We start from the raw sequence: 229,739 nt of genomic DNA, 5'->3' as shown, positions 1-229,739 counted from the left end.
GGGTGATCCGGCCCCGCACTATCGGCGGGGCCTCGATGTCTGGTGCTCCCCGCTCGCGCGGGGGGTGATCCCTGCACGAGGATCAGGCGTGCGGTCCCCAGTTCGTGCTCCCCGCTCGCGCGGGAGTGATCCCCATTCGGGGAGCCCGAACTTTAAGTTGAAGAAGTGCTCCCTGCTCGCGCGGGGGTGATCCCGGTGCCTTCCAGGTCGCGGCGGCGAAGGCCACGTGCTCCCCGCTCGCCCGGGGGTGATCCCCATCGCCAACGTGCGGGTCATGCAGCGCGCCCGTGTTCCCCGCTCGCGCCGGGGGTGATCCCACGGGGGGAGCGATCGCACGACGAGTACAGCGAGTGCTCCCCGCTCGCGCGGGGTGATCCCAACGAAAGCCCGCTCTGTGACGGCGAGGACGGGTGTCCCGCTCGCGTGGGGGGGGCACGGCCGGACGGAGGCCGGGCCATCGTCCGCGCGAGCGACCGACAGCCGGCCACCCAGTGGCCTTGGTCTGGACCGCCTGTGGCCAGACTGAGAAGTTGACCCCCGAGGTGGCCGGATGTTGGCCACGGGTCGGGGGTGGAGTCGCTGCACTGCGAGTTCTCGGGCGCACCGACGGCCATTCGTGGCCATGCCGTGGCCACGCCGCGGTCATCCTGCGCCAGTCTCCTGGACAGAGACCCCGGAGCTTCGGAGGAGGATACGGACGTGCGCCAATGCTGAGATCCGCGTCACCGCGCGATGTGTGCGTGCGGTTCATAGGCGGCCATTGGGCGGGCACGACCCGCTCCCAATCTCAGAATTGGGGGTAGAATGGGGGGCATGGCGCAGCAGAAGGCGAAGAAGGACGCGGCACGGAAGAATCTGCAGCACGCCACCAGCAAGCCGAGTGATGTGGGGTACGTCACGGTCAACTCGAGGGGGCGGGCGACAGGCCTTCAGCCAGCCGGGCGGGCGGAGATCGCCGAGAGCGTCCTGGGCACGAAGGCACGTCTCGCCGAGGCGCTCGGCGTCTCGGCGTCGCAGCCGACGCGATGGATCTCCGGTGAGGAGCGGCCGAGCGCCGTCAACGAGCGTGCTCTCGTCGACCTCAACTACGTCCTCGAGCGTGCCCAGCTGCTGTGGGGAAGCGAACAGGTCGTACGCGACTGGCTCTACGGGCACAACGGTCACCTGGGCGGGGCGCGGCCGGTCGATGTCATCCGACTCGAGGGGGCGACACCCGTCATCGAAGCACTGGAAGCAGCGTGGGCAGGTGGATACGCCTGATGCAGGCGTATCGGGTGTTCTTCTTCGACCCGCATGCTGGCGAGGGCGATCCGGGACACGCGTCGTATCTGCACCGACCTCAGGGGGCGAGCCGGTGGGACAATCCGGATCTTTACGATGCGTGGTACGTCGCGGCGACGCCCGAAGCGGCTGTCGGCGAGACGTTCGGCATGCTCGAGACCTGGCGCCCAGAGATGTTCTCGACGGACTACCCGAACATGCGGCGCGCCTTGGCGACCTTCGAACTCTCGGACGACGCATCGCTGTTCGACTTCGACAATGCTCAGAATCTCGTCGACATCACCATGCGACCGAGCGATGTCGTCGTCCGCACACGGGCTGCAACGCAGCGACGTGCCGCGAGTCTCTTCGAGGCCCGTCGTGACGACGGCGAACCGCGATGGGACGGCGTCTCCTGGTGGTCGTACTACGACCCTTCTTGGCGCGTGTTCGCACTGTGGGCGACGGCATCCCGTCGGGCCCCGCTGACCCTGGTCGAGGTTGAAGACCTCGACATCGACCAACTCGCGGTCGTTTCGGCGGCCGGGTCGATCCGCCGAGTCCGCAAGCGGTAGAAACAACAACCCCGACCTCCGGAGGGGCGGGGCTGTTGACGTGGGCCGCCGTCGTCTCTCGCTTGGATCGTGGTCACGTCTCCCGTCGTACGTGCGCTGACCCGCGCCACGCGGCCGTTCCCGAGCGCGGACACGCCCTTTCGGCATCGAAGAGGGGCGGGGCCGCACTCGGGAGCGCGCAGTGGCGTGGGAACGACCACGGTGGTGCCAAGATGCTCCCATGAGAACGCTTCGACCGGCCGCTGCGATCGCGGTCGCCCTGTTCGCCGCGACCCTCGCAGCCTGCGACGGGGGATCACCCGAGGGCACTGGGGACGGTGTCACCCCGCCCGTCGAGTCGGCGAGCGCCTCACCGGCGCCAGCGGATTCGCCCGTTCCGGCGGACGCGCCACCGGAGTGCGATGACCTCCTGCTCGCCTCCGACACTCAGGTCTCGGGCCAGCAGCTCGGCGACTGCATGGCGGCGGCGATGCTGGCCGCGGGAAGCGGTGTGCACCGCGTCGACTCCAGCGACGGCACGTCGTCGATCGTCGAGTTCGAGTGGGATCCCGAGTTCGCGATGAGCATCGAAGGGGAGCAGCGTGTGGTCGTACGTGGCGACGACGGGTGGCTCTACGCGCCCGAGACCGGCTGGGTGAAGTCAGATCCGTCCTCCGGGGATCCGCTCGTGCAGCAGGCGACGACGATCGTCGAGCTTGTGCGCGTGGCCGGATCGCCCGAGGTGCTCGCCGGACTCTTCGCCACCGCGCCGACGTGGACCCTCGACGACGATCTTCCCGTGCCCGCCGACGACTCGGTTGCCGAGAGCGCCTGGCGGCTCACCCCCGACGATCCTCTGGATCTCGGGGGCGTTGAGCTGAGCGACGTCGAGCTCTGGCTGACGCCCGACTACCTCGGCGCGTACTTCGTGGGAACGGGCACGTACGGGGGCGTCAGCGTGACCACGAGCAACACCTTCCTCGAGTGGGGCGGCGCGGTCGACATCCCGGATCCAGCTGCCGAGGGATGAGAGATCTGGCGCCTCGGGCCTCGCCCGCGGCTACGGTGACGACCGCCCGGACGTGAGCATCGCGTCCGTCGCTGCCCAGTAGTCGCGGATCGCGGACAGAGCCTCGCTCACGAGGGCGGTGGGTGTGACGCCGCGCGGGAGCGCCGCGACCACCGGGTTGTCGAAGGGGGAGCCGGGCAGGTCGCGGAAGACGAGCGGGTGGCCCTCGGGGCTGCGAGAGGTCGTCTGCATGAGCAGGGAGTAGGCGGATCCGCGGCCGACGACGTTGTGGATTGTCTGCACGCTGGAGCTCCGCCACGGCACCAGCGGCTCGACTCCCTCGGCGGCGAACGCGGCGAGGGTGCGCTGCAGTGCCGGCTCTTCGTCGAGGAAGATGGCGGGGTGGGCGGCGAGGCCTCGGAGGGTCAGGTCGGGTTTGTCTGCAAGCGGGTGTTCGGGGCTCATGACGGCGAGGCGGCGCGCGGATCGAAGCGTCGTCGCGTCGCAGGCCGACCCGAGCTGGGCGCGGTACATGACGCAGACGTGTACGCGGCCCGCGAGCATCTCGTTCTGCACGTGCGATCCCGATCCTTCGACGAAGTCCAGTTCGACTTCGGGATGACGGGTGCCGAACCAGTCGATCAGCGCGGGGATGGTGTGCATCGAGAGCGTGCGGTAGACGCCGATCGACAGGCGCCCGCTCAGGCGTCCGCGTACCTCCGACACGATCGACGAGACCTTGTCGACTTCCTCGAGCACGCTCCTCGCGTGGGCGGCAACCGCGACGCCCTCCGTGGTGAGGGCGATCCCGTGGCCAGGGTGCCGGATGACGAGACGCGTCCCGATGCCTCGCTCGAGCTGTCCGAGCGCGATGCTCACCGCCGCCTGTGTCACCCGGCATCGCTCGGCCGCGGCCGTCAGCGATCCCGAGTCGGCGATCGCCACGAAGTACTCGAGCTGTCGCAGTGTGATCTCGGCCATTAGTCCAGTTAACAGCAGTCCTCAGTTCTTTTAGATGGACAAATGGCGGCGATCCGCGAATCATCGACGGCATGTCAGAAAGCAGCGTCGCCTCATGACCGATTCGCCCATGCGCGTCGTCACGCTCGGAACGGCCGGTGGGCCTCGATGGTGGGCCGACCACCTCGGCGCCCCGAGGTTCGGCATCGCCACGGCGATCGTCGTCGGCGATCGCTGGTACCTCGTCGACTGCGGCGACGGCGCCGGCCATCAGGCCAAGGCAGTGGGCCTCAGCATGGTCGATCTGGGCGGGATCTTCCTGACCCACATGCACTCCGACCACCTCGTCGATCTGCCGAGCCTCGTGCTGTTCGGCGCCTTCGAGCTCAAGAGCAAGGTCGGCGGGCCCATCCCGATCGTCGGCCCGGGCGACCGCGGCCGCCTCACGCCGCTTTCCCCGCGGGCGACGTCCTCGCCCGAGGTCGTTGCGCCGCAGCGCCCGACTCCGGGCGTGGCCGGGCTCATGGACGGTCTCCTCGCCGCGTACGCCACCGACATCAACGATCGGATCTTCGACTCGCTGGCCAAGAGCCCGCGCGACACCTTCGCGGTGCGGGAGATCGCGCTCCCGTCGGATTGCGGGTTCGATCCGGACCACGCCGTCGCGCCCGAGATGGCGCCGATCGAGGTCTTCCGCGACGATCTCGTCACGGTCACGGCGACGCTCGTCTCGCACCACCCGATGGCGCCCGCGTTCGCCTACCGCATCGACAGCGCCCACGGATCCGTGACGATCTCTGGCGACACTGCGCCCTGCGAGAATCTTGTTCGGCTCGCGAGCGGGACCGACCTCCTGCTTCACGAGGCCATCGACCTCGACAACCTCGCCGCGCAGTACTCCGACACCGAGATGCTTCAGGCGACTCTGGACCACCATCGCCGATCGCACACGACGCCCGCAGACGCCGGGAGGATCGCAACCCGGGCGGGTGCAGCGCACCTTGCTCTTCACCACCTCGTGCCGTCGTACGTCCACCCCGAGGTCTGGCACGACGCGAAGACGACCTTCGAGGGTCCGCTGTCGATCCCTCAGGATCTCGAGACGCTCGTCGTCTCCCGAACGGAGGAGCCCGCTCCCCGCGTGCTCGCCTAACCCCACCCGACCGGCGCAGCCGGTCAGCATCCACAGGAGTCAATGATGACGACCGAATCACCCCGGACCCAGGCGGTCGACACCGAGTACGCCGCGTCCGACCGCCAGATGCGGCGGATCCTCATGTCCAGCCTGCTCGGAACCGCCCTCGAGTACTACGACTTCATCCTCTACGCCACGGCAGCCGGGATCGTGTTCAACAGGGTGTTCTTCGCAGGCCTCGATCCCACCACCGCCCTCGTGCTGTCGTTCGGCACCCTTGCCGCCGGGTACGTCGCCCGTCCTCTCGGCGGGATCATCTTCGGGCACCTCGGCGACAAGATCGGTCGCAAGGCCGTGCTCATGTCGACCGTGCTCATCATGGGCATCACGTCCACCCTGATCGGGTTGCTTCCGACGAACGCCCAGATCGGTGTCTGGGCACCGATCCTGCTCGTCACCCTCCGCGTGATCCAGGGCATCGCCGTGGGCGGGGAATGGGGAGGAGCGACACTCGTCGGATTCGAGAACGCGAAGAAGCGATCGCGCGGCTTCGCCGCCGCCTTCTCGTACATGGGCGCGCCGACCGGCACTCTCGTCGGCACGCTGATCCTCGCCGGGATGGCCACGATGCCCGACGAGCAGTTCCTCGCATGGGGTTGGCGCGTCCCGTTCGTGCTGTCGGCCGTGTTCATGCTCATCGTCGTCTTCATCCGGCGACGCGTCAACGAGTCGAAGGTGTTCCAGGAGGCCGCGCGCCAGGCGCCTGCTGCGCATCGGACGCCCCTCATCGAGCTCGTCCGGGACCACTGGCGGCCGCTGCTGCGGGCATTCACCGTCGGGATCTCCGGACAGGCGGCGCAGGGCCTCATGGGCGCGTGGGCCGTCGCCTACGTCGTGCAGCAGGCGTCGCACGCGTCGAGCCTCGTGCTCGTCCTCAAGGCCTGCGCCGCCGTCACGACGATCGTCTTCATCATCATCGCTTCGCGGATGTCCGACCGATACGGCCGGCGGCGGATCCTCATGTTCGGCAACCTGCTCGGGATCACCCTGGCGTTCCCGATCATGATGATGCTGCAGACCGACAGCATCGTTCTGTTCTTCTTCGCGGTCTTCCTCGGACTGTCGGTCGTGCAGGGATTCTCGGCGGGGCCCTACGGCGCATACGCGGGGGAGCAGTTCCCGACTTCGGTACGCAACTCGGGGACATCGGTGGCCTATCAGTTCGCCGCGACCGCGGGTGCGGGCTTCACTCCGATGATCGCGACCTCGCTCGCCGGCATCGGCGGTGGCGAGCTCTGGCTCGTCGCGCTGCTCTGGATCGGCTTCGCCGCGGTCAGCCTGATCGGCCTGGCGACCGGCCGGGATCGCTCCCGGCTCGACCTCCACGAACTCGACGGGCGGAGCTACGAGGCGGCGTCATCGGAGGTCGCTTCCTCGCGCGCCTGACGCACGCTCCAGCTCCCGAGTGCGGACACGCCCTCCGTCTGCGTCAACAGGGCGGGTTCGCACTCGGGAGCGCCCTATCGAAGGTCCTGCGGAACGACGAGCGGCGTCCCCGTCACCGGATCCGGGATGACGACGTTCGGCAGTGAGAACACGTCGTGCACGAGCTCGGACGTGATCGTCTCGGCAGGTGCGCCCTGCGCGACGATCCGCCCGCCCGACATCGCGACGATGTGGCTCGCGTAGCGCGCGGCCTGGTTGAGGTCGTGCAGCACCGCGACGACGGTGCGGCCCGAGACGTTGAGCCGGTGCAGCAGGCCGAGCACCTCCATCTGGTGGGCGACGTCGAGGAACGTCGTGGGCTCGTCGAGCAGCACCATCGGCGTCTCCTGCGCGAGCACCATCGCGATCCACACCCGCTGCCGCTGGCCGCCCGAGAGTTCGTCGACGCGGCGCGCGCTGAGTTCGCGCACGCCCGTCTCGTCGAGGGCCTCCGCGACGGCGATCTCGTCGGCAGGAGACCACTGGCGCAGGAGGCGCTGGTGGGCAAAGCGCCCGCGCGCGACGAGCTCGGCGACCGTGATCCCGTCGGGGGCCGAGGCCGATTGCGGCAGCAGGCCGATGCGGCGCGCGATGTGCTTCGGCGCGAGGCGTGCGATGTCGGATCCATCGAGCACGACCTGCCCCGATGCGGGGCGCAGCAGACCCGCGAGCGCGCGCAGAAGCGTCGACTTGCCGCATGCATTCGGTCCGATGATGACGGTGAACGAGCCCGGCGGCACGTGGAAACCGAGGTTCTCGCTGATGACGCGCTGGTCGTACTGCAGCGTGGCATCCTCGACGGCGAGATCGACGGTGGCGGTGTCGGTCATGCAGTCTTCCTGATCTCGTGGGCGAGCAGCCAGATGAGGTACCCGCCGCCCACGACGACGGTCACGACGCCGACGGGGACGGTGAGGGGGATCACGTGCTGCGCGACGATGTCCGAGGCGATGAGCAGCGCCGCACCGGTCGCGGCGGATGCGCTGAGGGGGATCCCGGCGGTGCCGGTGAGGCGGCGGGCGATCTGCGGGGCGGCGAGGGCGATGAACGAGACGGGGCCGGCGACCGCCGTCGTCACGCTCACGAGCGCGACGGCGAGAGCGACGGCGACCCAGCGGACCCGCGTCGTGTGCGCGCCCGTCGCGCGGGCGGCGTCGTCCCCGAGATCGAGCTGACGCAACCCGCGCGAGACGAAGGGCACCGCCGCCAGTAGGACGAGGAGGACCCAGACCGCGGGCCAGCCGGTGTCCTCCGTGACGTTGTTGAGGCTTCCCGCACCCCACGCCGCGGCGAAGAGTGCGGTCTCGAGCTCTGCGCGCAGCAGCAGCCAGGTGTTGAACGCGGCCAGCATCGCCGAGACGCCGATGCCGACGACGATGAACCGGAACCCCTGCAGGCCGTCGCGCGACGCGAGCAGGAGGATCGCGACGGCCGCGGCGAAGCCCCCGCCGAGGGATCCGAGTGTGAGCATCGCCCAGCCGCCGCCCGCGATGAGGGTGAGGAGCATCCCGGTGTACGCGCCGCTCGCGAGCCCGATCACGTCGGGGCTCGCGAGGGGGTTGCGCGTGAAGGTCTGGAACACGGCGCCCGCGACGCCCAGTGCCGCGCCGAACACGACGGCGCTCGCGGCGCGCGGCAGTCGCCACTCGAGGACGGCTGTCCGGGCCAGTCCCTCGGTCGATCCCGTGAAGGATCCGACGACTTCTGCGGGGGACACGGGGTAGTCGCCGAGCGCGAGAGCTGTGAGGCCGAGAAGCACGGCGACGATGAAGACCGCAGCCGTCACGATCGCCGTGCGTACGGGCACGGCGATTCGTCCGGGCCCCGTGCCGAGCACGATGCGCCGATTCGCGAAAACGACCCCGGTCATAGCGTGCTCGCTCCGCGGCGGCGTACGAGCGCGATGAGAACGGGCGCTCCGACGAACGCCGTCACGATGCCGGCGGGCATCTCACCGGGCGCCGCGACACGGCCCACGATGTCGGCGAGTACGACGAGCGAGGGCCCTGCGAGCATCGAGACGGCAAAGATGCGCCGTTGATCGGTGCCGACGGCCCAGCGCACGACGTGGGGGATCATCAGCCCGACGAATGCGATCGGCCCGGCGATGGCGGTCGCGGCGCCCGCGAGGAGCGTCACGGCGGCGACCGCCGCGATCTGCACCCGCGCCAGGCGCACGCCGTGCGAGCGGGCGACATCGGCGCCGAGGGCGACCGAGTTGAGGGTGGGCGCGACGGCGAGGGCGAGCACGACACCGAACCCCAGAAGCGGCGCGGTCGACGCGAGCACCTCCGGGCCCCGTTCGAGCAGGGAGCCTGCGTTCCAGCCGCGCATCCGATCGAAGGCGTCGGGGTGGGTCAGAGTCAGTCCGGTCGTCAGGCCCGACAGGACCGCCCCCACCGCGACGCCCGCGAGGGTGAGCCGGATCGGATCCACGGGACCGCGGGCGGACGAGCCGAGCGCGTAGACCACCGTCGTCACGACGAGCGCCCCGATGCACGCGAGCCACACGTATCCGCTCGGCTCCGTGATCCCGAAGAACGCGATGCCGAGCGCGACGGCGAAGCCGGCGCCGGCGTTCACACCGAGGATCCCGGGATCGGCGAGCGGGTTGCGTGTGAATGCCTGGATGAGGGCGCCAGAGAGCCCGAGCGCGAGCCCGACGAGGACGCCTGCGGCCAGGCGGGGGACCCGCTGGTCCCAGACCACGAAGCGAGCCTCATCGGATCCGTTGCCCCCGACCGCCGCGAGGATGTCGGCCGGCGCAACGGGATTGGCGCCGATGAACAGCGAGGCCGCGAGGGCGAGGATCAGAGCGAGCGCGAGGGCGGCGGTCCACGCGCGCGAGCGTCGGGCGGCCACACCTGTGACCGCCCGACGCTCGAGGGACCTCGCGCCCGCCATTCGCGGGGTCAGCCCTCCTGAAGGATGCGCTCGAGGTCGTCGAGAACGGTCATCCCGCCGACCGGTCCGACGCCCGTGATCCAGAACGAGAAATCGACGAGGTGCAGGCTGCCGAATGCGTCGGCATTGTCTGAGATCGCGTCGGGCATCGTGCTCGGGTCGTCGGCGTCGACGGTCGTGACCAGCACGAGGTCGGCTTCGGCGTCACGTGCCTCCTCGGGCGAGATGTCGAGCGAGATGTCTTCCCAGTCGTGCTCGGGCGTTGTGAATCCGGCGCACTCGAGAGTGCTTCCGGCGAAGGAGAGGGGGCCGTAGAGCGTGAGGCGGGTGTCGCGGGGGCGCACGAGCTGCGCCGTCTGCCCGGCGGTGTCGTACTCTTCGGCGATCTCGTCGCATCGGGTTTCGTAGTCGGCGAGAAGCTCCTCAGCGCCCGCTTCGTCTCCAAGCGCCTCGGCGACGAGGGCGACGTTGTCCTGCCACGGATCGGCCTGCGTCTCCATGAAAACCGTCGGGGCGACGTCGGAGAGCTGGTCGTAGAGCGCCGAGTGCCGCGACTCCGTGCCGAGGATGAGGTCGGGCTCGAGGGCGGCGATGCGCTCGACGCTCGGCTCGGTGACGGTGCCGACCATCTCGATGTCGGCGGCGGCGTCGCCGAGGTAGGCGGGCACTCCCGTCTCTTCACTGAGCACCGAAGTGCCGACGGGGACGACGCCGAGCGCGACCGATGTGTCGAGCTGAACGGGCTCCAGCGTGACGACGCGCTGCGGATCCTCGGGGACCTCGGTCTCACCGCGGGCGTGGCTGATGGTGTGGGTCGAGCCATCGGCCTCGGACGGCGCCGGATCGTCTGAGGCGTCGGAGGAACATGCGCTGAACAGGAGGGCGCCGGCGGCGAGTGCCGCGAGGACGCCGACAGGGCGCAGGCGTGCGAGGGCCGAATGCGACATGGAGACCTTCTGAGTTGGGGGAGGACGCCCGTCGGGCGATTACTTAGCTGAGCCTAACCTCATGTCGCGTATCGATGCCAGTCGCGGGTGCCGGGTGTCTTCCTGTGTCAGGGGTCGACGGGAGAATTCCGCGCATGATCGCACAGGCCAGACCTCCGGTAATCGCTCTCGTCGCAGTAGAAACAACGACAGCATGACGCGCCCGGACTGGACTCATCGCAGTGAGTACATTCGGATGCGAAGGACGCGGAAGGGCTCCCCGTCCCGGGGATGGCGCCTGCTCGTTGTGCGCCAGCCGTGCAAGGGAGAGATCAACGAGGCGCTTCGCGCCGGGATCAAGTCGGAGTTCCGGCGGGGGAGCTGAGGGGCCGACGCTTCACGCTCTGCGTCAGCCCCTCACGTCGAGTTCAGGCCGGGTTCGCGGCCTTCCACGACTGCAGGAAGCGCAGGAACGCGGTCGCGCCGGGATCCTGCAGGCCGATGCTGCGCTCCTGCAGCCACGAGGCGCGCCCGCGCCTCGACTGGAGTTTCTTCGACGTGACGACGCCCTCCTGGGCAGCCGCGATGGCCGCGTCTAGCCCGCTCTCCGGCACGGCCTCGCGAAGCGCCTCCGCCGCCGGGAACATCGCGTCCAGGATCGTCTTGTCGCCGACCTGGGACTTGCCGCGCGAACTGATCGACTCGGCAGCCGTCATCGCGAAGTCGGCGATGCCCTCCGCGTCGACGTCGTCAACGTCCTTCCATCGCTTCGAGCCGGCCAGGAGCGCACCGGCGACGAGCGCGGCCATCGTCGACGGGTTGGCGTTCGCGAACGCCTTCGCGCAGGCCAACACGACTTCGCTCGGCGTCGCGGTGTCGGGTAGCGCAGTCAGCGCCTCCGACACGGCGGCGGCGCCGGCTGAGACGGTGATCCCGAGGTCTCCGTCGCCCAGTTTCTGGTCGAGATCGCCGAGCTCGTCGGCGTGCTTCGGGAACTCCTCGACGGCGCGGGAGATGGCGAGGCGGAGTTCTGATGAGTTCATCGTTGGTGTGATCCTCTGGTCGGTGTCGTGCGGCTCAGGCCTCGGAGAAGAACGGCGACGCGGCCGGCGCCTCGAGCAGGGCGAGGCGCTCGTCGTTCAGCGCGAGTACGGAGACAGAGGCGCCGGCCATCTCCAGGCTGGTCGCGTATTCGCCGACGTATCGCTTGGCGACGGTGATGCCGCGCTCGGCGAGGATCTGGTGCACGCGCCGGTACAGCACGTACAGTTCCTCGAGCGGCGTCGCGCCGAGACCATTGACGAGCACCGCGACGCGGTCGCCGTCTGCGAGCTCGAGGTCGGCGAGGATCTGCTCGGTCAGGTGCTCGGCGATCTCGTTCGCCGTCTCGAGCGCACCGCGCCGGATGCCGGGCTCGCCGTGGATCCCGATGCCGATCTCCATCTCGCCGTCGTTGAGCTCGAAGCTCGGCTTCCCCGTCGTCGGCAGGATGGTCGGGGCGAGGCCGACGCCCATCGTCGCCGTGTGCTGCCCGATGTCCTCCGCCACCGCGGCGACCGCGGCGAGATTGTCGCCGCGCTCGGCCGCCGCACCGGCGGCCTTGTACGCGAAGAAGATGCCAGCGACGCCGCGCCGCTCCTCTGCGCGCTCGCGGGGCTGGCTCGCCACGTCGTCGTGACCGAGGACGGTCGTCGTCTCGATGCCCTCGATCTCGGCCAGGTCGGCGGCCAGGTCGAAGTTGAACACGTCGCCGCCGTAGTTGCCGTAGAGATAGAGGACGCCGGCGCCGCCGTCCACGGCTTTCGTCGCTTCGAAGATCTGTTCGGAGGACGGCGAGGAGAAGACGTTGCCGATGGCGACGCCCGAGGCGAGGCCGCGCCCGACGTAGCCCTTGAACAACGGCAGGTGCCCCGACCCTCCGCCGGTGACGATGCCGACTCGGCCCGGGCTCGGCGCGTCCGCGCGCACTAGCACCCGCGGGTCGTCGCCGGGCGTCCTCACCTTGTCGGGGTGCGCTAGCAGGATCCCCTCGACAAACTCGTCGACGAACGCATCCGGGTTGTTGATGATCTTCTTCATTGCTGCTCCGTTCTCCCGGGTGTCTCTGTCCGGGGAGCCTGTGTCAGAGGGCGTCGGTTCCGCCCTGGTCTGCGCCATTCGACGGCGTCCAGCACCATCACGCCGATGAGTATGGCGCCCTGTGCGATCGCGTACTCGTAGGACGACAGGCGCAGCGCCGTGAACCCACTCGACACGACCTGCAGCGTCAGCGTCGCGAGGAGCACCCCGGCGACCGACGCGAAGCCGCCCGTATGGCGGGTGCCGCCGAGCACGGCGATGACGATCACGAGGAGCACGTAGGACGCTCCGTAGTCGGCGGAGGCCGTCGGATTGCGCGCGAGGAAGAGGACGCCTGCGAGACCCGCCAGCGAGCCCCCCAGCAGGTAGGTGCTGATAAGGATCCGGCCGCTGCGGAAGCCCGAGTACGTGGCGGCCACAGGGTTGGCTCCGAGGAGCTGGATCCGTCGGCCGAGCGAGGTGCGATTGACGAGCAGTGCGATCACGGCCGCGACGAACAGCAGCGCGACGAACAGCAGCGGGACGGGCCCGATCGCGGTGCGACCGAAGGTCGTGAGGACCGCCGGTGCCCCGTACAGCGTCGTTCCCCCGGTCCACACGATGGCGATGCCGTTGAAGATCTGCATCGTCCCGAGGGTGGCGAGGATGGGCGTGATCCCGACGACGCTGATGAGGATCGCGTTGACGAGGCCACACAGCGCCCCGACCGCGACGCCGAGGAGCGCCAGCGGAATGCCCATCGCCTCAGCGAGCCCGGGGTCCGTCGTGGAGATCGCGGTGAACGCCGTCGAGATGGTGATTGCAGACAGGCTCGCGATCGACACGAGGGAGAGGTCGATTCCGCCCGTCAACATCGCGAGCATGATGGCGATGCTGATGACTCCGATCTCCGGCGAAGCGACCATGAGGTTCTGCAGGTTGATCGGGCTGAGGAACACTCCCGGCTCGGCGATCGCGAAGAACGCGAACGCGACCAGGAGGGCGATCGCCATCCGTCCCGCCCCGCGTCCGCCGCCCGTTCGCTGCAGCGCGCGGCGCACCCAGCCGTCGACCTGGTCGTTCACCTGACGCAGTGCCACGGTTTCGGAGGTATTCGTGCGGTTCATGCGGACGTCTCCTTCACCGAGGGCTCAGGGGTCTCATCGATGGTGTGCACTCGCCGTGCGCGGCGTCGTGCGGCGACGGCCTGGATCCCGACGCCGACCACCAACAGCGCTCCGACGGCGGCGCGGAGCCACGCGCTGGGTACGCCAGCGAGTAGCAGGCTGTTGTTGATCGTCTGCACGAGCAGCACGCCGAGGACGGTGCCGAGCACCGTCCCGCGGCCGCCGAAGATCGACGCGCCGCCGAGGACGACGGCGGCGATGATATCGAGCTCGCCGCCAATCAGGTCCTGAGGGTTTGCGCTGCGGCTCATGATCATATGCACGACGCCGGCGATGGCCGCGAGTGCACCGACGAGCACGTACAGTCCGATCTGCGTCGGGACGACGCGGAATCCCGCACGACGAGCCGCCTCGAAGTCGCCGCCGAGCGCGTAGAGCGAGCGGCCGAACATCGTCCCGCGCAGCATCCACCAGATTGCGATCGTCAGCGCGATGGCGATCAGCACCATGATGTGGAGATACGCGCGCCCCCGACCCGAATCGAAGTCGATCACGTCGACGGTCGAGAGTGCGGCCATCGACGCGGGCAGCTGCGCGTAGTACGTCGAGCCGACAAAGGTGTACATCGCGCCGATGAACAGGCCCTGCGTCCCGAGCGTCACGATGAGAGTGGGCAATCGGAAGCGGGCGATGACGGCGCCGTTGACGGCGCCGAGCACCGCCCCGATCGCGATCGCGACGAGGAAGACGGCCGGAACGCCGGGGTCGAAGCCCATCTTCAGAAACGTGCTCACCGCGGCGTATGCCGAGAAGATCGCGATGGCGGGGAAGGAGACGTCGATGCCGCCTGAGATGATCACGAGGAGCACGGCGAGCGCGAAGATCATCGGGACCGTCGAGCTGCGCAGGATCGAGAACGCGGTGCTCGCGGTGAAGAATGCGGGGCTCGCGATCGACATCGCCACGATGACCGCGAGGAGGACGAGCGCGAGGACGCCCTCGTTGTTGGGGCCGTGCAGCCTCCGAAGGAGATGCGTCATGCGGCCATCCCCTCGCGAAGCGCGGCCGTCGAGATGCCGTCGCCGGTGAGCTCCTGCGAGATCCGTCCGCGTGAGACGACGAGCACGCGGTGGCAACAGGAGACGAGCTCGGGAGCATCGTCGGAGATCACGACGATCGCCATTCCTGCATCCGCCTGCTCCCGCAGCAGGCCGAGCAGTTGAGCCTTTGATCCGACGTCGACGCCCACCGTGGGGCCATTGAGGATGAGCACCTTCGGTTCTGTGGCCAACCATTTGGCGATGACGACGCGCTGCGCGTTTCCGCCCGAGAGCGATCGCACCGGGGCGTCGGCATTCGGCGCCTTGATCTTCAGGGCGTCGAACAGTCGATTCACGGTCTTCGCGATCCGCGCGCCGTCCAGCGTGAGGCGCGGAGAGCGGAAGCGTGCGAACGAGGAGGCGATGATGTTGTCGGAGATCGACTTCTCCAGGAAGAGACCCTGCGTCAGGCGGTCCTCCGGTACGTACGCGAGGCCGGCCGACACCGCGTCGGGAATGCCTGCGATGACGACGCGGGCTCCGTCCACAGCGATCTCCCCGGACTGCGCCGGGTGCACGCCGAAGATCGACTCGGCGATCTCGGTCCGGCCCGAGCCCAGCAGGCCCGTGATCCCGAGGATCTCCCCGGAACGGACGGAGAACGAGACGTCGTGGAAAGCGCCGGGTAGCGTCAGATTATCCACACGCAGGCGCACGGGGCTGTCCTCGGGTACCGCCTGGACGATCCGGGACTCGTCGATCTCCTGACCCGTCATGCTCTCGGCGATCGATGCACGAGTGTAGGTGCTCGTCGGCGCGCTCGCGGTGACCCGGCCGGAGCGCATGATCGTGAGCCGCTGCGAGATTGCGAGTACCTCCTCGAGCTTGTGGGATACGAAGACGAGGGCCACGTCTCGCGCGCGCAGTCGCTCGACGATGGCGAACAGGCGGTCGACCTCGGTGTGCGTGAGCGCGGTCGTCGGCTCGTCCATGATGATGACGCGCGCGTCGTTCACGAGGGCGCGGCAGATCGCCGTCAGCTGGCGGTCGGCGACCGAGAGCCTGCCCAGCTCGGCGTCGAGATCGAGGTCGATGCCGAGGTCATCGACGATGGCGCGGGCTCGCGGGCGGGCGGTGCTTGGCCGGTTGAGTCGGCGACCCGCTGCCACGTGCGACGTGATGACGATGTTCTCCGCCACAGTGAGGTTCGGGAACAGCGAGAAGTCCTGGTAGATCACCTGGATCCCGCTGGTGATGGCGGAGGTTGTGCTCATGCGGGCGTGCGAGACTTCATCGACGGTGATCGTGCCGCTGTCGGCGCGCTCGGCGCCGGAGATCACCTTGATGAGCGTCGACTTCCCGCAGCCGTTCTCGCCCGCGATGCAGTGCACCTCGCCCGGCAGGAAGTCGATGGACACATCATCTAGTGCTTGCACCCCGCCGTAGCGTTTGGAGATGCCCTGGGCCGAGAGTACGGGGGCCACGGTCGTGGAACGTTCGTTCGTCATCGAAAACCTTTCTCCGCGGTCCCCGGCCGCGTCCGCGCGGATCGCGCGACGCGGTCGGGGAGCGGCGACATCCGGCGGATCAGAAGTCGTACTCGGCGGCCGTCTCGGCGTCCGCCGCGACCGACGCGTCCCCCACGAAGACGTTGTCGAAGCCCTCGAGCGGCTGAAGATCCTCATACCCTTCGATTCCGAGGTCGGTTCCCGCCTCGATCGTGCCGCCCTCGGCGAGGATCCTGGCGATCTCCAGTTGGGCCTTGCCCGCCAGCGCCGGATCCCAGAAGAAGATCTTGTCGATCGATCCGCCCTCGAGGTACTGGTTCGCGACGGACGGGATCGACGTGCCCATCACGCAGACATCGTCCTCGAGGCCGGCCTCCTGGACGGCTCGGGCGATGCCGGGGACGTCATTGCCAGCTGAGCCCTGGAAACCCGCGATGTCGGGGTGCTTGGCGAGGATCTCCTTGGCGCGCTCGTACGCGGTCTCCTGGTTATCCGTCGACTCGATGGGCGTCTCGACGCGCTCCATGTCGGGGTAGTCGGACTGCTGCCTGTCGTACGCGGCGCCGACCCATTCCATGTGTGTCTTCGCCGTCAGTCCGCCGACAAACTGCACGTATGTTCCCTCCTCGCCCATGCACGCGGCGAGGTTCTCCATGATCAGCTCGCCATAGGAAGCGTTGTCGAAGGCCTCGATGTCGATGTCGACGTTCTCCATGCCGGTGGCCTCGTGGGCGACGACGATGATCCCCTGATCCTGAGCCTGTCCCAGCACGTTGGCGAGGGCCTCGGGCGAGTTCGGGACGACCGTGATCGCGGTCGGCGACTGGGCGATGAGATCCTGCACGATCTGGACCTGCTTCTCGGGTGTGACGTCGTCCGCACCCTCCTGGCGGGCATCGATCCCGGTGTCCGCGGCCCACTCGTCCACGCCGGTTGCCATGCGCTGGAACCACGGGATCGTCTGCGCCTTGACGACCGTCACCATCGTCATGTCTCCGTCTTCGGTTCCGGAGGAACCGCCACCGTCGGGTGATCCGCCGGTGTCTCCTCCGACGGTGGTGCAGCCGGCGAGAGGGAGGACCACGGCGGCCGTGAGCGCGGCTGCGGTCAGAAAGCGATTGCGAGTCATTCGTTACTCCTTCGTGAACGAAATGTGCGAGGGGCGCGCGGGTTGGTCGAGTGTCAGGGCGCGTTTCCTGTTGGAAGCTAATCGCCCCACTTACCAGTGTCAAGCGTTTTCGCGCAGAAACATGCGCGATTTCGCGCACTATGCGCAATCGGTGCGAAGATCGTGGAATCCGCGCGGGAACGCTGGGCCCCATCGCCACATGTTGGCCGGGCCGCGTTGCGTCGTGCGTGTTTTCGCGCAAGTATGGAGTGCCGCTGGCGCATGGTCGTATCGACGGAGAGGAGGGGGTATGTCTCGTCAGAGTGAGATCGTCGATGCCCTTATGCGTGACGGATTTCAGGGGGTGAACGAACTCGCGGCGCGGTTTGCGGTGACGGCATCGACCATCCGTCGAGATCTCGAGCGGCTGGAGGGTCGGCATCTGCTGCGGCGGACCCACGGGGGTGCCGTCCCGGTAGCGCAGGATGAATCGCGCAGAGGGGTGCAGAAGCCTCTGCACGGCGCGGAGAAATCCGCGATCGGTAAGGCGATGGCCGAGCGCATCCTCGAGGGTCAAACGATCCTCCTCGACGGCGGCACGACGACGCTCGAGGTGGCGCGGCACCTCGAGCATCAGCGCCTCACGGTCGTGACCAACGATCTCCAGGTCGCCGCCGAGGTGGCGACCCGCCCGCCGATCCACCTCGCGTTCCTTGGAGGCGAGCTCCTGCCGAACACCTTCCGCATGTGGGGGCCGACCACGGAGCAGCAGTTGTCGCGCTTTCGCGTCGACGTCGCCATCTTCAGCGCCGACACGGTGGCGAGGGATGGCCTGTACAGCGCTGGGAGTTACGAGATCGAGCAGAAACGGCTGATGCGATCCATCGCCAAGGAGGCGTTCTTCGTCGCCGACAGCTCAAAATTCGGGCGCGAGGCGCTCTTCAAGCTCCTGGACATCGAGGACTTTACGGCGGGGATCACGGACGGGCTGCTCGACCCGCTCCGCGCCTCGGACTTCGCGATCCCGATCATTCAGGCGCCGGGCGATCGCGGCGTCGCCTGACGGGTCGGTTTCGGGCGGCCTGCCCGCGTTTGCCGTGCGCTCGCGTCGACGGTGGCCGGACGAGAGACGATCTCAGCCCGGATACCCCAGCTCGTCGAGCAGTGTCAGCCCTCGTTCGGCCCACGCGATTTCGGTGCGGGCGCGGTCGACGAGGTTCTCGTAGCCGAGGCGCTTGAACGCGACGACGCGGTCGTGGTCCTCGGGCGGAATCGTCGCGAGTCGCTCTTTCAGCATGGGCGTCGCCCGGGCGCTGACACGTTCGAGCTCGGCCTCCCACTGGTCGAGCTCGCCCTGCCAGTGCGCGATATGCCCCCGAAGGAACTCGCGCGCGGCCTTCGGCTCGGCCGCCTCCAGGTACGCCGCCTTGAGGCTCGCGGGCTCCCGCACGCGCGCGTAGGTGAGCGGGGCGTTCATCCACGCGAGGTAGTCCTCGTCGCCGGCCGGAGTGACGTGATAGAGCCGCCGCGTCGCGCGGGTGCCGCGCACCTGCTCCTCGCCCTCGATGAGGCCCGCCGCCTCCATCTTGCGCAACTCGGGGTATATCTGACTGTCCGGCGCGTGCCAGAGGTGGCCGACGGAGGCATCGAACTGCTTCTGCAGCTCGTACCCCGATTTCGGCCCCACCCTCAGCAGGGCGAGCAGAGCGTAGCGCAGACTCATCCGCGATCACCTTTCGTCGGGCGGATATGGCACGAGGGCCCGAGCAGTCGCGCCCGGGCCCTCGCTCATGAGACGACTCAGTTCGAGTATCCCGTGCGCCATCCTCCGTGGTACGTCTCACGCGCGACCGTGGAGTACGGAACGGGGCTGACGACCGCGCGGACCTCGATCTGCTCGTGCGGCTCGACGGAGGCCTTCTTGGTGCCGCCGTTCGGCTCGCCCCAGACCACCTTCACCTCGGCGCCCTCGGGCACATCGGGGTTGACCGTCGCGAGCGACAGGCCGCGCTTCTCGTTCGAGCTGTAGCCCGTGAACATCGAGTGGCCGACCACGTTCCCGTCCGCGTCGACGACGGAGTCGTAGTTCGCGGATCCGTAGTTCGCGAGCGGCAGGTCGAAGAACTTGTAGCTCGGGCCGTCGACGTCGAAGAGCGAACCGAAGATCTTCGTGAGGTCCTCAGCGTTCCAGGCGAGCGTGACCTTGCGGCGCTGCGTGGCGGGGTCGATCTTCTCGAGCGCGTCGCGGCCGATGAAGTCGTGATCGAACTTCACGAACGGGCCGTAGCCGAGCTCCCACGGGGTGAGGTAGTAGTCCTCGATGCTCTTGCCGACGAACGAGCCGGCGAGCGTTCCCGTCGCCTCGTAGCTGTCGGCGCCGAGCCACTCGCGGTACGCGGCCTCCTCGGCGCCCGTGTAGATCGCGGGAAGCGGCGAGGGGATCCAGCCCGACTCGAGGGTGTTCGACGGGTATGCGCGCGACCCGACGGGGACGAGGCCGAACTCGGCGCCCGCCTCGACGATCGTGTCGCGGATCAGGTCGTGGTCTTCGTACGGACCCCAGATCTCGAGGCCCGGAGCGCCCGCCATGCCGTGGCGCAGCGTGCGCACGGTCTTGCCGGCGATCGTCATGGTCGACATGTTGAAGAACTTCAGCTGCTCGAGCGGCCCGCCGTTGACCTTCTCGATGACCTCCCAGGCCTTCGGGCCCTGGATCTGGAAGCGGTAGTACTTGCGCGTGACGGGGTGACCGTAGGGGCGCGACGGGGAGCGGCGGTCGACCTCGATGTCGAGGTTCGAGTATCCGCCCGTCTCACCGTGGAACATGAGCCAGTTCGACGCGGGGGCGCGGCCGACGTAGACGTACTCGTCCTCGGCTTCGCGGAAGAGGATCCCGTCACCGATCACGTGGCCCGACGCGGTCGTCGGCACGTACTGCTTCGCCTTGTTCACGGCGAAGTTCGCGACCGAGTTGATCGCCGTGTCGCTGATCAGCTTGATGGCATCGGATCCCTTGAGGAACACGTTGTCCATGTGGTGCGACTGGTCGTAGAGCACGGCGGTGTCGCGCCAGGCCTTCTGCTCCTTGATCCAGTTCTGGAAGTCGGCCGGCACGACCGGATAGATGTACGAGCCGATCTGGGAGTTGCGGAGGAGGTCGACGGGGTTTCCGGCCTGGTCGATCGCCTGCTGCAGATTCTGTGGTGCCACGATGAACCTTTCTGCTTGTTCGTGTTCGTAAGTGGTCAGGTATTGAAGACGATGGTGTGGTTGCCGTGCCGGATCACGCGGTCCTGGGCGTGCCACAGCACGGCGCGGCTGAGCACGGCGCGCTCGACGTTCGCGCCGCGGCTCTGCAGATCGGCGGCCGAATCGGCGTGGCTGACCCGGACGACGTCCTGCTCGATGATCGGGCCCTCGTCGAGCTCTTCCGTGACGTAGTGCGCGGTCGCGCCGATGAGCTTGACGCCGCGCTCCTTCGCCTTCCGGTACGGCCCGGCGCCGATGAAGGCGGGGAGGAACGAGTGATGGATGTTGATGACCGGAACGCCGAGCTTCTCGAGGAAGTCGCTCGAGATCACCTGCATGTAGCGGGCGAGCACGATGAAGTCGACGTTGCCCTTCAGCAGCTTGAGGATCTCGGCCTCCGACTGCGACTTGTCCGGACCCGGCTGGGAGGGAACGTGGAAGAACGGTACGCCGAAGGTGCGCACATCGTCCGCAACGTCGGTGTGGTTCGAGATCGTCATCGGGATCGTCACGGGCAGTTCGCCACGTCGGTGGCGCCACAGCAGGTCGAGCAGGCAGTGGTCGCTCTTCGAGGCGAGGACCGCCATACGCAGCGGCTCGGACATGTCGCGCAGGCGCCACGAGAGTCCCATCGGCGCGAGCGACTTCTCCAGATCGGCCTCGATCTCGGGCATCGCGGCCACGAGATCCTTCCGGTGCAGCACGATCCGCTGGAAGAAATCGCCGCCGGTCGCGTCGTTCGAGTGCTGATCGAGCGAGATGATGTTGCCGCCGTGGCGGGTCACGAGCGAGGCGACCTCGCTGACGATCCCCGGCTGATCGGGGCCGTGGACGATCAGGCTGGCGTGGTCGACGAGGTGGGGAATCGGGGCGGTCATCAGGCGTCCTCTCTGAACTTCTGAGCCCACTGAGCGGTCGCGAGCAGGCCGCCAAAAGTGTAGAGGTGAATGCCGACATCGCCGGTAGACGAGTCCGCCTCGACGAGTGTGCCCAGGTCGTTCACGAACCTGTCGGGCCCGGCGGTGCCCATGAGGTTCGTCAGTGAGAAGCCGTACTTCTTCACGATCATCGCGTTCGCGCCGATTCCGAAGCGCCGCGCGAATCCGAGAAGGCGCTTGATGCCCGCCGGGCCCGGGGTGCCGACGCGGATCGGCGCGTCGATGCCGCGCGAGCGCACCTCGCGGATCCAGTTCACGACGGGATCCGTGTCGAAGCCGAACTGTGTGAGGATCACGGCCTCCAGCCCCTGCTCCTTGAGAGCCGTCGACTTCGCCTCGAGGTGCTCCCAGAGCACGTCGTCGGCGATATCAGGGTGCCCCTCGGGGTAGCCCGCGATCGAGACTTCCTTGGCGCCGAACTCCGGCAGGCGCCCGGACTGGATCACGTCGAGCGACGATCCGTACGGCCCCATGGGCGTCTCGGGATCCCCGCCGACGCTGAAGACGTGGTCGGTCGCGCCGACCTCGCGCAGCGCGGCGAGGAACTCCTCGAGCATGGCGGGGGAGGCGATGCGGCGGGCCGAGATGTGCGGCACGGGGGTGAATCCCGCGTCCTTCACGGCCTTCGCTGCGGCGACGCGCATCTCGAGATCCTCGTTGCCGAGGAAGGTGACGTTGATGCGCGTCCCCTGGGGGATCAGGTGCTGTGCCTCGAGCAGGCCGGGCACGTCCTTGCCCGTCATCTCGAGGGAGAAGTCGTCGATGAGGTTCTGACCTGCGTTCACGGGAGATCCTTCCGGAGGGGCGCGTCCTTGCGTTGGGGACGACTGTACCTATGTGCATAGGGAATGTCTATAGGGAGTTTCGCGGTTCTCAAGTCCACAAGTCTTCGCCGAGTCCGGTGCGATTCGCAGCGGACTCGGCGAAGACTTGTGGAAATGGGGGTGGCCCCGCCTCAGCCCTTGCGGTTCGGGCCGCCCGAGCTCGGCTTGCAGGCGAAGCTCGACGCCGCCTCGGGGTCACCGCCCATGTAGCGGGCGACCTCGGGGTAGGCGCAGAGGGGGCGCGTGCGGTCCGGGGCCCAGCTGGCCGGGACCTCGGGGTTCACCCCGGCGGGGTTGCCCTCGCCGCGCGCCGAGGCGACGATCCGCTCGGGCGCCTCGCCCTCCTCGACCCAGTGGACGAGCGTGCCGAGGGCATCGAACTGGTCGGTCGCCATGCCGCCCTGCACGTGAGCCATGCCGGGCACCTCGAAGTAGCGTACGAAGTCGTCGGCGTCCTTGTAACGATCCGCGACGTCGTCGTACCAGCGGACGGTGTCGTCGGGGCTGAAGACGCCGTCGGACGCGCCGTGGATGACGAGCATCTTCGCGCCCGTCTCGCGCAGCGTGTCGAGGTCGGTGCCGTCGCCGAGGGGAGTGTGGACCTCCATGGGGCTCATTCCGGTGATGCCAGGCTGCCAGATTCCGGCGGCCTTCTCGTCGATGTCGACGCTCAAGGCGTAGCCGGGAAGGTCGCCGAGGATCGACGGATCTTCCGGCTCGGGCGAGAACACGAAGCCGACCGCCATCGGGTCGAGGAAGACGCTCGCGCCGAGCTTCCAGCCGGCCCATCCGTCGTTCGCGATGCCCGCGTCCCACGGGAACGATGTGTAGATCCGCTCCCCGTCGCTCGTCGTGGCTCCCGCCATCACGCGATCGAGGACCTCCTTCTGTGCGGCGGAGAGGCAGGATCCGTCGCGCTCGCCGTCGCACGCGGGGATGTCGCGCTCGACGTCGAAGAACATCGCGCAGCGCTCGCCGTCCGACACGATGCCGTCGGCGAGGCGGTCGAGGGTGTCGCAGCGGTCGAGGATCGCCTGCGAGACGGCCGCGCGCTCCTCGTCGGTGAACGCCGACCGCAGGTCACCCGGCGTCGTCGCGACCGTGTTCCACTGCTGTGCGCCCCAGATCTGGGCGACCGCTGCCTGTGGCAGATTGAAGCCCGGCGCGACGGGCAGGAATCCGTCGTACTGGTCCGCGTAGCGGGTCGAGGCGACCATCGTGTGGCGCCCACCGTTGGAGCCACCCGCGATATACGACGTGTCGGGACCGCGGCCGTAGGCGCCGGCGATGAGCTCCTTCGCCATCGGGGTGAGGAATCCGACGGCCTGGTGCCCGTAGTCGAGGCGCGCCTGCGGATCGAGGCCGAACAGGGGGTTCTGGCTGCCCGAGTGGCCCGCGTCGGAGCTGATGACGGCGAATCCCTTCTGCAGCCCGTTCTCGAGCTGGCCGCCCATGGGGGCTCCGAGGGCCGTGTTCACGTTCCCGTCCATGCCGCCGTTGGCCTGGTAGAGGAATCGCCCGGACCAGTCGGTCGGCAGGCGCATCTCGAAGCCGATCGCGTAGGTCTGGCCGTCGACCTCGCTGACGCGCTCGTTCATGTGGCCGGTCACGACACAGTGCTCGCCGATCGGGTTGCCGGCGTTCTCGAGTGCGCCCGCGGGGACGAGCTCGGCGGATTCGATGACGGTCCTGTCGTAGGCGAAGTCGGTCAGGGCGGCGCATTCGTCGAGCGCGCCGGGGGTCGCAGACGGAACCTGCGGGAGGTCGGCGGGTGGGGCCGCGGCGGCCGCGGATCCCCCGAGGGCGAGCGCCGCGGCCGCGGCGACGGCCGCGAGCGACTGGGTGAGTTTCTTCATTCTCTTCTCCTCATCGAGTGCGGGCGCCGACCGCGTCGTCGACGTCCAGGTCACACTCTGGTGACTACCGTTGACTTTTTCAATAGTGGGGATGTTTACTGATGGAACCCACGCACCACGTGCCGTTCGCGGCACGACCTCAGTCACAAGGGAGTCGCTGAGCATGATCACTCGTACCCGAATCGCCGCGGTCGGCGCGATTGCCGCCGCAGGTCTCCTCCTCGCCTCTTGCAGCGAGGGATCCCCGAGCGGAGGCGGAACCGACACCGGCGCCCCCTCCGACGACGACGGCGGGCTCACGCCCGTCACGGTCGGTGTCCTCACGATCGCTCCCTCGGCCGCCGTGCAATACGGCATCGAGGAGGGGATCTTCGAGGACCACGGCCTCGACGTCACCACGCAGGAAGCCCAGGGCGGCGCGGCGATGCTGCCCGCCGTCTCGACGGGGCAGATCGACTTCGGTGTCGGCAACCCGCTGTCCTCGCTCGTCGCCTCCGCCCAGGGGGTCGACATGCGCATCGCGAGCGGCTACTCGTTCTCGCTCGAGGAAGGCGACGACATCAACGCCGTCGTCGCGCTCGCCGACTCCGGCATCGAGTCGTGGAGCGACCTCGAGGGTAAGAGCGTCTCGGTCAACGCCGTCAACACGCAGGGCGACCTGACGATCAACGAGGCCATCGAGCAGGACGGAGGCGACCCGAGCTCGGTCGAGTACATCGAGATCGCGTTCCCCGACGCTCTCGCGCAGCTCGACGGCGGCAACGTCGACGCCGTGTGGATCCCGGAGCCGTTCCTCGGAGCGGCGCTCGCCGACTCCGATACCTACTCCGTCGTCGGTTCCCCGAACCAGGCCACGATCCCTGGCCTGCCCACCATGGTGACCTTCACGTCCGGCGCCCTTGCCGACGAGGATCCGGAGCTCGTCGCGCAGTGGCGCGAAGCGATCACGGAGGTGCTCGCGGCGACCGAGGAGGACCCGGAGGGCTTCGCCCAGACGATCGCGAGCTTCACGGGAATGCCCGAGGCCGCCGCCATGGACCTGCGCTTCGAGCGACTGTCGGGCGAGCTCGACCCCCAGCTCATCACCGAGCTCTCCGACCTCGCGCAGAAGTGGGGCTTCGTCGAGAACGAGCCCGACCTCGACACGATCATCCTCGACTGACGGAGAGCCGCGCAGATGACGTCCTCCCCCGAGACGGTCACCCGCGTGGTGGCGGTCGCGCAGCGCCGCAGCAGCAGGAGGCGGTTCCGATCCCGTCGCCTGCTGCTGGGGCTCGCCGGCATCGTCACGTTCCTCGTCGTATGGGAGGTGATCTCCCGGCTCGGGGTCGTGAACCCGCTCTACCTCCCGCCGGCGTCGGAGGTGCTGGTGCAGCTCGGCGTGAACGTCACGCTCACCGGCTTCTGGACTGCGGTGGGGATGACCATCGGCACCTGGGCGCTCGGGATGCTCATCGCATTCGCCCTCTCGGCACCGCTCGGCGTCGTCATCGGACTCTCGCCATTCCTCACACGGCTCACGCGGTCGACGGTCGAGTTCCTCCGGCCGATCCCGTCGGTGGGTCTCATCCCCCTCGCGATCCTGGCGCTGAGCGAGCCACTGCATCAGAGCCTGCTGATCGTCGTCTACGGCGCCTTCTGGCAGATCTTCGTGCAGGTGCTCTACGGCGTCGCCGATGTCGACACGGTCGCCATGGCGACCGCGCGCAGTTACGGGTTCAGCTGGTGGCAGCGTGTGCGTGACGTCGTCTTCCCGACGATGCTCCCGTACCTCGTCACCGGCGTGCGTCTCGCAGCCGCGGTCGCGCTGATCCTCACTGTCACGGCGGAGCTGGTCATCGGCGGAACGATGGCGGGGCTCGGCCGCGAGATCGGCCTCTCCCGCGATGCGGGCCTCTATCCGTCGACGTACGCGCTCGTGCTCGCAACGGGCATGCTCGGCGTCATCATCAATGTCGGGGTGCGGGCCGCGGAGCGTCGCCTGCTCTCGTGGCACCAGTCGGTGAGAGGAGACGTCTGATGCGCAAGGTGCTTGTCTCCCTCGCCTACGCGCTCGGCCTGCCGGTCGCGCTCATCCTGGTGTGGTGGCTCGCCACCGTCGGCTCGACGAACCCGTTCGTGCCGAAGCCGATTCCGCTCGCGACGACGTTCGTCCAGACCTGGTTCGGCGATCGATTCGCGAGCGACATCCTGCCGAGCCTGGCGCGCTTCGCGATCGGCGCCGCCCTCGCGATCGTCCTCGGCGTCGTCGTCGGCCTTCTCGTCGGCCTCAACCGCAATCTCCGCGCGTTCACGGAGCCGATGTTCGAGTTCTTCCGCGCCGTGCCGCCGCCCGTGCTGATCCCGATCCTCGCCCTGCTCATCGGGGTGGGTGACGATATGAAGATCGCCGTCATCGTGATCGGTGCCATCTGGCCGGTTCTTCTCAACACGATCGAGGGAGTGCGTGGCGTCGACGAGGTGCAGACCGAGACGAGCCGCTCCTACGGCATCACGGGCTGGCGGCGTGTGCGCTTCCAGATCCTGCCCGCAGCTTCCCCGCAGATCCTCGCGGGCGTGCGGCAGAGCCTGCCGATCGCGATCATCCTCATGGTGGTCAGCGAGATGTTCTACACCTCGGCCGGTCTCGGCTTCTCGATCATCCAGTTCCAGCGGCAGTTCGCGATCGGCCCCATGTGGTCCGGCATCCTGCTTCTGGGCCTCATCGGATTCGCGGTGTCGATGCTCTTCAAGCTCGTCGAGCATCGCGTGCTGCACTGGTACCACGGACTGAAGGACCTCGAAAATGCCTCATGACGAAACCGGCGCGCCCGCGCCCGGCCGCGGCCGCACCCTCCCGCCCGAGCAGACGCTGCTTTCGGTGCGCGGCCTCCAGAAGATCTACGACACCGACGGCGGCGGCATCGAGGCCGTGCGCGACCTCACCTTCGACCTCGGCAAGAACGAGCTCACCTGCCTCGTCGGGCCGAGCGGATCCGGAAAGACGACGCTCCTGAAGTGCATCGCCGGGCTGCTCGAGCCGACGAGCGGATCCGTCACGCTCGACGGCAAGAAGGTCACGGGGCCGCCGAAGAAGATGGCCGTGGTGTTCCAGGAATACGGTCGATCGCTGTTCCCCTGGCTGCGGGTCGCCGACAACGTCGAACTGCCGCTGCGCAATGCGGGCGTCGCGAAGGCCGAACGCAAGAAGCTCGTGGCCGAGGCGCTCGAGAGCGTCGGCCTCTCCCATGCCGGCCGCCAGTACCCCTGGCAGCTGTCGGGCGGCATGCAGCAGCGCGTCGCGATCGCGCGTGCCATCGCCTATCAGCCCGAGGTGCTCCTCATGGACGAGCCGTTCGCGGCCGTCGATGCGCAGACGCGTGCCGATCTCGAGGACCTCGTCCGCTCGATCCGCGAGCGCCTCGGCGTCACGATCCTCTTCGTCACGCACGACATCGACGAGTCGGTGTATCTCGGATCCCGCGTCGTGATCCTGTCCTCGTCGCCGACCGTGATCCAGGAGGACATCACGATCGATCTCCCGGATCAGCGCGACCAGCTCGAGACGCGCGCCCTGCCGCGCTTCACCGAGCTGCGGCACCACGTGTACGAGCAGATCCAGCTCGCGAAACAGGGCTTCCGGCCCGACGAGGCGCGTGTCGACTGAACCGCGCATCGAGCCCCGGCTGACGCCGGGGCTCCTCGCGGCGCTCGGATTCGTCGCGATGGCGGGATCCCTCGCCACCGATCTCTACCTCCCCGCCTTCCCGAGCCTCCAGCGCGACTTCGAAGTCTCCGCCGCGACCGTCCAGCTCACGCTCACGGCGTTCCTCGTCGGAGCCGCGAGCGGCCAATTCGTCGTCGGGACTGTCTCCGACGCTCTGGGGCGACGCCGCACACTGCTCGTCGCGCTGACCCTCTTCGCCGCCGCGGGCTTCGGGGCCGCTCTCGCGGGTTCGATCGAAGCGGTCATCGCTCTTCGCTTCGCCCAGGGCGTCTTCGGATCCGCCGGGGCCGCCCTGGCGCGCGCCATCGTCGCCGACCTCGCGGAGAGGGAGCACGCGACCCGGGGCATCAGCATCGTGATCGCGATGATGGGCCTCGGGCCCGTCTTCGGCAGCCCGCTCGGCGCCCTGCTTGCGGAATGGGGCGGCTGGCGCCTCGCACTCGCCGGCCTTGCGACGATCGCGACCGCGATGGTCGTCGTCACCGCACTCGCGATCCCCGAGTCGCTCCCACAGGAGCGCCGCCATCCCGCCCGCATCGGGCCGCTCGTCGGCAATCTCGCGCGGCTCGGCCGCGACGGCACGTTCCTCGGCTATGCGCTCTCCTACGCCTTCACGTACGGCGCCATCATCATCTACATCGGCTCGTCGTCGTTCATCGTCCAGAACGCGTTCGGCCACTCCGCCCTCGCCTACTCGGCCGCTTTCTCGGCCGGGTCGCTGTGCTTCGTCGCGGGGGCGATGCTGAACGCTCGCCTTGCCCGCCGTGTCGGCCCCGAAACCGCCCTGCGTGGATCCCATCTGCTCGCGCTCGCCGCGGCCGGAACGCTCCTCGTTCTCGCTCTCACGGAATCCCTCAGCTTCGCGGTATGGGTTCCGCTCACGTGCGTCTTCTCGGCGGGGATCGCCGGCGGCATGTCGAACGCGACCGCCCTCGCCCTCGCTCGCGCTCGATTCGCCGCGGGTGCGGGCTCCGCCGCCCTGGGGGTTCTCCAGTACATCGTCGGCGCGGTCGTCATCCCCCTGCGCGGTCTCTGGGGCGACGAGACGGCGGTGCCCGCAGTCGTCGGGATGGTGGCGGGGATCCTCATCGCGGCGACGGCGGCGACGGCCGCCCGGAGGCGGGATCAGCGCTAGGAAGCCGCCCGTTTCTTCGGCTTCACCCGGTCGACGACGCGGGCCACATCGGAGCTGCGCTTCGCGGTGCGCTCCCACTGCGAAAGCGCGACGGCGAGCAGCAGCGCGAGGCCATAGAAGAGGTCGTTGACCCACGACGGCAGACCCGCAAGCTGCAGACCCTTGATGCCGATCGCGAGCACATACATCGCGACGATCGTGCCCCACACATTGAAGCGGCCGCCCTTGAACTGCGTAGAGCCGAGGAACACCGCGGTGAGGGCCGGCAGGAGGAAGCTCGGGCCGACAGTGGGATCCCCCGCGTTGATGCGGCTCGTGAGGAGCGCGCCGGCGAGAGCGGCGATCGCACCGCCGACGACGAGGCTCCACACCTGCAGTCGCTCGACACGCACGCCCGCGAGCCGCGCCGCCTCGGGATTGAAGCCGGCGGCGTACATGCGGCGGCCGACGGGAGTGCGCTCCAGCACGTACCAGGCGAGGAAGGAGACGACGAGCAGGATGTACACCGGCAGCGTGATGCCGAAGAGCTGCGTCGTCGCGAGCACGCGGTAGTCGGGGCCGATGTCGAGGATCTGCTGGCTGTTCGACACCCACGCCATGCCGGCGAGGAGGATCGAGCTCATGCCGAGCGTCGCGATGATCGGCTCGACCTTCAGCTTCGTGATGACGAGGCCCGTCACGAGGCCGATGAGCGCCCCGACGAGGATCACGAGGGGCAGCTGCACCGCGATCGGCAGCCCGGCCCGCGCCAGCAGCCATGCCGACACGATCGCGGCGAAGCCGACCTGGCCGCCGATCGCGAGGTTGAGCGAGCCGCCGATGAGCGGGATCAGCGCGCCGAGGGCCGCGAGCCCCGTGAGCGCCTCAGCGTCGAGCAGAGAACGCCAGACGCCGATCTGCAGGAAGCGGTCGGGGATCCACAGCGAGAAGACGATCATCATCGCGAGGAGGATCCAGATCGCGCTGACGTTGCGGAAGGAGAGCGCGCGAAGGAGGTCGCGGCGCGAGGTGGGGGAGGTGCTCACAGGAGGGTCCTTGGGTCTGGGGAAGTCGGGTCAGGCGAGGCCGTAGCCTTCGGCGACGAGGCGATGCTCGGTCAGGTCGGCGCCGGACAGTCGCGCCGCATCGGCGCCGTCGCGCATGACGATGACGCGATCGCACAGCCGCAGCAGCTCCTTCGCGTCGGAGCTCGCGACCACGACGGCGGATCCGCGCGCCGCGGCGGCGTCGATCGACGCGTAGATCGCGGCCTTCGCGCCGATATCGACACCCTGCGTGGGCTCATCGAGGAGCAGGACCGCGGGAGCGTCGCGTAGGGCGCGAGCCATGACGATCTTCTGCTGATTGCCGCCGGAGAACGACGACAGGCGCTGCTCCGGCAGCGGTGGGCGCACGTCGAAGGCTTCGAAGTGGGTCTGCACCTCGGTCCGTTCGCGCCGGTCCGAGATCGCCCCGAGCGGCCCCGTCAGCGTACGCATCTGGGGGAGCGTCATGTTCTCGCGTGCGGTGAGGTCGCGGATGGAACCCCAGCGCGCCCGGTCGCTCGGGACGAACGCGATGCCGCGCCGGAGGCTCGCCGCCGGCGACCGACGCTCGTACGCGCGGCCCGCGACGCGCATCATCGCGCACGATCCGCTCGTCGCGCCGAAGAGGAGCGACGGCACGACCTCACGCCCGGATCCGAGCACACCCGCGATCCCGACGACCTCGCCGGGGCGCACATCGAGATCGAGGTGCGCGACGGTGCCACCCGCCAATCCGCGGACTTCGAGCACGGGATCCCCGTCGCTCCGCGTCGCGCTCTCGTGCGCGCCGGCGACCTCGTCGGCCCGCGCGCCGGTGATGAGCTCGACGAGCCGGCCGTGGTCGAGATCGGCGATGGGCTCGTCGGCCACCTTTCGCCCGTCGCGCAGCACCACGGCGCGGTCGGCGAGGGCGAGGACCTCGTCGAGCCGGTGCGAGACGAACAGCACGCCCGCGCCCTCGGACGCAAGCCGCCGCACGGCGTCGAACAACACATCGACCTCTCCGCGGTGCAGCGACTCGGTCGACTCGTCGAGCACGATCACATTGGCTGAGTGAGTCCATCCGTCGAGCGCGCGGCTGATCGCGACGACCGCGCGCTGGGCGTTCGACAGCTCCCGAACGGGCGCATCGACGTCGAAAGACTCGCCGAAACGCCCGATCAGTTCGCGCGCCCGGTCTCGTTCGGCGGTTCTGTCGAACGGCGCCGCGGCGGCCGCGCCCTCGCCTCTCATGAGCGTGAGGTTCTCCACCGTCGACAGCTCGCCCACGAGGGCGAGATCCTGATGGATGATGTGCAGCTCGGTCCCCGGGGCGAGGTCGACGGATCCGCTGTCGCGCGAGTACACGCCCGCCAGCACCTTCACGAGGGTCGACTTCCCGGATCCGTTGTGGCCCAGCACCGCCACGACCTCTCCGGGGTGCACATCGAGGCTCACTTCGTCGAGGGCCACGAGATTCGGGAACGCCTTGACGACGTCCTCCACCCGCAGGAGCGCCGCGGCGTCGTTCGAGCCCGTCATCCGTCGAGCAGCCAGTTCGCGGCGAACCGCTCCTGGTAGTCGTCGATGCCGATGTAGCCGGCGGTGGCGTCGTCGGGCACACTCTCGCCGTCGACGATGCTCGTCATCGTCCAGGCGCGGGTCTCGACATCGGGCCACTCGTAGTCCTGGCCGCCGATCTCGCGCAGCAGCTGGTCGAGCACGGTCCACATCATGAGGTTCAGATCGACGGCGAGGGTGGCGTCCTGCTCACCGTTCGCGATCTGCTCGTAGTTCGGCGGCGCGGGCCACATCGCGACGCCGTCGACGTCGAGGCCGGCGAGGCTGAGCTTCTGAGGGAGGCCGATCTGCACCTCGTCGACCGCAGCCATGAAGTACTCGGTCGCAGGATTCGCCTGCAGATCGCTGACGACGCGATCGGACGCTGTCGACCCGAGCTCGGCGATGGGGATGTCCACCACGCGCAGTGTGCAGCTGGGGCAGAGCTCGTCCATCTTCGCCTGCGCTCCCTCGAGTTCGAGGGCCGAGAAGGGGAACTCGGGCACGTTGTAGAAGACGTACTCCTCGGCACCGCCCGAGCGCACGATCGCGTTGGCCGCGAGGACGCCGCCGTTGATCTTCATCCATTCGGCGCCGTTGAACGCCTCGGGAAGGCCGAACTCGGTCGAGTTCACGATGGATCCGCTCGCGATCGGTGCGCCCAGCTCGTCGAGCTGTTCGATCTGCGATTCGAAGAAGACCGGATCGAGCGTGATGTTGATGACGCCATCGGGCTCCATCTCGACGACCGTGTTCATCGCCGCGTTCACGCTCTGCGCGTCGCGGCCAGTCTCGACGCGACGCAGATCGAGCCCCAGCAGTTCCGCGGGCGCCTGCAGGTTCTCCCACATCACGGCGCTGACCGGGGTGCCCACGTCGAGGTAGACGATCTCGAGACCCTCTTCGACCGAGGCGTCGAGCGGCTCGTCGATGAGCAGCTGCTTATCGGGGTTGTCGAGCCACAGCTCGAGGAAGTCCTCGGCGGCGGCCACATCGGCGACCGACGACTCGGATCCGTCCTGCGGAGCGTCGGCGTCGTCCGGCACCGTGGAGGAGGAGCAGGAGGCGAGCAGGAGCCCGCTCGCCCCGATGAGGCTGATGGCGGCGAGCCGCCCGGTGTGTCGTACGCGCATCGTCGCACGTCCTTTCTCTGGTGCCGCCCGTCGGGTCAGGCGGCGGGTGGGTCGGAGTTCAGAAGGGGTATCGCTGGATGGACGACTGCACGGTCGTCCACTGGGTCTCGGTGAACGCCTCGAGATTGGCCTCGTGCCCGCCGAATCGCGCCCCGGTTCCGGACGCGCGCGTGCCGCCGAAGGGTGCCTGGGCCTCGTCATCGACCGTCTGATCGTTGACGTGCAGGATGCCGCTGTCGAGGCGGTCGCCGAGCTCGAGGGCTCCGAAGGCGTCTCCGGAGAGGATCGCGGTGGCGAGGCCGTACTCGCTCGCGTTGACGAGGTCGATCGCCTCGTCGACGTCCTCGAAGCGGAGGACGGGGGCGACGGGGCCGAAGATCTCCTCGGCGAAGGCCGGATGCTCCGGGCGTACATCGGTGAGCACGGTCGGCTGATAGAAAAGCCCTTCGTGCGTACCGCCTGCCCGCAGGGTCGCGCCGGCCTGGACCGTGCGATCGACCAGGTCGGCGATCTTCTCGAGCTGGCGCTCGTCGATGATCGGCCCGAGCGGGGCGCCGCCCGCGGGATCGGCCGCGCGGAGCGCCGTCGCCTTCTCGGCGAGAAGCGCGACGTACTCGTCGTGGACATCGGCGTGCACGAGGTGCCGCCCCGTCGTCATGCAGATCTGCCCCTGGTGCAGGAAGGATCCCCACGCGCCCGCTGAGGCGGCCGCGTCGATATCGACGTCCGGCATCACGATCATGGCGTTGTTGCCGCCGAGCTCGAGGTGGGCGCGCTTGAGCAGCCGCCCGGCGCGCTCGCCGATCACGCGACCCGCGGCAGTGGATCCCGTGAACGAGATCACCGGCACGTCGGGATGGTCGACGAGCGCGGCGCCGACATCGGCCCCGCCGGGGATCACCGAGAACAGCCCCTCGGGAAGCCCCGCCTCCTCCAGGATCGCGGCGAGGAACAGCCCGCCCGAGATCGATGTGCGGGGATCGGGCTTGAGTACGACCGCGTTTCCGAGCGCGAGGGCCGGGAAGATCGACCGCGAGGAGAGGATCGCGGGGAAGTTGAACGGTGAGATCACGCCGACCACGCCGACGGGCCGCCGGCGCGAGAAGCTGAGGCGCGGGCGCGACGACTGCAGCAGCTGTCCGTAGGGCATGAGCGCCAGGGCCGCGGCAGCGTGCGCCTCGCTCGCGACGAGACCCGCCTCGAAGGCGGCCTTCCCCTGCCCGGATCCGGCCTCGTTCACGAGCCACTCGGCGAGGACATCGGTGTGCGCTTCGAGCGCCCGGCCGGCGCGGCGCATCACGGCGGCCCGGTCCTCGGCGGGGCGCGCGGCCCAGGCGCGCTGTGCGGCGGCTGCGCGGACGACGGCGTCGGCCAGATCCGCCGGATCGCCGAAGCCGACCTCCGCGATCTTCTCACCCGTCGCGGGGTTCGTCACGGTGCTCGTCCCGTTCAACTCGGTCCACCCGCCGAGATATGCGCGCGCGGTCCACTGCTGCTGGTCGAAGAAGGTCATCGTCTCTCCCGTCTCGCTCCGCCTGCCTCGGCGGCTGTTCGACGACGTTAGGGATCCGGCTCGGCGCGCGATCCGACGATTTGTGCACATCGGGCGCCGCAGCACCGAGAATCGGCGTTTCGTGCACGTCGCCGCACCCCGTGTTGCTCGGCATGGGGCGTCGGGATAGCCTCGCGTGACGCCAATGGAGGTGACGCGAAGGTGTTTGTTCTCGAAGCGGAGAGCGCGGACGAATGGGAGTCGGTCGTCTCGGGGTGCTTCGTGCCCCTCCGGTGCGCAGGCTTCGAGCCGCGGTTCACCGGGCGGATGGAGCACGTGCAGCTCGACGAGCGGATCTCGGTGTCTCTCGTGACGACGTGCGGGACGAGCGCCGAGCACGCGGGCCGACTCGCGGCGGAAGCCGGTGACGATGTGCACATCTCGTTGCAGCGTTCGTCGAGCGGGACGGTCGTGGGAAACGGATCCGTCGCCTCCGTGCGCGCCGGCTCCGTGTCGATCTATGCGACCGACAGGCCCTACTACCTCGACTACTCGCCGAGCAGCCAGCAGCAGCTGATCGTCCAGGTCTCCCGCCAGTCACTCGGGCTGCCCGAGCGGATGATGGAAGAGACCATGAGCCGCCTCGCGGTTCCCGGCGGCATGCGCGGACCGGCCGCGCGCGGTCTCTTCTCCTATGTCTCCGATCTGCCCGCCGGCGTCTCGACCGACGAGACGGCCGCGGTCACGCGCGATCTCGCCTCGTCGATGATCCGCTCGTCGTTCCGGAGCGGATCCGTCACACCCCGCACGTCCTCGGGACTGCGGCACATCGCCCAGCAGTTCCTGCGGGAGAACCTTGCGACGCGGGGCCTGAGCATGGACGAGGTCGCCTCGCGGCATTTCGTCTCGCGCAGGCGCCTGTATCAGGCGTTCGAGAGCGTCGGGACGACGCCGGCCGCATACCTGCGTGCGGAACGGCTGCGGTGCGCATCGTCGATGCTCGTCGATCCGGCGCAGCGACGGATGACGATCGAGAACATCGCATACGCCTGCGGTTTCGACGACGCCACCACGTTCACGCGCGCATTCCGCCGCGAGTACGGGCGCACGCCGCGGGAGTGGCGCAGCGACGTCGGCTGAGGATCCTGGCTACTTCGTCTTCTTCGGCGTGCGGATCGTCTCGGTCTTCCAGGGCTCCTTCGTGCCGATCCCGTGGGAGGGGCGGACGGATCCCGTATAGCGCGCGCGGAGGTCGGCCTTGCGGATCTTCCCGGACGCCGTGCGCGGGAACTCCTCGACGACCTGCGTCGTGCGGGGGATCTTGAAGCGGGCGATCTCGCCCGTGAGGTACTCGACGAGCTGCTCGCTCGTCAGGGAGGCGCCCTCGCGGAGGGTGACGACGGCCCACGGCACCTCGCCCCACTTCTCGTCGGGCACCCCGATCACGGCGGCGCCGGTCACGCCGTCGATGTCGTTGATGAGGTTCTCCACCTCGGCCGGATAGATGTTCTCGCCGCCCGAGATGATCATGTCCTTCAGGCGATCGGCGATGAACAGGAAGCCGTCCTCGTCGAGGTAACCCATGTCTCCCGAGCGGAACCAGCCACCGGGGCGGAACGACTCGGCCGTCTTCTCCGGCAGCCCGTGGTAGCCGAGGAAGACGTTGGGGCCCTGGATCTCGATCTCGCCGATCGTGCCGCGCGGCACGATCTCGCCGGCGTCGTTCGTGATCCGGATGTTCGTGAAGAAGTGGGGGAGCCCGACGCTGCCCTGCTTCTCACGAGTCCACTGCGGCGGAAGGTGGGTTGCTCCGGGCGAGGTCTCGGTCATCCCGTAGCCCTGCGAGAACGACATCCCGCGCTCTTCGTAAGCGTTGAGGATCCGCGTCGGCACGGCGGATCCGCCGCACGTGAGCTTGCGGAGCGTCGACAGATCGGTCCCGTCCCAGTCGGGGTGGTCGGCGAGCAGCTGGTAGGTCGTCGGCACTCCGCTGAGCGTGCTGATCCCGTGCTTCTCGATGAGCGCGAGCGCGCGGGCGGCGTCGAATCCCTTCTCGAGCACGATCGTGCCGCCGACCATCACCATGGGCAGCGCGCCCATGCCGAGAGCGGCGACGTGGAAGAGCGGCGAGATGAGCAGGGCCGTGTCGCTCGAGGCGAAGCCATAGTCGACGATCCCGTTGATCGCGACATAGGTGAGGTTCTGGTGGGTGAGGACGGCACCCTTTGGCTTCCCCGTCGTGCCGGAGGTGTAGATGATGGCGGCGGGCTCGCCCAGATCCATCTCCTCGGCGACGCGTCCGCCGCGCGAACGCGTCATGAGCTCGGGCAGCCCCGGTGTGCCGGGCAGACCCTCCTCGGTCGGGATGACGTGCACGATGCCGCCGGCCGCGATGCCGGGGGCGATGCGCTCGGCGAACTCGATGTCATAGACGATCGTGCGGGCGCCGCTGTCGGTGAGCACGTGCGTGATCTCCGGCGGGGCGAGGCGCGTGTTGATCGGCACGAACACGGCGCCGATCTGGGTGCACGCGAACAGCGTGAAGAGGAACTCGGGGCTGTTCTCGCCGATGTAGGCGACGCGGTCGCCGCGCGAGATGTCGCGGACGTGCAGCACCTCGGCGACCTGGTCGACCGCGTCGGCGAACTGACGGTAGGTGAAGACGCGCTCGCCGAAGACGAGAGCGGTCTTGTCGGGATCCTTGAGGCGCCTCTTGGCGGTCCAGGCGCCGATGCCTGCGTTGAACACGTGAACGTCCTTGTCCGTGTCGGGATGGAACAGGGTCGCCAGAATCTGCCAGTCGAAGCGTGCCCGCACTGGCACTTTCTGGCGACCCTCTGGGCGGGTTAGGCGTGGCAGACGGCGAAGCCGGATCTGCCCGTCGGGCACTTTATGTTTGGCGCGCCCTCTGCGCGTCAAACATAAAAGCGGTAGAGGCTCCGCGTGATGACGGCGGGGCGCTCGGATCCCTCGACCTCGAAGGTGTGGTCGACGGCGAGCTGGTAGCCGTTGCCCTTCACCTCGGTCACCTCGGCGACGACAGCGTTCATGCGCACGCGCGCGCCGACGGCGACGGGCGAAACGAACCGCACCTTGTCGAGGCCGTAGTTGACCTTGGTCTTCACGCCCTCGACCTCGCAGAGGTCGCTCCAGAACTTCGTCGCGAGCGAGAGCGACAGGAAGCCGTGGGCGATCGGCCCGCCGAAGGGGCTCTCGGCCTTCGCTCGCTCGGGCTCGACATGGATCCACTGGTGGTCGTCGACGGCGTCGGCGAAGGTGTCCACGCGATCCTGCGTGATCTCGAACCAGTCGGTGAAGCCGAGGTCGCGGCCGGCGAGCGACGTGATCTCGGCGTAGGGGACGACAGTCTGGGTGGTCATGAGGGTCCTTTCGATCGTTCAGAGGAAGGCGGAGGCGCCGGTCAGGGAGCGGCCGACGATGAGGGCGTTGATCTCGTGGGTGCCCTCGTACGAGTAGACCGCCTCGGCATCGGCGAAGAAGCGCGCGGCGTCGTTCTCGAGGAGCAGTCCGTTGCCGCCGAGCATCTCGCGAGCGAGCGCCGCCGTCTCGCGGCCCTTCTCGGCCGTCACCATCTTGGCGAGGGCGGAGTTCTCGTCGCTCCAGGTGCCGGCGTCCTGCGCGGCGGAGAGCGAGGTGGCGAGGGCGAGGGAGGAGGTGGCGTTGCCGAGCATGCGCGCGAGCTTCTCCTGCACGAGCTGGAAACTCCCGATCGGCCTGCCGAACTGCTCGCGCTCGCTCGTGTAGCGCGTGGCCGCCGCGAGGGCGCCGGCCTGCATGCCGGCGGCGAACCACGCGACGTCCGAGCGCATCCGGCGCAGCACCGCGGCGACGTCGCGCCACGAATCGATGCCGTGCAGGCGCCGTTCTTCCTGCACGCGCACGCCCGAGAGGCGGATGTGGAAGTTCTGCATGATCCGCAGCGAGACCTTGCCGGCGATCGGCTCGAGGCTCACGCCCGCGGCCTCGCGGTCGACGAGGAAGGTCTTGACCTGCCCGTCCGCGGTGTCGCGGGCGAAGACGGCGAGCACGTCGGCCTGATCGGCGCCGCCGATCCAGCGCTTCTCGCCGTCGATCGTCCACGTGCCGCCCTCCCGGGTCGCGGTCGTGGCGAGCCCGCCGGCGACGTCGGATCCGTGGTCCGGCTCGGTGAGCGCGAACACGCCGCGCATCTCGAAGCGCCTGATGAGCGGATCCCACGCCGCCGCCTGCTCCGCGGATCCGCCGTGGCGGACGATCGCGCGGAAAAGCCCCGACTGGGCGTTGTACATCGTGGCGACCGACGCATCGCACCGGGCGAGCACGTAGTTGCGGAAGCCCGAGAACATGCTCGAGTCGGCTTCCTCACGCGACGCCCCTGAGGGATCCATGAGCGCGAGCGGCACGAGCGCGTCGAGCACCTCGTCCGGCATGACCGCCCGCTCCCACGCATCCGCGAGGAGGGGGCGGATCCGTTCATCGAGCACGTCCGAAAGCTCGTCGAGCACTGCTCGGGCGGCCGGCGACAGGTACCGCTCGGCGAACCCGAGGCGGTCTGCGACGGGATCGGCGGTCATGACAGCCCGAGCAGCCGCGCGGCGTTGTGCTTCATGATGTTCGGCAGCACTTCGGGCTTGAACGACTCCGTCTTCTCCGCATCGCGGATCCAGCGATCGGGCGTGAGAAGCGGGAAGTCGGATCCGAACAGCACGCGGTCCTTGATGAGCGAGTTGGCGTATCGCACGAGCGAGGGTGGGAAGTACTTCGGGCTCCAGCCCGAGAGATCGATCCAGGTGTTGTGCTTGTGGGTCGCGACCGAGAGCGCCTCATCCTGCCAGGGCACCGACGGGTGCGCCATGATGATCTGCAGATCGCCGAAGTCGGCGGCGACGCCGTCGAGCAGCATCGGGTTCGACAGGGCGAGCCGCAGCCCGCGCCCGCCGCGCATCCCGGCGCCGATACCGGTCTGGCCCGTGTGGAACAGGGCGATGGCCCCGCCATCCTGCAGGGCCGCGTACACCGGGGCGAATCGGTCGTCGCTGGGGTCGAAGCCCTGCACGGTCGGGTGGAACTTGAAGCCCCTCGCGCCGCGCTCGATGAGGCGCCCGATCTCGTCGAGCGCGTCGTCACGGTTCGGATCCACGGAAGCGAACGGGATCAGCGCATCGCTGTGGCGGATCGCGCCGTCGATGATCTCGTCGTTCGAGATCGGTGCCTGGCCGAGGTGGGTGGACGAGTCGACGGTGAAGACGACGGCGGCCATGCGGCGCTCGCGGTAGTACGCCGCGATGCTGTCGAGATCGGGGCGCGGTCCGTCGGTGCGGAAGTACTTGCTCGCCGCCTCCGAGAGGTCGTCCGGGAGGGACGAGTGTCCCTCGGCGTCGATCTCGATGTGGACGTGCGTGTCGATCGCGTCGAGCGAGGCCAGATCGATCGACGTCTCGTAGCGTGCGTCCGTCACTTCTTCGGCTCCGGGGCGAGCTCGTCCGGAAGCTGCGGGAACTTCTCGCCGACCGACTGGAGATCGCCGGCCGCCTCCGCGAAGCCGTCGACGAGGGCGCTGTACGACCAGCCGCCCTCGCGGTAGGAGGTCGTGACGGCCTCGGGGTGCGACCACAGCTGCAGGCGGTCGCCGCCCGCGCCGACGACCTGGCCGGTGATGCCCGTCGCGGCGTCGGAGGCGAGGAAGGCGACGATGCCGGCGACGTCGTCGGCCGTGCCGAAGCCGAGTTCCTTGCGGAAGAAGTCGGGCATCGGTTCGCCGCGCTCGTCGGCCTCGACGGCCTTCTGGAAGAAGGGGACGGTCTTCGTCATGGCCGTGGCGGCGACGGGGATGACGGCGTTAACCGTGATGCCCGCCTTCTTGAGCTCGAGGGCCCATGTGCGCACCATGCCGACGATTCCGGCCTTCGCGGCCGCGTAGTTCGTCTGGCCGAAGTTGCCGCGCTGGCCCGTGGGAGAGCCGATGCACACGATGTGTCCCGCCGTGCCGTCTTCGCGCCAGCGGGTCGCGGCCTCACGCACGCACGTGAACGTGCCGCGCAGGTGCACGCCTATGACCGCGTCGAAGTCGTCGTCGCTCATCTTCCAGAGCGTGCGGTCGCGCAGGATCCCTGCGTTCGTCACGAGTGCGTCGAGGCGGCCGTACGTTTCGTAGGCGTGGTCGACGAGGGCTTTCGCCGTCTCGGTCGGGCCGACCGGGGCGACGACGGCGCTGGCCGTGCCCCCGGCCTCGACGATCGTCGCGACCGCGGCGTCGGCGGCGGCCTGGTCGACGTCGTTGATGACGACGCTCGCGCCCTGCGCGGCGAGTTCCTGGGCGTAGGCGAGCCCGAGGCCCTGCCCCGATCCCGTGACGATGGCGACGGTTCCCTGAAGCGTCATTGCTCTCTCCGATCCGAGGTGATCTGTGCGACTGAGCCCATCACATCGCGAATGCTTGAAAAAGTCAATGGTTGTTGGATCCACGGGTTTGCTAAAGTCGGTTCATGCCAACCGTGCATCCAGAGGCCACCAGAGGGGCCACGCTCGCGCAGAACGTGAGCTTCCTTCTCACCCGTGCGAGCGTCGTGGCCGCCCAGCGCGACAATCGCGCGCTCGCCCCGCTCGGGCTCAAGGTGCGCTCGTACTCCGTCCTGTGCCTGGCGCTCGACGATGAGCCGCCGACGCAGCGCGAGATCGCCGAATTCCTCCGCCTCGACCCGAGTCAAGTCGTCGCCCTCGTCGACGACCTCGAGGATCGTGGCCTCGTCGTCCGCGAGACGGATCCGCGCGACCGCCGCGCGAAGGTCGTCGCCGCGACCGCCGAGGGCCGATCGCTCTGCGCCGAAGCGCGCACGGTCGTCACCGACGTGTCGACGCACGTCGACGCCGACGACGCCGCCGTGCTCCAGCGCGTGCTGGAGCAGCTGGCGTTCGAGGAGTAGGGATCAGAGTGCCGCGATCGTGGCGCGAGCGTCGCTGAGCAGCAGGTAGAGGGTCAGGTCGGCCCCGGGGAAGCGTGTGAACCCAAATCGCTCGTAGAACGGGACGACGTCTTCGGTGAGCGCCTTGATGAGGATCGCGCGCATTCCGATCGTGTCGGCTGCTTCGATCGCCTTGGTGGCGGCGTGCTGCAGGAGGTCGGCGCCGAGGCCGATGCCGTGGAAACGGCGGTCGACTGCGAGGCGCCCGAGCAGCACGACGGGTATCGGGTCGGGCTGTCGCTTCGCGAGTGGCTCCGGGGCGGCATCGCGTACGAGCGCGCTCGCGGACAGGCAGTAGTATCCCGCGACGGTGCCATCGTCAGTCGTGGTGACCATCGTGCGGGACGCGCCACTGCGCTGGTTCGCCTTCGCGTATCCGCGGAGCCACCGGTCGAGCGACTCCTCTCCGGAGGAGAACGTCGACGTCGCGTCGGATGAACGAAGGGGGCGCGGCGTGCGGAACTCAGTCAATGAACCGTGGTTTCCGCGACAGCAGCTCCGTGAGGCCCTCGTTCACGCGCGCGGGGCGATCGAGGATCTCGGTGAAGCGACCGAAAGCCTCGGCGTCCACCCGCACCTGACGTTCACGGAGGATGGCCTCCTGCGCCCTCTCGGTCAGCACCTGCGTCGAAAAATCCGACACGGATCGCCCGGTGATCGCGGCGGCAGTGACGATCGTGTCCTTCTGTTCAGCGGTGAGGCGCAGGTCGAGGCGTTCGGTCTTCGGTGTGGGCATGAGGCAATTGTACGGTGATTCGCCGTACATTGCGGGTGGAATCGGAGTCTTACCCATGAGCATGGGTGCACGGTAGGTCGGACCACTGACACGCGAACTGGTTCTGATCAGCGCTCGACCCCTCCCGCTCACCGTGAGCCTCCCACCCACCGGGAGATAGGCTCGCTCGCATGGATCCGGAGCCCGGCGAGGGGATGCTCGAGCGCGCAATGCGCATCCTCTCGTGCTTCTCCGAGGACGACGCGTCGCTCTCGGCCGCCGAACTCGCCGCGCGGACGGGGCTGTCGTCGTCGACGCTGCACCGGATCCTCTCGCAGATGGTGGAGCTCGGGATGATCGCCCGGGCGCCCGGGCGGCGGTACGTCGTCGGATCGCGGCTGTGGGAGCTCGGCGAGCTGTCGCCCCTCGCGCTCCGCCTGCGCGAGACGGCGCTTCCGCACATGATGCGGCTCTACGAGGCGACGGGCGAGAACGTGCACCTCGCCGTCCTCGATGGGGATGAGCCCGCGCGCGCATCCGCCCTGTACATCGGCAAGGTGACGGGGCACGGATCCATCCCGCTGCTCAGCCGCATGGGTGGGCGCCACCTCCCGCACGCCGTCGGCGTCGGGAAGGCGCTGCTGGCGGCGCAGAGCGACGACTGGATCCGCGCGTACTGCGCCGAGCCTCTCGAGCGCGAGACGGTGCACACGATCACGGATCCCGATGAGCTGGTGGTCGATCTGCAGGCGTCCCGTGCCCGCGGCTATGCCCGGGCCCGGGAGGAGATGACGCTCGGCAATGTGTCGATCGGCGCGGCCCTCGGATCCGTCGCGGGGCTCCCGCTCGCGGCGATCGGCGTCGTCGTGCACATGGAGCGCGCGGACGAGCGGCGCCTCGCGGCTCTCGTGCGGCAGGCGGCGCGCGACCTCACCAAGGATCTGACGGACTCCCACTGAGCGGGATCCCGATCGCGTCGGCAGGCATCGAACCGTCACGCTGGAGACGACACGTCGCTGTCGAAGGAGACGCATATGACCGACACCCCGGGAGCCGCCGCGCCCGAATCCCTGCTCGCCGCGCCTGACCAGATCACGCAGGCCGAGATGACGCAGGAGATCAACGACCTCCACGCGCAGTACGCCGAGCGCGTCGCGAACGGCGAGGATCTGCCGAAGACGATGACGGACTTCCCTCCGTACCGCTCGAGCATCCTGCGCCACCCAACAAAGAACCCCAAGCTCGTCGATCCCGAGACGATCGAGCTGTTCAGCCCCGCGTTCGGACAGCGCGATGTCGCGGCGATCGAGAGCGACCTCACTCTCCAGCACACGGGCGAGCCGCAGGGCGAGCGCATGACCATCGAGGGCTATGTGAAGGACAGCTGGGGGCGCCCGGTCGCCAATCAGCTCGTCGAGCTGTGGCAGGCCAACGCCGCCGGGCGCTACATCCACCAGCGTGACCAGCACCCCGCGCCGCTCGATCCGAACTTCACGGGAGCCGGCCGCGTCATCACCGACGACAACGGCTTCTACAAGTTCACGACGATCAAGCCGGGCGCATACCCGTGGAAGAACCACGTCAACGCGTGGCGCCCCGCGCACATCCACTTCTCGATCTTCGGCTCCGCGTTCACGCAGCGCATCGTCACGCAGACGTACTTCCCCGGGGATCCGCTGTTCCCCCTCGACCCGATCTACAACACGATCCGGGATCAGAAGGACCGCGACCGCCTCATCGCGGCGTACGATCACGACCTGACGGTGCCCGAGTTCTCGATGGGCTACCGCTGGGACATCGTCGTCGACGGCCCCGATGCCACCTGGACCGAGCCCGAGGAGGGGGACCACTGATGGACGAAAAGATCCTGGAGCCCACCGCCGGCCAGACCGTCGGGCCGTTCTTCAAGTTCGGCGTCGAGTTCGACCGCATGAACGAGGTCGCCTTCCCGCACAGCCCCGGCGCGATCGTGCTCGGCGGCCAGGTGCTCGACGGCAACGGCCACCCGATCCCCGATGCGATCATCGAGATCTTCGGCGCCGACAGCGACGGATCCGTTCCCCGCGACCGCGGCACGCTGAAGCGCGACGGGCACTCGTTCACCGGCTTCGGCCGCACGTTCACGAACGACGAGGGTCACTACGAGTTCTGGACCCGCAACCCGGGCGCGACCGAAGACGGCAAGCCCCCGTTCTTCGCCGCCATCGTCTACGCCCGCGGCCTGCCGAACAAGCTGCACACGCGCGTCTATCTGCCGGAGGCGATCGCCGACGGCCAGACCGACTCGCTCCTCGACTCGCTGTCGGGCGACGAGCGCGCGACGCTCGTCGCGACCCGGACGCAGGCGGGATACCTCGAGCACACCTTCCGGCTGCAGGGGGAGAAGGAGACCGTCTTCCTTGCCTACTGACGAGTCGTTCGATCTCGGCCTCATCTCCCCCGTCTCCGTGGGGCGAGATGAGGCCGTGTCGGACGCCGCCATCCTTGCCGCGCTCGTCGCGGCCGAGGCCGGCCTCGTCGACGCGCTCGCGGCCGAGGGGGTCGCGCCCGCGGGAGTCTCGGGATCCCCGCTGCGCGCGATCGATCTCGATGTTCCGGCCCTCGCGCGCGACGCGGTGGCAGGCGGCAACCCGGTGATCCCGCTCGTGGCGCTGCTGCGGGCCGCCGCCCCCGACGAGGTGCGGCCGTGGATCCATCGCGGCGCCACGAGCCAGGACATCCTCGACACGTCGCTCATGATCGTCGCCCGCGAGGCGGTGGGACGGATCCGCGCCGATCTGGCGCGCGTCTCGGCCGCCCTCGGGGCCTTCGCGGCGGAGCATCGCGACCTCGTCGCGGCCGGCCGCACCCTCACGCAGCACGCCGTGCCGACGACGATCGGGCTGCGGGCCGCGAATTGGCGGCGCGCCATCGATCGCGCTCTGGTCCGGATCGACCACCTCGAACTCCCCGCCCAGCTCGGCGGAGCCGCCGGAACCATGGCGGCGCTCGCTGAGACGGTGCGGGCATCCCCCGATGCACAACGACGCCAGAATTCGGTCGAACCGGCCGACACGCCGGGTTCGGGCACCGCAGACGCAAGAATTGGCGTCGTTGTGCAGGGAGTCCGCCGGGCGTATGCCGATGCGGTCGGCCTTCGGCACCTCGAAGCGCCCTGGCACACGCAGCGCTGGCCGGTCACCGAGCTCGGTGATGCCCTCACCCAGGCGACCGACGCACTCGGAAAGCTCGCGGCCGACGTCGCAACCGCCTCCCGTACGGAGATCGGCGAGCTCGCTGAGCCGACCGGCGGTGGATCCAGCGCCATGCCGCAGAAGCAGAACCCCGCGCGCAGCGTGCTCCTGCGCTCGGCGGCCCTGCGCGCGCCGCAGCTCGCCGCGACCCTGCACCTCGCCTCGGCCGCGGCATCCGACGAGCGTCCCGATGGTGCGTGGCACGCCGAATGGTCCACGCTGCGAGAGCTGCTGCGGCTCGCACTCGGCGCGACGGCCCATGCCGCCGACCTCGCTGAGGGCCTCCGCGTGGACCGCGACGCCGTGGCCCGCAACCTCGCCGCGACCGGCGGCCTCATCGTCTCCGAGCGGCTCGGTGTCGCGCTCGGCAAGGATCGTGCCGCCGAGGTCGTCGCCCAGGTCGCTGCGGGAGCGGATATCCGGGATCTCGTGGATCCGGAGCTGCTGGATCCTGCCCAGTACGTCGGTCTGGCCGGACTCTTCACCGACACCGCCTGATCCCCGACACGCACGACTCGAAGGAGCACCGTGACCATCCCCGAACTCTCCGTCACCGAAGCTGTGGGCTCAGACGACGGCCCCGTTCTCCTCCTCGGCCCCTCCCTCGGGACGGCGAGCGCCGTGCTGTGGGAGGACGTCCTCCCGATCCTGGCGCGCACCTTCCGCGTCGCCACGTGGGACCTTCCGGGGCACGGCGCCTCGGCCCCTCCGGAGGCTCCGTTCACGATCGACGATCTCGCCGACGCGCTCGCCGAGGCTGCGCGATCCTTCGGTGAGCCGGTCTTCGCGGCCGGCGTCTCGCTCGGCGGCGCTGTCACGCAGGCTCTCGCGATCCGCCATTCCGATCTGCTCCGCGGCGCGGCGGCCATCTGCACCGCGGCGGCCTTCGCCGACGGGGCGGAGGCCTGGCACGAGCGTGCGGCCCAGGTGCGGGCGCAGGGCACGCCGGTGCTCGTCCGTTCGTCGGCCGAGCGCTGGTTCGCTCCCGGCTCGATCGCCGCGCGCCCCGACATCACCGGGCGCCTGCTGCACACGCTGTCCGACGCAGACGACGAGGGCTACGCCCTGTGCTGTGAGGCGCTCGCCGGATTCGACGTGCGCGAGCAGCTCGGATCCGTGACCCTGCCGTTCCTGGTCATGTACGGGGTCGAGGATCAGGTCACGCCGCGAGCCGCCGCCGAGGAGATTGCAGACGCCGTTCCGGGCGCCTCGCTCGTCGGGATCGACGGGGCCGCGCATCTCGCGCCCGCCGAGAAGCCGACCGAGGTCGCGGCGGAGCTGCAGGCCTTCTTCGAGAGGAGCACGCGATGAGTCGTCCGCGCGGCGAGGGAATCACCGACGGTGAGCGGTACGACAACGGGATGGTCGTGCGCCGCGAGGTGCTGAGCGATGCCCACGTCGACCGGGCGACGGCGAATCAGACCGAGCTGACCGAGGAGTTCCAGGACTTCATCTCGCGCTATGCGTGGGGCGAGATCTGGACGCGCCCCGGCCTCGACCGCCGCGCGCGTTCCGTCGCCGTGATCACGGCGCTCATCGCGCGGGGCCACCACGAGGAGCTCGCGATGCACCTGCGCGCCGCGATCCGCAACGGGCTCACCGTCGAGGAGGTCAAGGAGGTCATCCTCCAGTCGGCGATCTACTGCGGCGTGCCCGACGCGAACACGGCCTTCCGCATCGCCCAGGAGGTCTACGGCGACGAGGAGTGAGCGGTTCGGGCGCGCGAGCGTCGGAGCGTTCGCAGGGGCACCGCGCCGATGTCGGAACGGATACCGCTCGGGCGGACGACACGCCGGTATCCGCGGCCGTCACCCTCCACGGCTCCGACGCCGGCGCGGTGCCCATCGAATCGCTCCGACACCGGCGCGTTCGGGCCGCGCGGGGGCCTACGCTGGTGAGCATGCGTGAGATCCGCGATCTGGACACCGTCGAACTGATTCTCGAGGCACAGGGGGTGCTCGACGCGATCCGCGGGCCCGAGCGCGTCGTCGACGCCGGCACCCTGCGAGCCCTGCAGCAGTCGGGCAACTACGCCGTCGGCTTCTTCGACGGCGGGCGCATGGTCGGCGCCTCCGTGGCGTTCTTCGGCGAGCCGTCGACGCGGTCGATGCACTCGCACATCACGGCCCTGCTCCCGGAGTTCCGCGGGCGGGGCTGGGGGCGTGAGCTCAAGGAGCACCAGCGCCAGTGGGCGCTCTCGCGCGGCGTCGGGAACGTGACGTGGACTTTCGATCCGCTCGTGGCGCGCAACGCGCACTTCTTCCTCACGGTGCTCGGCGCGCGCGTGACGGGCTACGCGGTGAACCAGTACGGGATCTTCGGCGGCGGCGACGCCGGCGACGAGAGCGACCGCCTCGACGTGAAGTGGGCGCTCGCCGACATCGCGAAGACCCTGGCTCCGGAACAGGTCGTCGAGACGCTCGCGATCCCCCGAGACGTCGAGCAGATGCGCGCCGAAGCACCCGACGAGGCCCACGAGTGGCGGATGACGCTGCGCCGCGAGATGGCGGTTCTGACGAACCGCGGGCTCAGCATCGCAGGATTCGACATCGACCGCGGATACCTGTTCGTCGAGACGCAGACCTCCTGACGCGCTCCTCCTGACGCGCCCCTCCTGACGTGTCCCTCCAGGCGAGGGTCGCCAGGAAACGTCAGTGTGGGGACGTTCGCATTGACGATTATTGGCGACCCTCACCAGCGCGCGACCCTCACCGGCGCGCGGCACGAGGTCCGGTGCGAGCGGTGAGACCGAGGGGGTATGCCGGAGAGACCCGGGGATCAGGATCCCGCGGGGAGTGAGGAGCGATCGGCGCCGGGCGTCGAACGGGGGATGAAGAGGGTCAGCGTGGTCGCCACGACGGCCGCCGCGATCGCGATCCAGAAGCAGGTCGCGAAGGCAGCCGATGTCGGCAGGTGGTCCGGACCAGACATCGCGGCGAGGACGCCGCCCATCACGGCCGAGGCGCTCGATGTGCCGACCGAGCGGAAGAGCGCGTTGAGGCCGTTCGAGACACCCGTCTCGTTGTTCGGCACGGAGCGCATGATGATCATCGGCATCGCTGCGAAGGAGAAGGCGATCCCCACGCCGATGAGGCCGTTGGCGACGACGATGTGCCACACCTCGCTCGACCACAGAAGCACGAATGCATAGGCGACGACGATCGATCCGGCCCCGATCGTGAACAGCCGTCGTGGCCCGAAAGTGCGCTCGAGCTGGCCGGACAGCGGGGACAGCACCATCATGATGAGGCCGGCGGGCATGATGCAGAGCGCGGCCTGCATCATCGTGAGCCCGAAGCCGAAGCCCGTCTCGACAGGCAACTCGAGCAGCTGCGGGAACGACACGTTCGAGCCGAAGAGGGCGAACCCCATGCCGATCGCCGCGAGATTGGTCATCAGGACGGCCGGTCGCGCCGCGACCCGCAGGTCGACGAGGGGTTCGCGGACGCGCAACTGGTAGTACCCCCACGTCAACAGGGTGACGACGCCGATCGTGACCGAGCTGATCGACAGGGGGGATCCCCATCCCCAGGCTGCGCCCTGCGAAACGTACAGCAGGAGTCCGGCGAGGCCGATCGCGAGACCGACCGCGCCGAGCAGGTCGAGACGGCCGGGGGACAGGAGGGTGTCCTCCGGCACGATGCGCCAGATCGCCGCGAGACCGATGACGCCGAGGGCGAGTGACATCCAGAACAGAGCGTGCCAGTCGTAGTTCTCGGCGATGAAGGCGGCGACGGGCATGCCGAGGGCACCGCCGACACCCATCGTGGCACTCATGAAGGCGACGGCCGTGCCGAGGCGCGCGGGCGGGAGCACATCGCGCATGACCGCGATTCCCAAGGGGATGACACCCGTCGTGATCCCCTGCAGGCCTCGTCCGATGATGACGCCGACGATCGAATCCGAGACGGCTGCCACGAGGGATCCGATGATCAGCGCACCGAGCAGGAACAGGATCACGCGCCGCTTGCCGTACATATCGCCGAGGCGCCCCGAGATGGGGGTCGCGACGGCGGCCACGAGGAGCGTGATCGTCACGACCCAGCTCGTTTCCTCGCGTGACGCGTCGAGAAGGTGCGGCAGGTCGGCCTGCAGCGGAACGACGAGGGTGAACATGAACGCCGAGCTGAGGCCGGCGAAGGCGAGCGCGGCGACGATCGCCCAACCGGGTGCGCGACGCGTGAGGTTCCTACGGGGATTCTCGTCGTCGTTCACCATCAGAGGCTAGCCAACGAGGGCGACACCCGTCGTATTCCGCCAAGGAGAGATCCGTGCGGCGTGCCCTGGTCGCGTGACGATGATCAGGATCCCCGAGGAGATCGCCGGAGACCGCCGATCCACCTCGCGCCTCGGCCCGCGGACGCCGCGGTGCGGCCGGCTGCGTCATCTCCTCAACGCGGCAGCGCGTCGAGGAGAGCGCGGGGGTCGGGCGCGTCCTTCGGCGCTTGGATCGCGACCGAGTCCGCGCCCGCGTCACGGAGCTCAGCGACGCGATCGGACAGTCGCTCTGCAAGGCCGGATCCGCGCGGATCGATTTCGGTGAACACGCGAACGTGGGGGCGACCGGGGCGGCCTGCCGCCTCGCGTCCCTCGTCGACGATCGCCCGCGCCGCGCGCACCGCCGGTGCGTCGTTGGCGTCGTCGAGGAGGACACTGTCGCCGAGCTCGCCCGCGAGCCGCAGAGTCTTCGGCCGGGTCGCGCCAATCGTGATCTCGGGCACTGTCGCCGGCGGCCAGTCGAGCGCGACGTTCGCGAGCTTCACGTAGCGGCCATCGACGTCGACCGTCTCCCCTGCGAGAAGCGTACGCACCGCCGTGACGTATTCGCGCAGGAGTGTGAGGGGCGAGGCGACGCGCGCGCCCACCTGCCCCATCCAGTCGAGCACGCCGTGCCCGAAGCCAGCGACGAACCGGCCGGGGGCGAGACGATCGATCGTCGCGATCTCCATCGCGGCCAGGGCGGGGTTGCGCAGCGGGACGGGGAGCAGGCCGATGCCGATTCGCAATCGCTCCGACGAGAGCAGCGCCGCGGTGGCGCTCGTCAACCCGCCCTCGAAGAAGCAGTCCTCCCACAGCCACAGTTCGCTGACGCCCGCGACGTCGAGTTCGCGGGCGACCGCGGGGAGATCTTCGGGCGGAGAGTCGGGGCGGAAGACGAGACCGACGGCAGACGCTGGCTGAGGCATGGTCGACATGCTGGCATCGATCTCCGACATCCGACAGGGGCCGTTCGTGTGTCGGACGTCCGTGCCAGGCTCAACTTATGGCGACCGGGCACCCCGGGCGGAAGCAACGACAAGCCCGAGCTCTTCTTCCGAGACGCAGCGGATCTCCGCGCGCGGCTCGAGTGGGCCGCGACCGCTGGCCGGGAGGCCGACCGGGCACCGTGATCGGCGCTCGGAGGCGAGATCGCCCGCCCAGCCGTCACCAGTAGGATTGATGCATCGGCGCAGGCCGCTCTGGCCGCGTGAGAATCCCCGAACGACCATAGGAGCCACCGTGGCCGAACAGTCCCGCCTCGACAAGGTGATCGCCCTCGCCCGCCACCGCGGATTCGTCTTCCAAGCGGGCGAGATCTACGGCGGATCCCGGTCGGCCTGGGATTACGGCCCCCTCGGCACCGAGCTGAAAGAGAACATCCGCCGCCAGTGGTGGCAGACATTCGTGCGCGGCCGCGGCGACATGGTCGGCCTCGACAGCTCGATCATCCTCCCCAGCAAGGTGTGGGAGGCCTCCGGCCACGTCGCGACGTTCCAGGATCCGCTCGTCGAGTGCCTGCAGTGCCACAAGCGCCACCGTGAAGATCACCTGATCGAGGCGTTCCAGGAGAAGAAGGGCCGCGAGCCCGAGAACGGCCTGGATGACATCGCCTGCCCCGACTGCGGCACGCGCGGCAAGTGGACCGAGCCGCGGTCGTTCTCCGGGCTCGTCAAGAGCTACCTCGGCGTCGTCGACGACGAGTCGGGCCTGCACTATCTGCGCCCCGAGACGGCGCAGGGCATCTTCACAAACTTCGCGAACGTCGTCACGGCGGCGCGCAAGAAGCCGCCGTTCGGCATCGGTCAGATCGGCAAGGCGTTCCGCAACGAGATCACGCCCGGCAACTTCATCTTCCGCACGCGCGAGTTCGAGCAGATGGAGATCGAGTTCTTCACGGCCCCCGAAGACGCGCCGAAGTGGTTCGACGACTGGGTCGAGGCGTGCTGGAATTGGTTCGTTGACCTCGGTGTGAACCCCGACAATATGCGGAAGTTCGATGTGCCCGACGGTGAGCGCGCCCACTACTCCGACCGCACGATCGACGTCGAGTACGACTTCGGTTTCCAGGGCAAGGGCTGGGGCGAGCTCATGGGCATCGCCAACCGCACCGACTTCGACCTGAACAACCACATCGAGAAGTCGGGTGCCAATCTGCACTTCTTCGACCAGGCCTCGGGCGAGAAGTATGTGCCGTATGTGATCGAGCCGTCGTTCGGCCTCACCCGCGCCATGATGGCGTTCCTCGTCGACGCGTACACCGAGGAGGAAGTGCCGAACGCGAAGGGCGGCACCGACACCCGCACCGTGCTCAAGCTTGACCCGCGCCTCGCGCCGACGAAGATCGCCGTGCTGCCGCTCAGCCGCAACGAGAAGCTCTCGCCTCTCGCGCGCAAGGTGGCCGACGACCTCCGCGGATCCTGGAACGTCGACTTCGACGACGCCGGCGCAATCGGCCGCCGCTACCGCCGCCAGGACGAGATCGGCACGCCGCTCTGCGTCACGGTCGACTTCGACAGCCTCGACGACCAGGCGGTCACGGTGCGCGACCGCGACACGATGGGCCAGGAGCGCGTCTCGCTCGACAATCTCTACGGCTACCTGGCGGAGCGACTCCGCGGGGCGTAAGCACACGCGAGAGGCGGGCGGATCCACACGGATCCGCCCGCTTCGTCGTCGCTGTGCCCGCGTTCTCGGACGGTCGCCGAGTTCTCCGTTCGGCGGAGACGTCCGGGTCCGAGATTCGCGTGATTCTCCGAGAACTCGGACCGCGTGCCCGTAGCCTCGGCCCCATGCGCCGATTCATCCTCGCCCTCGCGGCCGTCGTCGTCGTCGCGGCAGGGCTGTCGGTGCACGCCTTCGCGCCGGCCGGGTTCGCCGGCGACGCGACGGGCGACGCACTCTATGCCGCGCTGATCTTCCTGCTCGTGGCATTCGTGGTCCCGCGGTGGCCGTCGTGGGCGGCAGGATCCGTTGCGCTCATCTGGTGCGTCGGGGTCGAACTGTTCCAGCTGACGGGCCTGCCCGAGCTGTGGGGTGCCGCTTTCCGCCCGCTCACGCTCGTGTTCGGCACGACGTTCTCAGCGCCCGACCTGGTGTTCTATGCGCTGGGGATCGCGGTCGCGGCGGTTGTCGATGCGATCGTGCGCCGTGTGCGCGGGGCGGCCCCGCCGGCCGCGTCCGAGACGACCGCGCGATGATCCACGACGGCTACCTGGCGGAGTGCCTCCGCAAGGCGTGAGCTCCGCAGCGGTAACCCTCATGCGGAGAGGGGGAGGATCCGCGGATTCTCAGGAGTGAACCGATCCCGCCGCCGCGGATCCTCAGAACAGCGCAGCCGGCTCCGCCGCGCGCTCGTGCGCGAGCAGCCACCGCTTGCGCTCGACGCCTCCGCCGTAGCCGGTCAGGCTGCCGTCGGCGCCGATGACGCGGTGGCACGGCACGACGATCGACACCGGGTTCCGGCCGTTCGCGAGGCCGACGGCGCGGCTCGCGCCGGGGCGTCCCAGGTGCTCGGCGAGGCGCCGGTAGCTCCAGGTCTCTCCGTAGGGGATCTCGCGCAGGGCATCCCAGACCGACTGCTGGAAGGGGGTTCCCGGGGCCGCGATGGCGATGTCGAACGTCGTCCGGTCCCCGTCGAAGTACTCCGCGAGCTGTAAAGCGACGTCGAGGAGGAAGGGGTCGTCGTCAGAAGCCGGCCCGAACGTCGCGACGTCTGGCTGGTGCCGATGATCCGTCATGTAGACGCCTGCCAGCGCGTCGTCGTCCGCGAAGAGCGTCAGCGCACCGACGGGGGTCGGGCCCGTGACCAGGTGTCGTCTCATGCCCCCATTCTCGCTGCCCTGCCGTCGGGAGGAGAGCGGAAATCGGACATCGCGGTGCGACCGTCGACGTGGTCATTCGCTGCTCTCGCGAGCGCGCTGCCCGAACACCCCCGACGTCAGCGTCCGATACGACCGGGCGACGATCCGGCGCAGTGCGTCGAGATCGCACTCGGTGAGGTCTGCGATGTAGAGGCAGCCGACGCCCGTCTTGTGCGGGCCGAGGTGAGCGAGGTCCTCTTCGTGGGCGCCGACACCGTCCATCAGGTAGATCGTCGTTGCGGCCTTCCGCGGGGCGAATCCCGCGGCGGCCGCGTCCCCCTCGCGCCCCGACGCATACCGGTAGTGGTAGCTGCCGAAGCCGATGGTCGTCCCCGTCAGCACCGGATCCTCACCTGTCACCTCCGCCATGAGCGGCAGGAGCGTCTCGGCGTCGCGCCGCCGCTTCGCCGGTGTGACGCGGGCGAGGAAGGAGTCGATCTCGCTCATGGGACGAGTCTGCCTGGTCCCGAGTGGCTTTTCGCCCATCGCGACGCGAAAGAGGGCGTGGAAGCACTCGGGAAGGCCGACGGCATCGGACTCGCCCGCGCGGCCGCGCCCGCGGACGTCCGGTGACGTCCGCGGGCGCGGCCTGCTTCTCTCGGCCGTTTGGTATTACGCCCCCGGCATCAGCACCGCGTCGACGAGGTAGACCGTCGCGTTCGCGGTCTGGACGCCGCCGCAGATCACGTTCGCGTCGTCGACCATGATCGCGTCGCCCGAGCCCGTGACCTCGACGTCAGAGCCCTCGACCGTTGTGTGGGAGCCCGCGATGTCGCTCGGGGCAATCTGCCCCGGGACCACGTGATAAGTCAGGATCGACGTGAGCAGATCCGCATCCGTGCTGAGGGTGTCGATTGTCTCCTGGTCGATCTGCCCGAATGCGTCGTCGACCGGGGCGAACACGGTGAACTCGTCGCCGTTGAGCGTGTCGACGAGATCGACGTCCGGGTTCAGCTCGCCGGAGACCGCGGAGACGAGAGTGGTCAGCAGCGGGTTGTTCGACGCGGCGACCGCGACGGGGTCTGCGGACATACCCTCGATGGAGCCGGCGCCGTCGGGAACAGCGTCGGCGTAGTCGGAGCAGCCCGGGCCGACGAGGTTCGCGGCGGGGTCCGCCATGTCGCTGTCCATGTCATCGTCCTGCGTCTCGGCTGGAGCGCTCTGCTCGGCAGAGGGGGCGGTCGACTCTTCTTCCTCGGGCGCCGCGTCGCTGGTGCAGCCGGTCAGGCCGGCGAGCGCGACGAGCGAGAGAACCGCCATGCCGGTGAGTGTGGACTTCTTCGTGATCATTGCCTTCTCCTCTTGATCTGACGCTTGCCTGCGGCGAAGCATCTGGGTGCTTTCACGAGGTATTCGGAACGGGTGCGGCATCGGATGGGATGTTCTCGAAAAAACTCCGGGACGCGTCATGCGAGAGGTTGAGGCATGCTTGTGGTCATGGTGATCGACGGTCTGGACGTGGACGAGCAACTCGGCGAACGCCCTGACGACATCGACCGGATCCTGCTCCAGATCGCTGACGGCGATCAGAACGCGTTCGGCCGGCTCTACGACCTCCTTTCGCCGCGCATGTTCGGTCTGATCCTGCGCGTGCTCGTAGATCGCGCGCAGAGCGAGGAGGTGCTGCAGGAGGTTTTCCTCGAGATCTGGCAATCCGCTTCGCAGTTCTCTCCGAAGAAAGGGCAGGGAAGGTCTTGGGTTCTGACGATTACCCATCGTCGGGCCGTGGACCGAGTGAGATCCTCGCAGGCAGGGGTGGATCGAGACGTGCGCGCCGGGATCCGCGACATCGGCGTGGCGTTCGACGGAGTCGCTGAGGACGTGGAGCTTCGTCTCGAGGGACGCCGGGTGGTCGAGGCCCTCGGGCAGCTGCCCGAGAACCAGAGGGAGGCGCTGACGCTGTCTTACTACGGCGGTTATTCGCAGCGGGAGATCGCCGCGCTCACAGGAGCGCCCTTGGGCACAGTGAAGACGAGAATGCGCGACGGGTTGTCGCGGCTGAGGACGACGATGGGGGCCATGGCATGAACGAGAGGCGTCTGGACGAGCTGCTCGCCGGCCGTGCGCTCCACGCGCTCAGCCCGGAGGACGAGCAAGCGCTGGAAGCGGAGCTCGTGGCCCATCCCGAGCTGCGCGATCGTGTCTCGCGCGACGAGGAGATTGCCGCCGCTCTCGCGGAGGCGACCCCTGAGGTCGCGCCCCCGCCGGGCATCCGCGACGAGCTTCTCGCGCGAATCGCGCAGCCGACGGCGGCGGACGAGCCCGAGGAGGAACACCCCGCCGCACCTTCCGACGGTCGCAGCGTGAGCAGCATTGCGGGAGCGCCGAGGCGCGGGCGTCTTCGCCGACGCGTCCTCGCGCTCGCCGCATCTGCCGTACTGATCGCCGCCGTCGGCGTCGGGGGAATCGTGGCTCTGCAGATCCTCAACCGTCCCGACGCAGTGGTGGCGCTCGAGCGCATCGAGGTCGCCGACGACACGCGCACGGTGACGGAGGCGCTGGCCGAGGGCGGGATCTTCGAGATTCACTGGTCACATGACGTCCGTGAGGCGGTCGTCATCGCGGACGATGTGCCGCCCCTTGAGGACGGTCGTCAGTACGAACTCTGGTTCGTGCGGGAGGACGCGCCCGTGTCTGCGGGTGTCTTCGATGGCGGTGCCGACGCGCCCGTCCTCCTGGACGGGGCCCTCACGCCGGGCGACGTGGTTGCGGTGACGATCGAGCGGGCCGGCGGATCTCCGACGGGCGCGCCGACGACGGATCCGATCGTCGCGGTGCCGACGGAGTGACCGGACCGCCGGACGTCGGACCCCTGTCATCTCGTCGGACTCGCTAGCGTGGCCGCGTGGGGCACACATACGACACGGGTCGAGTGGTGGCGGCGCGGGCATGGGCGGGGCGGGCAGCCGCGCGCAGTGGGGCCGCCGAGCTGAGCGAGGGGGATATCGAACGGATCCTCCTCGCCGCAGGGCGTGCCTCCGAGTGCATCGCGCGCCCCGCCGGCCCGGTCGCGATGCTCCTGGCGGGGCGTCTGCTGCGTGATGGCGCGGCGGGAGAGCCGGCGGAGGCGGTCGCCCGTGCGCTCCATCTGCTGGGCGTCGAGGCCTGACCGCGAGGTCGGAGGAACGACCCGTGGTGGGGGTGGGGATCCGCACCCGTCGTGCGCGATCATCCGCCGAGGATCGGACCCGGGATCGAACTTACGCGTCCGCGTCGCGCGCGATCGCGACGATCGCGTCGAGCGCCGACCGGGTCGGATCCGGCAGAGTACCCGCGAGGAAAGCGGCGACGACCGGATTGGCGTCGGACCCCGCGTGCTTGACCGCCCGCGCCGCATCGAGCACGGCGACGAGGTCGTCGGCGGTGAGTCGCCCGGTTGCGAGGGCGGCATCGACGAGCGCCGTCGGGATCGCGCGGCCGTCTGAGGTGACGAGGGAGCGCGCGTAGTCGTCCGGAGTGTCGATATCGCGCACTTCGTCGCCGTCTGCGTCGACGATCCTCACGTCGACCCCGTCGTAGAGGGCGCGCAGCGGTCGGTTCTCGACGGGTTCGAGCGCGGAGAGTCGCGCGCGCAGCGCCTCGTCGCGCCACGCCGTGCACAGGTACTGCAGGTGCCCCGTCGCGTCATGGCACCCGGCCGCCTCCGCCCCGCCGAGCACCTCGTCGATCAGCCGCGAGATGAGATCTGGGCTCACGAACGGCATGTCCCCTCCGAGGACGACGACGATGCGGTCCGGATCCGGGGCGGCGGCCCTGACGCCCGCCGCGAGACCTGCGAGCGGGCCGGAGAACGGCGGATCCTCCCGGACGACCTCGACGGCGTGCGTGCCCGTGACGCCCTCCGCCGAGCCGGCGACGACGAGCCGCGCCGCGGGATCCGCGCCCCGGACCGTCCGCGCGACGCGGTCGATCATGCTCTCTGCGCCGATCCGCATCGCGGGCTTGTGTGTGCCGCCCATGCGGCGCGAGCGCCCGCCGGTGAGAAGGATCGCGAGGGTCGCCATGTACGCCAGCGTACGGCCGCGCGGCGCGGTGCGGCGGCCTCGCAGAACCGGCGACACGCGTAGATGAACTTTCCGTGCGAGCCCTGTTGCGCGAAGCGATTCTCTGCCAGAGTGTCGCGGGACGGGCGCCGTCGTGGGGGTGGCGCCGCAAGATCTCTGGAGTCGCCATGAGTTCTCGTGCACCGGACCGCGCTGTCGAACCGACGGGGGGACAGCGCACGCTCGCCCTGGTGATGGCCACGCTCGGCTTCGCCGTGAACTTCTGGGCGTGGTCGCTGCTCAGCCCACTCGGGCCCGTGTTCGTAGAGCAGGGGCTCGCGGAGGACGCGGCGTTTCTCGTCGCGGTGCCGGTGCTCATCGGATCCATCGGGCGAATCCTCGTCGGCGCCCTGACGGATCGCTTCGGTGGACGCCTGATGATGCCGACGATCTCGCTCCTCACGATCGTGCCGTTGCTGTTCATCGGCTTCATCGGCCAGCACAGCTTCGTGACTCTCGTGATCGGCGGCTTCTTCCTGGGCGTCGCCGGCACGAGCTTCGCGGTCGGCGTGCCATACGTGAACTCGTGGTTCCCGCCGAAGTCGCGCGGCACGGCCATCGGCGTCTACGGCGTCGGCATGGGCGGCACGGCGATCGCGGCGTTCACGACGGTTCCGCTGTTCGAGCAGGGCGATCTGCTGCCGTTCGTCATCACGGCCGTCGCCCTCGCCGTCTACGCGATCCTCGCTCTGCTGCTCATGAAGAACGCCCCGGGGTGGGAGCCGCAGAAGAAGGACATCGGCCATCAGCTGCTGCAGACCGCGAGCGTCTCGCTCACGTGGCAGGCCTGCTATCTCTACGCGCTGTCGTTCGGCGGCTATGTCGCGTTCTCGGTCTACATCCCGACCTACCTCGTCAACGCCTACGGGCTCGACGGCGCTGACGCATCGCTGCGCATGGCGGGCTTCGTGATCGCCGCCGTCGTCATGCGCCCGATCGGCGGGTTCCTCTCGGACAAGATGGGGGCCGCCCGTGCGCTCGTCTCGTCGTCGGGCCTCGTGCTCGTGGCCGCGATCGTCCTCGCCTTCGACCCGCCGCTCATGCCCCTCGGGACCGCGTGCTTCCTGCTCATGGCGGTCGGGCTCGGCGCCGGATCCGGGGCGACGTTCGCGCTCATCGCGCAGACGAGCGAGCCCAGCATGGTCGGGTCGATCACGGGCTTCGTCGGAGCCGCCGGCGGTCTCGGCGGCTTCGTGCCGCCGCTGCTCCTCGGCTGGATGTGGACCGAACTCGAGAGCTACACGCTCGGCATCGTCTTCCTCGCCGTCTGCACGGCGATCGCGCTCGTGATCGCCCTGTACGTCGGGAGAGCTCGCGCAACCGCACCGACGAAGGGGGCTTGACGCATGACGTCGATCGACGACCGACCCGCAGCGGCGAAGAAGGGCGGCACCGACAACGCCCTCATGGACGCACTGATCGGCACGCGGCGCATCTTCTCGCGCGCGGCGGATGTGTCGGAGGACAAGCGCGAGATCCACCACAAGGGCGGTCGCCAGGGCGACTCGTTCTATCGCTCGAGGTGGGCGCACGACAAGGTCGTCCGTTCGACCCACGGCGTCAACTGCACGGGATCGTGCTCGTGGCAGGTCTACGTGAAGGACGGCCTGATCACCTGGGAGTCCCAGGCGACGGACTACCCCTCGGCCGGCCCTGATATGCCCGAGTACGAGCCCCGCGGCTGCCCGCGCGGAGCCTCGTTCTCCTGGTACACGTACTCGCCGACGCGCGTGCGCTACCCCTACGTGCGCGGAGCGCTGATCCGCCTGTTCCGGGAGGCGAAGCGGCAGCATGGCGATCCTGTGCTCGCGTGGAAGTCGATCGTCGAGGATCCCGAGCGGGCGGCCGAGTACAAGGCGAAGCGCGGCAAGGGCGGGCTCGTGCGCGCGACGTGGGATGAGGCGGTCGAGATCGTCGCCGCCGCGTACGTCTACACCGTCAAGGAGATCGGTCCGGACCGCGCGACCGGCTTCTCGCCGATCCCGGCCATGAGCCCCGTGTCGTTCTCATCGGGTGCCCGATTCCACCAGCTCATCGGCGGATCCATGCTGTCGTTCTACGACTGGTACGCCGATCTTCCGCCGTCGAGCCCGCAGGTCTTCGGTGACCAGACCGATGTGCCCGAGTCGGGCGACTGGTTCAACTCGTCGTATCTGATGATGTGGGGATCCAACATCCCCCTCACCCGCACGCCCGACGCGCACTGGATGGCCGAGGCGCGATACCGCGGTCAGAAGGTCATCGCGGTCGCCCCCGACTACGCCGAGAACGTCAAGTTCGCGGACGAGTGGCTCGCACCCGCGTCGGGAACCGACGGCGCGCTCGCGATGGCGATGGGGCACACGATCCTCAAGGAGTTCTTCGTCGACTCCACGACCGAGTACTTCGATCGGTACGTGCGCCGGTACACGGATCTGCCGTTCGTGATCCGTCTCGAGGAGCGGGAAGACGGATCCGTCGTCCCCGGCAAGTTCGTCGTCGCGAGCGATCTTCCTGCCGGCGCGAGCGAGGAGAGCGACACGGAGCACGCGCAGTGGAAACCCGTTCTCTGGGACGAGACCACCGACTCCGTCGCCGTGCCGAACGGCACACTCGGTCATCGTTACGCGAAGGACGGCGAGGGGCGCTGGAACCTCGATCTGGGTGACATCGAGCCGCGCCTGTCGCTTCTCGAGGGGGCGGAGGGCGTCGTCGAGATCGAGCTGCCGCGATTCGACACGGCCGCGCAGGGGGAGATCGACACGATCCGCCGCGGGGTGCCGTACCGTACGATCGGCGGCACGCGCGTGACGACAGTGTTCGACCTGCTGCTCGCCGAGTACGGGGTGGGTCGCGCCGGCCTTCCCGGCGAGTGGCCGACGGGGCTCGACGACGCCGAGGTGCCGTGCACACCCGCGTGGCAGGAGCGCATCACGGGCGTTCCCGGCCAGGCCGCGGCGCGCATCGCCCGAGAGTTCGCGGCGAACGCGCGCGACTCGCAGGGGCGCTCGATGATCATCATGGGCGCAGGAACGAATCACTGGTTCCACTCCGATCAGACGTACCGCACGTTCCTCACCCTCACGACGCTGTGTGGGACGCAGGGGGTCAACGGCGGCGGCTGGGCGCACTACGTCGGTCAGGAGAAGATCCGGCCCTTCACCGGATGGCTGCACCTGGCGAACGCGCTCGACTGGTCGCGCCCGCCCCGGCAGCAGACGCAGACGACCTACTGGTACATGCACACCGACCAGTGGCGCTACGACCAGTTCGGTGCCGACACACTCGCCGCCCGCGCCGGGAAGGGGAAGTTCGCGGGGATGGCGACGGCCGACGCCGTCGCACAGGCGACGCGACTCGGCTGGCAGCCGTTCTATCCCTCGTTCGATCGCAATCCGCTCGACATCGTCGACGAGGCGAGAGCTGAGGGGAAGGGCGCGAGCGACTACCTCGTCGAGAAGCTCAAGAGCGAGGAGATCAACTTCGCGGTCGAGGATCCGGATGCCGACGGGAACCATCCGCGGATCTGGGCCATGTGGCGGGCGAACACGCTCGGTTCCAGCGCGAAGGGCGAGCAGTACTTCCTCAAGCACCTTCTCGGGGTCGACAACACGGTGTCGGCCGACGAGACGCCCGAGCACCTCCGCCCGCGCGATGTGCGCTGGCGTGAGAAGGGCAAGACGGGCAAGATCGACCTCCTTCTCACCCTCGACTTCCGCATGACGTCGACGACGCTGCACAGCGACGTCGTGCTGCCCGCCGCCACCTGGTACGAGAAGCACGATCTCTCGACGACCGATATGCACCCGTTCGTCAACACCTTCAATCCGGCGATCTCGACCCCGTGGCAGTCGCGCACCGACTGGGAGACCTGGCGCACGATCGCGGAGCGCTTCTCCGAGCTGGCCGAGACGCATCTCGGAACCCGCACCGACGTCGTCGCCTTCCCGCTTCAGCACGACACGCCTGACGAGGTGAACACCCCGCACGGCCGGGTGCTCGACTGGAAGCTCGGCGAGTGCGAGCCCGTGCCCGGCGTGACGATGCCGAAGCTCGTCGAGGTCGAGCGTGACTATACGAAGATCCACGAGAAGTTCACCTCGATCGGCCCGTTGCTCGAGAAGGCGGGCATGACGACGAGGGGCATCCCCTACGACGTGCATCACCACGTCGAGCGCCTCCGACGGCTCAACGGGGTCGTGCGGACGGGCGTGGGCGCGGGGCAGCCCAAGCTCGAGACCGACCGCCAGGCGGCCGACTACATCCTCGGGCTGTCGGGTACGACGAACGGGATGATGGCGACCGAGGGCTTCCATACTCTCGAGAAGCGTACGGGCGTGAAACTCGCCGATCTCTCGGCCGAGCACGAGGGCAAGCAGGTGTCGTTCGAGGACGCCAAGGCGGCGCCCGTGCCCGTCATCACCTCGCCCGAGTGGAGCGGATCCGAGACGGGCGGCCGCCGCTACTCGCCCTTCACGATCAACGTGGAGCGGCTGAAGCCGTGGCACACGCTGACGGGGCGCTACCACTTCTACGTCGACCACGACTGGTTCCTCGAGATGGGCGACATGCTTCCGGCGTTCCGCCCGCCGCTCGACATGAACGCCCTGTTCGGCGAGCGGAAGGTCGGTGACACCGACGGCACGACGATCTCGGTGCGCTATCTGACGCCGCACAACAAGTGGGCGATCCACTCGATGTATCAGGAGAACTTCTTCATGATGGCGCTCGGCCGCGGTGGCCAGACCATCTGGATGAGCGTCGAAGATGCCGAGGCCGTCGGTATCGCCGACAACGACTGGATCGAGGCCGTCAACCGAAACGGCGTCGTCGCGGCGCGCGCGATCGTGTCGCATCGGATGCCGAAGGGAACGGCATTCATGCACCACGCGCAGGAGCGCACCGCGAACGTGCCGCTGTCTGAGACGAGCGGCAAACGCGGCGGGATCCACAATTCGCTCACGCGCATCATGATCAAGCCCACGCACCTGGTGGGCGGCTACGGCCAGCTCTCGTTCGCGTTCAACTACTACGGACCGACGGGAAACCAGCGTGACGAGGTGACGGTGATCCGCCGTCGCACGAACCAGGACGTCGAGTACTGAGGGGAGTCGAACGATGCGAGTGATGGCGCAGATGTCGATGGTCATGAACCTCGACAAGTGCATCGGATGCCACACATGCTCCGTGACCTGCAAGCAGGCATGGACGAACCGCAAGGGCACCGAATACGTGTGGTTCAACAACGTCGAGACGCGGCCCGGGCAGGGGTATCCGCGGGGGTACGAGGACCAGGACAAGTGGCGCGGTGGGTGGGCGCTCTCGCGATCGGGGCGGCTCAAGCTGCGCGACGGCGGCAAGCTCAAGAAGCTCGCGTCGATCTTCTCGAACCCTAAGCTGCCCGAGATCGAGGACTACTACGAGCCCTGGACGTACGACTACGACAACCTCCTGTCGGCGCCCGAGCAGCAGCACATCCCCACGGCCAAGCCGAAGTCGCTCCTCACGGGCGAGGACATGCAGGTGAAGTGGTCGGGCAATTGGGACGACGACCTCGGCGGCACCTACGCCCACAAAGACAAGGACCCGATGCTGAAGGGCATCGAGGACAAGGTGAAGCTCGAGTTCGAGAGCACCTTCATGTTCTATCTGCCGCGCATCTGCGAGCACTGCCTGAACCCGTCCTGCGCCGCCTCGTGCCCGTCGGGAGCGATCTACAAGCGCGAGGAGGACGGGATCGTCCTCGTCGACCAGGAGCGCTGCCGGGGCTGGCGCATGTGCGTCTCGGGCTGCCCGTACAAGAAGATCTACTTCAATCACAAGACCGGCAAGGCCGAGAAGTGCACGTTCTGCTATCCGCGCATCGAGAACGGGGATCCGACGGTGTGCGCCGAGACGTGCGTCGGCCGCCTGCGTTACATCGGCCTCGTGCTCTACGACGCCGATCGCGTCACCGAGGCGGCGTCCGTGACGGATGAGCATGAGCTCTACGAGGCCCAGAAGAGCGTGATCCTGGATCCTCATGATCCGGAGGTCATGCAGGCTGCGGAGCAGGCGGGCATCTCGCACGACTGGATCATGGCGGCGCAGCGTTCGCCCGTGTACAAGCTCATCAAGGAGTACGAGGTGGCGCTGCCGCTGCACCCCGAGTACCGCACGATGCCGATGGTCTGGTACATCCCGCCGCTGTCGCCCGTCGTCGACGTCGTCAAGGACACGGGCTACGACGCCGAGGACGCCGTGAACCTGTTCGCGGCGATCGACGAGCTTCGGATTCCGCTCGGCTATCTCGCGAATCTCTTCACGGCGGGCGACGTCGACCTCGTCGCCGATGTGCTCAAGAAGATGGCGGGCATGCGCTCGTACATGCGCGACATCAACCTCGGGAAGCCGGGCGACGAGTCGATGCCCCTCTCGGTCGGCATGGAGCCCGAGGAGATGGACGAGATGTACCGCCTGCTCGCGCTCGCGAAGTACGACGACCGGTACGTGATCCCCGCGGGGCACTCCGAGTCGGCGCACGATCTCGAGGCGATCGGCACCGACTGCCCGCTCAACTTCGACGGCGGCCCGGGCATGGAGGACGTTCCCGGCGCACAGTCGAATGGGCAGAAGCTCGCGGACGACGGCCACCTCAAGGGGCGTGTCAATCTGCTGAACTGGAACGGTCGGGATACGCCGAAGGGCATGTTCCCCGAGCCGCGGACGGCGTGACGATGGCGCTGCGCGAGATGATCGGGGGCCTGCTCGGCCGCACCTCCGCCGAACAGGCGGATCCGGTACTCGACGACGAGCAGACGCGCGCCGCCTGGCTCGTCGCCTCGTGGCTGCTACAGTATCCGGACGAGGGGGCGTACGGGGCGCTGCCGTCGCTCGATGCGCTCGCGCGAACCCTGCCCGACCCGGTGCGCGAGGAGCTGCGCGGAGTGATCCGCGCGCTGACCGCGCGGGATCCGTACGAGGTGCGCGCCGAGTACGTCGAGACTTTCGACACGCGCCGTCGTGGCTGCCTGTACCTGACCTACTTCGCCAACGGCGACACGCGCCGCCGCGGCATGGCGCTGCTGGAGGTCAAGCAGCGCTACCGCGACGAGGGCCTCGAGGTCAGCGACGACGAGCTGCCCGATCACCTCGCCTATGTGCTGGAGTTCGGCGCGGCGCATAGCGTCGACGGGGCGCGCGGGATCCTCCTGGCCCACCGCGCGGGCCTCGAACTGCTGCGTCTGCACCTGCAGGAGGCCGAATCGCCCTGGCAGGGCGCCGTCGCGGCGGTGTGCCGCACGCTTCCGCCGCTCGACGGTGACGATCGAGCGGCCATCGCCCGGCTCGCCGCCGAGGGGCCCGCGGAGGAGGAGGTGGGTCTCACCGACGGGGCCGAGGACATGCCGCCGATGGACATGACCCCGTACGCGACCGGATCCGCCCCCGCCGGAACACCCGGCCGCGCCTTCTTCCCGATCGACTCGCTCACGCGCGCTCCGCTGAAAGGACGACCGCAATGAACGGCTCGCCGCTCGACGTGCTGCTGTGGCTCATCATCCCGTATCTCGCGCTCGCCGCGTTCGTGCTCGGCCACATCTGGCGGTATCGATACGACAAGTTCGGATGGACGACGCGGTCGAGCCAGATCTACGAATCGAAGCTGCTGCGGATCGGGTCGCCGCTGTTCCACTACGGCATCGTGTTCGTCTTCGTCGGACACGTCGTGGGACTCGGAATCCCGAAGTCCTGGACCGAGGCGGTCGGGATCACCGACGGCATGTACCACTTCATGGCGATCACGATCGGCACGGGCGCCGCGGCGGCCGTGATCGGCGGGCTCGCGATCCTCATCTTCCGGCGCCGCACGAACGCCCGGGTGTTCGGCGCCACGACGAAGCTCGACAAGCTCATGTACCTGATGCTCGCGGTCGTGATCCTCGCGGGAACGTACTCGACGATCTTCGAGAGCGCGCTCGGCCACTATGACTATCGTGAGGGCATCTCGGTCTGGTTCCGGCAGTTCTGGATGCTCCAGCCAGACATCGCGCTCATGGCGGCGGCCCCGCTGGGGTTCCAGATCCACGTGCTGACGGCGATCCTGCTGTTCGCGATCTGGCCGTTCACGCGCCTCGTGCACGTCTTCACGGTGCCTGTCGGCTATCTGACGCGCCCGTATATCGTGTACCGCTCGAAGGATCCGGTGCGGCAGCCGGTGCGTCGCGGCTGGGAGCCGAACGACTTCTGAGGCTCGTCAGCTCGCCAGGTGCTCGTCGCTCATGGGGCACTCGGCCGGCGGGGCGGCCGAGGAGAACTGCGGGCGGGCGTCGATGCCGAAGAGGGTCTGAATCGCGTCGAACACCTCGTCGGCGCGCCCCTCGACGGCGGCCTCCTGCGCTCGCACCGTCGGGGCGTGCAGCAGCATGCCGGTGAAGTGACGAAGCGCCTGCTCGATCTGCTCGGCGTTCTCGCGGTTCTTGCCGCGGCCGAGTTCGCGCTCGAGCACCTCGAAGACGTGCGTGCGGAGGGCGACGACGGCGGGCTGCGCCGTCTGCTGTCGACCGGCCTGTGCGAACTTCGCGGCGGCGTCGCGCACGATCTCGCGCGCGGCGTCGGATGCCTGCAGCTCCTCGAGCGGGGCGTGGAGGCGGATGGTCTCGAGGTCGAGCAGCGTGATGCCCTCGATGTCACCGACGTCCGGGTCGACGTTGCGGGGGAGACCGAGGTCGACGACGAAGGCCCGGCCGTCGAAGCCGCCGGCGCGGAGGGTGTCGGCACGGAGCACGGGCTCTTCCTGCGAGGTGCAGGTGATGATCATGTCGGCGTTCGCGGCTGCCGCGGCGAAGTCGTCGTGTGAGACCTGCGCGAGACCGTGCTTCGCGGCGAACTGCTGGCGGCCGGACGGCGAGTGAACCGTGACGGAGGCGACGCCGTGGTCGCGGAGTGCGGCGAGGGTCGCGGCGGCGTAAGCGCCCGTGCCGACGAGGAGCACGTCGATGTCGCGCCAGTCGGCGATGCGGCTGTCGGCGAGATCGAGGGCGAGGCGCACGAGGGAGCGCCCGGCGCGGCCGAGCGCCGTCGTGTTCTTGACGCTCTTCTGCGTTTCGGTGGCGCGCTGGAAGAGGCGCTCGAGCTCGCTCGTGGTCGTCCCATGCGCGCGGGCCTCGTCGAGCGCACGCCGCACCTGCCCGCCGATCTCACCCTCGCCGACGACGACCGACTCGAGTCCGGAGGCGACGGAGAAGAGGTGCTCGGCGACACGCATGCCCTTCTTGACCTCGTAGGCGCCGGACAGCTCGCCGCGCTCCACGCTCGTCGCGCGTTCCAGGGCGTCGCGGGTTGCCGCAAGGGCGGCGTCGTGCCCGGTGTCGGCCGGGAGATCGATGTCGAGGTACGCCTCGAAGCGATTGCACGTGGAGAGGACCACGGCGCCCGCGATCTCGGTGCCGACTTCGGAGATGAGGGGGGACAGCGGCTCGGCGTGCATGCTCAGCCGTTCGAGGAGCTCGAACGGCGCCGTCTTATGACTTGCGGACACACACAGCAGCACGATCAAGCATTCTACAGGCCGTCGAAGCTTGTTCTGAATGATTCCAGAGAATGAAGGGCACCCTTACTCATCGGATCCGCCCGGGGCGTCCTCTCGCCGGGCCGGCGTGATCCGGCATAGATTGGCCCGATGAGCTCCGATCGCGCACCCCGCCGATTCGCCGCCGTTCCTCCCGCGATGCGGGTCCTGGTGACCCTCGCCGCAGCCTTCGTCGTGCTGCTCGGGCTGTGGCTCGCCCGCGACATCTTCGGGCCTCTCGCGCTCGCCGCCGTGATCGTCATCATCTGCTATCCGATCGGCCCGGCCATCGTGCGCGCCGGTGCGCCGCGCTGGGTCGGCACGACGGGGGTGGTCCTGCTCGCCTACATCGTCCTCGCCGTGCTCGCCCTGCTGCTCACCTTCGCGATCATGGAGTTCATCCGGCTCGTGTCGGACCTCGTGCCCGATCTCACGCGCATGACGCAGGATGTCTACACCCTGCTCGAAGACCTCGGCGTCAGTGCGGCGTTCAGCGATCAGGTGACGTCGCTCTTCAGCGCGTCGAACCTGATCGGCGCGGTGACGTCGTTCTCGAGCAGCGCGATGGGCGTCGTCATGGCGTTCTTCTTCGTTCTCGCGTACGTCATTTTCATGGGCGTGGACTCGGCGCGGTATGCGCGCGCGGAGCTCGCCTTCGGGGCGCGGATCCGTCCCGTGCTCGACAGTATGCGCGCCTACTGCGCGGGCGTGCGCCGCTACTTCGTCGTCAACGCGTCGTTCGGCCTCATCGTCGCGGTCATCGACGGCATCGCGCTGTACCTGCTCGACGTGCCCGCGCCGATCGTCTGGGCGATTCTGTCCTTCGTCACGAACTTCGTGCCCAATATCGGCTTCGTGCTCGGACTCGTGCCGCCCGCCGTCCTCGCTCTGGTGACGAACGACTGGGTCACGGCCCTCCTCGTCGTCGCGGTGTACATCGTCGCAAACGTCACCCTGCAGGTGCTCATCCAGCCGAAGTTCGTCAGCGACGCCGTCGGCCTCACCCTCACGCTGAGCTTCTTCTCGGTCGTGTTCTGGACGTTCGTGATCGGCCCGCTCGGGGCGATCCTCGCGGTGCCTCTCACCCTGCTCGTGCGGGCGCTCGTTCTCGAGCCGGATCCGTCGGCGCAGTGGCTGCGGTGGCTGTCCGGAGACGACGACGCTCCGGACGAGCCGAACCGCCTTCCGGAGCGGGCCCTCGCCGACGAGCGATAGCGACTCGTTCCCGGACACGGCCCTCTCGGGTCGGGGTGGGATGATGGGCGCATGGCTCTCACCGACGCTCCGCTTGTCTCCGCGCTCCGTGGCGTGCGCCCCGCCACCGCCCCGGTCTGGTTCATGCGACAGGCCGGCCGGTCGCTCCCCGAGTACCGCGAGCTGCGGGTCGGCACGAAGATGCTCGACGCGTGCCTGCAGCCCGAGACGGCGGCGGAGATCACCCTGCAGCCCGTGCGCCGCCACGGCGTCGACGCGGCGGTGTTCTTCAGCGACATCGTCGTGCCGCTGAAGCTGGCGGGCGTCGAGGTCGAGATCGCGCCGGGCCGCGGGCCCGTGTTCGCGGATCCCGTGCGGACGGCCGACGACGTCGCGCGCGTGACGAGCATCCCGGCCTCGGAGATCGCCGAGCGCGCCGAGCCGATCCGCGAGGCCGTGCGGCTGACGACGAACGAGCTGAACCCGCAGGACATCCCGCTCGTCGGCTTCGCGGGGGCGCCGTTCACGCTCGCCGCGTATCTCGTCGAGGGCGGCCCGTCGAAGGAGCACATGCGCGCTCGCGCCATGATGCACGCCGACCCTGATGCCTGGCACCGGCTCGCGGGCTGGCTCGCCGAGATCTCGTCGGCGTTCCTCGGCGTGCAGATCGGCGCCGGGGCGTCGGCCGTGCAGCTTTTCGACTCGTGGGCCGGATCGCTTTCGCCCGCCGACTACCGAGAGTTTGTGGCGCCCCACTCGACGGCCGTGCTCAGCGCCGTGACGGAGGTGCCGCGGATCCACTTCGGAGTCGGAACCGGGCCGTTCCTCGCCGATATGCGCCTCGGCGGCGTGGCGGATGCCGTGGGCGTCGACTGGCGTATGCCGCTCGACGAGGCCGCGTCGATCGTCGGCCCCGACACGACCCTGCAGGGGAACATCGACCCGGCCATGCTGCAGGCGCCGTGGCCCGTGCTCGAGCAGCACGTGCGTGACGTCGTCGAGTCGGGCCGCGCGGCCCGCGCGCACATCGTGAACCTCGGCCACGGCGTGCCCCCGGAGACGGATCCGACCGTCCTCACGCGCATCGTCGAGCTGGTCCACTCGCTGTGAGCGAGTCCGAGTCCGACGACGCCGCCTACGACCTCGCCGAGCTGCACGAGCGGGCGGCCGGCCGCCGCATCGTTGTGGTCGGCGCGGGAATCGGCGGTCTCGTCACCGCTCTCGAGATCGCGAAGCTCGGCATCCAGGTCACGGTCATCGAAGCCGCGGCTCGCGCGGGCGGCGCGATCCGCTCTGCCGAGGTCGCGGGTCTCCCGCTCGATCTCGGCGCCGAGAGCTTCGCGACGCGCGGCGGGCACGTCGCGAAGATCCTCGACGAGCTCGGACTCTCCGGCGACATCGTGGATCCCGGAACGGGTGCGGGCGGCGCGTGGATCGCCGGCATCCCGGGCGTCGGCGCGGCGCCGATCCCGTCTGGCGGCATCCTCGGGATCCCCGCGAATCCGTTCGCGGAGGACGTGCGCCGCATCATCGGCTGGCGTGGCGCGTGGCGGGCGTACCTCGACCGCATCCGCCCCGTCCTGACGATCGGGCACGTGCGATCCCTCGGTGAGCTCGTCTCGTCGCGCGTGGGGCGGCGGGTGCTCGATCGTCTCGTGGCCCCCGTGACGACGGGCGTCTACTCGTCGTCGCCCGATCGCATCGATCCAGACCTCGCGGTGCCCGGGCTCAATCCGGCGATCACGCGCGCGGGCTCGCTCACGGGCGCCGTGCTCGCGCTCTCGCAGGAGCGCAAGACCGCGCCGGGCGGGGCTGTGCGCGGGATCCGCGGCGGCATGGGGCGCCTCGTGGACGCGCTCGTCTCCGCGATCGAGGAATCTGGCGGCGAGGTCCGCACCTCGGCTCCCGTCTCGCGCATCGAGAACCAGGACGACGGATCCTGGCGCGTCGCCCTTCCCGGAGACGAGGCGGAAGAGCTCGTCGAAGCCGACGGCGTCATCCTCGCGACCGAAGAGAGCTCTGCACGCGAACTCCTCGCCCCGCATGTCGCCGAGCTCGACGCGGAAGCGCCGGCCCCCGGCCCGGTCGTGACGGTTGTGACGCTCGTCGTGGAGAGCGCGGCGCTCGACGCGAAGCCGCGCGGAACGGGCGTGCTCACGGTTCCCGGATCGCACCGCGCGAAGGCGCTGACCCACACGACCGCGAAGTGGCAGTGGGTCGCCGAGCAGGCAGAGCCGGGCGTGCACGCCCTGCGCGTGTCCTTCGGGAGCGCCGCGGAGGATCCCGCGACGGACGGACTCGAGGACGAGGAGGCGGCGGTCCTCGCGCTCGAGGAAGCTTCGGCGATGCTCGGCGTCGAGCTGTCGCGCGCTCAGCTTCGCGGACATCGCGTCGAGCGCTTCGCGCAGTCGCAGCCGGCCTCGACGATCGGGCAGGCGGAGACCACGCGGGTCGCCCGAGACGCGATCCGCCGCGCTCCGCGGCTCGGGGCGGTCGGAGCCTGGCTGGCGGGAACGGGGCTCGCGCAGGTCGTTCCCGACGCCGTTGAGGAAGCCGATCGGGTGCGCCGCGCGGTGCTGTTCGCATCCGACGACTGAGCGCACAAGATTCCCGTTTGGGAATGTATCCCCTAACGTAGAACGCGCTGCAGCTCATCGACATCACGGAGGGGTCCCCATGCGAGGAAAGATCGGGCTGATCGTCGGCCTCGGCGTCGGCTACGTGCTCGGCACGCGTGCCGGCCGCGCGCGCTACGAGCAGATCAAGAAGCAGGCCGAGAAGGTCTGGGAGCTCGACCCCGTTCAGGAGCAGGTCGGGAAGGTCAAGGAGTTCGCGCAGACGAGCGCCCTGGCCGTGCCCCGGGTCGCCTGGACCGGCATCGTGAAGATCGTGCACGCCGCGAGCGAGACGAAGGGCACGGCGGGCGAGAAGCTCGACGCCGCGACTCGCGAGGCGGCGGACGCCGCCGAGGACGTCAAGAAGGCCGTCGACTGATGGCCCGCGACAAGACGTCGGCGTCGCCGCTGCGCGACCGCGCCGACGACGGCCTCCTCACCCTGATCGGCGATGTCCCGGATCTCGTCAAGAATCTGATCCGCGCCGAGCTCGAGTCGGTCAAGAAGTACGTCGGGCAGCTCGTCAAGCACGGCGGGTGGACGGCGATCTTCGCGATGGCCGCGCTGTTCTTCCTCTTCTGGACGATCCCTGCGTTCCTCGCATTCTTCGTCATCCTGCTCGATTTGTGGATGCCCCTCTGGGTGTCGGCGCTCATCGTGCTCGGCATCGGCGTCGTGATGATCGCCCTCTGCGGGCTGTGGGCGTACGTCCGGCACGTGCGGGCGATCATGAAGCTCGAGAGCCCGGGAGCCGCAGCCAAGGCCGACGCGGCCATCGTGAAGGAGTTCGCGGATGAGTTCTGAGCCGTCGCCCACGGTGGTGCCGAGCGGCATCGACGATCCGGTCCAGCTCGCCCGCGCCGAGCTGAAGGCGGCCCTCGCCGCGATCGAGATCAAGGCGAACTACCCCAAGCGCATCAGCGAGGCGGTCGATCGCGCCGTCGTCAAGGCGAGGTCGGTCGCGGACGAGAAGCCGGCGGCGGCGCTCACGGGAATCGTCGTCGGCGCCATCGCTGTGGGAACGGCGATCTGGGGCCTCGCGCGCATCATCTCGCGCTAACACGAAGGGGTCGCCAGAAAATGTCAGTGCACGACGCCTCACACTGACGTTTCCTGGCGACCCATCGCTGGCCCGCTGAACAGGTGCCGATTACGCGCTCACAGGTCCCAGGAGCATGATGGGGTCATGTCCGATCTCGAAGCACCCTCCGGCGACGACTTCAGCCTCTGGACCGTCTGGCGCCGCGATCCGCACCGACCCGTCACGACCGACGATGCGGGCGAGCTCTCGCATCTCGTCGAGGAGCTTGCCGCCGACGGCGTGACCGTGCGCGGTTTCTACGACGTCAGCGCGATGCGGGCCGACGCCGATCTGATGATCTGGATCCACGGCTCCGTGCCGGAGGACCTGCAGCGGGCGACGCGACGCCTGCGCCGCACGGCGCTGCTCGCGAACCTGCTGCCGACGTGGAGCGGCATGGCCGTGCACCGCGACGCCGAGTTCAACAAGGCGCACGTGCCCGGCTACCTCCGGGGCGAGCACGCGCGCGGGTGGCTCGTCGTGTACCCGTTCGTGCGCAGCTACGAGTGGTACCTGCTGTCCGACGACGAACGGCGCACGATGCTCGCCGACCACGGGCGCAAGGGTGCCGCGTTCCGGGGCGTCGTGGCGAACACCATGGCCTCCTTCGCCTTGAACGACTACGAGTGGATGCTCCCCATGGAGTCCGATGAGCTCACCGAGCTCGTCGACATGATGCGCGAGCTGCGGTACACCGAGGCACGCCGCCACGTGCGCGAGGAGGTGCCGTTCTTCACCGGACGGAGGATCCCCGTCGAGGAGATCCCCGAGGTCCTCCGGTAGGCCGCCCGATGACCACCCCCACGCCCATTCGGCTCGGCACGCGGCGCAGCCGGCTCGCGATGGCCCAGTCGGGCCTCGTCGCCCGTGCCCTGGAGCGGGCCTCCGGCCGGCCCGTCGAGCTTGTGCAGATCACCTCCGAGGGCGACACGAACCGCGCCTCGCTCGCCTCGCTCGGTGGGGCGGGCGTCTTCGCGACGCGGCTGCGCGAAGCCCTCGCGGCAGGCGAATGCGATCTTCTCGTGCACTCGCTCAAGGACCTTCCGGTCGAGCAGCCCGCCGGGTTCGTCATCGCCGCGATTCCGGAGCGCGCGGATGCGCGCGATGTCGTCATCACCCGCGACGGAGCTTCGCTCGACGATCTGCCGCGCGGATCCGTCGTCGGGACGGGGTCGCCGCGCCGCATCGAGCAGGTGCGCCGGGTAAATCCGAAGGTCGAGACGCGGGATATCCGCGGCAACATCGACTCGCGCATGGGGCGCGTCCGGGATGGCGAGCTCGACGCGGTCGTGCTCGCGGCCGCGGGCCTCGTGCGCGTCGACGCCGACGGCGCGGAGACGACGACGCTCGGCGAGCTGCGCGCGGAGCACCGCGGTCTCGCGCTGTGGCCCACGGCCGCGGGCCAGGCGGCCCTCGCCGTCGAGACGCGTGACGATGCGGATCCTGAACTGCTTTCGTCGATCGCCGCGCTCGATTCCCCCCTCACCCGCTTCACCGTGTCGCTCGAGCGCGCCGCGCTCGGCGGCATCGAGGCGGGCTGTCATGCGCCCGTCGGCGTCCACGCCGATGTCGCGGGCGACAGCGTCCGCGTACGCGCCTCGGTGTACGGCGCGGATGTTCACGATGACGTCACGGTCGATCACAGCGAGCGCATCGGGGGTGTCCAGGACCTGATCGATGGGTATATTCGGGGGCATGGCAGCGGTGCGGCTGCCGACAGCTCGGGCCTCGTGGTCCGTGCCCGTGAGATCGGAAGCGACCTCGCGCGTCGGCTGCTGGAGAACGGGGCAGCCGACATCGTGACGAGAGAGGCATCCCCCACCTCATGACCAACAATGCCAAGATAGCCAAACCCCTGAGCGGCTGGCGCGTGCTCGTGCCGCGCGGTGGGCCCTGGGGCGACGACGTCGCGGCGCGGCTGCGCGCCCAGGGTGCCGTCCCCGTCGTCTCGCCGCTCATCAACTTCGCGCCGACCGAGGACACGGCGGCTCTCGAGAACGCGATCGCCGAGCTGGCCGACGGTGCGTTCTCGTGGCTCACCGTGACGAGCGCAACGACGGTCGACGTGCTGCACGCCTACGGCGCGCGGATCCCGTCGGGCACGAAGATTGCGGCGGTCGGAGAGACGACGGCGGCGGCCCTCAAGGCCGTGGGATACCCGGTGAGCCTTGTTCCCGAGCGCAACAATTCGGCGGCTGGGCTGGCTGATGAGCTGCTGGCGCGCGAGTCGCAGCCGACGCGGATCCTCGCGCTGCGCAGCGAGATCGCCAAGCCCGTGCTCTCCGTGCGGCTGACCGAGGCCGGCCACGACGTGCATGCGGTCGTGGCCTATCGCACCGTGGGCGTCCCCGCGACCGAGCGGGCGGCGCGCGACGTCGTGAACGGACGCATCAACGCGATCCTCGTGACGAGCGGATCCGTCGCCGCGCAGGTGCGCGAGCAGTTCCCCAAGATCCCGGATCAGACCGTCATCGCGGCGATCGGACCGCGCACGGCCCATGACGCGAACGAGGTCGATCTGCCGATTCAGGTGATCGCCCCCGAACGCACGGTCGCCTCGTTGATCGACGCGCTCGCCGGGATCCCGGTGCCGCCGCCGACCCCCGAGGCCCGTGCGATCCCCGAGACGGGCCCCTTCCAGGTCACGTCGACCGAGTCGAAGAACTAGACCGCTCGCGGGCGCGATCCACGCGCGCCCGAGCAAGGATGTGCCCATGAGCTTCCCCGCCCATCGCCCGCGTCGTCTGCGCCAGTCGGCGCCCGTGCGCCGCCTCATGGCCGAGACCCACCTCGTGCCGTCGCAGCTCGTCCTGCCGATGTTCGTACGGGAGGGGATCGACTCTCCGCAGCCGATCACGTCGATGCCCGGGCAGAGCCAGCACACGCTCGACTCGCTGCGTCGTGCCGCCGTCGAGGCGGCTGAGGCGGGCGTCGGCGGCGTCATGCTCTTCGGCGTGCCCGCCGTGCGCGATGCGATCGGATCCGGCGCGGACGACCCCGCGGGGATCCTCAACGTCGCGACGACGGCGGTTCGCGAGGAGGTCGGGGATGCGCTCGTCGTGCAGACCGATCTGTGCCTCGACGAGTTCACGGATCACGGTCATTGCGGGGTGCTGACGCCTGCCGGGGCCGTCGACAACGACCGGACGCTCGAGCGCTACGCCGCGATGGGCGTCGCACAGGCGCGGGCCGGCGCTCAGCTGCTGGGGCTCAGCGGCATGATGGACGGGCAGGTCGCGGCCGTGCGCGATGCGCTCGACGCGGAGGGATTCTCCGACACGATCATTCTCGCCTACTCGGCGAAGTACGCGGGCGCCTTCTACGGACCGTTCCGGGAGGCCGTCGACTCGCAGCTGACGGGCGACCGGCGCACCTACCAGATGGATCCGCCGAACGCGCGCGAGGGAGTGCGCGAGGCGATGCTCGACGTCGACGAGGGTGCCGACATCGTCATGGTCAAGCCCGGCCTGCCCTACCTCGACGTGCTCGCCGACGTGCGCGCCAACGTCGACGTTCCGGTGTGGGCATACCAGGTGTCGGGGGAGTACTCGATGGTCGAGGCCGCGGCCGAGAAGGGATGGCTCGACCGACGCGCGACGATTCTTGACTCGCTCATGGCGTTCCGACGGGCCGGCGCGGACGCGATCCTCAGCTATTGGGCCACCGAGGCCGCCGGGTGGATCCGCGAATCGCTCAGGTGACGGTGATGAGGATCCGCTGCCAGCCGGTCGACCCGTCCGGGTAGATCGGCGCCCGCTCCTCGACCTGCCGGTTGCCGTCGGCATCGACCGCGCGCACCGTGATGTAGTGCGTGCCGGGGGTCGCGTCCCATTCGAGCTTCCACTGCACCCAGGTGTCGTCGCTCAGCGGAGCGGAGAGCGTGGCCTGCTGCCACGCGCCATCGTCGATGCTCACCTCGACCTGGGCGACGCCGACCGTCTGGGCCCATGCCATGCCGGCGATCGCGACGGTGCCGGCCGCGACCGGTGATCCGATCCGCGGGGTGTCGATGCGGGAGGACATCTTGATCGGCGCCTTCGCGCTGTACCCTCGGGGCGTCCAGTACGCCTCGTCGTCGGCGAAGGTCGTCACGGTAAGCCGAGTGAGCCACTTCGTCGCCGAGACATACCCGTAGAGACCGGGAACGACCATGCGCACGGGGAAGCCGTGCTCCGCCGGCAGCGGCTCGCCGTTCATCCCGACGGCGAGGATCGCGTCGAGCCCGTCGTCGGTGAGCGAGGCCAACGGCGTCGAGGCGCTGTATCCGTCGACGCTGCGCGAGAGCACCATGTCGGCTCCCGCCCGGGGACCGGCCTCCGCGAGAAGGTCGCGGACCGGGATCCCGAGCCAGATCGCGTTGCCGACGAGATCGCCGCCGACCTCGTTCGACACGCAGGTGAGGGTGATGGCGTACTCGTCGACGCCCCGCGCCAGGAGGTCGTCGAGGCTGAACTCGACGGGACGATCGACCATTCCGTCGATCACGAGGCGCCAGCTCGCCGGATCGACCGTCGGAACGACGAGCGCGGTGTCGACGCGATAGAAGTCGGCGTTCGGCGTGATCAGCGGCGTGAGGCCGTCGACGTCGAGCTCCGCGCCGTTCGGCACGGAGATGGTAGTGCGCGGGGCGGGCAGCCGCAGCTCCTCGCGGATCGCGGAGACCGAGGAGGTCGCGGCGCCGAGCAGGCGTGCGCCGACGCCGGCGAGCACGGCCGTCGCCCCGACGACGGCAGTCGTGCGGAAGAAGGCTCGTCGTGAGACCTTCGCCGTCTTCGATGCAGCCGGATTCTCGGGGATCCGTGCGACAGGCTGCGCCGCGGCGTCTTTCCAGGAGCGAAGTCGTGCGATGAGCAGCATCAGAACGACGCTTCCGGCAAGAGTGCCGGCGACGGACGGGGCCCAGCTCAGCGCGGAGGCTCCGGCGCGTGTCACGGACGCGAGCAGGGCGAGGGCCCCGGCGAGCGCGAGCAGAGCGACGCCGAAGGGGCGCCGCACGTACTGCAGGATTCCGGAAATCGCCGCGGCGCCGAGCACGGCGATACCCAGACCGATCAGCAGGGCGAGCTTGTCGTATTCGCCGAAGGCCGCGATCGCGAGCTCTTTGAGCGGTCGTGGCACGACATCGATCACGAATCCGCCGACGTCGACGATCGGGCCGCGACCGGGCGTTGTGAAGGGCACGAGCACCTCGGCGACGGCGAGGAACGTCGCAGCCGCGACGACGCCGCTCACGGCGCTCCAGATCCACCTGGTGATTCTCGTCATGTTCGTCTGCCGCCCTCGGTCCTGATCTCTGGTCGGCAGTGCTCGTGCCTGAACCAGTCGGTGTGATCAGTAATTCGCAGCGGGACAGCATGCGGATTGGAATGGCACGGAAACGTGTGGACACGATGACGCAGGCGGGGCGCAGAGGCAGCGTTTCCGCCCGCGAGAGCGGCGTCCGCCCGACTCAGTTCACGGCGTCCCGCGCAGGCGAGCCATCTCCGGGTCGTACAAGGGCTCGGCGACCACGGTCGCGCGGAGGCGCCGCCCGAAGTACTCGATCTCGACGGCGTCGCCGACGCCCACGGTGTTCGGGAGCCAGGCATAGGCGATCGAGCGGCCGATCGTGTATCCGTAGGCGGCGCTCGTGACGTAGCCGGCGGTGGATCCTCCTCCCACCAGGAAGACCGGCTCCTTCCCCAGCACGACGCTCCGCGGGTCATCGAGCGTGAGACAGCGCAACGTCTTCGTCGTGGACGCGGCTCGCGCCGCGAGCGCGTCCTTGCCGCGGAAGTCATCCGTCTTCGAGGCCTTGACCGCGAAACCGACGCCGGCTTGGGTCGGCTCGTGCTCGCTCGTCATGTCGGTTCCGAACGCGCGGAAGCCTTTCTCCAGACGTAGCGAGTTGAACGCCTCGCGTCCCGCGGCGATGATCCCGAACTCCTGCCCGGCCGCGAACAGCGCGTCCCAGAGGCGCTGGCCAAGGTCGGCCGAGGTGTAGAGCTCCCACCCGAATTCGCCGACGTACGAGAGCCGCATCGCGGTCACCGGGACGCCGGCGACGAACACCCTTTTCGTTCGGAAGTAGCCGAGGCCGCCGGGCGCGAGATCGTCGTCGCTGATCTGTGCGATCACGTCGAGTGCGTGCGGCCCCCACAACCCGATGCAGCAGGTGCCGGGGGTGACGTCTCGGACGGTGACCCACTTCGACGGGTCCGCCGAGGTCTGGGCCCGCGCCTCGCGAGAGAGGACGGCGAGGTCGATGTTGCTGTTGGCGCCGATCTGGTAGGTCTCCTCGTCGAGGATCGCGACCGTGATGTCGCTCGTGACGCCGCCCGCGGGGTCGAGCAGCATCGTGTAGCTCACCGCGCCGGGGGCGCGCAGCATCGACGAGGTCGTTAGCCCGTGCAGCAGCTCGCCCGCGCCCGGACCCGTCACCTCGAGGCGCTTGAGGGCGGTCATGTCGTACATCGCGACGGCCGTGCGGGTCTTCCACGCCTCGACCGCGGCGATCGGGGAGTGGAATCGGCTCGCCCACTCGTCGCGGGGCGGGGCCGCCCACTCGGTGGGGAGCTCATCGAGGAGGGCGGCGTTCGCCTCATACCAGTGCGGGCGCTCCCACCCGCCGGCCTCGAGGAAGTACGCTCCGAGCTCGACCTGGCGGGCATGGAACGGGCTCAGCCGCACATCGCGCGGTGAGACCCGCGGTTGCAACGGATGGAGGATGTCGTAGATCTCGACGAAGTTCTGCCGAGAGGTCTCGCTCACGTAGTCGGTCGAGGTCTGCGCGTCCTCGAAGCGGTTGACGTCGCATCCGCTGAGGTCGGTGTCGGCGTACCCGCGCGTCAGGAGCTCGGAGACGGCGCGCGCGATGCCCGCCGCGTGCGTCACCCAGACTGCTTCGGCGACGACGAACCCGTCCACGTCGCGGGCCTCGCCCACGAGGGATCCACCATCGGGAGTGAAGGAGAAGACGCCGTTGAAGCCGCGCTGGATCTCCGTCTGCCGCAGCTCCGGAAGCAGCTGGCGCGTGGCCTCCCACTCGGCGGCGAAGTCCTCGGGCGTGAACGGCAGGCTCGACGGCATGCGCTCGTCGGTGATCTCCTCGGCCGCGTACTGCGGCAGCTCGTCGAGATCGATCGGCATCGGGCGGTGGGCGTACGAGCCAATCCCGATGCGGTCCCCCCATTCCCGGTAGTAGAGGTCGCGGTCCTGGTAGCGCAGGATCGGCGCGGAGGCGCCCTTCGGCAGCTCGTTCTTCCCGGTGAGGCTCGGCACCGTCGACGTCACGGCGAACTGGTGCCCCATCGGCAGCAGCGGCAGCCGGAGGCCGGCCATCTCGGCGATCCTCGTGCCCCAGAAACCGGCGCACGAGACGACGATGTCGGCCGGGATCCGCTCGTCGCCGACGAGGACGGCGCGGACGCACCCGCGCGTGACCTCGATGCCGGTGACCCTCGTGCGGTCGCGGAACTCCACGCCGAGCGCGCGAGCGCGCTCGATCACCAGCTGCGTGCCCTTGGCTGCGAGGGCGAGGCCGTCTCCGGGCGTGAGGAGGCCACCGAGGACCGGTTCTGGGTCGAGCATCGGGAAAAGGCGGACGCATTCGTCGGCGTCGATGACGTGCGCCTCGACGCCCCACGAGCGGTTCCACCCGGCGCGGCGGTGCAGATCTCGCAGGCGCTCCGGCGTCGTCGCCAGCTCGAGCCCGCCGACGGGGAGGAACGAGCCGACCCCGTCGGCGTCCGTGAGGCCCGTGTACTTCTCGATCGTGTACTGGGCGAACTCGGTCATCGCCTTCGAGGGGTTCGAGGAGAAGACGAGGCCGGGCGCATGGGACGTCGAGCCGCCGGGCACGCCGAGCGGACCCTGCTCGAGGACCAGGGTGTTCGCGTACCCGCGCTGCGCGAGCTCGTCGGCAAGATTCGCTCCGACGATGCCCGCTCCGATGATGACGATCCGAGGTGAGGACGTAGACATGGGGTCCCTTGCGTGTGGTGGTTGTCAGCGATGCGTCAGGCGTCGACGACGAGGTCGGTGAGCGCCGTCGAACAACAGGGCAGGAACTTCCCCGCGTCGATCTCGCGGGCGCGGATCCCTCCTTGGTGATTCATCTCGACCTCTCCGTCGAGCTTCACGACCTTGCACGAGCCGCACATCCCCACCTGGCAGTTCGCGCCGATGCGGACGCCGGCCTGGCGCGCCGCCTCGAGGATGTTCTCCCCGGGGTCGAGCCGGACGTTGATGCCGGTTCGCACGAACGACATGGTGAACGCGCCGTCTCCGACAGTCTCGTACGGCGCGTCGTCATCTGTCGAGGTCAGCTCGTCGAAGTCGAGCTCGGTGACGTCGATCTCCGGCGGCGGCAGGACCTCCGCCTCAGCGTCGACGGCGACCGTCGGCACGGCATCGGCCTGCTCGGCGCGCGCGCGTTCGACCTCGTAGAGATCGAGCGCCGCGGTCTGCGGCTCGACGATCTCCTCGGCGGAGGCGGCGAACTCCTCCGCGATCTCCTCGGCGGCCGCAATCTCCTCGGCGTACTCCCGCAGCGTCACGCTGTTGCCGGTGAAGAACTCGATGTAGAGCGAGGTGTCGTCGACGCCGACGCGCGGCAGGCACGCGGTGACCGCGTCGAGGTAACCCTGGGGGCCGCAGGCGTACACCTGGCGTCCGTTCGCATCCGGGGCGACGGCGTCGATGAGCTCCGACGAGATCCGTCCCGTTCGACCGTCCCAGTCCTTCGGCGCGGCCCGGTCTCCGAGCGCGTAGACCACACGGATCCGGAAATCGGCCTTGCCGAGGAAATCGAGCTCGTCGGCGAACGCGAATCTGTCCGGCGCGGCGCCGTGGTACAGCAGGATGACGTCCGCCTGGCCGGGCAGCGAGTGGATGGTGCGGATCATCGACATCAGCGGCGTGATCCCGGAACCCGCGGCGAGGAGGAGGAACCGCGCCCGCCGATCGTAGTCGGGGAGATGGAAGGCGCCCACGGGGCCCAGCATGTCGAGGACGTCGCCGGGGCGGATGTTCTCGTGCATCCACGGGGACACGGCTCCCGTGTCGTCACGCTTGACGGTGATCGCGAACGTCCACGGCACCGTCGGCGCACTGGAGAGCGAGTAGCTGCGACTGAGGGGCTCGGCGTCTGAGCCGTTCACCGGGACGTCGACGTTGATGTACTGCCCGGCCCGAAACGCCAGCGGCGCCCCGTCCGTCCGTCGGAAGACGAAGGTCATCATGTCGTCGGTCTCGGGGATGGTCTCGACGCACTCCGCCTGGAACTCCTGCGGAAACCACGGACCGAGCGCCGTCGCGGCGCCGGCAGGGCCGGCCGACGCACGGAGGACCCTGTTCCACGGCATCTCGAGCCCGCGGATCCGCTGGGCCAGGCCCGTGGACGTGTCCTCTGCGATCACGCCACGTGCTCCCGCAGGCGTTGGATGTACCAGGTGATGAAGGCCTCGACCTGGTATTCGCTCTTCATGTACGGACCCTGCTCGTAGAACGGGCTGGTGGCGCCCTGTTGGCAGAGCTCGACGAAGGCCTTGTCCTGCAGATTCGTCTGCTTCCACGTGTGCGTGAGCGTCTCCAGGTCGTAGTCGACGCCCTCCTTCGCGTCGTCGGCGACGAGCCAGGTCGTGCGCACGAGCGTCTGGTGGGAGCTGATTGGGAACGCCGCGAAGGTGATGACGTGGTCGCTCTGGAAATGGAACCAACTGTTCGGCTGCAGGTGCATCGAGCAGCGCCCGAGGCGGAAGTCCGGCAGATCGCCGAGGAGTTTCTTCGACAGACGGTGGCCGTCGGCCGAGAACGACTCGCCGTCGCCGTCGAGCGCCTCGCGTGAGATCCGGATCCCGGCGACACGCGTGTCGAGCTCTTCCACGACCTCGTATGGCAGGCCGTAGCGCCGGCATCGCTCCTCGAGGGCCGCCTGCGCGGTCTGATTCCGCGCCCACACCTCCTCGAGGTGCGCCGGGATGAGGCCGTCGGTCAGGCCCCAGGTCGGGAACAGGGAGCAGGCCAGCTCGGGGTGGCCGTCGCAGTGATAGCACTCGCGATTGTTCTCCATCACGAGCTTCCAGTTGCCCTCCTCGACGATGTTCTGCTGGAAGGCGACCTTGGTCTTCGCCAGCTCGTGCGGAGCGATGTACGGACGGAAGATCTCCGCGGTGTCGTCGAAGTCTCTCGGCGGCTCGTCGGCGAGGCACACGAAGATCAGGCCCGCCTCGATGCGCCCGTGCGCGGTCTTGAGCGAGTAGCAGTTCTTGTCGAAGTCGACCTCGCCGGGGGCGGATGCGTGCAGCAGCTCCCCCGTCGGGGCGTACGTCCACGAGTGGTATCCGCACACCAGGTTGCCGGTGCTGCCGGACTCCTCGGTGAGCACGCGCGCGCCGCGGTGCCGGCAGACGTTGTGCAGGACCGTGACGCCGTCGTCATCGTCGTGGAGAACGATGAGCGAGAAGGGGCCGAGGTCGATCGTGATGTAGTCGCCGGGCTCCGGAAGCTCCGCGATGCTTCCGGCGAAGATCCAGTGCTGCCCGAAGATCGCCCGCATGTCGAGGCCGAAGAGATCGACGTCGGTGTAGAAGGAAGCTTCCAACGAGAATCCGGCGCGGCGATCGTTCAGGAGAGTCTGGATCTCGGCGAGCTTCTCGACCGCGAGACCGGCGTGTCCGCTCGTCGAGGGGGCCACGTTCATCGCACTCAATTCGCACTCCGTTCGATGTGGCGCTGCGTCCTGCGGGAAGCGTAACGAGGACACACGATGCAGGAAAAGCGTGAGTTTTCGTGCGTCATCGTGCAGGATCATTGCATGATCGATGCGCGCCTCCTCACCCTCCGGACGTTCGCGCAGTGTGGCACGATCGCCGCCACCGCGCGGCTCATGGGGTACTCGGCATCAGCGGTGTCCGCGCAGCTGCGCGAGCTCCAGCGGGCGCTCGGGATGACGCTCCTCGCGAAGGACGGGCGGGGCCTCCGGCTGACCGCGACCGGGAGGGATCTCGTCCGCCGCTCGGACGTGCTCATCACGACATGGGAGGAGGTGAAGTCGGCGGCGCTGGCGGCGGGTGGCCACGTGCCGACGCACTTCGGGATCGGAGGATTCTCGACGGCCGCGTCCCAGCTGCTGGCGCCGTTGGCGAGCCGGCTGCACCGAACGCGGCCTGAGCTGGAGGTGCGCGTATGGGAGGCGAGCCCCGCGCGGTGCTTCGACCTCCTCGTCGCCGAGCACATCGATGTCGCCGTCGTCGTCTCGATGCAGGGTCAGGTGCATCTCGAAGAGGATCCGCGATTCGAGAAGATGACGCTGCTCGACGATCCCCTCGATGTCATGGTCCCCTCGGACCACCCGGTGGCCGGAAGCGACTCGGTCGAGCTCGCGGAGCTGGTGGGCGAGCGCTGGATCACGGATCAGCCCGGATCGCCGTACCACGCGCTGTTCACGGCGGCCTTCACGACCGCGGGCCTCTCTCCGCGGATCTCGCACGAGGCGATCGAGTGGGAGACGGCGATCTCGCTTGTGGGGGCGGGGGTCGGCGTCGGCCTGCTTCCGCGCCTGGCCAGTCTCGAGGGCGTCGCGAATGTGAGCCGCGTGCGGTTGACCGGTGCGGAGCGGCTGAGCAGGAAGGTCATTGCCGCGGTCAGGACAGGGAGTCTCTCCTCGCCGCTCCAGGACGAATCGATCCGGATCCTGCGCGAGATCTCGCAGGGCATCCTCGCGACGCGGCTCGACGACGAGGCCCGCGCGGAGGCGCGCTGACCGGCGGGACGGGACCGGCAGCCGCCGTCAGAGCTCGGCGGCCCGGAGGAGCGCCGCCTGCACCTGCGCGTGGAACTCCGCGACGTGCGCCTGGGCGAGATCCGCCGCCGTGCCCGGATCTCCGTCCGCCACAGCCGTGAGGAGGGCGTGGTGCCCCGCGATGTGGTTTGCGACGGAGGGGACCTCCTCGATCACCGACCACCAGAGCCTCGTCGCCTGGTTGTCCAGTCGGAACAGGACCTCGCGCATGTACGCGTTCTCGACCAGCCGATAGATGGCCCGATGGGTCGCCAGGTCGAACTCGAGCAGAGTCCGCAGGGAGGGCTCGGAGGTCCGCAGGGCGGCGATGTCCGACGCCAGGGCGCGCAGCTGCTCGCGCTGTGCGTCGCGGGCGTCCTCCGCCGCCTTCCGAGTGCCCACAGGTTCGAGGATCAGGCGCATCTCCGTGATGCTGCGCAGGTCGCTGATCTCAGCCCGCGCGGCGAACGTGCCGCGCCGCGGGAATGACTGGACGAGGTGCTCGGCTTCGAGGCGTTTCAGGGCCTCGCGGACGGGCGTGCGTCCCACGCCCAGCTCGGCCGTGAGAGACGTCTCGTTGATCGGATCGCCCGGTGCGATGTCCAGCATCACGAGGCGGTCGAGCAGGATGCCGTAGGCCTGATCCGCGAGGCTCGGGCGCGGTGTCGACGAGGGTGGCATGTCCGGTCAGTCTAGTCGGGTGCCCGTGCGCTACCGGAGCACCACAGTCTTGCTGCCGTGGAGAAACACTCGGCATTCCGCGTGCCAGCGGACCGCCTCCGAGAGGGCCCTGCACTCGTTGTCGCGCCCGGCCGCGACGAGGTCGTCCGGTCCATAGGTGTGGTCGACCTCGACCACACGTTGGGCGATGATCGGGCCCTCGTCGAGCTCGCTGTCGACGTAGTGGGCAGTCGCCCCGACGGTCTTGACGCCGCGGGCGTGCGCCTGGTGATACGGCTTCGCGCCCTTGAAGCTCGGGAGGAACGAGTGATGGATGTTGATCACGCGCCCCGTCATCCGCGAGGCGAGCGCGTCGCTGAGCACCTGCATATAGCGCGCGAGCACGACGAGATCGACGGACAGGCGGTCGATCAGGTCCTGCAGTTCGGCCTCGGCCTGCTCCTTCGTCGCCTCGGTGACGGGGATGTGGAAGAACGGGATGCCGTGCCACTCGGCCAGTCGCTGATGATCGAGGTGGTTGGAGACGATCGCGACGATGTCGATCGGCAGATCGCCGGACTTCGTGCGGAACAGCAGGTCGTTCAGGCAGTGCTCGAACTTCGACACCATGACGAGCACGCGCGGGCGCACGTCGCGCGCCTCGATCCGCCACCGCATCCCGAAACGCTCCGCGACTCCGCCGAACTGCTCGCGCAGCGCTTCCAGGTCGGGAGTGCTGCCCCGGGCCGGGGCGGCCTGAATGCGCAAGAAGAATCGTTCGGCGACACGGTCGTCGTACTGGGATTGCTCGATGATGTTGTACTCGTGATCGAGCAGCGTGCCGCTGACAGCGTGCACGATCCCGAGATCCTCGGGGCAGTCGAGCGTGAGGATGATCTCTCCGGAACCCGTCGTCATGATGCCGCCTCCTGCGCGTGGTACTCGCGTGCCGCGTCCATCAGCCACGCCGCGACATATTCGGCGAAGGATGCGCGCGGCAGCACCCGGTAGGTGTCGTCCGCTGTGCGCCACGCCAGCACCGGAACAGTGCTGAGCGTCGTCGTGATTGCCGTGTTCACGGCGAACGCGCGGGGGTGCAGGTCGGCGGGGACGCCCTTGTCGAGGGCGTCGCGTGCGCAGGGGCCGGCGACCTCGAGGATCGTGCGATTGGCCGAGAGGTCGACCACCTGCCCCGGCGCATCGTCGAGCGCGTCCCGTAGGCCCACGAGCAGGTCGTGACGGTCGGGATCAGTGATGACGAGGAACTCGTCGGGCGCGAGCCAGAGCACGGCCGTGCGGCTCGCGTCGCCGGCGACGTCGCCGGCGCCGACGGGCAGGTCGACGCCCGTCGCCTCCGCGATCGCGCGATGCGCGGCCGATCCCGGCTCCGCCCTGACGCCGATCTGCGTGGTGAACGCCACCTCTCGCAGGCGGATCCCGGGCGCGGAGGCCGCCTCCATCTCGGCGGAGAGGTGACCAAGGGGGGAGCGGCGCAGCTCGCGCGGCCCCGCCGTGAGTGCATCAGCCATCTCGGCGGCTTCCTTCCGGGTCGAACAGCACGGTGGGGGAGACGAGGACATCGACGAGCCTGCCGTCGACGAGGGCGCGGAGCGTCTCGCCGATCCGATCCCGTCCGTCTTTGATCAAGGCCAGGCCGAAGGTGCGCCCGAGCGCGGCCGAGCGGTACGACGACGTCACCCATCCCTCCATCGGCACCGGAACCGATGAGGTGTCGGTGCCGGTCGCGATCAGCTGCGTGCCCTCCGGAAGGCGCAGCGAGGTGTCGACGGGGAGCACGGACACCAGGTGCTTGCGACCGCCTCGCACGTTGTCCGCGCGGGAGAAGGAGCGCTTGCCGATGAAGTCCTTCGCCGTCGAGACGACCCAGTCCATCCCGGCGTCCTGCGGGGTCACCGTGCCGTCGGTGTCCTGACCGACGATGATGAACCCCTTCTCCGCGCGCAGGACGTGCATGGTCTCTGTGCCGTATGGCGTGATGCCGAACTCCTCGCCGGCCGCCGCGACGTCCTCCCAGGCGCGCATGCCGTACCAGGTGGCGACGTTGATCTCGAACGCCAGCTCGCCGGAGAACGAGATCCGGCAGACCCGTGCCGGGATCCCTGATGCCAGCACGGTCTCGCGGAACGACATGAACTCGAAGGCGTCGTTCGACACGTCGAGGTGGGGGGCGATGCGCGCGAGGACTTCGCGCGAGCGCGGCCCGACCACGGCGATCGTGGCGTACTGCTCGGTGACGGAGGTGCAGGTCGCGTCGAGCTCCGGCCACTCCGTCTGCAGCCACTCCTCGAGCCAGTCGAGCACCTTCGCGGCACCGCCCGTCGTGGTGGTCATCAGGTAGCGGTACTCGTCGAGACGCAGCGTGACGCCGTCGTCGAAGATCATCCCGTCGGCGCCGCACATCACGCCGTAGCGCGCCCTGCCCGGGGCGAGCTTCTTGAAGGCGTTCGTGTAGATGCGGTTCAGGAACTCGCCGGCATCCGCCCCGCGGATCTCGATCTTCCCGAGCGTCGTCGCGTCCATGAACCCGACGGATCCGCGCACCGCCGCGCATTCGCGCAGCACCGCCTGATCCATGTCCTCGCCCGCCTGCGGGTAGTACCACGGGCGCTTCCACTGGCCGACGTCCTCGAACTCCGCGCCGTGGCGCACGTGCCAGGGATGGATCGACGTCACGCGCGCCGGATCGAAGAGCTGGCCACGGCGGCGGCCCGCGAGCGCGGCGAACGACATGGGGGTGTACGGCGCGCGATACGCCGTGGTCCCGATCCCCTGCGGGTTCTTCTCGCCGAGCGCGTGCGCCATGACGCCGATCAGCGGGAGGCTGCTGGTCTTGCCCTGATCGTTCGCCGTCGAGATCGAGGTGTAGCGCTTGACGTGCTCCACCGATCGCATGCCGGCTCCTATCGACCGCAGCACGTCCGCAACCGTCTGGTCGCGCTGCAGGTCGACGAAGTGCCGCCGGTAGGCCTCGGCCTCGTCGCCGTGGAGAGACGGCACGAGCCACACCGTGCGCGGGGGCCGGATGGTCACCTCCTCCGCGGTGGGGATCTCCGCGCTCCGCGGGAAGCCCGTGGATCCTGCGGCCTCGGCGCCGGCCGTCGCCCCCTCGGCGAGAGCCGTGCGCAGGTCGAGGCGTCCGTTCAGAGCGCCGGCGGTCTGCTGGCCCTGCACGGGGCGCGCCGGGACGAAGCCCGAGAGTTCGTCGTCCCACCCCAGCTGGCGCTGGCGCTGCGAGTGCAGGTGGATGACCGGCGTCCATCCGCCGGAGACCGCGAGGAGGTCTGCCGCGAGGGTCCTCGCCTCGCCGACGAGCGAGCCGTCCTCGCCCAGCCCCGAGACGGTCACGGCGCTCAGTGCGCCGTCGTCGCCCGCTTCCGTGTCAGCGACGACGGATCCGCGGAGGACCTCGACACCGCGCGACTCGACGACGACGGCGCGCGGTCCCGGATCCGGTCGCGCATCCACGACCGCCGCGACCTCCGCGCCGATGTCGAGGAGGTCTTCGACGAGGTCGTACGCCGAGTCGCCGGTCGTGGTGACAACGGCGCGATCGCCGATGCGCACACCGTACTGGTTCAGGTAGGTGCGCACCGCGCCCGCGAGCATGATGCCTGGGCGGTCGTTGTTCTCGAAGACGATCTGCCGCTCATGGGCGCCGGTCGCCAGCACGACGCGCGACGCCCGGATGTGCCAGACCCGCTCGCGGGAGAGGCCTTCACTGACCTCGCGCAGGTGGTCGGTCCTGCGCTCGACCGCGACGAGGTAGTTCGCGTCGTAGCTGCCGATTGCTGTGGTGCGCGGGAGGTAGGCGGTCTCCTCGGCCCGGTCCAGCTCGTTCACGACCTGATCGACCCACTCGTGTGCCGGCAGGCCGTCGATCGCGGCCCGGGTCTCGGACAGCAGTGTGCCGCCGGCCACGGGCCGCTCGTCGACGAGCATCACTCGCGCTCCCGAGCGGGAGGCCTCTCGGGCCGCGGCCAGGCCCGCCGGTCCCGCACCGACGACGAGCACGTCGGTGTGCACGTGCTTGTGGTCGTAGGAGGCGCCGTCGGCCTGATCATCGAGCTGGCCGAGGCCCGACAGCAGGCGCAAGTCCAGGCCCTCGACGAGCTCGACGGTCGTCGCCGGCAGCATCGACTCCGCCGCCTCGCCGGAGCGACGCCTCCCGACGGACAGGAGCGCGTTCGGCTCCTCGACGCCGGCGGCGAAGATCCCGCGCGGGCGACCCAGGTAGAGCGAGTCTCCGACGCGCGTGCGCCCGTTCGCGAGCATCGCGCTCGCGACGGTGTCGCCGGCGACGCCGGTGAGGGTGGCGCCGTCGAGGGTGAAGGGCCGCGTCTGGGTGAAGTCGAGACGCGCGCGAGGCGGCTCCGTGAGGCGCCGGAGCTGCGGGGCGGTCATCGGGTGCCTCCCGGGGTGCGGGCGATCTCGGGCGGTGCCTGGCCGATTCCGTACACGGCGCGGAACTCGTAGTCCACCGTGTCGCGGATGGCGTTGAACCACTTACGGCAGCCCGCGAAATGGACCCAGCGCTCGGCGAAGAGCCCCTTCGGGTTCTCGCGATAGAACAGATATCGGGCCCATTCGGCGTCGCTCAGGGAGGAGGGGTCGTCCGGGTAGGAGACGTGGGCCTGCCCGCCGTAGGCGAACTCGGTCTCGTCGCGGGGCCCGCAGTTCGGGCAGTCGATGAGCATCATGTGCGCGTTCCTCGTCGTGATGTCAATGAGCGACGGCCGCCGCGCCGTGCTCGTCGATGAGATGCCCGGTCTCGAAGCGCTCGAGCGCGAACGGGCGGGCCAAGGGGTGGGGATCGTCGTGCGCGATCGTATGGGCGAAGCTCAGACCGGCGGCCGGCGTGCCCTTGAAGCCGCCGGTGCCCCAGCCGCAGTTGACGTAGAGCTGATCGAGCGGCGTCTTGGAGACGATCGGCGAGGCGTCGAATGTCGTGTCGACGATGCCCGCCCACGTGCGCAGCACGTGTGCTCGGGCGAAGATCGGGAACAGTTCGACGGCCGCAGACATCTGCTCTTCGATCACGTGCAGTGCCCCGCGTTGGCCGTAGCCGTTGTACTGGTCGATGCCCGCGCCCATCACGAGCTCGCCCTTGTGTGCCTGTGAGACGTAGACGTGCACGTGGTTCGACATCACGACGGTCGGATGCACCGGTTCGAACAGCTCGGAGACGAGGGCCTGCAATGGGTGCGACTGGATGGGCAGGTCGAAGCCGGCGAGCTTCGCGAGCTGCGACGAGTGGCCCGCCACGGCGAGCGCGACCTTCCCGGCGCCGATGCTGCCGCGGATGGTCTCCACGCCGACGATGCGGTTCCCGACCTTGCGGAAGCCCGTCACCTCGCAATTCTGGATGATGTCGACGCCGAGCGCGTCGGCCTTCCGCGCCAGCGCCCACGCGACGTGATCGTGCTTGGCGATCCCCGCGCGCGGCTGGAACGTCGCCCCCATGACGGGGTAGCGGACGTCGTCGCCGATGTTCACGATCGGGCAGACCTCTTTCACCTGCTCCGGGGTCAGCCACTCGGCGTCGACACCGTTCAGCTTGTTCGCCTCGACGCGCCGCACGGACTCCCGCACATCGCCGAGCGTATGGGCGAGGTTCAGCACGCCGCGCTGCGAGAACAGGAAGTCGTACTCCAGCTCGTCGGGGAGCTGCTCCCAGAGCTTCAGCGACGTCTCGTACATCGCGGCGCTCTCGTCCCACAGGTAGTTCGAGCGGATGATCGTCGTGTTTCGGGCCATGTTGCCGCCCGCGAGCCAGGAGCGTTCGAGCACGGCGACGTTCGTGATGCCGTACTCGCTCGCGAGATAGTACGCGGTGGCGAGCCCGTGACCGCCGCCGCCGACGATCACGACGTCGTACGACGGCTTCGGGTCGGGGTCGCGCCAGAGGAAGTCCGGGTGTTCGGGGAGCGCGTCGGCGACCATCAGAGCCCGATCCTCTCGGTGAGCTGCGGGTAGAGGGGATGCGCCGACGCGACCGCGCCGACGCGACCGCGCAGGTGCTCGATCGCGTCGGCGTCTGCACCGTCGGCGCCGACGATGAGCGCCTCCGCGACGATGTCCGCGACCTCCTCGAAGCTCTCCTCGTCGAAGCCGCGCGTCGCGAGCGCGGGAGTCCCGATGCGCAGCCCGGAGCTGACCATCGGCGGCCGTGGATCGAACGGGACCGCGTTGCGGTTGACCGTGATGTCGATCCTCGCAAGGAGGTCCTCGCCCGTCCTTCCGTCGAGGGCCGAGTCGCGGAGGTCGACGAGGACGAGGTGGACGTCGGTGCCGTCCGTGACGAGGCTGATGCCGCGCGAGGCGACGTCGGGGCGCGAGAGGCGGTCGGCGAGGATCCGCGCTCCGGCGAGCGTGCGCCGCTGCCGGTCGGCGAATCCCGGCGAAGCGGCGGCCCGGAACGCGACGGCCTTCGCGGCGATGACGTGCTCGAGCGGGCCGCCCTGCTGCCCGGGGAAGACAGCCGAGTTGAGACGCTTCGCGATGTCGGCGTCGTTCGTGAGGATGATGCCGCCGCGCGGGCCGCCGAGCGTCTTGTGCGTCGTCGAGGTGGTCACGTGCGCGTGCGGGACGGGGGAGGGGTGCAGATCCGCGGCGACGAGACCGGCGAAGTGCGCCATGTCGACCATCAGGGAGGCGCCGACCGAGTCGGCGATCCGGCGGAAGCGAGCGAAGTCGAGATGGCGCGGGTAGGCAGACCAGCCCGCGATGATGAGCTGGGGGCGGCGCTCCCGCGCGAGCCGCTCGACCGCGTCCATGTCGATGCAGTGGGTGTGCTCGTCGACCCCGTAGGCGGCGACGTCGTAGAGCTTCCCCGAGAAGTTGAGGCGCATCCCGTGTGTGAGATGGCCACCGTGGGCCAGATCCAGGCCGAGGATGGTGTCGCCCGGGGAGAGGAGCGCATGCATGACGGCGGCGTTGGCCTGCGCACCTGAATGCGGCTGCACGTTCGCGAACTGCGCGTCGAACAGGCTCTTCAGTCGATCGATCGCGAGCTGCTCGACGGCGTCGACGTGCTCGCAGCCGCCGTAGTAGCGTCGCCCGGGGTAGCCCTCGGCGTACTTGTTGGTCAACACGGATCCCTGCGCCTGCATGACCGCCGAGGAGGTGTGGTTCTCCGAGGCGATCATCTCGAGGCCGTACCGCTGTCGGTGCAGCTCGGCGTCGATGTTCCGGGCGACTTCTGGGTCGACCTCGGCGAGAGAGGCCGTGAGGTCGTCGGGTGCGGCCGTGGAGGGCGTTGAGGTGAGTGGCATGGGTGCTCCCCGATGTGGATCGATGGCGAGTGTGTCTGGTGGATCGGAAGGTGCGGAACGCGCGGCAATCAGCACTCCACCGCGTTGACGGCCAGGCCACCGCGCGAAGTCTCCTTGTACTTGGTCTTCATCGCGGCTCCGACCTCGCGCATCGTCGCGATCGCCTGGTCGAGGCTCACGCGGTGCGCGCCGTCGCCGGCGAGGGCGAGCCGCGCGGCGTTGATCGCCTTCACGGAGGCGACGGCGTTGCGCTCGATGCAGGGCACCTGGACGAGCCCGCCGATCGGGTCGCAGGTCAGCCCCAGGTTGTGCTCGAGCCCGATCTCGGCGGCGTTCTCGACCTGCTCGGGCGTGCCGCCGAGTGCGGCGCAGAGGCCTGCGGCGGCCATGGCGCAGGCTGAGCCGACCTCGCCCTGGCAGCCCACCTCGGCTCCCGAGATCGAGGCGTTGCGCTTGAGCAGAGTCCCGATCGCTCCCGCCGTCAGCAGGAAGTCGATGATCCCGTCCTCGTCCGCGCCCGGGACGAATCGCGCGAAGTAGTGCAGGACCGCGGGGATGATGCCCGCCGCTCCATTCGTCGGCGCCGTCACGACGCGGCCTCCCGAGGCGTTCTCCTCGTTCACGGCGAGCGCGTAGAGGCTGACCCACTCCATTGCGGCCATGGGGTCGTTCGTCTCGGTCTCGTCTCGCTCCAGCAGGTGGGCGTGCAGCCGGGGGGCCCGCCGGCGGACCTTCAGCCCGCCGGGAAGCAGCGTCTCGGTTCTCCGGCAGCCGTTGTCGACGCATTCCTGCATCACCGACCAGATCTCGAGCAGTTGCGCGCGGAACGCGTCGCCGTCGTGTTGGGTCATCTCGTTCGCGTGCATGACCTCGGCGATCGACAGCCCGGAGTCGCGGCACCGGTCGAGCAGCTCCCGAGTGTCCGCGAAGGGGTGCGGTTCGGGGATGGTGGGGGCGGCCAGCGGTGCATCGAGCTGGTCCGGCGCGACGACGAAGCCGCCGCCGACGGAGTAGTACTCGCGCTCGACGAGGCGGTCGCCGCCGGCGTCGAACGCGGTCAGGCGCATGCCGTTGGGGTGGCCGGGGAGAGACCGGCGGCGGTGGAACACCACGTCGCGCGCGCGGTCGAAGGCGATCTCGTGTGTCCCGGCCAGCGGGAGGCGATGCGATTCGACGGCGTCGCCGGCCGTGTGTGCCACGGACTCCGGGTGGACGGACTCGGGGTCGAACCCCGCGAGCCCGATGATGACGGCGGTGTCCGATCCGTGCCCGATCCCGGTGGCCCCCAGCGAGCCGAACAGCTCGGCCTTGACGCGCGCGATGCGCGAGAGCGTGCCGGACGCCTCGAGCTCGGCGGTGAAGCGTCGTGCCGCGCGCATCGGTCCCACAGTGTGGGACGACGAGGGGCCTACGCCGATCGAGAACAGGTCGAGCACGCTCACGGCCATGCCGACGCTCCTTCCACTAGATCGACAACTGATACATCACGGCGAGCGTAGGAGGTCGATCGCGGCGATGTCAAGAGATCGCTCCAGCCATCGGGACCCTCCGAGGGTGACCTCTTCCGTTCGACGCTGTCGCAGGAGTACAGTCGCCCGCATCGAAGCACGTCGGCCGCCGTCAGAGCAGACGGTGGCGATGGGCGAAAGCCCGGATCGGGCGCCGCACGAAGAGATGAAGCGTACCTCTTGCGTGCAAAAATCCCCGGTGATACACCGGAATGAGTGGATGTGTCGGACAACGGAGGTCCTCATGTCTGTGAACCCGGATCCTCGGATCCTCCTCTACCCGCGACTTCGGAAGTCGCCCTTCTTCCATGCCTCCAGGCAGCACGGCGTGGCGATGTACAGCGTCTACAACCACACGTACCACCCCCGTCACTACGGCGATCCCGTGGCCGAGTACTGGGCGCTCCTGAACGGCGTCACTCTCTGGGACGTCGGCGTCGAGCGACAGATCGAGATCACGGGCCCCGACGCGTTCACCTTCACGAACATGCTCGTGCCGCGCGATCTGTCGAAGTGCGCGGTCGGCCAGTGCAAGTACGTCTTCCTCACGGCCGAGGACGGCGGGATCATCAACGACCCCGTGCTGCTGCGGCTGGGCGAGAACCACTTCTGGTTGTCGCTCGCCGACAGCGACGTGCTGCTGTGGGCGAAGGGCGTCGCCCGGAACTCGGGCCTCGACGTCACGATCCGCGAGGCCGATGTGGGGCCCGTGCAGGTGCAGGGGCCGCTCGCCGGCGCCCTGATGAGCGAGCTCTTCGGCGCAGATGTGCTCGACGTGGGCTACTACTGGCTGCGCGAGTACGAGATCGACGACATGCGCGTCGTCGTCTCGCGAACGGGATACACGGCCGAACTCGGATTCGAGATCTACGTCCACGACGCCAGCCGAGACGCGGTGCGCCTGTGGAACAAGATCTGGGAGGCGGGGCGTCCCTTCGGTCTGAAGGTCATCGGGCCGTGCCACATGCGCCGAATCGAAGCGGGGATCCTCTCGTACGGCTGCGACATCACCCTCGACACGAATCCGTTCGAGGTCGGCATGGGGTACGACTGGATGGTCGACGTCGACCAGGAGTCCGACTTCATCGGCAAGGACGCGCTGCGGCGCATCAAGCAGGAGGGCGTCAGCCGGCGCATGGTCGGCCTCGAGATCGGCGGGGAGCCGCTCGGCACGTTCAACGACGGATCCATGATTGAGGAGTTCACGGTGCTCGACGGCGAGATGCCCGTCGGAGCGGTGACATCGGCCTGCTTCTCGCCTCGGCTCGAGCGCAATATCGGGCTCGCGATGATGCCGGTCGCGCTCGGCGAGGTCGGCACCGCCGTGCAGGTCGCGACACCGAGCGGGATCGTCCCGGCGCGGGTCGTGCCGAAGCCCTTCATCGATCCGACGAAGGAACGCCCGAAGCAGTCGCTGCGCCCGAAGGTGAACGGCGACGACGCGTCCGACGTGCGGGCGGGCATCTGATGCCTCCGGCGGCGGGGCGCGGGTTCGTGACCGCAGGGCTCGACGCGCGCCCGAAGGAGGAGCACACGTGAGTGACGACCATCGCCCCCGTCGCCGGCTGGACAGCCTGGGGATCGCGGCGCGCGCCGAGCTGCGCCCGATCGGAGAGATCGCGGAGGCGATGGGCCTCCCGGAGGAGTTCGTTGAACCATACGGCGACGGCGTTGCGAAGCTCGACCTCGCCGCCATCGACGCGCTCGCAGACCGGCCGCGCGCCAAGTACGTCCTCGTGACGGCCGTCACTCCGACCCCGCTCGGGGAGGGGAAGACCACGACGACGGTCGGTCTCGGCCAGGGGTTGCAGCACATCGGCCGCCGCGCTGTCATCGCGGTGCGGCAGCCTTCGCTCGGCCCGACCCTCGGGATCAAGGGCGGCGGCGCCGGGGCGGGACAGAGCCAGGTGGTGCCGATGGAGCGCCTCAATCTGCACCTCACGGGCGACATCCACGCGGTGAGCGCGGCGCACAACCAGCTCGCGGCGCAGGTCGACAATCACCTGCTGCGCGGGGCGCCGTCGGGCCTCGACCCCGCGCGCACGACGTGGCGGCGCGTCGTCGACATCGACGATCGCTCGCTGCGCTCGGTCGTGACGGGGCTCGGCGGATCCGCGAACGGACCCGTGCGCGAGACCGGCTTCGACATCACGGCGGCATCGGAGGTGATGGCGGCGCTGTCGCTGTCGACGTCGCTGAAGGATCTGCGCGAGCGGATGGGGCGGATCGTCGTCGGCTGGACCGGCGACGGGGATCCCGTCACGGCCGAGGACGTGCGCGGAGCGGGAGCCATGACGGTGCTGTTGAAGCAGGCGCTGCGCCCCAACCTCCTGCAGACGATCGAGCACACGCCCGCCCTCGTGCACTGCGGCCCGTTCGGCAACATCGCGACGGGAAACTCGTCGGTCGTCGCCGATCTCATCGGCAGCCGCTGCGGCGAGTTCCTCGTGACGGAGGCAGGCTTCGCGTCGGACATGGGTGCCGAGCGATTCTTCAACATCAAGTGTCGGGTATCGGGGATGACGCCCGATGCTGCCGTCATCGTCACGACGGTGCGCGCGCTCAAGGCGCACTCAGGACGGCACCGCGTCGTCGCCGGGCGCCCGCTGCCCGACGAGATGCTCGCCGAGAGCCCCGACGACGTCCTCGCGGGCGCGGACAATCTGCGGCGTCACATCGGCATCGTGAGGCGCCACGGCGTCCCGGTCGTCGTGGCGATCAACGCCTTCGACACCGACTTCTCGAGCGAGCACGACGCGATCCTGCGCGTCGCCCGCGAAGAGGGCGCGAAGGCGGCCGTCTCGACGCACGTCGCCGACGGCGGATCCGGGGCGGCTGATCTCGCGCGTCTCGTCGAGGAGGCGACGGACGAGCCGAACGCGTTCGGCTTCCTGTATCCCGAGAACATCTCGCTCACCGCGAAGGTCGAGGCGATCGCGACCGAGGTGTACGGAGCCGACGGCGTCGACATCAGTCCGCAGGCGGCGAAGGACCTCGCCGCGTTCGAAGAGCAGGGCTACGGGCGCCTGCCGGTCTGCATCGCGAAGACCCATCTCTCGCTGTCGGCGGATCCCACTCTCCGCGGCGCGCCGACCGGATGGCGCCTCCCCGTCCGGGAGGTGCGCCTGTCGGCGGGCGCCGGCTTCGTCTACCTGATCTGCGGCACCATGCAGACGATGCCGGGCCTCGGCTCGACCCCCGCCGCCGAGCAGATCGACATCGACGAAGACGGGAACACGGTCGGGCTGTATTGAGGGCGGTCGCGCGTTCGTGGGCGCGTGTGCGCGCGACTGGCGTAGGGATCCGTGCACTCCTGAGGAGATACGCGGCGATGAGGACGGATCCAGGGCGCAGGATCCTCAGGAGCGCACATCTCCTCAGAAGCGCACGCCGACGCGCGTCCCAGCCATCCCGCGAGACAATGGACGCATGACCGATCGCAACGACGTGCTGTTCGCCCATGCCCGCGACGTGATCCCCGGCGGGGTGAACTCGCCCGTCCGCGCATACGGGTCCGTCGGTGGGACGCCGCGCTTCCTCGAGAGCTCGCGCGGTGCGTACGTCACCGACGCGAACGGCCGCGAGTACGTCGATCTCGTCGCTACGTGGGGCCCCGCGTTGCTCGGTCACGCGCATCCCGAGGTCGTCCAGGCCGTGCAGGAGGCGGCGGCGAAGGGCCTCTCGTTCGGCGCGCCGACCGAGGCGGAGGTACGTCTCGCCGACCTCATCACGGAGCGCGTGCAGGCGGGCGGGCTGAAGCCCGTCGACGAGGTGCGCCTCGTCTCGACCGGCACCGAGGCGACGATGACCGCGATCCGTCTCGCCCGCGGCGTCACGGGCCGCGACCTGCTCGTGAAGTTCGACGGCAACTACCACGGTCACTCCGACGGGCTGCTCGCGGCGGCCGGATCCGGCGTCGCGACGCTCGCCCTGCCCGGCACGGCGGGCGTCCCCGCGGGGGTCGCCGCCGAGACCCTGGTTGTGCCCTACGGCGACCTCGACGCCGTGCGCGAGGTCTTCGCCGCCCACGGCGACCGCATCGCCGCCATCATCGTCGAGGCCGCGCCGGCCAATATGGGCGTCGTCGAGCCGCCGGAGGGCTTCAACGCGGCGCTCGCCGACATCGCCCACGGCGCCGGATCCCTGCTGATCGTCGACGAGGTCCTCACCGGCTTCCGTGTGCACCCCGCGGGCGAGTGGGGCCGCCAGGTCGAGGCGGGGCACGCATACGAGCCCGACATCTTCACCTTCGGCAAGGTCGTCGGTGGGGGCATGCCGCTCGCGGCGCTCGGCGGGAAGAAAGCCGTCATGGAGCACCTGGCGCCGACCGGCCCCGTCTACCAGGCTGGCACCCTCTCGGGGAACCCGCTCTCAGTCGCCGCCGGCATCGCGACCCTGGAGCGCGCGACGCCCGAGGTCTACGCGCGGCTGAATGCGTCGGCCGACCGGATCACGTCCGCCCTGGGCGAGGCGCTCGCCGCGGAGGGCGTCGCGCACGCGATCTCGCGCGTCGGCACGCTCTTCGGCTTCGCGTTCCTCGGTGACAAGCCCCGCGACTACGCGACCGCGAAGACGCAGGAGGCGTTCCGTTTCGGTCCCTTCTTCCACGCGATGCTCGACGGCGGCGTGCACCTGCCGCCGAGCGTGTTCGAGGCGTGGTTCGTCATGGCCGCGCACGATGACGCGGCGCTCTCCGCGATCGAAGAGGCGCTTCCCGCAGCGGCGCGCGCCGCGGCCGCCGCGACGGCGTAGCGGCGCACGACTCGACTCCACCGCATGCCGTCCTCGGCGTGCGTCTCGCGCGCTTCGTGCCCGACAGTACGGGCATCCCGGCGGAGACGTTCGGCGGGCGTGCCCCCCGCCGTCCTGACGCTGCTGTCAGTGGCGATCGAGGCGTGTCGCCGAAACGGCAAGTACGTTGGCATCAGCGGCCGGGAACCATCCGACCACTCGGATCTCGCCTCGGTGTGAAGGAACCAGGCCTGAACCCGTGCGGTTCACTCGGTTGCCGCCGCACCCTTGTCGAGCCAGCGGATCGGACCGGTGCCCTTGCTCCCCAGCGTGTCCGCGGGGTTCTGGAGTGTGCAGGAGCTCAAGCTCAGACACCCGCATCCGATGCAGCCGTCGAGGTCCCCGCGAAGATGCTCGAGCTGCCGGATGCGCGCGTCGAGATCATCCCGCCAGCGCTGCGAGAGGCGCGCCCAGTCCTGCTTGGTCGGTGTGCGTCCCTTCGGTAATGATTCGAGCGCGGCTCGGATGTCCTTCAAGGGGATGCCGACTCGTTGCGACACGCGGATAAAGGCGACGCGGCGCAGCGTGTCTCGGCCGTATCGCCGCTGATTCCCGTGGGTGCGGTCCGCACGAATCAGACCGTTGCGCTCATAGAAGTGCAGCGCCGATGACGCGACGCCGCTCCGGCGGGAGAGCTCTCCGATCGTGAGCTGTCGGTGCTTGTCTCCACCCAACTGCGGCATGGTCTGCTCCTCGGTGCATCGTCGGCTTGACCTCAACAATAGTTGAGGTTCTAGCGTGATCCGTATGACAACGGAAACAGGAGAGGTACGGACACCCGAGCCCGACGCACCGGGAATCATGAGCGGCATGTACCTCTGGGTCACGATCGGCGCGTGCGCTCTCGTGTTCCTCGGAGCCTTCGAATCGCTGGCGGTGACGACGGTGATGCCGGTGGTGAGCGCCGATCTCGGCGGCCAACGCCTCTATGCCCTCGCATTCGCAGGGCCCCTGGCCACCGGAGTCATCGGAATGGTCGCCGCGGGGAACTGGGCGGATCGCCGCGGACCCACGGCGCCGCTGCACACGGCAGTCGCCGCGTTCGTGGCCGGCCTGCTCATCGCCGGGCTCGCGCCGAGCATGGAGGCGTTCGTCGCGGGGCGCTTCGTGCAGGGGCTGGGTAGTGGAGGGATGATCGTCGCACTCTACGTCGTCGTCGCTCGCGTATATCCACAGAAAAGGCATCCGGCGATCTTCGCCGGGTTCGCCGCGGCGTGGGTCGTGCCGTCTCTGATCGGACCGACCGTCGCCGCGGTCGTCACCGACGTGTGGAGCTGGCACTGGGTGTTCCTCGGCGTCGTCGTGCTCTCTCTCGCCGCGCTTCTCATGGTGGTGCCGGCGCTTCGCGGCCTGTCCGGTGGAGACGTCTCAGCTCCGTGGGCATTCGGACGGCTGGGGTGGGCCGTGCTCGCTGCGCTCGCCGTGCTCGCTCTGAACCTGGTCGGCGACGTTCCGGGGACCGGACCGGTGCTCGCCGTCGCGGCCGTGGTCGTCGCATTGATCGCGGTGCGACCGCTGGCGCCGAGGGGTGTGCTGCGCGCGCGAAGGGGCCTGCCAACGGTCATCCTCGTGCGCGGACTCGCGGCCGGCGCCTTCATCGGCACGCAGGTGTACCTGCCCTACCTGCTCACCGACCGGTACGCGCTGACGCCGACCGTCGCGGGTCTGGCTCTGACGGGCGGCGCTCTCGCATGGTCGATCGCGTCGACCGTACAGGGATGGCTGGGTGCTCGACTGCCGAACATGACCGCCTTGCGGATCGGAACGGCGTTCGTCCTGGTCGGCATCGCGGCGGTGCTGGCGACGACCGTTCTCCAGTCGGGTGCGCTGGTCATCGCCGTGACATGGATCATCGCCGGTGCGGGCATGGGACTCATGATCCCCAGAATCAGCGCGCTGACGCTGGCGCTGTCGACACCCGAGGAGCACGGGTTCAACAGTTCTGCACTGACGGTCGCCGACTCATTCGGCAGTGCGATGGTGTTGGCCGTCGCCGGGACACTGTTCGCCGCTCTGGCGACGACCACGGATCCTTTCACCGCCGTGTTCTCCCTGTCCGCCGTGATCGCCGTAGCGGCGGTCATCCTGGTGCCACGGGTCTCCCATCCCAGCGCCCGTGCGGAGGTGGCGGCATGAGGGCGGTCATCCAGCGCGAGTTCGGCGGGCCGCAGGTGCTCGTCGTCGAGGAGGTGGATCTTCCCGCACCTGCCGACGGGCAGGTGCGCGTGCGGGTCGAGGCCGCTGGCGTCCACGCGGTCGACGTGAACATCCGCGCAGGGGATGTCCCGCCGTCGATGCCGCGACCGCCGCTTCCCATGACACCCGGTCGTGAGGTGGCAGGAAGGGTGGATGCGGTCGGCCCTGGCGTCGACAAGACTCTCATCGGTGTACGAGTGGTGGCCCACGTCGGTTTCCTGAACGGCGGCTACGCTGAGTACGCGCTGGTACCGGTCGCCGCGCTGCACATCGTGCCCGACGACGTGACATTCCCCCACGCCGTTGCGTCGATCGGCACGGGTCGCACCGCGCAGTACGTGCTGGACGAGGCGCGCTTGCAGGCAACAGACGTCGTCATCGTCCCGGGGGCCTCGGGGGGCCTCGGAAGTCACCTCGTGCACCTCGTTCTTTCGAGCGGAGCCACGGTCGTCGCCCTCTACGGCGGCGTGCGGAAGCGCGCGATTGTGGAAGGGCTGGCATCGGATCGCGAGAGATTCTTTGCGCTGGATGCCATGGATGACTCCTGGCCATCGCAGATGGACGGACTGCTCGGAGAGCGCGAACCATCGCTGCTGATCGACGGCGTCGGCGGCACGACGGCCCGCGCGGCACTCGAGACGCTGGGTCGCGGCGGCCGGGTCGTGATCATCGGGTGGTCGAGCGGCGACGCCCTCCAGCTCGACACCGACGACATCGTCGGTCGATCGCTGACGGTGGGCGTTCCCCTCGGCAGGCCGTTGCCGCAGCTGCGGGAGCTCGAGGCCCGCGCGCTCGCAGCCGTAGCTGAGCGACGAGTCGAACCGGTCGTCGACGAGTATCCGCTCGAGCGCGCCTCCGAGGCTCACGTGAGGCTCGAGCGGCGACGACAGCGGGGGAAGATTGTGCTGGTTCCGTGACCGGTGCGAGTTCCCGCCCGGTCTCCGCATGTGCAGGAGGGCGTGGCCTGGGAAGTTCCTCCGGTCGTCACGCGGCGTCGCCGCTCCGAATGTCGGAGGTCGCGCGTAGCGTCGGCCGTATGAGATACGGATTCATCGGAAGCTACGGCAGTCCCACGCAGCAGCTTCGGCTCGCTCGTGCGTGCGAAGAGCACGGGTGGGACGGCTTCTTCACGTGGGATGGGGTGAGCCTCGACGCGGGGGAGTTCGACGCCGGACCCACATGGGATCCATTCGCCTTGCTCGGTGCGATCGCGGCCGTCACCGAGCGCATCACGCTGGGAGCGATGGTGTTCGCCGCGCCGCGAAGGCGGCCATGGGAACTCGCGCAGCAGGTGCTCACGGTCGACCATCTCTCGGGCGGTCGGCTTGTCTTGCCTGTAGGGATGGGAGTACCGATCGATCGCGCTTTCACCTCGGTTCCCGAACAGCCCGAAGAGCTTCGCGACCGCGCGCGGCTTCTCGACGATGTGCTTGCGTGGATCGAACGATCGTGGTCGACGGAGACCTTCGCGTTCGAGGGTGCGCGCATCGCGACCGGCGATTTTCAGTTCCCGCAGGCGCCCGTGAATGGGCGGATCCCCGTGTGGCCTGTCGGGGTGTGGGATGCTGAGCGCCCGCCGCGGCGCAGCCTCGACCGCGCGCTGCGGTGGGACGGAATCGTGCCGCAGGTGCGCGGTGACTCGCCGGAGGGCGCCGAGCCGGGCCCAGACGACATCGCGGCGCTGAGCCGTTGGATCGCCGAGCACCGCGATGACGCGGCGGGGCCGTTCGACATCGTCCTGCAGGGGCGTCTCGATACCGACCCCGACGTTGCGGCCGAGCAGGTCCGCGCCGCCGAGGCCGCGGGCGTGACGTGGTGGATGGAGTCGTGGTGGGACCCGGCGACGGTGACGCACGAGTGGCTGATCGAGCGCGCCTGTCAGGGGCCGCCGTCGGTGTGACGGGGTCGCCGTTCGGAATCGCGCCGATCTGTATGCATTGGAATGAATCCACAGGGTGAGAGGTTGAGCATGACATGACGACACTCGAACTCGGACTCGACACCTTCGGCGGCGTGACGCTCGGCGCCGACGGCTCACCGCTCGCGCATCCGCAGGTGATCCGCGATCTCGTGGATGACGCGATCCTCGCCGATGAGACCGGGATCGACTTCTTCGGGATCGGCGAGCATCACCGCCCCGACTTCGCCGTCTCCAGCCCCGAGATGGTGCTCGCCGCGATCGCATCGCGGACCGAGCGGATCCGACTCGGATCGGCCGTCACGGTCCTGAGCTCCGACGACCCCGTGCGCGTGTTCCAGCGATTCGCGACCCTCGACGCCGTCTCTCGCGGGCGGGCGGAGATCGTCGCCGGCCGGGGCTCGTTCACCGAGTCGTTCCCGCTGTTCGGCTATGACCTCTCCCAGTACGAGGTGCTGTTCGAAGAGAAGCTGGAGCTTCTCTCTCGCCTGCTGACGGAGGAGCCCGTGACGTGGAGCGGCAGTACCCGCGCCGCTCTCACAGAACAGCGCGTCTTCCCCACCACAGCCGACGGCCTGCGTGCGTGGGTGGGCGTCGGTGGCAGCCCGGAATCCGTCGTCCGCACCGCACGGCACGGCTTCGGCCTGTTCCTCGCGATCATCGGAGGCCCCGCGGCGCGCTTCGCGCCGTACGTCGATCTCTTTCATCGCGCGCAGGACGAGTTCGGTGTCGCGCATCAGCCGATCGCCGTGCACTCGCCCGGCCTGGTCGCCGAAACCGACGAACGCGCCCGCGAGATCGCGCGGAGCGGATGGATCGCGATGCGCACACGGATGGGCCGCGAACGGGGCTGGGCGCCCCCGCAGGTGGGCGACTTCGAACGGGAGATCGACGGCGGTGCGCTCTACATCGGCGGTCCCGAGACGGTTGCACGCAAGATCGCAGCGACCGTCCGCACGCTCGGCGTCGACCGCTTCGACCTCAAGTACGACCAGTCGCAGGTGAGCCACGGCGAACTGACCCGCTCGATCGAGCTCTACGGTACGAAGGTCGTCCCGATGGTCCGGGATCTGCTGAGCTGAGGGCGCAGGGGTCCCGTCAGCGCACCGATCCGCCTTCGAGTTCGATGAGCTGGCGTTTGACGTCCTCGCGGCCGCCGAACTCGCCGAGACTTCCGTCGGAGCGGATCACGCGGTGCACCGGCACGACGAGGGTGAGCGGCGTGAAGCGGCAGGCCGTGCCGACCGCCCGGGCGGCCCGCGGGCGTCCGGCACGGTCGGCGATCTCGCCGTAGCTCGCCGTCTCGCCATACGAGATGTCACGCACAGCGCGCAGGGCGTCGCCCGCGAATCCGGGGGAGAGGCGCCAATCGATCTCGACGTCGAAGCGCTGTAGGCGTCCGCCGAAGTACTCGGTCAGCTGCGCGCCGAGCCCCGCGATGTCGTCGTGCGACGCCGCGAGCTCGCGCCGCAGCTCGCGAGCGACGCCCTCGACGACCCACAGCGGGTCCTCCGCGGTGCCGAGGGCGAGGATCCGATCGTCCTCGCCGAACACCGCGACGGCGGCGCCGATCGGCGTGGCCGTCACGGTGTACCGGTACGTCACGCGAAGCCCCGGGAGGGCCGTCGCTCAGCCATCATCGTCGCGCCTGCCGGACGACTGCGGTCAGGCCGCGCCGAGCGCGGCCTCGAGGAGGGTGCTCGTGCGAGGACCGAGCCCGAGATGCGAGGCATCGCGCAGCTGCTCGGCCGTGTCGACATCGCGGCGCAGCGTCGACGTCGCGGGCACGTCCAGCAGAACGTGGCCCGCCTCGACGTGCTGCTGCGCCGATCCGGAGCCGAATCGCGGATCGAAGACGGAGGGCTCGCGCCAGGTGAGGAGGACGGATCCGATCCCCTCTGTGTCGGCGACGACGCCGCGTTCCTCCGCCGTCGCCCGGAGCAGGGCGCGGTCGAGGTCGATGCTCTTCAACGCGGGCAGATCACCGAGCATCGCGGCGCGGGCGTCATGCTCCGCGCGCTCGAGGCCGGCGCGTGCGGCACCGTTGAGGCCCATTCCGGGATCGGAGATCCACCGGGCGCCGTCGATCTGCTCGACGCCAGCCTGCACATCCGCGTCTCCCGTCACGACGATGACCTCACCGACGGCGTCGGCGCATGCCGCTGCATCGATCGTGTCGAGGGCGATCGCCAGCGCAAGCTGCGGGCGATCCGCGTCGGGCAGCTCGAGCCGGGACTTCCCGGACGCGGTTGTCTTGACGGGGACGACGACGGACCACTTCACGAGGCCACCTTAGCGCGCAGTTTCGAGAGGACTTCGCGACCGTAGAGCTCGAGGAACTCTGCCTGGTCGTGCCCCGGGTCGTGGAAGACGAGGTGCGTGAAGCCGAGATCGAGGTACTTCTGGATCTCGGCGACGTGCTCGTCCGGATCGTCCGACACGATGAAGCGGCTCGCGGCGCGCTCGGTCGGCAGCTGCTCGGCGAGGCGCTGCATCTCGATCGGGTCGGAGGTGCCCATCTTCTCCTCGGGCGTCAGCGCGAGGGGCGCCCAGAATCGCGTGTTCTCGAGCGCCTTCTGACGGTCGGGGCGGAACGACACCTTCACCTCGAGCATGCGGTCGACGTCGCCCTTGTCGCGGCCTGCCTTCGCGATCCCCTCGTCGAAGGCGGGGATGAGCTTGTCGGTGTACAGCTCGCTAGCCTTGCCGCTCGTCGTGATCCAGCCATCCGCCATGCGACCCGCCAGACGCGTCGCCGCAGGGCCGGACGCGCCGATGTAGATCGGCACCTCCTGTTCGGGGCGGTCGTAGATCGTCGCGTTGTTCACGGAGTAGTACGTGCCGTCGTAGGTCACGCGCTCGCTGCGCCACAGCTCACGGATCATGAGGATCGCCTCCTTCATGCGCTGGAAGCGCTCGGGGGGATCCGGCCAGGTCTGACCGAGAGTGACCTCGTTGAGCGCCTCGCCCGTTCCGACGCCGAGAATCATCCGTCCCGGGTAGAGGGAACCGAGAGTGCCGAATGCCTGCGCGATGACGCCCGGGTGGTAGCGGAACGTGGGCGTCAGGACCGACGTGCCGAGCAGCACGCGCTTCGTCGCCTCGCCGACGGATCCCAGCCACGGCAGCGCCGCCGGCGCGTGCCCGCCCTCATGCATCCACGGCTGCAGGTGGTCGCTGAGGAAGACCGAGTCGAAACCGTTCTCCTCGGCTCCGACCGCGTAGTCGAGCAGCTCGCGTGGGGCGAACTGCTCGGCGGAGGCCTTGTATCCGAAGCGGAAGGGGACGGTCATGTGGTGACTCCTTCGTTCTGGAGGGCAGGCGCCCCGGCGGGGCGTGCGTGCGCGAGACGCGCGCGGAAGTCGGCGACGGTACCGGGCCAGAGCAGAGTGAGCCTGCCGCTGCGCTCGTCAACGTACCAGTTGCCGCAGCCGCCCGTCAGCCACGGTGTCGACGCCGCGCGCTCGGCGATCTCCCGCGTCGACGCTCGTTCGGCCTCGTCCGTGACGCGAACGGGGCCGGGAAAGGCGAAAGGGGCTGCCGCCCTCTCGGCGATGAGCGCGGCTGCGAACTCGGCCTGTGCCTCGGACAGCAGGACCGACGAGTTGTGCCCCAGCGAGGCGTTCGGCCCGTTGAGCACGAACAGGTTCGGGAACCCCGCGACGAGGGTCGAGGCGACCGCCGTCATCCCCTGCGACCAGTGCGCGTCGAGCGTGCCGCCCCGCTCGCCCGTGACGAGGTGAGCGTACGGCTGGCGGGTTGCCTCGAACCCCGTGGCGAGCACGATCATGTCGGCCGAGTACTGCGCGCCCGAGTCGGCGACGAGCACGGATCCGCGCACCTCCGCGAGCGCCGACGGCTCGAACGAGACCGCTCCGCTCGCGATCGCCGGGTAGAAGTCGTCGCTCAGCAGCACGCGTTTGCATCCGAACGCGTAGCCGGGCGTGAGTGTGCGGCGCAGTTCGGGATCCGGCACCTGGCGGGCGAGGTGATCGAGTGCGACCCGGCGCATCTCAGCGGCCGCCACCTCGTCGCCGGAGCGCGACGCGAATCGCGCCTCGCCCTCGTCATAGAGGCGCGCGCGGTGGGCTGCGAGGGCCGAAGGGTCCTCCTGGAAACGGTGCCGGTCGGCGGCGTCGACGGGGTGATCGCCGCGCGGCACGATCCACGCGGGCGTGCGCTGGAAGAGGGTGACCTGCGCTCCGCGGCGGGCGAGCTCGGGGACAAGCTGGATCGCCGTGGCGCCGGTGCCGACGACTGCGATGCGCCGGCCCGCGAGGTCGTGGTGGGGAGCTGCGGCGTGGTCCCAGCGCGACGAGTGGAACAGGGGGCCGCTGAACGTGCCGAGGCCGGGGACATCGGGGATCCGGGGCTCCGTGAGGCGCCCCGCGGCGAGGACCAGGTGCTCGGCGACGATCTCCCCGCTGCACGACGACGCCAATTCTTCGCCGGCGGTTCCCGACACGCCGGGTTGGGGGCGTTCCTGCACAGAATTGGCGTCGTTGTGCAGGGGGGTGCTGGGGCCGCGCGGGGCCGCACTGGTGGCGATGCGCCAGGCGGAGCCGTCCCAGTGGGCATCGGCGAGGGCGGTGCCGAGCAGGAGGTGCGGTTCGAGCCCCTCTTCCGCGACGATGCGCTCGAGATAGGCCTGGATCTCGCCGCCGGGCGCGAACACGCGCGACCAGTGTGGCCACGGGTGGCTTTCGAGACCGTAGAGGTGCGACGGCACATCGCACGCGATCCCGGGGTAGGTGTTGTCGCGCCAGGTTCCGCCCACGCGAGCGGCGCGCTCGAGGATCACGAACGACTCGACGCCCGCCTCACGCAGAGCGAGGGCCTGCGCGATGCCGGCGAATCCGGCGCCGACGATGACGGCGTCCACGCGGAGGGTCATGCGCCAGACACCTCGCCGTACGTCGTGGTGCGCTGTCGGAGGGGGCGGAACAGCGGCTTCACGAGGGCGCGTGCATCGTCGAGCGGCAGCTCCTGACCGGCCTCGACGCCGCTCAACGGCCCGACCCGACCGTCGCGCAGCGTGCCGCCGAGGTCGTCGCCGCCCGCGCGCAGAAGCTGGGCGGTCGTCGCGCGGCCGTGGCGTGTCCACGGCAGTTGGATGTGGGGGATGATGCCGGTCAGGAGGAGGCGCGAGACGGCGACCATCGCGCGATGCTCGTCGAGCTCGCTGCGCCCGTCGACGAGCGGGCGACCCCAGCCGGGCATCGGGATGGGCACGAACTCGGAGAATCCGCCCGTCGCCCTCTGGATGCGGATCAGCTCGCGCAGGTGGGCGATGCGCTCGGATGCCGTCTCGACGTGCCCGTAGAACAGCACGGACGTCGACGAGAAACCCGCACGATGCGCGGCCGTGATCGTCGAGGTCCAGCGGTCGATCTCGAGATCGGAGGGGGCGACTTCCCGGCGCACCCGCTCGCTGAGGATCTTCACGCCCGTGCCGGGAATGGTGTCGACGCCGGCCTCGCGGAGGGCATCGAGCGCGCCATCGAGGCCGAGGCCCGCGCGGTCGGCGAGGTCGACGACGTCCTGCGGACGGAAGGCGTGCAGGTGGATCCCGGGAGCCGCGCCGCGGATCGTGCGCGCGATGTCGAGGTAGCCCTCCGGGGACGTGGGGACGAGGCCCTGCACGCAGATCTCGGTGAGGCCGAGATCGGCGGCGTCGCGTGCCATGTCCGCGAGCTGCGCGAGGTCGAAGCCGCCGGGATTCGCCGAGCCGAAAAGAGTCGAAGCGATGTTGCGGTTGTCGACAATGCTCACCGCCTCGCCGATCGTGTAGCGGCGCACGTCGTCGGCCGTCTGCACGACAGCTTCGAGCTCGTCGCCCGTCGCCGTGAGCAGGCGGATCCATTCGTCGTCCTCGAGGGAGCCCGGATCCTGCGCCGCCCGCTCGATCACGGCCGCGATGAGGCCGCCCGGAGCGCTGAGCGTGGGCGTGTGGTCGCCGAGCTCCTCGTCGGCGACGTCGTGCTGCGCGGTGCCCTCGGGGATCGCGTTCTCGCGGGCGAGGCCCGAATCCGGCTCGCGGAGTGCGTCGACGGCGCTGCGCAGGACCGGGTCGATCCAGTCATCGCCGAGGAACTCGGGGTGCGCCGTCAGGCGCTCGCGCAGTTCGAAGCCGAGCTCGGAGGTGCGCGCCGCGAGATCGTCGAGGTGCGGCCACGGGCGCTCGGGATTCACATGGTCGGCCGTGAGCGGCGACACCCCGCCCCAATCGTCGGCGCCCGCGCGCGCGAGGAGCTCGAGCTCGACGACGTCCTGCAGATTCGGCGGAACCTGCACCCGCATATCGGGCCCGAAGACGAGACGCGTCACGGCGACGGCCGCGACGTACTCGAGCAGCTGCGCATCCGGCGCGTTCTGCATCGCCGTGCGCGGCTTCGCCCGGAAGTTCTGGACGATGATCTCCTGCAGGTGCCCGTGCCGCTCGTGCACGTCGCGGAGGGCGATCATCGATTCGGCGCGGTCGCGCGGCGTCTCTCCGATGCCGATGAGGATCCCCGTCGTGAAGGGGATCCGCGCCCGGCCCGCGTCGTCGAGGAGCTTCAGCCGCACATCCGGATCCTTGTCGGGGGATCCGTAGTGCACCTCGCCGCGGTTCTCGTACAGCGCGCGCGACGTCGTCTCGAGCATGACGCCCATCGACGGGGCGACCTCGCGCAGCCGCGCGAGCTCGTCGGGACGCATCACGCCGGGATTGAGATGGGGGAGCAGGCCCGTCTCCTCGCGGATGAGGCGTGCCATGGCACCGACGTAGTCGAGCGTGGAGGCGTATCCGTTCTCGTCGAGCCAGGCGCGTGCCTCGGGCCAGCGATCCTCCGGGCGATCGCCGAGAGTGAGGAGCGCCTCCTTGCAGCCCATCGCCTGCCCCTGCCGGGCGACGGCGAGGACCTGCGCGGCACTCATGTACGCGGGCTTGCGCTTCGCGAGCAGCTGTCCGGGGGTGTCGACGAACACGCAGTAGTGACAGCGGTCGCGGCACAGCGTCGTCAGGGGGACGAACACCTTGCGTGAGTAGGTGATGACGCCGTCCCGGCCCGCCCGGACGAGCCCGTCGTCGCGCGTGCGCGCGGCGAGTTCGAGTACGCGGTCGAGGTCGTCGCCCGTCGCGTGCAGGAGCAACTCGGCGTCGTCGACATCGAGGCGCTCGCCGTGCGCGGCGCGTGCGAGTGCGTCTGTGAGAGGAGACGGATCCACCAGGGTCATCGCGTCAAGTCTTCCACTGAAATGCCACGGGTGGACCGACCAGGGCACAGCCCGGCGGAAGAGGAGGGAGAAGTGACGGCCACAGTCGTCATCGCGGGACTCAGCTCGACGGAGATCCAGACACCGATCGGTGAGTGCGTGCCCGCCGGGGGCCTGATCGCATCGACGGAGTGACAGGATGGTGTCCATGGTCAGGCTGCTCGTGGACTCCGACACGCTCGAGGTACAGCTCGCACCCCTCGAGCGTGCGCTCGCCCGCCGCGCAGAGAGCGTGCGCGTCGACCGATCTCTCATCGCGAAGGTGCAGCTGACGGAAGAACCCTTCACCTGGCTGCGCGGCGTGCGCGCGCCGGGCACGCACGTGCCGGGGCGCGTCGCCTACGGCACGTGGCGTTCGGTCTTCGGCGATGACTTCGCCGCCGTGCGGGAGGGGCGTCCGGGCGTCGTCATCGACCTCGAGGGCGACGGCGAGTTCGAGCGGATCGTGCTCACGACGCGACACGGAGTGGGCCTCGTGAAGGCGCTGCAGCGTGAGGGCCGCGACACCGGCGATGTCGCGCAGCTCGACTGACGGCAGCGTCGTCACGGCCTAGTCATGAGCGCAGGGCTGATGTCTGCGATATCAGGGGCCTGTGGAGAACGTGCTCGTCGGGGCTGTGGAAAACTCAGCCGCCTCAGGCCGCGTCGCCCTCCGCGTCGCCTTCCGGGATCTCGAAGCTCGCGGCGGGGAATGCCGCCATCGTCGTACTCGCCGCGGCGGGAGGCGCTGCCGCCTCGTCGTCGAACATCGCGCGCAGCTGGGCTTCCCAGTCGTCGTCGGCGACCCGCGCCTCGTCGGCGACGATCCCCGCCTCGATGTCGGATGCATCGCGTTCGAGTTCGTCTGCGCGGGCGAACGCAGCCACCACCCCGGGAGAGAGCGTGGCCGCCGGGAAACTCGAGGAGGAACCGTCCGCTTCGTCGTCTGCGCTCTCCGCGGGCACCGTGGCGGTGTCGCCGTCCTCGTCCGCTTCGTCCTCCGAAGGATCGTCGTCGTCTGAGCGGAGCCCGTGAGCAAGGTTCGCGAGACCGGCCGCCCCCGGAAGGGCCGCGGCGCCGGCGATCGCGCCCGCTGCATGACCGTTCGCGGCGTCCTCATTGCCGTCAGCGGCGTCGTCCGCCTGAGAGGTGTCGTCCCCCTCGGTACCGCCGTCGTCGTCGAAGAGCTCCGCGATCGCGTCGGTTTCGTCCGACGGCTCGGAGGTCTCTGCGATCGCGTCGGTCTCGTCCGACGGCTCGGAGGTCGCCGCGTCGCCGAGAACGTCCCCATCCGTGGCGCCCGTGGCGTCTCCGGCGGCGAAGTGCGCCCCGGGCTCGAGGGCGGCGGTGCGGGCGGGCGCGGTCCAGGTGCCGTCGATGATCTGCAGGTAGATATCTTCGAGCGTCGGCCCGCGGTGCGTGAGCGTCGTCAGTGCGATGCCGGCGCGAGCCGCGAGCGAACCGATCTCGGCCGTCGTCGTGTCGTCGATCGCGATACCCGACCGCAGGACACGGTGGTCGAGATCCGCCTCGTCGAGCGCGGCGATGAGCGCCGCGCGGTCGTCGGCGTCGACGGTCACGAGCCCGCCCTCGGTCTCGCTCAGCAGTTCGATGGGACCTTCGAACAGCAGGCGCCCCTCGCTGAGCACGATCAGCGAGTCGGCGACCTGCTGGACCTCACTGAGCAGATGCGACGACATGAGCACCGTGCGGCCTTCGTCCGCGAAGCGCCGCATGAGCAGGCGGATCCAGCGGATCCCCTCCGGGTCGAGGCCGTTCGCAGGTTCGTCGAACACGAGCACGCTCGGGTCGCCGAGGAGGGCTTCCGCCACCGCGAGTCGATGCTTCATCCCGAGCGAGAGGCTGCCGATGCGCATATCGCCCATCTCGCCGAGACCCACGATCGTCAACACCTCGCGCACGCGCCCGGAGCCGACGCCGACACGCCGGGCGGACTTCGCCAGATGCCGTACGACGGTCTTTCGGCGCGCTTTCTCGAGAGGCGCGATCGACATGACGGCGCCGATCGACGCGGCCGGGCGCACGATGCGCTGATACTCGGTCCCGCCGATCGTCGCGCGCCCGCGCGTCGAGCGCAGCTCGCCGAGAAGGATCCGCAGTGTCGTGGTCTTTCCGGCGCCGTTCGGCCCAAGGAAGGCCGTGACACGACCCGGGTCGACGCGGGCCGTCAGCCCGTCGACAGCCGGAGCGTCGCCGAACACCATCGTCACATCGGCGAACTCGATCACCTTGCCGTCGCTCACGCGCACCTCCTTCAGAAACATGCGTTCCTCTACATCCTTGCCGATACCGCCTGATGGATGTGGGAACCGCGCCCGGTAACGTGGCCGCGTGACCCCGAATGACGTCGACGAGCGCATCCTCATCCGCACGCACAGCGCGCTCGGACACATCACGATCGATCGGCCGCGGTCGCTCGGCGCGGTCGACACCTCGATGCTGCGCGCGATCGGCTCCGCGCTTGAACGGTGGCGGAACGACGCCGACATCGACACCGTGCTGATCGACGCGACGAGCGAGCGCGGCTTCTGCGCCGGCGGCGACGTTCGCCGCCTTCACGGCGCGATCACGGCAGGTGACATCAACCTCGCCGAGGAGTTCTTCCGCACGGAGTATCGGCTGAATGCCACGATCGCGGAGTATCCGAAGCCGATCGTGACGATCGCCGACGGCGTGACGATGGGCGGCGGGATCGGCCTGACCGGACATGCCGCCGTGCGCCTCGTCACCGAGACGTCCGTGCTCGCGATGCCCGAGACGCGCATCGGATTCACGCCGGACGCAGGCGGTTCCTGGCTGCTCGCGCACGCCCCGGGCCGGATCGGCGAATACCTTGCCCTCACGAGCGACACGATGGACGCCGCCGACGCCATCTATGCGGGCTTCGCCGATCAACTCGTTCGGCGCGACGACGTCGAAGCCGTGCGCGACGCGCTCGAGACCCGCGCAGACCCCTCCACGCCGACCGAGCTCGTCATGCTCTTCGACGAGACCCCGGACGAGAGTTCCCTCCTCGACGCCCGCGCGTGGATCGACGACGCCTTCGCCCGCGACACCGTCGCGGAGGTGCGCGACCGGCTGCGCGAGCTATCGACGGATCCCCGGTGGCTCGACGAGAAGCGATCCCCCGCCACGGCGCTCGCGGCCCTCGAAGAACGCCCGCCGACGGCGCTCGCGGTCACGCTCGCCGCGATCCGCTCGTCTCGCGCTCTGCCGCACCTGCGCGGTGCGCTCGAGCAGGAGTTCCGACTCGTCAACTGGTTCGTCCGCACGCAACCCGACATGACCGAGGGGATCCGCGCTCAGATGATCGACCGCGGTGCGTCGCCGCGCTGGACACCGCCGACGCTCGAGGACCTCCCGGACGACGTCGTCGGCCGCGCGTTCATGCACGAACCACCCGGGTTGCTCTTCGGCTGAATCGAGCCGCCAGAGGGGCGACTCGATTCAGCGGGCCTGTCCGGCGGATCCGGCTTCGCCGTCCGCCTGTATCGAGCGGCGAGAGGGGCGGCTTGATTCAGCGGGCCTGTCTGGCGGATCCGGCTTCGCCGTCCGCCTGTATCGAGCGGCGAGAGGGGCGGCTTGATTCAGCGGGCCTGTCTGGCGGATCCGGCTTCGCCGTCCGCCTGCTCCCGTCGTTCTTCGTCCCACGCCACCCGCCCGACACGTTCTGTGCGTAGGGTGGTGCGCCAAGGACGACCGCTTTTGGCCGGGAAGGCGCTTCAATGGTCAGCAGGCAGCAGTTCGGAACCTACGGTGTGTGGCTTCCGGAGGGGCGGTGGACACCCGGAACCGCGGCGGTCGCCGAACGACTCGGCTATCAGACGCTCTGGATCGGCGGGTCGCCCGCCGCCGAGCTCGAGGGCGTCGAGGCCGTGCTCAACGAAACCGAGCACGTGATGGTCGCGACGGGGATCGTCAATATCTGGCAGGCGGATCCCGTGGAGGTCGCCGCGTCGTATCTGCGGATCTCCGACGACCACCCGGGACGGTTCGTCGTCGGCATCGGCTCGGGGCATCGTGAGGCGACGCCCCACCGGGTGGGTCCGCTGTCGGCGCTGCGGGACTACCTTGACGTGTTCGATGCGGAGGGTGTCCCGGCCGACGCGCGTCTGCTCGCGGCGCTGGGCGACAAGACCCTCGCTCTGGCCGCCGATCGATCGATCGGTGCGCACCCGTATCTGACGACGCCCGCGCACACGGCCCACGCGCGGGGGATCGTCGGCGACGCCCTGCTCGCCCCCGAACTGAAGGTGTCGCTCGGCCGGGACGCCGCATCGGCCCGCGCGGTCGCGCGGGACTACCTCGCGCGGTACTTCCGCCTCGAGAACTACGTGAACGCGCTGAAGCGCTTCGGAACCGACGAGGCGGCGTTCGACGACGGCGGTTCCGACGCGCTCGTCGATCTCGTCGCGGCGAACCCCGATGCCGCTGCGGCCGTCGCGGGCATCGAGTCGCACCTTGCGGCGGGCGCGGATCACGTGAGCGTGCAGCCGATCGGCGAGGACGCCCTCGGCGACCTCGAGCGCGTCGCCGACACCCTCGGCCTCACCCAGGAGTGACGCTCAGGCGCCGGACGGATCAGCCGCCCGGCGCCCGGGACATCAGGACTCGGCGGTGGGCTCGGGCGGACCACCCACGACGGGCAGCTCGGATGTGCCGAGCGACTCTTCGATCGCCTCGACCTCATCGACGTCGACGACGGCGTGCTCGAACTGGCTCTGGTAGAGCCGCCAGTACGCGCCGCGCCGGGCGATGAGCTGCTCGTGGTCGCCCTGCTCGACGATCGAGCCGTGTTCCATCACGAGGATGAGGTCGGCGTCGCGGATCGTCGACAGACGGTGCGCGATGACGAACGAGGTGCGCCCCTCTCGAAGGGCCGCCATGGCGTGCTGCAGCAGCAGCTCGGTGCGCGTGTCGACGGAGCTTGTCGCCTCGTCGAGGATGAGCACCTGCGGGCGCCGCACGAACGCCCGTGCGATCGTGATGAGCTGGCGTTCGCCGGCCGATACGTTCGCCGCATCTTCTTCGAGCACCGTGTCGTATCCGTCGGGCAGCGAGTGGACGAACCGGTCGACGTACGTCGCTTCGGCGGCCGCCTGCACCTCCTCGTCGCTCGCGCTCTCGTCGCCGTATCGGATGTTGTCGCGGATGGAACCCGCGAACAGCCAGGGATCCTGCAGCACCATGCCTGTGCGCGAGCGCAAATCGGCGCGCGTCATCTCGCCGACGTCCTGTCCATCGAGGCGGATCGCGCCGCCGTCGAGTTCGTAGAACCGCATGAGGAGGTTCACGAGCGTCGTCTTCCCGGCTCCGGTCGGGCCGACGATCGCCACGGTGTGGCCCGGTTCGACACGGAACGAGAGATCGTCGATGAGCGGCTGATCCTCGGTGTAGGAGAACTGCACGTTCTCGAACTCGATGACCCCCGCCCCGCCCTCGGGCGCCGTGGGCGCGTCGGCGTCGTCGGGATCCTGTTCGTCCTCGTCGAGCAGGGCGAACACACGCTCGGCCGACGCGGTGCCGGACTGCACGACGGGCAGCATGCCGCCGAGCTCGGTGAGCGGCTGCGTGAACTGCTGCGAGTACTGCACGAAGGCCTGCACGTCGCCGATGCGGATCTGACCGCCCGCCACCATGATGCCGCCGAGCACAGCGATGCCGGCATAGGTGAGGTAGCCCACGAACTGCATCGCCGGCATCATCACGCCCGACAGGAACTGCGCCAAGAACGACGCTCGGTAGAGCTCTTCGTTCTCGTCGCGGAAGGCATCGCCCACAGACTTCTCGCGGCCGTAGACCTTGACGAGCGCGTGTCCGGAGAACGACTCCTCCACGCGCGAGTTGAGGCGACCGACCTTCTTCCACTGCGTCTGGAAGGCCTTCTGTGACTTGGGGCCGATGATGCCCATGATGACGCCGATGAGAGGCAGCGCGACGAGCGCCACGAGGGCGAGCTGCCACGAGATCGAGAACATCATGCCGATGACGCCGACGACCATGAGGAGCGACGTGAGCGCGCCCGAGAGCGACTGCTGCAGCGTCTGCGTCATGTTGTCGACGTCGTTCGTGACGCGGCTGATGAGCTCGCCGCGCTGGACCTTGTCGAAGTAGCGCAGCGGCAGGCGGTTGATCTTCGCCTCGATCTGCTCGCGCACGCGCCACATCGTGCGCACCATGATGACGTTGATGATGTAGCCCTGCAGCCACTGCAGGACGGCGGAGAGCACGTAGATCGACATCGCCCATACGACGACGACGCGCAGCCGGTCGAAATCGACGCCCTCGCCGGGGGCGAAGTGATTCATGGCCGCGACCATGTTGGCGAACTCCTGCTGTCCCGTCGCCTCGAGCGCCGCGACGACCTCGTCCTGGCTCATCCCCGCGAAGTTCGCACCCATGGCGGTGGACATGACGCCCTCGAAGACGACGTTCGTCGCTTCTCCGAGCACCTTGGGGCCGGCGACGGCGAGCACGACGCCGATCGCGCCGAGCACGGAGGCGAGGATGAACGCCCACTTGTACGGCGCGAGGAGGCGCAGGAACCGTAGGAAGCTCGGCCAGAAGTTCTCTGGCTTTCCGCCCGCCGGGCCATCCCATCCGCCGCCCGACTGTCGTGCCTGTTCGGCGAGCTCGGCCTCGATGCGCTCCTGTTCTGTGAGGCCTTCGTCCTGTGTCGTGGCGCTCATGCTCCGACCTCGCTCTCGTCAACGCTCATCTGCGATTCGACGATCTCCCGATAGGTGGTGCTCGTCTCGAGCAGCTGCTCGTGGGTGCCGACGCCCGCCATCTTTCCGTCGTCGATGACGACGATGCGGTCGGCCTCCGTGATCGTCGAGACGCGTTGCGCGACGACGATCTTCGTGACCTCGGGCAGCTCCCGCCAGAGGGCCTGGCGCAATCGCGCGTCGGTCGTGAGATCGAGCGCCGAGAACGAGTCGTCGAAGACGAGGACGTCGGGCTGGTGCACGATGGCGCGGGCGATCGCGAGGCGCTGCCGCTGCCCTCCGGAGACGTTGGTGCCGCCCTGGGCGATGGGGGTGTCGAGACCCTGCGGCTTCTCGCGCACGAAATCGGCGGCCTGCGCGATCTCGAGCGCGTGCCAGAGCTCGTCGTCGGTCGCCTGCTCGCGCCCGAAGCGCAGATTGCTCGCGATCGTGCCGCTGAAGAGGAAGGGGCGCTGAGGCACGAGGCCGATGCCCTTCCACAGCACGTCGAGGTCGGCCTGCGTGACATCGACGCCCTGCACGCGCACGGTTCCGCTCGTGGCATCGAAGAGCCGCGGGATGAGAGAGATGAGGGTCGTCTTCCCGGCGCCGGTCGACCCGATGACCGCCACCGTCTCGCCGGGAGCGGCGTGGAACGAGATAGCGGAGAGAACGGGCTGTTCGGCACCGGGGTAGGTGAAGGAGACGTCGTCGAACTCGACGTGGCCGGGCGTCGGCATCTCGCTGATCGGGTGCTCAGGTCGCACGAGGGTAGTCTCGCTCGCGAGCACCTCGCCGATGCGGTCGGCAGACACGGCCGCGCGCGGGATCATGATCGCCATGAAGCTCGCCATCATGACGCCGCCGAGGATCTGTCCGACGTACTGCATGAACGCGAACAGCGTGCCGATCTGCGTGTTGCCGGCGTCGACCTCGATGCCGCCGAACCAGACGACGCCGACGATGGTGACGTTGAGCACGAGCATCACGAGGGGGAACATGAGCACGAAGAGCGAGCCGACCTTGCGCCCGACGACCATGATGTCGGTGTTGGCGAGGCGGAAGCGTTCTTCTTCGATGGCCTCGCGCACGAAAGCGCGGACGACGCGCACGCCTGTGAGCTGTTCTCGCATCACGCGGTTCACGGCGTCGAGCTTCGCCTGATAGCTGCGGAACAAAGGCACCATGCGGCTGATGATCGCCGCGGCGACGAGGAGGAGAGCGGGGATCGACACGGCGAGGATCCAACTGAGCCCGACGTCCTGGCGGATCGCCATGACGATGCCGCCGATCGCCATCATGGGCGCCATGACGAGCATCGTCGCGCTCATCATTGCGAGCATCTGCACCTGCTGCACGTCGTTCGTGTTTCGAGTGATGAGGGATCCGGCGCCGAAGGTCGACACCTCGCGTTCACTGAACCCGGAGACGCGCGCGAAGACATCGTCGCGGATATCGCGGCCGAGGCTCATGGCCGCGCGCGCTGCGCAGAACGTCGCGACGATCGCGGCGAGGATCTGACCGAGGGCGACGAGCAGCATCCACAGCCCGGTGCGGACGATGTACGGTACGTCGCCGACGGCGACGCCTTGGTCAATGATGTCGGCGTTGAGGGTCGGGAGCGATAGGGCGGCGAAGGCGGAGGCCAGCTGGAAGACCAGCACCCCCGCGAGCAGCCATTTGTATCGCCCGAGATAGCGGACGAGAAGTTTCCAGAGCACGGATGAAGCCAACCACGCACCACCGACATTCGAAAGGACTGCCGCGTTCGTGGGGGCCGTCCGCTACACGATCGCCGAGTGACCGGGAAGCGGATCGGCGTCGGCGCGCAGGAGATCGGCGATGAGCAGGGTGCCGTCGAGCGGAGTTCCCTGCGCCGTCTCGACCTCGACCCCCGGTCGCGCTACGCGGACGCGCTCGAGCAGCGGACCGACGAGGCGCGGCACCGACGCCAGCCCGCCGACGACCGCGACGCGCTCGGCGATCCCCGGAGTGAGGGCCGCGACGAGCGTGCGCGACAGGTGGGACGCGGCGTCGTCGAGGATCCGGGCGGCGCTGGTGTCGTGAGTAGCGGCCGTGGCGACGTCCGGGACGAGGCTCGCGAGGATCCGCGCGCGGTCGACGACGGGGTAGATCGCTCCGGGCCAGCGGAGGATCGGGCCGAAGCGGGCGGATGCGATCTCGGCCAGCGACTCGCCGTCCTCGCGGCGCCCATCGAGGTGGGCCGCCGCGACGCGCAACGCCTCCATCCCGATCCACGCCCCCGATCCGAGATCGCCCAGCAGGTGACCCCAGCCGTCGACGCGCCGCCAGGCGCCGGCAAGGTCGGCTCCAAGCGCGATCGCCCCTGTGCCGGCCGCGAGCACGGCCCCGGGACGGCCGCCGAGAGCACCGACATGCGCTGCCACGATGTCCGAGGTGACGATCGCGCGATCCGCCCCGATATCGTGCGCGGCGCGGGCCTCGAGCTCACGCAGATCGCCGGCATGCGTGGTCAGTCCCGCGGCACCGATCGCAACCGCGCGGATCCGCGCCGCGCCGGCAGACGCGCGCACTTCGCGCGCGAGCCGTTCGAGCGCGGCGGCGGGGTCGTGCGCCACGAGGGCGGCCGTCAGGTCACCGAGATCGGCGCGGGTGACCGCCTCGCCCTGGCGGACGGCGAGGCGTGTACCCGAGCCCCCGATGTCGATCCCGACTGTGATCTCCTCCGGACTCACGGGGAGACGGCCTCCCGCACAGAGCCGTCGCTCGCGACGAGTCGAGCTCGCGCTTCGTCGGCCGACACGGCTGCGAAGGACATGACGATGGCGGTCTTGACCTCGCCATCGGCCTCTCGGAGAACCCGCTCCGCCTCCGCCTCGGTCATGTCGGTCGCCTCGCAGAGGATCCGCACCGATCGTCCGCGGAGCTTCCGGTTCGTGGCGACGACCGAGACCATGAGATTCGACCAGGTGCGGCCCACGGCGACCATGAGGGCGGTCGAGAAGCCGTTGAGCACGAGCTTCTCGGCCGTGCCCGCCTTGAGGCGTGTCGATCCCATGATCACCTCGGCGCCCGTGTCGGTGACGATCTCGATATCGGCGAGCGAGGCGAGGGTGCTCGCCGGATTGCTGGTGATGAGGGCGGTGAGCGCTCCTTGCGTGCGTGCGGTGTCGAGGGCGGCGCGCACGTACGGCGTCGTACCGCTCGCGGTGAGCCCGATCGCGACGTCGCTCGCGCCGAGCCCGGCCGCGGCGCGCGCACCCTCGGCCTGCGAGTCCTCGGCGTCTTCGATCGCGCGGACGAGCCCGGCCTCGCCACCGGCGATGTGGGCGACGACGCGTCCGGGTTCGAGGTCGAAGGTCGGCAGCAGCTCAGCCGCATCGAGGACGCCGAGTCGTCCGCTCGTGCCGGCGCCGAAGTAGTGGATCGTTCCTCCACGCCGGAAGCGCTCCGCGGCGGCGTCGACGAGATCCGCGACGGCGTCGAGTGCGGGTTCGACGGCGGCGACGGCCGCGGCATCCTGCTCGTGGAGGGCCTGCAGAACGCCGCGGGTCGAGCGTTCGTCGAGGTCGCGGGAGGCGTCGAGGCGCCCCTCGGTCGGGGGAAGCGTGGTCGTCATCGATTCACCTTCGTGGTCTGGCTCGACGGTGACCCGCCGGCGGAAAATAAACTACCCCACTCGGATACACTGCGACAATAATTTCCAAAAGGCTCGATGAGGAGACGAGGTGCAGGACATCTTCGTGCGCATGAGGCGGCAGCTGAGCTCTCTGAGCAAGGCGGAGCGCCGCGTCGCTGAGGCGGTGCTCGACGACCCCGCGCTCGCGACCCGGTCCACGATCACGCGGCTGGCCGCGGCCTGCGGAACCTCGGGAGCCACTGTGGCGCGGCTCTGTCGCTCGATGGGGTTCCGCGGGTACCCCGAGTTTCGACTGGCCATCGCCTCGGCAGTGAGCCGGGACGAGGCCTCGCGAGAGCACTTCCGCATCGACGACGCCGACATCGGATCCGACGACTCCGCGCGCGAGGTCGTCACGAAGGTCGCGTATCGCGGCGCGAAGTCCGTCGAGGACACGGCCCGTCACCTCGACGTGGCGGCGCTCGACGCCGCGGCCCGCGCGCTCGGCGATGCGCGTCGGATCGAGATCTACGGCGTCGGGCAGAGCGGCGTCGCGGCGCTCGACCTCGAGCAGAAGCTGCAGCGCATCGGGTGCCCTGCGTGGTCCACCGCAGACCCGCATCGCGCGCTCACCCGTGTCGCGCAGGCCGGCGCGGGTGACGTCTTCGTCGGCATCTCTCACTCGGGGGAGACGCCCGAGACCCGCGAAGTGATCGCGCTCGCTCGCGAGCACGGCGCGACCACGCTCGCGATCACCAACGTGCCGCGGTCGCCCGTCGGACGGGCGGCGGAGCTCGTGCTCGCGACGAGCGCGAGCGAATCGGTGTACCGCATGATGTCGAGTGGAATCGCGCAGCTCGCCGTCGTGGACTTCCTCATGGCACGGCTGCTGCAGCGCGCGTACCCCGACGCGAGCGAGAGCCTCGAGGGCGCGTACCGGGCGCTGCGTCGACACAATGCGCGCGAGGCGACAGGAGCAGATGATGACTGACGACACGGAGCTGATCGCGCTCGCGAACGGCGTGCTGTGGCCGGGATACCTCGGCCGGTCGATGCCCGACTGGGTGCGGCGCGAACGGGACGCGGGGCTCGCCGGGGTCGTCCTGTTCACGCAGAACCTCGGTGCGGATCCCGTGGATCCGTCGGACGGATTCCTCGTCGGCACCGATGAGGAGGGCGGAACCGTCACGCGCATCGACGCGGCGCGCGGATCCGAGGAACTCGGAGCGCATCAGCTCGGCGCCCTCGACGACGTCGCGGTCACCCGCGCAGTCGGCGAACGGCTCGCCCGCCGCTCGGGCGCGACCGGCGCGAACGTCGTCATCGCCCCCGTCGCGGACGTCAACGCGGATCCGCGGAACCCCGTCATCGGCACGCGGGCATTCGGTGCGGACCCGGCGCTCGTCTCGCGGCATGTCCGCGCCGCGATCGAGGGGATTCACTCGGGCGGGGCGATCGCCGTGCCCAAGCACTTCCCCGGCCACGGCGACACCGCGATCGACTCGCATCACGGCCTGCCCGTCACAGGCGCATCCGAGCGTGATCAGCGGGACGTGCACCTCCCACCCTTCGCCGCCGCGGTGGCGGCGGGGGCGCGGATGATCATGACGGCACACCTCGTCGTCCCGGCGTGGGGAGAGGATCCCGCGACCGCGAACCCGACGGCGCTGGCGGAGATGCGGGCGCTCGGCTTCGAGGGCGTCATCGCAAGCGACGCGCTCGACATGGCGGCCGTAAAGGACCGGTTCGGACCTGATGCGCCCGTGCGTGCGCTCGCCGCGGGGTGCGATCTGCTCTGCATCTCGAATCCCGCGAACCCCGGCAGCTCGGGCGACGACGAGGCCGACTTCCTCGCCGTGCGCGCGCGCATCGTCGACGCCGTCCGCTCGGGCGAGCTGCCGCTCGCGCGCCTCGAGGACGCGGCGGCACGCGTCGCGGATCTCCGGGCGCACGCACGGCGCCTCTCCTCGGCCGGCGAGGCGCCGACGCTCGACGTGGACAGCCTGGCCCGGCGCGCAGCGCGGATCGAGGGAACGTTCGTGCCGCAGCCCGGCCCGCGCGAGGTCGTCGACGCTCGGGCGGCCGCGACGTGGGCCGTCAGCACTACGGGATCCCGGTTCGCCGACGAGCTCGCGCGCGGCGGATCCGTCGTCGCGCCGGGCGCGGATCCGCGGGGCTCGGATCCCGTCGTCCTCGTCGACCGCCCCGCCGATCCGGCGCAGCGCGATGCGATCGCGCGCATCGCGGCGCGCCGCCCGGGAGCCGTCGTTGTGAACCTCGGCGTCGAACCGCCCGAGGCACTGCCGCTCCCCGCGCTCCACGTGCGTGCCGCGAGCCGTCTCGCCGTGCGCACCGCCGACGCGCTTCTGGAAGAGGGATCGGACGCGAGAATGGAGGCATGACCGTTCCGTTCCGCGCCGCGCACGATCAGATCCCCGTCTTCCGCCGGACACCGCTGCCCGCCGGCGCCGCGCGCGCCTGCTTCAACGAACCGCACGTGCCGCCGCTCGATGGCCTCGCCGAGGCGGTCGCCGCCGAGATTCCGCACCTGAATGAGTACGGCTCACGGGTCGACGAGGCGCGCGCGAACATCGCCCGCGCGCACGGACGGCAGGCCGACGACGTGCTGCTCGGCTCGGGCAGCATGGACCTCATCCGCGCGCTCATCGGATCCGTGTGTGAACCGGGAGACGAGGTGGTCACGAGCTGGCGCACGTTCGAGGGATATCTCCCCGCCTGTCACGCACATGGAGCGACGCCGGTGCGCGTGCCGACGACGGCTGAGGGCGCGCATGACGTCGACTCCCTGCTCGCGGCGATCACCGAGCGCACGCGGATCCTGCTGATCGCGAGCCCGAACAATCCTTCTGGGCGGGCGCTCACGCGTGAGCAGCTCGACCGGCTCCTCGCCGAGGTCCCGAGCCGCGTCGTGCTCGCGCTCGACGAGGCGTACAGCGAGTTCGCGACGAGCCCGCGCGCCGCGTTCGGGGCGCCCCTGTTCGCACCGGCGCCGGCGCTCCCCGAGAACGTCGTGGTCCTGCGTACTCTGTCGAAGAGCGCGGCCCTCGCGAGTCTGCGCGTCGGGTACGCGCTCGCGGCGCCGGGGGTCATCGAGGGGCTGTCGAAGATGCGCACGCAGAACGGCGTCGACCGACTCGCGGTCGCGGCTGCCGAGTTCTGCTTCACCGATCATGCCCTCGAACAGATCGAGGACCGGGTCACCTGGATCGCCGCCGAGCGGCAGCGCATCGAGCGCACCCTGCGCGACCGCATGGAGCGCGCCGAGATCGAGGGGAAGCCGCGTATCGAGATCGTCCACTCCGACGGCAACTTCGTCTGGCTCCCGGTCGGGTCGCGCGCCGAAGAGCTCCGCGACCATCTCGTCGACGAGGCCCGGGTCGTCCCTCGCGCCTACGCCGGCGAGGGTGTGCGGTACACGGTCATCGAGGCCGAGCACAACGATCGCTTCGTCGACGCGGTGTCGGAGTGGGCGACGCGGGGCTGAGGCCGAACGTCGTGTGTCAGCCGGGCAGATGAACCGCCGAGCCGCTGATGCGCACGCCGGCGTTCCCGGAAGCGTCGGTCTCGATGTGGCAGGGCTGGCCCATGTCCTCGCCCTGCAGCACCGTGAATGCTCCGTTCAGCGGGAGCAGACCGTGGTCGCGGAGGAAGCCACCGAGCGCACCCGCGGCGGCACCGGTCGCCGGGTCTTCGACGACGCCTCCGATCGCGAACGCATTGCGTGAGTGGATGAGGTCGGGCCGCTCGCGGTGGAGGAGACTGACTGTCCCCCACTCGCGCGACGTCATGAGATTCCGCATGCGCGCGAAGTCGTAGTCGAGATCCGCGAGCCGTTCGCGCGTACCTGCCCAGACGATTGGGTGCCACAGGCCGGCGAAAGCCACGCCGAGCGGGAGATCCGGGGAGAGATCCGCCGCATCCCACCCCAGCACGTCGAGAAGCTCGGCAGGATCGTCCAGAGCGGACGACTGAGTCGGCACGGTCGTCAGCGTGGCGACGAGGCCGGCGTCCCGCTGCTCGACCGTGACGGGGATCTTCCCCGCAGGCGAGTGCAGGACGAGGTCCCCGGGGCCGTCCTGCTCGCCCAGCGCAATCGCCGCCGCGATCGTCGCATGACCGCAGAAGGCCACTTCGGCAGACGGGGCGAAATAGCGGATGTCGTGCTCGCGCTCGCCGCGCCGCAGAAGAAACGCCGTCTCCGAGTACCCGACGTCGGCCGCCAGCCCGAGCATGTCGTCGTCGCTCATCCCCGTCGCGTCGAGAACGACGCCCGCAGGGTTCCCTCCGCCCTGAGCAGTGGGGAACGCGGAGAGTCGAAGGAGGTCCATCGCCCCAATCTAGTGTTCCGAGCATGCGCGCCCGCCGCGCCGAGGCGCCGCGACGGGCAGGATGGACTCATGAAGTACTGGATCGGGGCGCGTGGCGCCGACATGGGGGCGGGTGCGACGGGGATCGGCGTGATCGCCACGGACGACGACGGTGCGCTCGTGGGCGGCGACGTCGCGGTCGAGGCGCCGTCGCCGACCTGGCTCGCGCCGCACCCACGCCTCGATGTCGTGTACGCGGCGCTCGAGAAGGCCGGCCAGGTCGCCGCCTTCTCGCGCGTGGGCGAGACATCCCTCGCGCCGCTCGGCACCACGGTCGTCGTCGGCGAGGCGACGTGCCATGTCGCGGTCGCGCCCGATGGATCCGGCCTCGTGGCCAGCTGCTGGGGCGATGGCCGCGTTGCCTACGTGCCCCTCGGCGCCGACGGTGCGCTCGGGCTTCCGAGCCTCGCGCCGGCCGCCGCAGATCCCTACGACGTCGACGGTCGCCCGACCCGCGCCCACGCCGCCGCCTTCCTCCCCGACGGTCGCGTCGCCACGACCGATCTCGGCTTCGACCTCGTACGCATCTGGCGGATCGGATCCGGGCGCCTGCTGCCCGATCACGAGGTGGTGCTGCCATACGGATCCGGCCCGCGCCACATGGTCGTGCACGAGAGCGGCCGCCTGTTCGTCGTGACCGAGTTCTCCTGCGAAGTGTTCGCGCTCGCCGAGGGAGCGGACGGCAGGTGGGCGGTCGTGACCTCGACTCCGACGGGCGCCGCCGAGGGCGATACGGGGGCGGAGCTCGCCGCGTCTCCGGACGGCCGGATCCTTTATGCCGGGCTGCGCGGATCCGACCGCATCGCGGTCCTGAGCGTCGGGGCGGAAGCGCTCGAACCGCTCGCGGTCGTCGACGCGGGCGTCGCGGTTCCGCGCCACCACGTCGTTGCAGACGGCCGCCTGCTCGTCGCCGGCCAGGCCTCGGATGAGGTGGTCGCGCTCGCCCTCGACGAAGCGACGGGGATCCCGGGAGACGTCGTCGCGCACGTCGCGTCGCCGACGCCGCAGCACATCCGCCCGATCGGCCCTTCAGTGACTGCGTGAGCTCCCCAGCTCCCGCCTATTCCGTGAAGCCGAGCAGCTCGAGCGGGTGCGTGAGGCGCCACTCGAGGCTGGGACGAGGAAGATCGCCCGTCGTGACGAGTGCGACCTCGTCGCTGCCGAGTGCTCCCGTGATCGTCGCGGTGCCGACCTCGTCGCCCTCCGAGTCGCCCACCTCGACGGCGTACGAGGCACCGAGCTCCGGAACCTCGCCGTTCCAGAGCGTCAGCGATGCGGTGGCGTCGGTGACGATGTCTGCACGGGCGCCCCACGGTGTCGTCACGGTCGCGACGACCGTGCCTTCGGTCACCGAGTCGACCGGCTGCAACGAGAGTGCCGCCGTGTCGAGCAGATCGCGACTCACGCTCTCCTGCGCCTCGAAATCGAGCTGCCCCATCACGGCCGCGTAGACCTGGATCGGCTCTTCGCCCCCCAGGTCGACGTTCTTCGCGGTCGTGAGGTTGTAGCTCTTGACGTTCCACTCGTCGAGATGCCCCGTCTTGATGCCGACGATCCCGTCCTCGCCCATGAGCGGGTTCGAGTTCTCGACAAGACCGGCGCCCGGCAGCTCGACGCTGTCCTGCGCGACGATCTGCGCGACGACCGGGTGCTGTAGCGCGATCTGCGAGACCTTCACCATGGACGTCGGCGTCGACCGGTTGTCGGGGCTGATGCCCGTCGCGTCGACGACCATCGTGTCCTGGATGCCGTTGCTCTGCAGCCAGGACAGGGCGTCGGTCAGGTACGCGTCGCGATCGCCCTCCCACAGGGCGTCGACGAGCTTGTTCGCGTAGTTGCCCGCGGATCCCATGAGGATCCCCTCAAGCAGCTGATAGTAGGTGAGGGTCTCGCCGATCGGGACATCGAGCGCCGACTCGTTCGACCACCGCAGCGCGTTGGCCTCCTGCTGGTCGAGGTAGCCGAACTCGTACGCGGGGCCGTCCTCGCCGAGCGCGAGCGGCTGGCGTTCGAGCAGGGTCATGACCGTGATGACCTTCGTCAGGCTGGCCATGGGGCCGGCCGTCTCGGGGTTCTCGTCGGTCGCCGAGGTGAGGATCTGATCCGTGCCCTCGACGAGCACGGCCGCCTGCCCGTCGGACGGCCACGGCATTGCAGCAGTCGGTCCTGCGTGCGGATCGACCTCGGCCGCGGCGACTGTCGGGGGGACGTTGTCGAGCGGCCACACAGCGAAGGCCACGACGTACGCGACGGCGAGCACGATCGCGGTGATGATGGGAGCGAAGATGGCAGTGAGCCAACGCCGCCGTCGCGGCACGAGCTCGGCGGCGCCGCTGACGATCGGAGTCTGACCGGTCGCGACGCTCTCAGCGGTGAGCCACGCGAGCGCCTGTTCGGTGCGATTTCCGTCGTCTCGCGGCACGTAGGACGTCGTGACGGGTCGCTGCTCGTCGGGCGGGGTCACGGCGGTCTCCTCGGGCGTCGCGGCGGGGCTCTCAGCCTCGTCGTCGGCAGGTACGCGGGTCAGTTCGTCGGGGGCGTCGGCGTGCGCGACGGGGGCGATCGCGGTGGCTGCCGCGCCGCCCGCGGAGTCTGACTCCTCGGACGCAGCGGCGCCCGTCTCTTCGTGGGGAACAGCCTCGTCGCTCACCGCGTCGTCGGTCTCCTCCGCGTCGGCGTCGGCGTCGGTGCCGTCGTCGACAGCGTCGGTCGTTTCCGGCGCGTGGACGATCGGAATCGCGCCCGCGGTCGCGGGAGGCTCGGTGGGCGTCACCTTCCCGCCCGAGACGACGGGAAGCGTCTGCGTCGCCGTTCCGAGGATCTGCTGCAGATCCTGCTCGGGCGTCGCGCTGCGGCGCCGGAATCCTCGGAACATCTCGGCGATGATGCGCACCGAATCGGTCTGCGGCTGGGACGAGTTGGAGAACGGCACGGAGGATCCAGCGCTCGCGGGAGCGTCGTCGGCGGATCCGTCGTCGACGTGGGGCATGTCGAAGAGCCCCGTGATGGTCGGCACCGGCTCCGTTGGGGGGCTGTCGTTCGCGACAGTCTCCGCCAGATCGGCTCGCTCTTCTGCGTCGGACGCCTCGACGCGGTCGTCGACGGGACGCTCGTCGTCGCGCCCTCCGTTGCCCTCGTCTCTCCCCACGCGGTCAATTTACTCGATGCCGTCGGGCGTTCCCCGCAGATCGGCGCCCGAGCACCTCACGATCCGATGACGGTCTGATACCCGGCGGCTGGCGCCCGGCACCGTGCGGTGCCTATACTCCAGGCGCCGAGGTCATCACCTCGCCTGCCGCATCACCCGATACGGCAACACCACGGGAGTCCGACACGCCGGGCTGAGAGGGCGCACGCCGCGCCGACCGTCGAACCTGATCCGGATCATGCCGGCGCAGGAAGGGAGATCGCACATGTCTGCATCCGTACCCGGAACGACCAACGCGGGGGGCCGCCGCATGCAGTGGCGCGTCGTCGACATCGTCGTGGCGAGCGTCGTCGCCGTCGCGTGCTCGGTCATCTTCATCGTCTGGAACGTCGGCTACGAGGTGCCGGGCAGCCTGCTCACCGCCGTCACGCCGGGTCTTGGCGGCCTCATGATCGGCCCGTGGCTCATCGCGGGGGTGCTCGGCGGTCTCATCGTGCGCAAGCCGGGCGCCGCGCTCTACACCGAGGTCGTCGCCGCGATCATCTCCGCGTTGATCGGCAACGCATGGGGGCCGCTCACGATCGTGTCGGGTCTCGCCCAGGGCATCGGCGCGGAGATCGTCCTCGCGATCTTCCTCTACAAGCGGTTCGGCCCGGCGGCGGCCGCGCTCGCGGGCGCGGCAGCGGGTCTCGGTGGCGGCATCAATGACCGCATCGTCTGGTACCAGGGCGCCGATTCGGCGTTCACGGTCATCTACATCGCGTCGACGACCGTGTCGGGTGCGATCGTCGCGGGCCTCGGCGGGGGGCTCATCGTGCGCGGGCTCGCGGCCACCGGCGCGCTGAACAGGTTCGCCGCGGGGCGCACCGGCGCGAAGCGCGTGTGACGGGCGCCCACGTCTCCGCCCGCGGGTGGGGGTGGCGCTACGCGACGCGCCACGCCTGGGCCGCGCGTGGGCTCGACCTCGACGTCGCGCCGGGTGAGCGGATGCTCCTGACGGGGCTGTCGGGATCCGGAAAGTCGACGCTCCTGCACGCGCTTGCGGGCGTGCTCGGCGGTGACGACGAGGGCGAGTCCGAGGGCGTGCTGACGATCGACGGTCACGAGCCCCACGCCGCTCGCGGCCGCTCGGGGCTCGTTCTGCAGGATCCCGACACTCAGGCCGTCATGCATCGTGTCGGTGACGATGTCGCCTTCGGATGCGAGAACCTCGGCCTCCCGCGCGACGAGATCTGGGACCGCGTGCGCGAGGCCCTCGAGCTCGTCGGTCTCGACGTGCCCCTCGACCACTCGACGAGCGCGCTGTCGGGAGGCCAGAAGCAGCGGCTCGCGTTGGCCGGCGCCCTGGCGATGCGGCCGGGCGTCCTCCTGCTCGACGAGCCGACAGCGAACCTGGACCCCGCCGGCGTCGAGGAGGTCGTCGCCGCTGTCGCGCGGGTGGTCGAGGCAACAGGAGCGACCCTCCTCGTCGTCGAGCACCGCGTCGAGGCCTGGCGGGGCGTCATCGACCGAGAGGTGAGGCTCGGCCCCATCACAACGCAGTCGATTCCGCCCGGCCCAGCCGGGAGGGGCGGTGCGTCGGGGGTGTTGTCCGCCGAATCGACTGCGTTGTGTTCTGGGGAGCCGCTGCTCGAGGCGCGCGACCTCCACGTGGGACGGATGGCGGGGCAGAGCGTCGCCGGCCCGATCGATCTCGACGTGCGGCCCGGGGAGGTGCTCGGGATCACCGGGCCGAACGGCGCCGGGAAATCGACGCTCGGCCGCACCCTCGCCGGGCTGTTGCCCCCCGTATCGGGGCGCGTCGAGGCGGCGAACGCTCTCCGCGACGGCGCGAAGCCGCACCCGATCCGCTGGCAGTCGCGTCAGCTGCTCACCCGCATCGGGACGGTTCTTCAATCGCCCGACCATCAGCTTCTCGCGTCGACGGTGCGCGCGGAGCTCGAGGTCGGACCCCGCGCGCTCGGCCTGCCCGACGACAAGATTGCGCGCCGCTCGGACGAGCTTCTGGAGCGCCTGCGCCTCGACCACCTCGGCGCCGCGAACCCGCACACGCTGTCGGGCGGAGAAAAGCGGCGGCTCACGGTCGCGGCGATGCTCGCGACGCGTCCGCGCATCTGCGTGCTCGACGAGCCGACGTTCGGCCAGGATCCGCAGACGTGGCGCGAGATGGTCGGCATCATCGACGGCCTCCGGCGCGAGGGCATCGCAGTTGTCGCCATCACGCACGACCTCGATCTGCTCGAGACCCTCGGCGCCCGCGAGCTCGCCCTGGCGGGTCGCGCATGATCCCGTCGACAACAGCGCCCCGCGGGCCGCTTGCGCGCATCAACCCGGTCGCGAAGCTGGCGGCCGCGCTGCTCATCGCGCTGCCGCTCGTGGTGACGGTCGACTGGGTCTCGGCCGTGACGGCGCTCGTCCTCGAAGTGCCGATCTTCCTCGCGAGTGGCCTGCGGGCGCGCGCATTCTGGACACGCACGCTTCCCGTCTGGGTCGCGGCGCCCCTCACCGCGGTCACGATCGCCCTATACGGCGCGCCGAGCGGCGACACGCACGTCGAGTGGATGCTCATCCACGTGACCGACGGATCGCTGCAGCTCGCGGCCGCGACGTTCTTCCGGATCCTCGCCATCGCCCTGCCCGGCGTTGTGCTGTTCGCAGACGTCGATCCGACGGACCTCGCCGACGGGCTCGCGCAGCGCGCGAAGCTGCCCGCGCGGTTCGTGCTGGGCGCGCTCGGCGGGATGCGGCTCATCGGTCTGCTCGTGAGCGACTGGCGTGAGCTCGAGGCGGCCCGCCGCGCGCGCGGCGTGGCGGACAGCGGGCGGATCCGACGCGTGCTCGGCATGGCCTTCGCTCTCGTGGTCCTCGCGATCCGTCGTGGATCCCACCTCGCGACCGCGATGGAGGCGCGCGCTTTCGGATCCGACGAGCCGCGCACCTGGGCGCGCGAAAGTCCGTGGGGTGCGCGCGAATGGGCCCTGACTGGGGCGGGGCTCGCGATCAGCGCGACGGCCCTCGCCGTGACGACCGCGACGGGTCACCTCAACGTGATCCTCGGCGGCTGATGCCCCTTACTCCAGCGACACCGCTGCGCGCGTGCCGATCGCGCCGAACCGTTCCTCGAGCGCCGCGCGCAGCGCGCTCGGCTCGCAGAAGGTCGCGAATGCGTTCATCATGTCGTCGGTGATGAGGGATCCCATCGTGTCCCACTCCCCGCGCCGGCTCGCCGCGTGCAGCGAGTCGGCGGCGTCCTCCCAGCCGTGGAGCTCGAGGACCGCGCGGTACGAGGGTGTGGATCCGTAGAACGCGATCTGCGAGCGCACCGCCTTCTCCGTCTTCGCGCGCTCGGCCTCGTCGACGCCCGTCACGACGAACGGCGTGAGGATCACGTCGGTCGCCGTGCGATCCGATCGCGCGCGCCCCTCCGCGAGCGCCGGCAGGCTCACCTCGGCGAGATATTCGGGGGTCGTGAAGGCGTGTGCGATGAACCCCTCGGCGGCCTCGCCCGCGAGCTTCGTCATGGCGGGGCCGACCGCGGCGAGCCAGATGTCGGGAGTGTCGAACGGGTTCGGCCCCGGCGAGAACATCGGGGTCATGAGCGTGTGGGTGTAGTGCTCGCCGCGCACGTTCAGGCGCTCACCCGTCTCCCATGAGTGCCAGATCGCGCGAACAGCGCCGATGAACTCTCGCATGCGGGGTGCGGGGGCCGACCACGGCATCGAGAAGCGCTTCTCGATGTGCGGCTTCACCTGGGATCCGAGCCCGAGCGAGAACCGGCCACGGTTCGCGAGCTGCGCGTCGTTCGCGGCCTGAGCAACCGTCATCGGCGTGCGCGCGAACGCGACCGTGATCGATGTCGCCGCGTGGATCCGCGTCGTCGCGTAGCCGGCGAGTGCGCACGCGATCAGCGGATCGTGGGCCAGCTCGGGAACCTGGATGCCGTCGAACCCTTCGCGCTCGGCGCGGGCGGCGGTATCGAGGACGGCGGCGGGGGAGGCGTCGCGGAGACCGAGATCGAGGAGCATGATCTTCAGCGTGCCGGAGGCATCGAAGAGACGGGGATGAGTTGTCTCGGCCCCACAATGTCGCGGGCCTGCGCTGGCCGCGATTTCGTGGAAGAGGGCGGGCTCCCCACACAGACGAGGTCCGGCCGGGCTCCCCCAAGTACCGGCCGGACGCTTCCACGCTAGGCCGTGGGATCCGTCTGCACCACGAAAGAGGGGCCTTTGTCCCCCAAAGAGGGGACAAGAATGCGTCCCGGCCGTTCCCCAGCGCGGCGCGGTGCGCCTCCCGTACGGTGGACACCATGACGAGTTCGGGGATCCGCCAGGTCAAGCCCAAGGCCGAGGGCTGGGAGCAGCGCAAGGACGCTGAGGGGCGTCCGCTGCTGCAGTTCGCGAGCCCCAAGCGAGGCAAGCCGCCCGTGCACCTCGCCGACCTCACGCCCGAGGAGCGCGTCGCGAAGGCGAAGGAGCTCGGTCTTCCCGGATTCCGCGCGAAGCAGCTCGCGAAGCACTACTTCGACCACTTCACCCGCGATCCCGAGAAGATGACGGATCTGCCGAAGGAGGGGCGGGAGGAGCTCGTCGCCGGCATGCTGCCGAACCTCCTCACGGAGGTGCGCCGTCTGCAGACCGACGGCGGCGACACGATCAAGTTCCTCTGGAAGCTGCACGACGGCGCCCTCGTCGAATCGGTGCTGATGCGCTACCCGGGCCGCATCACCCTCTGCGTGAGCTCGCAGGCGGGTTGCGGGATGAACTGCCCCTTCTGCGCGACGGGCCAGAACGGCCTCACTCGAAACATGTCGGCGGCCGAGATCGTCGACCAGATCGTACGCGCCAACGAGGTCATCGCGAACGGCGAGCTCGGTGGCAAGAAGAGCGACGACAACAGCGCCGAGCGCGTCAGCAACATCGTGTTCATGGGGATGGGCGAGCCGCTCGCGAACTACAAGCGCGTCATGCAGGCTGTGCGCACGATGGTCGACAAGAAGCAGGGCCTCGGTATGAGCGCCCGCGGCATCACGATCTCGACGGTCGGGCTCGCGCCCGCGATCCGCAAGCTCACCGACGAGGACATCCCCGTCACGTTCGCGCTGTCGCTGCACGCACCCGACGACGAGCTGCGCGACGAGATGATCCCCGTCAACTCGCGCTGGAAGGTCGAGGAGGTGCTCGACGCCGCGCGGGCCTACTTCGACCGGACGAAGCGCCGCGTATCGATCGAGTACGCCCTCATCCGGGACATGAACGATCACCCGTGGCGCGCCGAGCTCCTCGCGGAGAAGCTCAATGCGCGCGGCCGCGGGTGGGTGCACGTCAACCCGATCCCGCTCAACCCGACGCCGGGATCGGTGTGGGACGCGTCGACGAAGGCCGCGCAGAACGAGTTCGTGCGGATCCTCAACGACGCGGGCATCCCCACGACGATCCGAGACACCCGCGGCAAGGAGATCGACGGCGCCTGTGGGCAGCTCGTCGTGACGGAGGAGGACGAGCGCGCCGCAGCGGGTTGAACCCGCCGTGGGGGTGCTTTCCGGAGTGCGGTGGCGCCTTTGTGGGGGCGTTGTGGGGCGGTTCCGCACTCGGGAACGCGTTCGCGGGTGGGGGATCGACGGCGTCTGTGGGTGGGTCGTCGTGGCGGAGGTGGGCGAGCCGCGGCAGTGTGCTGACCCGCCGTTGGGGTGCTTTCCGGAGTGCGGTGGCGCCCTTGTGGGGGCGTTGTGGGGCGGTTCCGCACTCGGGAACGCGTGCGCGGGTGGGGAACGACGGCGTCTGTGGGTGGGGCGTCGTGGCGGAGGAAGGCGAGCGCGCCGCCGCGGGCGCGGATCCCGTTGGGATGTTCCGGAGTGCCGTGGCGCCTTTGTGGGGGCGTTGTGGGGCGGTTCCGCACTCCGGAACCGTGATGGCGCCTGCGGGGGCGTCGTGGCGGAGGTGGGCGAGCCGCGGCAGTGGGCGGATCCGCCGTCGGGGCGTTCCTGGGTGCCGCGGCGCCCTTGTGGGGGCGCTGTGGGGCGGTTCCGCACTCGGGAACGGCGTGGGGGAGTGATGGCGCCTGCGGGGGTCGTCGTGGCGGAGGTGGGCGAACCGCGGCAGTGGGCGGTTCCGCCGTTGGGGCGTTCCTGAGTGCCGCGGCGCCCTTGTGGGGGCGTTGCGGGGCGGTCCCGCACTCGGGAGGTGTCGTCGCGCGACGCGTTAGCGTGGGATCCGTGATCCGCGCCGCTTTTCCCGCCCTGTTCGAGTACACCTCCCCGGTCTGGGCGGCGCCGATGGCCGGTGGTCCCACGACGCCCGCGCTCGTCGTCGCGGCAGCGCGGGCGGGGCACATGGCGCAGCTCGCCGCGGGGTACAAGACGTCCCAGGCGATGAACGATGAGATTGCCGCGGTGCGCGCCGCGGGCGTCGACCTGTTCGGCGTGAACCTGTTCGTGCCGAACACTCACGTGATCTCTCCCGGCGCGCACGCGGACTACGCCCGCGCGCTCGGCATCGACGATGCAGGGGATCCACGTGAAGATGATGATGCCTGGAACGAGAAGATCGCGGCGCTCGTCGCGGATCCTGTTCCTCTCGTCAGCTTCACGTTCGGGCTTCCCCGTGGGGAGGACATCGCGGCGCTGCGCGATGCGGGCTCGCTCACGGCGCAGACAGTGACAAGCCTCGACGAGGAACGCGCGGCGGTGGATGCCGGGGTGGACATCCTCGTCGTCCAGGGCGCCGCGGCGGGCGGACACTCCGGCGTCTGGACGGCCGGTGCGTTGCCCGCCGAGCGCCCGCTTGCCGGTCTCGTCGCGGAGATCGCGGCCGAAACAGGCGTGCCGATCGTTGCCGCGGGTGGGATCTCCTCCTCGGCCGAGGTCGCTGAGCTCCTCGGCTCGGGCACTGACGCCGTCGCCGTCGGCACGGCGCTCCTTCGCGCGGCCGAGAGCGGGACGTCGTCGACGCACCGCGCCGCCCTCGAGGATCCGCGGTTCGACGAGACGGTCCTCACCCGCGCGTTCACGGGGCGGTACGCGCGGGCTCTCCGCAATGCTTTCGTCGACGCGCACGACGCCGATGCGCCGAGCGGATACCCCGCGATCCACCACCTCACGAGGCCGCTTCGCGCCGCCGCCGCTGCCGAAGGCGATGCCGAGCACCTCCATCTGTGGGCGGGCCGCGGGTGGCGCGCGTCTCGCGAAGCACCCGTCGCGGAGATCCTCGCAGCCCTCGTTCCGTGAGGTGAGCCGGCGCCGGGACGCGCACGTTGCGGTGCGCAGCGGAGGATGGCGCACGGCACTCGGGAGAATCTGTGCCTGGGGGCGGATCCGCGTCATGGGTCTGTGCTGGGTGGGGATCCGCTGCGGGAGGGAGGAGATTCGCTCGCACCCGGGAGGAGATGTGCGTTCGGGAGGGGGAGGTCCACCTGTGGGTCCTCCGGGGTGTGATTCTCCTCCCGAGTGTGAGGGGTGTTCGCCGTGTGGTGGTGCAGCGGAGGTATCGCGGTGGAGGCTGTGCCCGGGAGGCTCTGTGGCGGGGCCGGCAGTTGGGAGGGGAGCCGCACCTGGGAGGGGCCGTGCCCGGGCGGGGAGTCGCACATAGGGGAGGAGATCCCCTCATGCCCGGGAGGGGATGTGCGGTCGGGAGGGGGAGGTCCACCTGTGGGTCCTCCAGGGTGTGATTCTCCTCCCGGGTGCGAGGGGTGTTCGCCGTCCGGTGGCTCAGCGGAGGTATCGCCGTGGAGGCTGTGCCCGGGAGGCTCTGTGGCGGGGCCAGCACCTGGGAGGAGCCGTGCCCGGGCCGGGAGCCGCACATACGGGAGGAGATTCGCTCACGCCTGGGAGGGGATGTGCGTTCGGGAGGTGCGAGATCCGCCGGTGGCTCCTCCGGGGTGTGATTCTCCTCCCGAGTGTGAGGGCTGCCCACCCGTGCGGTCGCACACGGAGATGTTTCCGAGGAGCCGTGCCCGGGCGGGGAGTCGTACATAGGGGAGGGGATTCCCTCACGCATGGGAGGGGATGTGCGCTCGGGAGGTGCGAGGTCCACCTGTGGGTCCTCCAGGGTGTAGTTCTCCTCCCGGGTGCGAGGGGTGTTCGCCATGCGGTGGCTTAGCGGAGGTATCGCCGTGGAGGCTGTGCCCGGGACGTTCTCTGGCGTGGCGGGGCCCCAGCACCTGGGCGGGGGATCCGCACCGGGGAGCGGCCGTGTCCGGGGGATGAGCTGCACCCGGGAAGGGAGCTGCACCCGGGAAGGGAGCTGCACCCGGGCGGGGAGTCGCACACGGGAGGGGAGTCGTGCCCGGGCGGGGAGTCGCACACAGGGGAGGGGACTCCCGCACATACGGGAGGGTAAGTGCGTTCGGGAGGGGGGAAGCCCACCTGTGGGCCCTCCGGGGTGTGGTTCTCCTCCCGAGTGTGAGGGCTGCCCACCCCGTGCGGCCGCCCAGCGGAGGGATCTTCGCGGGTGCTGTCACACTCAGCGGGCGAGCGGTGTCGTATGGGCAGGAGGGGCCGACCGGGCCCCGGATCGCGAAGGAGAACCCCATGCCCAGCCGATTCCGCATCCCGAAGGCCCGCATCACGGGGCTCTACGGTGCCGTCCTGACGTTCGCCGTGAAGCGGATGTGGGGGAAGATCCCCGACAACGCCTATGTGCTCTGGCACAACCGGCGCGTGATGAACGGCGCGCTCGGCATCGAGCGCAACGCCGCGAAGTGGAACCAGCTTGATCCGCAGCTCGGGTCGTACGCCGAGATGGCGTCGGCCGGATCCATCGGATGCAGCTGGTGTCTCGACTTCGGCTACTTCCTGGCACACAACGAGGGGCTTGACCTGACGAAGGTGCGCGAGGTGCCGCGGTGGCGCGAAAGTGACGTGTTCACGCCGCTCGAGCGCGACGTGCTGGAGTACGCCGAGGCGATGACGGCTACGCCGCCCACGGTGACCGACGAACTGTCCGCGCGTCTGCTCGACGCTCTCGGCGCTCCCGCCATGGTCGAGCTGACCCAGCTCGTCGCGCTCGAGAACATGCGCTCGCGCTTCAACGCCGCGGCAGGACTCGAGAGCCAGGGCTACTCGGACGTGTGCGAGCTTCCTCTCGCCGCGCCCGCCACCGCCGCGTAGCGTCGAACGCATGAGCGGAGACGCATTCACCGATCATCGCCGGCTGCTGTTCACGATCGCGTACGAGATCCTCGGATCCGTCAGCGACGCGGAGGACGTCGTCCAGGAATCGTGGATCCGCTGGAACGACGCGGACCGCGGATCCGTGCGTGACGCGCGCGCCTATCTTGCGCGGATCGCGACGCGCCAGGCCCTCAACCGCGTGCGCGCCGTGAGCCGGCGCCGCGAGGAGTATGTCGGGCCGTGGCTGCCGGAGCCCCTGCTCACCACAGGCGATGTCGCCGAGGACGCCGTGCTGTCCGAGAGCGTCTCGACGGCCATGATGCTCGTGCTGGAGACGCTCGGCCCTGTCGAGCGCGCCGTGTTCGTGTTGCGTGAGGTGTTCGACTTCGGCTACGACGAGATCGCCGAGGCGGTCGATCGCGCGCCGGCGACCGTTCGGCAGATCGCGCACCGCGCGCGCGAGCACGTACGCGCCCGACGACCGCGCGTCGAGGTCGGATCCAGCGAGGCGGCGGCCGTCCTCGAACTGTTCCGTCGCGCCTCGACGACGGGCGATGTCGGATCTCTCATGGAGGTCCTGGCGCCCGGGGTCGTCCTGATCGCGGACGGTGGCGGCCGGGTCACGGCGTCGCGGCGCCCCATCCACGGCGCGGAGAAGGTGTTGCGTTTCATCGTCGGGCTCATCGAGAAGAATCCCGGGACGACGCTCGTCGTCGACGAGATCAACGGTCGCGCGGGAATCCGCGTGCTGCTCGACGGCGAACCCGACGGCGCCGTGACCGTCGACGTCGCGGGCGGCCGCATCACCGCGATCTACTACGTGCGCAACCCCGACAAGCTCGCCCGCCTCGGGGGTCCCGTGCGGCTCGAGCGATGATCCAACCCGCGAACGCACACGTTCTGCGCGAGCGCGCATGTCATGTCATGTGCTCTGGCGTAGTCCATGCTTGGGGCGGGACAGGATGGAGTGGCGCCTTCCGGTGCGCTGTCCGGCGCGGGTCCCGCCGTCGACCAGGATGTCCGTGCCGGTGAGGTAGCCGGGCGCCCGCCCCGCGCAGAATGCCAGGACGGCGGCGATCTCGTCCGCAGACCCGAAGCGATCGAGGGCAGCGACCTTGAGGAGGTCGGCGGCGCCATGGTCCGCTTCGAGTCGGCCCATGGCTGTGTCGAAGCTCCCGGGCGACACCGACACCACCCGTGCCCCGCGCGCACCGAAGGGGGCGGCCAGCCGCGCGCTGTACCAGATGACGAACGCCTTGCTGATCGCATAAGCGAAGCCGGAATGCCGGCGGCGCCCGACGATGCCAGCCCGGCGTACGATCGCCTTCACGAACCGGGCCGGGTCCGTCTCGGCCCACGGAAAGCTGCGAGACGGGACGAGAATGGCGGGCAGCGCGTGCCCTGCGAAAGACGCGACGTTGACCAGCGCGTCGCCGTCCTGGGCGAGCGGGTGGAAACACCGCGCGACGTTCACCGTGCCGATGGAGTTGATCTCGACGATCTTTGCGGGCTGGCCCATCTGCGGGCTCACTCCGGCAGTGTGGACGACGGCGCGCACGCGATGCCCGTCGGGAGCGGCGTTGCGCAGGAGATCGAGGACCGACTGTTCATCGGTGACGTCGCACTCGATCCCTGATGCTGTGATCCCGAGGGCGGTCAGCTGGTCGACAGCGGCATCGATCCGATCCTGACCGAGATCGGCGATCACGATCCGATGGTCGCGGCCGAGTAACCTGGCGGTCGCGAGGCCCATTCCGCCGGCGCCACCGGTGATGACTGCTGTGTTCACGCGCGGCTCCTTGCGTTCGTCCTGATGCTCGGCGCTCGTGCAGGCGCAGGTGCGTCACGCGTTGCCGGAATCGACGTCGGGTCAGATGCGATCGAGCACACGCGGCGCTTCAGCGCTTCATGAGGCGCACGTCGCCGAACCACTTCGCGGGGCGCGCGATCCAGTCGTCGCGGACGGCGGCGCGCCAGCCCGCGACCATGATCACGACGGTGGCGGCGAAGATCCAGAATCCGGTCCAGCTCACCTGATCCGTGCCCGCGTACATGTGGCCGAGATTGCGCAGGGCGCCCGTCGCGAGGACGAGGCCCACGTGCACGATGACGAACGCGACGAAGAACAGCATCGTCGGATAGTGCAGTGCCTTCGCGACCGTGTCGGGGAGGGCGCGCTGCCACGCCTCGCCCTTCGGGTAGAAGGTGCTGAGCCGGAAGCCCGTGACGGCCGCGACGGGCGACGCGACGAAGACGATCGCGACGTAGCTCAGCTGCTGCAGGGCGTTGTAGCTCACCCAGCTGTTCTCGGTCGGCCAGTCGAGCGAGATGTACTGGAGCAGCACCGAGACGGCGTTCGGGATGACCTCCCAGCTCGTCGGCACGATGCGCGCCCAGTGTCCGCTGGCGATGAGCAGGACGACATAGACGATGCCGTTGACGAGCCACAGCACGTCGACGGCGATGTGGCCCCAGAGGGCGAGCGACATGCGCCGCTTCTTCACGCGCCGCGACGACCACAGGCCGCCCGCCCGCTTCTCCGTGCGCGTGCGAATGCCCGTGCGGATGATGAGCACGAGGAAGAACGCATTGAGGAAGTGGGTCCACGAGACGAACGCCGGGATCCCCTCGGGGGTGGAGTCGAGGATCGGCGCGCCGCCCGGGAATCGTTCGACGAACGCCACGAGCGGATCCGTCGCGAGCAGCGCGCGCGTGGCGAACACGAGGCACCAGGCGACGAGGACGAGCGCCGCGACTCCGAAGAGTCCGACGACGCCAGAGATCCAGGTCGGACGGACTCGCGTTTCACTCACCCGCACATTCTTACCGAATCGACCGAACACACGCCGAAGTCTGTGACCGGTTGTGACGGGGATTCCGCGTGCCACCGACGTCGACCCACCTCATTCGAGGAGCTCACATCCCGTTCCCGAGCGAGGATCCGGACGCCGCTGACCTCGTCGAGCAGGGCAAGGATCCTTTCGTGCTTCTCTGAAGACGACACGGTGGCCGCAACCCCCTGAATGGCAGGGGGGTGCGGCCACCGGCGGCAGAGCCCTACGCGCGGCGGGAGCGGGCGAGGAGGCCCGCGGCGATCAGCGCGGCGCCGAAGAGTGCGATGCCCCAGGTGACCTCGCCGCCGGTTGCGGCGAGCTCGTCGTCACCCGCATCGTCGGGAGCCGGCGCGGGCTCGGGCGACGCCGAGGGGGCCTCGCTCGGGCGCTCCGTCGGAGTCTCGGTGGGATCGGTGGTCGGATCGGTCGTCGGCTCCGTCGTCGGCTCGGGCGTCGCGGTGGGCGTCGGCGTGGGCGTCGGCTGCGGCGCGGCGACAGGCGCGCCGTCCAGCGCGTAGAGCGTGGTGCTTCCCGTGACCTCGTTGCCGACGACGACCATCGGGACGCCCGTGGGCGACGCGTCGGCGGCGATGAAGTCGAGGCCCTCGGGGCCGAGATCGCCGACCGAGTTCACCAGCGCCGCGAGCTCCTCGGCGCTCGCCCCGGCCTCCTCGAGCTCCTCGTACTCGTCGCCGAGGTTCGTCTCGAACTCACGATTGTTGATGTATTCGACGTACGCGGGCGCGGCCGGTTCTGTGATGTCGTACACGACGACGCCCGACAGGCGCTCGAAGCCGATGAACGCATAGGCACGGCCGTCGACCTCGCCGATCGTGAGGTTCTCCGGCTCAACGCCCTTGGCGTCGCTGCGGTTCTCGGCCTCATTGTTGTCGTGGCCCGAGTTGAAGACGAGATCTGTCGTCTCGCTGAGGCGGGCGGTCAGATCCTCGAACTCCGATCCCGAGTCGAAGACGAGCTCGCCGCTCGTCGTGTAGATCGAGAACGACCGGGCGCCGTAGGCGTAGAGCTCGCTGTAGCAGCCGCGCTCGTCGTCGAAGCCCATCTCGGTCGACACCTCGAGGCGGCCGAGGGCGGCGTCGTCGTCGTATCCGGCGAACTCGTCGCAGAGCGGGCCCGCGCCGTCCTCCGACAGGCTCTTCACGCGCGCCGGCTCCACGTAGTCGCCGAACTCGCGGGCGTCGCCCTCGTTGGCCGTGACGAGGTAGGTCTCGCCGCCGACCTCGTACGACGAGATCCCGTCCGGCATCGGCATGCCGTACAGGCCCTCGTAGGTGTCGATGTTGATCGTGGGCGCGTCCTCGGGGTCGCGGTCGGAGGGATCCAGCGGCACCTCGCCCCGGTCGACGAATCCAAGCCCCCACACGTCGGTGACGGTGGCCGACGCGAGGTCGATCACGGCCATCGCGTTCGCCTCCTGCAGCGCCGCGTAGGCGGTCCCACCCGAGACCGTGACGTACTCGGGCTCCCAGTTCGTCGAGCGCGGCAGCTCGTCGTTGAGGATCGGACCGAAGGCGTCGCGGACGCTGTCGTCGAGCTCGACGCCCTCGAACGCGTGGAAGTCCGCGATCCGCACATCGTCCTGCGTCGGGGCCGCGAGGGATTCCGGCAGGGAGACGACGCCGATGGATCCCTCGGGGTCGCTCGAGAAGTCGTCGGCTGGCTCGCCCTCGTTCGCGACGACCGCGTACGCGCCGTCGGGCGACACGGTCACCATGTCGGGCAGGGACCCCACCTTGACCTCGCCGAGCAGCACCGGCTCGTCGGCGTCGGCGTCGAAGAACAGCAGGGATCCCGGGGCCGTCTTGTCTTCGGCGTTCTCGAGCGCGACGACGCCGAGACCGTCGTCGCGGATCGCGACGGAGTTCGCGACGCCGTCGCCTGCGATCCGGAACAGCTCCGTCATCGCAGCGGGATCCGACATGTCGATGACCGACACAGATCCGGCGGCCGCGTTGACCGAGAAGAGGCGGTCGCCGTGCGCCTGCACGATCTCGCTCGCCCCCTCGTCGTAGACGCCAGTCTCGAACGTTCCGGCGACGGTGAGGTCGAATGGCGCGTCGTCTGTGGCGTCGTAGATCGGAGTGATGTCGCCGGGCTGAGCGGCGAGCGCGGCGGCGGGAGACAGCGTTAGGGCGCACGCGGCGCCCGCGGCGAGCAGGAGTCGAGGGAGTCTGGACATGCCCTCCGGTCTAGCGGGCACGGGTAGTCGCGCCGTGAACGCGACGTGAACGCGCGGGGATGGCGCGTTCAGCGGCTGTCGCGCCCGGAGCGCGTCGTGAGGGGCGCGCCCTGCTCAGCCGAGTGCGTGCGCAGGGCCGAGAGGACGGCGCTGCGGATCACGCCCCACAGAATGTAGAAGAACACGGCTGCGATCGTGACGTAGAGCGCGAGGGCGAGGAGTGTGCTCATGGGGGCGACACTATCGTCCGCTCGGCTCGACGTGCGGATCTGCGGTGGGCTCCGGGTGTCAGGGCTCGATCACGACCTTGCCGAGGGTGGTGCCCGCCGCGAGGCGAGCGAGCATCTCGGGTGCCGCTTCGAGAGGGCGGATGCTGTCGAGGACGGGGCGTATGGTGCCGGACGCGAGAAGCTCGCCGAGCTCGTCGAGCTGGTCGCGGTGATTGGATTGCCAGGCGAACGTCCCCATTCGGGTGCCGGTTGCTGCCCCGACGAGCGGGCCGATCAGCGTCTTCTCTGCGAAGGAGCTGAGGCGGCGTGCGAGCAGGGAGTAGCGGCCCCGCGGCGCGAGGAGTCGCCGGAGTGAGATCAGGCTGCGCGTATCCGCGATGTCGAGAACGACGTCGAATCGGCGACCGCTCCGGGTCACGTCGGAGGACGCGAAGTCGACCGCGTCATCTGCCCCGACCTCGAGCATCAGCTCCGTGCGAGGACCCGTGTCGACGCCGGTCACGTGGGCGCCCGCGGCTTTGGCCAGCTGGATGACGAACGGACCCACGCCGCCGCCTCCACCGTTGACGAGGACCCGTTCGCCCGACTGGGTCGGTCCTGTCGAACGGAGAAGCTGGAGCGCCATCAGCCCGCAGTGCGGGGCGGTCGCGGCGTCGGTGAACGAGACGCCATCGGGGAGCCGGCGCAGCGCTTCCGCGGGCACGGCGACTCGCTCGGCGAGAGCTGCGTGGCCGTGGCTGAAGACGTCGGCCCAGACGCGATCGTGCGCTGCAAACTCCGTGACGCCGGAGCCGACCGATTCCACCTCGCCTGCGAGGTCGATGCCGACTCCTGCCGATCTCGGGCGGGTGAGGCCGTAGTACGAGCGCGCGGCCCAGGGGCGGCCGAAGAGGATGTCGAGGTCGGCCATGTTGAGGGAGGTGGCGCGCACCCGCACGACGACCTCGTTCGCCTTCGGCGAGGGATCAGGAGCTTCGTCGATCCGCAACAGTTCGGGACCGCCGTACGCGTCCCGCGTGGCTGCCCTCACGTGTCTGCCTGGCCGGCGTCATCGAGGAGGAGGAACTCGTCTGCGCCGAAGACGCGTGCGACCATGCGGTCTCCGCTGGTGAGCAGGTGCGCGACCTCGGCGCGGGAGACGACACGCGGAGCCGTCACCGTGCGGATCTCCCCCTCGACTTCGATCTCGGCCGACCCCGCGGCGAGGAGATTCTTCAACCAGTCGGGCGACGTGCCGTACGGCAGCGTCACGAGCCACCCCGTCGGCGTTCTCCGTAGCCCGATCGGCGTGCGGTACTCGCGGCCGCTCCGTCGCCCGATCGTGCGGATCACTTGAGCCGAGGCGCCGGGTGTCCCGGCCGTGCGCATCGCCACGACGTTGAAACGGTCGCGACCGAGGTGCCGAACGAACGTCACGCCGGGCCTCCATTTCGTGCGGAGCGAGATGACGAGCGCGATGAGCGGAATCGCGAGGATGGCGATGACGATGCCCGCTCCGGTGAGGATTCCCTGACGCATGGCACTTCCTTACGTTGTAAGTCTTACGGCGTAAGGTAACATCGCGCCACGTCCCCGTCAACGGATGATTCGGAGCTCAGCGAGAAGATGCCCTCTCCCGACGAAGCCGCGCCGCGTGTGCGCGGAGCCCTCTCCCGAGAGAAGGTGCTTGCAGCAGCCGTCTCCCTCGCCGACCGTGGCGGGATCCAAGCTCTGACGATGCGTGCGCTCGCCGCCGAACTCGGCGTCGAGGCGATGTCGCTGTATCACCATGTGGCGAACAAGGAGGACCTCCTCGACGGGGTGGTCGATGCGGTCGTGACGGAGATCGGTGCGTCCGTCGCCGAGCGAGCCCCGGGCCACGCGGAGAGTTGGAAGAGCGCGTTGCGGCGACGGATCCTCACCGCGCGCGACGTGATGCTGCGCCATCCGTGGGCGCCGGGCGTGATCGAGGGGCGAACGATCATCAGTCCCGCCGTCGTCCGCTACTACGACGCGTCCGTCGGTCTGATGCTCGCGGGCGGACTCTCGCATGACCTCGTGCACCACGCCATGCACGCGCTGGGCAGTCGCATGCTCGGGTTCTCGCAGGAGCTGTTCGATCCCACCGGGTCCGCCGATGAGGACGCATCGGAGGAGATGCTCGAACAGATGGCTGAGCAGGCGCCTCATATCGTCGAGATGGTTGCGAACGTGGCCCACGATGATCACGAAGAGTCGAAGCTCGGCTGGTGCGATGACCAGTCCGAGTTCGAGTTCGGCCTCGACCTCATGCTCGACGGGCTGGAGCGTCTCGCTGCGTGATCACGTCGGCGTTTCCGTCCAGCGTGACGGGACGAAAAAGTGGCCCTGCCCTCCCGAGAGGAGAGCAGGGCCACTTTCCGTCGTGCTCTACGCCTTCTGGAAGCGCGAGCGCAGCACGATGCCCATGGCGATCAGGAGTGCCCCGGCGAGCGCGAGGCCCCAGGTCAGCTCGCCGCCCGTGGCGGCGAGCTCTTCATCCTCGGACGGTGCCGGCGCGACCGTCGGGTCGGTCGTCGGCTCCGGAGCAGGCTCCTCGGTCGGTTCGGCGGTGGGCTCCTCCGTGGGCTCCGGGGTCGGCTCCTCGTAGACGGCAGCGCGGCCGAGCGGGGCCGGATCCACGATTCCCTGCGTCGCGAAGAAGTCGACGGTCGCCTCGAGGTCGATGAGGCCCGTGTCGCGGTACGGCGCGTTGTTGAACGCCGTGAAGCCGTCGCCACCAGCCGCGACGAACGAGTTCGTCGTGACGGTGTAGGTCTGGTCGAGCGCGAGAGCCTCGCCGTTCAGCGTCATCGACATGACGTGCTCGCCCTCGGGTGCGTCGTCAACGTACTCGTACGCGAAGCCCTCGGAGATGCCGAGGTGCAGCTTCGGGCGGTCGTTGCCGGGCTGCCACTGCTCTTCGAGCATCTGCTTGATGTCGGCGCCCGTCAGCTCGCTCGTCGTGAGCGTGTTGGCGAACGGCTGCACGGCCGCGGCCTCGGCGTAAGTCACGACGCCGTCGCCCTCATTGACGTCGCTCGACGCGAAGAGCAGGTCGTCGCGCAGGCCACCGGGGTTCATGACCGCGATGTCGGCGGGCTCGCCGCCGTAGTTCGCGTACTCGGTCGTTGACCACAGGTAGATGTCGGCGACGAGATTGCCCATCGTCGACTCGACGCCGCGGTCGTCGCCCGGCGTCTCTCCGCCGCGCAGGATGTCGGCGCTGATCTCGCCGACGGGCTCGTTGCCCTCCGTCGCGGCGAAGTCAACGGCGTCATCGACGATCTGCTGGATGTCGTCGGCGATCGGGTAGGCGGGCGCCCCCTCCTCGTCGGCGAGCGGGACGAGGGATCCGGAGGTCGAGATCAGCTCGTTCGTCGCGGTGTCGACCTGGATGTCGAGCTTCGCGAGCGTGGATCCGTAGTCGTTGCCCTGCAGGACGGTGCGGCCGTTGATCTGGCACGGGTAGCCCTGGTGGGTGTGGCCGGAGAAGATGGCGTCGACGGCCGGGTCGGCGTCGCGGACGAGCGCCCCGAAGTCGGTCTGCTCGTTCGCGATCTGGTCGCACGTCGCCTGGTCGTCGCCGCTCATCTCGGCGCCCGAGTGCGAGAGCAGGATGGTGACGTCGACCTGGTCGTCGATCTCCGCGGCGACGCGGTTGACGGCCTCGACCTGGTCGCCGAAGTCGAGCATCTCGATGCCGGCCGGCGAGACGAGAGTCTCGGTGTCGGCCGTGATCGTGCCGATGAAGCCGATCGTCACGCCGTCGACCTCGCGGATCGCGTACTCCTGGAGTGCCGGATCGGTCGTACCCGCGTGGTAGACGTTCGCGCCGAGCGCGAGGTCGGCGCCGTAGCCCGCCTCCGCGCCGAACTGCTCGTAGAAGGGGATCACCCGATCGGTGAGGTCAGAGAAGCCCTTGTCGAACTCGTGGTTTCCGACGGCGCTGACGTCGAGGCCGCCGAGCGCGAGGGCCTCCATCGTCGGCTCGTCCTGCTGGATGAACGACGTGAACGTCGAGGCGCCGATGTTGTCGCCCGCCGAGACGAACAGCGTGTTCGGGTTCTCGGCCTCGAACTGACGCACGGCGCCGACGAGACCGGCCGCGCCCGCGAGGCCGCCGTAGGAGTCCGCCTCGAGGCGGCCGTGGAAGTCATTGATGCCGAGGATCTGGATATCGGTCGTCTCGTCGGCCGCGGCGGCGGTCGCCGCCTGCGGGACGAGCAGCAGCGAGCCGATCGCGGCGAGAGCCGTGCCGGCGCCGATGCCGCGCTTCAAAGTGGAACGCACAGAGATTGTCCTTCGCTGTCGAGCAGAACACCGCGCCAGGGATGGGCACGGCACGAGCACATGTCTATCGGATCTCGACGCGGCGCGCGAGACACCCACGTGAACGGCGCGTGAACGCTCAGACGTCTGCGCGACCGGCGGCGTAGCCGTCGGCGAATGCCTCGTCGTAGCCCTTGCGGAACATGTCGCTCGGACCCGTGCGGGGGATCGTGCGCGCGCCTGGCAGGTCGAGATCGCCCACGAGGTCGGCGCGTCCGCGCACGATCGCGACGGGGCGACCCGTCGCCTTGCCCTTCACGAGCTCGGCCGCGGAGCACAGCTCGTCGGCGACGCACGGCTGCGTCACGGCGAGCGGACGTCCCTGCGTGTCGGTGGATCCACGGAGATCCTCGAAGACCTGCACGCCGCCCGCGCCGATCGCCTGGTCGATCTGGCCCGCCCGCCAGGCGCGGCCGAGTGTGTCGCTCACGAGAACGCCGATCTCGATGCCGAATCGCTCGCGCAGTGCGGCCGCGAGAGCGCGCGCCGACCCATCCGGATCCTCGGGGAGAAGCAGAACGGTGCCCTCGGGAGTGTTCGAGGCGTCAACGCCCGCGGCGGCCGAAACGATGCCGAGTCGATTCTCGACGATGCGCGTCGTGCCCCCGGTCTCGGGGTTCATGCGGCTCGCGACGACGCGCACCGTCTCGGCGGTGATCGCGTCTTCCCGGTCGTCGGCGACGACGAAGCGACCCTCAGCTTTCGAGAGGATCTTGCTCGTGACGACGACGATGTCGCCCTTCTGGATCCCCTCGGAAGAGTCCGCGATCGCGTCGCCGATCACGGCGGAGAGATCGGCGCCCGACGTGATCTCGCCGATCCCGCCGAGCGCCCAGCTCTGCAGCATGGCCGGTCGCTGGCTCAGCGCGAGAAGCGGACTTCGGTGAGCGTTTCGCCGAGGAAGGGCTCGGTGCGTGACTCACCGTCGAACGTGAATCCGCGCTTCGTGTAGAACTGCTCCCCGCCCGGGTAGTTCTCGGCGATCCATCCGTAGAGGGGCTCGCCTTCGTCGACGACCGCGTCGAACAGCTTCCGGCCAATGCCCTTGCGGTGCCAGGTGTCGAGGAGGAAGACGAAATAGAGCTCGCGCGGGGCCGGGGCCTCGTCGTCGCGGGCGGGGCCGGAGGCCGCGAAGCCCACGATCTCGCCGTCGACGAGTGCGGCGGCGTGGCGATGCTCCTCACCGCGGCCCGCGTAGTTGCTCCACAGATCGGCCAGACGCTTGGGCGAGACCGCCTCGAGAGCGGCCTTGGAGAGCATGCCGTCGTAGGTCTCGTGCCAGACCTTCGCGTGCACGCGCCCCATAGCCTCGGCGTCGGCGTCGCGGATGGGGCGGATCAGAACCTCGAGCTGCGTTTCGGTGCTCATGGCGCGAGCATAGGCCGCGCCCGGCGAAGACGCGAAATCGAGAAAGTCATCGGAGCGCGGCCCGGATCCAGGGCGGCGCCGGATCCGCGTGGCAGAATTGCCTCGGCGTGCCCGTGCGTAGGCGTTCAGTTGCTCCGGCGGGCCACGAGGACGGCGTCCGCCACCCGTTTCACGACGAGGAGCGTCACATGTCCCAGACCGCACCGGCCCCCGCCGAGATTCCCGAGCGCACGCAGCAGCTGCGCCGCTACCTCATGTGCCGGCCCGAGCACTTCACCGTGTCGTATTCGATCAACCCGTGGATGGAACCGGCCACTCCCACAGACACGTCGCTCGCGGTGCGTCAGTGGCAGACGCTGTACGACACGTACATCTCGCTCGGCCACGAGATCGAGCTGATCGATCCGCAACCCGGACTGCCCGATATGGTCTACACCGCCAACGGCGGATTCGTGATCGACGGCGTCGCCTATCCGCCGAAGTTCCGCTACTCCGAGCGCCAGGGCGAGGAGAGGTGGTTCACGCAGTGGTTCCGCGACAACGGCTTCGAGGTCGTCGAGCCCGAATCGATGAACGAGGGTGAGGGCGACTTCCTCCTCGCGGGCGATGTGATCCTCGCGGGGCGCGGGTTCCGTTCGTCCGACGACAGCCACCGCGAGCTCGCTGCGATCTTCGACCGCGAGGTCGTCTCGCTGACCCTCGTGGATCCGCGCTTCTACCACCTCGACACCGCGCTCAGCGTGCTGGATCCCGTCGTCGCACCCGGTGCGACGCCGACGATCGCCTATCTGCCCGGCGCGTTCGACGACGAGAGCAGGCGGATCCTCGAGGAGCGCTTCCCGGACGCGATCCGCGTCTCGGACTCCGACGGCGCCGTGTTCGGCCTCAACTCGGCGAGCGACGGAAGGAATGTCTTCATCTCGCCGCGTGCGAAGGGCTTCGAGAAGCAGCTCGCAGAGCGCGGCTACACGCCCGTCACGGTCGACCTTTCCGAACTGCTGCTCGGCGGCGGCGGCATCAAATGCTGCACGCTCGAGCTGCGGGGAGGCGCGCGATGAACGAGCCGCACGTCGCACGCAACTACGCCCCGCTCGAAGTGACGATCGCCGAGGCCACGGGCGCCTGGGCGACCGATGTCGACGGGCGCCGCTATCTCGACATGCTCGCCGGCTACTCGGCGCTCAACTTCGGGCACCGCAATCCGAAGCTCGTGAAGGCTGCGACGGATCAGCTGCAGCGCGCGACGCTCACGAGCCGCGCTTTCCGCAGCGATCAGCTCGAGCCGTTCGCCGCCGCGCTGGCGGAGCTGTGCGGCAAGGACCTCGTGCTGCCGATGAACACGGGGGCCGAGGCTGTCGAGACCGGTATCAAGGTCGCTCGCGCGTGGGGGTACCGCGTCAAGGGGATCCCCGCGGATCGCGCGAAGATCGTCGTCGCCGAGGGCAACTTCCACGGGCGCACGACGACGATCGTGGGCTTCAGCGACGATGAGGACGCGCGCGCCGACTTCGGCCCGTTCGCGCCGGGCTTCGTATCGGTTCCCTTTGGCGACGCTGACGCGCTCGCCTCGGCGATCGACGAGGACACAGCGGCTGTCCTGATCGAGCCGATCCAGGGCGAGGCGGGCGTCGTGATCCCGCCCGAGGGGTATCTGCGCCGCGTGCGCGAGCTCACTCGCGAGCGGAACGTGCTGTTCATCGCCGACGAGATCCAGTCGGGCCTCGGACGCACGGGAACGACCTTCGCGTGTGACATCGAGGGCGTCGAGCCCGACATGTTCCTGCTCGGCAAGGCGCTCGGCGGCGGCATCGTGCCGGTTTCGGCCGTCGTCGCGAACGAGGACGTCCTCGGCGTCATTGAGCCGGGGCAGCACGGATCCACCTTCGGGGGCAATCCGCTCGCCGCCGCGGTCGGACATGCCGTCGTCGACATGCTGCAGACGGGCGAATGGCAGGAGCGCGCGCGACAGCTGGGTGAGAACCTGTCCGCGCGGCTGGATGCGCTCGTCGGTCGCGGAGTGACCGCGGTGCGCACCGTCGGCCTCTGGGCGGGAGTCGACATCGACCCCGCGCTCGGGACGGGCCGCGACATCACCGAGCGCCTTCGTGCGCGCGGTGTGCTCGTCAAGGACACCCACGGGCAGACGATTCGCCTCGCTCCGCCCCTGACGATCCGCGCCACGGAGATCGACTGGGCCATCGAGCAGCTCGAGGTCGTGCTGGGGAAGTAGCGGGCTCCACCCCCGGGCCCGCGAGAGGGCATCGATTCCGCGAGAGAGCATGTGAACGGTGCTCTCTCGCGGGCTCTTTAGCCTCCGGAGCTCGCGCGTACGACGAGCGACGGCTGCATGGTGACGGTGCGGTGGGTGTGCTCGTCGGGGGTGAGGATCTCCTCGAGCAGCAGCGCGGCCGCCGTGAGGCCCATGTCGTGACCCGGCTGCGCGACCGACGTGATGGGCACCGCCGTGTCATGTGCGAAGTGGTTGTTGTCGTGGCCGATGACCGCGATGTCTCCCGGAACGTCGATCCCGGCGAGCTGCAGCGAATGAATCGCTCCGGCGGCGAGCGCGTCGGCCGCTGCGACGAGTCCGTCGGGACGCTCGCGCGGGCTCCGCGCCGCGAGCTCGTCGCCGAGGGCCGTGCCGCCGCGTACCGTGATCCGCTCTGTTTCGATGATCTCGAGGCCGACTCCGGGTGATTCGGCGACCGCGCGCTGGGTGCCGCGGAGTCGGTCGGTGACGGCCCTCAGCGAGAAGGGGCCGCCGGAGAACAGAAGACGCGTGCGCCCGCGCTCGATGAGGTGGCGCGCTGCGATGTATCCGCCGTGCTCGTCGTCATTGACGACGCCGCACGACGCGTCGTCGCCCGGCCAGTTGACGAGAACGAGCGGCGTTCCACGCGCGCGCACGGCGGCGGCGGCATCGAGCGGGGCGTCGAGGGGGGCGAGGATCATCCCGCTCAGCTGCGACTCCTCGAACAGCGAGAGGTGGGCCGACTGCTTTTCGAAGTCGACGTCGCTGTTGGCGAGCACAAGCCGTCGCGACTGCTCGTCGAGTCCGGCCTCGATCCCGCGGGTGATATCGAGGAAGAAGGAGTTTCCGAGGTCGACGACCACGAAGCCGACCGTATTGGAGTGGCCCGCGGCGAGGCGCCGCGCGGCATCGTTGCGGACGAAGCCGAGCTCGGCGATCGCCTGCTCGACCCGTTCGCGGGTGGCCTCGCTCACGAGCGCCGGGTTGTTGAGCACGTTCGAGACCGTTCCGAGCGAGACGCGAGCTCGCGCGGCGACGTCCTTCATAGCCGGGCGACCTCGTCCGGCGGTGACTGTCGTTGACATGTTCCCCACATTCTGTCCCGAATCCGCACGTGCTTGCATTTGAAGCGCTTCAAGTTTATCGTTTGAAGCGCTTCAAATGGACATGGCCGTCGCTGACGGCGAATCGAGGAGGATTCATGAGGCTCACCCGGAAGACACTGACCCGCGGCGCGACGACTGTCGCCGCGGGCGCGGCCGCTCTGTCGCTTGTCGCCTGCGGCGGCGGCGGATCCTCGAGCGCCGACGCGTTCTCGGTTCTCGTCAACGTCGAGAACACTGAGGTTCCGGCGGTTCTCGACACGCTGTCGAGCGGCGCTTGCCAGTCCGAGGGCGACGCCATGCCCGTCGAGGTCGAGACGACGCCGCAGACGAACCTCGACCAGCAGCTGCAGCTGCTGGCGGGGCAGGATGCTCTTCCCGTCCTGTTCTCGGCGGGCAACGCGCCGTCGCTGACGGCCGAGCTCGCCGACGCGGGCAATGTCGCCGACTTCGAGCAGGTGCTCGGCGACCTCGGCCTCGCCGACCAGATCGAACCGGCCGCTGTCTCGACGATCGAGAACCTCTACGGCGGCTTCCGCGCGCTGCCGTTCGAGTACAACGTCGAGGGCATCTGGTACAACACGCAGATCTTCGCCGAGAACGGCATCGACGAGCCGCAGACGTTCGACGACCTCGTGGCTGCTGCCGAGACGCTCAGCTCGGCGGGGATCCAGCCGTTCTCCGCCAGCGGCGAGCAGGGATGGCCCATCACACGACTCATCTCGAGCTACATCTTCCGCGACCTCGGGCCCGACGCGATGCAGAAGGTCGCCGACGGCGAGGCGGAGCTCACCGACCCCGAGTACGTCGCGGCCGCTCAGGCGATCGCGGACCTCGGTGCAGAGGGATGGTTCGGCCAGGGTGTCGGCTCGATCGACATGGCCACGAGCGAGAACCAGTTCCTCAACGGATCCGCCGCGATGTTCTACATGGGCAGCTGGTTCCTCAGCGGCCTGAACGACCCCGAGATGAACCAGATCGGCTCCGAGAACGTCGCGTTCATGCCGTTCCCCGGCGTCACGGGCGGCGCGGGCGACCGCTCGCAGCTCGCGGCGAACGTCGGGCTGCCGCTCACGATGAACGCGAACCTCGTGAACGACGACACGACCCCCTGGATCGAGTGCATCGTCGAGAACTACGGAGCGACAGCTCTCGAGCAGGAGAACCGCGTGTCCGGCTTCGCCGTCAACGAAGAGGTCTCTGATGTTCCGGAGCTGACCTCGATGGTGCAGGACCGGGTGGCGAACACCGCGACGACGGTGCTGTGGTTCGAGGCCCTGTTCTCGGCCGAGGCGACGACGACGAGCCAGCGTAACGCGGCTCCGCTGCTTACGGGCAGCATCACGGCCCAGGAGTTCATGGAGATGGTCCAGGCCGACCTGTGATCCGCGCGCGGGCGGCGGTATGCGTCGTCGCCCGCGCCTGCTGGAGGAGATTCCCCTGATGAACAACGTTCTCGGAGACAAGCGCGCGGCGTTCACGCTGCTCGCGCCCGCGCTCATCGTCTATTCGGTGGTGATGCTGCTGCCCGTCGTGGTCTCGCTCGGCTACACCGCTTTCGAGGGAAACGCGATCAGCGGCTTCACGTTCGTGGGCCTGGACAACTTCGCGCGGCTGCTCACCGACCGCGAGGCGCACCAGGCGCTCGTGTTCACTCTGAAGTACGCCGTGGTCGTGACGGTCGGACAGGTCATCGTCGGGTATCTCCTGTCGCTGCTGTACGTGTTCGGGCTCAAGCGAGCCTCGGGTGTCGTCCGAACGCTCGTGTTCTTCCCGATCGTTATGCCGACCGTCGCGGTGGCCCTGCTCTTCCAGCAGCTGTTCTCGATCGCTCCCACCGAGGGAGTCGTGAACTCCGTGCTGTCGGGTTTCGGCGGCGTTCCCGTTGACTGGTTCGGAGACGGCGGCAGCGCGTTCGTCGTGGTCGCGATCATGGACATCTGGCGGTCGATGGGCTTCTACGGAGTGCTTCTGTACGCCGGCCTCGTCGACATCCCCGAGGACGTGCTCGAGTCGGCCCGGATCGACGGTGCGAGCGGGTGGCGCCTGGTCCGGCACATCGTGCTTCCCCTGTCGCTGCCCGTGCTGATCTCGTCGATCATCTTCTCCGTCAACGGCACCCTGAAGGTGTTCGACAGCATCATGGCGCTCACCTCGGGAGGGCCGGGGACGACGACGAGCCCCCTCACGATCTCTGTGTTCGATCATGCCTTCACCTACGGCGAGTACGGATACGGATCCACGCTGGCGATGCTGTTGACGATCATCAGCCTGATCGTCACTCTCTTCATCTTCCGCGCGTCGCGCCGCGATCTCACGAAGGAGAACGCCCGATGAGCCTCACCCAGTCCACCCGCGTCCTGAGTACGGGCGGAGATCGCCGAGACCGGATCCGCGTTCCGCGGCGCTCGCCGCGCGTGCGACTGCGCCGCCTTCCGCTGTGGATCGCGGTCACCGCGCTGCTCGTCGTCGTCGGCTATCCGCTCGTCTGGCTGCTTCTCGGATCCTTCAAGACTCAGCGCGAGTTCCTCGAGGAACCGACCTGGGCGCTCCCGCAGCAGTGGAACTTCGAGAACTACGTCGCGGCCTGGCAGACGGCCGATCTGGGGACGGCTCTGTTCAATAGTGCCGTGACGGTGCTTCCCGCGCTGGCGTGCATGCTGCTGTTCGGCACCGCTGCAGCCTTTGCGCTCGACGTGCTCGTGTGGAAGGGGCGCGGTGGCGTCCTCATGATCTTCCTCGCGGGGATCATGGTGCCCGCGCAGATGATCCTGCTGCCGCTGTTCAGCGCCTACTTCCAGATCGGGCTCACGGGTTCGCTCTGGCCCCTTTTCCTGACGTATACCGCGACAGGAATGCCTCTGACCGTGTTCCTCATGGCGACCTACTTCCGCGCGATCCCGCGCGAGGTCTTCGAAGCGGCGACACTCGACGGAGCGACGATCTACCGGCAGTTCTTCTCCATCGCCTTGCCGATGATGAAAAACGGCCTGTTCACCGTGGGGCTCGTGCAGTTCTTCTTCTTCTGGAACGACCTGCTGATCGCGCTCACCTTCGCGAACTCCGGCAATCTTCGCACCCTGCAGGTCGCGCTGCTCAACTTCAACGGCAACTTCGGCACGACGCAGTACGGACCCCTGTTCGCCGCCGTCAGCATCAACGTCTTCGCCCTCCTCATCGTCTACCTCGTGCTCAACCAGAGCATTCAGAAGGGCCTGACGGCGGGAGCCGTCAAGGGATGACGGGCGAACGGAAGGGATCATTCATGCACGTTTCTGCGCCGCGCTTCGAGCACCACGATGACGCGATCGGAATCGGTGAGAGCGCCCCTCGCCTGTCGTGGCGGATCGACGCGACGCCGGGATGGCGCCAGGTGGAGTGGCAAGCCGAGGCTGCGCGCGGCGGGAGCGTCGAGACGGCGAATGGGACAGGGGCCGAGCAGGTTCTCGTCGCGTGGCCGTTCGCCCCGCTCGTCTCGCGGGAGCGCGCTGAGGTGCGGATCCGCGTCCGCGGCGGCGACGGTGAGTGGTCGTCGTGGGGAGAACTCGCTTCCGTCGAGGCGGGCCTTCTCGAACCCGGAGACTGGTCGGCGAGGCCCGTCGGAGCGTCGTGGCACGAGGAAGTCGGCACGGAGCGTCGCCCCGCGCTCGTGCGTCGTGCGTTCACCCTCCCCAGTGGTGCCGTCCGAGCCCGTCTCTACGCGACGGCGCACGGCCTGGCCGAGATCGAGCTCAACGGCCGCCGAATCGGCGATCACGAGCTGATGCCGGGCTGGACGGGCTACGACGAACGTCTCGTGTATTGGACGTTCGATGTCGCCGAGGAGCTCTGCGTCGGCGAGAACGTCGTGGGCGCGTGGCTCGCTGATGGCTGGTATCGGGGGCGCCTGGGGTTCAACGGCGGATACCGCGACCTCTACGGAACCGAACAGGCGTTCCTCGCCCAGCTCGAGGTCGAGCTCACCGACGGATCGGTCGTGTCGATCGCGACCGACGAGACGTGGGAGGCGACGCCCAGCCCCATCCTGCTCGCGGGCCTGTACGACGGCGAGAAGCACGACGCTCGCGAGGAGCGCGGGAGCTGGTCATCGCCCGGTGCGGCGCGCGACGGCTGGACGCCCGTCGCGGTCGGATCCCGAGACCCGCGCACGCTCGTCGCGCCGACGCTGCCCCCGGTGCGCGTCACGGAGGAGATCGCGCCCGTCTCGGTCGAGCAGACGGACGATGGAGGATACCTGCTCGACTTCGGCCAGAACCTCGTGGGGCGCCTGCGCCTGCGGGCCGACGGGCCCGCAGGGCATCGCATCGAGCTGCGGCACGCCGAGGTCCTCGAGCGCGGCGCGCTGGGCACGCGCCCTCTGCGTCTCGCCGATGCCCACGACGTGCTCACGCTCGACGGCTCTGGTCCTCGCGAGTGGGAGCCGCGGTTCACCTTCCACGGATTCCGCTATGCGACGGTGCACGGCCTCGACGAGATCGGGCCGGGCGATGTCGTGGCGCACGTGCTCCACACCGATATGCGGCGCACGGGGCGGTTCCGTTCGTCCGACGACGATCTGAACCGGCTGCACGAGAACGTCGTGTGGGGCATGCGCGGTAACTTCGTGAGCATCCCGACCGACTGCCCGCAGCGCGACGAGCGACTCGGGTGGACGGGTGACATCCAGGTCTTCGCGCCGACGGCGTCCTTCCTGTTCGACTGCGCCGGCTTTCTCGACAGCTGGCTGCAGGATGTGGCGATTGAGCAGCTCGACGACGGCACCGTGCCGTGGTTCGTTCCGGTCGTTCCCGGGGGGCCGAGCTGGGAGCCGATCGAGACGGGCGCCGTGTGGGGAGACGTCGCGGTGCTCACGCCGCTCACGCTGCATGAGCGCTTCGGTGACACGGGGATCCTGGCGCAGCAGTATGAGAGCGCTCGTGCCTGGGTCGAGCGGATGGTCCGCCAGGCCGGGCCGTCGCGGCTCTGGCGCAGCGGCCAGCAGCTCGGCGATTGGCTGGATCCGGCGGCTCCTCCCGAGGATCCTGCGGCGGCGCGAACGGATCGCTACCTGGTCGCCCAGGCGCACTTCGCGTATACGACACGGCGCATGTCGCAGCTCGCGCATCTCGTGGGGCGCGCGGCGGAGGGTGATCGTTACGCGCGTATCGCAGCCGAGGCTCGCGACGCATTCCGTGCCGAGTATGTCGCGGCGGACGGCCGACTGACAAGCGATGCACAGACGGCCTACGCACTCGCGATCCGTTTCGATCTGCTGTCGGCCGACGAGCGCCGGGCGGCGGGCGACCGCCTCGCCGAGCTCGTCCGCGAGGCGGGGAACCGCATCGCGACAGGCTTCGCGGGCACACCGGTGATCACGGATGCGCTCACGGCGACCGGTCACGTGGACGCGGCCTATGACCTCCTGCTCGAAACGGAATGTCCGTCGTGGCTCTATACGGTGCGTATGGGGGGCACGACCATCTGGGAACGGTGGGATTCGATGCTCCCGGACGGCACGATCAATCCGGGCGACATGACGTCCTTCAACCACTACGCGCTCGGATCCGTCGCCGACTGGATGCATCGCGTGATCGGGGGGCTCTCGCCGGCTGCGCCGGGGTACCGCCGGGTCTTGTGGGCGCCCCAGCCAGGTGGTGCCCTGGAGCACGCCGAAGTGTCGTTCGATTCGCCCTATGGACCGATCGAGGGATCGTGGGCGCGCGTCGAGGGCGGCGTGCGCTACCGGCTCGTCATTCCGACCGGCGTCGACGCCGAAGTGCATCTCCCCGGTGAGGAGACCGCGATCTCCGTCGAACCGGGATCGCTCTTCGAGCGCACAGTCCGCGTCTGAATAGGAGCGAGCGCGGTCGGCGGGATTTCGCCCGCCGTCCGTGCTCCCGGGCTCAGCCGCTCGTCGAGCGGCGCACGACGAGCTCGGGTGGGAAGACCGTCTGACGGGGGAGGTTCGTCGCGTCGTCGGCCTCCTCGAGAACCGTCCGCAGCGCCGTGCGGCCGATCATTCGGCCCGGCTGCCGGACCGACGTCAGCGGCACCGCGGCGGATCCGGCGAAGGGGATGTCGTCGAAGCCGATGAGCGCGATGTCGTTCGGCACGAGGATCCTGTCGTCGATGACCAGTGACTGCAGCAGGCCGAGCGCGATGAGGTCGTTGGCTGCGAGCAGTGCGTCCGGCCAGTCGCGTCGGGGGCGTTCGAGAAGGCGTCGCCCCGCGGCGACCCCGGCCTCGACCGTCATGGCGTCGGTGGCGAGGACCTCGAGGCCGAGCGGCGTGGGGCCGTTCTCGGCGGCCGCGCGGGCCCCCGCGAGTCGGTCGCTGACCTGGCGCAGCTGAAACGGCCCACCGACGAAGGCGATGCGTCGTCGGCCGATGTCGGCCAGATGTTCGGCGGCGAGACGCCCGCCCGTCACGTTGTCGAGCGACACCGACGAGAACTCGTTGTCGGCGTTGAAGCGGTCGACGAGGACGGTGGCGATACCCGCGCGTCGGAGATCCCGCAGATCGGTGAGCACGTCGCCGTAGGGGGCGAGAAGGATGCCGCGGACCTGTTGCTGCCGGAAGAGGTCGAGGTAGACCTTCTCGCGCGACGGATCCTCATCCGTGCTCCCGTACAGGATCGCGATGCCGTGCTTGGACGCCTCGTCCTCGGCGCCGCGGACGACCTCGTTGTAGAACGGGTTCTGCCCGTTGAGGACGACGAAGCCGATCGTCGAACTGACGCCGGCCCGCAGCTGCCGGGCGGCGTCGTTGCGAACATAGCCGAGCTCCGCGATCGCCTGAGTGACGCGCTCCACGGAATCGGATGAGACCGTGTCCGGCCGGTTCAGCACGTTCGAGACCGTGCCGACGGATACGCCGGCCTGCTGCGCGACGTCGCGAATACTGACGGGCACCCGCTCTCCCTTTCTCGAGGCGCATCACGATCTGATCACCGTCCCGAGCTTGTGTCGTGGGCGCGGTGTGAACTACGTTACCTTGAACGAAGCATGAATCGATTCAGGCACAGTTCAGTGTCGCAACCCCTCGAAGGAGAGGACCGTAAGTGGTCGCCCTAGATTCCGATCGCAGGTCTTCAGGGCCTGCTCTGGAGCTGGATCGCGTCGTGAAGTCCTTCGGGCCCGTCGTCGCGCTTCGCTCGGGCAGTCTCGCCCTGCACCCGAACTCGATCCACGCGCTGATCGGCGAGAACGGCGCGGGCAAGTCGACCCTCGTGAAGATCATGGCCGGTCTGTACCGCCGTGACGCCGGTGATTTCCGCCTGCACGGGGAGGACGTGGACTTCTCCAGCACCGCGCAGTCGAAGGAAGCCGGCATCGCGGTGATCTACCAGGAGCCGACGCTGTTCCCGGATCTGTCGATCACCGAGAACATCTTCATGGGGCGGCAGCCCACCGGCGCGCTGGGACGCATCGACCGCAAGGCGATGCGCGTCGAGGTCGAGCAGATCTTCGCTCGCCTCGGTGTGAACCTCGATCCGGACCGGATCACCGAGGGCCTTTCGATCGCCGATCAGCAGATCATCGAGATCGCGAAGGCGATCTCGCTCGACGCGAGCGTGCTGATCATGGACGAGCCGACCGCCGCGCTGAGCGGGGTCGAGGTCGACCGCCTGTTTGCGGTCGCGCGCAGCCTCCGCGATGAGGGCCGGGCCATCATGTTCATCTCCCACCGCTTCGACGAGGTCTTCGATCTGTGCGACACCGTCACCGTGATGCGTGACGGCTCATACATCGCGACGCAGCCGATCGCTGAGACGACGGTCGACGACCTCGTCCGTCAGATGGTGGGGCGCGACGTGACCGAGCTGTTTCCGAAGCAGGAGACCGCCGTCGGCGAGGAGCTGCTCCGGGTCGATTCCCTCACGAGCCCCGGCGTCTTCCACGACATCTCCTTTCAGGTGCGGGCGGGCGAGATCGTCGCGCTCGCCGGCCTCGTCGGGGCTGGCCGGAGCGAGGTGGTGCGCGCCGTGTTCGGCGTCGACGGCTACGCCTCCGGCACCGTCACCATGGACGGGCGGACCGTCCCTCCCAAGAAGCCGACCGCTGCGATGCGCGCAGGTCTCGCGCTCGTCCCGGAGGACCGCCGCAAGCAGGGCCTCGTCGTTGATGCGACCGTCGGCGGAAACATCACCTCCGCGATCCAGCGTGAGCTGTCTCGGTTCGGCCTGATCACGACGGGCATCGAGAATCGGGCGGCACGCGGGTGGGCGGCGAAGCTCGAGGTGAAGAGCCACGCGCTCGACACCATCGCCGGAACGCTCTCCGGAGGAAACCAGCAGAAGGTCGTCCTGGCCAAGTGGCTGGCGACGAACCCGAAGGTCCTCATCGTCGACGAGCCCACCCGCGGCATCGACGTCGGGACGAAGGCGGCGGTTCACGCGCTGCTGTCGGAGCTCGCCGGTCAGGGGCTCGGCATCGTGATGATCTCGTCCGAGCTGCCCGAGGTGCTCGGCATGGCCGATCGCGTGCTCGTCATGCATGAGGGGCGGATCACCGCCGAGATCGATCGCGCAGACGCGACCAGCGAGAACGTCATGCACGCCGCAACTCACGCATCGGAGCCGCACTCATGACCACCACGGCCACCACGGCGCAGAGCACCGGTCGTCTGAAGGCGATCTTCGGCGGCGCCCGCATGCGCGAGATCGGCATTCTGCTCGCGCTCTTCCTCGTCGTCGCCGCCGCGACCGGCAAGAACCCGAACTTCCTCTTCTCTAGCGACGGGTGGCGCGACCTCCTGGTGACTCCGGCGCCGCTGCTGCTGGTTGCCGTCGGCCAGGCGATCGTCATCATCACCCGCAACGTCGACATCTCCGTCGGCTCGGTGATCGGCCTGACCGCCTACCTCACCGGCCGTCTGTTCGTGGACTTCCCCGGGATCCCGATCGTGGTCGTCGTCTTCGCGGCGCTGCTGTTCGGCGCGCTGCTCGGCCTCATCAACGGCATGCTCGTGTCGTTCGCGAAGGTGCCGGCGATGGTCATCACCCTCGGCACGCTCTATGCCTACCGAGGCATCAACGTGCTGTGGGCCGGCAGCGACCGGGTGAACGGTGCGGATATGCCCAAGGCCTTCCTGAGCCTTGGTACGGCCCAGATCCTCTCGATTCCCGTGCTGACGATCGTCGCGATCATCGTGCTGATCCTCGCGGCGTGGTATCTGAAGAACGCGCGATCGGGACGCGAGCTGTACGCGATCGGATCCGATCCCGAGGCGGCGAAGCTGTACGGCCTGAAGACCACCCGCCGCGTGCTCACGGCGTTCGTCCTCTCCGGAACGCTCGCGGGACTCGCCGGCGTGTTCTACGCGGCCCGCTACGGCACGATCGACTCGCAGGCCGCGGCCGGATGGGAGTTCGACGCGATCGGCGCCGCCGTCATCGGCGGTGTGGCCATCGTCGGCGGTGTCGGAACCGTCTGGGGAGCGGCCATCGGCGCCTTCCTGCTGATGACGATCAACCGCGCGCTCCCGATTCTCGGCATCCCCGACTTCTGGCAGCAGGCCGTGGTCGGCGTGCTCATCATCGGAGCGATCGTGCTCGACCGCGTGCTCGCTCTTCGGCAGAGACGACGCCTCATCGAAGCGAGGGACGAATCATGACCACCGCAGCATCCACGACGACGACCAACGTCGTCCGGTTCGACTACGAGCGACCGCTGTGGCGCCGTGTTCTGATGACGCGGGAATTCGCCATCATCGGCCTGTTTGCGCTCGTTCTGATCGTCGCCTCGGCGACCGTCGACGGGTTCGCACAGCCCCTGACGTACAACTATCTGCTGCTTGATGTGACGCCCATCCTGTTCATCGCCCTGCCGATGACTCTCGTGATGACGACGGGCGAGATCGATCTGTCGGTCGGCAGCATGGCCGGGCTCGCGAGCGTGACGACCGGTGCCCTCGTGCAGGGTGGTATGCCTTTCGAGGCCGCGGCTCTCATCGCGCTCATCGTCGGTGTGGTTGGCGGTGCGTTCAACGGGTTCCTCGTCACCACGGTTGGTCTGCCCTCGCTCGCGGTCACGATCGGCACGCTCGCGCTGTTCCGCGGAATCGCGGTCGGCGTGCTCGGCACCACGGCCGTCACCGAGTTCCCCGAGTTCTGGACGGCGCTGGCCAAGGCCAAGCTCGCGGGCACTCAGATCCCCTGGGTGATCGTGCCGTTCCTGGTGCTGCTGGTGATCTTCGTCGTCCTGTTCCACTTCACCCCCTTCGGCCGGGGCATCTTCGCCGTCGGCCAGTCGAAGGAGGCCGCCCACTTCTCGGGCGTGAACGTCGAGCGCACGAAGTTCATCGTGTTCGTTCTCGCGGGCGCGGTCGCCGCGCTCGCCGGGATCTTCTACACCTTGCGCTACGGCAGCGCCCGTGGCGACAACGCGACGGGCCTCGAACTGCAAGTCATCGCGGCTGTCGTGCTCGGCGGCGTGTCGGTGTTCGGCGGGCGCGGCCGGATCCACGGTGTCATCGCGGCAGTGCTGCTGATCGGGGCGCTCTCGAGCGCGCTGCGTCTCAGCGGTGTGACCAGCGACATCATCAACATCATCACCGGCGGCCTGCTGATCATCTCGGTGGTGGGGGCGAGCCTGTACGCGTGGGTGAAGACGAGGCGCGCCAAGGTGTCGCCCGCCCGCATCACCTCGTCTCCCACCTCTTGACGCACTTCGCCGGGGCTCCCGCTCCCGGCGCACACGATGGAAAGGAATGACAATGACGTTCTCTCTGAAGCGCATGACGACCGGCGTGGCCGTGACCGCGGCTGCGGCCCTCGCCCTCGTCGGATGCGCCGACACCAGCGGTGGTGACGGCGGATCCAGCAGTGGTGGAGGCTCGGATTCCGGCGAGCTCTCGATCACCCTTCTGCCGAAGAACCTGGGCAACCCCTACTTCGATGCGTCGCGCATCGGGGGCGAGGCGGCGGCTGAGGCTCTCGGTGCCTCCTTCGAGGAGGTCGGTCCTACCGAGGCGACTCCCGACGGCCAGGTCAGCTACATCAACACGGCTGCACAGCAGCAGCGCTCGGCCCTCGTGGTCTCGGCCAACGACCCGAACGCCATCTGCGATGCGCTGAACGAGGCGAGCGACGCCGGCGTGAAGATCGTCACCTTCGACTCCGACACGAACGCCGACTGCCGCGACCTGTTCATCAACCAGGTCGACGCCGCGGGCATCGCCAAGGTCGAGGGAGACCTGATCGCCGAGCAGATCGGCGAGGAGGGCCAGGTCGCCATCCTCTCCGCTTCGGCGAACGCGACCAACCAGAACACCTGGAACGAGGCGTTCGAGGCCTACGTCGCCGACACCTATCCCGACATCGAGATCGTCGACACCGTCTACGGCGACGACGACGACCAGACCTCGTTCGACAAGACCGCCGCGCTGCTGCAGACGTACCCGGATCTGAAGGGCATCGTCTCGCCGACGACGGTCGGCATCGCAGCCGCCGCGCGCTACATCTCCGACTCCGACGCCAAGGGCGAGGTCTCGGTCACCGGCCTGGGGACGCCGAACCAGATGCGCGAGTACGTCGAGGATGGCACGGTCGAGGCCTTCGCGCTGTGGAACCCGGAGGACCTGGGCGCGCTCGCGACGTACGCGGCCGCCGCTCTCGCCGAGGGCGACATCACGGGCGCCGAGGGCGACACGTTCGAGGCTGGCGAGCTCGGTGAGTTCACCGTCGGCGCCGACGGAATCGTGCTGCTCGGCGACCCGTTCGTCTTCGACGCGGACAACATCGACGACTTCGACTTCTGAGTCGTCGATCGGGGCGCCCGACCTGGCCATGAGGCTGGGGCGGGCGCCCCGTCGTGGTTGTGGGGAGGGTCGGCCACACGGCCATTGCAATTGGTCAACCGGTTAGGGGATCATGGAGGAATGCCCGACTTCGACCCCCGCGCGACGCCGCGCATCATCGTCACGACCGACCCCGAGCTCGACGACCTCAACTCGATGCTGCGGCTGCTGCTGTACAGCAACGAGATCGACATCGCGGCTCTCGTGTCCTCGTCCAGCCGGTTCCACTTCGCGGGAGATGCGGAGCGCGGCGTCGCGCCTTTCCGGTGGCCCGCGCCGGGCGACCGGATGCATATCGACGTCGCCGTCGACGCCTACGAGAAGTCGTACGAGAACCTCGTCCGGCACGATCCGCGCTATCCGCACCCGGACGAGCTGCGGAGGATCGTGAAGCTCGGAAACGTTGCGGATGTCGGCGACATGCGCGAGCCGACGCCGGGATCCGATCTCGTGCGCGATGTGCTCCTCGCCGACGCGCCCGGTCAGGTGTTCGCACAGGCATGGGGCGGCACGAACACGATCGCCCGCGCCCTCCTGTCGATCGAGGAGGAGTTCCGCGACACCCCGCAGTGGGGTGACGTCTATGAGCTGATCAGCCGCCGAACCGTCATTACGGCGTTCGCGGAGCAGGACGACACGTTCCGGGAGTACATTCGCCCGCGCTGGCCCGAGATCGAGTTCCGCGATGTCGCGACCGTCGCGTGGGGCTACTTCGCCTTCGCGGTCGTGTCGGAAGAAGACCGGGCGTACCTCGCTCCCGCGTGGATGCGGGAGAACATCACCTCCGTCGGCCCCATGGGGGCCGAATACCGCGTGTGGGGAGACGGCCGGCAGATGGCTGAGGGCTTCGACGCGGCCGACTACTTCGGCGTTCCCGGCGCGACGAAGGAGGGGCTCGAAGAGCAGGGCTACGAGGTGTGGTGCCCACCGCAGCCCGACGGATCCTGGATCTCCGAGGGCGATTCGTCGACCTTCGCGCTGCACATCGACAACGGGCTGCGCAATTGGGAGGATCCGTCATTCGGCGGATGGGGAGGGCGCCAGGAGCCCGATCCCGAGGATCCGCGCCGCTGGCGCAGCGTGAACCCGCTCACCTTCGACCTCGGTCGCCCGCCTTCCGACGCGGGCGAGGTGGGCCAATGGTTCGGCGCCTACCAGCGCGACCTCGCGGCGCGGCTGCGGTGGACCGTCACGCCCGAGTTCTCGGCGGCGAACCACGCCCCGCGCGTCGAGGCGCAGGGCGCGCTCGACCGCACGGTCGCTCCGGGGGAGCGCGTCGAGCTGGCGTTCGCGGCGACGGATCCGGATGGCGATGAGGTGCGGATCCGCGCGTTCGCGGACGAGAATGCGAGCACCGCGATCGCCGCTGTAGAGCGGACGCCCGGAGGCTGCGCCGCGCGGATCCCGGACGACGCCCGCCCGGGCGACGTCGCCCACGTGCTCATCGAGGCGACCGACTCGGGAGAGCCGATGCTCACGGGCTACGCGCGCTTCGTGCTGACCGTGGCGTGAAGAGGGTCGCCAGAAAACGTCAGTGTGAGGGTGCTTGTACTGACGTTTCTTGGCGACCCTCATCGGCGATATCGAGGTTGATGTTGACGAGGGCCTCGAGGAATCCGCGCAGGTGGGCGGCCATGTCGATCTGGTCGGGGTGCAGGAGCCACTGCACCTGGAGGCCGTCCATCTGCGCGACCGTCGCGATCGCGGCGGATTCCGGGTCAATGCCCTCACGGAGGCAGCCCTCGGCGGCGAGCTCGCGGAAGGCTGTGCCGATCGACGTACGCACGAACTCATAGCGCTCGACAAAGTAGGCGTGCGCGGGATGGTCGGGTGAGACCGCCTCGGCGGAGACCGTAGTGTACAGCTTCACGATGCCGGGGTGTGCCTGGTTGTGCGCGGCGAGGACGAGCAAGCCGCGCACCACATCAGCCCCAGAACCGTCACCGATCGGGGCGAGTTCCAGGGAACGTTCGTCGCGCAGACGCATCACGCCCTCGAGGAGGGCGGCCTTCGACGGGAAGTGATGCAGGACCCCCGCCTCGCTCATGTCGGCGCGCGCCGCAATGCCGCGGATCGAGCCGGACCGGAAGCCTGACTCCGCGAACACGTCCGTGGCGGCGTCGAGGATCGTCTCCCGCACCGCGGCGGTCTTCGCATAGGGCCCGCGCGATCGTGTCGGCTCGTCCGTGTCGATGGTCATCTTCGCTCCTCCGGAAAGCGCTTCTGCGCGCCTCTAGATCACCATCAGATCACGAAATCCGAGCGGCTGCTAGTTATTTGTCATCAAAACCTAGTGATCGCTCGGGATTGCTGTTACGGTCCCCTGCAGGACGCGTTCCGATGAGGGATCGCGAGAGCAGGAGGACCGATGAAGATCCGCTGGAAAGCCGCGGCCGCCGCGGCGGCCGCCTCGCTCGCGCTGGCGGGGTGCGCGGGAACGGACGGGGGCGATGGCGGCGACCGCACTCTCACGACGGGAATGATCCTCGCGCCCGCCACCCTGGATCCGGCGGCCTCAGAATGGGGCAATCGTGCGATGTATTACCAGGCCGCCTATGACACGCTTCTGCGTGCGACCGCCGAGGGCACGATCGAACCGTGGCTCGCGACGGGGTGGGAGTACGACGACGACGCGACCGAGTTGACGCTCACCCTGCGCGACGACGTCACATTCACGGACGGCAGCGCGATGACGCCCGAGGTCGTGAAGCAGAACCTGCTTCGGTTCCGCGACGGCACATCCCCGAACGCGAACTACCTCGCATCGCTTGAGGACGTCGACGTGCAGGGAGACGACGCGGTGATCCTGCGCCTCTCGGCCCCGGATCCGGGCCTCCTGAGTTACCTCACCCGCACGGCGGGGCTTGTTGCGAGCGGCGAGGCGATCGACGCGGGCGTCGACCTCGCGACCCAGACCGTGGGATCGGGGCCGTACGTTCTCGACACCCGCGAGACCGTGACCGGCACGAGCTACGTCTACGAGGCCAACCCCGAGTACTGGAACCCTGAGGTTCAGCACTACGACGAGGTCGAGATCAACGTCTACAACGACGTGGCGGCCGCCGTGAACGCCATCATGGCCAATGAGGCCGACGCGGTGCGGCTCGCCGACAACAACAACCTCGACCAGGTCGAGGGCGCCGGCTGGTCGATCGCCTCCAACGAGCTCGACTTCCAGGGGCTGCTCCTCCTCGACAGGGACGGCACGATGGCACCCGAGCTCGCGGACGTCCGCGTACGCCGCGCGCTCAACTACGCCTTCGACCGGGAGGCGCTTCTGGAAGCGCTGCAGCGCGGTGCCGGATCTGTGACGACCCAGGTGTTCCCCGTCACGAGCGAGGCATACGACCCCGCTCTCGATGACTTCTACTCCTACGATCCCGAGAAGGCTCGCGAGCTGCTCGCCGAGGCCGGGTACGAGGACGGATTCACGCTCTCGATGCCGAGTTCGACGCTCCTCGGGTCTGCGACCTACACCTTCATCTCGCAGCAGCTCTCCGAGATCGGCATCGAGACCGAATACACCGACCCGGGCAACAACTTCATCGCCGATCTTCTCGCGCCGAAGTTCCCCGCCTCGTTCATGGCGCTCGAGCAGAACCCCGACTGGCAGCTGTCGCAGTTCATGGTCTCGCCCGGCGCCATCTTCAATCCGTTCGGAACCGAGGACAGGGTGGTCAACGCTCTGCTCGAGCGCATGCAGTTCGGCGACGAGGTCGAGCGCGTCGAGGCGGCGACGGAGCTCAACCGCTATCTCGTCGAGCAGGCCTGGTTCGTGCCGTGGTACCGGGTGCAGGGGAGCATGGCCGTGGCGCCCGGCACGCACGTCGACATGCTGCCGACGAACGCCATCCCGGCGATCTACGACATCCGTCCCGAGACCGGGCAGGAGTGACCGAGATGATTCCCTACATTCTTCGCCGCATCGGAGCGGGCCTCGTGCTGATCGCCGCCGTCTCGGTCGTCGCCTTCACTCTCCTCTACGTGGGTTCGGGCGACATCGCCCGACGCATCCTCGGACAGAACGCGACCGCCGAGACGGTCACGCAGCTGCGCACCGAGCTGGGCCTCGATCGCCCGGTCATCGCGCAGTTCGCTGACTGGGTCATGGGCGCGGTCACGGGCGATCTGGGCCGGAGCTGGTTCGACGGCCAGTTCGTCTCCGTGAGCGTCACAGGTCGCCTCGGCGTCACGCTCACCCTCGTGATCGGGGCGACCCTTCTCGCGGCGATCCTCGCCGTGCTGCTCGGCGTCGTCGCCGCGCGACGCGGAGGCTGGATCGATGGTCTCGTGCAGTTCCTCGCCGTCATCGGCTTCGCCGTCCCCGGATTCCTCATCGCGCTCTATCTCGTGCTCCTGTTCGCGATCGAGCTCGGGTGGTTCCGCGCGACGGGATTCATCCCCCTCAGCGACTCCGTGACCGGATGGATCGGATCCGTGACGTTGCCGATCATCGCGCTGTCGATCAGCGCGATCGCCGCGGTCGCGCAACAGATCCGCGGATCCATGATCGACGCGCTTGCCAAGGACTATGTGCGCACGCTGCGCTCACGCGGGCTCAACGCCCGAAGCGTGGTGTACAAGCACGCGCTTCGGAACGCTTCGGCACCCGCCGTTGCGGTGCTCGGCGTGCAGTTCATCGGACTGCTGGGCGGCGCGGTCGTCGTCGAGCAGGTGTTCGCCCTGCCCGGACTCGGGCAGCTGACGGTGCAGGCCACGACGCAGGGCGACATCCCCGTCGTCATGGGAGTGGTCGTCGTCACGGCCATCGTCGTCGTCATCGTCAACCTCATCATCGACCTGGCACAGGCCGCGATCAACCCGAAGGTGCGACTGTCATGACCACCGCCGTCCGGAATCAGAAAACCCCCTCCCTCATGCGGCGCGTGATCCGCCGCCCGCTCGGCCTCGCTGCCACGATCGTGCTCGCGATCATCGCGGCCGTCGCCGTCGTCGGCCCGTGGATCACTCCGCACGACCCCAATCGCGCCGACCTGCATGCGGTTCTGGCGACGCCCAGCGCCGAGCACCTGCTCGGAGCGGACAGCGCAGGCCGCGATGTGTTCTCCCGCCTGCTCGCCGCCACCCAGATCAGCGTGGCCGCGGCCCTTCTCGCGCTCGTCGTCGCGATGGTCATCGGCGTGATCGCGGGGCTGGCCGCGGGCTACTACAAGGGATGGTTCGACGTCAGCGCCAGCTGGGTCACCTCGCTCATCATGGCGTTGCCCGGAATGGTCGTGCTGCTCGCCGCGCGCGCCGTCGTCGGCCCCAGCGTGTTCGCGGCGATGCTCGTGTTCGGTGTCATCATCTCGCCCGTCTACTACCGGCTCGTGTACGCGACCGTGAGGAACGTGCGCGAGGAGCTGTACGTCGACGCGGCCCGCGTCTCCGGGCTCAGCGATATGCGCATCGTCGGTCGTCACGTGCTGTCCGCCGTGCGCGCGCCGATCATCGTGCAGTCGGCCATCGTCATGGGGATCACGATCGCGGTTCAGGCGGGGCTCGAGTTCCTCGGTCTCGGCGACCTGTCCGTTCCCACCTGGGGCCAGATGCTGAACGACGCGTTCCTCAACATCTACCGCACGCCGCTCCTCATGCTGTGGCCCTCGCTCGCCATCGCGGTCACCAGCATCGCGCTCGCCCTGTTCGCGAACGCTCTGCGGGATCAGCTCGAGCGCACGGCGCCCGTGCGTCGGCGTCGTCGTCGCGCGGTCGTCGACCGCACCGGCTCGATCGCTGCCGTCACGACCTCGTTCTCGATGAGCGGAGGCGACGCACCCGTCGATCTCGACGAGATCCCGGTGTCGGGCGACGACGACGTCATCGTGCACCCCGACGACGAGCGCTCGCAATCCCGTGCGGGCGACGCACTGGTCCAGATCCGTGACCTCCGGGTCGCCTACGACCAGGCCGAGGGTGAGGCGATCGAGGTCGTCCACGGCGTCTCGCTCGAAATCCGCCGCGGCGAGGTTCACGGTCTCATCGGCGAATCGGGATCCGGCAAGAGCCAGACGGCCTTCGCACTGCTCGGCCTGCTGCCGCGCGGCGGCCACGTGAGCGCCGGATCCGTGCAGTTCGACGGCGTCGAGCTCGCCGACGCAGGCGACGCGGCGTATGCGGGGATCCGCGGCACCCGCGTGGCGTACATCCCGCAGGAACCGATGACGAATCTCGATCCGTCGTTCACGATCGGCAGCCAGCTCGTCGAGCCCCTGCGGCAGACGCTCGGGATGTCGAAGGCGGATGCGACGCGGCGGGCTCTCGAGCTTCTCGAGCGCGTCGGGATCCCGGATCCGCGGCGCACCTTCGATGCCTACCCCTTCGAGGTCTCGGGCGGCATGGCGCAGCGCGTGCTCATCGCGGGCGCCGTCTCGACCGATCCGGATCTCATCGTGGCCGACGAGCCGACGACCGCCCTCGACGTCACGGTGCAAGCAGAGGTGCTCGATCTGCTGCGCGATCTGCAGCGGGAGCGCGGCATGGCGATGCTGCTCGTGACCCACAACTTCGGTGTCGTCGCGGATCTGTGCGACCGCGTCACGGTCATGCAGGATGGTCGCTTCGTCGAGCAGGGCCCCGTCCGCTCGATCTTCCGCAACGCCGAACACACCTACACCCGCGCGCTTCTGGACGCGATCCTCGACGAGGGCCCCGCGCGCGCACCCCTTCAGAACGGAGGCGCATCATGACCGAGCCGCTGCTGGATGTGAAGGATCTCGTCGTGGAGTACCCGGGCTCGGGGCTGCGCGGCAAGCCGTTCCGCGCGCTCAAAGGGGTGTCGCTCGACATCCTGCCGGGAGAGACGGTGGGCCTTGTCGGCGAGTCGGGCTCCGGCAAGACGACGCTGGGCCGGGCTGTTCTCGGGCTCGCTCCGGTCACCGAGGGAACGATCCACTACGGCGGGCAGGACATCTCGCACCTGGGGCGACGCGAGCGGCGCGCCCTCGCGAGCGAGATCCAGGTCGTGTTCCAGGATCCGTATTCGTCGCTCAGCCCGTCGATGACCATCGAGGAGATCCTCGCCGAGCCGCTCACGGCGTCGGGCACGCCCGCGCCCGAGGCGAAGAAGCGCGTCGGAGACCTGCTCGACCAGGTTGGCATGCCGTCCGACGCGGCCCGGCGGCTGCCGCGCGAGTTCTCGGGCGGACAGCGCCAGCGCATCGCCATCGCTCGCGCGCTCGCACTGGAGCCGAAACTCATTGTCTGTGACGAGCCGGTCTCGGCGCTCGATCTTTCGACGCAGGCGCGCGTGCTCGATCTGTTCATCGAGATCCAGGAGCGCACGGGCGTCGCCTATCTGTTCGTGACGCACGACCTCGCGGTCGTCCGTCACGTCAGCCACCGCGTCGCGGTCATGTATCGCGGCGAGATCGTGGAGTACGGCGACGGTGATCAGGTGACCTCGGCGCCGCAGCACCCGTACACGCAGCGGCTGTTCATGGCGGCCCCCGTGCCGGATCCGGATCGCCAGGAGGAGCGCCGCATCGCCCGTCGCGCCGTGCTCGACGCGGAGGCGTGAGGCTCCGAGGGGCGCGGATCGCGCAGCGGGGCGCCGAGGAGGCGCCCCGCTGCTGTGTCTCTCAGCTGGTCGCCGTCGCCCAGCGGTCGAACTCCGCGAGCTTGAGGAAGAGATCCTCGAACATCAGGCGTGTGTCGACCGAGGTGTAGACGCGCATCGGGCGGGCCCCCTCGACGGGGACGTAGGATCCGTCGTCGGCGATCGCGGGCGTCGAGCGAACGACGTGGGTGCTCGATGACGAGTCCGGTTCGAAGGTCGACTGCAGCGACGACAGCAGGACGAGGGGCGAATCGCCCAGGGCGTACGTCTCGGCGGGACCGCTGCCGAACTCCGCTGCGGCACGCGCGACCACCGCGATCTCGTCGTACATGTACCGACCGAGCGGGCCGGTCGCGGCCATGCGGGTACGCAGTTCGGCGCTCGAGACGAGGCACTGGCGGTAGACATCGCGCGGAACCTGCCAGATCGGGATCGCGGAGCCGTCGAACACCACCTGCGCTGCCGTGAGATCGATGAGCAGGTTGTACTCGATCGGCATCGCGCCGGGCGGCGGAACCGCGAGGTCCGGGTGCTCGTTGCCGCCGATCCAGATCAGCGTCATGCGGTCGGCGATGCGCGGTTCGATGAGCAGGGCGGAGGCGAGATCGGTGAGCCCGCCCCCGGCGAGATAGAACAGGGGAGAGTCATCGTCGCGCATCGCCTCGGCCACGATGGCGTCGGCCGCGGGCGACGGGCGAGGCGTCGCGCGATCGGGCAGGCGGAGCTCACTGCCGCGCCGGATGATCTCGGTCGAGGCGAGCCCCATTCGGGCGAAGACGTCGTGCGCGATGCGCTCGGCGTTCTGCGCCGAGTGGTCCGACGGATCGAAGGCGTCGCGGGGCGAGAGGTGCGACGCGACGACGAGACGCGTCTCGACGCTCGGGGTCAGCAGCTGATGCACGAGCTGGGGGAGGTCGTCTGGATCTCCCGAGAAGTCGTTGTCGACGATGACCCGCGCCCGATATCCCGGAACCGGCGGGATCACCTGCCACGGTGCCTCACCGAGGCGCCAGGTGGGGCGGGGGTGGTCGTGTTGCTGTTCGTCTGTGGGGATTCGTGTCATCGTTTCCGTCCAATCGTCGGGGTGCCGTGTGTGCCGATCCGTTGCCACCCGCGGGGCGCCACCCGCGTGCCCCCGACCACGCGCTCCACCGCATCGAGGTTCGCGAAAAGCGTCGTCTGCGACGAGCGGATCGCCCACACCTTCCCGTCGGGCGTGTGCGCGGTCGTGACGGGGCCGTCGAGCGCGGCGAGCGCGCGGAGAGCTGCGGCGACCGGAAACTCGTCGCCGTCGGCGGCGCGGATCCCCCGCGGGCCCCACGCCTCGTAGAACGAGAGGGACTCGACGCCCGGGACGGTGAGCGCGGCGGCGCTTGCGATCGTCCAGGCCGCGAGCTCGGGGGAGGTCTGGCGCTCGTCGTCGGCGTCGAGCAGCTCGGGGCCGTATCCCGCGGAGAGGTCGCGCGCCGCGGGGCGCGGAGGGGGCGTCGTCGCCACATTGTTGACGTGCGTGCGCAGAGTGACGGGGCCGATGTGCACCGGCTTCCCGCGTGCGATGCGCACCGCCTGCTCGGCGACGAGACGCTGCATGGCGACGGCCTCCTCGAGCTGGCGCGTCTCGAGCGTGTGGAACAGCGGCGTCGTGCTGAAGACGAGGCCGTCGAGGTCGTGGGGGAGCCGGTGGTGTTCGCGGTTCAGCTCGGTGAAGTGCGAGCGCGCACCGCCGACGATCGGGACGCGCAGGCCCGACCGCTCGAGGGCGGCGCGCAGGATCCGTGTCGCTTTTTCGTCGGACACGTGCTGCGCCTCGTGGCCCGCGGGCTGGAACGCCGCGATCCGCACGACGCGGTGGGCGGCGAGGGCGCGGACCGCTTCCGTTACGCGCGTTTCGGCATCGTTCTCGGGCAGGACCAGGCGCACGTCCAACGTGGCTCCGCCCTCGGCGGCGCGCGCGAGAGCCGCGGGCCATCCCGCCCAGCCCAGGTCGAGCTCGACGAGAAGCTCGGATCCGATCGGCTCCGACGCGGGGCCGGCGCCCGGAGCCGTCGATGCGCCGACCGAGACCGCGGGCATCTCACCGGCCGCGGTCCATTCGTCGAGCGGCGGAACTTCCGTCGATGCGCCGACGGTGTCGCGCGAATCCGCCGCTCCGAGTCGCGCGGGCGCCTTCCGGTGGACCGACGGCCCTTTCGGAGCGCGTGAACCGGTGGCGCCACGCACCGGATCCACCGTCACGGTCACCGTCTGGCGCACGGGATCGCCGGCCGCGAGCTCGTAGGGGAACGGTAGCGAGAGCGGGCGGCTGTAGGTCTTGTAGGAGGCGTCGGTCCAGTTGCGCTGATCCTCCATCTCGAAGGTGTCGCCGTCGAGATCGACGCGGACGTCCTCCCACGACAGGCCCACGATGTCGAACGCCGGCTGGTGGGGCGAGATGGCGGTGGGAAAGCTCGTGCGCTCGACCTCGCCGGAGGAATGGACCACTTCGAGGGGCGCCCCGGCGAGCGACGGCGGATGCAGGACCACGAGACCCGTGCGGTTGGTGAGGAACGCTCCCGACGCCGTCACCTCGAGCGCGATCGAGAGCTTGGACCCCCGCGCGCGGATGGTCAGGAGCGCGCGGAGATCGACGTCGAAGGAGGTCGAGGAGAGGGCGACGCGCGCTTCGCTGAGCGCCTGAGGCTGCGCCGAGATGCTGACGGATTCGCCGGATTCCTCGGTCCCCACTGCCTCTCGAGGCGCCGCTTCGCGTCGCACCGAGCCTCGCGGCAGCGGGGGCCCATCTGGGCGCGGAGTCAGAACCTCGGCGCGCGGCGCCCCGACCTCGACGCCGTCCACCGTCCACTCTGCGGTCGACCAATCGCGGTCGCGCACGACGGCGCGCACGGACCGCAGCACCTCGCGCCCGCGGTAGGAGATCCCCGCGAGGTCTTCGTCGCGCATCTCGACCGCCCACCCACCGAGCCGGATCGTCCGGACGCTCTCCCGGATCCACGTCATCATGTTCCTCTCTCAGACTGCACAACGACGCCAATTCTGGCCGGACGGGGCCGGACACGCCGGGGTACCGGCTTCTCCGCGCAGAATTGGCGTCGTTGTGCAGGGGCGGCGCGGCGGTGTGGGGCCCGGTGTGCATCCGGGCACCGCTACAGGGTGGTCATGCCGCCGTCGACGGTGAACATCGCGCCCGTGGCGAACGCGGAGTCGTCGCTGGCGAGGAACGTCATGACGCCGGTGAGGTCGCCCGGTGTGCCCGGCCGCCCCATCGGGATGCGCGAGGTGATCGCCGCGCGCGCCGACTGGTCGTCGCTGATCGCCGAGACGAGAGGCGTCTCGACGTAGGACGGCACGACCGTGTTCACCCGGATACCGCGCTTCGCATAGGCGGCGGCGACCGTGCGCCCCAGGCCGTGGACGCCGGCCTTCGTCGTGCTGTACGCGGTGAACTCGCTGCCCTCGCCCGTGACGCCCGTCGGGCTGCCCGTGAGGATGATGGATCCGCCTCCCGAGGCGAGCATCGAGCGCACCGCGTGCTTCACGGTGAGGAACGTGCCGGTGAGGTTGATGTCGACCGTGCGGCGCCAGGCTTCGACGTCGAGTTCGGCGATCTCGGCGTCCTGGCCGAAGAGCTGCACTCCGGCGTTGGCGACGACGACGTTCGGCGCCCATCCGTCGGTCGACAGGGCCGCGAACGCCGACTGCACCTGATCCTCGTCCGAGATGTCGACCGTGACGGATCGGGCCGCGGCACCGATCTCGGCCGCGACGCGATCGGCTGCCGCGGTGTCGCGATCGGCGATGACGACGCGGGCGCCCTCGGCGGCGAACCGCTTCGCGACGGCCTCGCCGATGCCGGAACCGGCGCCCGTGATGAACGCGGTCTTCTCGTCGAGTCGTGTCATCGTTCGATCTTCTCCAGGTGCAGCATGTTCGCGAGGTTCTTGTCGAGCTCGTCGTCGCGGAAGATCTTCTTCCAGTCGTCCTTGACGATCGTCTCGCGACCGTACTTCATCGCGATGAGGCATGCGTCGCTGAAGGGGTTGTCGCCGCGCAGGCCGTTGGCGAGCGCCACCTGGGTGTGCCCGTACATGATGCTGCGTGCGGCCGCTTCGGGGACGCCCATCGTGTGGATCGCCTCCTGCAGCGCCTCGTTGAGCAGCTCGCCGATCATGCAGGCGACGGTCTCGACGAGCGTCGGCTCGAGCTGCGCGAGCTGCTTGATGGTGACCCAGTGCACGTCGATGACGGGGGCGTAGATGGCGCGCACCGTGTCTTCGACAAGCGTCTTCGTGGCGGGGTCGTCGCTCTCGACCGCGGCGATCGCATCCTGCGGGGCGGCGATCCCGCCGAAGGTGTCGGCCCACTGCTCGGGCGTCTCGCGCTGCAGGAAGATCGACGGGTGGCAGGGGTGCGCCACGGCCTGGATCACGTCGTCGCGCTCGGCGAGGAGGCCCGCGTAGGCTGCGGCCGGATCGAGCGTGAGGCAGACGGATCCGGATTTCATCTGCGGCACGAGATCCGCCGTGACGGCGGCGAGGGCGAGGTCCGGAACCGCGAGCACCACGATGTCGGCGTCCGCGACCGCGCTCGCCGCGTCGCTCAGCGCTCGGCCGGCCGCCGTCACGCGCTCCTGTCCCGCGGGGGAGGTCTCCACGTACCGCACATCGTGGTCGGTCTGTGCGAGATTGTCGGACACCCGCGTGCCCATCTTCCCGCCCGCCCCGATGACGGCGATGGTGTGCTTCTCGCTCATGGCGTGCTCCTCAGGTGTTCCAGTGTGGCGCGGGTCCAGTCCCGCTCGTTTCGGATCGTGGTCACGGCATCGGTCTGCCACGGCAGCCAGTGCTCGACGACCTCGTTGATGCCCCGTGCGCGCGGATCTACGACGCGGAGCAGGTGGTCGTAGTCGTGGAGCCCCTCACCCATCCGGGCGCCGCTGTAGGTGAAGCCGACCCAGCCGTCCTGCCGCGCGAACGCGAAGTCCTTCACGTGCACGTTCTTCACGGCGTGGGCGGTCTGTTCGACGCACTCGCGCGGGCTCTCGAGCTGCGCGACGACGTTCGCGGGATCCAGGCAGATGCCGAGAGCGTCGCTCCCGACCGCGTCGATCACGCCGAGGAGGTCGCGGGTCGGCACCTGCTCGTAGGTCTCGAGGGCAAGCTCGACCCCGGCGCTCTCGTAGGAGCGGATCGCAGCGCGCAGCAGGGCGGTCGCCTCTTCGAGCGTCGGGCGCGAGCCGGGGGTGTAGAGCATGCTGCGCACGAGGCGGGCATCGAAGATCTCGGCGAGATCGAGGAAGCGCGCCAGACGATCCGGCGCGATCCCCTTCGTGCCGAGTTCGATCGAGAGCCCGTTGTCGCGCGCGGCCCGGGCCGCGTCGCGCAGCTGGGGCGCGGTCATCTCCTCGAGCGGCGCGTAGTCGCAGATCTGGAAGAGCTCGACGCCCTGGGCACGGGTGTCCTCGAAGGCTCCCGCGAGCGAGAGCCCCTCGGCGTGCTGCCAGAAGTAGGCATAGGTGCCGAGCCCGATCACGTCGATCGCCCCTCGGCGACGATGGCGGCCTCGTCGAGGACGGCCAGAAGGGCGTCGGGATCGTGGGCGAAGCGCCCGAGGAAGACGCCGTCGACCGCGTCGCCCAGGGTCGTGAGGAGACCGGGGCCGGCGGCGCCTCCGTAGATGACGGCGGATCCGGGCCGGTCGGCGAGGGCGGCGCGGAGCGCTCGCGCGACGATGCGCACGTGATCCTCGCCCGCGGGCTCGGGCGCGCCGATCGCCCACACGGGCTCGTACGCGACGATGACGGGACCGTCCTCGGCGTCGCCAATCGCGGCGCGGAGCTGCCGGACCGAGAGCTCGGCGGCACGCGCCGGATCCGCCTGCTCTTCCTCGCCGATGCACAGCAGCGGCGTGAGCCCGGCGCGCAGGGCGGCCCGGGTCTTCTCCGCGACGACCGCGTCGGTCTCGCCGAACAGGCGTCGCCGCTCGGCGTGTCCGATCTCGGCGATCGACGCGCCCACCTCGGCGAGCTCCGCGGCCGAGACCTCGCCCGTGAACGCGCCCTCGTCGGCGGCCGCCACGTCCTGGCCGCCGACGCGCACGGGGGTTCCGCGGAAGGCGTCGACGGCGGGAAGGACCTGCAGATACGTCGGCGTCACGAACAGCGTGACGGCGCCGCTCGTCACGGCGGGGTGTGAGCGGGCGCGCGCGGCGACCGCGTCGAACCAGGAGCGCGCCCGCTCGTGCCCGAAGTACATCTTCAGGCTCACCCCGACCGTGAGGTGCGTCATCAGCAGGATCCGGTGCTCTCGTACTCGTCGAGCACGGCGACCTTCGCGGCGCTCGCCGAGGTCTCATCGAAGCGGTACGTCAGCCACTCCTTGGCCAGGCGTCGTGCGAGCTCGATGCCGACGACCCGCTGACCCATACAGAGCACCTGCGCGTTGTTCGACAGCACCGACCGCTCGACGGAGAAGCTGTCGTGCGCCGTGACGGCGCGGATCCCCGCGACCTTGTTGGCCGAGACCGCCACGCCGAGGCCCGTGCCGCAGATGAGCAGGGCGCGGTCGGCCTCGCCGCGCGCGACGCGCTCGGCGGCCTCGATAGCGACGGTCGGATAGGGAGTGTGGCCGTCTTCGGAGACGCCCACGTCGACCACGCTCGCGACGAGATCGCTCGATTCGAGATCCTTCTTGAGGATCTCCTTGTAGCCGAAGCCGGCGTCGTCGCCGCCGATGACGATGCGAAGTGGTTCCGTCATGATCGTGCCTTCTTTCCGTCGGGGAGGGTCGTCAGCGCCTGGGCGATGAGGGCGAGCGAGTGCGCGCCGGGGTCGGGTGTGCCGAGCGCCTTCTCGTGGTGCGCGCGGGCGCGGCCCATCTGCGGGAGCATGTCGGTCGTGTCCTTCGCGCCCTGGGAGGCGGCATCCGCGGCGTCGCTCCAGGCATCGGACACGGAGCGACCGTTCGCGATGGCGGACGCGAAGCTCTCGACGAGGGGTGCCAACGCGTCGACGAGCGTCTTGTCGCCGGGAACCGCGCCGAAGGTGAGGACGCGCTCGGCCGCCGAGGAGAGGCCGGCGGCGAGAGCTGCGGCCTCGGGGGATCCGTCGTCGCGGAGGGAGGAGGCGACGGTGCCGAGGATCGCGCCCCAGATCGCCCCCGAGGTTCCGCCGGCTCTGTCGGACCAGGCATCGGCCGCCCGCGCGAGGGTCGTCGCGGCGCCGGCTCCGCGCGAGGCTGCGTCGTGGGCCGCGGCCTGGGCGGCGTGCACGCCGCGCTGCATGCCGATGCCGTGGTCGCCGTCGCCGGCGATCTGATCGAGGCGGCCGAGCTCGTCGACGTTGCCGTCGATCGTCTCCCGCGCGATGTCGAACGCGCGGGCGATGACGGCCGCGACGGCGCGCCCCTCGGCGTCGGCCGTCCCGATCTCGTCCTCTGCGTCGTCCGCGACGTCTTCCGCGACGACCTCGCCGGACCGCTCGACCGATCCGCGGCGGTAGGCGGGCGTGTCGACGCCGGTCTCCCAGAGCTGCTCGAGCTCGTCGTCGAGCCAGAGCAGCGTGAGCGACGTCCCCGCCATGTCGAAGCTCGTGCAGTACTCGCCGACGTGCGGATCGACGGCCTCGACGCCCGCCTCTTCGAGGAGCTGCGCGATACGGCGGTAGACGACGAACATCTCCTCGTACTTGAGCGAGCCGAGGCCGTTGAGGATCGGGATCACGCGCGCGCCGCGGGGCGCGTCGACGCCGTCGGGGAGCTCCTCGAGCAGCCGCTCGACGAGCATCTCCGCGAGCCCATCGGCGGTCGGGACGCCGGTCTCGCGCAGCCCGGGCTCACCGTGGATCCCGAGCCCGACGGCCATCCGGCCCTCCTCGACCTCGAAGAGGGGCTCGGGGGCTCCGGGAAGCGTGCACCCGCTGAATGCGACGCCGAAGGATCGCGTGCGCTCGTTCGCGTGCGCCGCGAGACGGGCGACCTCGTCGAGGGTGGCGCCGCGCTCGGCCGCAGCCCCCGCGATCCGGAACACCGTGAGGTCTCCCGCGATGCCGCGGCGCTTGTGCTTCTCGGTCACCGGGGCGCTTGAGACGTCGTCGGTCACGGCGAGGGACTGGCACGGGATGCCCGCGTCGCGCAGCTGTGCCTGCGCGGCGTCGAAGTTGAGCACATCGCCCGCGTAGTTGCCGTAGCTGAGGAGGACCCCGCCGCCGTTCTCGGCTGCCCTCGCGACGGAGAGCACCTGCTGGGTCGACGGCGAGGCAAAGAGGTTGCCCATCGCGGCGCCGTGCGCGAGACCGGGGCCGACGAGGCCGCCGAAGGCGGGGTAGTGGCCGCTGCCGCCGCCGACCACGACGGCGACCTGCCCCGCGGGGGTCTTCGCCCTGCGCGCGACGCCGCCCGATACGCGGCGGACGTACCGACGGTTGGCCGCGACGAAGCCATCGACCATCTCGTCCGCGAAGTCGGCGGGGTTGTTCCAGAGGCGGGTCATGCGCCCAGTCTGACAAACCGGTTGACCAATTGCAATCGCCTTTTCGCGACCGGAGGGATAAGTTGTCCCTATGCCAGTCGACGCCTCGGGCTCCTCGGACGCCATCGCGGACGCGCTCGGATCCCTCCCGGGTGGTTCTCCTGTCAGCGAGGTCGCTCGGCGTCTGCTCGACCTGTTCACGGGCGGATCCATCGCTCCGGGAACGCGCCTGCCCGCCGAGCGCAATCTGGCGGCGACTCTGGGCGTGGGGCGTTCCGCCGTGCGCGAGGCGCTGGCCGCGCTCGAACTGCTCGGCATCGTCGACGTGCGTCCGGGGTCGGGAACCTATCTGCGTGGCGAGGCGAGTGAGCTTCTTCCGCAGACGCTGCGCTGGGGGCTGCTGATCGGTGAGCGGAACACGGCCGAGCTCCTGGAGCTGCGGTCGGGGCTGGAGATCTATGTCGCGCGGCTCGCGGCCACGCGCGCGACCGAGCCGTCTCGCGCGGAGCTCGCCCAGCATCTCGATCGCATGCGCGCCGCCGGGGACAATCTGGGGGCATTCGCCCGCGCCGACTTCGACTTCCACCTGGCGCTCGCGGACGCCGCGGCAAACGAAACGCTGCGCGACCTCCTCCACGTGGTCCGGTCGCTCCTGCAGGTGTACGCGGACAGGGCCGTGCACACGGCCGCGGACGCCGCGCTGGCGCTGGAAGAGCACGAGGCGATCGCTCGTGCCCTCGAGGCTCGTGACGCCGACGGGGCGGCCTCCGCGATGGCGGTCCACATGATCACGGCCGCCGAGCGACTGCGCGCGCTGCTCTCATCGTGACGATACTCGTCGGATCTCGCGATCGGGCGAGTGCGTCGTAGACGAGTCAGGCGACGGGGATCGCGGCCGTCCCGAGGGCTCCGGAGAACGTGCGTGACGGGTGAAAGGTGCCTTCGGCCTGGTATCGTCGACGAAAACCTTACGCATTTAATGTTTTGGCGACGATGCCGCGATACGGGAGCACACGATGACGACGATCCCCCTCGAAGACTGGATCTGCCGCGCGCCGGCCGGGCCCTTCTCCGCAGGCGACGATGCCCCGCAGCATGCCGTCCGGATCCCGCACGACGCGCTGCGCGACGCCGAGCGCTCGGCGGACGTCCCCGCCGCAGGTGCCGGTGCCTACTACCCGAACGGCGCCTTCACATACGTCACGACGATCGACGTCCCCGCCGACTGGGCGGGGCGCGTCGTGCGCCTCGAGGTCCAGGGCGCTCAGCGCCGGGCGCAGGTGTTCGTCAACGACGAGTTCGCCGGAAACCGCGCCGACGGATACGCGCGGTTCTTCGTCGATCTCACGCCGTTCCTCCGCCACGGTGAGAGCAACGAGCTCCGCATCGAGGTGCATACGGGCCAGGATTCGCGCTGGTACTCGGGGGCCGGGCTGCACCGATCCGTCGTGCTGCACGTCGACGAGCCCGTCCACGTCGTCCCCGACGGCATCGTCGTGACCACGGCGCGCATCGAGGACGACCAGGCCGTCGTCGATGTCGTCACCGAGGTCGCCAACGCCGGCCTCGTCTCGCGGACGGTCCGCGTCGCGACGGAGATCGCGGGCCCCTCGGGTGAGACCGTCGAGGGCGACAGCACCCCCGTCACGATCGTGCCCGGCGCGACCGAGGTCGTGCGGCAGCGGATGTACGTGGCCGAGCCCGAGCTGTGGAGCGTCGAGACGCCCGCGCTCCATCGCGCGTCCGTGCGCCTCGACGACGCGGACGCGATCGAGGTGCCGTTCGGGATCCGCACCGTCACGGTGGATCCGAACAAGGGGATCCGCATCAACGGTGAGGAGGTGCTGCTGCGCGGCGCCTGCGTGCACCACGACAACGGCCCGCTCGGCGGTGCCGCGATCGGGCGCGCCGAGGAGCGCCGCATCGAGCTGCTCAAGGAGGCCGGGTTCAACGCGATTCGCGGCGCCCACAACCCCGTCTCGCCCGCGATGCTCGACGCGTGCGATCGGCTCGGCATGCTCGTCATGGATGAGGCGTTCGACATGTGGACGCGCTTCAAGACGCCGTACGACTACGCCGCCGACTTCCCGCAGTGGTGGGCCGCGGACATCGACGCAATGGTCGCGAAGGATCGCAATCACCCGAGCGTCATCATCTACTCGATCGGCAACGAGATCATCGAGACCGGAACGCCGCACGGCGCCGGCTGGGCCCGCCGACTCGCGGAGCGCGTGCGCGCCTCGGATCCGACCCGCCCCGTCACGAACGGCGTCAACGCATTCCTGTCGGTCATCGACGAGCTCGACGAGATCCGCGCCGGCCTCGAGCAGGCGGGTGGCCTGAACGAGGCGATGAGCGGCGACGACGGGCCCTTCGCCGCGGTCGCCTCGAGCTCGACGGCGACGAGGCGCATCGAGGAGTCGAGCGCCGCCGTCGACGTGCTCGGGCTCAATTACGCCGAAGCGCGCTACGGCCTCGACCGCGAGCTGCATCCGCATCGCATCATCGTGGGATCCGAGACCTTCTCCACCCAGATCGGCTCCCTCTGGCCGCTCGTGAAGAAGCACTCGCACGTCATCGGAGACTTCACCTGGACGGGGTGGGACTACCTCGGCGAGGTCGGTATCGGATCCACCGTCTACGCCGACGATGAGAACGCGCGCGTCGCGCTCGAGCGCGAGTACCCGTGGCTCACGGCCTGGTGCGGCGACATCGACATCACGGGCTTCCGGCGCCCCGCCTCGTACTATCGCGAGATCGTCTTCGGCCTGCGATCGGATCCGTTCATCGCCGTCTCCCGGCCCGAGAACAGCGGGCGCGAGATCGCGCTGCGCTCGCCGTGGGCGTGGAGCGACACGGTCGCATCCTGGAGCTGGGCGGGGCACGAGGGAACCCAGATTGCCGTCGAGGTGTACTCCGACGCCGACGAGGTGGAGCTGCGACTTGACGGCGAGGTCGTCGGCCGCGCGGTGGTCGGCGAGCGCATGCCGCTCGTCGCCGACTTCTCCCTCGCCTATCGCCCGGGAACGCTCACCGCTGTCGCCTTCCGGGGTGGTGAGGTGGCCGGCGAGACCGCGCTCGCGAGCGCTCGCGGGGAGGCCCGGCTCGTGATGGACGTCGACCGCGATCAGCTGCGTGACGACGCGGCAGATCTTGCGTTCTGCGCGATTGAGCTGCGCGACGCAGACGGCGTCCTCCTCACGGGCGCCGACCGCGAGGTCACTGTCACGGTGTCGGGATCCGCCGAGCTCGCGGGGATGGCGAGCGCGCGCCCCTCGACCGAGGAGCGGTTCGACCAGTCGACTTGGCGCACCTTCGACGGCCGTGCGCTGGCCGTCGTGCGTCCGACGGCCGCGGGTACGGCGAGCGTCGAGGTGGCGGCTTCGGGGCTGCCGCCGGTTCGGGCCGAGCTCCGCATCGGCTGACGCCGCGCTGCGACCCGCTCGCGCAGAGCGCCTCTGGGGGATCCCGCGCGGGCGGGTGCGTCAGGCGCGTCCCTCCGTGGCCGGCACGTGGACTTCGACGCTGGGGGAGTAGCCGAGACGCCACGCGCCGAGCCAGATGTCGGATCCGGGCGGGGCGACGAACGCGCCCGTGTACAGGTTCCAGCGTCGGCCGTCCCGTCTCGGCGATCCGGTCTGCTCCTCGATCGCCGTGAGCGGGCGCGCCTGGGAGGGAGGCGTCGTCGTCCACGCGATGGAGGCGCCGGGCGTCGCACAGCTCGCCGTCACCGCACCACCTTCGAGGGAGATCGTCGGGGCGGCGGTCGGGCGCGGCGCGCCATTCGGCCGCCAATCTTCGAGGAGCTCTCGCTCGGGCATTGCGCCGAGGTCGCCGTGCTCCTCGCGCCAGGCGTCGAGAGCGGCGCGGAGCCGATCGCGCGCCTCCCGATGCGCAGGATCGTCGACGAGGTTCGTCGTCTCGTGCGGATCGGCGCGGATATCGAACAGCTCCTCCTCCGGTCGCGGGACGGCGACGATCGAGCGCTGCAACGGGGTCAGGATCGACGGCGCCTCGCCGAGCGCCAGCTGCTGTCCCTCCTCGTGCACGAGACGGCGCAGCTCGCCCCAGGTGTCGAGGTGATCGGGGTAGTAGTTGTACTGCATTCCCGAGCGGTCGGGATGCAGGTTGAGCGTGTAGCGATAGCGGTCGTCGCGCACGGTGCGGACGGTGTCCTCCTGTGCGTCCATCCGGTCGCGCGCGCCGAACGCGTACGGGGAGGCGTCGAGCTGCGCGCCGTCGGCCGCGAACAGCGGCGTGCCGTGCATGTGCTCGGGAATCGGCAAGCCGGCCGCTTCCAGAACCGTCGGCGCGAGGTCCATCGTCTGCACGACGTCCTCGCGCGCGGCGCCCGCCTCGAGGCGACCCGGCCAGCGCGCGATGAGCGGTACCCGCAGGCCCGCCTCGTTGGCCCAGCGCTTGGCTCGCGGGAAGCTGGCGCCGTGGTCGCTCCAGAAGATCACGAGGGTGTTCTCGGCGAGCCCGTCCTCCTCGAGCTCGTCGAGGATTCGTCCGACCCACGCATCCATCGCCGCGATGAGGTCGTAGTACCGGGCCCACGCCCGTCGGAACGCGGCGGTGTCGGGGTGGTACGGCGGAAACTCGACGTCCGCGGGGTCGCGCCTGACCTCGTCGGGAAGCTCGCGGGTCTCGTTCTCGTACGGATCGTCGCCGTAGATGCGCGATTCGTGGGTGATGAGGCTGTGGAAGGCGGCGAAGAACGGCGTTCCCTCCGGGCGGTCCCGCCAGTGTGCGCTGCCTGAGCAGTCATCGAAGGCCGTGGGCGGCGTCTCGACCTGGAAGTCCGTGAACCAGTTGTTCGTCGTGTAGTACCCGGCCTCGCGGAAGTACTCGGACACGAGGCGGATCTCGGGCGGCGGGACGGCCTTCGTCCGCATGTGCATCGTCCCGACCGAGACCGGGTAGCAGCCGGTCATGATCGCCGAGCGGGCCGGAGCGCACACGGGGGCCGCCGCGAAGGCCTGGTCGAAACGCACGCCCTCGCGGGCGAGAGCGTCGATCCGGGGCGTCCTCACCTGATCGGCCTGGGGCCAGGCGCCCTCGTAGGCGCCGAGGTGCGGGTTGATGTCGTGCGTCGAGATCCACACGATGTTCGGCGTCGTCGCCATGATCTGTCGTCTCCTCTTCTGCGCCATTGCAAAACCACTGAATAGCATTTAGTGTTGCACACGCCCGACCACGATGCAGGGTCGGACCCGCCTCCATACAACGACGTCAGGAGACGCCATGACCCCCACCCGATCCCTCACCCTGGCCGGCGCGGCCACGGTCGCCGTGCTCGCGCTGGCCTCTTGCAGCGCCGGAACGACTGACGCCTCCGGCGGCGACGAAACGCAGCGACTCGTCGTCGGATCCCTGCAGGAGCCCACGAGCTGGGACCCCGCGCAGGCCAACGAGGGCCACCTCGCGCCCATCTACCAGTCCGTCTACGACACGCTCATCAAGCGCGAGCCGAATGGCGAGCTGAGCCCGATGCTCGCCACCGAGTGGACGACGAGCGAGGATGGTCTGTCGCTGACGCTCGAGCTGCGCGACGATGTCGTCTTCAGCGATGGCACGCCGTTCGACGCCGAGGCCGTCAAGGCGAACATCGAGCACTTCCAGGAGGCCAACGGGCCGATGCTCGGCAACCTCTCGGCGGTTGAGAGCGCCGAGGCCGCGGGCGAGCACACGGTTGTGCTGCACCTGTCCACGCCTGATCCCGATCTTCCGGCGAATCTCGCGAACGCGGGCGGATACATGGGCAGTCCCCAGGCGATCTCCGATGGGTCGATCGACACGGTGCCCGTCGGGACAGGGCCCTACGTCCTCGACGAGGCGAACTCCGTCGTCGGCTCCACGATTGCCTACACGCGCACCGACGACTATTGGGGAGAAGAGCTTCCCTACGATGAGGTCGACTACAAGATCCTCGTCGACGAGACCGCGCGCCTCAACGCCCTGACATCGGGCCAGATCGACGTCGCGTCGCTCAACCGTGCGGCCTCTGCCCTGCAGGCCGATGGTGCCGGGCTCTTGACCGAAGAGGGCTTCTCCGTCAACTGGGGCGGGCTGATCTTCTTCGACCGCACGGGCGAGCTGCAGCCTGAGTTCGCCGATGAGCGCGTGCGCGAAGCTCTCGCGATCGCGATCGACAGCGAGGCGCTCGTCGAGGTCGGCTGGGAAGGCCTCGGTGAGGAGAGCGCACAGGTCTTCGGCCCCGAGACCGAGGCGTATGACGAGGGGCTGGAAGACGCGTACGCGTACGATCCCGAGCGCGCCGAGGAGCTGCTGGCCGAGGCCGGCGCGAGCGACCTCGAGATCACGCTGCCCGTCACGACGGTGTTCGAGCCGGTCATCTTCGACTCGATCATCCAGAGCTGGGAAGACATCGGTGTCACGGTCACGCGGCATCAATGGGGTCCCGGCGAGGCGATCCCGTCGATGCTCAGCGGTGAGTTCCCCGTCGCCTTCATGACCCTCGCGCAGCGCTCCGACTGGGGGACAGTCAACTTCCTCCTCGCCGAGGATGCGCCGTGGAACTCGCTCGGCACGACGGATCCCGAGCTGCAGGAGCTCATCGACGCCTACCCGAGTGCCGAGGAGGCAGAGCAGGCCCAGATCGCACGCGACATCAACACCTGGATCGTCGACAACGTGTGGTTCGCCCCCGTGATGCGCCCCGGCACGTTCATCTACTGGAACGACAGCGTCGACGTCGAGGTGCAGGTGCAGCAGGCCGTGCCGTCGATCTACAACTACGCCCCGAGCGGAAACTGATCCCGGGTGGCGGGGCGCATCCCGTCCCGCCACCCCCTCCGGAGGCCCCCATGCCCTTTCTCGTGAAGCGCCTCGCGTCGGCCGTCTCGCTCGTGTTCGGCGCGTCGCTCATCGTCTTCCTCATGCTCTCGCCCGCGTTCGGCGACATCGCCTTCAACGTGCTCGGCGAGAATGCCACGCCCGAGCAAGCGGCTGAGCTCAACGCCGAGCTCGGGCTCGACCGGCCCCTGGTCGTGCAGTATTTCCAGTGGCTTCTCGGCGCGTTCCAGGGCGATCTCGGCGAGTCCCTGTTCACAACGCAGTCCGTCTGGACGGCGCTCACCGTACGTATGCCGGTCACGGTCGCCCTCGTCGTCCTCGTGACGGTGCTCAGCGGCATCATCGGCTTCGCGATCGGCATCGCCGCCGCCGTCAAGCGCGGATGGATCGACCGGGTGCTGCAGTTCGTGGCGACCCTGGGCGACGCACTGCCGGCGTTCATCATCGCGCTCTTCCTCGTGACGCTGCTGGCGATCCAGCTCGGCGTTCTCCCGGCGACCGGGTACACGTCGTTCGCCGATGACCCGGCGGCGTGGGCGCGCAGCCTGACGATGCCGGTCGTCGCCCTGACGGTTGTCGCCGTCGCGGGCGTCGCGCAGCAGGTGCGCAGCTCGATGATCGCGATGCTCCGGCAGGACTTCGTCCGCACGCTCCGCAGTCGCGGTCTCTCGGAGACACGCGTCGTCCTCGCGCACGTGCTCCGCAACGCCTCCACGACGGGGCTGACGGCGCTCGCCGTTCAGGTCGTCGGCATCCTGGGCGGCGCGGTCGTGATCGAGCAGATCTTCGCGCTGCCGGGGCTCGGCAGCCTCGCGGTTGAAGCATCGGCTCGCACGGATGTCCACGTCGTCCTCGGCACCGTGACCGCCTACGTGGTCATCGTCGTCATCGTCAATCTGCTGGTCGACCTCGCTGTCGCCTGGCTGAATCCCAAGGTGCGTCTCTCATGAGTCAGACAACGACCCTGGTCACCGCCGCACGTACACGACGCGAGGGCGTGTTCGGCCGTTTCCTCCGGAATCCGCTCGGCGTCGTCGCCGTCCTCGTGCTCGCGGTCATCCTTCTCGCGGCCCTCGCGGCGCCCTTCCTCGGCTTGCCGGCGCCCGACCACGCGAATCTGCGCGACGCGCTCCTGCCGCCGAGCGCGGATCACCTGCTCGGGACCGACTCGTCGGGACGCGACGTGCTGAGCCGACTCCTCTGGGGCGCACAGGTCAATCTCGCGGGCGCCGCGCTCGCTCTTGTCGTCGCTCTCGTCGTGGGACTGCCGACCGGCCTGATCGCGGGCTACTACGGGGGATGGTTCGACGGCGTCGCGAACTGGTTCACGAACCTCAACATGGCTCTCCCGGGCATCGTGGTGCTCCTGGCCGTGCGCGCCGTGGTCGGTCCCTCGATCTGGATCGCCATGGCGGTCTTCGGCGTGCTTCTCTCGCCCGCGGTGTTCCGCATCGTGCGTGCCGCGGTCCAGGCGGTGCGCGGCGAATTGTACGTCGATGCCGCGCGGGTGTCCGGCCTCGGCGACGTCCGCATCATCGGCCGTCACGTGCTCACGGTCGTGCGCGCCCCCGTCATCATCCAGACGGCGCGCCTGGCGAGCATCGCCATCGCGATCCAGGCGGGGCTCGAGTTCCTCGGGCTGTCCGACAGCTCCGTCCCGTCGTGGGGAAGCATGCTCAACGAGGGCTTCCGTCGGATCTTCGTCAACCCGTCGCTCGTGCTCTGGCCGAGCCTCGCCATCGGACTGACGACGATGGCGCTCATCCTGCTGGGCAACGCGATGCGCGACGCGCTCGAAGACCGGGGATCCGGAGCCGCCACGCGGACCGGTCGCACGGAGCCGGCCACGAAGACGCCGGGCGACGCGCGGTCGGATCTGCTGTCCGTCCGCGATCTCGAGGTGAGCTATGGAACCGGTGACGCCCAGAAGGCGGTCGTCCACCACGTGAGTCTCGATGTCGCTCCGGGGGAGGTGCTCGGGCTCGTGGGAGAGTCCGGATCCGGCAAATCCCAGACAGCGTTCTCGGTTCTCGGCCTGCTCCCCGAGGGCGGATGGGTCTCGCGCGGTTCGCTTCTCTTCGAGGGGCAGGAGCTCGCCTCGCTCACGGCGCGCCAGCGCCGGGCGTTGCGCGGCGACGGCATCGCCTACGTGCCGCAGGAGCCCCTGAGCAATCTCGACCCCGCGTATCGCATCGGGCACCAGCTCACGGAGCCGCTGCGCACGGCGCTCGGCATGTCCAAAAAAGACGCGCGGGCGCGTGCCCTCGAGCTCCTCGCGCGCGTCGGGATCCCGGATCCGGAATCGACGTATCGCGCGTATCCGCACGAGATCTCGGGCGGCATGGCCCAGCGCGTGCTCATCGCGGGGGCCGTCGCCGGGCGGCCGAAGCTGCTCATCGCGGACGAGCCCACGACGGCGCTCGACGTGACGGTGCAGGCGGAGGTCCTCGACCTGCTGCGCGATCTGCGCGAGGAGACGGGGATGGGTGTCCTCCTCGTCACGCACAACTTCGGCGTCGTCGCCGATATCTGCGACCGCGTCGCCGTCATGCAGTCCGGCCGGATCGTTGAGACGGGGCCCGTGGAGGACATCCTCGAGCGCCCGCAGGAGCCGTACACGCGATCGCTCCTCGACTCGATGCTCGAGGACGGCGGCCCGGTGCGCGTCTACCGCACCGTCACGGAAGGAGAGTCGCGATGACCGCCACGGCACCGCTCCTGAGCGTCGACGACCTCGAGGTCGAGTTCAAGGGACGAGGAGGCAAGCGCTTCCAGGCGCTGAAGGGCGTCTCGCTGGATATCCGCCCCGGCGAGACCGTCGGTCTCGTCGGCGAGTCCGGATCGGGCAAGACGACGATCGGTCGCGCGATCCTCGGCCTCGTCCCGCCGAGCGCGGGTCGGATCACGTTCGACGGCCGCGACATCACACGCGCGGGCGCGGCGGAGCGCCGGAGTCTCGCGAAGGACATCCAGGTGGTGTTCCAGGATCCCTATACGTCGCTGAACCCGTCGATGACGATCGCCGACATCCTCGCCGAGCCGCTGCTCATCCAGGGGTGGACGCGGAACGACGCCCACGGCCGGGTCCGCGATCTGCTCGACCGCGTCCACCTGCCGTCCGACGCTTCGTCGCGTCTGCCGCGGGAGTTCTCGGGCGGACAACGGCAGCGCATCGCGATCGCCCGCTCGATCGCGCTCGAGCCGCGCCTCATCATCTGCGATGAGCCCGTCTCGGCGCTCGATCTCACAACGCAGGCTCGCGTGCTCGATCTGCTCGTCGAGCTCCAGGAGTCGACGGGTGCCGCCTATCTGTTCGTGTCGCATGACCTCGGAGTCGTGCGACACATCAGCCACCGCGTGACGGTGCTGTTCCACGGTGACATCGTGGAACAGGGCGATGTCGACCAGGTCACGGCGCGCCCCGAGCACCCCTATACGCAGAGACTGTTCATGTCGGCTCCCGTGGCCGATGTCGCGGAACAGCGGGCGCGTCGTGAACAGCGCCGCCAGCTGGCGGCCCAAGGAGAGAAGTGAAGATGACGACCGAGGCGACGAGTGTCGAGATGCTGCGCGATTCCGACGGAACGGCCTTCCGGGATCTCAATGGGAACGGGGTGATGGATCCGTACGAGGATCCGCGGCTGCCGATCCCGGCACGGGTCGAGGATCTGCTGTCGAGGCTGAGCCTTCGGGAGAAGGCCGGGCTCATGGTCCAGTCGGTCGTCGCGGTCACGACGGACGGGGACATCGACGGCCCGCCGATCGTCGAACGCCGGCCGACGGCGCGTGAGCTCGTCGAGGAGCGGGCCGTCACGCATCTCAACGTGCACAGGATCCCGGAACCGGCGGTCATGGCGCGCTGGGTCAACAGCGTGCAGCGTGTCGCGGAGCAGTCGCCGCACGGGATCCCCGTGACGATCTCGACGGATCCGCGCCACTCCTTCACGGAGAACTGGGGCGCCTCATTCTCGGCCGAGCACCTGTCGGCGTGGCCCGAGCCGCTCGGCCTCGGGGCGCTCGCGGACGAGGAGGCCGTGCGGGAGTTCGCCGATATCGCCCGTCGCGAGTACCTCGCCCTCGGCATCCGCACGGCACTGCACCCGACGCTCGATCTCGCGACCGAACCGCGCTGGGCGCGCCAGTACAGCACCTTCGGGCAGAACGCGGAGCTCGTCTCGCGCCTGGGGCTCGCGTACATCGACGGCTTCGAGGGCGGCGGCGAGCTCACCCCCGACGGCATCGCGTGCATGGCGAAGCACTTCCCGGGAGGCGGGCCGCAGCGCGACGGCGAGGACACGCACTTCCCGTACGGCAAGGAGCACGACTATCTCGGTGGGCGGTTCGAGGAGCACCTGGAGCCGTTCCGGCGCGTCATCGAGCGCGGTGTGCCGGCGATCATGCCGGCATACGGGATCCCGATGGGCCTCACCCTCGACGGCGAGCCGATCGAGGAGGTCGGCTTCGGCTTCAACCGGCAGATGATCCAGGGGCTCCTCCGCGAGCGCCTCGGCTACGACGGCGTCGTCTGCACCGACTGGGGCCTCGTGACCGAGTCGCGGATCCTCGACAAGACCCTCCCCGCCCGGGCCTGGGGCGTCGAGCACCTCGACGAGACCCAGCGCGTGCGCAAGATCCTCGACGCGGGCTGCGATCAGCTCGGGGGCGAGGAGCAGCCCGGATACATCGTCTCGCTCGTCGAGAGCGGGCTCATCGACATCGCGCGCATCGACGAGTCGGTGCGGCGCCTGCTGACGGTGAAGTTCCAGCTCGGGCTCTTCGAGAACCCGTATGTCGACGAGGGCGCGGCAGAGAAGGCCGTCGGCACGAAGGACTTCGTGGAGAAGGGGCTCCGCGCGCAGGCCCGGTCGATGGTCGTGCTCGAGAACGGCCGTCCGTCGGCTCCGACGCTTCCCGTCGGCCGCGGCACGGCCGTGTACTCCGAAGGGCTGTCGGAAGACGCGCTCACCGCGGCGGGCCTGCGCGCCGTCACCGATCCCGAGGACGCGGATGCGATCGTCATCCGCACCGAGGCGCCGTACGAGCCGCGCGACGACTACATGCTCGAGGCGAGCTTCCACGCGGGATCGCTCGAGTTCCCGCGCGAGTTCGAGGATCGCGTGCGCACGCTGAGCGTCCACGCGCCCGTCGTCCTCGCCATCCGACTCGACCGCCCGGCGATCCTCGAGCCGCTGCTGCCGTTCTGCGCGGCCGTCGTCGCCGACTTCGGGGCCTCGGAATCCGCGGTTCTCGAGGTGCTCACCGGTCGGACGCAGCCCGTCGGCGAGCTGCCGTTCGACATCCCGCGCACGGCGGCCGCGATCGTGCCGTCGCGCGTCGACGTGCCCGGCGACACCGTGCGTCCGCTGTTCGTGGCGGGGCAGCCGAGCGCTCCCGTCGCGCGCCGTGCGGGACGCCGGAGCTACTCGCAGGGCAAGGAGAGCCGGATCGCGATTCTCGAGACCGCGCTCGACGTCATCGAGCGGAAAGGGTACAGCGCGACGTCGCTGCGCGACATCGCCGCGGAGGTCGGGATGACGCAGGCCGGCCTGCTGCACCACTTCGGCACGAAGGAGAACCTGCTCGTCGAGGTGCTTCGGCAGCGCGACGTCGTCAATCGTCGCCACCTGACGATCGATCCGGGCGAGGAGCCGATGACGCTTCGCACCGCGCGGCACAACGTCGAGGTCCCGGGACTCGTGCACCTGTACGTGAGCCTGCAGGCGGCGGCCGCGGATCCGGAGCACCCCGCCAATGAGTTCTTCCGACGGCGCGGCGAGCTCGTGACGGGCACGATCCGGCGCGACGTCGAGGCCCGTCAGACCGCGGGGACCTTCCCGGCCGACGTCGATGCGGCGATGATGGCGCGCGTCCTCCTGGCGGTCTCCGACGGCCTGCAGGCCCAGTGGGAGGTCGATCGGGACGGCGTCGACCTCCCGGCCACGCTCGAGTGGCTCTGGGAGCAGTTCGCCTCGCGGGCCGAGCCCCGCTGAAACGGAGAAAGAGCACATGGACGCGATGGACGGGCGTATCGATTCGCCCGAGCTCGAGCAGCTCTACGCCGACTTTGAGGCGAACTCCACGGCGCCGCTGTGGACGCAGCGCGATGACCTCATGCCGATGACACCCGCCCCGGCGGCGGTCCCGCACGTATGGCGCTGGGATGCGCTGTACGACATCGCGAGGCGCTCCGGCGATCTCGTGCCCGTCGGCCGCGGCGGCGAACGCCGCGCGATCGGCCTCCGCAACCCGGGGCTGCCCGGAACGGCATACGCGACGCCGACTCTCTGGTGCGCGATCCAGTACCTGGGCGGGCACGAGACGGCCCCGGAGCATCGGCACAGCCAGAACGCCTTCCGGTTCGTCGTCGAGGGCGAGGGCGTGTGGACCGTCGTCAACGGGGATCCCGTGCGGATGTCGCGCGGCGATCTGCTGCTCACCCCCGGCTGGAATTTCCACGGGCATCACAACGACACGGCGGAGCCGATGGCGTGGATCGACGGTCTCGACATCCCGCTGTCGAACTACACCGACGTCGGGTTCTTCGAGTACGGTTCCGAGCGCGTGACCGACGAGGCATCGCCCGACGTCTCGCGCGCCGAGCGGCTCTGGGCGCATCCGGGGCTTCGGCCGCTGTCGGGTCTGGAGACGCGCGTCAGCTCGCCCCTGAGTGCGTACCGGTGGGAGCACACCGATGCGGCCCTCGCCGAGCAGCTCGCGCTCGAAGACGAGGGGTACCCCGCGACCGTCGAACAGGGCCACGCCGCGATCCGCTACAGCAATCCGACGACCGCCGGCGACGTCATGCCGACCATCCGGTGCGAGTTTCACCGGCTGCGTCGCGGAGCCGTGACCCCCGCGCGTCACGAGGTCGGATCCTCCGTCTGGCAGGTGTTCGAGGGGCGCGGAGAGGTGGTGCTCGGCGACAAGACGCATCGCCTCGAGAAGGGCGATCTCTTCGTCGTCCCGAGCTGGGTGCCGTGGTCACTTCGCGCCGAGACGGAGTTCGACCTGTTCCGCTTCAGCGATGCACCCGTGATCGAGCGCCTCGGATTCGCGCGCACCTACGTACCCGAACGAGACGGCGGACGATGAGGCTCGCGACCCTGCGGCGCGAGGACGGCGGAACGACGGCCGTCGTCGTGGACGACGACGCGGCCACACCGATTCCCGGCGCCGCCGACGTGGGCGAGCTGCTCGCGGATCCGGACTGGCGCCGGCGAGCGAGCCGCGCGTCCGGTGAGAGGATCCCGCTCGACCGGATCCCCGCAGCGCGCTGGGCGCCCGTCGTGCCGCGGCCGGCGAAGATCCTGTGCGTCGGCCTCAACTATCGAAGCCACATCCTCGAGATGGGGCGGGAGCTTCCCGAGCACCCGACGCTGTTCGCGAAGTTCGCCACCGCGCTCACGGGCCCCTCCGACGACATCGTCGTTCCGGCGCACGCGCGCGACGCGGTCGACTGGGAAGCCGAGCTCGCGATCGTCATCGGGCGCGAGGCTGCGGACATCGGCACGGACGAAGCCGCAGACGCGATCGCCGGGTACACCGTGCTCAACGACGTCTCGATGCGCGATTGGCAGAACCGCACGCTCGAGTGGCTGCAGGGCAAGAACTTCGCCCGCACGACGCCGATCGGCCCCGTCCTGCAGACGGCCGACGCGTTCGCGCTCGGGGAGCGGATCCGCTGCGAGGTCGGCGGCGAGACGCTGCAGGACGCGACGACCGACGATCTCGTCTTCGAGCCCGCGGCCCTCGTGTCGTATATCTCGCGGATCCTCCCGCTCGAGCCCGGCGATGTGATCGCGACGGGAACTCCGGGCGGTGTCGGGCACGCGCGCACCCCCGCGCGCTATCTCCGCGACGGCGACGAGATGGTCACTGCCATCGACGGCATCGGCGAGCTGCGCAACCGGATCCGCTTCGAGGGGCCGTGATGGCGGGCCGGACCGACAACGTCAGGGATCCGGCGCTCGCCGCGGATCTCCTTCTCGCCCGGCGCGGCCAGGCCTTCTTCTCTCGGGTGCTGGGTGACCTCCCAGACGCGCGGCTCTCCGGGCCATCCCGGGTGTCGGGGTGGACGCGCGCGCACGTCGTCGCCCACGTCGGGCTCGATGCGCGCGAGATCGCCCGGGTCATCGAGGCGCTGCGCACATCGGACGAGGATCCGCTCCTCGCCTCGCCAGGCGAGCGGCGCGAGGAGATCGACTTCGCCGCGACGCTCCCCGTCGAAGCTCTGCGCAACCTCGCGGCGCACGCGGCCGTGCACCTCAACGTCGAATGGCGAGACCTCCCCGAGGAGCGCTGGAACCGCCCGATCCGTGTCGCGAAGGGCGCCGTGGTCACCGCGCGGGAGACCGTCCGGCGGCGCGCGAGAGAGGTATGGGGGCGCGCCCTCGACCTCGACGGCGGCGCGCGGGAGGCCGACGTCCCGCCCGAGATCCGCGACCACCTTCCCCTCCCGAGCCCCGTCTCTCCAAGGAGCCCATGATGTTCATCGACGCCGAACCCCTCGACCCCGCATCGACGTACCGCCTGCTGGTCGGATCCGTCGTGCCGCGCCCGATCGCGTGGGTCACGAGCGGCATTCCTCCGCACACCGTCAACCTCGCGCCGTTCAGCTCGTTCGCGTGGGTGAGCCAGCACCCCGCGATGCTCGGGTTCACCATCAACCGCCGGCCGACGGGGCGGAAGGACACGATCGAGAACATCGAGCGCGACGGGCAGTTCGTCGTCAACGTCGCGACCGACGATCTCCTCGAGCAGGTGCACGCGAGCAGTGCGTTCCTCGCGCCGGACGTGAGTGAAGCGGAAGCGCAGGGGCTTGAGCTCGCCGCATCCGAGAAGATCGCCGTTCCGCGCCTCGCATCAGCGAAGGTGAGCATGGAGTGCGTGCACGAGCGCACCATCGAGTTCAGCCCGACCGGCGGACAGTTCGTGGTGGGGCGCGTCGTCGGATGGCACGTCGACGAGGCCGTGATGGTCGACGGACGCATCGACACCGAACTGCTGCGCCCCCTCGGACGCCTCGCGGGCCCGCGCTACAGCAGTCTCGGCGAGGTCGTGGAGCTCCCGCCCGTTCCGGGCGGGTGACCCCCGCGAGAAAGTTCAATCGTTTGAATGTTTGTTTCAAACGATTGAACTCTCTAGCGTGATCTCTGGACCGCGATGCCGCGGCTGATCACGCTCGAGGAGGACACGTGACCACCGACTCCCAGACCACCCTGACGACAGCCCTGTCGACAGCCCGTCCCTTCGGCTGGCGCGACCGCGTCGGCTACCTCTTCGGCGATCTCGGGAACGACTTCATCTTCCTGCTCGCGTCGTCGTATCTGATGGTCTATTTCACGGACGTCGCGGGCCTGCAGGCCGGTCATGTGGGGCTGCTCTTCCTCCTGACGCGTCTTCTCGACGCCTTCACGGACGTCGGGTGGGGGCGCTTCCTCGACTCCCATCGCCCCTCGGTGAAGGGGCGCTTCCGGCCGTGGATCCTGCGGGCGGCCATCCCTCTCGCCGTCATGAGCGCGCTCATGTACGCGCCGTTCGTCGCCGACTGGGTCTATGGCGCGAAGCTCACGTATGCGGTCGTCACCTATGTGCTGTGGGGATCCGTGTTCTACACGATGGTCAACATCTCGTACGGCTCCCTCGCCGCCGTCATCACGCCGGATCCCGGCCAGCGCTCGTCGCTTTCGGTGTTCCGCGGCATCGGCGCGAACGTGGCGGGCGTCTTCGTCGCCCTCGTGCCCCCGCTCATCATCTACAGCACCGTGGACGGAGTCTCGACGGTGCGACCGATGGCGTTCTTCGGCGTCGCCATCGCGTTCGGCGCGGCCGCCATCATCTACTACGGCTTCTGCTACGGACTCACCCGCGAGCGGGTGAAGGCCATTCCGCAGGAGAGGGCGAGCTTCCCGCGGCTGCTCCGCTCTCTTGCGACGAACCGCGCCCTCCTGGGGCTGATGGTGTCGAATCTGATCCTCATGCTGGCGGGGCTGCTCGTCAACGCGATGGCGGCCTACCTCTGGCTGAACTACTTCAACAACGGCGCCCTCTCGGGGCCCGCGCAGCTCGCGAGCTTCGTTCCCGGGCTTCTCCTCGCTCCCTTCGCGGCGGCCGTCGCCCGCAGGATCGGCAAGCGCGAGTTCATCGCCGGCATGCTCGTCCTCAGCTCGGTCGTCTTCTTCGCCATGTACGTCCTGCACGTCACCTCTCCGTGGGCGTTCATCGTGCTCTCCGTCATCGCGGGCTTCGGCGTCGGAACCTACAACCTGCTCGTGTGGGCGGTCATCGCGGACGTCGTCGACTACGAGGAGGTGCGCACGGGGGAGCGAGACGACGGGACGGTCTACGCGATCAACACGTGGGCCCGCAAGCTCGGCTTCGCCATCGCGGGCGGCGCGGGCGGCATCGCGCTCGGCTTCGTCGGCTACCAGGAGGGCGGCGTGCAGCAGACCGCCGCGACAATCGACGGGATCTACACGATCTCGACCCTCGTGCCCGCGATCCTGTACGGCGTCGCGGCCGTGCTCCTTCTCACCTGGTATCCACTGAGCCGCCGTCGTGTCGCCGAGAACGTCGAGACGCTCGCGGCCCGCCACGCCGCGCGGGACGGGGCCGCCGAGGGCTGATCCATGAACCGACCCACCCTTCGCGATGTCGCCGAGCGCGCCGGCGTGTCCGTCTCGGCCGTCTCGTACGCGCTGAACGACAACAGCGACTTCCCGCTCGCCGAGAGCACGCGATCCCGGATCCGGCGGATCGCGCGCGAGATCGGCTATGTGCCGAACTCCCTCGCCCGATCGCTGCGGCAGCGCGCAGCACGGCTCATCGGCGTGATCCTCGACAAGCCGCTGTCGTACCCCCGCTATGCGGCGATCGCCGAGGGGCTGGCGCAGGGTGTCGCGGAAGAGGGATATCAGCTCATGTTCCTCGCGACGCGCGACCACCAGGCGGGCGTCGACGCCGTGCGCGGCGGGCAGCTCGACGGGCTCGTCTTCGTCGGGCACGACGATCACGCGGTGCCGGCCGAGCTGGCGGCCGCCGTGGCCGAGCACGCCATCCCGTTCGCCGCGATCGACTGCGGTCACGCGGGCGGCGGCGTCCCGTACTCGAGTGTCGACTTCGACTACGCCCGCGGAGTCGAGCTGGTGATCGGGCGGCTTGTCGAGGAGGGCGTGCGCACGGTGCACTACGTGCGGCCGGAGATCGTCTCGCACGCCGAGCGCGTCCGTGAACAGGCGATGTTCCACGAACTCTCTGCGCGCCCCGATGTGGCGATCCATGTGCTCCAGACGGCGGTCACCTCCGAGAAGCTCGCCGAGCTCGATCGCACTCCGCAAGACGATTCGCGGTATCGCGAGGACCTCGCGGGGCGTGTCGCCGACCTGCTCGACACGGGCACCGCCGACCTCGAGCGTTCGGCGCTCGTGTGCTCGTGGGGCGCCGACGTCGAGACCGTGTTCGCGACCGCGCGCACGCGGAGCGCCGAGATCCGTGTCGTCGGTCTCGCGGCGGGCGCGCTCGACCCGGCGCGATGGCCCGGGCTCAGCTACGCGAGCCTTCCCCTGCTCGACGGTGGTCGGGCCTGCGCGCGCCTCGTCGTCGCCGCCGCTCGTGACGGGGCGGCGCCCGACCACCTTCTGCTTGCGCCGACGCTCGTCGGCTGATCACACATACCCAGGAACGAGGAGACACGATGACCCGCCCCAACATCATCTTCATCATGTCGGACGACCACGCCGCGCACGCCATCTCGGCGTACGGCAGCCGGGTCAACCGCACGCCGCACCTCGACCGGATCGCCGAGGACGGCGTGCGGATGGACGCCGTCTACTGCACGAACTCGATCTGCAGTCCGTCGCGCGCGACGATCCTGACGGGCACGTACAGCCACATCAACGGCGTCTCGTCGATCTGGACGGAGATGGACTACCGCGTCCCGACCTTCATCGAGGCGCTGCACGACGACGGCTACAAGACGGCGATGTTCGGCAAGTGGCACCTCGGAGAGCACGGCGTCTCCGCCCCGCGCGGCTTCGATGCATGGAAGGTGTTCCCCGGTCAGGGCGACTACATCGATCCCGAGATGATCGACGAGAACGGCAGCCACACGGTGAAGGGCTACGCGACGGACATCGTCACCGACCTCGCGCTCGACTGGATCGACTCCGTCGGCGAGGATCCCTTCGTCGCGATGGTGCACCACAAGGCGCCGCACCGCCCCTGGATCCCCGACGAGAAGCACAAGCACCTCTACGCCGACGGCTCGATCCCCGAGCCCGAGACGTTCTTCGACGACTACGCGACGCGCAGCAAGGCCGTGCAGAACGTGCACATGACGCTCGCAGACGATATGGGTGCCGACGACCTGAAGCAGGAGGTCCCGGAGCACCTGCGCGGCGAGGAGAACCGCGAGGCGCGCATGCGCTGGAAGTACCAGATCTACATGCGCGACTACCTGCAGACGGTGCAGTCGATCGACGACAACGTCGGGCGCCTCCTCGACCACCTCGACGAGCGCGGTCTCGCCGAGAACACCCTCGTCGTGTACACCTCCGATCAGGGCTTCTTCCTCGGCGACCACGGCTGGTTCGATAAGCGCCTCATGTTCGACCAGTCGCTGCAGATGCCGATGCTCGTCCGCTGGCCGGCCGAGATCCCCGCGGGATCGCGCTGCGAGGGCATCATCACCAATGTCGACTTCGCGGCGACGTTCCTCGACATCGCCGGTCTGGATCCCGAGGGCGCGCTGCCGACATCGCAGGGGCGCAGCTTCCGTCCGCTGCTGCGGGGAGAGGACGTCGAAGACTGGCCCGACGCCGCCTACTACCGGTACTGGGAGCACGACGACCCGATCCACGGCGCGCCCGCGCACTACGGGATCCGCACGGCCGATCACAAGCTCATCTACTACTACGGCGCGGGGCTCGGCGTGCCCGGGGCATCGGGGACGATCTACGAGCCCGAATGGGAGCTCTACGACCTGAAGGCGGATCCGACCGAGGTACGCAACGTCGCCCATGACCCGGCCTATGCCGAGATCCGCGCCGAGCTCGAGGTGAAGCTGGCCGAGTATCAGGCGCGTTATGCGGACGAGCCCTACCGCGGCGAGGACACCCCGCGCCCCGAGTGGGGCCCGTACGACGCGGAGATGTTCGCCCGCGTCGAGCGATACGTCGAAGGCATCCGCAGCTCCAGCTGATCTGATCTCGCGAGGGGGCGCCCTGACGGGGTGCTCTCTCGCGGGGGCGGTGTTCGTCCGCGGGGCGGGCCGGTGGCGCGGGATGTCCCGGGTGGCGCGGGCTTCCGCGGGTAACGCGGGATACGCGGGCGCTCCGGGTGGTGCGCGCTACCCGCCCGTCGAGGCCCGGACGACGAGCTCGGGCTCGAATTCGATCGTCTCGGGGGCGCGCGTCGGGTCGTCGACGAGCGCCGCGAGCACGTCGAGGGCCGTGGATCCGATCAGCTGCGCGGGCTGGCGGATCGACGTGAGGGGGACGACGGTCGACTGGGCGAACGCGATGTCGTCGTAGCCGATCAGGGCGATGTCCTCCGGGACGCGCACGGATCCCATCATCACGAGCGCCTGCATGACGCCGACGGCGACGAGGTCGTTGACCGCGAAGATCGCATCGGGCCGGTCGGCGGGGGCGCGCGCCGCGATCTCGGCGCCCGCGTCCCGTCCCGCGAGCACGGTCAGCTGCTCGGTCGAGAGATGCTCGATGCTCGCGCCCTCCACCGCGGCGACGGCGCGCTCGGCGCCGGCGAAGCGGTCGGCGACCTGGCGCAGCGAACGCTGGCCGCCGACGAAGGCGATCCGCCGCCGCCCCTGTTCGAGCAGGTGGGAGGCGGCGATGGATCCGCCGCGGAGGTCGTCGACCGCGACGGATGAGAAGTCGGATCCCGGGGCCGCGCGGTCGACGAGCACGACGGGGATCCCGTGATCGCGGAGCCGCTGGGCGGCCTCGAGCGTCTCCGAGCTGGGGGAGAGGAGCACGCCCCGCACGCGCTGCTCTTCGAAGAGCGCGAGGTAGGCGTCCTCGCGCTCGTGCTGCTCGTCGCTGTTGCCGAGCAGCACGGACAGGCCGTGCCGCGCGGCCGCATCCTCCGCGCCGCGCGCGACATCGGCGAAGAACGGGTTGCCCGCGTCGAGCACGACGAGGCCGACCGTCGTCGAGCGGCCCGCGCGCAGCTGGCGCGCCGCGTCGTTTCGCACATAGCCGAGCTTGTCGATCGCCTTGCGCACGCGGTCGACGGTCGCCTCGGCGACCGCGTCGGGTCGGTTGAGCACGTTCGAGACCGTGCCGACGGAGACCCCGGCCTCGTTCGCCACATCGCGGATGCTCGCCGCCATCGGCCCTCCATTCGTCCTCCGGGGATCCTATTGCACGTCCCCATGCACGACGACGCCAGAATTCACTGGTCCGGCCGTCGAACTCGGCGTGTCGTCCACCTCCGCACAGAATTGGCGTCGTTGTGTATTGCGGCCTTGCGTTCGCCCGGCCGCTATGCGCATAATGAAACGATTCACAACGACGAAGGGATCTCGATGGGGAGCGACAGTCAGCGCATCGCCTTCCGGCTGCGCGTGAAGCCCGAGATGCTCGACGAGTACATGCGGCGTCACGACCCCGTCTGGCCCGAGATGCTCGACGAGATCGCCGCCTCCGGGCGTCGCAACTACTCGATCTTCCATCTCGGCGGCGGCGAGCTCGTCGGCTTCTACGAGACGGATGACGACGCCGCCTCGCAGGCGTATCTCGCGAGCAGCGAGGTCGCCGCGAAGTGGGAGGCCGAGATGGCGCCCTTCTTCCTCGCCCAGGACGGCCGCGCCGACCAGAGCGCCGAGACCTTCCCCGAGGTGTTCCACCTCGAATCCCAGCTGCGCGCCGCGCGCTCCGACGACTGACCACCCGCATCCGCGCGGCCGACGACGGCCCAAGCGCACGACAGAAAGGCTCGTGGACCATGAGCACCCTCTCCCAGGACATCCTCGATCAGCTCGAGAAGCAGGCCATCGAGCTGCCCTCGTGGGCGTTCGGCAACTCCGGCACGCGCTTCAAGGTGTTCGGCACGCCGGGCACGCCGCGGGATCCGTTCGAGAAGATCTCGGACGCGGCGCAGGTCCACAAGCTGACGGGTCTCGCCCCGACCGTGGCGCTGCACATCCCGTGGGATCTCAGCGACTTCGACGATCTTCGCAAGCACGCCGAGGACAACGGCGTCGCGCTCGGCACGATCAACTCGAACACGTTCCAGGACGACGACTACAAGTTCGGCGCGCTCACGCACGAGGACGACCGGATCCGGAACAAGGCGATCGACCACCACCTCGAGTGCATCGACGTCATGGAAAAGACGGGGTCGCGCGACCTCAAGATCTGGCTGGCCGAGGGATCCAACTACCCGGGCCAGGCCGATATGCGCGGCCGCCAGGACCGACTCCACGAGTCGCTGCAGAAGATCTACGATCGCCTCGGCGACGAGCAGCGCATCGTGCTCGAGTACAAGTTCTTCGAGCCGGCGTTCTACCACACCGACGTTCCCGACTGGGGGACGTCCTACGCCCAGGTGTCGGCCCTCGGTGACAAGGCGCTCGTCTGCCTCGACACGGGTCACCACGCGCCCGGCACGAACATCGAGTTCATCGTCATGCAGCTGCTGCGCCTCGGCAAGCTCGGCTCGTTCGACTTCAACAGCCGCTTCTACGCCGACGACGACCTCATCGTCGGCGCCGCGGATCCGTTCCAGCTGTTCCGCATCGTCTTCGAGGTCGTGCGCGGCGGCGGCCTGAACAACCCCGATGTGCAGTTCATGCTCGACCAGTGCCACAACGTCGAGAACAAGATCCTCGGCCAGACCCGCTCGGTGCTCAACGTGCAGGAGATGACGGCCCGCGCGCTCCTCGTCGACACCGAGGCGCTGCGTGCGGCGCAGATCGCAGGGGATCCCCTCGCCGCGAACCAGGTGTTCATGGACGCCTTCTACACCGACGTGCGACCCGCGCTCGCCGAGTGGCGTGCAGGCCGTGGCCTCCCCGCCGACCCGATGCAGGCGTTCGCCGACTCGGGCTACCAGGAGAAGATCGAGGCCGAGCGCGTCGGCGGCACCCAGGCCGGTTGGGGCGCCTGATGGATCCCCGGGACACGACGCTCGCGGGCCCGCACGGGCCGCTCGGCGTGCGCGTGTATCCGGCGGACGCGCCGTCGGGATCCGTCGTCGTGTGGGTGCACGGCGGCGGATTCGCGGCGGGATCCATCGACATGCCCGAGGGCGACTGGGTGGCGCGCGCCTTCGCGGCGCGCGGCATCACGGCGGTGTCCGTCGACTACTCGCTCGCACCCGTCGAGCCCGGCTCGCGCTGGGCCGAGCACGAGCCGCGCGACGGCGTGCGCTATCCGGTCGCGTCGGAGGAGATCGCCTTCGCTCTCGCCTGGGCGCGGGAGCGCGCGGGCGAGTGGGGCGCGGATCCGTCCCGCGTCGCGATCGGCGGAGCGAGTGCAGGCGCCAACCTCGCGACGGGCGTTGTCGTGCGCCTGCTGCGGTCGGGCCAGCCGCTTCCTTCGCACGTTGTTCTCGCCTACCCGACCCTGCACGCCGTGCAGCCGGACGTTCCCGCCGCGCTCGCCGATGCGCTCGCCGAGGCGGGCCTGAGCGAGCAGTTCGCTCCCACCGCCGTGCGCGAGATGTACGAGAACTACCTCGGCGGATCCGTCGACACGGCCGATGCGATCGCGGCGCCTGGCACGGCGACGGAGGGCGAGCTCGTCGGCTTCCCGCCGACGACCATCGTCGCGAGCGACGTCGACGAGCTGCGCGTCTCGGGCGAAGCGTTCGCACGCACGCTCGAGGGCGCGGGCGTCGACGTCGTCTGCACGACCGAGCCCGGAACCCGCCACGGCCACCTCAACCGCCCCGAAGAGCCCGGAGCCGAGCCGACGATCGATGCGTTCGTCGCGCGGCTCACCTGATCCCGATTCCCGCGTCACCGTTCGCGAACCTCACGAGAGAGACACTCATGACGAACCCCACCGTCACCGATCTGATCACCCGGTCGAACCGCCTCGGTTCCGACCCGAAGAACACGAACTACGCCGGCGGGAACACGTCGGCGAAGGGCACCGAGACCGATCCCGTCACGGGTGAGCCCGTCGAGCTGCTCTGGGTCAAGGGATCCGGCGGCGACCTCGGCACACTCCAGGAGAAGGGCCTCGCCAGCCTGCGCCTCGACCGCATGCGCGCGCTTGTCGACGTCTACCCGGGCATCGACCGCGAAGACGAGATGGTCGCTGCCTTCGACTACTGCCTGCACGGCAAGGGCGGCGCGGCCCCGTCGATCGACACGGCGATGCACGGTCTCGTCGATGCCGCGCATGTCGACCACCTGCACCCCGACAGCGGCATCGCGATCGCGACGGCCGCCGACGGCGAGGCGCTCACGAAGCGGATCTTCGGCGACAAGGTCGTGTGGGTGCCCTGGCGCCGCCCCGGCTTCCAGCTCGGGCTCGACATCGCCGAGATCAAGAAGGCGAACCCGCAGGCGATCGGCACGATCCTCGGCGGACACGGCATCACGGCGTGGGGCGACACGAGCGAAGAGAGCGAGCAGAACTCGCTCTGGATCATCGAGCAGGCGCAGAAGTTCATCGACGAGAACGGATCCGCGCAGCCCTTCGGCGCCGTGCGTGCCGGATACGAGGCGCTGCCCGAGGGCGAGCGCCGCGCGAAGGCCGCCGCGCTCGCCGCGACGATCCGCGGGCTTGCGTCGCACGACGCGCCCATGGTCGGGCACTTCACCGATGCCGAGGTCGTCACCGACTTCCTCGCGAGCGAGAAGGCCCCGGCCCTCGCCGAGCTCGGCACGAGCTGCCCTGACCACTTCCTCCGCACGAAGGTCAAGCCGCTCATCCTCGATCTGCCCGCCGATGCGTCGGTCGAGGACTCCATCGCGCGCCTGAAGGAGCTGCACGAGGAGTACCGCGCCGACTACGCGGCGTACTACGAGCGCTACGCGACGGACGAAAGCCCCGCGATGCGCGGTGCCGATCCGCTCATCGTCCTCGTTCCCGGCGTCGGCATGTTCAGCTACGGCAAGAACAAGCAGACCGCGCGCGTGGCCGGAGAGTTCTACGTCAACGCGATCAACGTCATGCGGGGCGCCGAGGCGCTGTCGAGCTACGCGCCCATCGACGAGTCGGAGAAGTTCCGCATCGAGTACTGGGCGCTCGAAGAGGCCAAGCTGCAGCGGATGCCGAAGCCGAAGACCCACGCGGGCCGCATCGCCCTCGTGACCGGCGCGGCGAGCGGCATCGGCAAGGCCATCGCGAAGCGTCTCGCGGGTGAGGGCGCGTGCGTCGTCATCGCGGACCTCGACCTCGAGAAGGCACAGGCCGCCGCGGCTGAGCTCGGCGGCACCGACGTCGCCGTCGGCGTTGCCGCCAACGTCGCTGACGAGGAGGCGGTGAAGGCGTCGATCGACGAGACACTCCTCGCCTTCGGTGGCATCGACCTCGTCGTCAACAACGCCGGCCTGTCGCTCTCGAAGCCACTGCTCGAGACGACCGAGAAGGACTGGGACCTGCAGCACGACGTCATGGCGAAGGGCTCCTTCCTCGTCTCGAAGGCGGCCGCGAAGCCGCTCATCGAGCAGGGCCTCGGTGGCGACATCGTGTACATCTCGTCGAAGAACTCGGTCTTCGCCGGGCCGAACAACATCGCGTACTCGGCGACGAAGGCCGACCAGGCCCACCAGGTGCGCCTGCTGGCCGTCGAGCTCGGCGAGCACGGCGTGCGCGTCAACGGCATCAACCCCGACGGCGTCGTGCGCGGATCCGGCATCTTCGCGGGCGGCTGGGGCGCGCAGCGCGCCGCCACCTACGGCGTCAACGAAGAGGACCTCGGCCAGTTCTACGCGAACCGCACGATCCTCAAGCGCGAGGTGGTCCCAGAGAACGTCGCCGACGCGGTCTACGTGCTCACGGGCCCCGAGCTCAGCCGCACGACCGGCCTGCACATCCCCGTCGATTCGGGCGTCGCGCAGGCGTTCGTCCGCTGATCGACCGCGTCTTGAACAACACAACGCAGTCGATTTGGGCGGTCGGAGCTGTCCTGCGCGCCGCAGGGCGCCGAGGCGCACGAATCGACTGCGTTGTGTTCGAGGAGGAACAATGACAGCTCTCGCGATGTTCGGTACTGGCCGGTCGCCCCTTGACCGAGCGGTCCCCAACACAACGCAGTCGATTTGGGCTGCAGGGGCCGGATATGGCCCGATGGGTGCTCGAAGCCGTCGGATTGACTGCGTTGTGATGGGGGTGGCGCGATGAGTTCCGTCGCCGCGGTTGATCTCGGCGCGACGAGCGGGCGCGTGATCGTCGGGCGCTTCGCGGACGGCGGGATCCAGATGGAGACCGTCGGCCGCTTCCCCAACGACCCCGTGCGCACCCCCAGCGGTCTGCAGTGGGACCTCATGGCGCTTTACCGCGGGGTGCGGGAAGGGCTCGCCGAGGCGTTCCGCAGGGCCCCCGAGATCGCGTCGATCGGCATCGACTCATGGGCGGTCGACTACGCACTCATGCGGGGCGACCGGATGCTCGGCACTCCGTTCCACTACCGCGACGAGCGCACGGCGGCGGGTGTCGAGTCTGTGCACGCCGCCCTGCCATTCGAGGAGCTGTACCGCCGCAACGGCCTGCAGTTCCTCCCGTTCAACACGCTGTACCAGCTGGCGTGCGAGGGCGGCGTGCGGGAAGCGGCCGATGGCATGCTGCTCGTGCCCGATCTGTTCGGATGGCTGCTCACGGGCGAGAAGGTCGCCGAGCGCACGAACGCCTCAACGACCGGCCTCCTCGACGTGACGACGAAGCAGTGGGATCTCGAGCTCGCGGCGCGCCTCGGCGTGCCCGAGAAGATCCTGCCGCGACTCATCGACCCGGGAGACACGGTCGGTTCCCTCCTGCCGCACGTCGCGGCGGAGGTGGGCGGATCCGCGCCCGTCGTGGCCGTCGGATCCCACGACACCGCGTCGGCCGTCGTCGCCGTTCCCATGAAGGCCGACCGTGCGGCATACATCTCGTGCGGAACGTGGGGTCTCGTGGGCGTCGAGACGGAGCAGCCCGTGCTTACGGACGCCGCCCGCGAGGCGAACTTCACGAACGAGGGCGGTGTCGACGGCCGCACTCGTTTCCTGCACAACGTGATGGGTCTCTGGCTTCTCAGCGAGACGATCCGCGAATGGGAGCGTCCGGACGGCGCCGAGAAGGTCGACCTCCCGGCGCTCCTCGCCGAGGCCGCACGCGTGACGGAGCCGGTGGGGATCTTCGACGCGAACGATCCCGTCTTCATGCCGCCGGGGGAGATGCCTGAGCGCATCGCCACCTGGTTGCGCGAGCACGACCAGCCCGTGCCGCAGTCGCGCGCGCAGTTCGCCCGCTCGATCGTCGAGAGCCTCGCCGAGGCGTTCGCTGGCGCGGTTCGCACGGCTTCCGAGTTGTCGGGCGTGCCGGTCGAGACGATCCATGTCGTGGGAGGCGGGTCCTTGAACGAGCTGCTGTGCCAGCTCACCGCCGATCGTTCGGGGATCCCCGTGGAGGCCGGACCCGTCGAAGCGACGGCGATCGGCAACCTGCTCGTGCAGGGGCGCACTGCCGGATTCGTCTCGGGCGACCTCGACGCACTCCGCGCGACGGTCGCCGACGCCTTCCCGCCGAAGCGGTACGTTCCGCGCGGCTGAGGCCGGTGGTCGCGGCACGCCCTCTGGCCCGGCGTGTCGTGTGTAGGGGACACCCAATATGGCGCGGTGGGTTTCCAGAGGTGCCGCAACACAGGTGTTCACAGCGAACCCACGCAGACGCTCGGCTGGGGGCCCAGCCGAGCGTCTTGCGGGGACGGTCCTTGAGGCTCTGCGTGGCATGCTCGAGATCTTCCGGACCGTGGAGCGGGAGATCGGTGCCCTGAGGGCAGTGCTGTCGCAGCAGCTCGTTGATGTGCTCGTTCGAGCCGCGCTGCCAGCGCGCGGCGCGCCTACCCCGCGGCGTCTTCTCCGAAGCCGTCGTCGACGAGAGCGCGGAGCGCGTCGAGTGCCCGCTCGGCGTCGGGGCCCTCGGCGGTGACGGAGATGACGTCTCCGTGGGAAGCCCCCAGGGACATCAGGCCCATCACGCTGCGCGCGTCGACCGAGTCGTGCTCGTCAGTGCCGATGCGCACGACGGCGTCGAGGCCCTTCAGTGCGCGGACGACGAGCCCGGCCGGACGCGCGTGCAGGCCGACGTCGTTCGTCAGCGTGAGGCGGATCGGCTCGGTCGAGGCGCGCGCCGGGGCGTCCGAAACGGGAGCCGCGACGCCGAGCTGATCTTCCTTCGCCGCCAGCGCCCCGCGTGCCTCGCGGTCGGCGTCGTCGAGCGTCGCGCCGCCCGCGGCGCTCACGACGACCGCGACGAGCCCCTCTACGAGCGGTGCCGGGCTCAGCCGCACTTCGCACCCCGGATCGACGAACTCGAGCGCCATCTCGGCGCTCATCACCGCCGAGCCGAGGTCCATCAGGACGAGCACGCCGTCATCGCCGGCGACACTCTCGATGGCGTCGGCCACGCGGGTCGCGTCGGTTCCCGTGACGCCCTCGCCAGCGCCTGCCGCGAGGGCGACGTGAGGCGGATCCTCGGGCACCATCTCGAGAGCGAGATCGAGCGCCGCGCGCGCGAGCGGCGCGCTGTGCGAGACGACGACGATCCCGATCATGCGGAGAGCGTTTCGGACAGTGCGCGGAACAGCAAGGACGTCGAGGCCGCGCCGGGGTCGATGTGGCCTGCGCTGCGCTCGCCGAGGTAGCTGGCCCGTCCCTTGCGTGCGACGAGCGGCTCCGTCGCGTCGCGCCCTGCCTCCGCTGCGTCGGCGGACGCCGCGGCGGCCGGGTCGGACCCCTGCGCGACCGCCTCTTCGAACGCGGCGATGGCGGGCGACATCGCATCGATCATCGTCTTGTCTCCCGGAGCTGCCTTCCCGCGGGCGATGACGCCGTCGAGCCCGGCGCGCAGACCGGCGGCGAAGGCGGATGCCTCGACCTCGGTCTCGTGGCCGAGCGTGGAGGCCAGACGCAGGAAGAACGTGCCGTACAGCGGGCCGCTCGTGCCGCCGACCGTGGAGACCAGCGTCATGCCGACGCCCTTGAACAGCTCGTCAAGGAACTCGGGGCGATCTGCGGAGGCCTTGTCGACCGCCGCGCGCATGCCCCGATCCATGTTCGCGCCGTGGTCGGCGTCTCCGATGGCCGAATCGAGTTCGGTGAGGTGGTCGCGCTGTTCCTCGACGGCCTCGGCGTATCGCGTCATCCACGCCGTCGCGTCGGCAGTGCTGATCGTGTCGGGCATGCGATCACGCTCCCCAGCGCAGGCCGGGTGTGTTGACGGGGGCGTCCCAGAGTCGGATCATCTCGTCGTCGGCACGCAGCAGCGTCAGAGAGCAGCCCGCCATGTCGAGCGAGGTGATGTAGTTGCCGACGAGCCGGCGCGCGATCGTCACACCGGCCTTCTCGAGAAGCGCTGCGACCTCTCCGTACATGAGGTGCAGCTCGAGCAGCGGGCTCGCGCCCATGCCGTTCAGCAGCACGATCACCGGCGACGAGGTCATGTCGAGGTCGGCGAGGATCGGCTCGACGAGCATCTGCGCGATCTCGGAGGCCGGCGCGACCGGCACGCGGCGCCTGCCGGGCTCGCCGTGGATCCCGATCCCGACCTCCATCTCGTCGTCGGGAAGATCGAAGGTGGGCTTTCCCGCGGCGGGGACCGTGCAGCTCGTGAGCGCGACGCCCATCGAGCGGCCCTCGGCGGCGACCCGGCGCGCGAGCGCGGCGACCGTATCGAGGTCGTGGCCCTCTTCTGCGGCCGCGCCGACGATCTTCTCCAGGAGCACTGTGACGCCGACTCCGCGGCGACCCGCCGTGAACGTCGAATCCTGCACGGCCACGTCGTCGTCGGTGACGACGGACTCGACCCGCACGGATCCCGCCAGCTCGGCCGCCATCTCGAAGTTCATCACGTCGCCCGTGTAGTTCTTCACGATGTGAAGCACGCCGGCGCCCCGATCGGCGGCCGTCGTCGCGGCCTCCACCTGATCCGGTGTGGGCGACGTGAACACCTCGCCCGCGCACGCGGCGTCGAGCATCCCCATGCCGACGAAGCCGCCGTGCAGAGGCTCGTGGCCCGAGCCGCCACCGGAGACGAGCGCGACCTTGCCCTGCTCCTTCGGCACGGCGCGATGGACGACGCGGTTCTCGTGGTCGACGCGCACCTGATCGGCGCTCTTCTCCAGGCCGATGAGCGCGTCGCGAACGACGTTCTGCGGATCTCCGATGAGCTTCTTCATCGCTGTGCCTCTCCGCGATTCAGCTGCGTGCCGTTCATGAACGCTCCTTCGCCTCTGGTGCCGGGGCGGCGGCGCCCCCGCGTGTCGATTCGACGGTACCGAAGACCTCTGACACGCGGGGGAGACCTGAACGAATGTGCATCGGCCTCAGGCGACGCCGGCCTCCGAGCGGCCGCGCAGAGCCGAGGTGGGGAGGTCGCTCTTTGGCAGGGGCTCGCCCGCAGCGAGGGCCGCCTCCCAGGCGTCCGTCGTGGCGACGGCCGCGAAGTTCGAGTTCAGCAGCACCATGAGCGTCTCGTGCACCTGGCGCGCGCTCGCGGATCCCGCGTCGTTCGCGAGGTGGATCGCGCCCGTCGCGTCGGACAGGACCTCGACCTCGAATCCGAGGGGCTCGGCGCCGGCGGCCGACGCGAGGACGCAGTTGTTCGTCATGTAGCCCACGAGGGTCACGGTGTCGACGTCGTTCTCGCGGAGCCAGGCGACGAGGCCCTCGTCGGCGAACACGGTGCCGACGTCCTTCGTCGACCGGGCCCACGTCGGCAGGGCGCGCTCGGCGATCTCCGGCTGCAGCTCCCACGCCGCCGAGCCCCGGGCGAAGAGGGGAGCGTTCTCGGGGTACTCGTGCTGCACGGCCGCGACGGGGATCCCCGCTGCTTCGGCGGCGTCGAGCGCCTGGGTGATGCGGCGGATCGACGTCGTCCGATCCGGGTACTGGACCTCGAGCGGTCCGGCGACATACTCGTTCTGCACGTCGATGACAATGAGGGCGCGGCGTCCTGCGGGCATGTGGTGTCTCCTTCCGATTCGCCGCCGTCCGGCGACGCGGATCCAGCATCGCGCCATCTGCGGGCGATTCGTGAGTGGCACGAAGGCCGCTGTTCGATGAGAATGGGCCACATGCAGATCGCCATCCATGCCTTCGATGGGATGAGCATGTTCCACCTGTCGACGCCGATGCTCGTCTTCGACGAGGTCGGACTCACGGGGCGGGCGGATCCCTGGCGCGCGACGGTCTGGACGGATGGCGGCGGCGACGTGCGAACGTCGGGCGGCCTGCGGATCGACGGGCTCGCGGACGCGGCGGCGACAGCGGACGCCGACATCCTCGTGTTCCCGAGCTGGCCCTCGGATCTGCCCGCCGTGCCCGACGAGCTCGTGCGCGTGATCGCCGATGCGCACGCGCGCGGCGCGATGATCGTCGGGCTGTGTCTCGGCGGCTTCCCGGTCGTCGCGAGCGGAATCCTCGACGGGCGCGCGGCCGTGACGCACTGGGCGTCCACCTCCGAACTCGCCGCGTTGCGCAGTGAGGTCGACGTCGACTCTGATTCGCTGTACATCGACCACGGCGACGTGCTGACTTCGGCTGGCACCGCGTCGGCGCTCGATGCCTGTCTGCACATCGTTCGTGAGCGGCTTGGAGCCTCGATCGCGGCGTCGGTCGCGCGCTCGATCGTGATCGCACCGCATCGCGAGGGCGGCCAGGCGCAGTACGTCGAAGGGGTCCCGGAGTCGGGCGAGATGCGCGACGACATCGCACGGGTGCTCGGATGGGCCGACGAGCACCTCGACCAGCGCCTGACGGTCGACGTGCTCGCGCGTCAGGCGCTCATGAGTCGGCGCAGCTTCACCCGTCGATTCCGCCAGGCCACCGGAGCCACGCCCGCCCGGTGGGTGCGCCGTCGGCGCCTCGACGCGGCGCGCGCGCACCTCGAGACAGGCGACGACTCGATCGCCCGTATCGCCGACACGTGCGGGTTCGGCAGCGTCGTCGCCTTTCGTCAGGCGTTCTCGCAGGCGTTCGGCACGACGCCGACCTCGTATCGACGGCGCTTCGCGGACGCGCCGCGCGCGTGACGCGGGTCCCGCCGCTCAGGTGCGGATCCCGGTAGCGTCGAACATGCCCCCGAATCGACCCTGAACGAAGGTCCGGACTCCGTGACGAACGACGAACGCGACGACGACGCGTACCCCGAGACCGGCATGATCCCTGCGGCGACGGGTCTCATCCCGATCCCCACCGGCGTCGTGCCGGTGTCGGATCGCGTGCGCGGCGCGTCGCAGGAGACGGCGAGTGAGCACAGGGGCGACCAGCTCTCGAGCGGCCGCCGGCTCGCGTACGTCCTGCTGCTCGGTGCCCTGACGGCGCTCGGCCCGTTCACCGTCGACCTGTACCTCCCCGCCTTCCCGTTGCTCGAGGACGAGTTTGGCGTCGGCGAGGCCGCCGTGCAGCTGACGCTCACGGGCACGATGATCGGATTCGCCGTCGGACAGCTCATTGCGGGGCCGCTGAGCGACGCCGTCGGACGCCGGTGGCCGCTGCTCATCGGCACGGCGCTCCACGTCGTCTCGACCACGGTCGCCGTCTTCTCGCCGTCGATCGAGATGCTCGGCATCGCGCGCGTCCTGATGGGCGTCGGGGCCGCCGCGGGAGGTGTCGTCGCGATGGCGACCGTGCGCGATCTGTTTGGCGGCAGGCGGCTCGCCATCATGCTCTCGCGCCTCGCGCTCGTCACGGGCGCGGCCCCTGTCGTCGCCCCGCTCATCGGATCCGCGCTCCTCGAGGTGCTGCCGTGGCGCGGCATCTTCGTCGCCCTCGCAGGCTACGGGGTGGCGATGCTGCTGTTCGCGATCTTCTCCCTCCCGGAGACGCGGCCGAAGGAAGACCGCGCGACGGCCGAGACGACGTCGATCCGGCACAGGTACCGCGTCGTGTTCTCGGACCGCGTGTACGTCGGCGTGCTGCTGATCGGCGCGATGACCTTCTCCGGGTTGTTCTCCTATCTCTCGAGCTCGTCGTTCCTGTTTCAGACCGGGTACGGGCTGAGCGCCCTGCAGTTCGGCACGATCTTCGCCGTGAACTCGGTCGGCCTCATCATCGGCAACCAGATCGCGGCGCGACTTGCGGTGCGCTTCGGGCCCCAGTGGGTGCTCGCGTACTCGACGGGAGCGCTCCTGATCGCGGCCTGCGCCATCCCCGTCTGCGCACAGCTGATCCCGAGCGCGTGGGGCGTCATCATCCCGCTGTTCCTCTTCATGACCTCGTGCGGGTTCACATTCCCGTGCGCGCAGGTGCTCGCGCTCGATCGTCACCCCGACGCGGCCGGCACGGCGGCGAGCGTGCTCGGAGCCGCGAACAACGGCGTCGCCGGGCTCATCTCGCCGCTCGTCGGCGTCGTGTCGGTGTGGACGGGCGGCATCAGCCCGCTGTCGATGGCGTCGATCATGGCCGCGTGCGCGGTCGTCGGGATCCTCGCCCTGTGGCTGATCGTGCGGCCTCGTACGCTGGGTGGCCTGTCGGACTGACTCGGAGTTGTCCTGGCGAGTCGCGAGGGAACATGCGGATCCGTGCTCGCTCGCGGGGACGATGGTCGCTTAGGTGAGGGGCGTCGTGGCGCTCACGTGCAGGGCGGGCTGCCGGAGGGGCAGTGACGCCCCGCCCGGAAGCTACGCCCGCGCCGCCCAGCGGGCGAGCCGGGCGATGAGCGCGCGGTGGTCGGGGGAGTCGTAGGACCGCGTGTCGTGGCCGAGCAGGTCGACCGCGACACGGGCGGATCCGTACTCCCGGGTCCAGACGACGGGGTGCCGCACGCCCTCGTGATCGTGTGTCGCGACGATGTCGCGGGCGCCGATCTGCTGCAGATACGCATAGCGCTCGTCGACGGCCAGCAACGGCTCGTCCCCGGCGAGCGGATGCTCCGCCCAGTCGAAGCGGGCATCGGAAAGCGGCGGATGCATCGAGATCCCGGGCAGCCAGATCCCGCCCGTCGCAACGGACCACGACGGATAATCGCGCAGCGATGCGAGGGACGTGTGCATCGCGAGCACCCCGATGCCGCGGTCGAGCGCGGCGTCGAGCCCGGTGACGGCGCCGGCAGGGGCGCCGAGGCGGGGCGGCTCGTGCCGCCACGGATCCCCGGCGTTGACGGCGAGGAGATCGGCATCGCCGATCTTCGAAAGTGCCTCGTCGACGGGGGCCGTCTCGACGTGGAAGCCGGCATCGCCCAGAGCATCGGCGAGCCGCGCCGACGTCTCAGGGAACGGGTGCCACGGATCCTCGTAGCGGCCATCGGCTGTGGCGATCAGTGCGCGCAGAGACATGTCCCCATCACACCATGGAGGGCGTGTGCCTGTGGTCCGTCGTCACGAATCGCGGAGATCTCACGAAAAGCGGACGAATTTCGGGACAGCGTCCGCTTCCCGTGAGATCTCCGAATCTCGTGGCGTCGTCACCGCCGCGTCGGCACCGCGTTCGTCTGTGCGACGGCGTCGTCGGTCCCCGTCGGTTCGACGACCGGCGTGACGACGGTCACGGGGCGCGTCTCGTCGATCGTGAGCCGGAACCGCCGGACGTCGCTTCGGTGCAGGCGTCCCGAGGACAGAAGCCACGCCGCGCCGATCGCCGCCGCGATGAGCCCCGCGGCGCCGCCGACGACGATCGCCGCGCGCGGTCCCCACGCGTCGGCCACGGCACCGATGACAGGAGCGCCGATCGGCGTGGATCCCATCATCACCGCCAGGTACAGCGCGAGCACGCGGCCGCGCACGGCCGGATCCGTCGTCGTCTGCACGAAGCCGTTGGCCGTTGTGAGCATCGTCACGGTGCAGAATCCGATCGCCATGCACACGAGCGCGTACGCGAGGTAGGCGGGCATCGCCGCCGACACGATCGACATCGCGCCGAAGCCTGCCGACGCGAGCACCACGACGCGCAGCCGCGCACGATCGCGCCGGGCCGCGAGCAGGGCGCCCGCGAGGGATCCGACGGCGAGCGCCGAGCTGAGCAGTCCGTAGCCGTCGGCGTCGCGGCCGAATTCGACGGCCATGGTCGACGCGAAGATCGGGAAGTTCATGCCGAACGCGCCCATGAGGAATGCCATCGCGAAGATCACGACGAGGTCAGGGCGCGTCAGCACATACCGCAGGCCATCGGCGAGACGCCCGCCGCCCTTCGCCAAGCGGACGCGCGGCTGCAGCTCGTCGCGGCGCATGAGCACGAGGGCCGCGAGCATCGCGGCGAATGTGGCGGCGTTGATGACGAATACCCATCCGCTGCCGACGACGATCAGCAGGAGGCTGCCGACCGCGGGGCCGATGAGCCGCGCCATGTTGAATGATGCCGAGTTGAGGGCGACAGCGTTCGAAGCCTGCGACCGCCCGACGATGTCGCTCACGAACGCCTGCCGCGCGGGGGCGTCGATCGCGTTCGCGACGCCGAAGAGCGTCGCGAGCACGAGCATGATCGGCAGTGTGAGGACGCCCGCCAGGAGGAGCACGCCGATGACGACGGAGAGGAGCCCGAGGCTCGACTGCGTCACGAGCAGCAGCTTCCGCCGGTCGAAGCGGTCGGCGATCCAGCCGGTCACGCCGACGAGGACGAGCGGCGGGCCGAACTGGCAGGCCATCGTGATCCCGACCGCTGTCGCGTCGTGGTCGGTGAGCTCGGTGAGCACGACCCAGTCCTGCGCCGTCGCCTGCATCCACGCGCCGACGTTCGACACGAGCGCGCCGAGGAACCACAGCCGGTAGTTGAAGATGCCGAGTGAGCGGAACATGCTCGTCACCGCCTCACCTCCCGCAGGACGATCGCGGCGGCGTCGTGCAGCGTGCGACGTTCGTCGTCCGAGAGCTCGGCGAGGATCTGCGCGAGCCAGTTGTCTCGGCGGGCAACTGTGTCCTCCACGACGGCGGAGCCCGCCTCGGTGATCGCGATTCTCACCTTGCGGCGATCCTCGGTGTCGGCGACGCGCGTGACGTAGCCGAGCTCCTCGAGGCAGTTGACGGTGCGGTTCATCGACGGAGCAGTGACGCCGTCGCGCTCGGCAAGGGCCGTGAGCGTGTGCGGGCCGTGCAGGTGCACGTTCGCGAGCACGGCGAACTGGCCATCGGACATCGTGCTGATCGATCGCTGCTGGCGGATCCGCCGCGCGAGGCGCAGCGTCGCCGCGCGGATGTCGGAGGTCTGGACGGAGAGGTTTTCGTGAGTCATGCGAATAGTTAGTTTAGGCTATTAGTTTCGGCAAGGATCCGATCCCTCCTGCACAATGACGCCAATTTTCAGTCGACCACCCCGACACGCCGCGGTCCCACGGGCCCCTGCGCAGAATTGGCGTCGTTGTGCAGGGGTGGGCATGTGGGAGGATCGCGCCATGGCTGAGTTCGTCGACCTCCGTGGGACCACGATCTTCTACGACCGCTACGAGCCGGAGGGGGAACCCCGCGGCATCGTGCACGTCCTGCACGGTGTCGGTGAGCACGCCGGGCGCTACCGCGTGCTGGCGGAGGCGCTCGCCGCGGATGGGTGGATCGTCTACGCCGACGACCACCGCGGGCACGGACGCACGGGGATGCGTCAGCACGGAACCGCCGACATGCTCGCGCGCCTCGGCGACGGCGGACACCGTGCGGCCGAGGAAGCCGCGTGGCAGATGTCCGAGATCGCGCGATCCGAGAACCCGGGCCTGCCGCTCGTGATCCTCGGGCATTCGTGGGGGTCGTTCCTCACGCAGATCCTCGTCAACGACCACCCCGGCGCCTTCGACGGCGTCGTGCTGGTCGGCTCCGCCCTGCGCTGGCCCGGCTTTCTCAACGCGCGGCCGCTCAACGCCCGCTGGGACGGGCCGGAGGCGAAGGGCAACGAGTGGATCAGCGAGGATCCCGAGGTGCAGGACGCGGCGCTCGCGGATCCGCTGACGACGCAGACGCCGCTCGCGGAGGCGTTCGGGCCGCTGAATACGCTCCGGCTCATCGGCCGCCCCGCGAAGGATCTGCCGGACACGCCGGTGCTGCTCATGGTGGGCCGCGACGACCCCGTGGGTGGCCCGCGCGCGGTGCACGCGCTCGCCGCGGCGTACCGCGAGCGCTCGGGATTCACCGACGTCACGACCCGTGTCTTCGCGGGCCGGCACGAGATCCTCAACGGCTTCGAGCAGGAGAGCGTGCGCGCCGACATCCTCGCCTGGCTCGACGCGCGGTTCCCGGCGTAAGCCGGTCCCTCTCGCAGCACGACGCAGTCAGAACTGCGGTCGATGCCGGAAAGTGCAGCCTTTCGCGGGCTTCCTTGCCGGATTGACTGCGTTGTGTTGTGTGTGCGACCGGACCCCTGTCAGCCCGCCCGACTACCCTGGTGGAATGCACGGCGAGTACAAGGTTCCCGGCGGCAAGCTCGTCGTGGTCGACCTCGAGGTGGCCGAGGGGAAGATCAGCGAGTTCGCGCTCGCGGGTGACTTCTTCCTCGAGCCCGACGAGGCCCTGATCGACATCAACCGCGCGGTCGTCGGCCTGCCCGACACCGCCGACGTGCCGACGATCGCGGCCGCGATCCGCGGCGCCCTGCCGGATGGCGCCCAGCTGCTCGGGTTCACGCCGGAATCCGTCGGCACGGCCGTGCGCCGCGCCCTCGTCACGGCGTCGACCTGGTCGGACTTCGAGTGGGAGATCATCGACGATCCGGCCGTCTCGCCCATGATGAACCTCGCGCTCGACGAGGTGCTCACGGAACGCGTCGGCGAGGGGCTGCGCAAGCCGACGCTCCGGATCTGGGAGTGGGATCGCTCGGCCGTCGTCATCGGATCCTTCCAGTCGTACCGGAACGAGGTGGATCCCGAGGGCGCGCGGAAGCACGGCTTCGACGTCGTGCGCCGCATCTCCGGCGGCGGCGCGATGCTCATGGGTGCCGAGCAGATCATCACCTACTCGCTCTACGCGCCCGCCTCGCTCGTCGCGGGCCTCACGTTCGCCGACTCGTACGCGTTCCTCGACGACTGGGTGCTGCAGGCGCTGAAGACCATCGGGATCGAGGCGAGCTATCAGGGTCTCAACGACATCGCGAGCCCGCAGGGCAAGATCGGCGGCGCCGCGCAGAAGCGCCTCGCGAACGGCGGGATCCTGCATCACGCGACCCTGAGCTACGACATCGACGGCCAGGTGATGACCGAGGTGCTGCGCATCGGCCGCGAGAAGCTCAGCGACAAGGGGACGACGTCCGCCGCGAAGCGCGTGGATCCCATTCGCAGTCAGACGGGCATGGAGCGTCGCGCGATCCTCGACGCGTTCATGAACGAGTTCCAGAAGTTCACGGGCGCCGAGCGCGGATCCGTGACCGAGGAGGAGCTCGCGCAGGCCGAGGAGCTCGTGCGCACGAAGTTCTCGACCGAGCAGTGGCTGCACCGGGTCCCGTGACGATCGCCGATTCTGCCCCGCAGAGGGGCCTCAGCCGAGGCGCGCCCGTCGCGATCCACCACGGCGACAATCTCGAGGTCACCCGAACGCTGCCTGACGGCGCCTTCACGATGATCTATCTGGATCCGCCCTTCAACACGGGGCGGAAACGCCAGCACACGACGCAGCGCGCGAACCACGCGCCCGACGCCGTGCACGTGGATTCGGTGGACGACGATGCCGATGACGCCCTCTTCGGCGACGACTTCCTGAACGCGACGGAGAACCCCGTCTGGAACGGATTCCACGGGCGCAAGTACGAGCGGATCCGCCAGACCCTCACGACGTTCGACGACCGCTTCGACGACTACTGGGCGTTCCTCGAACCGCGTTTGAGCGAGGCGTGGCGCCTGCTCGCCGAGGACGGCACTCTCTACCTGCACCTCGACTACCGTGAGGCGCACTACGCGAAGGTGATGCTCGACGCCGTCTTCGGCCGCGACCACTTCCTCAACGAGATCGTGTGGGCGTACGACTACGGCGCGAAGAGTCGCTCGCGTTGGCCCACGAAGCACGACACGATCCTCGTGTACGTCAAGGATCCCGACAAGTACCACTTCGACTCCGATGCGGTCGATCGCGAGCCCTATATGGCGCCCGGTCTCGTCGATGCCGAGAAGGCCGCGCGCGGCAAGCTGCCGACGGACGTCTGGTGGCACACGATCGTGCCGACGGGCGGATCCGAGCGCACGGGGTATCCGACGCAGAAGCCCGAGGGGATCCTCGCGCGCATGATCAAGGCGTCCACGCGGCCGGGCGACCGTGTGCTCGATTTCTTCGCGGGATCCGGCACGACGGGCGCCGTCGCGAGCCGTCTCGGCAGGCAGGCCGTGCTCGTCGACGGAAGCCCCCGCGCCATCGAGGTGATGCAGGAGCGCATGCCCCACGCCGTCGTGATCCGGTAGGGGACGTTCCCGCTCGTGCCGGGACCGCCCGCGTACCGCTAGCCTGACCGCATGCGTTTCGGAACCTTCATTCCTCAGGGCTGGCGATTCGACCTCGTCGGCATCGATCCGGCCGAGCAGTGGAACACGATGCGAGGCCTCGCGCAGCGCGCCGACGACGGCCCGTGGGAGTCGATCTGGGTCTACGACCACTTCCACACGACGCCGGTGCCGAGCGAGGAGGCGACGCACGAGGCGTGGACGCTGATGTCGGCGTTCGCCGCGTCGACGAGCCGCATCCGCCTCGGCCAGATGTGCACGTGCATGGGATACCGCAACCCGGCGTACCTCGCGAAGGTCGCGGCGACAGTGGACCACGTGTCGAATGGCCGTCTCGAGATGGGCATCGGCGGCGGCTGGTACGAGCACGAGTGGCGCGCGTACGGCTACGGATTCCCCGAGGTGCCCGATCGCCTGCGCGCGCTGCGCGAGGGCGTCGAGATCATGAAGCAGGCGTGGGAGACCGGATCCGCGACGCTCGACGGCCGCTACTTCCAGGTCGATGGCGCGATCGTGCAGCCGCAGCCGCTGCAGGATCCCGCGATCCCGTTCTGGATCGCCGGCGGCGGCGAGAAGGTGACCCTCAAGATTGCCGCGAAGTACGCCCAGTACACGAACTTCGCGGGCGGCGACATCGAGACCTTCCGCCACAAGGACCAGGTGCTGCGCGGGCACTGCGATGCGCTCGGACGCGACCACACGGAGATCACTCGCACGACCGACATCAACGTCATCATCGGCGAGACCGAGGCCGAGGTCGCCGACCGCGTCGCGGCGGTCGGCGCGCGTCTCAAGCCGCACCTCGGTGAGAAGTACGAGGGAGCGATGAAGAACTACGGCGCCGACGTCCCCACCGTCGGGACGGTCGAGCAGGTCACGGAGCACCTGCACGCGATGAAGGCGGCGGGCGTCGACTACACGATCGCCTACTTCCCCGAGATGGCGTACGACACGGCAGGCGTCGAGCTGTTCGAGAAGAAGGTCATCCCCGAACTGGCGTAGCGAAGGTTATGCACAGGCCTGCACATGCATGTGCAGGTCGGCGTACGATGGCGCCATGGCGACATTGGAGAAGCGGGTTCAGGTGCTGTTCGAAGCCGAGCAGTATGAGCGGATCCAGGCGGAGGCGGCACGTCAGCACATGAGCGTCGGCGCCTTCATCCGCGAGGCGGTCGACGGGTGGATGGACCGGAAGAGGGTCGATGCGCGAGCGGCGGCGAAGCGGCTGTGGGCGTGGGCCGATGCGAATCCCAGTCCGGGGATCACTCCGGAGTACTGGGAAGCCCACAAGGATGACCTGAACGACAGGCCGGCCTTGCGTGACATCTCGTGAACCCGATGGGAAATGATGCGGTCCTCGTCGACGCGACGGTCGTCCTCCACGCGCTGGGGGACGTGCAGCCGCAGCGGGACATCTGTCGAGCATTTCTCGACGATCTCTGGGCGGGCTCGGGGCGGGCGTATGCAAGCACCGAGATGATCCAGGAGGTCGTGTTCCACCGGCTCCGGCGCGACGACCGCGCGGTAGCCGCGGCTGCGGCACGGAGGATCGTGCCGCTCTTCATCGTCCTGAACTTCGACCACGAGGTGCTCGAACTGTCGCTCGATCTCGTTGAGAAGACGAGCATCCGTGGCCGAGACGCCGTGCACGCGGCCACGGCGCTTGCGTACGGAATCGAGACGATCGCCTCCTCGGACGCGGCGTTTGACGAGATCCCCGGCCTGCGCCGCATCGATCCCCTGCGCGCGACCGCCGGATCCTGACGACAGTCGCCAGGCAAGTCCACAAGTCTTCGTCGAGTCCGCTGCAACTTGCAGCGGACTCGACGAAGACTTGTGGACTTGCGCTCACCCGAGCGGGCGGGTGCCTTCGTAGGATCCGAGCTCGGTGCGGGTGGGGACGTCGAAGATGCGGGAGGCGGGCCACGGTTCCCACGGCGCCTCGTGTGTCGCGACGAAGCGCACGGCGGATCCGTGGATCTCGTCGGCGAGCTCCTGCGGTGGCGCGGCGCCCGCGATGACGTCGACGCCGTGCGCGCCGAGCACGTCGAAGAAGAACGGCACGTCGAGGCAGTGCAGCGACCACCGCATCGTGGGCGACGGCCACGAGAAGCGGTAGGTCCAGGTCGTCTCGGCGGGCCGTGCGTCGGCGACGCGGCGAACGTGGCGCCGGAACACCATGTCGCTGACGTAGCGCCCCACGGTGCGCACCGTTTCGGTGAGGTGCGGGTTCGCGCGGCGATAGGCACGCCCGCGTGAGCCGCCGAGCCCGATGAGGCGCAGGATCGCGGGCGCGGGCAGCCAGCGCAGCACCTGGGCGTAGGGATCGAGCACCATCGTGAACTCGTCGTCGGTCGCGCCGACGACGAGCGGCTTGTCGGATCCGAGCCCGCCGCGCAGAGCCGTGAGCGTCGGGCGATCGATGAGCTCGCCGTCGACGACGGGGCCGATGTGCAGCCCGCGCTCGACCGTGCGACGGACGCCGGGCAGGCCGGTGCGACCCGCGATGTGCGGCCTCTGCGCCTGCGCGAGCACTCCGCGGCCGAGGGCCGCGAGCTGCTCCGGGGTGTTCCGGGCGCCGGCGTCGGCCGCGATCTCGTCGCCGAGGCTGCGCGCCTCGTCCGCGCCGAGAACGGCGAGGGTCGGAGACATGCTCCAGGCGGCATGAAACAGATCGTGCGCTGCAGGGATCCCCAGGAGGGTGAGCACGGCGCCGCCGCCCGCCGACTGGCCGGCGATCGTCACGCGGCCGGGGTTGCCGCCGAACGCTCGGATGTTCTCCTGCACCCATTCGAGCGCAAGGATCCAGTCGCGCACGCCGCGGTTCTGCGGCGCGTCACGGATCCAGCCGAATCCGGCGAAGGCGATCCGGTACGAGATCGTGACCGTCACGACGCCGTCGCGGGCGAACGCGGCGCCGTCGTACCAGGGGCTGGCGATCGACCCAGAAGAGTATGCGCCGCCGTGAATATAGACGAGCACGGGGAGCTTCGCGTCCGGGGACGGATCGGGTGAGAAGACGTTGACGTTGAGAGTCGACGTGCCCGGCACGCTCGGCTCGGGGATGAGCGTCACACCGTGGTCGCCCTTCTGCGGCGTGGCCCCCTGCCGCGTCGCGTCCCGCACGCCGTCCCACGGCGGGTGCGGAACCGGCGCGAGGAACGCGTGCTCGCCCACGGGCGGTGCGGCGTATGGGATCCCCGTGAACGTCGCGCAGGCGCCCCGCCAGAAACCCCTGACGCGACCCGCCGAGGTGGCGACGACCGGATCTGCACGGTCGGACGGTGGCGCGTTGCGCGCGTCGATGAGGGGCACGCCGCGGATCTCGCGGGCAGCATTCAACGCCATGGTGTGAGGCTAGCGTCGGCCAGAGAACGGTGGGAACCGGTCGAGCGACGTACGGCCCTTCGGCCTACGCATAGGGATCCCATAGCGCCGCGCAGGCCACGGACGTAGGGTCGTCACCATGCCTCAGGTCCAGGTCGACGACAGCGTCATCGAACTCGCCCGGGAGCTGCGCGACGAGATGCAGCAGTTCCTCAACGAGTACCGGTTTGGAATGCGCGAGATCGAGACCAAGCTCGAGATCCTCCGCGACGATTTCGAGCACCAGCACTCGCACAATCCGATCGAGCACCTTTCGAGCCGGGTGAAGAGCGTCGACTCGATGTTGGAGAAGATCCAGCGCCGCGGCGTCGAGCCGAGCTTCAACGCGATCCGCAAGGAGATCACCGACATTGCGGGCGTGCGCGTGACGTGCAGCTTCGTGAGCGACGCCTACCGCCTGTTCGAGCTCCTCTGCGGCCAGGATGATGTCCGGGTGCTCACGGTGAAGGACTACATCGCAGATCCGAAGCCGAACGGCTACAAGAGTCTGCACGCCGTCGTCGAGGTGCCCGTGTTCCTGCCCCGCGGCACCGTGCGGGTTCCCGTTGAGGTGCAGTTCCGCACGATCGCGATGGACTTCTGGGCCAGCCTCGAGCACAAGATCTACTACAAGTACGAGAAGCGCGTGCCGCAGCACCTTCTCGACGATCTGCGCGAGGCCGCGTTCACGGCCAGCGATCTCGACGAGCGCATGGAGCGACTGCACCGCGAGATCCGTGGCAACGACGAAGCCGACGCGTCGGACGCGTCGGACGCATCGGATCCGGCGCCCGCGCCGCTCGAGATCACCGACCGCCGCGGGACCCACGCGGCGTAGGCCCAGCACACCCGCCAGGCCCGAGCCAGCGGCCGCGTGAGATGGCGCCGCTCCGCTTCAGACGCGGGTCCGGCTTAGTCGCGCGCCGGCGTGCTGTCGCGCACGATGACGCGCACGGGGAGGAGGCCCGGATCCGTCCAGTCGTCCTCCGTGACGGCCTCGACGGCGAGTCGGCCGACCTCCTCGAGCGGGGCGCGGGCGGTCGTGAGGGAGGGCACGATGTCGCGTCCCGTGTCGATGTCGCCGAAGCCGGCGACGGCGATGTCGGTGCCGACCTCGCGGCCCGCGTCGCGGATGGCTGACATCGCGCCGAAGGCGACGACGTCGGAGATGCCGAAGACGACGGTGCCGGGCGAGACGCCGCGCTCGAGGGCGGCCGTCATGAGGTCGTAGCCCGCGTCGCGCGAAAGCGTTCCGCGCAGCACGAGGGGTGCCTCGCCGCCTCCCTCGGTGAAGCCGTCGGAGAAGCCCGCCACGCGGTCGTCGCTCGTGACGAGCCCGCGCGTAGCGGCGAGGATCAGGGCCTTCCGGTAACCGAGCGCGGCGAGGGTCGAGCCGAGTTCGTGGGTTCCGCCGCGGTTGTCGATGCCGACGGTGCGCGAGTCGACGCCCTCGGCCGGGGCGCCGAGGGTGACGATACGGCCTCCGGACGACTCGACCGACGCGAGGGCCTGCGTGAGCGCGGGGCTCTGCTCGACGTGCGCGCGAGAGGCGGCGAGCACGATGCCGCGCGGGCGCTGTCCGCGCAGCGAGCGGACGAGCTGGGCCTCGCGTTCGGGCGAGCGCTCGGTGATGCCGATCGTGACGACGAGGTTCTCGTCGTCGGCGGCGTGGGCCACGCCCGCGGCGATCTGCGAGAAGTAGGAGTCGGCGATGTTCGCGACGAGAAGCGCGAGGGTGGCCGATGTGCCGCGGGCGGTCGCCTGGGCGGAGAGATTGGCCGAGTAGCCGAGCGTCGCGGCCGCGGTCTCGACGCGCTCGCGGTACGACTCGGCGACCTTGCGGGTGGATCCGTTGAGCACCCGCGAGGCTGTCGCGAGCGAGACGCCCGCCTCCCGCGCGACGTCGTGCAGCGTCGCGGCCTTCGTCGTCGTGCGGGAGACAGGCGTCGGCGTCATGCCTGAGACGATACCGGCGCTGCGGCCAGGTGCGGGGCAACGGCCCGCTCGAAGCCCGCGACCGTGCGGCGCACGGCCTCGGCGGGATCCGTATCCCAGATCGCCTGGTTGAGCAGCTCGACCTCGACGTCGCCCGTGTATCCGGCCTCCTCGACGGCGCGGGTCATGTCCGCGAAGTCGATCATGCCGTCGCCGGGGTAGTGGCGCGACAGGAGGTTGTCGGCCTCGAGCGGCGTCTTCCAGTCGCACACCTGATACGACGAGATGCGGCCCTCGCGGCCCGCGCGGGCGATCTTGTCGAGGATCTGCGGATCCCACCACAGGTGGAATGTGTCGACCGTCACGCCGACGACCTCGGGTGCGAAGTCTCCCGCGATGTCGAGGGCCTGGTCGAGCGTCGACAGGACGGCGCGATCGCTGCAGTACATGGGGTGCAGCGGCTCGAGGGCGAGCTGCACTCCCGACGCCTCGGCGTGCGGAGCGAGCTGGGCGACGGCGTCGCGGACGCGCTCGCGCGCGCCGACGAGGTCGCGGGAGCCTTCGGGCAGCCCTCCGACGACGATCACCAGGGCCGCCTTCGAGCCCTCGGCGCCCGCGGCGGCGAGGGCCGCGGTCTCGTCGATCGCGACGCGGTTGTCGTCGAGGGCGGCCACGCGTGCGGGGCCCTCCTCGGCGGTGAACCAGCCGCCACGGCAGTGCGTCGAGTAGCGCAGGCCCGAGTCGGCGATCATCTTGACCGACTCGTCGAGACCCGCCTCCTGCACCTGCTCGCGCCAGAGGCCGATCGCGCCGATACCGGCGGCCGTCGTGACCTCGATCGCCTGCGCGACCGTCGTGTACTTGATCGTCGCCTGATTGATCGACAGGCGGGGGTGCGGGCTCGTCATGCGTCCACTCCGTTCAGGCGCAGGTGGTCGTGCCAGCGCTGGGCCGCGAGGGCGGGATCCTCGAGCGCGTGCGCGGCGTTCGCGAGCTCGACGATGCGGCTGAGGTGCGGCAGGCTGCGCGCGGAGTGCAGGCCGCCGACCATCTGGAAGGCGGTCTGGTGTCCGTTCAGCCACGCGAGGAACGCCACGCCCGTCTTGTAGTAGAACGTAGGTGCCGCGAACACCTGCCGGCTGAGCGCCTCGGTCGGCGCGAGCAGCTCGTAGTAGCGGCCCGCATCGCCCGCGTCGAGCGCCTGGATCGCCGCCGAGGCGACGGGCGTGATCGCGGCGAACGCACCGAGCAGCGCGTCGGAGTGCGTGCGGTCGGTGTCGGCTGCGCGCTCCGGCTGCTCGGCCTGCGGCACGTCGGCGCCACCGATGAGCCCGACGTAGTTGTAGTCGTCACCCGTGTACATGCGCACGCCCTCGGGAAGGCGCTCGCGCACCGACACCTCGGCGGCCGCATCGAGCAGGCTCATCTTGATGCCGGACACCTTCGACGGATCCTCGCCGATGATGTCGACGACGACCTGCGACGCCTCGCGCCAATCGGTGGATCCGAAGTAGCCCTCGAGCTGCGGATCGAACGCCGTGCCGAGCCAGTGCAGCACGACGGGCGTCGTGGCTGCGGCGAGCACGGCGCGGTAGACGCGACGGTAGTCGTCGGCCGACTCTGCGACGCGCGCGAGGTGGCGGCTCGCCATGAACACGGGGATCGCCCCGTGCTCCTCCGCGTGGTGCAGCTGGCTCTTGTAGCCGTCGATGATCTGCTCGATCGAGATGATCTCGTCGTCGATGTGGTCGGTGTTGACGCCGACCGCGACGGATCCGCCCTCCTCGCGCGCGACCTCGGCGCTGCGGGCGATGAGCTCGCGCACGGCGGCGGCGTCGAGGCCCATATTGCGCTGGGCCGTGTCCATCGCGTCGGCGACGCCGAGCCCCCAGGAGTAGACGGCGCGGCGGAAGCCGAGCGTCGCGTCCCAGTCGATCTCGGCCGGCTGCCCCGGGGTGTTATCTGCCCAGGCGATCGGCGTGACGTGCGCCGCGGCGAAGGCGACGCGCGATCGCAGGCCACCCTCGGGCTTCGAGAATCCGGGCGCCTCGTTGAGCGCGGCGGACGAGAGGGACCCGTCGGCCGCGAGAAGCGTGAGTTCCGCGCTCATGAGATCAGTCCAGCGTCAGCTCGGGGAGCGCGACCTTGGCGCCCGAGGAGTTCGACTCGAGGCCCGCCTGGGCGAGCTGCATGCCGCGCGCGCCGGCGAGGAGGTCGAACTCGTAGTCGGTGCCCTCGACGTAGCTCGTGAGGAAGTCCTGCCACTGCTGGCGGAAGCCGTTGAGGAACACCTCGTTCGTCGGCACGTTCTGCCACGTCGCGTCGTAGTCGAGCGTGTCCTCGAGGTCGGGGTTCCAGACGGGCTTCGGGGTCGCGTTGCGCTCCTGGATCTTCGCGCCGAAGAGGCCGACGACCGCGGATCCGTGGGTGCCGTCGACGTGGAACTCGACGAGCTCGTCGCGGTTGACGCGCGTCGTCCAGCTCGAGTTGATCTGAGCGATGGCGCCACCTTCGAGCTCGAACACGCCGTACGCGGCGTCCTCGGCCGTGGCGGCGTACTTCTCGCCCTTCTCGTCCCAGCGCTCGGGGATGTGCGTCGCGGCCTGCGCGTAGACGCTCTTGACGTCGCCGAACAGATTCTCGAGAACGTAGTTCCAGTGGGGGAACATGTCGACGATGATGCCGCCGCCGTCTTCGGCGCGGTAGTTCCAGCTGGGGCGCTGCGCGGGCTGCCAGTCGCCCTCGAAGACCCAGTAGCCGAACTCGCCGCGCACCGAGAGGATCCGGCCGAAGAAGCCGGAGTCGATGAGGCGCTTCAGCTTCTGCAGGCCGGGCAGGTAGAGCTTGTCGTGGACGACGCCCGCCTTGACGCCGGCCTTCTTCGCGAGCTGCGCGATCTCGAGCGACTCCTCGAGCGACTCGGCCGTCGGCTTCTCGGTGTAGATCGTCTTGCCGGCGGCGATCGCCTTCTTGAGCGCCGTCGCGCGCGCCTTCGTGACGAGGAAGTCGCCGTAGATCTCCCACTTCGGGTCGGCGAGCGCCGCGTCGAGATCGGTCGTGTAGTCCTCGATGCCGTGCTCGGCGGCGATCTCGGCGAGCTTTGCCTCGTTGCGGCCGACGAGCAGCGGGCGCACCGTGACCTTGGTGCCATCGGACAGCTCGAAGCCGCCCTCGTCGCGGATCGCGAGGATCGAGCGCACGAGGTGCTGGCGGTATCCCATGCGCCCCGAGGCGCCGTTCATGATGATGCCGATCTCGCGGACGGCGGGAGTCGTGTCGGTCACGATGATGCTTCCTTGCTCTCGTCGGGGTGCGCCTATTGGGTAAGCGCTTTCCAGGTGCATCGAGTCTGACATATGAGCATGCCGCGAGCAATACCCGAAGCCCACTCACTGGGACGCGCTCGGCGCACCGCGCACGCCGCACCCCATGGCAGAATGTCGTGTCATGTCGAGATCGATGCGCGGTGTGCCTCAGAGCGACGACTCCTTCGTCTCGCGGGTGATCGCCGCCGCCGATGACGCGGTCGACGCCCTCGCCGATGCGCCCCAGCTCGCGGAGGCTCCCCTCGGCCCGCACCGCGCCTCGATGCGGCGCGCGAAGCTGCTGGTCGCCACGTTTCTGGCGTCCGGCGGCCGCTACGAGGGCGACGCCGGATCCGCCGAGCGCGCGCTCGAGAACGCCCGCGCCCTCCGTGCGATGCAGACGCCCTCGGGCCTCTTCGCAGGCGGTGACAACGTCGAATCGCCGCCCGACTCGGCCTTCACGATCGGCGACGTCGGCGATGTCCTCGAGCTCATCGCCCGCGCACCCGAGCCCCCGAGGCGGCACACGGCGCTCGCCGAGGTGCACGAGGTGCTGCATGAGGTGCTCCTCGATGCGACGCCGGCGCTCGTCTCGGGCGGCGTGCACACCCCGAACCATCGCTGGGAGCTCGCCTCCGCCCTCGGGCGCGTGCTGCGGCACCGCCCGGACGACGCGGTGCGCGAGCGGATCGACGAGTGGCTCGCCGAGGGCGTCGATATCGACGCAGACGGTCAGTACTCCGAGCGCAGCGCGAACTACGCCGCGCACGTGTCGAATCCCGCGCTGCTCGCCCTCGGCGACATCCTGCGCCGGCCCGAGCTGCACGACACCGTCGAGCGCAATCTCGCGTCTGTGCTGGAGCTGATCCATGCCGACGGATCCGTCGAGACGGTGCATTCGCGGCGGCAGGATCAGAAGGATCCGGCGTTCCCCGTCGCGCCGCTGCTCGTGCCGTTTCGCCGCCTCGCGATCGAGCGCGATCGCGCAGACTTCGCGTGGGCGTCCGAGGTCGCCGGACGCGACGGCATCGCCGAGCCGCAGACGGTCCTCGCCGATCTGCTGCTCGATCCCGTGCTCGCGCGCCGTGCGCCGGATCCCGTCGCGCCGCCCGTCCCGCGTCGCGCCCGGCTGAGGGCGTCGCGGCTTGTCGTGGACCGCGGGTCCGCCCGCGATCTCGTCGTGTACGGCGGATCAGATGTGCCGCGCTTCCGACGGATCCGTTCGGGCCTCGCGAACAATCCGACGTTCCTGCGGATGTTCGCGGGCGACGCCGTGCTCACTTCGGTGCGGCTGTCGCGCGACTTCTTCGGCCTCGGCCCGTTCCGGGCGCAGGCTCTCGCGGAGTCGGGCGACGAGTTCCGGCTCGAGGAGCGGCTCGAGGGCGCGTACTACCAGCCGCTCGCTCCCGCCGCCCGACGGCCGGACGGCGACTACGCGATCGTGGACGAGGGACGCTTCGCCGCGGCGATGGCGTTCGACCGCCGAGAGACCGATCTCGTCGGCCTCGAGACGACGATCGCGGTGCGCCCCACGGCGGACGGCGTCGACCTTGAGATCTCGCAGGAGGGGCCGGCGCTGCCGTGGGCGCTCGAGCTCGCGTTCGCGGGCGGCGGGGTATTCGAAGGCGGCACGGATCTCGGCGACGGCACCGTGCGCGTCGGCGCGGATCCCGTGCGGTACCTGCTCGGGGAGCAGGCGATCGAGATCGCGGCCGACACGGACGGATCCGGCGTGGCCCGCTACCGGCCGGGCGAGGACTACGAGTATCTCGGCGGCACGGATGCGCTCGGAGGCCCGCGTGCCTATGTCACGGGCCGCGCGCCCGGGACGACCCGCGTCTCGCTCCGGCGCCGCGGGTGATGACGCGGTTCTGAGATGAGGAGGGGCCGCCGAGATGCGGCGATATCGCGTCACCTCCCGTTCGCATTCCGGCGGTACCACTGAACGCGCGCGCGGATTTCAGTCGCGATTTCCCGATCTGTTCCCCTGTGCGTTCGCCCTCCCGTCACCCGCGCTCGCTGGGCTGGGATCCCAGCAGACGGCACGACGAAGGGACGAGACATGAGACGAGCAGGAGCGACGACGGCGATCCTCACGGCGGGACTCGTGATCGCCACGGGGGCCTCCGCACACGCCGCGGAGATGAAGGAGAGCACCTTGACCGAGACGATGCAGACGCAGGGGCAGGTCATCGGCCACGATGAGGTCGTCGGCTTCGACGAGCTCGCGCCGACGACGCTCGACCAGCGGCTCGCGAAGCGATTCCAGCCGTTCCTCGAGGTGCGCACGGGCTGCGTGCCGTTCCCTGTCGTCGACGCGGCGGGCAACACGGGCGGCGGACTCGCCGCGTCCGGATCCGCGAGCGGCGACTGCGACAGCAGCACCGGCCAGGTGTACACGCGCGCCGGATGGAACGGTGACGACTACGCGATCATGTACGCCTGGTACTTCCCGAAGGACTCGCCATCGTCGGGCCTCGGGCACCGACACGACTGGGAGCACGTGCTCGTGTGGGTCGACGATCCGCACGCGGCCGAGCCGCAGATCGAGAAGCTCTCGTTCTTCCGCCACGGCTCGTACACGCACGTCGACGCGACGACCGCGAACACCGAGGGGACGCACCCGACGATCGCTTACTACCACACGTGGCCGCTGAACCACACGATCTGGGAGACCGAGAACGTCGGAGGAACGCAGCCGCTCATCGGATGGGACGACCTCACGGCGGCCGCCCGAGACGCCCTCACGACGGTCGACCTCGGCGCCGCGAACGTGTCGATCCACGACGCCGGCTTCGCGAGCCACCTCGAGCGCGGGCACTTCCGGTAGAGCGGGAGTGCGATCAGGTCGACAGGATCTCGGCGTTCACGCGCGCCTGCCAGTCGCGCTGCTGCCACATCGGATGATGGGGTGCGGCATTCGATGAGAGGACGACGCCCCACACGCCGTGTGCGAGCGCGGTTCGGATCCCGTGCTCCGCGAGCGCACGGCCCGTCTCGCCCTCTTCGAAGGATCCGTCGCGCGGCGTGTATCCGATCCATCCCTCGCCGATCACGGCGGGGACGGATCGCCACCTTGCCCACTCGGCGACGGCGATGACGCGCGACTCGATCTCGCGGTGCATGACCGCCGCGAACGCGGGATAGTGCTCGTTGAGCCACGCGTCCCACGCGCGCGGATCCACCCAGTCGTATCCGTACACCATCTGGTCCGTCACGACGGTCGCGCGCAACTTCCACTCCGCCGGGCAGCCGTATTCGGCGAACGAGGGCGCATCGTCGCGCAGCAGGGACTGAAGAGCCTCGTTGGGGAATCCCTCTGTGCCCTCCGACCGGATGTCGATGCGCTTCTGCAGCTCGTCGAGGACGCCGTAGCTGTACACGTGGAACTGTGCGGCGCCGAGTTCGGCGGGCACCCGATGCATCGCGAGATGCGGCGGCTTTCCGTAGCTCGCCGTGATGAGCAGATCCGGGTGGGCGTCGCGGAGGTCTGCGACGGCCGCGCGCGCTCGCTCGCCGGCGAGGTCGGGGAGGATCGAGAAGTCGACCTCGTTGTGCATCTCGACCATCGCAATGCGCTGCCGGTGGCCGCGATCGCTCAGCCAGCCGATGAGGTCCTGCCATGCCGCCGCGAGGGCGTCGTAGCGATCGGCGAGTGAGACGGAGTCGATCGTCTCGAACCAGCGCGGATCCGCGGAGAACGCCGGAGACTGCTGATACTCCCAGCTCGCGAGGAGGATCACCATGTTGTTTCGCTCGGCTGCCCGGAACAGCCGATCCAGGCGCTCCCGGACGTCGACGCGAAACCCGCCGGGCGCGTCGTACCAGCGCGTGCGCTGGCCGTAGAAGCCTCCGGTGGGCGACGCGCCGAGGCCCTCGATCGGAAGATCCTGG

203 protein-coding genes, 1 CRISPR repeat array and 1 riboswitch (2 of these 205 cut by a window edge) are annotated in these 229,739 nt (G+C 69.5%); of the genes, 108 read left to right on the top strand and 95 right to left on the bottom strand.

What is annotated here, in order from left to right; all coding sequences use genetic code 11:
• A CRISPR array of direct repeats spans positions 1-255; the repeat unit is 29 nt (it extends 1,178 nt beyond the left edge of the window).
• Positions 256-813: 558 nt separating this feature from the next.
• The 3 genes from C0012_RS06115 (at position 814) to C0012_RS06105 (ending at position 2,844) form a co-directional block, all read left to right on the top strand.
• Entirely contained in the window at positions 814-1,260 is a 447-nt protein-coding gene (locus C0012_RS06115; RefSeq protein ID WP_110590200.1) for an antitoxin Xre/MbcA/ParS toxin-binding domain-containing protein, read from the top strand.
• Positions 1,260-1,835: an RES domain-containing protein gene (locus tag C0012_RS06110; protein ID WP_110590199.1), complete on the top strand. Its 576-nt coding sequence runs from the start codon at positions 1,260-1,262 to the stop codon at positions 1,833-1,835. The genes C0012_RS06115 and C0012_RS06110 overlap by 1 nt, the downstream gene beginning before the upstream one ends.
• Positions 1,836-2,055: 220 nt before the next feature.
• On the top strand, positions 2,056-2,844 hold the full coding sequence (locus tag C0012_RS06105) for a hypothetical protein (protein ID WP_110590198.1): 789 nt from the start codon (positions 2,056-2,058) through the stop codon (positions 2,842-2,844).
• Positions 2,845-2,874: 30 nt separating this feature from the next.
• Here the strand turns inward: C0012_RS06105 and C0012_RS06100 are convergent, their stop codons facing one another.
• Complete coding sequence (locus C0012_RS06100) at positions 2,875-3,804, bottom strand: LysR family transcriptional regulator (RefSeq protein ID WP_110590197.1); 930 nt, start codon at positions 3,802-3,804, stop codon at positions 2,875-2,877.
• A 94-nt stretch (positions 3,805-3,898) separates the two neighbouring features.
• On the opposite strand from C0012_RS06100, the gene C0012_RS06095 reads away from it, so the two are divergent.
• Together C0012_RS06095 and C0012_RS06090 are read left to right on the top strand one after the other, a co-directional pair.
• On the top strand, positions 3,899-4,936 hold the full coding sequence (locus tag C0012_RS06095; RefSeq protein WP_110590196.1) for an MBL fold metallo-hydrolase: 1,038 nt from the start codon (positions 3,899-3,901) through the stop codon (positions 4,934-4,936).
• A 45-nt stretch (positions 4,937-4,981) separates the two neighbouring features.
• Entirely contained in the window at positions 4,982-6,364 is a 1,383-nt protein-coding gene (locus C0012_RS06090; RefSeq protein ID WP_110590195.1) for an MFS transporter, read from the top strand.
• 74 nt (positions 6,365-6,438) lie between these two features.
• Here the strand turns inward: C0012_RS06090 and C0012_RS06085 are convergent, their stop codons facing one another.
• The 10 genes from C0012_RS06085 to C0012_RS06040 all read right to left on the bottom strand — a co-directional run bounded on the left by C0012_RS06085 (position 6,439) and on the right by C0012_RS06040 (position 17,095).
• A complete protein-coding gene (locus tag C0012_RS06085) occupies positions 6,439-7,233 on the bottom strand; it encodes an ABC transporter ATP-binding protein (protein ID WP_110590194.1) in 795 nt (264 codons plus the stop codon).
• Positions 7,230-8,273 carry a FecCD family ABC transporter permease gene (locus C0012_RS06080; RefSeq protein WP_110590193.1) on the bottom strand — a complete coding sequence of 348 codons (1,044 nt, stop codon included), beginning with the start codon at positions 8,271-8,273 and terminating at the stop codon, positions 7,230-7,232. Before C0012_RS06080 ends, C0012_RS06085 begins: the two co-directional genes overlap by 4 nt.
• A complete protein-coding gene (locus C0012_RS06075; RefSeq protein ID WP_110590192.1) occupies positions 8,270-9,307 on the bottom strand; it encodes an iron chelate uptake ABC transporter family permease subunit in 1,038 nt (345 codons plus the stop codon). Before C0012_RS06075 ends, C0012_RS06080 begins: the two co-directional genes overlap by 4 nt.
• An 8-nt stretch (positions 9,308-9,315) precedes the next feature.
• Positions 9,316-10,254: an ABC transporter substrate-binding protein gene (locus C0012_RS06070; RefSeq protein WP_110590191.1), complete on the bottom strand. Its 939-nt coding sequence runs from the start codon at positions 10,252-10,254 to the stop codon at positions 9,316-9,318.
• A 407-nt stretch (positions 10,255-10,661) separates the two neighbouring features.
• Positions 10,662-11,276, bottom strand: coding sequence for a DAK2 domain-containing protein (locus C0012_RS06065; RefSeq protein WP_110590190.1), 615 nt, complete (start codon positions 11,274-11,276; stop codon positions 10,662-10,664).
• A 34-nt stretch (positions 11,277-11,310) separates the two neighbouring features.
• Entirely contained in the window at positions 11,311-12,312 is a 1,002-nt protein-coding gene (locus C0012_RS06060; RefSeq protein WP_110590189.1) for a dihydroxyacetone kinase subunit DhaK, read from the bottom strand.
• Positions 12,309-13,418 (bottom strand): ABC transporter permease, encoded by a 1,110-nt coding sequence (locus C0012_RS06055; RefSeq protein ID WP_110590188.1) that lies wholly within the window; start codon positions 13,416-13,418, stop codon positions 12,309-12,311. The genes C0012_RS06060 and C0012_RS06055 overlap by 4 nt, the downstream gene beginning before the upstream one ends.
• On the bottom strand, positions 13,415-14,458 hold the full coding sequence (locus tag C0012_RS06050) for an ABC transporter permease (RefSeq protein WP_110590187.1): 1,044 nt from the start codon (positions 14,456-14,458) through the stop codon (positions 13,415-13,417). The genes C0012_RS06055 and C0012_RS06050 overlap by 4 nt, the downstream gene beginning before the upstream one ends.
• Positions 14,455-15,966 carry a sugar ABC transporter ATP-binding protein gene (locus C0012_RS06045; RefSeq protein WP_110590186.1) on the bottom strand — a complete coding sequence of 504 codons (1,512 nt, stop codon included), beginning with the start codon at positions 15,964-15,966 and terminating at the stop codon, positions 14,455-14,457. The genes C0012_RS06050 and C0012_RS06045 overlap by 4 nt, the downstream gene beginning before the upstream one ends.
• Positions 15,967-16,045: 79 nt before the next feature.
• Positions 16,046-17,095 (bottom strand): autoinducer 2 ABC transporter substrate-binding protein, encoded by a 1,050-nt coding sequence (locus C0012_RS06040; RefSeq protein ID WP_110590185.1) that lies wholly within the window; start codon positions 17,093-17,095, stop codon positions 16,046-16,048.
• Positions 17,096-17,216: 121 nt separating this feature from the next.
• Between C0012_RS06040 and C0012_RS06035 the strand changes: the two genes are divergently transcribed.
• Positions 17,217-18,137, top strand: a complete 921-nt coding sequence (locus tag C0012_RS06035) for a DeoR/GlpR family DNA-binding transcription regulator (protein ID WP_232527785.1) — start codon at positions 17,217-17,219, stop codon at positions 18,135-18,137.
• Positions 18,138-18,209: 72 nt separating this feature from the next.
• Here the strand turns inward: C0012_RS06035 and C0012_RS06030 are convergent, their stop codons facing one another.
• The 5 genes from C0012_RS06030 to C0012_RS06010 form a co-directional block, all read right to left on the bottom strand.
• Positions 18,210-18,797 (bottom strand): PadR family transcriptional regulator, encoded by a 588-nt coding sequence (locus tag C0012_RS06030; protein WP_110590183.1) that lies wholly within the window; start codon positions 18,795-18,797, stop codon positions 18,210-18,212.
• Between the two features lie 77 nt (positions 18,798-18,874).
• Positions 18,875-20,284 (bottom strand): vanillate/3-O-methylgallate O-demethylase, encoded by a 1,410-nt coding sequence (gene ligM / locus C0012_RS06025; RefSeq protein WP_110590182.1) that lies wholly within the window; start codon positions 20,282-20,284, stop codon positions 18,875-18,877.
• A 35-nt stretch (positions 20,285-20,319) separates the two neighbouring features.
• Positions 20,320-21,201 (bottom strand): formyltetrahydrofolate deformylase, encoded by an 882-nt coding sequence (gene purU, locus C0012_RS06020; RefSeq protein ID WP_110590181.1) that lies wholly within the window; start codon positions 21,199-21,201, stop codon positions 20,320-20,322.
• Positions 21,201-22,004 (bottom strand): methylenetetrahydrofolate reductase, encoded by an 804-nt coding sequence (locus C0012_RS06015; RefSeq protein WP_110590271.1) that lies wholly within the window; start codon positions 22,002-22,004, stop codon positions 21,201-21,203. The genes purU (C0012_RS06020) and C0012_RS06015 overlap by 1 nt, the downstream gene beginning before the upstream one ends.
• 212 nt (positions 22,005-22,216) lie before the next feature.
• On the bottom strand, positions 22,217-23,941 hold the full coding sequence (locus C0012_RS06010) for a tannase/feruloyl esterase family alpha/beta hydrolase (protein ID WP_110590180.1): 1,725 nt from the start codon (positions 23,939-23,941) through the stop codon (positions 22,217-22,219).
• Between the two features lie 163 nt (positions 23,942-24,104).
• Here C0012_RS06010 and C0012_RS06005 point away from each other — a divergent pair, with 163 nt between their 5' ends.
• The 5 genes from C0012_RS06005 to C0012_RS05985 are packed head-to-tail and all read left to right on the top strand — an operon-like array spanning position 24,105 to position 28,782.
• Entirely contained in the window at positions 24,105-25,103 is a 999-nt protein-coding gene (locus tag C0012_RS06005) for an ABC transporter substrate-binding protein (RefSeq protein WP_110590179.1), read from the top strand.
• A gap of 15 nt (positions 25,104-25,118) precedes the next feature.
• Positions 25,119-25,961 (top strand): ABC transporter permease, encoded by an 843-nt coding sequence (locus C0012_RS06000; protein WP_110590178.1) that lies wholly within the window; start codon positions 25,119-25,121, stop codon positions 25,959-25,961.
• Positions 25,961-26,737, top strand: coding sequence for an ABC transporter permease (locus C0012_RS05995; RefSeq protein WP_110590177.1), 777 nt, complete (start codon positions 25,961-25,963; stop codon positions 26,735-26,737). The genes C0012_RS06000 and C0012_RS05995 overlap by 1 nt, the downstream gene beginning before the upstream one ends.
• Complete coding sequence (locus tag C0012_RS05990) at positions 26,727-27,587, top strand: ABC transporter ATP-binding protein (protein ID WP_110590176.1); 861 nt, start codon at positions 26,727-26,729, stop codon at positions 27,585-27,587. The genes C0012_RS05995 and C0012_RS05990 overlap by 11 nt, the downstream gene beginning before the upstream one ends.
• The gene (locus C0012_RS05985) at positions 27,577-28,782 is read left to right on the top strand and encodes a Bcr/CflA family efflux MFS transporter (RefSeq protein WP_110590175.1); all 1,206 of its coding nucleotides are present in this window, start codon (positions 27,577-27,579) and stop codon (positions 28,780-28,782) included. The genes C0012_RS05990 and C0012_RS05985 overlap by 11 nt, the downstream gene beginning before the upstream one ends.
• On the opposite strand, the gene C0012_RS05980 is transcribed toward C0012_RS05985, so the two are convergent.
• The 4 genes from C0012_RS05980 to C0012_RS05965 are packed head-to-tail and all read right to left on the bottom strand — an operon-like array spanning position 28,779 to position 33,992.
• Complete coding sequence (locus tag C0012_RS05980; RefSeq protein WP_110590174.1) at positions 28,779-29,807, bottom strand: ABC transporter permease; 1,029 nt, start codon at positions 29,805-29,807, stop codon at positions 28,779-28,781. The two genes, C0012_RS05985 and C0012_RS05980, sit on opposite strands and share 4 nt — an antisense overlap.
• Positions 29,808-29,837: 30 nt before the next feature.
• Positions 29,838-31,328 carry a sugar ABC transporter ATP-binding protein gene (locus tag C0012_RS05975; RefSeq protein WP_110590173.1) on the bottom strand — a complete coding sequence of 497 codons (1,491 nt, stop codon included), beginning with the start codon at positions 31,326-31,328 and terminating at the stop codon, positions 29,838-29,840.
• Complete coding sequence (locus C0012_RS05970; RefSeq protein WP_110590172.1) at positions 31,325-32,479, bottom strand: sugar ABC transporter substrate-binding protein; 1,155 nt, start codon at positions 32,477-32,479, stop codon at positions 31,325-31,327. Before C0012_RS05970 ends, C0012_RS05975 begins: the two co-directional genes overlap by 4 nt.
• A gap of 58 nt (positions 32,480-32,537) precedes the next feature.
• Entirely contained in the window at positions 32,538-33,992 is a 1,455-nt protein-coding gene (locus C0012_RS05965) for an aldehyde dehydrogenase family protein (protein WP_110590171.1), read from the bottom strand.
• Positions 33,993-34,193: 201 nt separating this feature from the next.
• Here C0012_RS05965 and C0012_RS05960 point away from each other — a divergent pair, with 201 nt between their 5' ends.
• Positions 34,194-35,111: an AraC family transcriptional regulator gene (locus C0012_RS05960; protein WP_110590170.1), complete on the top strand. Its 918-nt coding sequence runs from the start codon at positions 34,194-34,196 to the stop codon at positions 35,109-35,111.
• Positions 35,112-35,120: 9 nt separating this feature from the next.
• Here C0012_RS05960 and menE read toward each other — a convergent pair whose 3' ends face one another.
• From menE to C0012_RS05935, 5 genes are all read right to left on the bottom strand, one after another.
• On the bottom strand, positions 35,121-36,719 hold the full coding sequence (menE, locus tag C0012_RS05955) for an o-succinylbenzoate--CoA ligase (RefSeq protein ID WP_110590270.1): 1,599 nt from the start codon (positions 36,717-36,719) through the stop codon (positions 35,121-35,123).
• Between the two features lie 167 nt (positions 36,720-36,886).
• Positions 36,887-37,351 carry a MaoC family dehydratase gene (locus C0012_RS05950; protein WP_110590169.1) on the bottom strand — a complete coding sequence of 155 codons (465 nt, stop codon included), beginning with the start codon at positions 37,349-37,351 and terminating at the stop codon, positions 36,887-36,889.
• An 18-nt stretch (positions 37,352-37,369) separates the two neighbouring features.
• The gene (locus C0012_RS05945; RefSeq protein ID WP_110590168.1) at positions 37,370-38,545 is read right to left on the bottom strand and encodes an acyl-CoA dehydrogenase family protein; all 1,176 of its coding nucleotides are present in this window, start codon (positions 38,543-38,545) and stop codon (positions 37,370-37,372) included.
• Positions 38,542-39,429, bottom strand: a complete 888-nt coding sequence (locus C0012_RS05940; RefSeq protein ID WP_110590167.1) for an amidohydrolase family protein — start codon at positions 39,427-39,429, stop codon at positions 38,542-38,544. Before C0012_RS05940 ends, C0012_RS05945 begins: the two co-directional genes overlap by 4 nt.
• The gene (locus C0012_RS05935; RefSeq protein ID WP_110590166.1) at positions 39,426-40,352 is read right to left on the bottom strand and encodes an SDR family NAD(P)-dependent oxidoreductase; all 927 of its coding nucleotides are present in this window, start codon (positions 40,350-40,352) and stop codon (positions 39,426-39,428) included. The genes C0012_RS05940 and C0012_RS05935 overlap by 4 nt, the downstream gene beginning before the upstream one ends.
• A 104-nt stretch (positions 40,353-40,456) precedes the next feature.
• Here C0012_RS05935 and C0012_RS05930 point away from each other — a divergent pair, with 104 nt between their 5' ends.
• A complete protein-coding gene (locus C0012_RS05930; RefSeq protein WP_110590165.1) occupies positions 40,457-40,894 on the top strand; it encodes a MarR family winged helix-turn-helix transcriptional regulator in 438 nt (145 codons plus the stop codon).
• A gap of 3 nt (positions 40,895-40,897) precedes the next feature.
• On the opposite strand, the gene C0012_RS05925 is transcribed toward C0012_RS05930, so the two are convergent.
• The gene (locus C0012_RS05925; protein WP_110590164.1) at positions 40,898-41,404 is read right to left on the bottom strand and encodes a GNAT family N-acetyltransferase; all 507 of its coding nucleotides are present in this window, start codon (positions 41,402-41,404) and stop codon (positions 40,898-40,900) included.
• Positions 41,397-41,669 carry a type II toxin-antitoxin system TacA family antitoxin gene (locus tag C0012_RS05920; protein WP_110590269.1) on the bottom strand — a complete coding sequence of 91 codons (273 nt, stop codon included), beginning with the start codon at positions 41,667-41,669 and terminating at the stop codon, positions 41,397-41,399. The genes C0012_RS05925 and C0012_RS05920 overlap by 8 nt, the downstream gene beginning before the upstream one ends.
• Before the next feature lie 170 nt (positions 41,670-41,839).
• Here C0012_RS05920 and C0012_RS05915 point away from each other — a divergent pair, with 170 nt between their 5' ends.
• From C0012_RS05915 to C0012_RS05885, 7 genes are all read left to right on the top strand, one after another.
• Positions 41,840-42,607 carry an IclR family transcriptional regulator gene (locus tag C0012_RS05915; RefSeq protein ID WP_110590163.1) on the top strand — a complete coding sequence of 256 codons (768 nt, stop codon included), beginning with the start codon at positions 41,840-41,842 and terminating at the stop codon, positions 42,605-42,607.
• A 75-nt stretch (positions 42,608-42,682) separates the two neighbouring features.
• Positions 42,683-43,501: a protocatechuate 3,4-dioxygenase subunit beta gene (gene pcaH / locus C0012_RS05910; protein ID WP_110590162.1), complete on the top strand. Its 819-nt coding sequence runs from the start codon at positions 42,683-42,685 to the stop codon at positions 43,499-43,501.
• Positions 43,501-44,058: a protocatechuate 3,4-dioxygenase subunit alpha gene (gene pcaG, locus C0012_RS05905; RefSeq protein ID WP_110590161.1), complete on the top strand. Its 558-nt coding sequence runs from the start codon at positions 43,501-43,503 to the stop codon at positions 44,056-44,058. Before pcaH ends, pcaG begins: the two co-directional genes overlap by 1 nt.
• Positions 44,048-45,379 carry a lyase family protein gene (locus C0012_RS05900; protein WP_110590160.1) on the top strand — a complete coding sequence of 444 codons (1,332 nt, stop codon included), beginning with the start codon at positions 44,048-44,050 and terminating at the stop codon, positions 45,377-45,379. The genes pcaG and C0012_RS05900 overlap by 11 nt, the downstream gene beginning before the upstream one ends.
• A 30-nt stretch (positions 45,380-45,409) precedes the next feature.
• Positions 45,410-46,192, top strand: coding sequence for an alpha/beta fold hydrolase (locus tag C0012_RS05895; RefSeq protein WP_110590159.1), 783 nt, complete (start codon positions 45,410-45,412; stop codon positions 46,190-46,192).
• Positions 46,189-46,590 carry a 4-carboxymuconolactone decarboxylase gene (gene pcaC, locus C0012_RS05890; protein ID WP_198411068.1) on the top strand — a complete coding sequence of 134 codons (402 nt, stop codon included), beginning with the start codon at positions 46,189-46,191 and terminating at the stop codon, positions 46,588-46,590. Before C0012_RS05895 ends, pcaC begins: the two co-directional genes overlap by 4 nt.
• Positions 46,591-46,781: 191 nt before the next feature.
• Positions 46,782-47,471 carry a GNAT family N-acetyltransferase gene (locus C0012_RS05885; RefSeq protein WP_110590267.1) on the top strand — a complete coding sequence of 230 codons (690 nt, stop codon included), beginning with the start codon at positions 46,782-46,784 and terminating at the stop codon, positions 47,469-47,471.
• A 188-nt stretch (positions 47,472-47,659) separates the two neighbouring features.
• Here C0012_RS05885 and C0012_RS05880 read toward each other — a convergent pair whose 3' ends face one another.
• The gene (locus C0012_RS05880; RefSeq protein WP_110590158.1) at positions 47,660-49,099 is read right to left on the bottom strand and encodes an MFS transporter; all 1,440 of its coding nucleotides are present in this window, start codon (positions 49,097-49,099) and stop codon (positions 47,660-47,662) included.
• A 173-nt stretch (positions 49,100-49,272) separates the two neighbouring features.
• Entirely contained in the window at positions 49,273-50,067 is a 795-nt protein-coding gene (locus C0012_RS05875; protein ID WP_110590266.1) for an LLM class flavin-dependent oxidoreductase, read from the bottom strand.
• Between the two features lie 313 nt (positions 50,068-50,380).
• Between C0012_RS05875 and C0012_RS05870 the strand changes: the two genes are divergently transcribed.
• On the top strand, positions 50,381-51,766 hold the full coding sequence (locus C0012_RS05870; protein ID WP_110590157.1) for a glycine--tRNA ligase: 1,386 nt from the start codon (positions 50,381-50,383) through the stop codon (positions 51,764-51,766).
• A gap of 164 nt (positions 51,767-51,930) precedes the next feature.
• Positions 51,931-52,338 (top strand): ribosomal maturation YjgA family protein, encoded by a 408-nt coding sequence (locus C0012_RS05865; RefSeq protein ID WP_110590156.1) that lies wholly within the window; start codon positions 51,931-51,933, stop codon positions 52,336-52,338.
• Positions 52,339-52,461: 123 nt separating this feature from the next.
• Here the strand turns inward: C0012_RS05865 and C0012_RS05860 are convergent, their stop codons facing one another.
• From C0012_RS05860 to C0012_RS05850, 3 genes are all read right to left on the bottom strand, one after another.
• Complete coding sequence (locus tag C0012_RS05860) at positions 52,462-52,962, bottom strand: methylated-DNA--[protein]-cysteine S-methyltransferase (RefSeq protein ID WP_110590155.1); 501 nt, start codon at positions 52,960-52,962, stop codon at positions 52,462-52,464.
• Positions 52,963-53,034: 72 nt separating this feature from the next.
• Entirely contained in the window at positions 53,035-53,448 is a 414-nt protein-coding gene (locus C0012_RS05855; RefSeq protein ID WP_110590154.1) for a DUF1801 domain-containing protein, read from the bottom strand.
• A gap of 165 nt (positions 53,449-53,613) precedes the next feature.
• Complete coding sequence (locus C0012_RS05850; RefSeq protein WP_110590136.1) at positions 53,614-54,291, bottom strand: fasciclin domain-containing protein; 678 nt, start codon at positions 54,289-54,291, stop codon at positions 53,614-53,616.
• Between the two features lie 135 nt (positions 54,292-54,426).
• Between C0012_RS05850 and sigK the strand changes: the two genes are divergently transcribed.
• The 3 genes from sigK to C0012_RS05835 are packed head-to-tail and all read left to right on the top strand — an operon-like array spanning position 54,427 to position 56,110.
• Positions 54,427-55,029 (top strand): ECF RNA polymerase sigma factor SigK, encoded by a 603-nt coding sequence (gene sigK / locus C0012_RS05845; protein WP_198411066.1) that lies wholly within the window; start codon positions 54,427-54,429, stop codon positions 55,027-55,029.
• Positions 55,026-55,790 (top strand): anti-sigma factor, encoded by a 765-nt coding sequence (locus C0012_RS05840; RefSeq protein ID WP_110590135.1) that lies wholly within the window; start codon positions 55,026-55,028, stop codon positions 55,788-55,790. The genes sigK and C0012_RS05840 overlap by 4 nt, the downstream gene beginning before the upstream one ends.
• A 56-nt stretch (positions 55,791-55,846) precedes the next feature.
• Positions 55,847-56,110, top strand: coding sequence for a hypothetical protein (locus C0012_RS05835; RefSeq protein WP_162621936.1), 264 nt, complete (start codon positions 55,847-55,849; stop codon positions 56,108-56,110).
• A gap of 91 nt (positions 56,111-56,201) precedes the next feature.
• Here C0012_RS05835 and mobA read toward each other — a convergent pair whose 3' ends face one another.
• The gene (gene mobA, locus C0012_RS05830) at positions 56,202-57,005 is read right to left on the bottom strand and encodes a molybdenum cofactor guanylyltransferase (RefSeq protein ID WP_111466938.1); all 804 of its coding nucleotides are present in this window, start codon (positions 57,003-57,005) and stop codon (positions 56,202-56,204) included.
• A gap of 167 nt (positions 57,006-57,172) precedes the next feature.
• On the opposite strand from mobA, the gene C0012_RS05825 reads away from it, so the two are divergent.
• Genes C0012_RS05825 through narI form a run of 5 tightly spaced genes read left to right on the top strand, consistent with a single transcriptional unit; the run spans position 57,173 to position 65,250 of the window.
• Positions 57,173-58,387: a nitrate/nitrite transporter gene (locus C0012_RS05825; RefSeq protein ID WP_110590132.1), complete on the top strand. Its 1,215-nt coding sequence runs from the start codon at positions 57,173-57,175 to the stop codon at positions 58,385-58,387.
• A gap of 3 nt (positions 58,388-58,390) precedes the next feature.
• Positions 58,391-62,128 carry a nitrate reductase subunit alpha gene (locus C0012_RS05820; protein ID WP_110590131.1) on the top strand — a complete coding sequence of 1,246 codons (3,738 nt, stop codon included), beginning with the start codon at positions 58,391-58,393 and terminating at the stop codon, positions 62,126-62,128.
• Positions 62,129-62,141: 13 nt separating this feature from the next.
• Positions 62,142-63,737 (top strand): nitrate reductase subunit beta, encoded by a 1,596-nt coding sequence (narH, locus tag C0012_RS05815; protein ID WP_110590130.1) that lies wholly within the window; start codon positions 62,142-62,144, stop codon positions 63,735-63,737.
• 2 nt (positions 63,738-63,739) lie between these two features.
• A complete protein-coding gene (narJ, locus tag C0012_RS05810) occupies positions 63,740-64,525 on the top strand; it encodes a nitrate reductase molybdenum cofactor assembly chaperone (protein WP_232527809.1) in 786 nt (261 codons plus the stop codon).
• Positions 64,522-65,250: a respiratory nitrate reductase subunit gamma gene (gene narI, locus C0012_RS05805; RefSeq protein WP_110590129.1), complete on the top strand. Its 729-nt coding sequence runs from the start codon at positions 64,522-64,524 to the stop codon at positions 65,248-65,250. The genes narJ and narI overlap by 4 nt, the downstream gene beginning before the upstream one ends.
• Positions 65,251-65,256: 6 nt before the next feature.
• Here narI and C0012_RS05800 read toward each other — a convergent pair whose 3' ends face one another.
• The gene (locus C0012_RS05800) at positions 65,257-66,552 is read right to left on the bottom strand and encodes a glutamyl-tRNA reductase (RefSeq protein ID WP_110590151.1); all 1,296 of its coding nucleotides are present in this window, start codon (positions 66,550-66,552) and stop codon (positions 65,257-65,259) included.
• A gap of 129 nt (positions 66,553-66,681) precedes the next feature.
• Between C0012_RS05800 and C0012_RS05795 the strand changes: the two genes are divergently transcribed.
• The 10 genes from C0012_RS05795 (at position 66,682) to hemB (ending at position 75,161) form a co-directional block, all read left to right on the top strand.
• Positions 66,682-67,785, top strand: coding sequence for an AI-2E family transporter (locus C0012_RS05795; protein ID WP_110590128.1), 1,104 nt, complete (start codon positions 66,682-66,684; stop codon positions 67,783-67,785).
• 51 nt (positions 67,786-67,836) lie between these two features.
• Positions 67,837-68,874 (top strand): uroporphyrinogen decarboxylase, encoded by a 1,038-nt coding sequence (gene hemE, locus C0012_RS05790; RefSeq protein ID WP_110590127.1) that lies wholly within the window; start codon positions 67,837-67,839, stop codon positions 68,872-68,874.
• Entirely contained in the window at positions 68,871-70,361 is a 1,491-nt protein-coding gene (gene hemG, locus C0012_RS05785) for a protoporphyrinogen oxidase (RefSeq protein WP_110590126.1), read from the top strand. Before hemE ends, hemG begins: the two co-directional genes overlap by 4 nt.
• A gap of 79 nt (positions 70,362-70,440) precedes the next feature.
• Entirely contained in the window at positions 70,441-70,758 is a 318-nt protein-coding gene (locus C0012_RS05780) for a hypothetical protein (RefSeq protein ID WP_110590125.1), read from the top strand.
• A complete protein-coding gene (locus C0012_RS05775) occupies positions 70,758-71,183 on the top strand; it encodes a phage holin family protein (RefSeq protein WP_110590124.1) in 426 nt (141 codons plus the stop codon). Before C0012_RS05780 ends, C0012_RS05775 begins: the two co-directional genes overlap by 1 nt.
• Positions 71,173-71,439, top strand: coding sequence for a hypothetical protein (locus C0012_RS05770; RefSeq protein WP_110590123.1), 267 nt, complete (start codon positions 71,173-71,175; stop codon positions 71,437-71,439). Before C0012_RS05775 ends, C0012_RS05770 begins: the two co-directional genes overlap by 11 nt.
• A gap of 126 nt (positions 71,440-71,565) precedes the next feature.
• Positions 71,566-72,243: a hydrogen peroxide-dependent heme synthase gene (gene hemQ / locus C0012_RS05765; RefSeq protein WP_110590122.1), complete on the top strand. Its 678-nt coding sequence runs from the start codon at positions 71,566-71,568 to the stop codon at positions 72,241-72,243.
• 8 nt (positions 72,244-72,251) lie between these two features.
• Positions 72,252-73,289 carry a hydroxymethylbilane synthase gene (gene hemC / locus C0012_RS05760; protein ID WP_110590121.1) on the top strand — a complete coding sequence of 346 codons (1,038 nt, stop codon included), beginning with the start codon at positions 72,252-72,254 and terminating at the stop codon, positions 73,287-73,289.
• Positions 73,286-74,128: a uroporphyrinogen-III synthase gene (locus C0012_RS05755; RefSeq protein ID WP_110590120.1), complete on the top strand. Its 843-nt coding sequence runs from the start codon at positions 73,286-73,288 to the stop codon at positions 74,126-74,128. The genes hemC and C0012_RS05755 overlap by 4 nt, the downstream gene beginning before the upstream one ends.
• A gap of 46 nt (positions 74,129-74,174) precedes the next feature.
• Positions 74,175-75,161, top strand: a complete 987-nt coding sequence (gene hemB / locus C0012_RS05750; RefSeq protein WP_110590119.1) for a porphobilinogen synthase — start codon at positions 74,175-74,177, stop codon at positions 75,159-75,161.
• Here the strand turns inward: hemB and C0012_RS05745 are convergent.
• From C0012_RS05745 to C0012_RS05730, 4 genes are all read right to left on the bottom strand, one after another.
• On the bottom strand, positions 75,154-76,725 hold the full coding sequence (locus tag C0012_RS05745) for a molybdopterin-dependent oxidoreductase (RefSeq protein ID WP_110590118.1): 1,572 nt from the start codon (positions 76,723-76,725) through the stop codon (positions 75,154-75,156). The two genes, hemB and C0012_RS05745, sit on opposite strands and share 8 nt — an antisense overlap.
• 189 nt (positions 76,726-76,914) lie before the next feature.
• Complete coding sequence (locus C0012_RS05740) at positions 76,915-79,422, bottom strand: GcvT family protein (RefSeq protein ID WP_110590117.1); 2,508 nt, start codon at positions 79,420-79,422, stop codon at positions 76,915-76,917.
• A gap of 35 nt (positions 79,423-79,457) precedes the next feature.
• Positions 79,458-80,804, bottom strand: coding sequence for a flavin reductase family protein (locus C0012_RS05735; RefSeq protein WP_110590150.1), 1,347 nt, complete (start codon positions 80,802-80,804; stop codon positions 79,458-79,460).
• Positions 80,805-80,854: 50 nt separating this feature from the next.
• On the bottom strand, positions 80,855-82,141 hold the full coding sequence (locus C0012_RS05730) for an aromatic ring-hydroxylating oxygenase subunit alpha (protein ID WP_110590116.1): 1,287 nt from the start codon (positions 82,139-82,141) through the stop codon (positions 80,855-80,857).
• Between the two features lie 114 nt (positions 82,142-82,255).
• On the opposite strand from C0012_RS05730, the gene C0012_RS05725 reads away from it, so the two are divergent.
• Positions 82,256-83,203, top strand: a complete 948-nt coding sequence (locus C0012_RS05725) for a LysR family transcriptional regulator (RefSeq protein ID WP_110590115.1) — start codon at positions 82,256-82,258, stop codon at positions 83,201-83,203.
• A 27-nt stretch (positions 83,204-83,230) separates the two neighbouring features.
• Here the strand turns inward: C0012_RS05725 and C0012_RS05720 are convergent, their stop codons facing one another.
• The 8 genes from C0012_RS05720 to C0012_RS05685 all read right to left on the bottom strand — a co-directional run bounded on the left by C0012_RS05720 (position 83,231) and on the right by C0012_RS05685 (position 92,621).
• On the bottom strand, positions 83,231-83,902 hold the full coding sequence (locus C0012_RS05720; RefSeq protein ID WP_110590114.1) for a GntR family transcriptional regulator: 672 nt from the start codon (positions 83,900-83,902) through the stop codon (positions 83,231-83,233).
• Between the two features lie 30 nt (positions 83,903-83,932).
• On the bottom strand, positions 83,933-84,799 hold the full coding sequence (gene purU, locus C0012_RS05715; RefSeq protein WP_110590113.1) for a formyltetrahydrofolate deformylase: 867 nt from the start codon (positions 84,797-84,799) through the stop codon (positions 83,933-83,935).
• Positions 84,796-85,410, bottom strand: a complete 615-nt coding sequence (locus C0012_RS05710) for a sarcosine oxidase subunit gamma (protein ID WP_110590112.1) — start codon at positions 85,408-85,410, stop codon at positions 84,796-84,798. Before C0012_RS05710 ends, purU (C0012_RS05715) begins: the two co-directional genes overlap by 4 nt.
• Positions 85,403-88,303, bottom strand: coding sequence for a sarcosine oxidase subunit alpha family protein (locus C0012_RS05705; protein ID WP_110590111.1), 2,901 nt, complete (start codon positions 88,301-88,303; stop codon positions 85,403-85,405). The genes C0012_RS05710 and C0012_RS05705 overlap by 8 nt, the downstream gene beginning before the upstream one ends.
• Positions 88,300-88,599: a sarcosine oxidase subunit delta gene (locus tag C0012_RS05700; RefSeq protein ID WP_110590110.1), complete on the bottom strand. Its 300-nt coding sequence runs from the start codon at positions 88,597-88,599 to the stop codon at positions 88,300-88,302. The genes C0012_RS05705 and C0012_RS05700 overlap by 4 nt, the downstream gene beginning before the upstream one ends.
• Before the next feature lie 22 nt (positions 88,600-88,621).
• The gene (locus tag C0012_RS05695) at positions 88,622-89,842 is read right to left on the bottom strand and encodes a sarcosine oxidase subunit beta family protein (RefSeq protein ID WP_110590109.1); all 1,221 of its coding nucleotides are present in this window, start codon (positions 89,840-89,842) and stop codon (positions 88,622-88,624) included.
• The gene (glyA, locus tag C0012_RS05690) at positions 89,842-91,173 is read right to left on the bottom strand and encodes a serine hydroxymethyltransferase (protein ID WP_110590108.1); all 1,332 of its coding nucleotides are present in this window, start codon (positions 91,171-91,173) and stop codon (positions 89,842-89,844) included. Before glyA ends, C0012_RS05695 begins: the two co-directional genes overlap by 1 nt.
• Before the next feature lie 68 nt (positions 91,174-91,241).
• Complete coding sequence (locus tag C0012_RS05685) at positions 91,242-92,621, bottom strand: L-serine ammonia-lyase (protein WP_110590107.1); 1,380 nt, start codon at positions 92,619-92,621, stop codon at positions 91,242-91,244.
• A gap of 304 nt (positions 92,622-92,925) precedes the next feature.
• Between C0012_RS05685 and C0012_RS05680 the strand changes: the two genes are divergently transcribed.
• From C0012_RS05680 to hemL, 3 genes are all read left to right on the top strand, one after another.
• On the top strand, positions 92,926-94,149 hold the full coding sequence (locus tag C0012_RS05680) for a glycine cleavage T C-terminal barrel domain-containing protein (protein WP_110590106.1): 1,224 nt from the start codon (positions 92,926-92,928) through the stop codon (positions 94,147-94,149).
• Positions 94,150-94,216: 67 nt separating this feature from the next.
• Positions 94,217-95,935: a formate--tetrahydrofolate ligase gene (locus C0012_RS05675; protein ID WP_198411065.1), complete on the top strand. Its 1,719-nt coding sequence runs from the start codon at positions 94,217-94,219 to the stop codon at positions 95,933-95,935.
• Between the two features lie 175 nt (positions 95,936-96,110).
• Positions 96,111-97,433, top strand: a complete 1,323-nt coding sequence (hemL, locus tag C0012_RS05670; protein WP_110590105.1) for a glutamate-1-semialdehyde 2,1-aminomutase — start codon at positions 96,111-96,113, stop codon at positions 97,431-97,433.
• A gap of 245 nt (positions 97,434-97,678) precedes the next feature.
• Here hemL and soxR read toward each other — a convergent pair whose 3' ends face one another.
• Complete coding sequence (gene soxR / locus C0012_RS05665; protein ID WP_110590104.1) at positions 97,679-98,155, bottom strand: redox-sensitive transcriptional activator SoxR; 477 nt, start codon at positions 98,153-98,155, stop codon at positions 97,679-97,681.
• Between the two features lie 64 nt (positions 98,156-98,219).
• Here soxR and C0012_RS05660 point away from each other — a divergent pair, with 64 nt between their 5' ends.
• From C0012_RS05660 to C0012_RS05645, 4 genes are all read left to right on the top strand, one after another.
• Positions 98,220-99,608: an MFS transporter gene (locus tag C0012_RS05660; RefSeq protein WP_198411064.1), complete on the top strand. Its 1,389-nt coding sequence runs from the start codon at positions 98,220-98,222 to the stop codon at positions 99,606-99,608.
• Positions 99,605-100,585, top strand: a complete 981-nt coding sequence (locus C0012_RS05655) for an alcohol dehydrogenase catalytic domain-containing protein (RefSeq protein WP_110590102.1) — start codon at positions 99,605-99,607, stop codon at positions 100,583-100,585. Before C0012_RS05660 ends, C0012_RS05655 begins: the two co-directional genes overlap by 4 nt.
• 119 nt (positions 100,586-100,704) lie before the next feature.
• The gene (locus tag C0012_RS05650) at positions 100,705-101,568 is read left to right on the top strand and encodes an LLM class flavin-dependent oxidoreductase (protein ID WP_110590101.1); all 864 of its coding nucleotides are present in this window, start codon (positions 100,705-100,707) and stop codon (positions 101,566-101,568) included.
• A 74-nt stretch (positions 101,569-101,642) separates the two neighbouring features.
• Positions 101,643-102,668 carry an LLM class flavin-dependent oxidoreductase gene (locus tag C0012_RS05645; protein ID WP_110590100.1) on the top strand — a complete coding sequence of 342 codons (1,026 nt, stop codon included), beginning with the start codon at positions 101,643-101,645 and terminating at the stop codon, positions 102,666-102,668.
• Between the two features lie 16 nt (positions 102,669-102,684).
• Here the strand turns inward: C0012_RS05645 and C0012_RS05640 are convergent, their stop codons facing one another.
• From C0012_RS05640 to cofG, 5 genes are read right to left on the bottom strand one after another with little or no spacing between them, the layout of a single operon-like run.
• Positions 102,685-103,191 (bottom strand): methylated-DNA--[protein]-cysteine S-methyltransferase, encoded by a 507-nt coding sequence (locus C0012_RS05640; RefSeq protein ID WP_110590099.1) that lies wholly within the window; start codon positions 103,189-103,191, stop codon positions 102,685-102,687.
• A gap of 60 nt (positions 103,192-103,251) precedes the next feature.
• Positions 103,252-103,869 carry a 2-phospho-L-lactate guanylyltransferase gene (cofC, locus tag C0012_RS05635; protein ID WP_110590098.1) on the bottom strand — a complete coding sequence of 206 codons (618 nt, stop codon included), beginning with the start codon at positions 103,867-103,869 and terminating at the stop codon, positions 103,252-103,254.
• Entirely contained in the window at positions 103,866-104,879 is a 1,014-nt protein-coding gene (fgd, locus tag C0012_RS05630; RefSeq protein WP_110590097.1) for a glucose-6-phosphate dehydrogenase (coenzyme-F420), read from the bottom strand. The genes cofC and fgd overlap by 4 nt, the downstream gene beginning before the upstream one ends.
• Positions 104,876-106,480: a flavin-containing monooxygenase gene (locus tag C0012_RS05625; protein WP_110590096.1), complete on the bottom strand. Its 1,605-nt coding sequence runs from the start codon at positions 106,478-106,480 to the stop codon at positions 104,876-104,878. Before C0012_RS05625 ends, fgd begins: the two co-directional genes overlap by 4 nt.
• Positions 106,477-108,804 (bottom strand): 7,8-didemethyl-8-hydroxy-5-deazariboflavin synthase CofG, encoded by a 2,328-nt coding sequence (gene cofG / locus C0012_RS05620; RefSeq protein WP_110590095.1) that lies wholly within the window; start codon positions 108,802-108,804, stop codon positions 106,477-106,479. Before cofG ends, C0012_RS05625 begins: the two co-directional genes overlap by 4 nt.
• Positions 108,805-108,991: 187 nt before the next feature.
• On the opposite strand from cofG, the gene C0012_RS05615 reads away from it, so the two are divergent.
• The gene (locus tag C0012_RS05615) at positions 108,992-109,375 is read left to right on the top strand and encodes a hypothetical protein (RefSeq protein WP_110590094.1); all 384 of its coding nucleotides are present in this window, start codon (positions 108,992-108,994) and stop codon (positions 109,373-109,375) included.
• Between the two features lie 103 nt (positions 109,376-109,478).
• On the opposite strand, the gene C0012_RS15395 is transcribed toward C0012_RS05615, so the two are convergent.
• Complete coding sequence (locus C0012_RS15395; RefSeq protein WP_162621935.1) at positions 109,479-111,086, bottom strand: ATP-binding cassette domain-containing protein; 1,608 nt, start codon at positions 111,084-111,086, stop codon at positions 109,479-109,481.
• An 88-nt stretch (positions 111,087-111,174) separates the two neighbouring features.
• On the opposite strand from C0012_RS15395, the gene C0012_RS05600 reads away from it, so the two are divergent.
• Together C0012_RS05600 and C0012_RS05595 are read left to right on the top strand one after the other, a co-directional pair.
• Positions 111,175-112,263, top strand: a complete 1,089-nt coding sequence (locus C0012_RS05600; RefSeq protein ID WP_198411063.1) for an enoyl-CoA hydratase/isomerase family protein — start codon at positions 111,175-111,177, stop codon at positions 112,261-112,263.
• 305 nt (positions 112,264-112,568) lie between these two features.
• On the top strand, positions 112,569-113,405 hold the full coding sequence (locus C0012_RS05595) for a TIGR03620 family F420-dependent LLM class oxidoreductase (RefSeq protein WP_110590092.1): 837 nt from the start codon (positions 112,569-112,571) through the stop codon (positions 113,403-113,405).
• A 42-nt stretch (positions 113,406-113,447) separates the two neighbouring features.
• Here the strand turns inward: C0012_RS05595 and C0012_RS05590 are convergent, their stop codons facing one another.
• The 4 genes from C0012_RS05590 to C0012_RS05575 form a co-directional block, all read right to left on the bottom strand.
• Positions 113,448-115,532 carry an ABC transporter ATP-binding protein gene (locus C0012_RS05590; protein WP_110590091.1) on the bottom strand — a complete coding sequence of 695 codons (2,085 nt, stop codon included), beginning with the start codon at positions 115,530-115,532 and terminating at the stop codon, positions 113,448-113,450.
• Positions 115,529-117,271, bottom strand: coding sequence for an ABC transporter ATP-binding protein (locus C0012_RS05585; protein WP_110590090.1), 1,743 nt, complete (start codon positions 117,269-117,271; stop codon positions 115,529-115,531). The genes C0012_RS05590 and C0012_RS05585 overlap by 4 nt, the downstream gene beginning before the upstream one ends.
• Before the next feature lie 63 nt (positions 117,272-117,334).
• A complete protein-coding gene (locus C0012_RS05580) occupies positions 117,335-118,267 on the bottom strand; it encodes an N-acetylglucosamine kinase (protein ID WP_110590089.1) in 933 nt (310 codons plus the stop codon).
• A complete protein-coding gene (locus C0012_RS05575) occupies positions 118,264-119,151 on the bottom strand; it encodes an N-acetylmuramic acid 6-phosphate etherase (protein WP_110590088.1) in 888 nt (295 codons plus the stop codon). Before C0012_RS05575 ends, C0012_RS05580 begins: the two co-directional genes overlap by 4 nt.
• Positions 119,152-119,260: 109 nt before the next feature.
• On the opposite strand from C0012_RS05575, the gene C0012_RS05570 reads away from it, so the two are divergent.
• The 3 genes from C0012_RS05570 to C0012_RS05560 are packed head-to-tail and all read left to right on the top strand — an operon-like array spanning position 119,261 to position 122,656.
• Positions 119,261-120,142 carry a MurR/RpiR family transcriptional regulator gene (locus tag C0012_RS05570; protein ID WP_110590087.1) on the top strand — a complete coding sequence of 294 codons (882 nt, stop codon included), beginning with the start codon at positions 119,261-119,263 and terminating at the stop codon, positions 120,140-120,142.
• Positions 120,135-121,553, top strand: coding sequence for a glycoside hydrolase family 3 N-terminal domain-containing protein (locus tag C0012_RS05565; protein ID WP_110590086.1), 1,419 nt, complete (start codon positions 120,135-120,137; stop codon positions 121,551-121,553). Before C0012_RS05570 ends, C0012_RS05565 begins: the two co-directional genes overlap by 8 nt.
• A complete protein-coding gene (locus C0012_RS05560) occupies positions 121,550-122,656 on the top strand; it encodes an aminotransferase class I/II-fold pyridoxal phosphate-dependent enzyme (protein WP_110590085.1) in 1,107 nt (368 codons plus the stop codon). The genes C0012_RS05565 and C0012_RS05560 overlap by 4 nt, the downstream gene beginning before the upstream one ends.
• A gap of 16 nt (positions 122,657-122,672) precedes the next feature.
• On the opposite strand, the gene C0012_RS05555 is transcribed toward C0012_RS05560, so the two are convergent.
• Positions 122,673-123,500, bottom strand: a complete 828-nt coding sequence (locus C0012_RS05555) for a PhzF family phenazine biosynthesis protein (RefSeq protein ID WP_110590084.1) — start codon at positions 123,498-123,500, stop codon at positions 122,673-122,675.
• A 69-nt stretch (positions 123,501-123,569) separates the two neighbouring features.
• Between C0012_RS05555 and C0012_RS05550 the strand changes: the two genes are divergently transcribed.
• The gene (locus tag C0012_RS05550) at positions 123,570-124,583 is read left to right on the top strand and encodes a lactonase family protein (protein WP_110590083.1); all 1,014 of its coding nucleotides are present in this window, start codon (positions 123,570-123,572) and stop codon (positions 124,581-124,583) included.
• A gap of 16 nt (positions 124,584-124,599) precedes the next feature.
• Here the strand turns inward: C0012_RS05550 and C0012_RS05545 are convergent, their stop codons facing one another.
• Positions 124,600-126,687: a D-alanyl-D-alanine carboxypeptidase family protein gene (locus C0012_RS05545; protein ID WP_110590082.1), complete on the bottom strand. Its 2,088-nt coding sequence runs from the start codon at positions 126,685-126,687 to the stop codon at positions 124,600-124,602.
• Positions 126,688-126,849: 162 nt separating this feature from the next.
• Positions 126,850-126,958: riboswitch (TPP riboswitch) on the top strand.
• Here C0012_RS05545 and C0012_RS05540 point away from each other — a divergent pair.
• From C0012_RS05540 to C0012_RS05530, 3 genes are all read left to right on the top strand, one after another.
• Positions 126,953-127,573, top strand: coding sequence for an ECF transporter S component (locus tag C0012_RS05540; protein WP_110590147.1), 621 nt, complete (start codon positions 126,953-126,955; stop codon positions 127,571-127,573). It overlaps the preceding riboswitch by 6 nt.
• The gene (locus C0012_RS05535; protein WP_110590081.1) at positions 127,570-128,973 is read left to right on the top strand and encodes an ABC transporter ATP-binding protein; all 1,404 of its coding nucleotides are present in this window, start codon (positions 127,570-127,572) and stop codon (positions 128,971-128,973) included. Before C0012_RS05540 ends, C0012_RS05535 begins: the two co-directional genes overlap by 4 nt.
• Positions 128,970-129,752: an energy-coupling factor transporter transmembrane component T family protein gene (locus C0012_RS05530; RefSeq protein WP_110590080.1), complete on the top strand. Its 783-nt coding sequence runs from the start codon at positions 128,970-128,972 to the stop codon at positions 129,750-129,752. The genes C0012_RS05535 and C0012_RS05530 overlap by 4 nt, the downstream gene beginning before the upstream one ends.
• Before the next feature lie 6 nt (positions 129,753-129,758).
• On the opposite strand, the gene C0012_RS05525 is transcribed toward C0012_RS05530, so the two are convergent.
• Complete coding sequence (locus C0012_RS05525) at positions 129,759-130,712, bottom strand: TIGR03617 family F420-dependent LLM class oxidoreductase (protein ID WP_110590079.1); 954 nt, start codon at positions 130,710-130,712, stop codon at positions 129,759-129,761.
• A 281-nt stretch (positions 130,713-130,993) separates the two neighbouring features.
• On the opposite strand from C0012_RS05525, the gene rlmN reads away from it, so the two are divergent.
• The 4 genes from rlmN (at position 130,994) to C0012_RS05505 (ending at position 136,670) form a co-directional block, all read left to right on the top strand.
• On the top strand, positions 130,994-132,205 hold the full coding sequence (gene rlmN, locus C0012_RS05520; RefSeq protein WP_110590078.1) for a 23S rRNA (adenine(2503)-C(2))-methyltransferase RlmN: 1,212 nt from the start codon (positions 130,994-130,996) through the stop codon (positions 132,203-132,205).
• Between the two features lie 693 nt (positions 132,206-132,898).
• Positions 132,899-133,909 (top strand): NAD(P)H-dependent flavin oxidoreductase, encoded by a 1,011-nt coding sequence (locus tag C0012_RS05515; RefSeq protein WP_232527784.1) that lies wholly within the window; start codon positions 132,899-132,901, stop codon positions 133,907-133,909.
• A 1,302-nt stretch (positions 133,910-135,211) separates the two neighbouring features.
• Entirely contained in the window at positions 135,212-135,790 is a 579-nt protein-coding gene (locus tag C0012_RS05510) for a carboxymuconolactone decarboxylase family protein (RefSeq protein ID WP_110590077.1), read from the top strand.
• A 10-nt stretch (positions 135,791-135,800) separates the two neighbouring features.
• Positions 135,801-136,670: an RNA polymerase sigma-70 factor gene (locus tag C0012_RS05505; RefSeq protein WP_110590076.1), complete on the top strand. Its 870-nt coding sequence runs from the start codon at positions 135,801-135,803 to the stop codon at positions 136,668-136,670.
• Between the two features lie 45 nt (positions 136,671-136,715).
• Here C0012_RS05505 and C0012_RS05500 read toward each other — a convergent pair whose 3' ends face one another.
• The 6 genes from C0012_RS05500 to C0012_RS05475 form a co-directional block, all read right to left on the bottom strand.
• Positions 136,716-137,582 carry an SDR family NAD(P)-dependent oxidoreductase gene (locus C0012_RS05500; protein ID WP_269777918.1) on the bottom strand — a complete coding sequence of 289 codons (867 nt, stop codon included), beginning with the start codon at positions 137,580-137,582 and terminating at the stop codon, positions 136,716-136,718.
• Between the two features lie 109 nt (positions 137,583-137,691).
• Positions 137,692-138,606 carry a cytochrome b/b6 domain-containing protein gene (locus C0012_RS05495; protein WP_198411062.1) on the bottom strand — a complete coding sequence of 305 codons (915 nt, stop codon included), beginning with the start codon at positions 138,604-138,606 and terminating at the stop codon, positions 137,692-137,694.
• Between the two features lie 244 nt (positions 138,607-138,850).
• The gene (locus tag C0012_RS05485) at positions 138,851-140,827 is read right to left on the bottom strand and encodes a choice-of-anchor I family protein (RefSeq protein WP_198411061.1); all 1,977 of its coding nucleotides are present in this window, start codon (positions 140,825-140,827) and stop codon (positions 138,851-138,853) included.
• 68 nt (positions 140,828-140,895) lie between these two features.
• Complete coding sequence (locus C0012_RS15390) at positions 140,896-141,057, bottom strand: hypothetical protein (protein WP_162621933.1); 162 nt, start codon at positions 141,055-141,057, stop codon at positions 140,896-140,898.
• Between the two features lie 58 nt (positions 141,058-141,115).
• Positions 141,116-142,087, bottom strand: coding sequence for an NAD(P)-dependent alcohol dehydrogenase (locus C0012_RS05480; RefSeq protein WP_110590075.1), 972 nt, complete (start codon positions 142,085-142,087; stop codon positions 141,116-141,118).
• Complete coding sequence (locus C0012_RS05475; protein WP_110590074.1) at positions 142,084-142,575, bottom strand: nitroreductase family deazaflavin-dependent oxidoreductase; 492 nt, start codon at positions 142,573-142,575, stop codon at positions 142,084-142,086. The genes C0012_RS05480 and C0012_RS05475 overlap by 4 nt, the downstream gene beginning before the upstream one ends.
• Before the next feature lie 87 nt (positions 142,576-142,662).
• On the opposite strand from C0012_RS05475, the gene C0012_RS05470 reads away from it, so the two are divergent.
• The gene (locus tag C0012_RS05470; protein ID WP_110590073.1) at positions 142,663-143,358 is read left to right on the top strand and encodes a TetR/AcrR family transcriptional regulator; all 696 of its coding nucleotides are present in this window, start codon (positions 142,663-142,665) and stop codon (positions 143,356-143,358) included.
• 87 nt (positions 143,359-143,445) lie between these two features.
• On the opposite strand, the gene C0012_RS05465 is transcribed toward C0012_RS05470, so the two are convergent.
• From C0012_RS05465 to C0012_RS05455, 3 genes are all read right to left on the bottom strand, one after another.
• Positions 143,446-145,347, bottom strand: coding sequence for a bifunctional metallophosphatase/5'-nucleotidase (locus C0012_RS05465; RefSeq protein ID WP_162621932.1), 1,902 nt, complete (start codon positions 145,345-145,347; stop codon positions 143,446-143,448).
• Positions 145,348-145,465: 118 nt separating this feature from the next.
• The gene (gene cofE, locus C0012_RS05460) at positions 145,466-146,233 is read right to left on the bottom strand and encodes a coenzyme F420-0:L-glutamate ligase (RefSeq protein WP_110590071.1); all 768 of its coding nucleotides are present in this window, start codon (positions 146,231-146,233) and stop codon (positions 145,466-145,468) included.
• Between the two features lie 14 nt (positions 146,234-146,247).
• Positions 146,248-146,754: a GNAT family N-acetyltransferase gene (locus C0012_RS05455; RefSeq protein WP_110590070.1), complete on the bottom strand. Its 507-nt coding sequence runs from the start codon at positions 146,752-146,754 to the stop codon at positions 146,248-146,250.
• A gap of 188 nt (positions 146,755-146,942) precedes the next feature.
• Here C0012_RS05455 and ddaH point away from each other — a divergent pair, with 188 nt between their 5' ends.
• Positions 146,943-147,812, top strand: a complete 870-nt coding sequence (ddaH, locus tag C0012_RS05450) for a dimethylargininase (RefSeq protein WP_110590069.1) — start codon at positions 146,943-146,945, stop codon at positions 147,810-147,812.
• Positions 147,809-148,984, top strand: coding sequence for an ornithine--oxo-acid transaminase (gene rocD / locus C0012_RS05445; protein ID WP_408631127.1), 1,176 nt, complete (start codon positions 147,809-147,811; stop codon positions 148,982-148,984). Before ddaH ends, rocD begins: the two co-directional genes overlap by 4 nt.
• 77 nt (positions 148,985-149,061) lie before the next feature.
• Here rocD and C0012_RS05440 read toward each other — a convergent pair whose 3' ends face one another.
• Positions 149,062-150,090: a LacI family DNA-binding transcriptional regulator gene (locus C0012_RS05440; protein ID WP_110590143.1), complete on the bottom strand. Its 1,029-nt coding sequence runs from the start codon at positions 150,088-150,090 to the stop codon at positions 149,062-149,064.
• A 116-nt stretch (positions 150,091-150,206) separates the two neighbouring features.
• Here C0012_RS05440 and C0012_RS05435 point away from each other — a divergent pair, with 116 nt between their 5' ends.
• From C0012_RS05435 to C0012_RS05420, 4 genes are read left to right on the top strand one after another with little or no spacing between them, the layout of a single operon-like run.
• Complete coding sequence (locus C0012_RS05435; RefSeq protein WP_110590067.1) at positions 150,207-151,493, top strand: ABC transporter substrate-binding protein; 1,287 nt, start codon at positions 150,207-150,209, stop codon at positions 151,491-151,493.
• 58 nt (positions 151,494-151,551) lie between these two features.
• Positions 151,552-152,445 (top strand): carbohydrate ABC transporter permease, encoded by an 894-nt coding sequence (locus C0012_RS05430; RefSeq protein ID WP_110590066.1) that lies wholly within the window; start codon positions 151,552-151,554, stop codon positions 152,443-152,445.
• Positions 152,442-153,350, top strand: a complete 909-nt coding sequence (locus C0012_RS05425; protein ID WP_110590065.1) for a carbohydrate ABC transporter permease — start codon at positions 152,442-152,444, stop codon at positions 153,348-153,350. The genes C0012_RS05430 and C0012_RS05425 overlap by 4 nt, the downstream gene beginning before the upstream one ends.
• A 23-nt stretch (positions 153,351-153,373) precedes the next feature.
• Positions 153,374-155,938, top strand: coding sequence for a glycoside hydrolase family 78 protein (locus C0012_RS05420; protein ID WP_110590142.1), 2,565 nt, complete (start codon positions 153,374-153,376; stop codon positions 155,936-155,938).
• 52 nt (positions 155,939-155,990) lie between these two features.
• Here the strand turns inward: C0012_RS05420 and C0012_RS05415 are convergent, their stop codons facing one another.
• Positions 155,991-156,998 (bottom strand): LacI family DNA-binding transcriptional regulator, encoded by a 1,008-nt coding sequence (locus tag C0012_RS05415; RefSeq protein WP_110590064.1) that lies wholly within the window; start codon positions 156,996-156,998, stop codon positions 155,991-155,993.
• 209 nt (positions 156,999-157,207) lie between these two features.
• On the opposite strand from C0012_RS05415, the gene C0012_RS05410 reads away from it, so the two are divergent.
• From C0012_RS05410 to C0012_RS05390, 5 genes are all read left to right on the top strand, one after another.
• Positions 157,208-158,677, top strand: coding sequence for a sugar ABC transporter ATP-binding protein (locus C0012_RS05410; protein ID WP_232527783.1), 1,470 nt, complete (start codon positions 157,208-157,210; stop codon positions 158,675-158,677).
• Positions 158,674-159,702, top strand: coding sequence for an ABC transporter permease (locus tag C0012_RS05405; protein ID WP_110590062.1), 1,029 nt, complete (start codon positions 158,674-158,676; stop codon positions 159,700-159,702). The genes C0012_RS05410 and C0012_RS05405 overlap by 4 nt, the downstream gene beginning before the upstream one ends.
• Positions 159,699-160,751, top strand: a complete 1,053-nt coding sequence (locus C0012_RS05400; protein ID WP_110590061.1) for an ABC transporter permease — start codon at positions 159,699-159,701, stop codon at positions 160,749-160,751. Before C0012_RS05405 ends, C0012_RS05400 begins: the two co-directional genes overlap by 4 nt.
• A gap of 52 nt (positions 160,752-160,803) precedes the next feature.
• A complete protein-coding gene (rhaS, locus tag C0012_RS05395) occupies positions 160,804-161,847 on the top strand; it encodes a rhamnose ABC transporter substrate-binding protein (RefSeq protein ID WP_110590060.1) in 1,044 nt (347 codons plus the stop codon).
• A gap of 120 nt (positions 161,848-161,967) precedes the next feature.
• Positions 161,968-163,398, top strand: coding sequence for a DUF1593 domain-containing protein (locus tag C0012_RS05390; protein ID WP_110590059.1), 1,431 nt, complete (start codon positions 161,968-161,970; stop codon positions 163,396-163,398).
• A 19-nt stretch (positions 163,399-163,417) separates the two neighbouring features.
• Here the strand turns inward: C0012_RS05390 and C0012_RS05385 are convergent, their stop codons facing one another.
• Positions 163,418-164,086: a TetR/AcrR family transcriptional regulator gene (locus C0012_RS05385; RefSeq protein ID WP_110590058.1), complete on the bottom strand. Its 669-nt coding sequence runs from the start codon at positions 164,084-164,086 to the stop codon at positions 163,418-163,420.
• Between the two features lie 168 nt (positions 164,087-164,254).
• Between C0012_RS05385 and C0012_RS05380 the strand changes: the two genes are divergently transcribed.
• Genes C0012_RS05380 through C0012_RS05365 form a run of 4 tightly spaced genes read left to right on the top strand, consistent with a single transcriptional unit; the run spans position 164,255 to position 169,405 of the window.
• Positions 164,255-165,781, top strand: a complete 1,527-nt coding sequence (locus C0012_RS05380; RefSeq protein WP_110590057.1) for an ABC transporter substrate-binding protein — start codon at positions 164,255-164,257, stop codon at positions 165,779-165,781.
• Positions 165,782-165,786: 5 nt separating this feature from the next.
• Positions 165,787-166,728: an ABC transporter permease gene (locus C0012_RS05375; protein WP_110590141.1), complete on the top strand. Its 942-nt coding sequence runs from the start codon at positions 165,787-165,789 to the stop codon at positions 166,726-166,728.
• Positions 166,725-168,575 (top strand): dipeptide/oligopeptide/nickel ABC transporter permease/ATP-binding protein, encoded by a 1,851-nt coding sequence (locus C0012_RS05370; RefSeq protein ID WP_198411060.1) that lies wholly within the window; start codon positions 166,725-166,727, stop codon positions 168,573-168,575. The genes C0012_RS05375 and C0012_RS05370 overlap by 4 nt, the downstream gene beginning before the upstream one ends.
• Positions 168,572-169,405, top strand: coding sequence for an ATP-binding cassette domain-containing protein (locus C0012_RS05365; protein ID WP_110590055.1), 834 nt, complete (start codon positions 168,572-168,574; stop codon positions 169,403-169,405). Before C0012_RS05370 ends, C0012_RS05365 begins: the two co-directional genes overlap by 4 nt.
• Positions 169,406-169,466: 61 nt before the next feature.
• Here the strand turns inward: C0012_RS05365 and C0012_RS05360 are convergent, their stop codons facing one another.
• The 8 genes from C0012_RS05360 to C0012_RS05325 form a co-directional block, all read right to left on the bottom strand.
• Complete coding sequence (locus C0012_RS05360) at positions 169,467-170,507, bottom strand: nucleoside hydrolase (RefSeq protein WP_110590054.1); 1,041 nt, start codon at positions 170,505-170,507, stop codon at positions 169,467-169,469.
• Positions 170,504-172,441, bottom strand: coding sequence for a hypothetical protein (locus C0012_RS05355; protein WP_110590053.1), 1,938 nt, complete (start codon positions 172,439-172,441; stop codon positions 170,504-170,506). Before C0012_RS05355 ends, C0012_RS05360 begins: the two co-directional genes overlap by 4 nt.
• A gap of 146 nt (positions 172,442-172,587) precedes the next feature.
• The gene (locus C0012_RS05350; RefSeq protein ID WP_110590052.1) at positions 172,588-173,343 is read right to left on the bottom strand and encodes an SDR family NAD(P)-dependent oxidoreductase; all 756 of its coding nucleotides are present in this window, start codon (positions 173,341-173,343) and stop codon (positions 172,588-172,590) included.
• Positions 173,340-174,194: a phosphogluconate dehydrogenase C-terminal domain-containing protein gene (locus C0012_RS05345; RefSeq protein WP_110590051.1), complete on the bottom strand. Its 855-nt coding sequence runs from the start codon at positions 174,192-174,194 to the stop codon at positions 173,340-173,342. The genes C0012_RS05350 and C0012_RS05345 overlap by 4 nt, the downstream gene beginning before the upstream one ends.
• Entirely contained in the window at positions 174,191-174,973 is a 783-nt protein-coding gene (locus C0012_RS05340; protein ID WP_110590050.1) for a sugar phosphate isomerase/epimerase family protein, read from the bottom strand. Before C0012_RS05340 ends, C0012_RS05345 begins: the two co-directional genes overlap by 4 nt.
• On the bottom strand, positions 174,970-175,728 hold the full coding sequence (locus tag C0012_RS05335) for a triose-phosphate isomerase family protein (protein WP_110590049.1): 759 nt from the start codon (positions 175,726-175,728) through the stop codon (positions 174,970-174,972). Before C0012_RS05335 ends, C0012_RS05340 begins: the two co-directional genes overlap by 4 nt.
• On the bottom strand, positions 175,728-176,198 hold the full coding sequence (locus C0012_RS05330) for a ribose-5-phosphate isomerase (protein WP_110590048.1): 471 nt from the start codon (positions 176,196-176,198) through the stop codon (positions 175,728-175,730). The genes C0012_RS05335 and C0012_RS05330 overlap by 1 nt, the downstream gene beginning before the upstream one ends.
• Positions 176,195-177,928 (bottom strand): dihydroxyacetone kinase family protein, encoded by a 1,734-nt coding sequence (locus C0012_RS05325; protein ID WP_110590047.1) that lies wholly within the window; start codon positions 177,926-177,928, stop codon positions 176,195-176,197. The genes C0012_RS05330 and C0012_RS05325 overlap by 4 nt, the downstream gene beginning before the upstream one ends.
• Before the next feature lie 70 nt (positions 177,929-177,998).
• Between C0012_RS05325 and C0012_RS05320 the strand changes: the two genes are divergently transcribed.
• Positions 177,999-178,736 carry a FadR/GntR family transcriptional regulator gene (locus tag C0012_RS05320; RefSeq protein ID WP_110590046.1) on the top strand — a complete coding sequence of 246 codons (738 nt, stop codon included), beginning with the start codon at positions 177,999-178,001 and terminating at the stop codon, positions 178,734-178,736.
• A gap of 187 nt (positions 178,737-178,923) precedes the next feature.
• Entirely contained in the window at positions 178,924-181,332 is a 2,409-nt protein-coding gene (locus C0012_RS05315; protein ID WP_110590045.1) for a glycoside hydrolase family 2 TIM barrel-domain containing protein, read from the top strand.
• Positions 181,333-181,392: 60 nt separating this feature from the next.
• On the opposite strand, the gene C0012_RS05310 is transcribed toward C0012_RS05315, so the two are convergent.
• Complete coding sequence (locus C0012_RS05310; protein WP_110590044.1) at positions 181,393-183,036, bottom strand: sulfatase family protein; 1,644 nt, start codon at positions 183,034-183,036, stop codon at positions 181,393-181,395.
• A 118-nt stretch (positions 183,037-183,154) separates the two neighbouring features.
• On the opposite strand from C0012_RS05310, the gene C0012_RS05305 reads away from it, so the two are divergent.
• The 12 genes from C0012_RS05305 to C0012_RS05250 all read left to right on the top strand — a co-directional run bounded on the left by C0012_RS05305 (position 183,155) and on the right by C0012_RS05250 (position 197,924).
• Positions 183,155-184,687, top strand: a complete 1,533-nt coding sequence (locus tag C0012_RS05305; RefSeq protein ID WP_162621931.1) for an ABC transporter substrate-binding protein — start codon at positions 183,155-183,157, stop codon at positions 184,685-184,687.
• A 50-nt stretch (positions 184,688-184,737) separates the two neighbouring features.
• A complete protein-coding gene (locus tag C0012_RS05300; RefSeq protein ID WP_110590042.1) occupies positions 184,738-185,676 on the top strand; it encodes an ABC transporter permease in 939 nt (312 codons plus the stop codon).
• Positions 185,673-187,427, top strand: a complete 1,755-nt coding sequence (locus C0012_RS05295; protein WP_110590041.1) for a dipeptide/oligopeptide/nickel ABC transporter permease/ATP-binding protein — start codon at positions 185,673-185,675, stop codon at positions 187,425-187,427. Before C0012_RS05300 ends, C0012_RS05295 begins: the two co-directional genes overlap by 4 nt.
• Positions 187,424-188,260 (top strand): ATP-binding cassette domain-containing protein, encoded by an 837-nt coding sequence (locus C0012_RS05290; RefSeq protein ID WP_110590040.1) that lies wholly within the window; start codon positions 187,424-187,426, stop codon positions 188,258-188,260. The genes C0012_RS05295 and C0012_RS05290 overlap by 4 nt, the downstream gene beginning before the upstream one ends.
• A 2-nt stretch (positions 188,261-188,262) precedes the next feature.
• The gene (locus tag C0012_RS05285) at positions 188,263-190,716 is read left to right on the top strand and encodes a glycoside hydrolase family 3 N-terminal domain-containing protein (protein ID WP_110590039.1); all 2,454 of its coding nucleotides are present in this window, start codon (positions 188,263-188,265) and stop codon (positions 190,714-190,716) included.
• Positions 190,717-190,732: 16 nt separating this feature from the next.
• Entirely contained in the window at positions 190,733-191,818 is a 1,086-nt protein-coding gene (locus C0012_RS05280; protein WP_110590038.1) for a cupin domain-containing protein, read from the top strand.
• The gene (locus C0012_RS05275) at positions 191,815-192,657 is read left to right on the top strand and encodes a fumarylacetoacetate hydrolase family protein (protein WP_110590037.1); all 843 of its coding nucleotides are present in this window, start codon (positions 191,815-191,817) and stop codon (positions 192,655-192,657) included. The genes C0012_RS05280 and C0012_RS05275 overlap by 4 nt, the downstream gene beginning before the upstream one ends.
• Complete coding sequence (locus tag C0012_RS05270; RefSeq protein ID WP_110590036.1) at positions 192,657-193,211, top strand: maleylpyruvate isomerase N-terminal domain-containing protein; 555 nt, start codon at positions 192,657-192,659, stop codon at positions 193,209-193,211. Before C0012_RS05275 ends, C0012_RS05270 begins: the two co-directional genes overlap by 1 nt.
• Complete coding sequence (locus C0012_RS05265; RefSeq protein WP_198411059.1) at positions 193,211-193,813, top strand: flavin reductase family protein; 603 nt, start codon at positions 193,211-193,213, stop codon at positions 193,811-193,813. Before C0012_RS05270 ends, C0012_RS05265 begins: the two co-directional genes overlap by 1 nt.
• 107 nt (positions 193,814-193,920) lie before the next feature.
• On the top strand, positions 193,921-195,351 hold the full coding sequence (locus C0012_RS05260) for an MFS transporter (protein ID WP_162621929.1): 1,431 nt from the start codon (positions 193,921-193,923) through the stop codon (positions 195,349-195,351).
• Positions 195,352-195,354: 3 nt separating this feature from the next.
• Positions 195,355-196,389: a LacI family DNA-binding transcriptional regulator gene (locus C0012_RS15555; RefSeq protein ID WP_198411058.1), complete on the top strand. Its 1,035-nt coding sequence runs from the start codon at positions 195,355-195,357 to the stop codon at positions 196,387-196,389.
• A gap of 29 nt (positions 196,390-196,418) precedes the next feature.
• Complete coding sequence (locus C0012_RS05250) at positions 196,419-197,924, top strand: sulfatase family protein (RefSeq protein ID WP_110590033.1); 1,506 nt, start codon at positions 196,419-196,421, stop codon at positions 197,922-197,924.
• Positions 197,925-198,071: 147 nt separating this feature from the next.
• Here C0012_RS05250 and C0012_RS05245 read toward each other — a convergent pair whose 3' ends face one another.
• On the bottom strand, positions 198,072-199,076 hold the full coding sequence (locus tag C0012_RS05245) for a LacI family DNA-binding transcriptional regulator (protein ID WP_110590032.1): 1,005 nt from the start codon (positions 199,074-199,076) through the stop codon (positions 198,072-198,074).
• A gap of 195 nt (positions 199,077-199,271) precedes the next feature.
• Between C0012_RS05245 and C0012_RS05240 the strand changes: the two genes are divergently transcribed.
• The 5 genes from C0012_RS05240 (at position 199,272) to C0012_RS05220 (ending at position 205,451) form a co-directional block, all read left to right on the top strand.
• Entirely contained in the window at positions 199,272-199,631 is a 360-nt protein-coding gene (locus tag C0012_RS05240; RefSeq protein WP_110590031.1) for an L-rhamnose mutarotase, read from the top strand.
• 59 nt (positions 199,632-199,690) lie between these two features.
• Positions 199,691-200,854, top strand: coding sequence for an L-rhamnose isomerase (gene rhaI, locus C0012_RS05235; RefSeq protein WP_110590030.1), 1,164 nt, complete (start codon positions 199,691-199,693; stop codon positions 200,852-200,854).
• The gene (locus C0012_RS05230) at positions 200,854-201,693 is read left to right on the top strand and encodes an alpha/beta hydrolase (RefSeq protein WP_110590029.1); all 840 of its coding nucleotides are present in this window, start codon (positions 200,854-200,856) and stop codon (positions 201,691-201,693) included. The genes rhaI and C0012_RS05230 overlap by 1 nt, the downstream gene beginning before the upstream one ends.
• Before the next feature lie 47 nt (positions 201,694-201,740).
• Positions 201,741-203,777 (top strand): bifunctional aldolase/short-chain dehydrogenase, encoded by a 2,037-nt coding sequence (locus tag C0012_RS05225; protein ID WP_110590028.1) that lies wholly within the window; start codon positions 201,741-201,743, stop codon positions 203,775-203,777.
• Positions 203,778-204,041: 264 nt separating this feature from the next.
• On the top strand, positions 204,042-205,451 hold the full coding sequence (locus tag C0012_RS05220) for a rhamnulokinase (protein ID WP_110590027.1): 1,410 nt from the start codon (positions 204,042-204,044) through the stop codon (positions 205,449-205,451).
• 290 nt (positions 205,452-205,741) lie between these two features.
• Here C0012_RS05220 and dhaM read toward each other — a convergent pair whose 3' ends face one another.
• The 4 genes from dhaM to C0012_RS05200 all read right to left on the bottom strand — a co-directional run bounded on the left by dhaM (position 205,742) and on the right by C0012_RS05200 (position 208,864).
• Positions 205,742-206,455 (bottom strand): dihydroxyacetone kinase phosphoryl donor subunit DhaM, encoded by a 714-nt coding sequence (dhaM, locus tag C0012_RS05215; protein ID WP_110590026.1) that lies wholly within the window; start codon positions 206,453-206,455, stop codon positions 205,742-205,744.
• Positions 206,452-207,084, bottom strand: coding sequence for a dihydroxyacetone kinase subunit DhaL (gene dhaL / locus C0012_RS05210; RefSeq protein WP_110590025.1), 633 nt, complete (start codon positions 207,082-207,084; stop codon positions 206,452-206,454). The genes dhaM and dhaL overlap by 4 nt, the downstream gene beginning before the upstream one ends.
• Positions 207,085-207,088: 4 nt before the next feature.
• Positions 207,089-208,078 (bottom strand): dihydroxyacetone kinase subunit DhaK, encoded by a 990-nt coding sequence (dhaK, locus tag C0012_RS05205; protein ID WP_110590024.1) that lies wholly within the window; start codon positions 208,076-208,078, stop codon positions 207,089-207,091.
• A gap of 147 nt (positions 208,079-208,225) precedes the next feature.
• Positions 208,226-208,864 (bottom strand): isochorismatase family protein, encoded by a 639-nt coding sequence (locus C0012_RS05200; RefSeq protein ID WP_110590023.1) that lies wholly within the window; start codon positions 208,862-208,864, stop codon positions 208,226-208,228.
• Between the two features lie 111 nt (positions 208,865-208,975).
• Between C0012_RS05200 and C0012_RS05195 the strand changes: the two genes are divergently transcribed.
• Both C0012_RS05195 and C0012_RS05190 read left to right on the top strand, forming a co-directional pair.
• Positions 208,976-209,932, top strand: a complete 957-nt coding sequence (locus C0012_RS05195; protein ID WP_110590140.1) for a GlxA family transcriptional regulator — start codon at positions 208,976-208,978, stop codon at positions 209,930-209,932.
• Between the two features lie 126 nt (positions 209,933-210,058).
• Positions 210,059-211,381 (top strand): multidrug effflux MFS transporter, encoded by a 1,323-nt coding sequence (locus tag C0012_RS05190; protein WP_110590139.1) that lies wholly within the window; start codon positions 210,059-210,061, stop codon positions 211,379-211,381.
• 141 nt (positions 211,382-211,522) lie between these two features.
• Here C0012_RS05190 and C0012_RS05185 read toward each other — a convergent pair whose 3' ends face one another.
• The 3 genes from C0012_RS05185 to C0012_RS05175 all read right to left on the bottom strand — a co-directional run bounded on the left by C0012_RS05185 (position 211,523) and on the right by C0012_RS05175 (position 214,064).
• Entirely contained in the window at positions 211,523-212,176 is a 654-nt protein-coding gene (locus C0012_RS05185; RefSeq protein WP_110590022.1) for a ThuA domain-containing protein, read from the bottom strand.
• Positions 212,177-212,304: 128 nt separating this feature from the next.
• Complete coding sequence (locus tag C0012_RS05180; protein WP_110590138.1) at positions 212,305-213,630, bottom strand: MFS transporter; 1,326 nt, start codon at positions 213,628-213,630, stop codon at positions 212,305-212,307.
• Positions 213,631-213,635: 5 nt separating this feature from the next.
• Positions 213,636-214,064, bottom strand: a complete 429-nt coding sequence (locus tag C0012_RS05175) for a MarR family winged helix-turn-helix transcriptional regulator (RefSeq protein WP_110590021.1) — start codon at positions 214,062-214,064, stop codon at positions 213,636-213,638.
• A gap of 160 nt (positions 214,065-214,224) precedes the next feature.
• Here C0012_RS05175 and C0012_RS05170 point away from each other — a divergent pair, with 160 nt between their 5' ends.
• From C0012_RS05170 to C0012_RS05145, 6 genes are all read left to right on the top strand, one after another.
• Positions 214,225-215,061, top strand: coding sequence for an alpha/beta fold hydrolase (locus C0012_RS05170; RefSeq protein WP_110590020.1), 837 nt, complete (start codon positions 214,225-214,227; stop codon positions 215,059-215,061).
• 145 nt (positions 215,062-215,206) lie between these two features.
• The gene (locus C0012_RS05165; protein WP_110590019.1) at positions 215,207-216,256 is read left to right on the top strand and encodes a lipoate--protein ligase family protein; all 1,050 of its coding nucleotides are present in this window, start codon (positions 215,207-215,209) and stop codon (positions 216,254-216,256) included.
• Entirely contained in the window at positions 216,253-217,200 is a 948-nt protein-coding gene (locus C0012_RS05160; protein ID WP_232527781.1) for a DNA-methyltransferase, read from the top strand. Before C0012_RS05165 ends, C0012_RS05160 begins: the two co-directional genes overlap by 4 nt.
• 51 nt (positions 217,201-217,251) lie before the next feature.
• Positions 217,252-218,241: an LLM class F420-dependent oxidoreductase gene (locus tag C0012_RS05155; RefSeq protein ID WP_110590018.1), complete on the top strand. Its 990-nt coding sequence runs from the start codon at positions 217,252-217,254 to the stop codon at positions 218,239-218,241.
• A gap of 55 nt (positions 218,242-218,296) precedes the next feature.
• A complete protein-coding gene (locus C0012_RS05150) occupies positions 218,297-218,572 on the top strand; it encodes a plasmid partition protein ParG (protein WP_162621928.1) in 276 nt (91 codons plus the stop codon).
• Between the two features lie 5 nt (positions 218,573-218,577).
• Complete coding sequence (locus tag C0012_RS05145) at positions 218,578-219,003, top strand: type II toxin-antitoxin system VapC family toxin (protein ID WP_162621927.1); 426 nt, start codon at positions 218,578-218,580, stop codon at positions 219,001-219,003.
• Between the two features lie 84 nt (positions 219,004-219,087).
• On the opposite strand, the gene C0012_RS05140 is transcribed toward C0012_RS05145, so the two are convergent.
• Positions 219,088-220,587: a carboxylesterase/lipase family protein gene (locus C0012_RS05140; protein ID WP_110589452.1), complete on the bottom strand. Its 1,500-nt coding sequence runs from the start codon at positions 220,585-220,587 to the stop codon at positions 219,088-219,090.
• A gap of 118 nt (positions 220,588-220,705) precedes the next feature.
• Here C0012_RS05140 and C0012_RS05135 point away from each other — a divergent pair, with 118 nt between their 5' ends.
• Entirely contained in the window at positions 220,706-221,443 is a 738-nt protein-coding gene (locus C0012_RS05135; protein ID WP_110589453.1) for a GTP pyrophosphokinase, read from the top strand.
• A 74-nt stretch (positions 221,444-221,517) separates the two neighbouring features.
• Here C0012_RS05135 and C0012_RS05130 read toward each other — a convergent pair whose 3' ends face one another.
• From C0012_RS05130 to C0012_RS05115, 4 genes are read right to left on the bottom strand one after another with little or no spacing between them, the layout of a single operon-like run.
• Positions 221,518-222,561, bottom strand: coding sequence for a LacI family DNA-binding transcriptional regulator (locus C0012_RS05130; protein WP_110589454.1), 1,044 nt, complete (start codon positions 222,559-222,561; stop codon positions 221,518-221,520).
• On the bottom strand, positions 222,558-223,448 hold the full coding sequence (locus C0012_RS05125; RefSeq protein ID WP_110589455.1) for a sugar phosphate isomerase/epimerase family protein: 891 nt from the start codon (positions 223,446-223,448) through the stop codon (positions 222,558-222,560). Before C0012_RS05125 ends, C0012_RS05130 begins: the two co-directional genes overlap by 4 nt.
• On the bottom strand, positions 223,445-224,650 hold the full coding sequence (locus C0012_RS05120) for a dihydrodipicolinate synthase family protein (RefSeq protein WP_110589456.1): 1,206 nt from the start codon (positions 224,648-224,650) through the stop codon (positions 223,445-223,447). Before C0012_RS05120 ends, C0012_RS05125 begins: the two co-directional genes overlap by 4 nt.
• Positions 224,651-224,654: 4 nt before the next feature.
• Positions 224,655-225,782: a Gfo/Idh/MocA family protein gene (locus C0012_RS05115; RefSeq protein ID WP_232527807.1), complete on the bottom strand. Its 1,128-nt coding sequence runs from the start codon at positions 225,780-225,782 to the stop codon at positions 224,655-224,657.
• A 205-nt stretch (positions 225,783-225,987) separates the two neighbouring features.
• Here C0012_RS05115 and C0012_RS05110 point away from each other — a divergent pair, with 205 nt between their 5' ends.
• Positions 225,988-227,706: a hypothetical protein gene (locus C0012_RS05110; RefSeq protein ID WP_232527780.1), complete on the top strand. Its 1,719-nt coding sequence runs from the start codon at positions 225,988-225,990 to the stop codon at positions 227,704-227,706.
• A 201-nt stretch (positions 227,707-227,907) separates the two neighbouring features.
• Positions 227,908-228,675 (top strand): NPP1 family protein, encoded by a 768-nt coding sequence (locus C0012_RS05105; protein ID WP_110589457.1) that lies wholly within the window; start codon positions 227,908-227,910, stop codon positions 228,673-228,675.
• Positions 228,676-228,688: 13 nt separating this feature from the next.
• Here C0012_RS05105 and C0012_RS05100 read toward each other — a convergent pair whose 3' ends face one another.
• Positions 228,689-229,739, bottom strand: partial view of a cellulase-like family protein gene (locus tag C0012_RS05100; protein ID WP_110589458.1) — the 3' portion only. Its footprint extends 257 nt past the window's final position; the window shows 1,051 of its 1,308 coding nt (coding positions 258-1,308); its start codon lies off the right edge, out of view; the stop codon is at positions 228,689-228,691.

Source organism: Microbacterium suaedae (genome assembly GCF_003254645.1).
Lineage (GTDB): Bacteria > Actinomycetota > Actinomycetes > Actinomycetales > Microbacteriaceae > Microbacterium > Microbacterium suaedae.
This window is presented reverse-complemented; position numbering and strand designations above follow the sequence as displayed.

Coding starts and splice junctions, on each gene's coding strand:
- C0012_RS05470 (WP_110590073.1), top strand. CDS start 142,663: ATGCCCTCTCCCGACGAAGCCGCGCCGCGTGTGCGCGGAGCCCTCTCC.
- C0012_RS05320 (WP_110590046.1), top strand. CDS start 177,999: ATGCCAGTCGACGCCTCGGGCTCCTCGGACGCCATCGCGGACGCGCTC.
- C0012_RS05720 (WP_110590114.1), bottom strand. CDS start 83,902: ATGCCACCCTCGTCGACACCGCGCCCGAGCCTCGCGGATCAGGCCTAC.
- C0012_RS06015 (WP_110590271.1), bottom strand. CDS start 22,004: ATGACGGGCAAGGACGTGCCCGGCCTGCTCGAGGCACAGCACCTGATC.
- C0012_RS05615 (WP_110590094.1), top strand. CDS start 108,992: ATGGTCAGGCTGCTCGTGGACTCCGACACGCTCGAGGTACAGCTCGCA.
- C0012_RS06005 (WP_110590179.1), top strand. CDS start 24,105: ATGATCACTCGTACCCGAATCGCCGCGGTCGGCGCGATTGCCGCCGCA.
- C0012_RS05390 (WP_110590059.1), top strand. CDS start 161,968: ATGCCCGACTTCGACCCCCGCGCGACGCCGCGCATCATCGTCACGACC.
- C0012_RS06090 (WP_110590195.1), top strand. CDS start 4,982: ATGACGACCGAATCACCCCGGACCCAGGCGGTCGACACCGAGTACGCC.
- dhaM (WP_110590026.1), bottom strand. CDS start 206,455: ATGATCGGGATCGTCGTCGTCTCGCACAGCGCGCCGCTCGCGCGCGCG.
- C0012_RS05440 (WP_110590143.1), bottom strand. CDS start 150,090: ATGTCAACGACAGTCACCGCCGGACGAGGTCGCCCGGCTATGAAGGAC.
- pcaC (WP_198411068.1), top strand. CDS start 46,189: ATGAGTCGTCCGCGCGGCGAGGGAATCACCGACGGTGAGCGGTACGAC.
- C0012_RS05365 (WP_110590055.1), top strand. CDS start 168,572: ATGACCGAGCCGCTGCTGGATGTGAAGGATCTCGTCGTGGAGTACCCG.
- C0012_RS06100 (WP_110590197.1), bottom strand. CDS start 3,804: ATGGCCGAGATCACACTGCGACAGCTCGAGTACTTCGTGGCGATCGCC.
- hemE (WP_110590127.1), top strand. CDS start 67,837: ATGGCTCTCACCGACGCTCCGCTTGTCTCCGCGCTCCGTGGCGTGCGC.
- C0012_RS05770 (WP_110590123.1), top strand. CDS start 71,173: ATGAGTTCTGAGCCGTCGCCCACGGTGGTGCCGAGCGGCATCGACGAT.
- C0012_RS05180 (WP_110590138.1), bottom strand. CDS start 213,630: ATGTTCCGCTCACTCGGCATCTTCAACTACCGGCTGTGGTTCCTCGGC.
- C0012_RS05290 (WP_110590040.1), top strand. CDS start 187,424: ATGACCGCCACGGCACCGCTCCTGAGCGTCGACGACCTCGAGGTCGAG.
- C0012_RS05930 (WP_110590165.1), top strand. CDS start 40,457: ATGCCAACCGTGCATCCAGAGGCCACCAGAGGGGCCACGCTCGCGCAG.
- C0012_RS06055 (WP_110590188.1), bottom strand. CDS start 13,418: ATGAACCGCACGAATACCTCCGAAACCGTGGCACTGCGTCAGGTGAAC.
- C0012_RS05560 (WP_110590085.1), top strand. CDS start 121,550: ATGACCGTTCCGTTCCGCGCCGCGCACGATCAGATCCCCGTCTTCCGC.
- C0012_RS05300 (WP_110590042.1), top strand. CDS start 184,738: ATGCCCTTTCTCGTGAAGCGCCTCGCGTCGGCCGTCTCGCTCGTGTTC.
- C0012_RS05315 (WP_110590045.1), top strand. CDS start 178,924: ATGACGACGATCCCCCTCGAAGACTGGATCTGCCGCGCGCCGGCCGGG.
- C0012_RS05285 (WP_110590039.1), top strand. CDS start 188,263: ATGACGACCGAGGCGACGAGTGTCGAGATGCTGCGCGATTCCGACGGA.
- C0012_RS05595 (WP_110590092.1), top strand. CDS start 112,569: ATGGTCAGCAGGCAGCAGTTCGGAACCTACGGTGTGTGGCTTCCGGAG.
- C0012_RS05860 (WP_110590155.1), bottom strand. CDS start 52,962: ATGAGACGACACCTGGTCACGGGCCCGACCCCCGTCGGTGCGCTGACG.
- C0012_RS05170 (WP_110590020.1), top strand. CDS start 214,225: ATGGCTGAGTTCGTCGACCTCCGTGGGACCACGATCTTCTACGACCGC.
- C0012_RS06040 (WP_110590185.1), bottom strand. CDS start 17,095: ATGACTCGCAATCGCTTTCTGACCGCAGCCGCGCTCACGGCCGCCGTG.
- C0012_RS05310 (WP_110590044.1), bottom strand. CDS start 183,036: ATGGCGACGACGCCGAACATCGTGTGGATCTCGACGCACGACATCAAC.
- C0012_RS05825 (WP_110590132.1), top strand. CDS start 57,173: ATGAGTTCTCGTGCACCGGACCGCGCTGTCGAACCGACGGGGGGACAG.
- C0012_RS05945 (WP_110590168.1), bottom strand. CDS start 38,545: ATGACCGCCGATCCCGTCGCAGACCGCCTCGGGTTCGCCGAGCGGTAC.
- C0012_RS15390 (WP_162621933.1), bottom strand. CDS start 141,057: ATGAGCACACTCCTCGCCCTCGCGCTCTACGTCACGATCGCAGCCGTG.
- C0012_RS05230 (WP_110590029.1), top strand. CDS start 200,854: ATGGATCCCCGGGACACGACGCTCGCGGGCCCGCACGGGCCGCTCGGC.
- C0012_RS05505 (WP_110590076.1), top strand. CDS start 135,801: ATGAGCGGAGACGCATTCACCGATCATCGCCGGCTGCTGTTCACGATC.
- C0012_RS06000 (WP_110590178.1), top strand. CDS start 25,119: ATGACGTCCTCCCCCGAGACGGTCACCCGCGTGGTGGCGGTCGCGCAG.
- C0012_RS05735 (WP_110590150.1), bottom strand. CDS start 80,804: ATGCCGTGGAACAGGGTCCTCCGTGCGTCGGCCGGCCCTGCCGGCGCC.
- C0012_RS05185 (WP_110590022.1), bottom strand. CDS start 212,176: ATGTCTCTGCGCGCACTGATCGCCACAGCCGATGGCCGCTACGAGGAT.
- C0012_RS05475 (WP_110590074.1), bottom strand. CDS start 142,575: ATGCGTCAGGGAATCCTCACCGGAGCGGGCATCGTCATCGCCATCCTC.
- glyA (WP_110590108.1), bottom strand. CDS start 91,173: ATGCCACTCACCTCAACGCCCTCCACGGCCGCACCCGACGACCTCACG.
- C0012_RS05840 (WP_110590135.1), top strand. CDS start 55,026: ATGAACGAGAGGCGTCTGGACGAGCTGCTCGCCGGCCGTGCGCTCCAC.
- C0012_RS05145 (WP_162621927.1), top strand. CDS start 218,578: ATGGGAAATGATGCGGTCCTCGTCGACGCGACGGTCGTCCTCCACGCG.
- C0012_RS05915 (WP_110590163.1), top strand. CDS start 41,840: ATGGATCCGGAGCCCGGCGAGGGGATGCTCGAGCGCGCAATGCGCATC.
- C0012_RS05920 (WP_110590269.1), bottom strand. CDS start 41,669: ATGCCCACACCGAAGACCGAACGCCTCGACCTGCGCCTCACCGCTGAA.
- C0012_RS05140 (WP_110589452.1), bottom strand. CDS start 220,587: ATGGCGTTGAATGCTGCCCGCGAGATCCGCGGCGTGCCCCTCATCGAC.
- C0012_RS05380 (WP_110590057.1), top strand. CDS start 164,255: ATGAAGATCCGCTGGAAAGCCGCGGCCGCCGCGGCGGCCGCCTCGCTC.
- C0012_RS05195 (WP_110590140.1), top strand. CDS start 208,976: ATGCAGATCGCCATCCATGCCTTCGATGGGATGAGCATGTTCCACCTG.
- pcaH (WP_110590162.1), top strand. CDS start 42,683: ATGACCGACACCCCGGGAGCCGCCGCGCCCGAATCCCTGCTCGCCGCG.
- soxR (WP_110590104.1), bottom strand. CDS start 98,155: ATGCCGCAGTTGGGTGGAGACAAGCACCGACAGCTCACGATCGGAGAG.
- C0012_RS05705 (WP_110590111.1), bottom strand. CDS start 88,303: ATGACCGCCCCGCAGCTCCGGCGCCTCACGGAGCCGCCTCGCGCGCGT.
- C0012_RS06010 (WP_110590180.1), bottom strand. CDS start 23,941: ATGAAGAAACTCACCCAGTCGCTCGCGGCCGTCGCCGCGGCCGCGGCG.
- C0012_RS05555 (WP_110590084.1), bottom strand. CDS start 123,500: ATGGACCTCCTTCGACTCTCCGCGTTCCCCACTGCTCAGGGCGGAGGG.
- sigK (WP_198411066.1), top strand. CDS start 54,427: ATGCTTGTGGTCATGGTGATCGACGGTCTGGACGTGGACGAGCAACTC.
- C0012_RS05175 (WP_110590021.1), bottom strand. CDS start 214,064: ATGACTCACGAAAACCTCTCCGTCCAGACCTCCGACATCCGCGCGGCG.
- C0012_RS05110 (WP_232527780.1), top strand. CDS start 225,988: ATGTCGAGATCGATGCGCGGTGTGCCTCAGAGCGACGACTCCTTCGTC.
- narH (WP_110590130.1), top strand. CDS start 62,142: ATGCGAGTGATGGCGCAGATGTCGATGGTCATGAACCTCGACAAGTGC.
- C0012_RS05850 (WP_110590136.1), bottom strand. CDS start 54,291: ATGATCACGAAGAAGTCCACACTCACCGGCATGGCGGTTCTCTCGCTC.
- C0012_RS05305 (WP_162621931.1), top strand. CDS start 183,155: ATGACCCCCACCCGATCCCTCACCCTGGCCGGCGCGGCCACGGTCGCC.
- C0012_RS05530 (WP_110590080.1), top strand. CDS start 128,970: ATGATCCCGTCGACAACAGCGCCCCGCGGGCCGCTTGCGCGCATCAAC.
- dhaL (WP_110590025.1), bottom strand. CDS start 207,084: ATGCCCGACACGATCAGCACTGCCGACGCGACGGCGTGGATGACGCGA.
- pcaG (WP_110590161.1), top strand. CDS start 43,501: ATGGACGAAAAGATCCTGGAGCCCACCGCCGGCCAGACCGTCGGGCCG.
- C0012_RS05775 (WP_110590124.1), top strand. CDS start 70,758: ATGGCCCGCGACAAGACGTCGGCGTCGCCGCTGCGCGACCGCGCCGAC.
- C0012_RS05265 (WP_198411059.1), top strand. CDS start 193,211: ATGTTCATCGACGCCGAACCCCTCGACCCCGCATCGACGTACCGCCTG.
- mobA (WP_111466938.1), bottom strand. CDS start 57,005: ATGGCGACCCTCGCGATCCTTCTCACCGGCGGGCGCTCGCGCCGCATG.
- C0012_RS06080 (WP_110590193.1), bottom strand. CDS start 8,273: ATGACCGGGGTCGTTTTCGCGAATCGGCGCATCGTGCTCGGCACGGGG.
- C0012_RS05200 (WP_110590023.1), bottom strand. CDS start 208,864: ATGCCCGCAGGACGCCGCGCCCTCATTGTCATCGACGTGCAGAACGAG.
- C0012_RS05625 (WP_110590096.1), bottom strand. CDS start 106,480: ATGACCCTCCGCGTGGACGCCGTCATCGTCGGCGCCGGATTCGCCGGC.
- C0012_RS05510 (WP_110590077.1), top strand. CDS start 135,212: ATGCCCAGCCGATTCCGCATCCCGAAGGCCCGCATCACGGGGCTCTAC.
- C0012_RS05700 (WP_110590110.1), bottom strand. CDS start 88,599: ATGATGCTCATCGACTGCCCGAACTGCGGGCCCCGCGACGAGACCGAG.
- C0012_RS05425 (WP_110590065.1), top strand. CDS start 152,442: ATGAGCCTCACCCAGTCCACCCGCGTCCTGAGTACGGGCGGAGATCGC.
- C0012_RS05935 (WP_110590166.1), bottom strand. CDS start 40,352: ATGACGCTTCAGGGAACCGTCGCCATCGTCACGGGATCGGGGCAGGGC.
- C0012_RS05420 (WP_110590142.1), top strand. CDS start 153,374: ATGCACGTTTCTGCGCCGCGCTTCGAGCACCACGATGACGCGATCGGA.
- dhaK (WP_110590024.1), bottom strand. CDS start 208,078: ATGAAGAAGCTCATCGGAGATCCGCAGAACGTCGTTCGCGACGCGCTC.
- C0012_RS05455 (WP_110590070.1), bottom strand. CDS start 146,754: ATGAGCACCGAAACGCAGCTCGAGGTTCTGATCCGCCCCATCCGCGAC.
- C0012_RS05130 (WP_110589454.1), bottom strand. CDS start 222,561: ATGACGCCGACGCCTGTCTCCCGCACGACGACGAAGGCCGCGACGCTG.
- C0012_RS05730 (WP_110590116.1), bottom strand. CDS start 82,141: ATGAACGTGGCCCCCTCGACGAGCGGACACGCCGGTCTCGCGGTCGAG.
- C0012_RS05295 (WP_110590041.1), top strand. CDS start 185,673: ATGAGTCAGACAACGACCCTGGTCACCGCCGCACGTACACGACGCGAG.
- C0012_RS05990 (WP_110590176.1), top strand. CDS start 26,727: ATGCCTCATGACGAAACCGGCGCGCCCGCGCCCGGCCGCGGCCGCACC.
- rhaS (WP_110590060.1), top strand. CDS start 160,804: ATGACGTTCTCTCTGAAGCGCATGACGACCGGCGTGGCCGTGACCGCG.
- C0012_RS05240 (WP_110590031.1), top strand. CDS start 199,272: ATGGGGAGCGACAGTCAGCGCATCGCCTTCCGGCTGCGCGTGAAGCCC.
- rlmN (WP_110590078.1), top strand. CDS start 130,994: ATGACGAGTTCGGGGATCCGCCAGGTCAAGCCCAAGGCCGAGGGCTGG.
- C0012_RS05405 (WP_110590062.1), top strand. CDS start 158,674: ATGACCACCACGGCCACCACGGCGCAGAGCACCGGTCGTCTGAAGGCG.
- purU (WP_110590113.1), bottom strand. CDS start 84,799: ATGACGACGGGTTCCGGAGAGATCATCCTCACGCTCGACTGCCCCGAG.
- C0012_RS06075 (WP_110590192.1), bottom strand. CDS start 9,307: ATGGCGGGCGCGAGGTCCCTCGAGCGTCGGGCGGTCACAGGTGTGGCC.
- C0012_RS05430 (WP_110590066.1), top strand. CDS start 151,552: ATGAACAACGTTCTCGGAGACAAGCGCGCGGCGTTCACGCTGCTCGCG.
- C0012_RS05565 (WP_110590086.1), top strand. CDS start 120,135: ATGACTGACGACACGGAGCTGATCGCGCTCGCGAACGGCGTGCTGTGG.
- C0012_RS05660 (WP_198411064.1), top strand. CDS start 98,220: ATGACAACGGAAACAGGAGAGGTACGGACACCCGAGCCCGACGCACCG.
- C0012_RS05125 (WP_110589455.1), bottom strand. CDS start 223,448: ATGACGAGCCCGCACCCCCGCCTGTCGATCAATCAGGCGACGATCAAG.
- C0012_RS05190 (WP_110590139.1), top strand. CDS start 210,059: ATGATCCCTGCGGCGACGGGTCTCATCCCGATCCCCACCGGCGTCGTG.
- C0012_RS05150 (WP_162621928.1), top strand. CDS start 218,297: ATGGCGACATTGGAGAAGCGGGTTCAGGTGCTGTTCGAAGCCGAGCAG.
- C0012_RS05710 (WP_110590112.1), bottom strand. CDS start 85,410: ATGGCTGATGCACTCACGGCGGGGCCGCGCGAGCTGCGCCGCTCCCCC.
- C0012_RS05680 (WP_110590106.1), top strand. CDS start 92,926: ATGTCTGTGAACCCGGATCCTCGGATCCTCCTCTACCCGCGACTTCGG.
- C0012_RS06110 (WP_110590199.1), top strand. CDS start 1,260: ATGCAGGCGTATCGGGTGTTCTTCTTCGACCCGCATGCTGGCGAGGGC.
- C0012_RS05485 (WP_198411061.1), bottom strand. CDS start 140,827: ATGTCCAGACTCCCTCGACTCCTGCTCGCCGCGGGCGCCGCGTGCGCC.
- C0012_RS05795 (WP_110590128.1), top strand. CDS start 66,682: ATGAGCTCCGATCGCGCACCCCGCCGATTCGCCGCCGTTCCTCCCGCG.
- C0012_RS05360 (WP_110590054.1), bottom strand. CDS start 170,507: ATGACACGAATCCCCACAGACGAACAGCAACACGACCACCCCCGCCCC.
- C0012_RS06060 (WP_110590189.1), bottom strand. CDS start 12,312: ATGAAGAAGATCATCAACAACCCGGATGCGTTCGTCGACGAGTTTGTC.
- C0012_RS05350 (WP_110590052.1), bottom strand. CDS start 173,343: ATGACACGACTCGACGAGAAGACCGCGTTCATCACGGGCGCCGGTTCC.
- narI (WP_110590129.1), top strand. CDS start 64,522: ATGAACGGCTCGCCGCTCGACGTGCTGCTGTGGCTCATCATCCCGTAT.
- purU (WP_110590181.1), bottom strand. CDS start 21,201: ATGACCGCCCCGATTCCCCACCTCGTCGACCACGCCAGCCTGATCGTC.
- C0012_RS06050 (WP_110590187.1), bottom strand. CDS start 14,458: ATGACGCATCTCCTTCGGAGGCTGCACGGCCCCAACAACGAGGGCGTC.
- C0012_RS05965 (WP_110590171.1), bottom strand. CDS start 33,992: ATGACCTTCTTCGACCAGCAGCAGTGGACCGCGCGCGCATATCTCGGC.
- C0012_RS05435 (WP_110590067.1), top strand. CDS start 150,207: ATGAGGCTCACCCGGAAGACACTGACCCGCGGCGCGACGACTGTCGCC.
- C0012_RS05645 (WP_110590100.1), top strand. CDS start 101,643: ATGACGACACTCGAACTCGGACTCGACACCTTCGGCGGCGTGACGCTC.
- C0012_RS05245 (WP_110590032.1), bottom strand. CDS start 199,076: ATGGCGGCGAGCATCCGCGATGTGGCGAACGAGGCCGGGGTCTCCGTC.
- C0012_RS05120 (WP_110589456.1), bottom strand. CDS start 224,650: ATGAGCGCGGAACTCACGCTTCTCGCGGCCGACGGGTCCCTCTCGTCC.
- C0012_RS06035 (WP_232527785.1), top strand. CDS start 17,217: ATGCGCGATTTCGCGCACTATGCGCAATCGGTGCGAAGATCGTGGAAT.
- C0012_RS06045 (WP_110590186.1), bottom strand. CDS start 15,966: ATGACGAACGAACGTTCCACGACCGTGGCCCCCGTACTCTCGGCCCAG.
- C0012_RS05540 (WP_110590147.1), top strand. CDS start 126,953: ATGTCTGCATCCGTACCCGGAACGACCAACGCGGGGGGCCGCCGCATG.
- C0012_RS05155 (WP_110590018.1), top strand. CDS start 217,252: ATGCGTTTCGGAACCTTCATTCCTCAGGGCTGGCGATTCGACCTCGTC.
- C0012_RS05650 (WP_110590101.1), top strand. CDS start 100,705: ATGAGATACGGATTCATCGGAAGCTACGGCAGTCCCACGCAGCAGCTT.
- C0012_RS05685 (WP_110590107.1), bottom strand. CDS start 92,621: ATGGCCGTGAGCGTGCTCGACCTGTTCTCGATCGGCGTAGGCCCCTCG.
- fgd (WP_110590097.1), bottom strand. CDS start 104,879: ATGACCGTCCCCTTCCGCTTCGGATACAAGGCCTCCGCCGAGCAGTTC.
- C0012_RS05225 (WP_110590028.1), top strand. CDS start 201,741: ATGACGAACCCCACCGTCACCGATCTGATCACCCGGTCGAACCGCCTC.
- C0012_RS15555 (WP_198411058.1), top strand. CDS start 195,355: ATGAACCGACCCACCCTTCGCGATGTCGCCGAGCGCGCCGGCGTGTCC.
- C0012_RS05575 (WP_110590088.1), bottom strand. CDS start 119,151: ATGACGACCACGCTTCCCCCGACCGAGGGGCGCCTCGACGCCTCCCGC.
- C0012_RS06105 (WP_110590198.1), top strand. CDS start 2,056: ATGAGAACGCTTCGACCGGCCGCTGCGATCGCGGTCGCCCTGTTCGCC.
- cofE (WP_110590071.1), bottom strand. CDS start 146,233: ATGCTGCAGAGCTGGGCGCTCGGCGGGATCGGCGAGATCACGTCGGGC.
- C0012_RS05345 (WP_110590051.1), bottom strand. CDS start 174,194: ATGAGCGAGAAGCACACCATCGCCGTCATCGGGGCGGGCGGGAAGATG.
- C0012_RS05995 (WP_110590177.1), top strand. CDS start 25,961: ATGCGCAAGGTGCTTGTCTCCCTCGCCTACGCGCTCGGCCTGCCGGTC.
- C0012_RS05385 (WP_110590058.1), bottom strand. CDS start 164,086: ATGACCATCGACACGGACGAGCCGACACGATCGCGCGGGCCCTATGCG.
- C0012_RS05375 (WP_110590141.1), top strand. CDS start 165,787: ATGATTCCCTACATTCTTCGCCGCATCGGAGCGGGCCTCGTGCTGATC.
- C0012_RS05280 (WP_110590038.1), top strand. CDS start 190,733: ATGGACGCGATGGACGGGCGTATCGATTCGCCCGAGCTCGAGCAGCTC.
- C0012_RS05695 (WP_110590109.1), bottom strand. CDS start 89,842: ATGGTCGCCGACGCGCTCCCCGAACACCCGGACTTCCTCTGGCGCGAC.
- C0012_RS05525 (WP_110590079.1), bottom strand. CDS start 130,712: ATGCTCCTCGATCTCGGTCTCCGCGACGCCTCCCCCGCCGCCGTCCTC.
- C0012_RS05115 (WP_232527807.1), bottom strand. CDS start 225,782: ATGAACGGCGCCTCGGGGCGCATGGGATACCGCCAGCACCTCGTGCGC.
- C0012_RS06095 (WP_110590196.1), top strand. CDS start 3,899: ATGACCGATTCGCCCATGCGCGTCGTCACGCTCGGAACGGCCGGTGGG.
- C0012_RS05740 (WP_110590117.1), bottom strand. CDS start 79,422: ATGTCTACGTCCTCACCTCGGATCGTCATCATCGGAGCGGGCATCGTC.
- hemB (WP_110590119.1), top strand. CDS start 74,175: ATGAGCTTCCCCGCCCATCGCCCGCGTCGTCTGCGCCAGTCGGCGCCC.
- C0012_RS05745 (WP_110590118.1), bottom strand. CDS start 76,725: ATGACGAGAATCACCAGGTGGATCTGGAGCGCCGTGAGCGGCGTCGTC.
- hemL (WP_110590105.1), top strand. CDS start 96,111: ATGACCGATCGCAACGACGTGCTGTTCGCCCATGCCCGCGACGTGATC.
- C0012_RS05865 (WP_110590156.1), top strand. CDS start 51,931: ATGCGCCGATTCATCCTCGCCCTCGCGGCCGTCGTCGTCGTCGCGGCA.
- C0012_RS05885 (WP_110590267.1), top strand. CDS start 46,782: ATGCGTGAGATCCGCGATCTGGACACCGTCGAACTGATTCTCGAGGCA.
- C0012_RS05875 (WP_110590266.1), bottom strand. CDS start 50,067: ATGCCTCAGCCAGCGTCTGCCGTCGGTCTCGTCTTCCGCCCCGACTCT.
- C0012_RS05165 (WP_110590019.1), top strand. CDS start 215,207: ATGCACGGCGAGTACAAGGTTCCCGGCGGCAAGCTCGTCGTGGTCGAC.
- rocD (WP_408631127.1), top strand. CDS start 147,809: ATGAACGAGCCGCACGTCGCACGCAACTACGCCCCGCTCGAAGTGACG.
- C0012_RS05250 (WP_110590033.1), top strand. CDS start 196,419: ATGACCCGCCCCAACATCATCTTCATCATGTCGGACGACCACGCCGCG.
- C0012_RS05220 (WP_110590027.1), top strand. CDS start 204,042: ATGAGTTCCGTCGCCGCGGTTGATCTCGGCGCGACGAGCGGGCGCGTG.
- C0012_RS05880 (WP_110590158.1), bottom strand. CDS start 49,099: ATGGTGAACGACGACGAGAATCCCCGTAGGAACCTCACGCGTCGCGCA.
- C0012_RS05275 (WP_110590037.1), top strand. CDS start 191,815: ATGAGGCTCGCGACCCTGCGGCGCGAGGACGGCGGAACGACGGCCGTC.
- cofG (WP_110590095.1), bottom strand. CDS start 108,804: ATGACCCTGGTGGATCCGTCTCCTCTCACAGACGCACTCGCACGCGCC.
- C0012_RS06065 (WP_110590190.1), bottom strand. CDS start 11,276: ATGAACTCATCAGAACTCCGCCTCGCCATCTCCCGCGCCGTCGAGGAG.
- C0012_RS05590 (WP_110590091.1), bottom strand. CDS start 115,532: ATGAGCGCCACGACACAGGACGAAGGCCTCACAGAACAGGAGCGCATC.
- C0012_RS05975 (WP_110590173.1), bottom strand. CDS start 31,328: ATGACGGGCTCGAACGACGCCGCGGCGCTCCTGCGGGTGGAGGACGTC.
- C0012_RS05755 (WP_110590120.1), top strand. CDS start 73,286: ATGACCAACAATGCCAAGATAGCCAAACCCCTGAGCGGCTGGCGCGTG.
- narJ (WP_232527809.1), top strand. CDS start 63,740: ATGGCGCTGCGCGAGATGATCGGGGGCCTGCTCGGCCGCACCTCCGCC.
- ddaH (WP_110590069.1), top strand. CDS start 146,943: ATGTCCCAGACCGCACCGGCCCCCGCCGAGATTCCCGAGCGCACGCAG.
- C0012_RS06070 (WP_110590191.1), bottom strand. CDS start 10,254: ATGTCGCATTCGGCCCTCGCACGCCTGCGCCCTGTCGGCGTCCTCGCG.
- C0012_RS05950 (WP_110590169.1), bottom strand. CDS start 37,351: ATGACCACCCAGACTGTCGTCCCCTACGCCGAGATCACGTCGCTCGCC.
- C0012_RS05370 (WP_198411060.1), top strand. CDS start 166,725: ATGACCACCGCCGTCCGGAATCAGAAAACCCCCTCCCTCATGCGGCGC.
- hemQ (WP_110590122.1), top strand. CDS start 71,566: ATGTCCGATCTCGAAGCACCCTCCGGCGACGACTTCAGCCTCTGGACC.
- C0012_RS05105 (WP_110589457.1), top strand. CDS start 227,908: ATGAGACGAGCAGGAGCGACGACGGCGATCCTCACGGCGGGACTCGTG.
- C0012_RS06030 (WP_110590183.1), bottom strand. CDS start 18,797: ATGAGTCTGCGCTACGCTCTGCTCGCCCTGCTGAGGGTGGGGCCGAAA.
- C0012_RS06115 (WP_110590200.1), top strand. CDS start 814: ATGGCGCAGCAGAAGGCGAAGAAGGACGCGGCACGGAAGAATCTGCAG.
- C0012_RS05330 (WP_110590048.1), bottom strand. CDS start 176,198: ATGACGGAACCACTTCGCATCGTCATCGGCGGCGACGACGCCGGCTTC.
- C0012_RS06085 (WP_110590194.1), bottom strand. CDS start 7,233: ATGACCGACACCGCCACCGTCGATCTCGCCGTCGAGGATGCCACGCTG.
- C0012_RS05725 (WP_110590115.1), top strand. CDS start 82,256: ATGATCGATGCGCGCCTCCTCACCCTCCGGACGTTCGCGCAGTGTGGC.
- C0012_RS05325 (WP_110590047.1), bottom strand. CDS start 177,928: ATGACCCGCCTCTGGAACAACCCCGCCGACTTCGCGGACGAGATGGTC.
- C0012_RS05970 (WP_110590172.1), bottom strand. CDS start 32,479: ATGCGCGTACGACACACCGGGCGGCTCGCCGCCATCAGCCTCATCGGG.
- C0012_RS05355 (WP_110590053.1), bottom strand. CDS start 172,441: ATGACGTGGATCCGGGAGAGCGTCCGGACGATCCGGCTCGGTGGGTGG.
- C0012_RS05335 (WP_110590049.1), bottom strand. CDS start 175,728: ATGACGCACCTCACGGTCGGGGTGAGCCTGAAGATGTACTTCGGGCAC.
- hemC (WP_110590121.1), top strand. CDS start 72,252: ATGACCACCCCCACGCCCATTCGGCTCGGCACGCGGCGCAGCCGGCTC.
- rhaI (WP_110590030.1), top strand. CDS start 199,691: ATGAGCACCCTCTCCCAGGACATCCTCGATCAGCTCGAGAAGCAGGCC.
- C0012_RS05855 (WP_110590154.1), bottom strand. CDS start 53,448: ATGAGCGAGATCGACTCCTTCCTCGCCCGCGTCACACCGGCGAAGCGG.
- C0012_RS05820 (WP_110590131.1), top strand. CDS start 58,391: ATGACGTCGATCGACGACCGACCCGCAGCGGCGAAGAAGGGCGGCACC.
- C0012_RS05270 (WP_110590036.1), top strand. CDS start 192,657: ATGGCGGGCCGGACCGACAACGTCAGGGATCCGGCGCTCGCCGCGGAT.
- C0012_RS05135 (WP_110589453.1), top strand. CDS start 220,706: ATGCCTCAGGTCCAGGTCGACGACAGCGTCATCGAACTCGCCCGGGAG.
- C0012_RS05550 (WP_110590083.1), top strand. CDS start 123,570: ATGAAGTACTGGATCGGGGCGCGTGGCGCCGACATGGGGGCGGGTGCG.
- C0012_RS05400 (WP_110590061.1), top strand. CDS start 159,699: ATGACCACCGCAGCATCCACGACGACGACCAACGTCGTCCGGTTCGAC.
- C0012_RS05780 (WP_110590125.1), top strand. CDS start 70,441: ATGCGAGGAAAGATCGGGCTGATCGTCGGCCTCGGCGTCGGCTACGTG.
- C0012_RS05655 (WP_110590102.1), top strand. CDS start 99,605: ATGAGGGCGGTCATCCAGCGCGAGTTCGGCGGGCCGCAGGTGCTCGTC.